The following is a 201,720-nucleotide window of genomic DNA, read 5'->3' as shown; positions in this document are numbered from 1 at the left end:
TTCATGGTGAGGCCTTAGTGTGTATTGAAGGGGACTCGATTAGTCAGGTTGGGGAGCGTCTTGGTTTCTCGGATGGCGATGTTTCAAATGATGAAGTCGTCGTCAATTTAGTGAACGTGCTCGTGTCATCTTTTTTGGTTTCTCTATCTGAGCAGCTGTGCCTGGAGTTTTCGCTTCGTGAGCCACTGAGAATCACCGATTTTAGTCCAGATAATTCGATGTTAAGTGATAACGAGCACGTGTTCACGGTTGAGTACACCTATGATGCTGAAGCGTTAGATCTGTTTTGTTCGGTACTGTTTATGTTTGATGAAGAGTCCGTGGATATCATTCGTCGTCAAATGGAGCTTCTACAATGACAACCATGACCTTAGATCTCTCCGATTTCCATTGGACAATGCAACTACTGGATACTTTGGATGCAGGGCTTGTGGTGATTGATCGTGACTATCGTGTCTGTGCGTGGAATAGCTTTATGCAGAACTACAGCGGTATTCATGCTGAAGCTATTATGGGGAAGAGTCTATTCCACAGTTGTCCAGATTTACCGGAAAGTTGGCTACGTGCAAAGCTAGAGTCCGCAAGTAAACTGAAGACTCGAGGGTTTTCAAACTGGGAAGATAGACCGGTTGTGTTTGAATTCAAAAACTTTTCACCCGTCTCCCAAGGTTTACTGAAAATGTACCAGAACATGGTGATTACTCCGTTGAAATCACCGACCGGCGATGTGACGCACTTTGCGATTATGCTTCAAGACGTAAGCGACGTAGCCAAGAGTAAAATGCACCTAAAGCGCTCAAACGAAAAACTCACCGAGATTGGCCGTACCGATGGCCTAACAGGACTGTTTAATCGCGCTTTTTGGGAAGCCAACTTTGTAGATGAGTTCCACTTGGTCCAGACCACAGGGCAAGTCTCTTCACTGGTGATGTTCGATATCGACCGCTTTAAGAAAGTAAACGACACCTATGGCCATGCGTTAGGCGATAAGGTGATCAAAGAAACCGCCAAACAATTGATGAAAGCTGCTCGCGGTACCGACGTGTGTGGTCGTTACGGCGGTGAAGAATTTGCAGTATTGCTGTCAGGTACCACAGCCGACCAGGCGATGTACTTTGCTGAGCGCCTTAGGAAAAATATTGAGCAGACGCCCGTGGTGCTCTCTGGCAATGAGCTTAATTACACCATTAGTCTGGGTATTACTGAGTGTCGTACCGATGATGCCAATCACCTTCAATGGCTAATGCGAGCCGACAAAGCTCTTTATCAATCTAAAGAGCTTGGCAGAAATAAAACGTCAGTGATTTAAACTAATCATTAGAGTCTAGTTATTAGTGCGTTACTGCCTGAGCGCGAGGAAGCCGCTAAGAATGACTGCTCGTTGCGACAACAGCTTGCTGCTTGCGCCTAAGTCCAATAATGATCAGTGCTAATACTGTAATGACGACACCACTGATCAATAAGAAATTCATTACGCCTAATATGTTTTTCGCATCAATCAGTACTCCTACACAGTAAGTGCCTACCGAAAATCCCAGTGATACTGCAGCGGCCATATAACCTTGTGACGTTGCAGGAGAATAAGGGCTAATTTGATCCGCGAGCGCTGCGATGGAAATGTCATTCCAAGCGCCATTTATGATTGAGAGTAAGATAAGAGAAAGAGGCAGTATCGTTACGACGTGATTGCCATACATTCCCCACATGACAGCTGCAACAAACAGGTTGATAAGAATGGTGACCAGCCAAAGCGCTTGAGAGCCATGCTTTTCCATCCACTTACCCGCTGGCGCCAGAGAAACCAGCGTGACCATGGCTGCTATTGCCATTCCAAATGCACTACTTGCAACGCTGACTCCAAACGCTTGTTCAATGATGACGGGGCCAAGTTCAACCATATTGGAGCCGATAAACATCGACAGTGCAACGCACAAAACGAAGCCAAACCAAATTGCAGCAGATGGCTTACGGGTTTGCGATACTGCTTCTTCGTCATGAGTTAGTTCAAAATTGATGTCAGCAGGTGGAGCAATCGCGATGAGTATGAGCAAAGCAAAATCAAACACAATGAGCGACACAATTTGCACCGTTTGCGACAAACCAAAGTAGTTGAGTGTTCCGACGGATACCCCAGCAATAGCGACACCCAACATTTGGATCTGGAATAGGCGTTTGAGCGCTCGAGTTTGCATCGCCGGTCGAGTATTCAGTTTGAGTGCAAATGTCGGGTTTAGAATAAGAATGAGGTTGCTGCCTAATCCCACCAAAATAGCAATCAGCCAATAATGCCATACAGTCTGACTTGCCCAGAGCAGTAGCAATAGCGCTATGCAGTGGCAGGTAAGGGCGAAGAAGTGCAGTTGCCTGTGCCATGAAAAACGATCAGCCATAGCACCCAGTAGGGGGGCAATTAGTCCAACGAGCCCAAGAATGAGCATCACTTGACCCACTAAAATCGCACTGCCGGTACGAGACAAAATAACTGGGGCGATGATGATCGCGACACCAATCCACTGGACAATGCCCATAGAGGCTTGAGAGAACTGCCAAAGGCTGTTTTTTTGCATAATAATCATGGCTGAAGAATTGAACCACGATTATATAAAAAGGCGAGCACGGGGACGTGCTCGCTCACTGTCAATAAAATTGAAGCCTAATTAAAGGAGCTGTTATTAGCTCAGCACAAGGCGTGGGTTGGAAACAATTTGCTGCCAACGCTTCTTATGCTCTTTTAGGTTTAAATCGAGCTGCTCGAGTCTGACACGCAGAAGTGCTTGCTCATATTTTTCTTTTACGCTGGATTTCGCTGAGTCGATAACCTGGCTTCGCAATTGATCGTATTCCGTCAACTTACTTAGCAGTAACTGAAACTCTTGCTCTAAGGCTGCTTGGAGCTGGTCGGCATTGGGCAAAGTAAATATTTTGTCTTTAGCGTTTGCCATGGTCTGAATTAACCTCGCTTTCTCTATTCGGTATGCTGACACGGTTTTTAGGTTTGAGGTTAGACCTAAGCTCGCGCAAGAACGAATCAACCATTTGGTAGGATCGAATTGCCACCAGCGAATGCCATTGCGGTAGTCGTGCTCGAAAATGTGATGGAAATTGTGGTAACCCTCCCCAAAAGTGAAAAAGGCCAAAATACCATTGTCTCTCGCCGTGTTTTTACTGGTGTATGGTTGAGAGCCCCAGATATGCGCTAGAGAGTTAATAAAAAAGGTGGTGTGGTGACTGAGTACTAAACGTAAAGCGCCAACAATCAACAAAAAGCCCAAAACGTCACCGTACCAAAGCCCTAGGGCTAGAGGGATACCAAAGTTCGTCGCCAGAGCCAGTAATACATAATGCTTGTGTTGCCACATTACAATTGAGTCTTTTTGTAGGTCGCGACAGTTTCTGTAGTCTTCGTAGCGCTCAGCTTGATATTCTCGAAGCATCCAACCTATGTGTGAGTACCAGAAACCGCGCTTGGCAGAATAGGGATCTTTGTCGTTGTTATCGACATGCTTGTGATGAACCCGATGGTCGGAAGACCAATGTAACGCACTGTTTTGTAGCGCAAATGCTCCGCCAATCGCGAAGAGGAGTCTTAGTGAGCGATGAGCTTGATAGGTCTTATGAGACCAAAGGCGATGATAGCCTGCGGTAATTGACATGCCGCAAAATATAAAAGCAATCACGAGCCAAACCCAGTGAGCTGCGCTGTAGCCTTCAACCATGCCGTACCAAATCACACCCACTGTCGCCAAAATAAACGTACCTAGAAATATCGTCACATTTAGCCAAATAACCGGGGGCTTTTTCACCGTATCCATCAACTCTCTCCATTTAAGCTTACAACTGTTCGCTAGAATATCAGCGTACACGTGTAAGTCAAAGAGTAAGATGTTAATTTGTTTGTCGATATTTGCATCAATTGAGAAAAACCATGCAACTTTTCAGTGCATTCTTGGATAGTGATTTTCTGTAACTTACTGACTTTATTGGGTTCACATGCATGGCACGCATATTGCTCACCATACTGTCGTAGGTTTGTATACAATTAAAAATACAGAAAGGAAGTCATATGGAACACGACAAAGGCGATCTCATTTATGGATTGGACGATAAACCGTCAGTCAAAGCCGCAAGCTATGCGGCGCTGCAGCATGTGCTGGCAAGCTTTGTAGGGATTATCACACCGACACTTATTATCGGCGGTGTACTTGGTTTGGGCGAGCACGTTCCTTACTTAATTAGTATGGCGTTGATGGTTTCGGGCGTCGGTACATTTATTCAAGCTAGGCGTATAGGTCCTGTGGGCGCTGGCATGATTTGTGTCCAAGGTACGAGCTTTGCGTTTTTAGGCTCAGTGTTAGGTGCGGGGTTCTTGGTCAAAGCCAATGGTGGTGGCCCTGATGAAATGTTGGCGACGATTTTCGGTGTCTGCTTTTTTGGCGCCTTTGTTGAGATAGTGTTGTCACGATTTATCGACAAACTAAAAATAGTGATTACTCCTGTTGTGACTGGGATTGTGATTACTACGATTGGTATCTACTTGATTAAAGTGGGTGTGACCGACATAGCCGGTGGTGTCGGTGCAGAGGATTTTGGTTCTGCAACCAATCTTCTACTAGGCAGCTTAGTACTAGGCACGATCGTGGCGCTCAATATGAGCCGCAATATTATGGTAAGGCTATCCTCAATTTTAGTTGGACTTCTGGTCGGTTGGTTAGTGGCCTTGATGATTGGAAAAGCATCGATGGTCGATTTTGCCTCTCAACCACTTTTGAGCATTCCGGTTCCGTTTAAATACGGTTTTGCTTTCGATTGGCATGCTTTTGTACCAATTGCGTTTATCTATTTGATCACAGCTATCGAGTCTACCGGGGATTTGACAGCTAACTGCATGTTCTCAAAGCAGCCTATTAGTGGAAGTGGTTATCTGCAGCGCATTAAAGGTGGCGTTTTGGCGGACGGTATCAACTCTTTGATTGCTGCGACATTTAATACCTTCCCGAACACAACATTCAGTCAAAATAATGGCGTGATCCACTTAACCGGGATTGCTAGTCGATACATTGGCTATTTCATTGCTGGGATTTTATTTGTGCTTGGTATGTTCCCTATACTGGGTGCGGTATTGATGACTATTCCTAAACCTGTTCTTGGTGGAGCGACCCTGGTTATGTTTGGCACCGTTGCGGCGGCGGGCATTAAAATCATCGCTAATGAAGAACTCGATAGACGTAAAATTATGACGATTGCTATCTCATTTGGTTTAGGGCTAGGCGTCATGCTAGTTCCAGACTTATTGAAGGAGGCACCTAAATTGGTGCAGACCGTCTTGGGGTCGCCTGTCACTATGTCCGGTATTGCGGCGCTGACAATGGCTGGCTTGCTATCGCTATTTCCCGAATCGGAAAAGTCGCCGAAGCGAGTTGAAGCTTCTGAGGCATAATCTAAAAAGAGACATCCAGCGGGATGTCTCTTTCGTTTCCACCTAGCGAGCGTTGATGAGAATTTTGGCTAACTCGGCAAACCCATAACCCCCGTTACCCGCCGTAACGAAGCTTGGTGGCGTGCTGAGTTTTCCTAGCAAAGGCGTAATGTTGTTTACTCCAAATGTCACCGGCAGCCACTCAAACATGGCTTCATCGTTGAGTGAGTCACCAATATAAGCCACATTAGACAAACTCAAAGTGTCAAAATCTGGCTGTTGCTTTAGATAGCGCTCACTTGATACACGCTTATTGTGCTCTCCAACCCAAACGTTGATGTGAATAGAGCTTTGCGTGGCTTTCACCTTCTGTCCATTCAATGTCAGTTGGCAAATGTCACTGAGTAGTTTTGCTGCAACATCGGCTTCAACAGGTTTGCGATCTTGTCCAAGATTAATGGCGACATCGCAAAAGCGAAAGTCCTGATCACTGGCAAAGCCAATCCCTGGATAGTCACGTAGCAGCTGTGTCAGCTGTTTAATGAGAGCTTGCTGCTGAGCTCGCATCGTGAGCATTGGGCTGAGTGACTGAGTCTGGAACCCAGACTGCTTTTTTTGCATCCAAAAAGCGCCATTTTCGCCAATGACACCGTGAAGCGGCCACAGTTTCGCAATTTGGTCACACCAACCAGCACACGCACCTGTTACGGCGACAACGTTAATGCCTGCTTTTTGCAGTTTCGATAAAGCATCGAGTGATTCTGGCGGGAGTTGCCCCTGCCAAGTCAAAGTATCATCGACATCTGTTAGTAGCCATTGGATCTCTTTTGCCTGAGCGTGAGACAGCGCTGCTAAAGACTTAGGCATTCATAACCTCTTGTTGTTGCGTTTTGCTATCAAAGTGAATGCGTTTTGATGTTTCACTATCAAAAAGATGGATGTGTTCTACATCGATATCAAGGCCAAGTTTGTCGCCAATAGCGATTTTTGAGTGCCCCTCAACACGTACGACAAGTTTTTGAGAGTGCGGGCCAAGTGTTTTGCAATAGAGAAGCAAGTCGGCACCAAGAGCTTCGATGAGCTCAACTTCAACCTGGAACCAAGGATTGTCTTCATTCAGGATTAGATGCTCAGGCCTTAGGCCTAATTTAATATCGCCAAGCCCAAGCGAAGAAGTGTTGATATTCAGCCGCGCGTCATCGAGTTCAATACCTTCAATGGATACATTGGCATCGAAGATGTTCATTGATGGTGAGCCAATGAAGGTTGCCACAAACAGTGAAGCTGGATTGTCGTAGATTTCAAGTGGCGTACCCACCTGTTCGACATTACCTTTGTTCAAAACGACCAGTTTATCAGCAAGCGTCATAGCCTCTACCTGATCATGTGTTACATAAACCGAGGTGGTGCCTAGTCGGCGCTGAAGGCGCTTTATTTCTAAACGCATCTGCACCCGAAGCTTTGCATCCAGGTTTGAAAGCGGCTCATCGAACAAGAAGACTTTTGGTTCGCGAACAATTGCACGCCCCATAGCAACACGCTGCCTTTGACCACCAGAAAGCTGCTTAGGCTTACGATCCAGCAAGCCGTTGAGCTCTAGCATGTCAGCCGCTTCACTGACCAAGCGTTTGATCTCTGCTTTTGGTGTTTTCCGGTTTTTTAGTCCATAGGCCATATTGTCGTATACCGTCATGTGGGGATACAACGCGTAATTTTGAAACACCATCGCGATGTCACGTTCGCCAGGCTCTAGGTCGTTGACGACCTTCTCATCGATCTGCAGCGTACCTGCGCTGATTTCCTCTAGACCGGCAAGCATGCGCAGCAGTGTAGACTTGCCACAGCCACTGGGACCAACCAAAACGACCATTTCGCCGTCTTCAATGTTCAAATTGATGTTTGGGATCGCTTGGTAGCCGTTTGGGTAACATTTAGCGATGTTTGAAAGAGTGAGTGTAGACATTTATTTCTCCGAATCTACCAAGCCTTTGACGAATGCTTTTTGCATTGCAATCACAACGATGACGGGTGGCAACATAGCGATAATGGTGGTTGCCATAATTTTGTTCCATTCGATGACGCCATCAACCACACCAAGCATCTGTTTGATACCCATAACAATGGTGTAGTACTGAGCATCAGTGGTGATGAGTAGTGGCCATAAATACTGATTCCAGCCATAGATGAAAGTAATCACGAACAGAGCTGCGATATTGGTGCGAGAAAGGGGCAGCAAAATATCGAAAAAGAATTTAATCGGCCCGGCACCATCGATTCTCGCCGCTTCAACTAACTCATTGGGAATGGTCATGAAGAACTGGCGAAATAAGAACGTAGCCGTTGCGCTAGCAATCAATGGAATCGTAAGTCCATAGAATGAATTGAGCATGTTGAGGTTAGTGATCACCTCAAAGGTTGGCATGATCCGCACTTCCACTGGCAGCATGAGGGTGAAAAAGATCATCCAAAACGCCACCATTCGACCGCGAAAGCGAAAGAACACGACTGCGTATGCCGACATGATAGAAATAACCAGCTTACCGCAGGTAATGCATAGCGCCATGATCAGCGAGTTGGTTAGCATGTGGGTGATCGGCAACGCGTTATTGTTAAACGAACTTTGGTTACTGAGCAGCTCACCAAACACGCTAAATCCAAGGTCGCCAAACCAAAGAGGTGTACCCGTAGCAAACGCGGTGTTTTCATGTGTCGTTGCCACCAGTGCTATCCATACAGGGAGTGCAATAGAGATGATGCCTAGTGCTAAAATGACGTGGCAAAAAATCGTAAATAGGGGTCTTCTTTCTACCATTAGTACGCCACCTTTTTTTCGACATATTTAAATTGGATCACCGTGAGTAAGGCGACAAGAACCATTAGGATGACCGACTGAGCGGCCGATGAGCCAAGATCTAGCCCGATAAATCCATCGTTGTAGACTTTGTAAACTAAGGTAGACGTGCTGTTACTTGGTCCGCCCTGGGTCATGGCATGAATGATGGCGAACGTATCAAAAAAGGCGTACACAAAATTGACGACCAACAAGAAAAAACTGGTTGGTGAAATCAGTGGGAAACTGATGGTCAGAAATCGCTTCACCGGACCACTACCATCAATAGCTGCCGCTTCATGCAATGACTTTGGCACCGATTGTAGCGCGGCTAAAAAGAACAGAAAGTTGTAACTGATCTGCTTCCAGGTAGATGTAATGACGACCATCCACATCGCGTGAGTGCCATTGAGGGTAGGGTTCCATTGAACGCCAAACCATTTGAGCACGTCGGTAATGACGCCAATCGTCGGATCAAACAGAAACAGCCAAAGTGAGCCGGCAACAACGGGTGCGACGGCGTATGGCCAAATTAAAAAGGTGCGGTACATAGTCGCACCGCGCACGATATGCTCGGCAAATGCAGAGAGAATCAGTGCGCTCACCAAAGCCAAAACAGCGACGCAAATGCTGAACTGTATGGTGGTGAAAAAGGAATCAAGGTAGTAACTGTCGCCTAGCAGTTTGCTAAAATTCTCAAGTCCAACAAACTCTCGACTTATACCGAAGGCGTCTTCTAACTGAGAAGATTGAAATACCGCTTGGCCAGCTGGCCAGATAAAAAACACTAGGGTGATCACCAGCTGAGGCGCAATCAGCGCGTAGGGTAACCATTTATTTTTAAAAATTACTTGTGAAGACATAAACAATACCGACATGCCGCCACTTAAATGAAGTGGCGGCGTAAAAAAGACAACGGGTTATTTCTGTGTGCGCTCGAAGCGACGTAGTTGCTCGTCACCACGACGAACCGCGTTGTTAAGTGCCGATTTTGCCGTGGCTTTGCCTGCCCAAACCGCTTCTAGCTCCTCGTTGATGATGTCACGAGTTTGCAGGAAGTTACCAAAGCGAATGCCTTTCGAGTTGGCTGTTGGTTCAGTCGAGGTCATTTGCACTACAGCCGTGTCCGTGCCAGGGTTCGCTGTGTAGAAACCTTGCTGCTTCGTCAGTTCATAAGCTTGTTGGGTGATAGGTAGGTAGCCGGTAAACTGGTGCCAATCAGCCTGAACTTCTGCACTTGAAAGGTAGCTAAAGAACTTCGCTACGCCCTTGTACTCTTCAGAAGAATGGCCACGGAGTACCCACAGTGACGCACCACCAATGATGGTGTTTTGTGGTTTGGCAATCAGCTCATCATCGTATGGAAGCTGGGCAACACCGACCTCGATGCCTTTCATGTTTTCTTGAATACCCGCTAGACCTGCTGATGAGCCCATGGTCATCGCACACTCTTGGGTGTAGAAAAGTGGCATACCATCAGATTGGCGACCGCCGTATTTATAGATGCCTTCTTTTGACCACTCACCAAGCTTCTCAATGTGTTTTACATAAGGCGCTGCATTGAACTTAAATTCTGTATCGAAGCCGCCAAAACCGTTGTTTTGCGTCGCGACTGGAATGTTGTTACGAGCACCAAAGTTTTCGATTTGAGTCCAAGATTGCCATGTTGTTGTGAAGCCACATTGAGCGCCGGATTCAAGCAGTTTGCGTGACACTTGCTCCATCTCTTTCCAAGTTTTAGGCGCAGAGGTGATCCCGGCTTTCGCGAACATATCCTTGTTGTAGTACATCACAGGCGTTGAGCTATTAAAGGGCATCGATAGCATCTGACCGTCATTGGTGGTGTAGTAGCCTGTCACAGCGGACAGATAATTGTCTGGGTTAAACGGTTCTTTGGTATCTTCCATGAGTTCGTAAACTGGGTAGATTGCCTGTTTCGCACCCATCATGGTCGCTGTACCCACTTCAAACACCTGAACAATGGCTGGTTGCTCTTTTGCTCGGAAAGCGGCGATCGCGCTGGTCATGGTTTCTGCGTAGCTACCTTTGTAAACCGGTTTGATCTCGTATTCGTCTTGGCTTGCATTGAAATCCGCAGCAATATCATTGACTTTTTGACCCAGGGCGCCGCCCATAGCGTGCCACCACTCAACCTCAGTTTTTGCTTGAGCACCTGTGCTCATTAGCGCCACTGCCACCGCCATTCCTGTGAGGTGTTTAATAGACATATTGTTTCCCTTAAATGTGAAAATGTTGGTTTTCAGTTCAAAAGCAGACGTTCACTTGGTGTAGAGCCACTGCTTTAAAATGTTCAAGTGAAAGTTAAACTGAGCAAATGACGATTGGGTGACAGTTAAATGAACTTATTTGAAACATTTTATGGCCATGGAAACGCAATAAAACGGCAATAATAGTGTCACGGAGAGTTGCAATCCTTTCATTTGAATGCAAATGAAAATGGTAAAGGAATCAATGAAAATCACAGCGCATCGTGGCGTCTCTAGCCTCGCACCAGAAAATACGTTAGCCGCTTTTGAACAGGCGGCTCTGTTAGGGCTAGAATGGATTGAGATTGATGTTCAGCTTAGTCAAGATAAGGTGCCAGTCGTTATCCATGATCGTACCGTAAACCGTTGCACTAATGGTCGTGGTCGCGTCGCTGATATGAGTGTTCAGGCGCTAAAAGCCTTAGATGCTGGCCTATGGTTTGGTGATGCCTATGAAGGTGAGAGCATTCCAACATTAGCTGAGACCCTATTGTTGGCGCAAAGACATGGTTTGACGGTCAATGTTGAGCTAAAGCATTATGAAGGTGATGATATTGAGCTTTTGTGTCAGCAAGTTAAGTTGGTTATGACCGAGCTAGGTATTGCCACAGAGCAGGTGCTATTCTCTAGTTTTAGTACGCAGGCGCTGACGGTTATGCAGCGCATTATGCCGTCCATACGCCGTGGGCAACTGTGGCAACAAATACCGGACAACGCGCTAGCTATTCTCGATAAATTAGATGCTTACAGCGTACATTGCGACTTTCACTTTCTCGATGAGAAAACGGCTCGATGGATAAAATCAGCGGGCTACCAGCTCTATTGTTACACGCCGAATCATCCGGTGTTGGTTGAATCATTTTGGGGGTGGGGTGTGGATATGATGATAAGCGACGTGCCTCAGGATTATCAAAGACAGTCATCAGCATCAAAACCGCAAGATTTAGTTGATGCCTAATGTGAAATAGAGGAGTAGGTAACGACCATCATGCACCATCTCAGTTTGCGACAAAAAAGTATTATTGACCTGATACATACTCAAGAATATTGCACCATAGAGGCGCTTTCGAGCCACTTTGATGTTACGACTCAGACTATTCGTCGTGATATTAATGAGCTTTGCAGCCTCGGCCTTGCTCGTCGTCATCATGGTGGAGTAGGTTTGCCGACCACGCTAAGCAATCGCAGCTTTACCTCACGTAGTGCAACCAACTTGACGGAAAAACAGCAGATTGCCAAACAGGTAGTTACCAATATCCCTGATGGCTGCACGCTGTTTTTAGGCATCGGTACTACGATAGCAGCGATTGCAGAGCATTTAAGTGGCCACAAGCATCTTCGCGTTGTCACCAATAACTATCAGGCTGCGCATATCTTGGCGCAGTTTGAACAGGTGGAAACCTGGATTGCTGGTGGACGAATGCGCACCAATGATGGCGATGTGGTCGGGGAGTATGTTGCCAACTTTTTCGGGCAGTTCTCTGCTGATATTGGAATTGTATGCTGCGCGGCGGTGAATCTTGCGTCGAGCGTTACGGAGCAACCGGTTTTGGAGCCTCAAAAAGAAGAGTTTGCTTTGGAGCATGAGCTTCGCGAGGCGGCGATCAGTCAAGCGATTTTGGCAGGTTCGCAGCAAAGGTGGCTGGTTGCTAACAGCACAAAGTGGCAAAGCAAAGCGAGCGCTCGCGTTGCCCCTTTATCCTATTTTGACCGAGTGTATGGTCGCCCTGCCGGGTAGCATGACTTACTTAGCCAGATGAGCTTCTGACTCTGGCTGCGGTGGAAACGTATGATAGATCGCCTTGAATCGCTCTAGGTTGCTAAGCAGTGTTTCTACCAACAATGGATCAAACGCGGTGCCCGCTTGTTCAGCAAGATAATGCTGGGTGTCTTCAAGGCTCCATGCCTGCTTATAGGTGCGTTTGCTCAGCAGGGCATCAAACACATCGGCAATGGTGATGATCCTAGCCTCTAACGGAATATCAATCCCGCCAATCTTGGTGGGATAACCCACTCCGTCAAAGCGTTCATGATGGAAATAGATAATGTTCTTCAAGAAAGAGACTTCAGCACTGGACGCACTGACCACGTCAATGTTTTCGATGACCTCGTCGATAATGTCTACCCCGTAATCAACATGTTTGTTCATGATGGCACGCTCATCTGGAGTGTAGCGGTTGGGGCTAAACAGAATGTGGTCAGGGATCCGGTATTTGCCGATATCGTGAAAAGGTGAGTAAAGCTCTATCCACTGAATAAATCGATGATCGACGGGCAGCTTGTGAGCGAGAAGTTCGGCGAGAAGCTTGCTGTACTGGCTCATCCGCTGCAGGTGATCCGCTGTTTCTGGATCACGTTTGTGGCTTATCTTTAATGCTAGCTTCAAAGCTTGGACGAACATTTGGTGCTTGTAACGGTCGTGGCAAAGCAGGCTTATGATGACCTCTCGAATAAACAAAAGGTCTGAGTGCAAAGCGCCATCGCTGAAGTAATCTACTTGGGTTGAATTTAGAAAGAGTACTGCACCGAATCCGCTCTCTATGTTTAACCCCATGGTAAAACTGCTTCGGTGACCAAGTTCGATAAGGCGTTTATTTTGGGTGTTTGGCTTTAGCTCATAAAGATCGTCGACCACCCTAATTTCCTGATTCTCGATTATTTTAATCAAAGGAGCGCAGCGCTCCGAATGCATTGAGATAACGTCGAACTTGTCGGAATCATCTTGAAAGTCGATGACGTGGAAGTTCTCTAGGTGATCCGCAGACGTCACTGAGAGACACAATCTCGATAGATGCGGGTACTTGGTTCTTAGGGTGTGAAACAGATCATCAATACCGTTGCGGCAACTCAACGCTCTGTTCGTGCTGGCAATACAATCTATATAGTCCATACATTATTATCATTAGTTTTAATATGGTTACTCAATAGTAGCGAGTGTGAGTGGATTCCCACAAGTGATCGGTTTCACAGCTATGGATGCAATTGCGTGAATATCTGTGGTATTGATGCAATACCCAATGGGAAAAGATTGCCTATTTATAAGTAAGGCGTTGATTCCGTTTGTGTTCGAGAGTAATAATATGCAAACAAATGTTTATATAATCGGACAAGTGTCTAATGACTGAGCGCGAACAACAAATACTAGAATTAATCAAGCTTGATCCCATGATTGCTCAGAGTACTTTAGCTGATATGCTCAACATCAGTCGAAGTGCCGTAGCGGGGCATATCATGAACTTGACGAGAAAAGGGTTCATACAAGGTAAAGGGTATTTGATTGCCCCTGATCGTTTTGCTGTTGTAATTGGTGGCGCGAATATGGATTTATGTGGCCGCGCTACCTCGGAATTAGTGATGGGAAGCTCCAATCCCGGCGCTTTAACGGCGGGGGCGGGTGGTGTTGGACGTAATATTGCAGAGCACCTAGCGCGTCTTGGCAGCAAAGTGGAGTTGATTAGTGCTGTGGGCGATGACTTATGGGGGGAGCAACTGCTGGATTCTTGCCGCGATGTTGACGTTGGTATAGAGCATTGTTTAGTGGCACCCAATAGAGCAACCAGCAGTTATCTCTCCATTCAAGGGCCTGATGGTAAGCTGCAATTGGCTCTTAACGATATGTCGCTCTTTGATGAGCTCAATGCGCAGCAACTCGCAAAGCGAGCACCATTATTGAACCGCGCTACTGCCATCGCTATCGACACAAACCTAAGTGAATCAGCACTGGAATACCTATTCCAAACTCAAGCCTCAAAGCCCATCTTTGTGGATCCGGTTTCGGTATTAAAAGTGCAGAAAATCAAACCTTATTTGTCGTGTATTCATACACTAAAGCTCAACCTCGCAGAAGCTGCGCAGCTGTCAGGTGAAAGTATATCTAAACGCAGCGACATACCTAAAACAGCACGATGCCTTCATGATGTGGGCGTACATCAAGTGGTAATTAGTTTGGACGAGAATGGCGCCTATGCAAGTCGAGATAAAAAAGGGCACTTTTATGCTCGCGATGGTGCTACAACCAACTTACCGGTCGAGCAACATGAAGGGCTGTTGTCCGGTCTCATTCATGGCTGTCTACAAAGCTTAACTTGGCAGCATTCGATGGAATCTGCACTAGTCGCAGGTGGACTCGCTCACCAACAAACCTTTGCGTCTACCGCGCGAAAGGGGCGTAATACTGGTTCGTCGCGATTTTCTACTACGAGCTCAAGAGATACGGATATAGAGTTGTACTAGAGTAAAAAACAAACTTTAATCTAGCGTCTCTCGTAGGAAAACCATATGTCGGCTGCACACCTGAGCGCAGCCAAATACAGCTTCTACTCACCAATCTATTTAAAGCAGGCGACCTAGTCTATGAACATTTGCCAACTAGGCCTGAATGGTGTGGCCTGACGCGTCTACTATCAATTTCATTCGTATGACAATCTTATGATGCTTTAGTGACGATAAACTCTACAGAGCCTAATCCTAATTAGACTTTATCTAGTTATATGAAATCTAGATTCAATATTTCTACTTCAAAATGCCTCACATCAAACAATATTAAGAAGTTCGGTAGTTAAGATGTGGCGTTTTAAAAATCCTGTTGAAATCGTGAGTGGTCACGAAGCATTAAACTCCTTGAAAGAACGAGTAGGCGGTCGAGCTTATTCGATTGTTACTTATTCCAATGATATTTTTTCCAGCTACACCCGTGAAGTTATTGAAGCTGTGGGGCACGACCCTATTAGCATTATCGATGGCGTGGTTGAAAATCCACATTTTTCGAATCTTCGTGGCCTATGCCAGCAGTTGAGCGAGCAAGGTGAGCAAACGCAAGTATTTGTGGCTTTGGGTGGTGGTTCTGTAATGGATACTGCGAAAGTGCTCGCTGCCAGCGGTGGTGACTTCGAGACCGTCGAGGCGTTCTTAAAAGGTAAGGCTGATGCACAAAACCTCAGTATCAAGGAAATCATCGCGGTACCGACGACGGCAGGCACAGGAAGTGAAGTCACACATTGGGGAACCGTTTGGGATCCAGAAAACGACGCAAAATACTCGCTATCTGATACTCGGCTCTATCCGAGCGCAGCAATTGTACACGCGCCTTTTACTTCTCAGTTACCAGTATCCATAACCATTAGCACGGCGCTAGATGCGTTATCGCATGCGTTGGAAAGTCTATGGAACAAAAACCGCAATCCAATTAGCGCAATGTTCGCTGTAACTGCCAGCAGAGCCATTATCGAAACCTTGCCGCTATTGGTGCAAGACCCAACCAGTTTAGCGCTTCGCACCAAGATCCAAGAGGCGGCGTTGATGGCGGGCTTAGCATTCTCCAATACCAAAACCTCTATTGCTCACAACATGTCTTATGCCGTAACCCTTGATAAAGGTGTTGTTCATGGTATCGCGTGCAGTTTTACGCTACCGGCGATTATTGCAGCGGTTGATCGCAACGACCATGAACTTATCGGCTATATCACCACTATTTTCAATTCCAGTATTGAGCAAGCTAGCCAACATATGGCGGCTTTCCTGGAGGCTCTGGATGTAAAGGTTTCTCCAAATGCCTACGGCTATACCCATGAAGAATGGCAAGCGTTGGTAAGAGACGCCGCACAGGGTCAAAGAGGGCAGAACTTTTCGGGCAATGTAGAGCAGTTAATTTCTCAGTTTTAATCAAAACAATCAGTAGGTTTAGAAATGAATAAAGTAGAAGCCGTCATTTTTGACTGGGCGGGAACCACCGTGGATTTTGGTTCTTTTGCGCCAACCACCATTTTCGTTGAAGCGTTTAAGCAAGCCTTCGATTTTGACATCTCATTAGAGGAAGCAAGAGGCCCGATGGGGATGGGTAAATGGGATCACATTCGAACCTTGGGTAATGATCCTAAGATTTCTCAGCGTTGGGTGGATCAGTTTGGGTCATCAATGACCGACGAGCAGGTCACGCAAATCTATAACACATTTATGCCGCTTCAGATTGAGAAAGTGAAGCAGCCTGAACACGCAAGCTTAATCCCTGGAGTAAAAGAGACACTGAGCTTTCTTCAAGAACAAGAGGTGAAGATTGGTTCTTGCTCGGGATATCCGCGCCCAGTAATGGATGCACTTGTAGAAGCTGCAAGCGACCTTGGCTATAACCCAGAATGCGTTGTTGCTAGTGATGACTTAAAGGCGGGTAGTCGACCAGGCCCATGGATGGCATTGCAGAATGTGATTGAGTTAGGCATTAAAAATGTCTCTCACTGCGTCAAAGTTGATGATGCGGTGCCTGGTATTGAAGAAGGGCTAAACGCTGGAATGTGGACCGTTGGGTTGGCTCTTTCTGGTAATGAAGCAGGGTTCACGCTCGAAGAATTTTTGCAGGCATCGGACGAAGAGAAAGCTCATGCTCGCCAACGTGCGAGTAGCAAGATGAAGGGTGCGAATGCGCACTATGTCATCGATACCATTGCAGATCTTCCTGCAGTTATTACCGACATCAATCGCCGCATGGCTGATGGCGAACGTCCTTAACCTAAATAAAGACTAACATCATGGCAGATATTCAGCTTTCAAATATTAAGAAATCGTTTGGCCAAACCGAGATCCTCAAAGGTATCAATTTAGATATCAAAGATGGTGAGTTTATGACCTTGGTTGGTGCTTCAGGCAGCGGTAAATCAACACTTCTACGTATTATTTCAGGATTAGAAGAGCAATCTTCCGGCACCATTCGAATTGGTGGCACTGATATTTCCGATAAGCGACCTAAAGAGCGAGATCTCGCCATGGTGTTTCAGTCTTATGCGTTGTACCCGCATTTATCGGTTAAAGACAATATGCGCGTACCGCTGAGAATGCGCACGCCACTATGGCAAAGGGTGCCACTGGCAACGTTACTTTCCCAAGATACTAAACATGCGCTTGCTGCGATTGATTCGAGAGTAGAGGAGGTTGCGGCGCAGTTACATATCGAGCATCTCCTTGATCGAAAACCGAGTGAGTTGTCTGGTGGTCAATGTCAGCGCGTTGCGCTAGGGCGAGCAATGGTTCGCGAACCTTCAGCATTTTTGATGGATGAGCCTTTATCAAATCTTGATGCCAAGCTTCGTGTACATATGAGGGGGGAATTGACCCAGCTTCATCGAGAAATTGGCACAACGTTTGTCTACGTCACACATGACCAAGTGGAAGCGATGACGATGTCGGATCGGATTGCACTTCTAGTGGAAGGTGAGCTTATCCAGGTGGATACACCAAACAATATGTACAACAACCCTAACCATTTAAAAGTTGCTGAGTTTATCGGTAGCCCAAAGATCAACACGATTCCAGCTTTAGTCGATGATGAAGGCAATATCTTATTTGATGGTCAAGAGTTAAGTGGCATTAAGCTCAACGCAACGACCTGTGATGCGCCAATTACCATTGCGGTGCGCTCTGAAGATATTCGAATATGTTCAAGTAACAACATGCCTGCGGTTATCACCCATATCGAAAATATGGGAGGTGAAAAAATCATCTTTGCAAGTGCTGCATGGGCGAACGGAAGCATAGCAATTAAATTGACAGCCGATGAGTCAAAAGGCTTTTCTCAAGGTGACAACATTCACCTAGAAGTCGCTCCTGACAAGCTTATGTTTTTCAATCGACATGGGCAGCGCATTCAAAAGATCGACATCATGATGGAGGCGGCCTGATATGTCTCAAGATATTGCTATGAAGCTGCCTAAGCGTATCACTACGAAGAAAACGCTTGGGCAGGTTCGAGAGCAAAACACTGCATGGTTGCTTACTCTGCCGGCCATTCTGCTGATGGTGCTATTTCTGATAGGCCCCATTGTGGCGATTGTCATTTTGTCCTTCACGGATTGGCAATTGGGTATGACCACATTTTCATGGGTAGGCTTAGATAACTATATTGAGCTTAAAAACGATAGTGCGTTTTGGCAGGCCTTAAAGAACACCTTGTTGTACGTTTCCATTGTACTGCCTTTCTCTGTGGTTGGTGGACTCGCTATTGCGATTCTTATTGAAGCTCGTCCGAGTGGAAGAGGCGCGTATCGTACCGCTTTCTTCTTGCCCGTAATGGGGACGCTAATCGCTATGTCTATCGTTTGGGAGTACATCTTACAACCAGACTTTGGCTTGCTGAACATGATGTTGGATAAGCTTGGGGTCGATGGCAAAAACTGGCTCAACGACCCAGACACTGTGGTTTATGTGCTTGCAGGAATCGGTATCTGGCATCAACTCGGCTACAACATGGTGCTGTTCATGTCCGGTTTGATGGCCATACCGCGCCACCTCTATGAGGCTGCCGAGATGGATGGTGTGCCAAATGGATGGTCTCGATTTAGCTTAATCACTTGGCCGATGTTAGGGCCGGTCACTCTGTTTGTTCTTGTTATCTCGGCAATTAAGGCGTTTCAAGTTTTCGATACTGTTGAAGTGCTCACTCAGGGTGGACCTGGAAAAAGCTCGGAAGTCCTACTGCACTTGATGTATGTGGAAGGATTCCAGTTCTTCCGTACAAGTTATGCCGCTGCTATCACTGTGATTTTCTTGTTCATTGTCTTGCTCATCACGGTAATCAAGATGCGTTTCATGGAAAAGAAGGTGCATTACTAATGAAGAGAATTGACTTATTTGGCTTATTTCGCCACGTGACGCTAATTGCTTTAGCAGCCCTATTTCTTCTTCCTTTTGTTTGGATGGTTCTCACGTCGTTCAAGCCAGAAGATGAGATTTTTGTTAACGAAATCAGGTTGATTCCAGAGCGGTTCGCCGCTTATGAGAACTACTCGATTGCGTTTTCTGAGACGCCATTAGTTCGCTTCATGTTAAACGGCGTGATCGTCACCGTCGCCATTTTTCTGAGCCAAATAGCGATAGCAGTCCCAGCGTCTTATGCATTGGCCAAGTTAAATTTCAAAGGTAAACAGGTTGTCTTTATTGCGATTCTGGCATGCCTGATGATCCCACCTCAAGCGGTTTCCATCCCTTGGTATCTATTGATGTACAAGTTTGGTTGGCTGAACAGTTATGAAGCGCTTATTGCCCCATTTTCTATTTCGGTATTTGGCATCTTTCTGATGAGACAGTTTTTTAACTCAGTGCCGGACGATTTGATTTCTGCTGCTCGCCTAGATGGGTTTAGTGAATTTGGAATCATTTGGCGAATCATGGTTCCTACGGCGATTCCAGCACTGATTGCCTTCGGGATTTTCTCAATCGTGGCTCACTGGAATGATTACTTTTGGCCGTTAATTGTCGCGAACAGCCAAGATATTTACACCCCGCCACTTGGTGTTGTTGCATTCAAGAGTGACGAAGCAGGGGACAGTTACGGCCCGCTTATGGCTGCGGCAACTGTCATTGTTGCACCCCTCATTATTGCCTACTTGTGTGCTCAAAAGCGGTTCATTGAAGGCATCACGATGTCTGGAATGAAATAACAAATTTTTAAACAGGAGCCTTTAATTTTAAGGGCTCTTCAAACCCTAAATAATCAACACGCATTAAAAGATAAATGAATGGAGTTTAAAATGCGCCTTAGAATCTCTACTTTTGCAGCGATGCTACTATCAGCATCGGCCTTTGCTCAAACAACGTTAGTCGTTCAATATCCTTATGGCGAGCTTTTTGATGGGCTACAACGTCAACTAGCTGAAGACTTTCAAAAAGAGAACCCAGACATCAAAATTGAGTTTCGTTCTAACTACGAAAACTATGAAGATGCGACTCAGAAAGTCATGCGAGAAGCGATTACTAATCAACTACCTGATGTTAGCTTTCAAGGTTTGAACCGAGTCCTTCCGCTTTACGAGCGCAATATCGCAGTACCTTTGGATCAGTTCATTACAGCAGAAGATAGATCTGAAAATGGATTTGATGACTCAATGATGTCACCAAGCCGTTTTGATGGCAAAACCTATGGCCTGCCTTTCGCAGTTTCAATGCCAATTGTGTATTTCAATGCGGACTTAGTCGAGAAAGCGACGGGCAGTTCTACGCTGCCGGATTCGTGGGAAGATATCTTTGCAGTAGCAGCCAAGATCAATGCTTTGGAAGGCAATGAACAAGGTTTTTATTATGACTGGAACATCACAGGTAACTGGCTTTGGTTGTCGCTGGTTATGTCACAAGGGGGCGATATCCTAAAAGATGGCAAAGTGGCGTTTGATGGTGAAGAAGGGCAGTGGGCGATTAATAAACTGGCTCAGATGCACAATCAAGCTGAAATGCCAGACTACCAGCGTAGAAGTGCAGAGCGCTCATTCAGTGCAGGTAATATTGGTATCTACGTTACATCGACTTCAAACCTTGGCATGTTTGAGCGCGCGATTGGTGAACGATTTGAACTAAAAACCACACAGTTCCCTGAAGTAGCTGAAAATGGCAGTTTACCTGTGGGTGGCAATGCTGTGGTCATGCTGGCGAAAGATAAGAAACAGCAAGTGGCGGCGTGGAAGTATATCAAATATATTACCGGCCCTGTTGGAAACCAACAGATTCCCCACTTTACCGGATATATGCCACCAAACCAGGTCGCAAACGCGAAGTTAGGTAGCTTTTACGAGGATCGCCCAAACCATAAAACAGCGGTCACGTCTCTGCCATGGATGGATACTTGGGTTTCTTTCCCAGGGGCAAACGGCTTGAAAATCACAGATGTGATTTCAGATGAGTTGCATTCTGTTGTTTCTGGCCGTCGTGCAGACGGGAGCGAGCCTAATCAGGTACTCGAAGAAATGACAGAAAAAGTAAACAACTATCTATAGAACTGCAAAGGAAGCTCCCAGCCCAGTGCTGGGAGCAATTCATCATTAGGTAAATGAATTAATGGTTATTTTTGACTTTGACGGTGTGATTTGCGACAGCCTAAAGCTGTGCCGTGATGCATGTCAATTCGCTGCTAAGCAACAAAACTCCTTGGTGATTCTTGAGACCAATCCGTTTCGTTATCTTGACCCGGTCACGTTTGAAGCGGTTGCACAGGAACTAGGGTTGAATGAAAAGACTTTTTCACGTGATGTCGCCAGTTATCTCTACGAGTACGGCGAACAAGCTCCGTTTTTCTTTGGTATTTCTCAAGCGATAGAAACCATCGCCGCCAGTCATAAACTATTTATCGTCAGTGCCAGCCACAGTGACGTGATCAGAAAACAGCTTCAGCGACATAAACTGCTCTCAAGCTTTGATGGGATTTTGGGCGGTGATATAGACGGGAGTAAAAAGGAAAAAATCCAACAACTGCAAACCACGTGTAAAACCAAGGCGATCATGCTGGGAGACAGCATTAGTGATATTAAAGCGGCTAATGAAAGTGATGCTCTATCAATCGCCGTTACGTGGGGCTGGCAGCCTCAAGGTTATATAGAGAAGCAGAACCCAACATTGGTGGTTCACCATACTTACGACATAGCGAAAGCAGTTATATCGCTTGAATCTCAACTAAAATAGACCCTACTGACTATGAAAATTATCCATCTTACTGATACACATTTTGGTTACACAGGACAGAAAATTTATCAGCGCTCTCCTCAACCTGCTTTAACTAAAGCGGTGGAGAGCATTAATCGAGAACACAGTGATGCTGAAATGGTCGTGATAACGGGCGACCTTGCTCATGCTGGACACCCAGAAGCGTATACCAATTTGCAAAGCACCTTATCTAAGCTCGTTATCCCGTATCACCTTGTTATTGGCAACCATGACCATCGTCCAACGCTGGCTGAAACCTTTAGCAATTTTGAATTCGACGAAAATGGATTTGCACAAAAGGTGATTCAAACAGAGCGTGGGGTGTTTATTCTTCTTGATACAGTGAAAGAGGGAACACACGCAGGGACTTACTGTGAGCAACGCTTTCAATGGTTGAAGCAGCAGATTGATAGCGCCAACGGCCAACCTGTTTATCTATTTATGCACCATGCTCCGTTTGATACTGGTATTCCAGCAATGGATGCGATTAGCCTCGACAAGGCTCATGGTGAGCAGTTGGGTAATCTCTTAACTCAACACTCTAATATTAAACATCTGTTTTTTGGTCATTACCACCGCCCAATTGCAGGGCAATGGCGCGGCATTGCTTTTTCAACACTACGCAGCATGAACCATCAGGTAAGGTTAGATCTTAACGATGAGGTAATGATTCAAGGGAACTTTGAAGAGCCTCAATATTGTGTCGTGCTATTGGAAAGCGATCGCACGGTGATTCATTATCATGATTACATGCATGAGTCTGAAGAGTTCGAGATCGGCAGTCCGCTTGAGGCTCATGTCTAGGCCTTCGTTTGATCATTTCTGTGCGCAGAACGAACTAAATCGCTCTGCGCATTTATTATTGGAGCGGTTGCTTTAAATGTTTCTCTGTACATTGCAGAAAGGCTTGAATTAGCCGACTACCCAACCTCTCATTGGAAACGACGAAACTATATTTCATTGAAAGATCGACATTTCTAAATTGCTTGGCGACAATCTTCTCATCATGGTTATGCTCATGGTCCGTGACCACGCCAATTCCCAGCCCTTGGATAACACCCTCGCGGATAGCTTCTCTACTGCCTATTTCAACACGGGATAAAGGCTCTATTTCTCGTTTTCGCATTTCGGTTTCAAAAATATCCTGAGTGATAGACCCTTTTTCACGGCAAAGAAGTATCTCTCCTTTGATGTCTTCGGCATTTAAGAATTCATTCCTCGAGAGTGGATTGTCTTTCGGTATGATGGCAATAATCTGATCTTCTTTGCAGAGAAAGCTACTGAACCCTGGAGTCGGCGAGTTGTGAACAAATAATCCGATATCGACTTCACCGGCTTGCAGTAAGTGAAGGGCATTTCTATTTGAACCATAAATCACCTTAACTTTGATTTTTGGATATTTAGCGATAAAGGTCTTTAATGCTTGAGTGACATAGTAGGGGCTTACCGCCGCTATCGTTAGTGTTCCATGTATCAGCTTGCCGTGAGATTGCATGAACTCATCAATCTCTTTCACACCATTAATGACCGAACGGCAAAGAGGCATCAGTTGCAAACCTAAATCCGTTAGCCGGTTGTTGTTTCTTCCTCTGGTGAATAGCTTTGCGTTGTATTGCTGCTCAAGCTCGCCAACTTGTTTGATGATCGTAGGCTGCGACAAGCCTAAGTTCTCAGCAGCTTGCTTGAAACTTCGTGAACGTCCTACTTCATAGAAAGATTTTAGTAATGAGAGGGTTGGAGTTGGTTTTTTTGTTGTCATACGTTTGAGAAGATAACATAAATTGACACTTTTATCAGTGACAATCATATTCAACCTGGTTGCTTAGAAGGCCTGAAAATTAACTCTTCATTGTTATAGATCTATATGGCAGTTGTATGACACGTGGAGTCTTTAGTCTTTGGAACATGAACTTCAATTACCGGTCAACATAGATTTAGAGTCTACTCAAACGCTCCAAGGGCGCTTTAAGAGCCGCTGGCATCATATAAAGCATCATTAATCTCATCACGTGATTGATGGCGACAAAGGCCGGTTCAAGCCCGAGTAACAACGCTACAGCTGTCATGGCTTCAACGCTTCCTGGCACCCAAGCAAGCAACAATACCTGCCAATCTATCCCCGTTAAGAAATGGAAACTAGCGGCAAAACAAAGGGTGACGCTGACGCCCAGAAGGGTGACAATAAACCCTGCCTTGGAATAGCTGATGGCCTCTCTCAGTGTTGTGGGGGCGAGGCGAACGCCAATGAGCACACCTAATATTGCCGTTGCGAACATAATCAATGATTCAGGAACGGTGAGGGCGAGATCCGGCAATGAACTATGATAGGCTGCCGCGGTGACGAGACTGGTTAACAAGAATGGTGCTGGTATTCCTACTTTTCCAACCAGCTTACCAAGCAAAAAGCTCGTGACTGCAAGCAGTGTAAGATGCCCTGTTAGTGCAAGGTTAAATGATTGAGTCAGTTGAGAAGCATGGCTTTCGCCTGTGGATGCAATGACGCCAGCTAAAACGACCAGTAGTAATAACCGAATAGAGTGCGAGAAGACAATCTTAGGAGAAGGTTTCTCTTGTCCTTCACTTATCACTAATATTGCCGCCATTGCACCAGGGATCGCACCAAGTAGGGATTCAAACGGTGTCCACTTTTCCTTTTTGTAAAGCCAAAGAAAGTTCACAGTCGTTTGGCAAAGCATACATAGGACGAGTCCCAAAAATAGAGGTAATGAAAATGAGCCAACGAGCTCGGCCACAGGTACTGTGATGCCGATACTAATGCCAAGTATTAGCTGGATTAGGGTGAGTATGATATCGGGCAGCTTGATGGTTTGAGCGCTCAATCGCAGATAAAGGATAGTGGCGAATGCAGCGGCAAAAAGTTCAGACAATGGCAGTGGGATAGGGCTCGCAAGCAATGCTCCAGCCAAACCTATCAAGATGGTTTTCCATACCGCCATAACTATTCCTTTGATTCAATGTGCCTTTTTCATGTCGATTATATACTGAAGTCCATGCGTGCAGCGAGGATACTTGGTTATATCCTTACACGAATCTGTGCCGCTATTTACTTGGCAATATTCACTCGGATACGGCACAATGCGCTCAGATAAAGGTGTTGGCCTTATTTGGATGCATTGGAAAAAGAGAGAGAAATGAATTTTAAAGCTGCGATTTTCGACATGGACGGATTGCTGTTGGATACAGAAAACGTCTGCAAAGGTATCTTTGAGAAAGCTTGCGAAGCGTTAGGGGTGCCATTTCTTGAAGAGAAGTATTTGTCGATTATCGGCTGTAATTCAAAAACCATTCACGCCAAATTAGGCGAGGCATATGCTGGAATTATTGACTATAAAGTGATCAATGAAGAGTGGCGCCAGCGTTACACAAGCGTTGTATTCCATCAAGCAATTCCCAAAAAGCACGGCGTTATTGAGCTGCTAGATTGGTTAACCTCCAAGAACATTCCAATCGCTGTTGCGACCTCTACTCATCGTGAGGTCGCTGAAAAGAAACTTAAGCTCGCGGGCTTAGACGGCTACTTTAACTGTTTAGCGACTGGATGTGAGGTGACGTGTGGCAAACCAGATCCAGAGATCTACCACTTAGCGGCTAAGCGACTTGGCGTTGCTTCAGAGCATTGTTTGGCGTTTGAAGATTCCAATAACGGCGTCAAAGCCGCCGTGGCGGCAGCTATGCATACTTACCAAGTGCCAGACTTGGTTGCACCATGTGAGGATGTTAAAGCACTAAATGTGCAAACTAGAACCTCACTATTTGAGGTATACCAAGAGCTGTCAGGTAGTTACCTAACTCGCTAATATCGTTCGATGCTCAGTTCGGGTAATTCTTGTTTTCCGTTTGAAGCAATCAGCTCGGTAAGAATATCCGCGGAACCACAGGCCATCGTCCAACCTAATGTGCCATGTCCGGTATTCGTATAAAGGTTGGTCAGTGGAGTTTTACCGATGATTGGCGTTCCGTCTGGCGTCATCGGGCGAAACCCTGTCCAGTAATCGGCGCTCGCCAAATCTACGCCTTGAGGAAACAAGTCGCTGACTACGTGGTTTAGAGTCGCTAAACGTTTGTCGGGAAGAGCGGGATCAAATCCGGCTAATTCCGCAGTGCCCGCAACGCGAATTCGGTCATCAAAACGGGTGACGGCCACTTTAAAGGTCTCATCCATGATGGTCGACGACGGCGCGTGGCTTGGTTCGATGATAGGCAAAGTCAATGAGTAGCCTTTGACCGGATAAATGGGCAGATCAATGCCATGTGGTTGCAGCAGAGCCTTTGAGTAACTGCCAAGTGCCACCACAAAGTGCTCTCCAGTGATGGTACCGTTTGAGGTGGTTACACCGACGACACGGCGCTGCTCAGTTATTAGAGTGTTGATGTGAGTATCGAATAGGAATTTAACACCTGATTGCTCCGCCATCTTCTGCAGTTGCTGGCAGAAAAGGTAACAGTCGCCCGTCTCATCGTCGGGCAAGTAAAGTCCGCCAACCAAATCCCCAAGCATATTTGCGAGCCCCGGCTCTTGTTTCAAGCACTGCTGGGTATCAAACAGCTGGAATCGAGTTCCGCTTTCAGTCAATAGCGCTATGTCTTTCTCAATGGCATCAAGTTGCTGTTGAGAGCGGAAAATTTGTAATGTTCCTTGTGTTCGCCCTTGGTATTGGAGAGTGTGGTCTTGATTTAGCTGCGCCAGACATCGACGGCTTCGATTGGCAATGGTCAGCATTCGGGATTTATTCAGTTTGTACCTGCCCAGCTGACAGTTGATCAGCATCTGGGTTGCCCAGCGAAAAAGCTCTGGGCTCAAACTCGGTTTTATCTTAAGTGGCGCGTGTTGCTCAAATAGCCATTTAATGGCCTTGGAGGGAATACCTGGTGCAGCCCAAGGTGAAGAATAGCCATAGGAAATTTGTCCTGCATTGGCGAAACTGGTTTCCTCGCCAGCTCTAGACTGCCTGTCGACAACCGTTACCTCAAAGCCTGCCTGAGACAAATACCACGCACTAGTGAGTCCAACGACTCCGCTTCCCAATACAATGACTTTCACTATCGCTTCTCGCACTTTTAAATTTTACCTAGAATGGTCAATTTACATTTGGTTAACAATCGATAAGAATTAATAGCAGGTTTTAGAAATATTAAAGGCTCGAAATGAAGTCAGCATTGTTAAATGGGGTGAACTTAGTTTGTGTTGTTGCTCGACATACCAGTATTACCAGTGCAGCAAAGCAACTCAATCTAACAGTCGGTGCAGTAAGTCAGCAATTGCAACAGGTAGAGGATAAGTTAGGTTTTAGTGTATTTGAACGCCATGCTCGTGGAGTACGATTAACGGAGCAGGGTAATCGGTTAGTGGAAGCCACAAGTCATCACTTAGCCGCTATTGAGGAAAATGTATTCCAACTAACTCGTGTTTCTGAACGTAAACAGATCAGGCTCAAATTAACTCCCTCGTTTGCTTTTAAGTGGTTAGTGCCCAGACTCGAGGACTTTCATCGTCGCTATCCAGACGTCCAGATTCATACCTTGGCTGAGGGGGCGTTGGTGGACAGCGACAATCGGGACTTTGATATCGCCATAGATTATGGGTCGATGCCTTATAAACGCCCAGAGGCTGAATTGCTGATGGAAGAGTGGTTAATCCCTGTGTTGAGTCGCGATTATCTGGCTAAACACCCAGGGCTACAGCAAGGGAGCGAGGCATGGCATCAGGTGACATTACTCCACGACATAATGCCGTGGCAGGGAGTGCCAAAGGACTATGAATGGCAATACTGGGCTTCTGAGCAAAGACTGGACATCGAGACTAATAGAGGACACTTTTTCAATCGAACCGATATGGCTATGTCAGCAGCGGAGGCGGGTGTAGGCGTTGCGTTAGCGAGACAAGCGTTACTAGGGAATGAGATTGAACAGGGACGACTGATCGCCCCTTTTGCACCGATAGCGGCTCATGCAGGGTACTTTATCATTACCCAATTCGACGACCCGTATACAAGATTATTCAAAGACTGGCTGAAAGAACAGAGCCAGTCGACGTTGAACTAGCCTATTGCTGACAGTAATGGATGTGATCACCCATTTCGATCAACTTGTCTAGAATGCGCTCCCCATCTGCTCGCAACCCGTTATGTTCATATTCGTTGGTGATCCAAGCTTTTGAATTGGGGATTTTAGCGAGTGTTTCCCGGCTGATGTCCATCTCAACAAACATATCGTCAGCGTACACGGCGCAACTTACGGGAACGCGGTTGTTTGCCAATACTTCTGCATTGTATAGCGAACCCCAATCCGCTTTTTCTGTGAGTAGGTTGGCGGCATCTTTAAGGGGTTCTAAGCATTGGTATTGCTCAAACATCCACGGGAATACCATTTCGCCGGTGAAATAGAAACAATCGTCGCCCGGTTGGTAATTAAACTCATCGTGCTGCTGCCTAACGCGATCAGCAGACCAATTTGATGCAAAGCCTTGGCAATAAATGGACTCGTGCAAAAGCGCATAAATAGGGTTGGTTTGAAATGCCTGTTGCGCCAGCATTTCATTCAGGAATTCGTAACGTAATGTTGGTTTTCCATCCACTTCAATGAACGCATTTTCAAGAGAGTAATAGGTTGGAAGGAAGGTATCGCTGACTCCAAAATTAATCCCGATTTGCTGAAATTGTTCCACGGTGAAAACCTGCCCATTCGGTAAAGTCACCTCGTTTGTCGCCAGATGGTTAGCAATTTTTTTGCAGAGCGATTGGGCATGTGGGAACTGATGGAAAAACTGTTGGTTTTTCTCTTTGGTACGCTTGAACGTAGCGTTGTAGACATCGTCAGGATGTCGTTCTATTGAGGGTACGCCGCCCGTTATGTAAGCACGGCTCAGACTATCCGGAAATAGTGACAAGTAGGTCAGAGAGCAAAAACCGCCAAAGCTTTGTCCCAAGATAGCCCATTGTGTGACCCCAAAAGCCTGACGAATAAATTCAGCATCCCGAACGATGTTATCTGCACGGAAATGGCTTAAGTATTCAGCTTGGTCATTTGGAGAAAGGTGTGCCAAGGTCTGGTGACTGACAACACTACTGTTCCCTGTGCCCCGCTGGTCAAGCAGCAATACGCGATAGTCCTGCAAAGCGCGTTTTAGCCAGCCACTGTTGCCATTGGGGCGCGGAGATGGAAAGCCAGGGCCGCCTTGAAAAAAGACCAGCCAGGGCTTTTTGGCGTTGTCTTTGGCGAGAGTGACTTCTCTCGCGAAGAGTTGCAACGAACCTTTTGCAGAGTCTTGGTAGTCGAGAGGAACCGTAAAGTAGTGAGGGGTATATTTTAAACCGCCATCAATAAAAGCAGGGGAAGTTTGGGTCATATTCAAGCATCCGTGAAGAATAACAGTACATTTAACAATAGAATCGACGCGCTGTTACTCTGACAGCGCTCGCTGAACTTAGCGGTTTTCGTGTGAAAACACCACTGTTTAGTGCCGATTCTCTAGTTTCTTTTCAGATAGTTATGCCGAACGAGCGCGAGTCATCTTCACTCCGTCACGAATGTTGAGCCCCATGAGAGTAAGATTGGTAAGACCTGCTACAAGTTCGATTGCCTGTATCACGTAGAAGGTTGTATTGAAACTTCCGATACTCGCTAGGTGCTGAAGATAGATAGCGGCAGGAAGTAAAATCAGAAGACCATTAGCCGCAACAAACGGCATACGCTTTTTCTTGGCACCAACGAGTCCTTTTGTTGCTTTTGGAGCCAGTTTCGTACCAGTAATTCCGGCTGTCGCCATAGCTGGGATGAGTAGCCACACCGCATAACAAATGTAGGTCTTAACCGTTAGAATGGCGTTGTATCCACCAAAGATTTCGACCATAACCGTGCTTAGAAAAAATGACGAAATTAAAAGAAAGGCCGTTAAAGCCGCAGTGCGGTGTATTGTTGATAGCGTTTTTTTCATGCCAATCGTTCCACTTATAACTGTTGAATAGAAAGTGATGACCATGGTCATCATTTAATATCAGGCATACTACACTGCAATAGTTGCGTTTGCAACTATTGTTTGTGCACTTTTTAATTTGAAGATAGGCACTGAATCAGGTGCAGAAGCGTAAAAAAACGCACCAGGCGGTGCGTTATTATTGTAGGGCTAAGCCTAATGAGTTTTCGTTCGCCCAATAGCCGTCAACCAACCGTCGTAAAGAGTCTCACGTTTTTCGCGTTCTAATTCAGGACTAAAGGTTCGCTCGATCTCCTTTTTATCAGCGAGTTCTTCTTGGTTGTTCCAATAGCCAACGGCGAGTCCAGCAAGCATGGCAGCTCCCAGAGCTGTTGACTCACGAACCATTGGACGAACCACTTTGCTACCCATGATGTCGGATTGAAATTGCATCAAAAAATCATTGGCGACAGCGCCGCCATCGACTCGTATTTGATTGAGTTTGATGCCTGAGTCTTCTTCCATTGCCAGTAACACATCTTTACTTTGATAAGCTATAGCTTCCAGTGCTGCGCGAATAATATGATTGCGATTAGTCCCTCGGGTTAAGCCAACTAAGCTGCCTCTCGCATGAGGATCCCAATAAGGCGCACCCAGCCCGACAAATGCTGGCACTAAATAAACACCGTTTGAGCTGTCCACTTGCTGGGCAAAATACGCCGTGTCTTTGGCATCACGAATCAACCCTAACTCGTCTCGCAGCCACTGAATTGTTGCACCACCCATAAATACGCTGCCTTCAAGGGCATACGTGACTTCATCGCCGATTTGATAGCCTACTGTAGTGAGTAGACCATGTTGAGATTTAACTGGCTTGCTCCCAGTGTTCATCAGCAAAAAGCAACCCGTGCCATAGGTGTTCTTCACCATGCCTTTTTTGACACATTGCTGGCCAAACAGCGCAGCTTGTTGGTCCCCAGCGATACCACTAATGGCAATAGCATGGCTGCCACCGCCTATTTGTGTATGGCCGTAGATTTCGCTCGATGACTTTACACTTGGCAACATGGTTCGCGGAATATCAAAGAGGTCGAGTAATTCTTCATCCCATTCTAGGGTATGAATGTTGAATAGCATGGTTCTTGAAGCGTTACTCACGTCAGTCACATGCGCTTTACCGTGGGTAAGTTTCCAAACTAACCAGGTATCGACCGTGCCGAAGAGCAGTTCATCGTTATCGGCCTTTTCGCGCGCACCTTCTACGTTGTCCAGTATCCACGCCACTTTTGATGCGGAGAAATACGCATCCACGACTAAGCCCGTTTTGTCTTGAATCATTTGCTCGTGGCCATTGGCTTTGAGTTTGTCACAGTAATCAGCAGTGCGGCGACATTGCCAAACGATAGCGTTGTAGATGGGTTGTCCGGAGTTTTTATCCCAGACGATAGTGGTTTCTCTTTGATTGGTAATGCCAATTGCGGCGACTTGATCACTGCCAATATCTGCTTGGGCGAGGGCTTCGGTCAGCGATGAGCGTTGTGTTGCCCAAATTTCCATGGGGTCATGCTCAACCCAACCTGGTTGCGGGTAGATTTGAGTGAATTCGCGTTGAGAAGTTGTGATGACATTGGCGTCATGATCAAAGACGATCGCTCGTGAGCTGGTGGTGCCTTGGTCGAGAGCGATGATGACGTTTTTGTTATTCATAGAGTATCCGTCTATCTATCAATGAGTGTTAATGAAAGAATCTGTTCGTTTTCGACCATGAGTCGAAAGCGATACAGAGAACAATATTGGATGATAATAGTGGTGTTGATAATAATATTCAAAGCAGGACGAAGAATGTGTGAGCAAAGTGAGAGAAATGAACAAATTTAACATTTTGCTATCAAAATGCTCGCATTGTTCGTTTTCGAGCATTATATTGTTCGTATGTGCTCATTGAATGGCGAAACTAACGGAGGCAATCGGGGATGGGTGAATCGAACAACAATTACGACGTAATAGTTATAGGCGGCGGTATTAATGGTGTGGCTGTGGCTGCCGATGCAGCGGGGCGTGGATTGGATGTCGCTCTGGTTGAGATGAACGATCTTGCTTCGGCTACGTCATCAGCCAGCAGCAAACTCATTCATGGTGGGCTTAGATACCTTGAACATTACGAGTTTCGTTTGGTGTCAGAAGCATTAGCTGAAAGAGAAGTGCTGTTGAAAAACGCTCCCCACTTAGTCGCCCCATTGCGCTTCCAGTTACCTCATCGCCCTCATCTGCGTCCAGCGTGGATGATACGCGCTGGGCTTTTCCTTTACGATCACTTAGGAAAACGAGTGTCTTTACTTGGCAGCAATAGCGTTAAATTTTCTGGCGATGAAAGTCCACTTCTACCAGAGATGAAAATTGGTTTTGAGTACTCTGACTGTGCGGTTGATGATGCGCGTTTAGTTGTCGCTAACGCCATGCTGGCAACGGAGAAAGGAGCCGAGATATTGACGCAAACCAAATGCACAGGAGCCCGCAGATTGGCAGACGGCTGGCTTGTTGAAACCAGTAATGCTCTAACTGGAGAAACTCAGTCGTTACGAGCTAAAGCCTTAGTTAACGCAGCTGGCCCTTGGGTTGACCGCTTTTTTGATGACCAACTAGCTTTACCATCTCCAAGAAGCATCCGATTGGTCAAAGGGAGTCACATTGTTGTTCCCCGCATGTACCAAGGCGATCACGCCTACATTTTGCAAAACGAGGACAAGCGTATTGTTTTCGTCATCCCTTATATGGATAAATACTCTGTGGTTGGTACGACGGATGTGGATTATCAAGGCGACCCGAGCAAGGTGGTGATTGATGACAGCGAAACGGACTATTTGTGTGAAATAGTGAACCAACACTTCAAAACAAAAATCAACAAACAAGACATAGTGTCGGATTGGTCTGGTGTAAGACCACTGTGCGAAGATGAATCAGATGATCCGCAAGCGGTAACTCGTGATTACACGATTGAGCTCGATGATGAGCTTGATGACGCTCCATTGCTATCGATTTTTGGCGGCAAGCTCACAACGTATCGTAAACTCGGACAGGCGGCGGTGGATAAGCTAGCGCCATTCTTCCCGCATATGGGCTCGCCTTGGACAAAAGAGGCGATACTGCCGGGCGGAAACTTCTCTACCAGAGAAGCCTTAGCGAAAAAAACCGCGAAACGCTATCCGTGGCTTGATGTTGATCTTATCAATCGCTGGGTACGGGCTTACGGTACAAGCTTGGAGAAAATTGTTGCTGGGGCTTCGGAAAATGAAGCGCTTGGTGAACATTTTGGTCATGGACTCTATCAAGCGGAAGTTGATTACCTGATGCAAAATGAATGGGCAACCTGCTGTGATGATGTATTGTGGCGAAGAACTAAGCTAGGACTAGAGTTCTCGGAACTGCAAACTGAGAAGCTTGCAGCGTACATGGCAAGATGTCTCTCTGCGCGAAGACTTACAATGCTGAAATGTGCGGGCGAGTAGACAGTGAGCGCGCCAAGGCGCGCTTTTTTTTTTGTTAGCGTTTTCGCAAGCGAATCATAGAACTGAGTCGATAAAAAATGAGCGAGCCAAGTAGTAGTGAACAGCCAAGTATTTTGTTAAACGGCATAGGCTCGTGATATATCATCACGCTCAAAATCAGTGTCCAAATGGGCTCCAATAGCATCAGTAGCGCCGCGTTGGTTGGGTTCGCCAGCTTCTGACCTGTGGTCTGCATTAAGTAACGCAGGCTTGTCGCTAGGACGACACTAAGCCCGAACCATTTCCAAGTCGTTGTCGAAACTTCACTTGGCCAAGTCTCGGTAAAGTAGGACAGGATCAGACCAAGCACACCGGTAGAAAATAACTGTAACGTAGCAAGTAGGATCGGTGAGAGCCGAACTGAATACTTGCTGTTGAAGTTAAAATGCACTGCAAGTCCGATGGCGGAAATCAAAAACCACAGTTGGCTCGCATCAAATGTCCAACTTCCTTTCCACGATAATAAGAATAAACCAACCATGGCGATAGGTAGTGATAGCCAAAACGCACGGATAGGTTTAGTTTTGAACAGCATCCAAGCCACTATGGGCACGATGAGCATAGAAAGGCTCATGATAAACGCGCCTTCACCTAGCGTGTCACTAATAGAAATCGCATAGATCCAGCTAAAAATGGCGCAGCCTAAAAATCCACCGACGCTGAGTGCTCGTAAGCAATCGGCGAGCGGAGCCGCTTTAAGCGCTTTAAGACAAAATGGCAGAAGTAATAGCGACGCTAAGACAAAGCGTAACCCAATAAAGCCAAAAGGTGGCAATCCGGCAATGGCTTCTTTGGAGAATACCCATCCGGCACCAGCAAGCAATGTAGTGAAAACTAAAATTAATTCAGCGCGATAGTTCAAAATCGTATGGTCTTTATGTTTTTTGTGTATTCTGCGCCAAAAAGCGTGTCTTAGCCACATCAATATTGAGGACAAACACTGTTTGTTGTCGAATGCTGTACGAATAAAAAAATGCGACTATATTCATATGTGAAGATAAATAAAATTTAACTCAACAAACCACACTCATCTTGGCTAGAGGTGTTTATGACTTTCGCAACGTATAGCAATGACTCGTTGACCGTAATTGAAGTCGAGTCCGCTAGGTTTGACGCCAAACTGGTCACCCAGTTTCGTGATTTTATTGATGATATGCCAGAGACAGGGGATAAGCCCATTTTGCTCGACTTGACCCATGTGAGTTTTATGGACAGTAGTGCCCTTGGGGTACTGATGGCATTTAAGAAACACCACCAACAATCGGACATTTCTGTTGTCACGGAGAGTGCGCCGGTATTGCAGCTTTTCAAAGTCACCAAAGTCGATCAAATCGTTAAGGTATACAGTGATTTAGAGCAAGCTATTTTAGCTGATTAGCTTTTTACGCTTAAAAACAACGCAAATCGCCCATGCAACTTTCTGTTTTTGTTGACGACTCTCGCTGAGTCATACACACTTAGTGTCAACAATTCGTGACACTTTCTACAGGAACACAAAGTGCGTTTAGAAGTCCTTTGCGAAGACAGACTCGGGTTAACTCGAGAGCTGCTCGATATCTTGGCATCCAATAGTATCGACTTACGTGGTATCGAAATCGATATCACGGGCATCATTTATCTCAATTGCCCCGATATAGACTTTGAAACTTTTCGCGACCTGATGGCGGAAATCCGCCGTATTTCAGGGGTGAAAGACGTACGAAAAATCCAGTTTATGCCTAGTGAGCGACACAACACCGAGTTGGTGTCTTTGCTGACTAATTTACCATATCCGGTACTTTCCATTGATCTTAAGGGCGCCATCGATATGGCAAACCATGCGGCGCTCAAACTACTCGCAAAGAGTGAAGATGAGGCCATGGGTCAGCTTATCTCCCATGTATTGCCAAGCTTTAACTTTGCCAAATGGATCGAAGGCGATATCACTAGACAAAAACAAGCGATTGTCATCGACGGCTTGGATTATACCATGGAGATCTTGCCGGTTTATATTACTGGTGAGTCGAATGAAACGGTGCTCGCCAGTGCTGTAATGAGTATTCATCCCACCACTCACGCCATGACAACTGAGTCGTTGGCGGACAGTAACACGTTAGGCTTTGAGCACTTTGTTGGTCTCTCAAACCGTCACAAAGCACTAATGAGCCAAGCGAAAAAGCTTGCCATGCTTGACCAGCCACTTCTGATTGAAGGTGAGACTGGTACAGGCAAAGAGATGTTAGCAAAGGCGTGTCATAACCGCTCTCATCGCGCTTCTCAGCCATTTTTGGTACTCAGTTGTGCCTCTATGCCGGATGATGTGGCGGAAACAGAGCTGTTTGGCCATGCGCCAGGCTCGTTTAATCACCAACACGGCCATAAAGGTATTTTTGAGCAGGCTAATGGCGGCACTGTGTTACTTGATGAAATTGGTGAGATGAGTCCGCACCTACAAATTAAGCTATTGCGCTTCTTGCAAGACGGCACTTTCCGCCGTGTCGGTGAAGAACACGAAGTGCATGTCGATGTCAAAATCATTGCTTCAACTCGTCACAACTTAGCGGATTTGGCAGAGCAGGGCGCATTTAGGGAAGACCTTTATTATCGACTCAATGTACTGACGTTGACGATACCGCCGCTTAGAGAGCGAGCGAGCGACATCGCCCCACTGCTTGAGCTGTTCGTTGCCAAGCACAGCGCTAAACTGGGCATCACCAAACCAGAAGCTGACGATGAACTTCTGGATGCGCTCAGCAATTACCCTTGGCCTGGCAACATGAGACAGCTTGATAATATGGTGTTGCGCGCACTCACCCAAGCGAGTGGTGCAAGACTGAAGTTAGAAGATTTCAACTTACCGAAACTGGAAGCGGTGAGTGCAGGAAATGTGAATCTGAACATTGATGGCTCGTTGGATGACATTATGAAAGACTACGAGTCAAAGGTACTCGAAAAGCTTTATCAGTCGTTTCCATCCAGCCGTAAGCTTGCCAAGCGATTGAATGTTTCTCACACCTCAATTGCTAACAAGCTGCGCGATTACAACATCAGGAAGAATTAATGGAAGACAGAAGCTCAGCGGTGCAATTGCATCGCTGTGAGGGCAATGTGCTGGTTCGAAGTTCAGCGCCCTCAGACGCTTACACCGTGGCTCAGTATTTTCGTGACAATCGTGAATTTTTAGAGCCATGGGAGCCAAAGCGTGAACCCGGTTTCTTCCAAGTGGATACTTGGGCGAATAAACTGCTCAAACTGGAAGAGTTGCACCGATTAGGTTTGGCTTATTACTGTCTGGTATTTGATGCAGACACCAAAGAAATGAAGGGGACGGTTTCGTTTAGCAATTTAGTTCGCTTTCCCTTCCATTCATGCAATTTAGGCTACTCTCTGGCACAAGATGCGCAAGGGCAAGGGTACATGCGCCGCGCCTTGTCTATGGCCATCCCTTACATGTTTGAGTTTCAAAATATGCATCGCATAGCTGCCAGCTATATGCCTCACAATAAGCGAAGTGAAGCCGTGTTGCAGCATATGGGATTTGAGCGAGAAGGGTTTGCTAAAGATTATTTGCTGATCAATGGCCAGTGGGAAGATCACATACTGACGGCGCTTCATAATCCAAATTGGAAGGAATCATGAGCAATAGACTAGAGCAGCAACTGAACTTATTGATGGAGTTAGACAGGTTGAAGTCTGTCTTGCGCCGTACCCGTGTTCGCAGTGCAGAAAGCCGTTTTGAAAATAGTGCGGAGCACAGTTGGCATGTCGCCATGATGGCGTTGCTGTTTCAAGAGCATGCCAATGAGCCAGTGGATATAACAAAAGTTATTAAGATGCTACTTTTGCACGATATTGTCGAAATTGATGCTGGAGATACCTTTGTCTACGATGTCCAGGCATCTCAATTGCAAGAGCAAAAAGAGCTTGAAGCGGCTGAACGATTGTTTGGCATGCTACCTGAGGACCAAGGTGAAGAGCTGTTTACAATTTGGCGAGAGTTTGAGCAAGCTGAATCGGCGGAAGCCAAGTTCGCTAAAGCGCTAGATAGATTGATACCAATGTTACTTAACTATCACAATCAGGGACAAAGTTGGATTGAGAACGAAGTAACAGAGACACAAGCGATTCAGGTGAATCAAAAGATAGAAAAAGGTTCACAAGTGCTTTGGGATAAAGCAAAATCGCTCATTGAAGAAGCCGTCGAAAATGGCTGGTTAAAGAATTAGGATACTGAATGTCGTACACAACTTTGGATGAATACCAAAGAAAATGGATTTTTACTCATCAATCAATGCCGGTACCAGAGTCTGACTGGCCGCAAATCAAACCTATGACCGAGGCGCGTGCTGCTCAGTTTTGGAAAGAAAATGTCAGCGCTCAAAGCCCAGATGCCGAGCGTTTAAGTAGCCAAGATTGGCCGATGAAAGATAGCAACTGGTGGGATGAAGTTGATTGGATGCAGGCTTGGGACGCGGATGAAAACGATCTACCAGAGGCTGTAACTCAGTTTATTGACTGGCAGGACGACGTTACCGTGTACTTCTGCTATGAAAAGTACAACGTGATTGAAACGAAATGGTCGACCTTCAAACGCTATTGGAAAAACTTTCTATTTTACGATGACGGTCCAATCTTGTTAGGCCGACGCCGCTCTGAAGCGTTATGGTTTTCAACCAACGGCACCGTGAAACTCGGCAAGCGTAAATAAACAATAAAGCCAGCGATATCGCTGGCTTTTTTTCGTTTGATTCTTCAATCATGGCCTCTTCAGCTAAGCCACTGTTGTTTTTTCAGCCTTAGCGGTTATCGACTAGATCGGCATAACTAGAACTCAAGGCCAAGCTTACGAAGCGCATGCACAGCTTGTTCAGCACTTGAAAATTGAATCGCATGCAGGCCATTTTTCAACGCCCCGTCAACATTGTACGGCATGTCATCGAGGAACACAGTTTCATTCGCTATAAGGTTATTCTGTTCCAGCACCGCTTGGTAGATGTCATCACTAGGCTTTAGTACTCCAAGCTCTGCAGAAACGGTGGCATGCTCAAACAGTTCCCAAAATTCGTAGCGCTGTCGCAGGTGGGCGACAATTTCATGAACGTTATCGGTGAGAGCGAAAATACGATAGCCAGCAGTTTTAAGTTTCATGATGAGATCGACAGAGCCATGCAACAGTATTTGTGTTTCCTTCACATAGTAAAATAGCCTGTCACACTCTTCTGGAGTCAGTCCGATTTCAGTTTGGTATCGCGACTTCGTTTCAGCTTCGGTTAGCTGACCTTTGTTAAGCTCTAACCAAATATCGCTTTGAAAAATTTGTTTCGCACGCTGGTGGGAAACATCACCTTGGGTACCAAACGTTAAACTGACGATTTCAGTTGGAGACCATCGGACAATCACGTTGCCCACGTCAAAAACCACATTCTTTATTGAAGCGCTACTCACGATCGATTCCTTGTTATTAGGTGGACTTTAAAGAGTATCTTGGATTGATTACAAATGCTGTGCTATTGGCTGAAAATATTTCAAAACCAAACAAGGTGTTTGTGTTGTCAAAAGTGGTATAAAAAACGGCAGCCTTGCGAGCCGCCGTTTTGTCACTTCAGTTTCTTTATTCACAAGGTGGAGCAAGGTGAATCAGTGCTAAACCGCCTTGAGAGGTTTCACGATATTTTTTATTCATATCTTTACCAGTTTGGTACATGGTATCAATGACTTTATCGAGAGAGATTAAGCATTTGCTAGTACGCTTAAGCGCCATACGTGAAGCGTTAATGGCTTTCATCGCACCCATTGCGTTGCGTTCAATACATGGAACTTGAACCAAACCACCGATAGGGTCACAAGTCATACCCAGCGAGTGCTCCATCGCGATTTCCGCCGCGATACACATTTGCTCGTTGCTGCCGCCGCGAAGTGCTGTTAGACCTGCCGCTGCCATTGAAGAGGACACACCAACTTCACCCTGACACCCTACTTCAGCACCAGAGATAGAGGCATTGGTTTTGTACAAGATGCCAATAGCGCCGGACACAGCAAGGAAATCTTTAAGCTGCTTAGTGTCGAGCTCTTTGATGAATCTGTGGTAGTACATCAAGACTGCAGGAATAACGCCAGCCGCACCATTAGTCGGTGAGGTGACCACTTGACCGCCTGCTGCATTTTCTTCACTAACAGCAAAAGCGAACAAGTTAATCCAATCCATGATTTCCATTGGATCGTTTTCTATTGCTGCATTGGCTTCGAGTTTCTTCAGAAGGTTAGGGGCACGGCGAGTCACGTTTAGACCACCATCTAAGATACCTTCCGTCTCAAATCCGCGCTTCATACAGCGCGTCATCACGCGCCAAATCTGCTCGGTTTTCTCGTTGATCTCTTCGATGTCTTTGAATGCTAATTCGTTACGAAGCACCATACCACCGAGGCTCATGCCGTTCTTCTCGGCAAGTGCTAACATCTCATCCGCGCTAGTGAATGGATACTCAACGCTGACGTCTTCTTCGTCTTTTCCGTGTTGTAACTCATGTTCCGTTGCGATGAAACCGCCACCGATTGAGTAATAGGTTTCGAAACCAACACGATTGCCTTCTTTATCAAAAGCGGAGATCGTCATGCCGTTTTCATGGAGAGGGAGGTTTTCTTCATGGAACAGCATGTCGGTTTTGTAGTCGAATGCGATGGTATGCGTATCAGCAAGAGGTAGTTCGCCTTCATTAATCGCTTTCTTCATTGCTTGGTTAGCACTAGAAATCTTGATGGTGTCTGGCTTGTTGCCAAGTAGACCTAGGATTGTTGCTCTATCGGTATGGTGACCAATACCCGTTAAAGAGAGCGAACCATAGAGGTCAATCTGTACGCGATTTACCTTATCAAGGTTGTCAGCAATGAGCTTTGTGAACTGATAGCCAGCGATCATTGGCCCATTCGTGTGGGAACTTGAAGGGCCGACACCAACTTTATATATGTCGAAGATGGACAACATAACTTATTACCTTATTACAGCAGTACTGAACTGAGCCAGTCAGGGATATAGAGACAAATAACCACAGTGAACGCTGCGAAGACAAAGAGCCCGTAGTGGCTGGCTTTTGGCTTAGCGATCAAGTGCTTCTGTTTATGAATAAAGTCTAGCTGTTCGGACGTTACTTCGCCCCATTTATAGCTAGTGGCCAATCCTACGACCAAAAATACCAAAGTCCCTATTGGTGCAAACCACGGCCACGCGATGTCCATTCCTTTAGCAGCAAATACGGCGACCATGCTAACAATACTTCCGAGAATAATGCCTTTTTCGTTGGCTTTCTTAGATGCTATTCCTAACACAAAAGAGCCAAGACGAATACCTACAAAAATTGAGGTCAGACTAGCGATCGTCTTTAATACTGATTCGTTGGAGACAGCTAAAATTGCCGGCACGACAACCGAAGCTGCTGCGACTAAACTCATTTTTCTCGCGGTACTTTCATAATGAGCATCTTCAGCATCGGTCTTAATAAAGCGCTTATAAATATCAAATGTCGCTACGGTAGCCATGGAGTTGTAGGTTGAATCCAGCGTCGACATCGCGGCAGCTGCCAGTGCTGAAATGATCAAACCAATAATAATTGGATTGGTGTGATTGAACACAAAATCCAAGATAACTTCATTTTGGTTATCAAAGACTTGACCATCGTAGAACAGATTAAGCAGCACACCTAAAATTGCGAATAGTAGGTAGATAAAAAACGCGCCGTAACCGCAAAGCAGCATAGACTTTTGAGCCGTGTTGACGTCCTTGGTGGCTAGAGTGCGCTGGATAATAAGCTGGTTGGTGCCATAAACGCTTAAATGCAGAAACGCAACCGCAACCAAGCCTGCCCAGAGTGTCGTATCGATACTCAGATCCATGCTCAGGTTTATGACGTTGAGCATTTCCGGCGTCGATTTCACGCCGCTTTCTAGATCAAAAATTAAGATAAAGAATATCGCAACCGTACCTATAACAAGGATCAGTGACTGAAGCATGTCTGTCCATATAACCGTCGATATACCGCCTGCATAGGTATAAATAGCGGTAAATACACTAATGCATAAGATCGCCTGGGTAATGGTGATAGGTAAAACCTGAACTAGAATTAGCGACACCGCATACAAAATGACACCTGCGGAGATACATTGCACCACAAGAAAAACGATCGAGTTGATGGTTCTGGCATAGATACCAAAACGCATCTCTAAATACTCATAGATAGAAGTCAGCTTGAGCTTGTAGAAGATAGGAACGAAAAACACCACGGTAAAAAAGATTACCAAAGGGTAGTTGAGATGGATCGCCATCGCTTCCATCCCTGTTCCATAGACCCACCCTGGCATTCCGATGAAGGTCATTGCACTTATATAAGTCGCGAGAATGGATACTCCCGCAGTAAACCAACCAAATTGACGTCCACCTGTCGAAAAGTCTCCACCCGTTTTCAGCCTCTTGTTTACTAAGTAGCTGATAAATATGGTTGTTGTAATGTATAAGGCGATTACAACGAGGCTTGAGTACGTAACCATTCTTGATTATTCCAAAACATCTTTCGCTTCAAATTCGAGTGGATTCTATCGTCATTGTAGGCGAATGATACAGTTCTGAGTCAAGAAATGTGAGATCTATCGACTAAACTGACTGTAAATACACCAAAATGGCGAATTTGACGCGTTAGTGTGACCTATGTCACTAAAATCTGCACTTTGGGTGCGTATTCATTGGTTTTTGATATGGATCACGGATCTTTAAACCACAAAAAAAGTAAGATTCATCTCGCAGGACGGGGGCAGTCAAACAAAGTTTAGAAACACTGTACTCGCCATTAAAAATACTATACCTAATTAAAATAAGGGTTTAACGGCTATGACCGCTAAAAAACACATGAGCGAAGTTCCAATGTTCCAAAGGGTAGCTGCCTATTTAGCTATCTTGGTTGGTTACTTCTTTTACTGTTATAACTTTGTAATTATTGACTACGTACGCCCCTACATTGTTGAAGCGTACGACGGAATTAGCTTGTCGGATACGGCTCAGTTCTATACATGGCAGTCCGTTGGTGCCCTGATTGGTGCATTAAGCTGTGCTTGGTTCGCAACCAAGTTTGGTAAAAAGAACACCTTGATTGCCATTACTGCACTGAACGGTGGCGCAACCATCATCAATATGATGTTTACCGACTACGCTACATGGGCAGCAATGCGTTTCATCATCGGTCTATCACTGGGCGGTTACTTCACGGTTGCTGTATCACTGATGATTGGCCTATTCACGCCAACAGTACGTGGTAAGTTGACGGCATTTGCATCTTCTATGTTCTCTGTGGCTTTGATGGTAATGGGTGCGTATGCAGCATTTATCACAAGCATCGATGCTCCATGGCAAAGTCTAATGTGGGTTGGTGGTGTGCCACCACTAGCGGCAGCAGCTCTAATGATCTTCGTTCTACCGAGCGACAAGAAAGTTATCGCTTACGGTGAAGAAGAGCAGGCGGCGGCAGAGGCTTCAACAGACGCTAACGTGACGGCGAAGAAAGGTTCATGGGGCGAAATGCTAAGCAAGCCTTACCGTACTATCACTATGACTTGTTTGCTACTTGCAGGTCTGAACTTCTACGGCTTTCAATTCTTCGGTGGTTTCGTAACGACTTACCTACGTGAAGTTCGTATGTTTGACGGTGCAACAATCGGTCTAATCTTCTCCATCTCAGCATTTGGCTCGCTATTTGGTGCTTGGTTTTGGGGTTGGGCGGCAGACAAGTTTGGTCGTAAGGTGAACGCATTTGGTTTCATCCTAGCCGGTATCATGGTGTCAATCTTCTTCATCGCACCCGGTAATATGGTTATTGGCGGCCTGAACATGCTTGCTATCCTTGGCCTGATTTATAACTTCGGTCTGTCTTCATCAGCCGTATGGGGTGGTTACTTCTCAGAGCTATTCCCAGCACACCTTCGCAGCTACGGTGCAGCACTGTTCCACGGTGGTCGTATCCTAGGTATGTGGGCGCCAATGGTACTTATCTTTATCCAAGAGCGTACCGACCTACAAACAGCAATGTGGGGTTCACCAATTGTATGGATCATTGCAGGTCTTCTATGGCTAACACTGCCAGAGACACTAAAAGGCGGCGTGTTCTACAAAGAGAAGAAAGTAGAAAAAGCGAGCGCTTAATTAAAGAGCTTAGTCTTTAACGAACCTTAGTCTTTAACGAAGCTCAGTTTTTAACGAACTTTGGTCTTTAACGAATTTAGTCGACGGGTAGATTCTCTCCGGTATCTGAAGATACCTGTCGACAACCTAACTTAATTACGAGTCCTGTTCCAACACCGACTCATCATTAATAAGAGAGATGATTATGTCTAAATATCAAGAAGCAAAACGCGTTGTACGTGAATACTTCGACGCAATGGAAAACGCAACGCACGAAAACGTTGCTGAAGTACTAAAAGCTCACACTTCAGAAGATTACCTATGGCGTGGTGTTTACCCATTCCGTGAGCAAGAAGGTGCGGAAGCAGCTGCAGAAGTTTTCTGGGCTCCTTTGATGAAATCTATGACTCGCATGCAACGTCGCCAAGATATCTTTATCGGCGGTGAAAACGAAGTAACTTCAGGTGAAATCTGGGTTATGAGCATGGGTCACTTCATGGGTCTATTCGATGCAGAATACCTGGGTATGCGTCCAACAGGCAAAATCATGAACATCCGTTACGCTGAATTCAACTGCGTAGAGAACGGTAAAATTACTAAAACAGGTCTCTTCTTAGACCTACTAGGTGCGATGGACCAAGCGGGTTGCTACCCACTTCCACCTTCAACAGGTAAGCACTTCACTTACCCTGGTCCTCGTAACCATGACGGTCTATTGTTTGAAGATGCAGCGCCTGAAGAAGGTCAAGCGACTCTAGATCTAGTAAACAAGATGGTTGCTGACCTATCTGCACTTAACGACAGCGGCGCTATGGGTTGTCCACCAGAAGTACTAGCGAAGAGCTGGTCTGAAGACATGATCTGGTACGGTCCATGTGGCATCGGTGCGTCTTACACGATTCCTCGTTACCAACAGCAGCACCAGCTTCCGTTCCGTAACAACCTAAAAGACAAGAAATTTAACGGCCACGTGTGTCGTTTCGCAGAAGGTAGTTTCTCTTGCTTCTTCGGCTGGCCAAACCTATCAAACACGCCAATCGGTGGTTTCCTAGGTATGACTGGCGGTGAAGTTCGTGCGGACATGCAAGTAGTAGACGTTTACTACCGTGACGGCGACAAGCTATCTGAGAACTGGGTACTGATTGACCTACCTTACTGGCTAAAACAGCAAGGTCTAGACGTGTTCGAGCGTACTTCAAGCATCCTTAACCCTTCTCTATAAAAGCAATACCTACGGCTTGAGCGTCCTCTCAACCTCAAGCCTGCTCCCAACCGATGCCACAGGACGTGGCATCGTTTTTCCTGATTATTATTTTTAACGGGCTGTTAGGCACGGAGGCTTTCTATTGCCTGTAAAGTAGGAAGCAAATGAAAAAGTCTGCATTAAATGTACTAGTGGTAACTGCACTTACTTCTGCCTCTGCAATGGCCGCACACACTTTTACCAATGAAAATGGTGACTCTTTAACTATTGACGGTCGTTTTGAAGTTCGCTACCAAAACAAAGCTCGCAATTTTGATGACACAGCTGGCGAGTATGAAGCTCGCAGTGACGAATTCAACAGTGGTAGTTCTCGTTTCGGGTTTAAAGGCGTTAAGCAACTTGAAAATGGCTGGCAAGGCTTTGGTCACGCAGAGTGGGGTTATAACTCTTCTTCGACTGCTAACGATATCTACAGCCGTCTTCTATACGCAGGCTTAGAACACGAAAAATGGGGTAAAATCGCGGCAGGTACTAAGCAGTGGAGTACTTTCTATGACGTGGCTTGGTATACCGACTTAGGTCGTACCTATGGTTCACGTGGTACTGGCTATTACAATCTAGCTGATTGGGGTATTGCTTCAGGCACAGGTCGTGCAGAAAACTCCATCACGTATCGTAACAACGTGGGTGGAGATTGGAAGTATGGCTTTACTTACCAAACAACACGTAACGATGTTGGTCTAGCTGGTATTGCAACTGCTACATTGAAAAACGGTATGGGCGCATCTACATCTTACTCGTTTGAAAATGGTCTAACGCTTGGTTTGGCGTATCACCAGAATGAACTTACCGATATCGAGAATGCGTCAAACATCAACGATGGTGACATCCAGCGTATCGCGTTGCTTGGTGCAAACTACTCACTAGGCGGTTTCTATGTTGGCGCGACATACAGCGAAGGCTCTAACTGGGAAGTAAATGACAACGCTGAGTTTTATGACTCGCGTGGTGCAGAGCTTTACACGTACTACCATTTCGAAAATGGTCTTCGTCCAACGCTTAACGTTAACTACCTAACTAGCAAAGATGACAACGGTAACGGCTACGAGCGTCAAACCATCATTCCAGGTCTAGAGTATCACTTTACAAAGAACACCTTCCTTCTTTGGGCTGAATACCAGTTTGACCAAGGTAATGATCAATACGTTCAAGACCACTACGATAACCGTGATAACCAGTTCTCCGCGGGTATCCGTTACTACTTCTAATGATTTGTTCCCACAACCTGCGGCAATTTGGGAACAGGTAATTGCTTTAGGTTGATGGGTACAACCCAATTTAGATGGTATCTAAGCATTAAAGCCTTACATTTAAACGATGTAAGGCTTTTCTGTTTATGCATACGTACCAGTTTATGCTACATTTAGCGCCATTGGCTCGGTGAATTAGACAAAATAAATGAATATTCCAAAACAGACGGTCACGTCAAAAGACGTCGCTAAACTTGCTGGGGTCTCTCAATCGACAGTATCCCGCGTCTTTGTCGAGGGAAGCTCTGTTTCAGAGAAGACCAAACAAAAGGTGTTTGAGGCAGCAAAAGCACTCAACTACCGCCCCAATGCGTTCGCGCGAAGTCTGACAACCAATCAGTCTAAACTTATCGGCTTAGTCTTCCCTGACGCTGATTATCCTATCCACATGAAGACGCTGCAGCTCATAAGTAGCGAGTTGCAAAAAATTGGTTACTCAGCAGTTCTAATTCCGTGGCAAGTTGATGATGAGAATCAGCATTCGATCCCAAATATTTTCCAATATCGAGTAGACGGTGTTATCGCGGCGTCAGCAACGTTCAATACTGCGCTTTATGAAGAGTGTGAAGAATTTAATATTCCTGTAGTGCAATATGCTCGTGTTGTCGAGGGCACGAAGAGTAGCTATGTCATTAGTGATAACTACTCTGCGGGACAAATTGCAGCCCACCGATTTGCAGATAGCAAGTTATCAGATGTAGCGTACCTGACAGGCGAGGTACCCACTTTGACAAACCAAGAGCGCGTCAATGGTTTTTGCGATGAGTTCCAATCGCTAACCGGCAAGATGCCAAAAGTCGTTGAAGCTAATTACGATTATGGTGGCGCGCTGGAAGAGATCCGTGCATTGCTTAAGAGTGGGGCAAAACCACAAGGCGTGTTCTGCGCAACAGACAACCTGGCCATGGCTTTTATGGACATCGCCCGTTTTGAGTTTGATTTGAAGATCCCTGAAGATGTTCAGGTGATTGGCTTTGATGATATTCCACAGGCGACTTGGCTAAGCTATGAGCTGTCGACCTTCCGCCAAGACTTCACTCGTCTCGCTAGAGAATCGGTAAAAATCATTTCAAATCAAATCAAAGAGAAGGACTCAAGCTTGGTTCGCTTGATGGTTCCAGTACGCTTTATTGAGCGAAATAGCACTAACTAGCCACGAACATTTCTAAACTGACTATAATAGTCGTGGTCAGACCTTATCATTTGAGTGAATTTGCCTATCCTTTGGATAGGCAAAACTTATTTTCTTTTTATCTAGCACGCTGTTAACATTGCGTCCGCTAAACAATTGCCCCATTGTCTAAGGAAAAAAGATGGTAATACCTGAAAACAGTAGCATCGTGATTTTTGGTGCTTCAGGCGACCTTACGTACCGTAAGTTGATCCCTGCTCTTTACCATTTGTACGCTAGCGACCAGCTACCAAAATCATTTGCAATTCTTGGTGTCAGCCGTACTCAGTACAGTGATGAGTCTTATCGCGAGAAGTTGAAAACTTCGTTGCAAGAGATGGAAAAGACCGAGCCAGAAACGCTCGACGCATTTTGTAACCATCTTCATTATCAAGCGATTGATACCTCAGATACCCAAGACTACGCGAAACTCGCAACCCGCCTTGATGACGTTGCTAACCAATACGGTTTTGAACAACGTAACACGCTATTCTATTTGGCGACGCCGCCAAGCCTTTACAGCATTATCCCTGCGAGCCTAGCCGCTCACGGCCTTAATGATGAAAGCCAAGGCTGGAAACGCCTTATTATCGAAAAGCCATTCGGCTACGACTTAGCGTCTGCACGTCAACTCGATAAAGAGATCCACGAGCACTTCCAAGAGCACCAAATCTATCGTATCGACCACTACCTTGGTAAAGAAACCGTTCAGAACCTACTTGTTCTGCGTTTCTCAAATGCGATGTTTGAACCACTTTGGAACCACCAGTACGTCGACTACGTCGAAATTACTGGCGCGGAATTCCTCGGTGTTGAAGAGCGTGGTGGCTATTACGATGGTTCTGGCGCGGTGCGCGATATGTTCCAAAACCACTTGCTACAAGTATTAGCGATGGTGGGTATGGAATCTCCGGCACAAATTAATGCTGACGCGATCCGTAACGAAGTGGTTAAAGTGCTGCAATGTCTGCGCCCACTATCTGATGACGATTTGCGAAACAACCTTGTATTGGGTCAATACACAGAATCAAACGTTCGCGGACAGTTCCTGCCAAGCTATCGTGATGAACATGGTGTAGCGGATGACTCGCGCACGGAAACCTACGTTGGTTTGAAGATGTTTATCGACAACTGGCGTTGGAATGGCGTGCCTTTTTATGTGCGCACAGGTAAACGTTTGCCAACACGTGTGACTGAAGTCGTGATTCACTTTAAACAAACACCACACCCGGTGTTTGGCAAAGATGCACCAGAGAATAAGTTGATCATTCGTATTCAACCGGATGAAGGCATTCAAATGAGCTTTGGCTTAAAAGAGCCAGGCGCAGGTTTCAATGCCAAAGAAGTGAAGATGAACTTCCACTACGCGTCATTGCAAGAAACACAAATGCTTACAGCATACGAACGTCTTCTTCTTGATGCGCTAAATGGTGATGCTACGCTGTTCGCTCGAAGTGATGCGGTTGAGGCATGTTGGGAGTTTGTACAACCAATTCTGGACTTCAAACAAGATCCACAAGCGCTCTTTGGCTATGCATGTGGTACTTGGGGTCCTAAAGAGTGTGATCAGCTGCTTCACAACGACGGTCGCGCATGGCGCTTCCCTTGTAAGAACCTGACAGACACAGATTACTGCGAACTGTAATCAACGAATTATGTCGCGCTAGGAGAGCTGCACAACTTGGCGCGACCAAAAATTTCAAAGCAGCAAGTTAAGTTGCCGAATTGATGGAGAGAATGATGAAAGGTGATATTGGTGTAATTGGTCTGGCGGTAATGGGTCAGAACCTTATCCTAAACATGAATGACCATGGCTTTAAAGTTGTGGCTCACAACCGTACTGCTGCAAAAGTTGACGAGTTCCTAGAAGGCCCAGCGAAAGGCACGAACATTGTTGGCGCTTACTCACTAGAAGAGCTAGTTGAGAAGCTAGAAACACCACGTAAAGTGATGCTAATGGTACGTGCTGGTGACGTTGTCGATAAGTTCATCGAAGCACTAGTACCCCTACTAGACAAAGGCGACATCATCATTGATGGCGGTAACACAAACTACCCAGATACGAACCGTCGCGTTGCTGAGTGTCGTGAGAAAGGCATTCACTTCATTGGTACAGGTGTTTCTGGTGGTGAAGAAGGCGCTCGTTTTGGCCCTTCAATCATGCCAGGTGGCGCGGCTGAAGCTTGGGAAGCGGTTAAGCCTATCTTCCAAGGTATCTCTGCAAAAACTGACGCTGGTGAGCCTTGCTGTGACTGGGTTGGTAACGATGGTGCAGGTCACTTCGTTAAAATGGTACACAACGGTATCGAATACGGTGACATGCAGCTGATCACTGAAGCGTACCAGTTCATGAAAGATGGTCTAGGCATGTCTGCTGACGAAATGCAGGCTGTATTCGCAGATTGGAACAAGACAGAACTAGACAGCTACTTAGTAGAAATCACTGCTGATATCCTTGGTTACAAAGATGAAGACGGTGAGCCACTAGTAGAGAAAATCCTTGATACTGCCGGCCAAAAAGGCACAGGTAAATGGACAGGTATCAACGCACTAGACCTAGGTATTCCACTAACGCTTATCTCTGAGTCTGTTTTCTCTCGCTGTCTGTCTGCTCTTAAAGACCAACGCGTTGAAGCTGAGTCTCTATTCGGTAAGACAATCACACCAGTAGAAGGTGACAAGCAAGAGTGGGTTGATGCACTTCGTCAAGCACTACTAGCATCAAAGATCATCTCTTACGCTCAAGGTTTCATGCTAATGCGTGAAGCGTCAAACGAGAATGGTTGGGATCTAAACTACGGCAACGTAGCACTAATGTGGCGTGGTGGTTGTATCATCCGCAGCGCGTTCCTAGGTAACATCCGTGATGCATACGAAGCGAACCCAGATATCGCGTTCCTAGGTTCTGATGAGTACTTCAAAAACATCCTGAAAGGCAGCCTAGCGGCATGGCGTAAAGTAGCAGCGAAATCTCTTGAAGCGGGCATCCCAATGCCATGTACGATTTCGGCACTGTCTTTCCTAGACGGCTACACAACAGCGCGTTTGCCAGCGAACTTGCTTCAAGCTCAACGTGACTACTTCGGTGCTCACACTTACGAGCGTACTGACCGTCCACGTGGTGAGTTCTTCCACACTAACTGGACTGGTACAGGCGGCGATACAGCGTCTACAACTTACGACGTGTAATCCGTTCGACATCTAGAACAACGAATATTAAGCCTCGCTATTTAGCGAGGCTTTTTTTCGTCCAATGGCAAGAAACAGAAGCAGGTCACAGGATTCTCGCATCACTGCGAGACCTATTCGAAAATAAGATACCTTCTAACGCACGACAAAGGTGACCGTCTGTCATAATGGAACGACTTTCATAGATAACATTGGACAGTTATCAAAAGGACTACTTAAGAAGGAAACGCCATGAGCTCATATCTCAATATTCTCTCTGCTGACGCTGCGTTATTTGACATAGTGACGCAGGCTCCACAACTTACTGACGTTGACCTTATTGAGCTTCCACCTCTAGATGGTAAGCCAAGTGTTGCTTACTTTGGGCCAAAACTAGATAACCACTCGATCTTAGAGCGATTGTCAAAGCAGGCGAGCGACAAGGATATTTACTATCGATATACAGATACTCATCAACAAGGTGCAGACAGCGCATTAGTTCACTATCGCAATGGGATCACGCGGGTATTACTTAAGTTTTCAAGTGATAATGGGGATTCACGGCGTTATCAAAATGAGTTGATTGCTGAAACGCATCAGCTAAGCCTGTAGACCTTTTATCAGCACTTCTCTCATTTACAGTATGAGATTAAGTAAGAGGGACTTTTGCAAATATGACAAAAGACATTTGTGACTTTGGTAATAAATTGTCATCCGGCAACTTGGTAGACTGAATGGATAACAATCAAAACTAAGGAGAAATCATGTCCCTTTCAATTCCAACGCTTGGTGCTGGTACATTTCGTTTGAAAGGCGAGGATGCCTACAATTCGGTAAAAATGGCGTTAGAGGCGGGATATCGTCACATTGATACCGCGCAGATCTACGGTAACGAAAAAGAAGTAGGTCAGGCTATTGCGGATTCGGGTATTGCGCGTGAAGAGCTGTATGTCACCACCAAAATCTGGATGGACAAGCTGGGGAAAGCGTCTTTCATTCCAAGCCTTGATGAGAGTCTAAAAGACTTGCAGCTAGAACAGGTTGATTTGCTATTGATCCACTGGCCTCTAAAAGACGATGCAGTCCCAATGGAAGAGTATCTACAGGAACTTAAACACGCGCAGGATACGGGTCTTGCTCGTCATATTGGCGTATCTAACTTTACCGTCGTGCAAATGCAGCAGGCGATTGCTATTTTAGGCGAGGGCGTTCTCTACACCAACCAAGTTGAGGTTCACCCTTATCTGCAGAACCGTCAGGTTGTCGATTTTTGTCAGCAGCACAGTCTCATCGTAACCGGCTATATGCCATTTGCATACGGTGACGTACTAAAGGACGGCTCAATTAAACACATTGCAGAGAAACATCAGTCGACACCTGCACAAGTTGTGTTAGCGTGGATGGCGAAATCGGGCTTCGTGACCATTCCATCATCGACTAAGAAGGCTAACATCGAGAGCAATCTTGGCTACGTGGATGTGATGCTAACCGATGAAGATATGGAGACCATTGCCCATCTCGATCGAGGTCATCGTTTGGCAAACCCAGATTTCGCACCAGATTGGGACTAGATTTGGTGAGTTAGCTGCGAAGGATGAAAGAAAAACGTCAGGTATTTGCCTGACGTTTTTTATGACCGCCGTACCTACAAAAGCAATTGCACTAGCATACGTACACCGGTAATTAGCAGTACGATAGCAAACACTTTTTTGAGCTTATTTGCGTCCAGTTTCGTGGCTAGAGAAGCCCCTATGGGTGCAAACAAGACTGTCAGAGGCACAATGCATAGGAACGCCAATAGGTTGACAAGACCAAATGTCCCTACCGGGGCGTCGGCAGGTGATTGACCTAAAATAAGCATAGTGACAGCGCCAGGTAGAGAAATAATTAATCCGATAGCAGCTGCTGTGCCAACGGCTTTGTGAGCGGGGTAATTGTAAAGTGTCAGAAGCGGAACGGATATAGTGCCACCACCGATGCCAACCATTGAGCTAAAAAAGCCGACAGAAGTGCCCATAGCCACTTGTCCGCCTTTACCGGGTAATGATTGAAACATCGCTGACTTACCCGTTCGAAATAGCATATTAAGAGCAGACATGCTTGCTATTGCACCAAATAATGCGCTGAGCCACGTGCCGTTCATGCGCGTCACCAGCCAGCTTCCAGCCAAAACCCCAATAAAAATAAACATCGCCCAGTGCTTTAAAAGATCGAAGTCGACATTGTCTTTTCGCTTGTGGGAGCGGATAGAACTGATTGAAGTTGGAATAATCGTGGCCAAAGAGGTCGCTGTTGCAACGACCATCGCGGATTCTGGCGATACACCAAAACTCTGAAAAATGAAGAACAAGACGGGTACGATAACGATGCCTCCGCCCACCCCTAACAATCCCGCTAAGACGCCTGCAAATGCGCCCGTTGCAATTAGAGCTATAAGTGTCGAAATATTGTTGCTTAGAAACTCAATCATATTCAAAAATCGATAACGTTAAAATGATTACAAATAAAAACCAACAAACGAGATGTTAAGCGCAGAGCTCTTTTCGGACTATTTCAGCGCCAGCTGCTAAAGCCTGTAGCTTGTTTCTTGCCACATCTCTTGAAAGAGGCGCCATGCCACAGTTGGTGCAAGGCAATAGCTTATCGGCATCAACATACTTTAGCGCTTCGCGAATCGTTGCCGCGACTTCTTCGGGCGTTTCAATGTTATTCGTGGCCACATCAATGGCACCGACCATCACTTTTTTGCCTTTTAGGAGTTCAAGGACTTCAAATGGCACTCGACCGTTATGACACTCTAAAGAGATAATATCGATAGTCGATTTTTGGAGCGCTGGAAATGTTCTTTCATAGTGGCGCCATTCTGTGCCTAGTGTTTTTTTCCAATCCGTGTTGGCTTTGATTCCATAGCCATAGCAGATGTGAACCGCAGTTTCGCATTTTAAGCCTTCACAGGCTTTTTCTAGTGCTTGTATGCCCCAATCATTAACCTCATCGAGAAAGACATTAAAAGCCGGCTCATCAAACTGAATTATATTAACGCCAGCGGCTTCCAGCTCTTTGGCCTCTTCGTTTAGCGCTTTGGCAAACTCAAAAGCAAGCGTTCTACGATCTTGGTAATAATCATCATAAAGTGTGTCCACCATTGTCATCGGCCCAGGCAAAGCCCACTTTATCGGTTGATCTGTCTGTGTGCGCAAAAACTTGGCATCGTCTACAAAGACCGGCTTTTGGCGGCTCACGGAGCCGACAACGCCAGGCACACTGGCATCGTATCGGTCACGGATTCTCACTGTTTTCTTGTTTTCAAAATCAACACCACTCAAATTTTCAATAAAGGTGGTGACGAAGTGCTGGCGGCTTTGCTCACCATCACTGACAATATCAATGCCTGATGCTTCTTGCTCTTGCAGGGTGATGCGCAGCGCATCTTGTTTACCGGTAATCAGCTCGTCTCCCTCTAACTTCCAAGGTGACCAAAGCGTTTCAGGTTCAGCCAACCAAGTTGGTTTTGGTAGGCTTCCGGCGGTTGAGGTTGGGAATAGTTTTTTCATCATCAATTCTTTCTATACCTTAAAGTTAGAGTGCAGGCTCAGCAAAGTTGGCCACCCATTTTTCTAGAGTCAGTTGGTGCCTTTGAATAAAGTGCTCTTCACACCACTTACCTTGCTCAACAGCTAGGCGATTACGTTCCCCTCGGTCGTAAACCACTTGTGTTAAGGAGCAATCTAGGTTTTTAAGGCTCGGCTTGTACACTTCGCCCGCAACGGCATTTGAGTTATAGATCTCTGGGCGATATATTTTCTGGAAGGTTTCCATGGTGCTCAGCGTGCTGATCAATTCGAGCGTGCTGTAGTCATTCAACAAATCACCAAAGAAGAAGAACGCATACGGAGCGACACTGTTTGGCGGCATGAAATAGCGCACATCCATGCCCATTGTTTTGAAGTATTGCTCTGTCAATGAAGACTCATTGGGCTTGTACTCAACACCAAGAACAGGATGTTGATTACTCGTGCGATGATAGGTTTTGTTGTCTGATACACTCAAACAAATCACGGGGGGCTTACTGAAGTTTTCTTTGTAAGCGCTGGAGCTTATAAAGTCTTGGAACATTTTGCCGTGTAATTCACCATAATTAGCGGGTACAGAAAAGTGATCTTGACCTTGGTTGTGGTTGCGCAATACCACACTGAAATCGTAGTCACGGATGTAGGAAGAAAAGTTATTCCCCACAATACCTTCAATGCGTTTATTCGTATGGTTATCGACAATGTAGGTTTTTAACACCTCGATAGTGGGAAAGGTTTCACCATTACCCTCAACGTCAATATCGACGTGCACAATATCAAGCTCAACGGAATAACGGTTTTTATTTGGGTTGTCCCAATGTGCCAGACTGTTGAAACAGTTATTAATCATGTTGATTGCTTTACGAAGGTTTTCTTGGCGAGCTTCCCCGCGAGCCAAGTTAGCAAAGTTTGTCGTAAGACGTGTATCGCTCGATGGTGAATAGTGTTCATCAAATCGAACAGATTGAATGGAATAAATGAAATCGCTACTCATAATTGCCTAATACCCAAAGTTGATAAAAGCTTGAAAAAATGTCTTGGGTCAATACTAGGTTGAATTAACTATGATGAATATTGATTTAATTTTATTAATCCATGAGTGTTGCTCATGGATTGGCGCGGGTAGTGGTGGTGACCAGTTAGAAAAATGGCGCACCTTAACGTGTTAGAAGACTTTAATGTGCGCCATTGAGAGGGATTAGTGGTAGACGATGGGTATTAACTTATTTATCTATTTTGCCCGTCGGATGGTTATAACTGCGCGCCGTTTTTATGAAGGCGGTAAGGTAGTCGATGTTGCTGTCGCCTTCACGACGGCCTAAATAAATCTGTTTGGCGATACCATTTTCCCCTAAGCGAACAACCGACAATGGCAGTTTTTTGCAATACTCTTCTGCGAGCCAGCGCGGTAGTGCCGCTACTCCGCGCCCACATGCAACCATCTGCAACATGATATCGGTTGTTTCAACGGTTTTGTGTTGTTTCGGGACAACTTGAGCCGGGTTAAGGAACTGAGCGTAAACATCAAGGCGATCTTTTTCGACTGGGTAGGTAAATAATACTTGGTCACGCAGATCTTCAGCTGTCGCATACGGAAGGGAAGTTAACGTGTGATCAGTGGGCACAACAAGCACTTGTTCGTAATCAAATACGGGTTCAAAAACTAGGCCAGACTTGTAGTACGGATCCGGAGTTACCAGAAGGTCAATTTCATAATCCAATAACGCGCCAACGCCACCGAATTGGAATTTCTGTATGACATCGACATCTACGTCTGACCACGTCTCTAAGAAAGGCGATACTACTTTGAGAAGCCACTGATAGCAGGGGTGGCACTCCATACCAATCCTCAATGTGCCTCGTTCGCCCAAAGCGATTTGTTTGAGTCGTTCTTCAGCACTTACTAAGAGAGGAAGTGCGCGATTGGCAATGTTGAGGAGGTATTGGCCGGCTTGGGTCAGTCTTAGGCTTCTCCCATCACGTACCCAAACTTCTGTCCCGAGATTGGCTTCCAGTTTACGCATTGTATGACTTAATGCGGACTGTGTGACACAGAGTTCTTTTGCAGCGGCAGTCAGTGAGCCGTGCTGATGGACGGCATGAATAATTTTAAGATGAATACGTTCTAGCATATTTTATTATGAATAAAAGTAATCGATTGTTTATATTATATCACTTTTGATCATCTGAAAACTGCTCTAGTCTGTCCGTTAATCGAATGGCTTACTTTAACGGACAAGCTTTCAAGGAAAGTGATTTCTAGGACAGAGAATTATGAACAATGAAACTACAGAGCTCCCCATTGCGCGTCACTTAGTCAGTGTGACGGATATTGTGCCATTGAATAAGCACACCTACTTAATTGAACTTCTCGCGCCAAAGGAAACATCGCTAGACTACCGAGCGGGGCAATACTTGAAGCTTGAACTTGATGTGAACCAAGATGATAAACCGCTATGGCTTTCTTACACCATCTCCAGCCGGCTAGATCCTGAACAGCCAAATCGGGTGTGCTTGATTATACAATGTACTAGCGAGTTCTCAGGTAAAGTTATTGACTGTTTGGCTGCACTGAAAACTAACCAAAAGCCAGTAAGCATCATGCTGGCTATGGGAAAAGCGTTTCTACAGACCAAACTCGACACGCCTCATCTGCTGGTGGCGGCGGGTTCAGGAATATCGAAAATTAAATGTATAACCGAAGAAATTTTACATAAAAGTCCCGAAACACCTATTGATATCTATTGGACTAATCGCAGCCGCGAGGACTTCTTCCTTTTAGAACTGTTTCATGATTGGGCAGCGCAATATAAAAATTTGAGATTCACCGAGATTTTAGAATCTGCACAGTTAGGCTGGACGGGAAGGGTGGGCTTTCTCTATGAAGTGATACAACAAGATTTTTCAGATCTTAAAGATGCCAGTGTTTATTTGTGTGGCTCGGAAAAAATGGTTTACGGCACAATTGACCAGCTTAAATCTAACGGCTTGGAAGAGGCGAGTTGTTATTCAGACGTATTTGAATTTGCACCGAGACTTTAGTACGAAGAATAGGGGAGCAACAAAGGCGGAATGAATAGATTTGGATAGAGCCTATTTACTACAAAGGTCATGACGAAAAGAAAGAGGACTGCGCCTCTTTCTTTTTGTTTACATGAGCCACTACTTCTTCTTCATCATATTCGCAAGATCGGCAAATGGATTGTGCGTCGCCGCCTGATGATTGTCCTCTCCCGGTTTCACCTCACTACCGTACAAATCGTGTTCGGTGTACTTTGAATGCTCGTGATCATGACAGTAAAGGCACAGCAACTCCCAGTTGCTGCCGTCTTCAGGGTTGTTAGTATGATCGTGATCTTTGTGGTGAACAGTTAGTTCTCGTAGATTGGAGTACACAAACTCGCGCGCGCAACTGCCACATACCCAAGGGTAGAGCTTGAGCGCTTTTTCTCGGTAGTCACTCTCTTTGCGTGCATAAGCGGCACTGGTACCAAAATAGTCAGAAGACATGATGTTCCTTACTCTTTTAACGTATGAAAGCCAGAATAAATACGTGTAAACGTGGTAAACCAACAGGCAATGCCAAACACAATTGCTATTGGGGCAAAGTACTGCGGAAGCAGGCAAAGTAGCACGAAACAACCAATCGTTTCTGTGCCTTCGGTCAAACCACTCATGTAATAGAGCGATTTGTGTTGATAGACTGGGTTCTCAATGCCACGTTTGCCTGCCATGACGGCAAAGGCTAAAAAGCTGGTGCCAGTCCCGATAAAAGAAAAAATCAAAAATGCACCCGCTACGGCATTGTGTTCCGGGTCAGCCACCACAAAACCAAAGGGGATCAATGAATAGAACAGAAAATCTAAGCTGATATCTAAAAATCCACCTGCATCGGTAATTCCTTGTATTCGAGCCAGCGCACCGTCCAGTCCATCACAGATCCGGTTTAGCAAAATACACACCAAAGCAAGATCGTAATGAGCATAGGCAAGAGCGGGGAAGGCTAGGCAACCTAATGCGAAACCAAATAAGGTGGTTTGATTGGCTGTCACTCCTGCTCGGTCGAGCAGTTTGGCGGATTGAGCCAGTGGCCAGCGAATAACTTTGATACTCAGTCGATCAAGCATGTGCATTCTCCCATGGCCATGTCAGTACCTGGCTACCCGGAGGGATGTCATCTTCATCATGAGTCACCATCAGAGTGGGGATATTCGCATTCGAAAGCTGTTCCATCACCCAATCACGAAATTGCATGCGCAGCTCTTTGTCGAGCTTGCTAAAGGGTTCGTCGAGTAGCGCTACTTTGGGTTTTGCTAGTAGCATACGAGTTAAACTGATGCGTGCTCTTTGTCCACCGGAGAGCTGCTCGGGGTAATGATTGGCTACGGTTGAAAGACGAACCTTATCGAGCGCTTCAAGCGCCTGCTGTTTGCGCAACTCACCCTTAACGTTATTGGGCAGCGCAAAAGCGAGATTTTCCCACACGTTTAAATGTGGAAACAGTAAGTCATCTTGAAACAGGATGCCAACGTGTCGCTTGTGGGGAGCGATGGTATCGATACGCTCATCATCAAGATAGACGTTGCCAGTGTAGGTAAAGTCGGGCGCTAGATGACCCGCGACCACATCGAGCAGTGTCGACTTACCACAACCACTCGGTCCCATAAGAGTGAGTATTTCACCGGGGTTGATGGTGAAGTGACAATCAGAAAACAGCACCTCGCCATCGCGCTTACGGATGGTGAGGTTTTCTAGCAAGAGTGTCATTCAATAACAATCCTTTTATTTTAATTCGACGATAGCGAGTGTGATAGCGATTAACAATAACCGCGAGAGTGAAAAAGAGTAGCGGCAATAGTGCTTGGAACAGCGCATAGATGGCGGTGACTCGCCTATCAAAGCCACTCGATAAGGCAACCGCTTCGGTGGTGACTGTGGCAATTCTGCCTGCACCGAGAATAAGAGTGGGTAAATACTGCGCCAAAGAGACACTGATACCGATAGCCCAAGCAAAAACCATTGCAGGTAACAGCTGCGGTAATTTTACATGTAGCCAAGTGTGTATCGGGCTTTTGCCGAGACTCAAAGAGAGCTGAGTAAACTTATCGTTGTAGCCACGCCATGGCCCATCTAAGGCTAGATAAACGTATGGAAAGGCGAAAAATACGTGCGACCAACATACCCACAATAGATAGTGCCCATCACTTAGCATTAACGTCGCCACTTGTAGCCCAAACAAAATACTGAGCTGAGGGACAAGCATCGGAATAGCAATGACATAGCCTGGCACTTGAAGGCGATACTTAATCCGGTATTCGTGACCAATGACTGCAAGCAGTAGCGCGATGGTCGCAGATATAAGTGCGATAGTAAGACTTTGTGTCATCACTGACGTCATACCTTCCCACTCATACTCCCAGAAACGTAATGTATATCGAGAGGGAAATAGATCAGGAAAGCGCCAGCGTTGGGCAAATGTCCACAAAACAGTGAGTGGCAGCATAGCGGCGACAACGGTAATCAGTGCAATGAATAGCCACTTCCCTGGCAGACGAATTGTGGTGCGTCCCGAATATTGCCAGCGATTGGCGAAGTTGATTGTACCAAACTCAATGCCACGAGCGACACCAATCAATATTGATGCTATCGCAAACAACACGACTGCCCCGGCGCTCGCGCGTGGTAGCAACTCAAGGTCCGGATCGTTAAACCACTGCCAAACCAAAACAGCAAATGTCGGCGGATTGGTTGGCCCAATGATCAACGCCACATCTACGACCGATAAGCTATAGGCAATCACAGCGAGCATTGGGAAACGTAGTTTGTTGAACCATTGAGGTAGAATGACTTTCCACCAAGCAGCGGACTGTGAATAGCCGAGTGACATTGCGATCTTTAAAGATTCGTTGACTTTGAGTTGGCGTAAAATGGGAATACTCATCAGCAGTAGGAAAGGGATTTCTTTCATCGCCGACATGAGTGTTAGTCCTATACCGTAAGGGTCTTTAACCAGCCAGACCATCTCTTCAATACTGTTTGTCGACTCGATGCCCAATAGCTCCACTAACGCTCTCACGCCAAATCCTGTTGGGGAAAATAGAAACGCGAAACCAATAGCAAAGGCGACATGTGGAAGAGCCAGAAGAGGCGATAACGTTAACTCAATTTTATTCCACCAGCGACTGTTCCAACTGCTGGCAAGGATGGCAAAGCAGATAAGGCAAGCGAGATAACTACTTACAAGTGCGGTGCCAATGGTTAGCATGATGGATGTTTTGACGCCTTGCCAAGCGAAGACTTGTTCAAATCCTTCAAGGGAGAACTGAGTCATACTTAGCGGGGGGATGTACCCAAGCGAAGCTACTACCACTCCAAGAAGCCCAGGAATGGTAGGGAGAATGCAGACAACAACCAATGTGGCGTACAACAGTCTTAGCATAATTTAAGGCTCAATCTCCGGTTAGCTGCCGTAGCGCTTGAGCCATTCTTGCTCGAGTGCGCTTTGCCAGCTCGGATGAGGCTCTGCCACAGACTTAAATTGTTGAGTCTTGGCTGCACTTCCTTTTAGATATTGTTTATTCAGCACCGAAGGATCGCCCCAAATATTGATGTCACCTTTACGAGACTGTGCTTCTGGACTCAATAAGAAGTTAATCGCCACCAACGCCCCTTCTTTGGCATTAGCATTCCAAGGTATCGCAAGGAAATGGATGTTGGATAGCGCGCCGCTTTCCATTGCATAAGCACTTGTCGTATCGCTTAGATTCCCGCTAGCTTGAGCGGAAAAAACAGCGTTAGGGTTAAATGTGAGCGCAAGATCTAACTGACCATCATCAAGCAATTGAATGGTTTCTGCTGTGCCTGCAGGGAACTGCTTACCACCGCGCCAAGCGACTTTATGAAATTCGTCTAGATAGTTCCAAAGCGGCTGGGTGACAATCTCGAAATCCGCCTCTGAAACCGGCTTAGCCAAGGATGGATCGTTGTCGGTGAGCTCGATTAACAGCGATTTTAGAAAACTGGTGCCATGAAACTCAGGTGGTTTAGGGTAGCTTAGCTTGTTCGGAAATGCCTTAGCATAATTGAGCATTTCGGAATAAGACACTGGTGGGTTATTCAGGCTTTGCGTGTCGTGGATGAAAACCAGCTGGCCGACACCCCAAGGGGCTTCCAACCCTTCAGTCGGTTCAGAGAAATCGCTATCGACAGGGAGAGATTTGTCTACGTACTGCCAGTTTGGTAGCGTGGACACGAATGGGCCGTAAAGTAAGGCATTATCTTTCATAGATTTAAAGTTTTCGCCGTTAATCCACACCATATCGACACTGCCACCGTCGCTCTTACCGGCTGCTTTTTCCGCTAATAAACGTGAACCCGTTTCTGAGATATCGGTAACTTTGACGTGATTGAAGTCTACGCCATATTGAGCCTTTAGTTCTTTGCCTGCCCACTGAAGGTAGCGGTTGATTTCTTGGCTTCCTCCCCAAGCGTGGAAGTACACGGATTGACCTTCCGCTTGCTTGACGATGTTTTCCCAAGACTTTTCTTCAGCGAAAGCGCTGGATGTGCTGAGCGCTGCGGCAATTAACGCGGCGGAAGAAACCACTGAAGTGTTGAACATAGAATTTTTCATGCTGGTGTCCGTATCTTTATAGTGTGTGGCTAACCTTGCCAAAAAATGGAACAAACCATTTAGGTGTAAGTAAATGATAGTAAAGGTTAGAGCACGTTTATCAATACCCTTTGCTCGAACAATAGGGCTATCACAAAATTAGATTCAACGAACGAGACCGTTACATGACATGCAAAATTTCAAGATTTGTTAAAAAACATTTATAACAACAAGTAGCAAGGCTTTTGTAATGACTTGTCGCTGGGAAACAATGAGATGGCACTCGGTGACCTATTGCCAATGATGGTGTAAAAGGCGTTCGACTCGCGTTTTTGAACAAGTACGATAAGAACGTACTAAATGTCCGCCTTCATAAACATCAACGCGGGCGTAGTCACACTCCTGCACCTCTATCTCGGATGAAAGCTCGTCGAGTAGCATGCTGAGTTGATAAAACTCAAGGCTGGCTTGACAGAGTGGTGAGCGGCTCTCCCCGGAATAAAGTTTGACCTTAGTTGACATACTCTGTGCTCCTTGCCTTGATTCAATGAGACGAAACTGGTTTTGGCGTTACCGAACTTGGTACGATGAAGCCGAAATACAAGACCAGAGCTAGAGAGAAAAAATTTCAGTGGATAGTATCTGATGTGTCGGAGTGATTATTTCTCGACAATTCCATTGCGCACGAGGCTGCGTCTTACGCTAGTGCATAGCTTAGTGAAGCGGCGAAACTGCTCAAAGTTTGGTGCTATGCCGCGCACCAATGCACTCTCCCAATAACTGACATCAGTTTCCACCAACTCCAATAACTTTTTAGGGCACCCAATACAGGTATTGTTGGGTCCACAAACGAAGGTGTCTTGATCATACAAAGGCAGTTCATCTTTGACTTGTTGAATCAGCAGTTGTGTCGCTTCTGCTAGGGTTGGTTTGCGACTCATACGGAGTAACCGAGAAGAAATGAGAGCGACATCATAGGCGATCGACACTGATGAAAATATTCTCCTTTGGAGTTAAAGCTAACTGTTGTTTGAGATTGTCTCAATTTTGAGTATTTAATTAATAACGGCTTTGTTGAGTGGGAGAAGCTTTTGAAACTGATGCAATATGTAATGGAATAAAGATGAGGAGCTGCACGATTGTCGTTTCGGAAAGCGCAATTCGGCCACTATGATTGCAGTCCACGAGCGGTAAGGAGGGAGCCTATGGACAAGCCTATTGCGAGACTTGATGAGTCTATATCGCGTTTGTTCGACGTAACGCCGATTCCAACCGCCATTACCTGCCCAAAAGGCCGTTTACTCTATACCAACCCCGCACTTTGCCAATTTCTTGGTTATTCACGCAATGAATTAATGTCTAACGATGTGGTGATGACTCACCCTGATGATTTAGCGCTTAATCAGCGCATTCGTAGCCAATTGAGTCGAGAGCCTTTCACTCCAATACAGATTGAGAAACGTTATCGCCACAAACAAGGCTACACTCTTATTGCTCAGCTCAACATTGCTGCTGATGTTAATGAAGTCGGAAGGGTGCATCATTTTGTGTCTCAGATCGTTGATATGACAGCGATGAGGAAATCTCATGCGGCGGAGCTACTATTAAACCATATGGTTAAAAAGTGCTCAGATGCAATCTATGTTGCTGAAATGGAATATGGCCACATTCTCAATTGTAACGAGCTTGCGTATAAGAGACTCGGTTACAGCAAGGAAGAGTTGCTTCAACTATCAGTGATTGATATTAACCCTCGATTTAGCAAAGAGACGACGTGGAGTGAGCATGTTCGTCGAATGAAGCTCCACGGAGAGGCGTGCATTGAGACGACACACAGACGTAAGGATGGAAAGGAGATCCCTGTTGAAGCCAACGTGAATATGGTTGAATTTGATGGACAACAGTACTTCTTAGCCATAGTGCGTGATATTTCTGAGCGAAAAGAGAAAGAGCTCAAAGCCATTGAAGCACAAAACCTTGACCCATTAACGAGTCTACCTAATCGGCGATTATTGGAATCTCAACTCAAGCAGTTAGCGGGTGAGTGCCGTAAAAAGGGCGAGAAAATAGCCTTCATGTATGTAGATATTGATAACTTTAAATCTTTAAACGATCAGCATGGTCATGTAGTGGGTGATAAAATACTGACCGAGTTCGCTAAGCGATTGCAAGACTTTACTCGGCAATCCGACTTGGTTGGCCGTTTAGGTGGTGATGAGTTTCTAATTGTATTACCCGGATTGAACAGTCGCGAACATGTGTTGAGTATTGCCCAACACATCCTGCAAGTTACTTCACATCCAATTGATGCTGGCGAGTCTGAGTCGATTTCTATCAATGTTAGCTTGGGTGCAACCCTTTGTGATAGCCAAGGGCTCAATCGTGTCCGGGCGGTGAGTGTCGCCGATAAAGCGATGTACGTCGCCAAAACACACCAAGGTTCCGCCTGTCACTTTTTCGATCTAGATGATCACACGATCTAGAGCAAGACTCGATTTAAACCAGACTGAATCAAGACCACGTTCTCCTTTAATTGCGCTTTATTTCTGAGATGCAGAATTTCTTACAAAAAAACTAAGCCAAGTTGCCGTTTTTATTCTAATTTGTGGGTAGAGGTTATCAATTTTTTGCTTCGCTTCCTGCTGTATTCTTAAGTCACCAATTTGGCGGCGAGGCTTGACCTTTCAAGCCAGCAGAGACGGCGAAGTACTCACACTATAAGGAGTCCGTGAGATGAGAAAACCAATGTCTGTTTTGCTTGCGTCGTTAGTGCTTTGCTCATCGGCGACGGCTTTCGCGTTGGTCACACCGAACCCACCTTCATTGAATGCCAAAGGCTATGTCCTAATGGACTATCAGTCGGGAGAGATCATTGTTGGAGGCAATCAAGATGCTGCACTTGCACCAGCGAGCTTAACCAAGCTGATGACGGCTTATGTCGTCGGCATGGAGATAGCATCTGGTCGCACAGCATGGGATAGCAAGGTTGCCGTTAGTGAAAATGCTTGGTCGGTTAAGTTTCCAGACTCTTCAAAGATGTTCATTAAGCCAGGTGATGATGTAACGGTTGCCGATTTGATGCGAGGGTTGATTGTTCAGTCGGGTAACGATGCAGCGGTTGCCTTAGCAGAGCATATTGCTGGGACTGAAAATGGCTTTGTGGCACTGATGAATCAGTGGGCTATTAACTTAGGAATGAATAGTTCTCAGTTTATCAACGCACACGGTTTGGATGGACAAGGCATTCACACCACCCCGCAAGATATGGCGATATTGATGAGGCGTATTATCGAGGATGTGCCAGAGGTCTATAAGATCTACTCCGAGAAGCGATTTGTATGGGCAGACATTAAGCAGTACAACCGAAATAGATTGCTTTGGGACAACTCACTCAATGTGGATGGTGGGAAAACCGGTTATACCTCCGAAGCAGGATACAGTTTGGTCAGCTCTGCAACCCAAGGACAAATGCGACTTATCTCGGTAGTGATGGGTACCCCAAGCGCTCAGACTCGTGTAGAAGCATCAAGGCAGTTGCTTAACTACGGTTTCCGCTTCTATGAGACTGACCAGCTCGCAGAATCGGATGCGACTGAAGTGACGGCAAAAGTCTGGAAGGGAGCAAGTAGTGCGATTCCTTTAGGCTTTGAACAAGACGTCTACGCCACCTACCTTCGAGGGAATAGCCGTAGCGTTTCTAAGGAGGTCGAGGTATTCGCCCCTCTAATCGCGCCAATCAATCAAGGAGACATTATCGGCAGTGTCACTTGGAAAGTAGGTAACGATGACATTGCCACGGAACCTTTAGTCGCTAAATCGACGGTGGAACAAGGCTCTATCTTCAAGCGTGTGTGGGATACGGTTGTTCTTTGGTTCAAGTCGCTATTCACTGATGCTAAGGATCTTTGGGAGCAGTAGTCCAGACAAATAGGACGTAAGCATTATAAAGTCCGTCATCCCCGCGCAGGCGGGGATCTATTCGCAGCGTGTTTCGACATTAATGTTCGTGACCAATTACATATGTTCTTTATTTCAACTCTTAGCCTCGCTAGAATAGCGCGCTCTTTGATAGCAACACCGCAATGGTTATGAGCCCATATCTCAAGTACATCTCAGGTTATCCTCAACACCTTGTCGAGCAGATCGATGGTATGGTGTCGTCGGGGCGTTTTATTCAATGGTTTGAAAACCGCTTTCCACAACGTCATCAAATTAAGAGCGAAAAAGCACTGTTCGATTACACTATGGACATTAAGCAGCGTTACATGAAAAAAACGCCGCCTATCTCGAAAGTCATTTGGGACAATAAGATCCATCTCATCAACAATGCGCTTGGTCTGCATACCTATATCTCTCGCGCACATGGTGGCAAACTTAAAGCAAAGAACGAGATCCGCATCGCGAGCGTGTTTAAAGATGCACCAGAGCCTCTGCTGCGTATGCTGGTGGTTCATGAACTCGCCCACATCAAAGAAAAGAACCACGATAAAGCGTTTTATCAACTATGTTGTCATATGGAACCTGACTACCATCAGCTTGAGTTCGATGCGCGCCTTTTTATGATCTATAAAGAACTTCTCAATGACTCGTCAAAATAAATCTAACCAACGACCTCGTAAGCAAGATAAGTCCTCGACAATGGTTGTCGACAAGCGAAGTGCGAGTGGGCTTCATGCAAACAACAAACACCAAGGCCGTTATGACTTTAAGCATCTGATTGAAGCGGAACCTGAATTGGCAGACCATGTTGTGAGAAATCCACATGGTGATATGAGCATTGTGTTTTCAAACTCTGAGTCAGTAAAAGTGCTCAATCGGGCTCTGTTAAAAGCGTATTACGGATTAAGTCACTGGGATATTCCAAATGGATATTTGTGTCCACCAATCCCAGGACGCGCAGACTACATTCACCGACTCAACGAATGGCTCCAATACGACCTAATGCAAGAACGTCCAGCAAGGGCACGGCTTAAAGTGACAGCTTTGGACATAGGCGTTGGCGCAAACTGTATTTATCCGATTGTTGGTGCGACGCAATACCACTGGAACTGGGTAGGAAGCGATGTCGATGAAGGCTCGCTAAAAAGCGCAAAAAACAATGTCACACTCAATGATAAACTGACGAGAAAAATTGAGTTAAGGCACCAAAGCCACAGTGAACATATTTTCGAAGGCGTGATTCAACATGGCGATGTGTTCGTCGCGACAACCTGTAATCCTCCATTCCATAAATCAGCGGAAGATGCCCAGAAGGGGACTGAGCGCAAGAATGCCAATCTAGCGAAAAATAGAGAACAGCGTGGCGATCTGTCTCAGGAAAAGAGTCAGCCAGCTAAAAAGAGTGAAGGGCTCAATTTTGGCGGCCAGAATGCGGAGCTTTGGTGTCCAGGTGGTGAGGAAGCATTTGTTCTGAATATGGCAAACGAGAGTAAGAAGTTCGCACATCAAGTAATTTGGTTCTCGACTCTTCTTTCTAAGAAGGACAATATTCGTCCATTACAAAAACGCCTAGAAAAGTTGGGTGCGACACATGTCCTGATCCAAGAAATGGCTCAAGGGCAGAAGAAAAGCCGCTTTTTGGCATGGTCGTTTATGAGTCACGAGCAACGTCTGGCTGTGAGTGGGCATTTGTTGTAAGTCGCTATTCATGGATGCTATTGGTTACATAAGGCAGCGTCATCCTCGTGAAAGCGAGGATCGTTGTCAGCGAGTGTTGTCCTCAGTTTGTGCGAGCCAACTCCACGCCCGTTAACTATCATTTGTTAAGTCATCTAACAGCGCTTGATATTTCTCAGCCATAACCACATTCCCAACCTTTCGCTCTAAATTACGAAGCACGGTCAAGCTCGGTTTTTGAAATCCAAATCTATGATGGAACTTTAAAAGTCTCGCGCGCGCTTTGCTGTAATCGCCGGCATTAACTTCAATGGCTGCAAGCTGAATAGTCGCGTTGGGTCGATAAGGGTCATGCTCTAGTGATTTCTCAAAAAACCTTCTTGCTTCATTTGACCGTTCTGCTTTGAGGGCACACAAGCCCGCGTTCTCATAACTTTCGGCGATTTGGTAGTAATTTGGCTGCTCTGTGGCTGCGACTAGCATTGTTTCAGCTAGATCGTATTTACCGCGTTTACAAAGGAAAGTACCGTAGTTGTGGTAGACTTCGCCATTACTTGGCGCGACTTGTAGCGCGGTTTGATAAGTATCGCTGGCTTGTTCAAACTGACCTACAGCCTCGAAATAATAAGCCATAGAAAGGTGAGTTCGGTAGTATTTAGGAGCGAACTCGAGCGCTTTTTCGAAGTCTTGTTTGGCACGGCTGTATTGCTCTCTTTTCATGTACGCAAGCCCAAGTTCAATGCGCGTTTCGGCGGCATCCATTGGGGCTGCTGCCACCTTAGACTCTTCACTAACAGTCACGCACCCTGATGTAAACAAAATAAAAAGCGTAGATAGTATTGCCAAACTGAGTTTCATTCGTTTCTAGCTCATAAATTGATAGTTGTGATTATTCTAAAAGCGGGGCTGAACTCTCGGGGAGGTAAAGGTATGTTGCTGCGACACACAGCACAAACTCTGATCTCTGAATGACATAATTGCTTATAAAACAAGCGATCAAATTAGAATAATCACTCAATTCTTTAGTCGTCCCCCCTTCTTAGATAAAGTAGCTAGGTCTAACTATGAAGGTATGAATTTGATGAGCAATGCGAACCGAAACGGACATAAACCTTGGCTAAAGACTTACCCAAGTGATGTGCCTGAATTTGTTGATGTTGACCAGTACACCAACATCAATGAGATGTTTAAAGCGCCTTTTGAGAAGTTTGCCGATAACACTGCATTTGTGAACATGGGGCATTCTCTAACGTATCGTGAGTTGAATGAAAAGAGCGAAGCATTTGCGGCCTATTTGCAAACGGAGCTTCACGCTAAAAAGGGCGATCGCATTGCACTGATGATGCCAAACCTTCTGCAATATCCTATTGCTATCTTGGGTGCGCTAAAAGCAGGTCTTGTGGTAGTGAACGTCAATCCGCTGTACACACCGCGTGAGCTTGAACACCAGCTTCGTGACTCAGGCGCCACCATCATTGTTGCGGTAACCAACTTTGGCAATAGCTTGCAACAAGTGATAGAAAAGACCAGCATCAAGCACGTGATTTTAACCAGTATCGGTGATGCACTAGCGCCTCATAAGCGCACCTTGGTGAATTTTGTCGTTAAGTATGTAAAAAAGATGGTTCCTAAATACAACTTACCAGGTGCTATCTCCCTTCGTCGTGCATTGACTGATGGCAAACAAATGACCTTTGCTGCGCCAGAATTAACCCGCGATGATTTGGCGTACTTGCAATATACAGGTGGGACAACTGGGCTCGCTAAAGGCGCGATGCTGACACACCGCAACATTATTGCCAATGTGCTTCAGGTTTTTGGACATTTTGGTCCGCGCACTGCGAAAGAGCAAGAGCGCGCAGTGACACCATTACCGCTTTATCATATTTTTGCTAACTCGGTCAGCATGATGCTGATGATGTACATGGGGGCAAGCAATCTATTGATCACTAACCCTCGTGATCTAAACAGCTTTGTCAATGACTTGAGCAAGTATCCGTTTACCATGATCTTTGGTTTGAATACCTTGCTTGCGGCGCTTAACAAGCATGAGAAGTTTAAAACGCTCGATTTTTCTAACGCAGAATTCACCATTGCTGGCGGCATGGCGACTCAAAAGCATGTTGCAGAGGAATGGCAAAGAATCACGGGAATGCCAATCATTGAGGGCTATGGTCTGACAGAATGTTCACCTGTCGTAGCGGGCGGTGTACATACTCAACAAGCCTACGTGGCAGCGGTTGGAGTGCCGTTGCCAAGTACTGAACTGCGTATTGTTGATGATCAGGGTCAGGCGCTTGGAGTGAATCAAGTGGGTGAAATACAAATTCGTGGCCCACAGGTGATGAAAGGCTACTGGAAGCAAGACGCTGAAACCCAAGCGATCCTCGCAGAAGACGGTTGGCTCTATTCTGGTGATATTGGCCGAATGGATGAGGAAGGCATTTTCTACATTGAAGATCGCAAAAAAGACATGATTCTCGTGTCTGGCTTCAATGTGTTCCCAACAGAAGTTGAAGAAGTTGCAACCCTACATCCGAAAGTGACTGAGGCGGCTGCGGTCGGTATTCCAGATGATATTGCCGGCGAGCGGGTGAAGCTGTTTGTCGTTGCTAACGGCAACGTGACTGCGGATGAAATTAAGCAGCACTGCCGTAAACATTTGACCGGCTATAAAATTCCGACCTTTATTGAATTTAAGGATGAGCTGCCAAAAACCAACGTAGGCAAGATTTTAAGGCGCGAGCTACGCGATCAGTAGAACTGAATTTTCAGATCAATTAGCCACCAAACTGGCGCAATACGCACTACTAAGCCACACTTTAAATGTGGCTTTTTTTTGTTTGAAGGAGATAGCGATGAGAAACGAACTTGATCCCAACAAAATTCTTCGAGCGTATGACGCGGTGATGGAGAACGGTACAGACACCGAATTTGGCAAAATTTACGAAGGCGTTGAAGCCTATTCCGATTACGATGGGTACAACGTTTATATGCGGGGTAATGGTGTGGAACTTAAAGTGGGTTTTCACAATACCTATCACCTTGAATACGACCAAGAGCACTTACGTGATAGTTTTTTAAAGAAAGTCGCGATGTTGGCGAAGTGAAATACCTAATGCCTCCCTCCTTAAAGGGAGGCATTGCAGATGAAGGCTATTCGTCTTTTGTAAATGCAGCTTCACTAAAGTGGTCAAGATCGTAAGGTGTTTGCTGGTAAACACAGTAGTTAAGCCAGTTCGCAAACAGCAAATGACCATGGCTACGCCAGCTAGCAATCGGCTTATTGTCTGGGTTGTTGTTAGGGTAGTAGTTAATTGGAATAGCTGGCTCCATACCTTCCCCCAAATCTCTCACATATTCATTATGTAGCGTATGAGAATCATACTCAGGGTGACCTGTTACGAATACATTTCGCTTATCTTTCGTGGCCGCAAGATACACACCAGCGACATCAGAGGTTGCAAGAATATCGAGATCGGTGTGTGAGTCTAGATACTCCGGTGAGAAGTCAGCGTATCGGGAGTGCGGTGCTAAAAAGGTGTCGTCAAAACCGCGAAGGATAGGGTGGTGTGGATCGTGGATTTCATGATGATATACACCGGATAGCTTTTCTTTTCGCGTGCGCTTTGGAAGATCAAACAGTAGCTTCAAGCCCGCTTGTGCCGCCCAACACACGTAAAGTGTTGACGTGACGTGTTTGCTTGCCCAGTTCATGATGGTTTGTAGATGCTCCCAATAAATCACATCTTCAAACTGCACGAGACCGAGTGGTGCACCAGTAATAATCAGTCCATCAAAGTTGCGGTTTTTGATGGTTTCGAACTGACGATAGAAGGTGTCTAGGTGTTCCGTTGGCGTATTTTTACTTGGGCGATCATCAATGCGCAGTAGCTCTACATCAACTTGCAGTGGGCTATTAGAGAGTAGCCTCAAAAACTGAGTTTCAGTTTCAATTTTCTTTGGCATCAAATTGAGGATCAACACTTTAAGTGGGCGAATTTCTTGAGTCGCCGCACGTGTTTCCGACATTACAAAGATGTTCTCTTGTTGCAATACATTGGATGCAGGCAGTTGATCGGGGATCTTAATTGGCACAGCTTTCTCCCTAAGCTCTGTTTTAGTCTTCTGGACGTCTATACATCTAAATTAACGCAAACGTTATTTCTTGTCGATAATTAATTTTAGCTTACGTTAGTGTGCAAGTGCGCTACTAATGATGCCAAGACAAGGTACAATAATGCCTTTGCATAAACTGATAGCGGAAACGAGTTTGAAACTAACGCTCATTCGTGGCTTACCTGGTTCTGGGAAAAGTACCTTAGCCAAAACGTTCAATGCGGCTCACTACGAGGCCGATATGTATTTTTTGAATGCTGATGGCGACTATCATTATGATGTGAGCAAAATCGCCGACGCCCATGCTTGGTGTCAAAAACAAGTGGAATCTGCGCTTGCAACCAACCAAGACGTGGTGGTCGCCAATACGTTTGTTCGCTTGTGGGAGATGAAAGCTTACAAAACACTCGCTAAGCGTTATAAGGCTGAACTAGAGATCATCGTTTGCCGAGGTCGGTATCTAAATATTCATGGTGTTAGTGATGATGTCATAGCGTCTATGCAAAAACGCTGGCAAGATTAACCCCAACCATTAGAACAGAAAAATAAAAGAAAATTTACCATGGCGAAGCGTTCACCTGTCGTAGAAATGACCTCTTATGGCATTTACTCCACTTGGGATTCAGGCTCCAAAGATCTCCCTAAAATTCAAGAATTCACAACTATCGTACCTGCGGATGAGCATATTGAGTTTGGCTTTATTGTGAACATCAAAAAGGCCAAAGGGGAGAAGGTTCGATATTGTATCTATCACCCTGGGGTGCTGAGTAAAAAAGGGCAGGTGTTAGCGCCTTTTGATGGCGATGAACACGTCGGTAGCAATGACTGGGACTTCTACCTTGGCGATACTATTCAGTTACTCGATCCTATCAATGGCTTTGAGAGTAACTTAGGCGATTGGCGCATGGTGATCGAGATGCAGGGTAAAACCATCGCAGAAAAAACCTTTAAAGTCACAGCAAGAGATGAAGGTCAGTTTTGGAAACGTCGCGGTTTTTAGTGTCGGTAAAGCTGAATAGCTTTGTTCACCGCGTTGAAGATAAAGCTATCGTCATGGCCTGTGCTGTGAAGTATGGCTGTACGCTAAAACGTATTAGACGCTCACGCAACTGGACACTGAGCGGAGAGCCTTCTGCATTATTGAAATTTTCTATCGAGGCCAATGTCGGCTGGATTTCTGTTGCGATAAATAAAGTGCTAGATGGCTACAAGTCACCCATTCAAGAAGTCCTTGAGCGGGAGCCTGAGATCACGGTCGCTGATTTGATGTATCAATCTGGGTGCACGCTGGCAGAGGCTCGCGCTGCGATTGATGAATTTGAAGATTTGTGATGATAAAAAAGCCGCTTCGCTGTGAGCAGAGGCGGCTTCTATTTTTACTGTATGATTAAGCGGTTACGTAGCTAATCACAAAGTCGGTGATCTTCACCATGTCATCAACAGCGATGAACTCTTCTGTGGTGTGCACTTTAGACATACCTGTAGATAGGTTTACTGTCGTTAAACCTTTCTCGTTGAAGTTGTTAGCATCGCTGCCACCGCCTGTATGCTTAGTGTTTGCTTCAACACCGTTTGACGCAAACACTTCTTTGATTTTCAGAACGTGAGCATCATCTTCAGCGATAACAAACGCGTCGTAAGCGCGAGTTGACTCAATCTCCACCTCTGCACCAAACTTCTCTGCTGATGCTTGGAATGTCTCAACCATGTGGTTAACTTGAGCAGTAAGTTTGTCGCTATTTAGAGAGCGCGCTTCTGCAACGACTGTTAGCTCAGGCATAACAATGTTTGTTGCTTGACCGCCGTGTACTGAACCGATGTTTGCTGTGGTCTGCTCGTCGATGCGCAGTAGTTTCATGTTAGCGATAGCGTCCGCTGCAACCATAGCGGCACTGATGCCTTCTTCTGGCGCAAGACCTGCGTGAGCTGGATGACCTTTGATCTTAGCGACAATTTTTTGCTGACCAGGTGCACCAGTAACGATAGTGCCGATAGGACCGCCTGTATCCAATACGATAGCGTTTTTCGATTGAATGTAAGACATGTCGAAATGCTCAGATCCAAACAGACCACCTTCTTCATGAACCGTGAATGCAACTTCAATCGTTTTGTGTTCGCGGTTTTGCTCCTGTAAGCAACGAACGGCTTCCATCACTGCCGCGATACCTGACTTGTCATCACCACCAAGGATCGTGTCGCCTTTTGAGCGGATGATGCCATCTTCGATGATAGGCTCGATACCGATGCCCGGTGTGACTGTGTCCATGTGAGCACTGAAGACGATGCTGCCTTCTTGTTTGCCCTCTAAGCGTCCGTAGACGTTAAAGCCATTGGTGTATTGCTCTGGTACTGGCAATTTGCTTACCACAAAGCCTAGCTCACCAAGTTGCTCAGCAATCGCTTCAGCAACGGCTTTTTCGTTGCCAGATTCACTGTCGATTTTTACTAGTTCACAAAAATGGTTTACGAGGCGCTCTGTATTTACTTGAGTCATGGGGTCACTTCACGTTATGAAACAGGGAAGACCACTTTACACGTTACTGAACATCCTAAGACCTGAGGTAAATCAATAAAAGTGTCGCCTTGTAGTCAATCTGACTGTATTTTGGACTATTTTTGTGCTGAAAATTTGTAACAAGCTGCAATCGTAGTGGTTATGACAATGAAGCACCCTAACCATTGCACTGGGGTCATGGTTTCACTTAGGAACAGGCTAGCAAACAGCAAACCAAACATTGGCTCAGTACCCATAAGTAATGATGCCTGACTGGCTGGCAAGTGTTTCACTGCGTAATTTTGTACAAAGAACGCCAGTAATGTGCAACAAAGCGCTAGATAGAGTAGGCTCGCCCAATCCTGACTATTGAGTGTTTGTAGAGTTCTTATCAGTGCGGGTCTATCAGAATCCAATAGAACGAGACAGAAACTGATAAGCGTAACTACTGACAGTTGAATTAGGGTGATAATTTCTATTTGCAATGGTGTTTTAGTAAACGCTTTACGGCACGTAACGACCATCACGGCTCGAAGTAGGGCTGCGATGATCACCAAACCAACCCCAAGATCTACGCTCAGCTCACTAGGGCTTGCTATCATCACCAGGCCAGTAAAACCTATGCTGCAAAACAGCATGATTCCTTTGGGAAGTTTGACTTTGAGCCATGCAGTTTCGAGTAATGGTGTAAAGAGCACGCATAGACTAATCAATACAGCGACTTGCCCAGCTTGAACCAGTTTAACCGCCCATGTTTCGGTTAAGAAAATGCAGCTTAAGATAAGCCCAGTGGAAATGCCGACTTGTAGGTAGCGACGCCACTGCGAAGTGAACATTCTGATTTGTTGCTTGAAATAGATAACGCTCAGCAGGACGGCGCAGCTAATAACAAAGCGAACCAAAAGCAATTCGACCACGGAGAGTTGGTTCAATATCTGTTTGGAGACACCGTAGCTCGTGCCCCAAACAATCGAAACTATCAGTAAACCTATGATTGCCCAATGAAATGAGATCTTGTTAGCGAAATTTGTTTCCATATGTGTCGTTGTAATAAAGTCTAATGCAAGTATATGTTCTACTATGCTAGCTTATGAATATAAGCGTGATAATACTTCCAAACCTCATAGGACTTGTGACTAATGGACACAAATAAGCTCATGGCATTACTGCCGGACATCGTGGCGTTCGTCACGGTTGTTGATTCAGGTAGCTTTACAGCAGCGTCGCAAAGATTGGGAGTAACCCCATCAGGTGTTAGCCGTCAGATCAGTCGCCTAGAGGCCGCTTTAAATGCAGATTTGCTAGAGCGCACGACGAGAAAGCAAGTGACAACGGAAATGGGCAAAGTGGTTTACGAATTCAGTCAGAAGATCATTGATTCAGCTGACGATATAGTTCACGTGACGAGCCAAGAGTTAGGTGAGGTGACAGGCGAGTTGCGCATTGCAGCGCCTAAAGCGTTTAGCCGCCGTATCTTACAACCACTGATGCTTGAATTTTTAGCCAAATACCCAAAAGCCAAACTACGTTTGATGGTCAGTGATGAGTTTGTTGACCCGTTTGGGCATAACCTTGACTTTGTGTTTGAACTGACTCACTTCCCGAGGGAAAACCTGGTTGCGAAGTCGCTAGGGCATACTAATGCAGTGTTGTGCGCCAGTCGAAGCTATTTGCAATCGCATGGTATTCCTTTTCATCCAGACAACTTATCGCAGCATGATTGCCTGTACCTTAATGAGCAGCCAAATGACAATGTTTGGCGTTTTTCAAAGGGTGGAGAGGATGTCAAAGTCGAGGTAGAAGGACCATACTCGGTCAACCATTCAGAAATTCGCCTAAACGCAGTTAAGCAAGGGTTGGGAATAGGTATATTCCCAGAGTTTGTGGTTGAAGAGGCGATTCAAAACGGTGAAGTCATTCAAGTGCTTCCAGAATGGCGAGTGATCTCACGCTATCAAGGTGAGATCACGTTGCAGTTTCCTCAGTCGAAATTCATGCCGGCTCGAAGACGCGCGTTTATCGACTTTATGGTCGCATCACTAAACCCAGAGCCTTAGATTGACCGGGGAGCGGTAAGTTAAGCTCCGCAGGATCTCGATTAAATAAAGCGCGTTGGATAGTCAGTAAAGATGGCGTCTACTTTATCTAAGTATTTGAACGATTTTGGGTTGTTTACTGTATAGCACCAAATTTCTACTTCAAGTTCACGCAGCATATTAATGTGGTTAGCGGTTAGCCATTTGTAGTCTAAGTGGCAACTGAATGCGTTGACGTTTTGAATGCTGGCAATGGCTTTGCGGTTCAATCGTTTGGCAAGCACACCAAGACGTGTTTCCAATTTTGCTTCGAACAGTGCTTGCATTACTTCAGCGCTGAAGCTGGAGATAATAAGACATTCTCTATCTATAGGATGGATATCCAGTACCGATTTGAGCAAAGAGACAACATGGTTGGCGTCGTGGCTATCGATCTTGACCTCAAGGTTGATGCACATATTGTACTGGTGACAAAAATCGAGCAACTGTACTAGTGTCATGATGCGTTCTTGCTCAAACGCTTCTGACTTCCAAGCACCAAAATCAAGCTTACTGAGCTGCTCGATAGTTTGCTCGTCAATGCGCCCCTTTCCGTTACTGCAGCGGTTCACTGTATGGTCGTGACAGACCACTAAAACATCGTCTTTGGTTGGTTGAATATCCACTTCAATCCATTGCAATCCTAGCGCGTGCGCCTGTTGAATACTGACCATGGTGTTCTCTGGGTGAGTCCCTGCTACACCTCTATGACCAACATAAATGACACTCATAAATGAACCTCAGAAAGCGAAGTCTATCGCTATATATAATAGGGCTTGTTGCAATATTGTTAATATCAGGTTATCTTGCATCAAGGTTGTCTGACCAGTTAGCAAGGCTTATGAAAATCCATCAGATTTCAGGTTATATCCAACAGATTTATCTCGCTGAGTATCCAGATAAATTGCTGTTACTGGACGGCGCAAGCCGAGCCGATGTCGGCACGATTTTACGCTATATTCGGGACGAACTGAATCGTCCTGTTTCTGATCTCAAAGCCATCGTCGTCACGCATATGCACCCGGATCACGCCGGAGCGGCTCATAGGTTGAAAGCGTTGACTGGAGCGGACATTGTCTCCAGTGAGCAGCCAAAAGCTTGGTATGCGGGAATTGATGGTGTGGCTATGCACCTAACGGATTTGATTTTGGCCCGGTATATGGCGAATCGAATGGGTAAGCCCAAGCGCAACTTATGGTATCAACGCAAACTCAAAGTCGATCATGCCGTGGGCGATGGTGATACTTTACCGTATTTTGACGATTGGCAGGTACTCACAACACCAGGCCATACAGATCGCGACATTTCTGTATACAATGCCAAGCAGTCGACGGTTTATGTGGCGGATCTTATGGTGGAGGTCAAGCAGCGTTTAATTGCGCCTTTTCCTGTATTTCATCCCAATCAATATCGAAATTCGATTGATAAAATATACAAGCTCAATGCTGAGCGGGTGTTACTTGCTCATCGTGGTCCCGTCTCGTTTGATGAAAAGGCTAAGCAACATATCCTCGAAACAGCACCAAGAAGACCGGTCACTCATTGGCGCGTGACGAAGATTAAACTTAAAAGCTTGGTAAAATCTTTGCTCGCTAGGGGTTAGCGAGCAAGCGTTAATTCACTTCGGCTTTGTCGTGTTTTGGGAAGATTAAGTTCTCAGTATCAAATCCAGCGACGTTCGCGCGCTCTACATACTTCTCAAGCTGCTTAGATTCAATCGATGGTGTTCGAGAAAGGATCCAAAAATATTCCGAGTTATAACCGCTTACCAATGCGACTGAATAGTCAGGTTCTAGGTAGTAGACAACATAACTGCCATAGAAAGGCCCAAAGAAGGATACCTTTAGATGAGCAATGTCTTCAGATTCAACAAACTTAGCTTTACCTTCCGCCTCAGACCATTCCAAATCCTCTGTATCCCAACCTCGATTGAGTACTTTTACACTGCCGTCTTCATTGAGCGAGTAGGTGGCAGATACATTATCTAAACCACGCTCAAAGCTGTGGTCTAGCCTCGCGACTTCATACCATTTGCCGAGGTAACGGTTTAGTTCAAAGTTGGAGACGGGTTTAACACTTTCTGGCATGCCGGTACAGCCAAGGAGTACCACGCTGATGGAAATCAGCAAACATTGACGTAGCAGTTTCATCCTAAAACCTCTAATAGTTTGGTTACTTATTGAATATACGTCATTTTGTGTCGGTAAGACTACAAAGATTGCATCTATTAGGTATTGCGCTTAATCTGAGCAAGTATTGTCTACTTAGCCATTGGGTATTGCTAAAAACATGTTTGAGATTTTTATCGTCTTTGCTTTGCTGGTGGGTTTTTCCATGGTAGCGCTGAAATACTTTGTAAAACAGGAAGATACCAAATCGTATCAATACAAAGTGAAAGGTCCCATTTTATCTTCAGCACAAACGGCGTTTTATAATGCGTTAAAAGAAGCCGTGGGCGATCATGGGGTGATACTGACTAAAGTTAGCATGGCAAATGTTGTGACACCGCAGCAAATGAAAAGCAAGAAGCAGTGGTTTATCGCAAATAACGTGATCGCCAAAAGCTATTTTGATTTCGTCGTCTGTGACCCAAGAACGATGCAACCACGCGTGATCATAGAATATGATAATGGTCAGAAGCTACATAAAGGAAAAATTGAGCGTCAGCGACTGATCATGCAAGTGTGTAAATCGGCGAACGTTCCGTTGATTGGCGCTTCGGTAAAGCTTAGCTATCAAGTAGGTAAAATTCGCCGTTTACTGGCTGCCCATATCGATTTGATAGAACCAGACAAAGAAGTTCGCTTCTGTAAGCGTTGTGGCAGTCCAATGACAATTAAGACCGCCATGCAAGGGGAGTTCAAAGGTCGACGCTTTTTCACATGTAGCCGCCAACCGCTGTGTCAGTACACAGAGAACTATAATGTGGTGTTCGACGACGAGCAATCGGCATAATTCGTTAGTTTGTTGATTATAATTATTCGCCAAAGAGCTGATAGCCTTCACATTTTTTAGGCTCTGACGCATAAAAAAGAGTCGATTTGATGGCGATTAGACCAAACGGCATCAAAAATACAAAAATGTGCTTGCAGAGCTAAGGTAGTCTGGTTAATATCCTTCTCGTTCCAGAGAGATGGGTCCGTAGCTCAGTTGGTTAGAGTACTACCTTGACATGGTAGGGGTCGGCGATTCGAGTTCGCCCGGACCCACCATCCTTCTCTGAATCCTTATTCAGAATGGAACAAAAATTTGGGTCCGTAGCTCAGTTGGTTAGAGTACTACCTTGACATGGTAGGGGTCGGCGATTCGAATTCGCCCGGACCCACCAAATTTCGAAAAAGCCCGCTTTTGAAGCGGGCTTTTTTGTATCTGCACGTTATGACTTTTCTCCACTGTCTCACAATCTCATGCCTGCTGCCCAATGATGACTAACATGCTGCCTGTCTCCTGATTCAAACCGCTAACTTTTTAACACCTAAGAGTTTTCGATATTCAGTACATAAATATCAGAATTACTTTTTGCCCTATAGTTTGAATAAGTCGAGGCGTTTAAGCTTTGCTCATCTTAAAACATGAAGGCAAAACATCATGAAATTAACCTCGATTCAAAAATCTAAACTATTTTGCTCTGCACTTGCTGTCGCTTTACTTGCAGGCTGCTCATCAAGTGGTGGAAGCTCATCGCCGACAGAACCACTGCCTGAGTTTGATGGCGACCTGGGTTTTGAAAATGTGGATCCAGGCTATGGTAATAGTGTACCAGAGGACTCTGAGCCAACAGAGCCAGGTTTAGGCTTTGACTTCGGCTATGTGTATATCCCAGATTTAGACCAAGATGTCCCTGTGCACTTACCGGAATATGAAACACCGGTTAACCCAGATGCGAAGATCTCTACGGTCAAAGAGCGTGAAACAGAAGGTGAGACTCTGTACTCCATTACTTATAATGGCGTTCGTATTGGTGAAATCTTGGTTCAAGATGATGTGATTACTATCTCTTCGCTGCACACAGAGCATACGATTACCGGTAGCAAAAATGACAATGGCACTTGGACTGTCCGAGGACCCGATGGGAATGTTCGTGGCGATGTGAAACGTATCGATGACGGTAAGTGGGTGGTACGTGAGGAGATCAGCCGTGCATCTTATATCGTTGTCTATCATGAGGGCGAATGGAAGGCCGTTCCAGTGGCGGACATTAAGCCTCAGCTAAAAGAGCGCATCAATAAAGAGCGCATTGACCGAGTTAAGCAGCGTGTGAAGATGAGCCGTCCGAGCTAATGACTTTTTTGTAATCATAGAAAAGCCCGCATCTTGCGGGCTTTTTGATAGGTATTTAGCTTAACTACTGCTGGCTTCCGTGTCCGTAACTTGCCAGTCTCCCCCCAAGGCCTTGAAACGCCAACCGTCACTTGCGCAGTCTGCAACCTAGCTGCCACTAATCTGTCTTCCATTAGACGCTGCTGGCGCTGTGCATCAAGAAGGGCAAGATGGTTGATAAGACCCGCTTTGTACAGCGATTGAGCCTTGCTGAGTGCGTTTTCGGAGGCGGTCAGTGCTTTTTGAATACGTTGCTCATTTTGTTGGCTTCGTCCATAGGCAAACAACATCGAATCAACCTCAGTGATAGCCGAGTTTACCGAGTGCTCGTAACCAAGCACTGCGGCATCAAAGCGCGCTTCGTTTAACTCAACCAACGGTTCGCCCCTTCCTCCATCAAATACATTCCAGCTCACGCCGACTGCAGCTGCCCATCCGAAAGAGTCAGAGTCAAATAAATCATCAAAGCTGCTTGCCGATACACCCGGAGTGCCAGTTAGGAAAAACTTGGGATAACGATTGGCGATGCTTGCTGCGACTTCTTCATTTAGCGCGGCCATTTCGCGCTCAGCCATGCGTATATCTGGACGGCGTTTTAGCAAATCTGAAGGCAGTCCAACGGGAATGACGCCTTCTAAGCTCGGCAGACTCGAACGGTTCGCAAGACGAATATCGACTTGAGTCAGGGGTTCTCCCAGTAAAGTCGCTAGTCTTTGCTTATGAACCTGCTGAGCGATCTCCAACTGAGGGATCACCGATTCTGTTGCAGCCAGCATTGTTTGTGCTTGTGCTAAATCGAGCTCAGAGCCGTAGCCGCTTTTCACCAGCTTTTTGACCAAGTCTAATGTCTTGGTTTGGTCGGCCAAGTTTTCTTCGACCAAGACCATTCTTTCTTGAGCCCCACGATATTGCAGGTAGTTGTGCACCAAATCTGCGGTGATCAATGTATTGAGTCCACTGCGATAGATTTCTGCTTGTTCAACGCGGATTTTGGCCGCATTCGATTGTCTATCGATACGCCCAAATAAATCCATTTCCCAGCCGATACTTGCACCAGCGAAGACACCATCGTGTTGGTTATCCAGAAGGGTCACTGAGTCCAGCGGCGTTCCTGTCGGCATTGACGCGCCAATAGGGTTTAACGCCGAACCCAGCAGTGAGTCATTTTTACTTAATTGATAGTTAAAATAGCCCGCGCCAAGACTGACTGTAGGGACTTTGAATGAGCTCACTATCGATTGATAGCTGTTGGCCATTTTAATCCGCTCAGCTGCTATTTGGAGTGGGATGTTTTGACGTTGTACATCTTCGACCATTTGATTTAGTGAAGCGTCATTAAAACTTGTCCACCAGTAATCGGTCTTAGCTTGCTGCTCATTAGTTCCGTGAAGGTAGGCGCTCGATAGTGCGATCGTTGGCTCTGAATAATCAGGGCCAACAGCACATCCCGACAAAGCAACTGCAAGGGTTAAAGGAGTCAGTTTTAACGCCTTCATTAGGCATTTACGTGATTGATGCGTTTTCATGTCTTATGCCTTTTGTTCTGAAGTGATGAGTATGTCTTGTGTCGATGAAGCCTCTGGTAGCGGTGACTCTTTGTAAGCTAATCGATACCATGCTGGCATAACAAAGAGTGACAACACGGTTGCCGCGGCCAGTCCGCCAATGATGGTGGCTGCCATCTGATCAAACAATAGGTCACTGAGTAATGGAATCATTCCTAACGCAGTAGTTAAGGCACCCATAGAGATAGCCATCGTGCGATTGATCGTCGCTGATTTTATGGCTTCAGAAAGTCCTAAGCCGTTTTGTCTTTCTAGCTCAATTTGATCCATGAGCACGATGCCGTTTTTAATGATCATCCCCATGAGGGTCACAGCGCCAATCAGTGCCATGAAACCAAAAGGTTTATCAAAGGCGAGTAGGGCAAAAGTTGCGCCTGTTGCTGCTAGTGGAATCGTGGAAAGAATGATCACTGGTTGTTTAAAACCATTGAACATAGCAACAAGGATAATCACCATAATCAGCAGTGCTTTGGGAAGCTGCTTCAGAATGTCTGATACGGCTTTGTATTCGTCGTAATACTCGCCACCCCATTCCATTGAGTAGCCTGGCGGAAGTTCGATTGCTTCGATCTGATATTTAATAGCATTTCGAACTGTTGCAGGAGTGCTGGTACGTTCAACTCCTGCTTGAGCGGTGATGGTTTTCACTCTGTCACGGCGCCAGATCATGCTCTCTTCACTCTTTAATTCGAAGCCATCCACAACTTGCCCTAATGGAACGCTGTGCAAACCTAGTATGGATTTAACAGGCAACGTCTCTAGTGATGCCATGGTTTGTTCTGAGCCTCGAAGTTGAATGGTAATCAACTCATCATTGAGGTTCATTTGGCCGAGTGGCATACCGTCTGAAGCGCGCTTCATCGCAAAGGCGATATCGGTGCGATTGATGCCTGCTCGGCGCGCTTTGTCTTGGTTAATAATTGGAGTCAGCACTTTGCTTTGTTGGCGCCAATCGTCTCGTACGTACTTCGCATCAGGGTGCTCGACCATAATGGCTTTGGCTTGATTGGCAAGCTGGTGCAGCACGGTTTCATCTGGACCCGAGAAGCGCGCTTCGACGGCGTATTTATCTGCGGTAGCAAGCTTCAAAGCTCGGAATCGCGGCTCTGCATTTGGAAACTGTTCTTTTACCCAGGCGTCACCTCGTGCAACAAGTGCAGATATCGATGGGTAGTCTTTGGTATTGATCAGGATCTGACCGTAAGCTGGATCAAACGGTTCTGGCTCAACCGTCACAGAAAATCGAGGAACGCTTCCGCCAATCGCTGTAGCAATGCTCTCTACTTCAGGTTGTTGTAGCAGCCAATCTTCCATTTTTTTCATGTCCGCTGAGGTCTGTTCTACCTTAGCGCCATTTGGTAGCCAATAGTCGAAGAACACAACCGGGCGATCGGATTGCGGGATAAAGTTAATAGCGATATAAGGAACGGCTACTGCAGTCACCACTATTAACGGGATCAGTGCTGCGAGCGCTTTCTTTGGATTATCGACCGTCCAGTATACGCACTGTTTGTAACGAGCCATCTTGTCGTCGCTGCTTTCTGAGTTCGGTTTGATGAACAGCCAGCACATAAGTGTGGTGAATGTCATTGCGACAAGCCAAGACAGTAATAGAGAAGAAGCGATGATGTAGAATACAGAGCCCGCGAACTCAGCTGCATCTGTTTTAGAAAACAAGACTGGACTTGCACCCATGATGGCGATGATGGTCGCACCTAACAATGGAACCCCGGTTTCCTTAACCGAATCCAAAGCCGCTTGTGTTCGCTCGACGCCTTTATTGAGCTTTGCAATCATCATATCGGTGATGACAATCGCGTTATCGACCAACATCCCAAGCGCTAAGATAAAGGTGCCTAACGACACTCGATGTAAATCTATGTCATTGATGTTCATATAGATAAGCGTCAACAGAATCGTCAGAAGCAGGCTACCCCCAACAATGGTTGCACTCTTAAAGCCCATGAAAATCAATAGCACGACAAATACGATGGCAACGCTTTCTAAGAGGTTACCGACAAAGTTGTCGATGGCCTTTTGTACCTCGTCAGGTTGAAACGCTATCGTCGAGATATTAACGCCAAGAGGTAGGCTAGCTTGGTAGTCATTGATTATTTCTTGAATGGTATCGCCCAGCGACACCACGTTGATACCTGGAACCGGACTGACAGCCAATGTGACTGAGTCTTGTCCGTTGTAGCGGTTTTCTGTCAGTGCTGGTGTTTGATAGCCCATGGTGACATCGGCAACATCACCAAGCCGAATTAGCCCAGTACCAAATTCACTCACTCCACCTTTAATCATGAGATTGCGAATATCCGCAAGAGATTGAAATTCACTGCCTTGATGGACTCGAATTCGCTCTGACCCTGAATCGAACTTACCCGCTTCGAAAGTGGTATTGGTGCTATTGAGTTGATTCCAGACTTGAGCAACCGATAAGCCATATTGCGCAAGACGTTCATCAGGAAGGTCAATATAGACCACACGTGGCTGTACGCCGTGTAATTCAATTTTCTTAATACCTTCTACGGCCTTTAAGCGGCGTTGTAGTTCTTCGGAGTATCGACGCAGTTCTTCCGGCTTGGCATCGTCACTATGAATGGCAAACAACATGCCATAGACCTCGGAAAACTCATCTTGCACTATGCTGATTTGAGCCGTAGCTGGGAGCTGTAGTTTGACATCTTGAACCTTACTGCGAAGTATGTCCCATTGCTGCGGTAAGTGTTTGGAATTTAGGCTTTCTTTAAGATCAACAAACACCATAGACATGCCAGGGCGAGACAGTGAACGTAACCGATTCAGTTCTCCCATTTCTTGCAGTTTGGTTTCGACTGTATCGGTCACTTGTTTCTCAACTTGCTGCGCCGACGCTCCTGGATATAGGGTAACGACAACGGCCGTTTTTACAGTAAAGCTTGGGTCTTTTAGTTTACCGAGATCAAAATAGGAATAGATGCCAGCGATGACACTCAGCGTAATAAAAAACAACAGAAACGTTCTTTGACGAATGGCGAATTCGGCGAGTTTAATCATGGTCTATGTCCTTCAAAGGCGAGCTGCTTTGAGGCGAAGAGATAAATTAGCGGGTCAATCGTAATACCAGCGCATCGTCTACAATGACTGCGTTGCCTGGCCTAAAGGTCGCGAGGTTTTCAGCAAAGCTCCAATCTCCTTTACCCCAGCGGTTGCTATCGAAGTAAGTAAAGTCATCGCGCCATTCAAGGGTAAATTCCCCATTGTCATAGGCGTAGTACTCAATCCAATCGATGGTTTGCTCCAGCGGTAGGTTGTTTATATTGAAGCGACCGGCCCAATCGATGGAGTCTGCAACCCAAAGGTTCATTCGATAGCTTTGTGGCGTACCACGCATGTCTTGAACTTGCAGAGACTGCGAAGCCAGTTCTTGATGTATGGTCACGCCATCAACTTGCCAGGTAATTTCGTCCGGTGTCCAGATAAGAGTATGTTCATGAAATTCATCGATATCATCAACAGTGTGGAGCTGTTCTGAGTGGATACGATGGCTTGCTTCACCAGTGATTAAGTTGGTTTGCAGCAAATCCTTTCGTTTTCCTACCGACTCAATATCGATTTCACGCCAAGGTATCCCCCCGGCCCAGCTTTCGTTGTCATAGGTAAAGAACGATGAAATGACGCCGGGACTAGAGACCATTTTCATGCGGATAACGAACTTTCCGAACAGTACTTTGTCATGACTAAACACTTCAGCGCCATACAAAGGTTGATCTGCAGTATTGAAGGAGGGGGAATTGCCCTCGTTGCCTTGCGGCGGTGTTTTGCTCTCTGAGCTGCAAGCGGTGATCAGTATTGCAGGGATAAGCCAAACGAGTTTTAACATTGTGGTCATTGTGAACCTCTTAAAAGTAGGCAAATGGCCAGCCTAGAGGCTGGCCATTTGGATTGATTCAAAAAAGCTCAATATTAGTGCAGATTTCCCTCGTCCAAAGCTGACGCAACCCAAACCAGCGGAGCATTCCAGTTAATGGTGATTTCATTGAGTGACCATGCACCAATGTTATCTCGATAGCAGGTTTGTCCGATGCATTGTCCTTTCATTGTTGCCGCAATGGGGTCGGAAAAGCTGATCGAGTTAGGCCCACCAATTAAAGCACCAGGTGCAGGAGCCGGAGAGTTTTCATCTGCCGCCTTTGCCCAAAAACGGTGGTGAGGATTTTGCGCCGCGTGGCTGCCATAACCGGTAACATAGGAAATGTTCATAGGGTTGGCACCCAGTATGTAATCCATCGCGTTCGCTGCTGCCTTTAGAAACTTCACTTCGCCACTGAAGTCATTGGCATATACTAAGAATAAGCTTCGGTTAACCAAGTTTGAGTTTGACCCCCAAGGGTACTCTTCGACAGAGTAAGGAATGTGGTAACCCTCTTTAGTCACTTGTGCTTCGTAGTTAGAGGCCGTTTGAATGATGTTGGTTCTAGCTTGTGAAATCGCTTCTATCCCTAGGTTATTAGGAACAACGGCAAGGCTGATGGTGCCGAGTGGCGCAGTGTATTGCCAGAAAATATCGCCGTCGGTGGCAATGTTACCTTTTGGTGTCTCTAGATAGTGTGGAGAGCTTTTCAAGAAGTCGCGATATTGAGCGTTACCCGTGGTAATGAACAGTTCACTCGCCGCCCAATAGAACTCATCACTCAAAACCAAGTCATCATATGGGCCTGAGCCGGTGAAGTTGTCGTAGGCAAAAATGTCCGGATGCGCTATTGCTGCTGTCCACGCTTTTTCGGCGGCGGTTAGACAACGTTTGGCGAAGCTAGGATCGATATCTTTCCACAATCGTCCACATTGAGCGCCAATCGCCGCAAGGTTAAGAGTCGCAGCCGTACTTGGCTGGCCGACATAGCGCTTTTTATCGTCTTTGTGCGGTGGTAATGGCATACCAGTCCACACTTCGTCGGCGACTTTATGAAACGCCAGATGAGAAGCATCAATGGCGGTCAGCTCAAGTGCTTTACTAGCAGATTGATCGCCAATAGGAACGCTAACATTTTGTCCTTCGGGTACTTGCATTGCCAGCATGAACTCGACATTCCAGCGCGCTTCCGACAGTACTGGATTAACATCTTGTGTGGCTTCGGGGATTTTTACCTGTTCGCCGTCAAACGGAAGCTTGGCATTGTCGAGCCATAACCCGCGTTCATACAGGTTGAGTAGTGTCCATGTAGTGATGCCGCCATTAACCGTATATTTACCGTGATCGCCTGCATCATACCAACCGCCAGTCACGTCTATAGAAAGCTCACAACCGGGCCACTGATTTCCCCATGCATCCTCTTTATCAAAGCAGGTTACGCGGTCGCTAGTATGCCCTGCAGGCCTCGCTAAATCGGCTCTTTGCACATACTCTTTTTGGATCTCAATACCACTACGGTTTTGATAGAAGTAGGAGAAAGCGTCGTGTTTTAGTGAGCGGTAAACGTTCTTTTGAATGCTAAATGGATAGCTCTCTTCGCCATCGACCGAGATCGTCAGTCCGGTTTGCTCAGTGGTTAGGTTTGATAGGTCGATTTGATGAAGGTGCTCACCAGAGGCTGGATTTAAACCAAATACCGATGTTCGACCTAGATCGATGTTGATGCCTTGGGCATTTTTAAGCGTCCAGCGTAAAGGCTGTTTGGAGTCAGAAGTGATAAAGATAAGTTTATCCGCTTGAGGGTAAAAGCCGACTTGATTGGCGCGGATGGGCGAGGTCTTAGACACCTCAAAATAGGGCTTTCCTTCGATTGAGACATTGGCAACACACACCAAGCCTGTTTTCTGTGCACCCATTTGGAACTGGAATTCGCCTCCGGCATCACTGTCGAGCTGATGTGTAAACTCATATTGATACGACTCAGGTTGGGTAGAAAGTACGGTTTCTGTAAGAAAGTAATGAGTGTAAGGAGGACCTTCATGTTGTATCAGGGTTTTCATTTGGGTATCGACGCTAGCGTAGGCATCAAAGCGAATGGCGTACTTCTCGCCTTGTTCCAAACCCACTCCGGCATGACCTAAGATCACGCTCCAAGCGTCATTGCCTGTGCTCTTTATATCCATACAAGCGAAGCCATCCTTTGGCGTTGCGCTTGCACCCGCAGTCCACCAACCGTCGAGAGCACTATTAAAATTACCATTACGGATCATCTCATCACTCAGCGCGCCTGAAGAATGAAAAGTGGCACAAAGAATAACAGCACTTACCTTGTTTAGTTTTGTCATATGTCCTCCTTTATTTTGTCTAACCATATATTGGGTAGTGCCTAAGGCAAGGGACATTGGTGGAAAATTGAATTTAAATAAATGCTTAGCATTATAACTGTGAACAAATATACAACGGCCATAGTGCTGGTGAATAGTTTTCATGAAAATATTTATGTAGCCATGAAAGTGTATTGCGAGCTCGCAAGGGTAATCGGGACAATGAGCCGTCAGAAATTAACGTGACTAGTATCACGAAAATGGATGTTTTACAGTTCTGTACTATTATTGTATTGACATTTTCTTATTGGTTAATGTCGATAGTAGGGCATATTTTCTTGAAACCGGTTTCGTGTTTCAACGTGTCTTATTCGTCTTTTATAAGGTTAAGGAATATTGTTATGAGAGCAAAGTTAATTGCGTTGACCATTATTGCATCAGCGGTTTCATTTACAGCAAGTAGCCAGGATGCGCTGGATTATATGACCATACAATCGATCAAAAGTAGTATGTCAAAAAGCGATATAGAACAGGCGCTAGAAAACTGGAGGAGCGCACAACTTGAGAACATAGAAGTACGCGCGAGATACGTCTCTGATAGAGCGCCAAGGCAGTATGTCATTGATACTATTGAAGATGAGTACCAAGTGGCGCGACAGAAGCTAGGACTATAGACAAGAGCACTCTTATCATTACAGCCCATGCACACGCTTTTTTGGTGTCTGCATGGGTTTCTTTATTACCTAGGTCACTATTTCCAAACCTGATTTCATGAAAGAGTTTCATGGCTAATGAAAAACTTGCCATCGCACTCAATATTCGGCAATTTCAAAATTTTCCCTTCAATTCCATGTGAGTTATATCACGCTTCACTGACTTCATATACGAAATACTCTGCTTGAAAACGGTTTCATGCAGGGGCGTATCGAGGTTATTTTGGCGACTATCAAAGATGTATCAGAGTTAGCAGGTGTATCTCAGGCGACAGTATCACGAGTCATCAATGGTACCAGCCGAGTGAGTCACGACAAAAAGCTAAAGGTTGAAAAAGCCATTAAAGATCTGGCTTATAAACCTAACTCAATCGCCCAAGCGCTTGCGTTTAGTCGCACCGGAAGTGTCGGTATCATGGTGCCTGAACTGGGCGGCCCGTTTTATTCTGGGATACTTCACAACATGGAAGAGCACCTAAGACGCTTTGGTTATCATGTCGTCGTCAGTGCGGGTTCGAATACGGAAGCGAGTCAGAAAGAGTCGATTGAATTCTTAATTAGCCGCCGAGTCGATGCGTTGATTGTTCATGCGCAAAATGTTCCTGATGACTACTTAATTCAAATTGAAGAGTCGGGCATTCCGCTTGTGATCATTAATCGATTCATCCCGGAAATGAAATCTAGTTGTATCACCATCGACAATGAACTTGGTGGAAAAATAGCAACACAATATCTCCTTAAAATGGGACACACGGATATTGTCTGTATTACTGGACCTTTAGATAAATCCGATGCCAGAGGGCGTCTGCAAGGTTATAGAAATGCACTGTTTGACGAAGGTATTGAATATGATGAAGTGCTTGTTGCCGAAGCGTCATTTACCGAAGAAAGTGGTGCCAGTGCTATGGAGAAAATAATAAGGAGGAAATGCCACTTTACCGCAGTATTTGCTACTAATGATCATATGGCTTTAGGTGCGTATGAGGTGCTGGCAGAGCAAGGATATTCAGTGCCAGAACAAGTGTCACTCATTGGGTTTGATGACATTTTGTTCGCTCGCTATTTAACGCCAAAATTAACGACAATGAATTTTCCAATTGAACAAATGAGTTTAGAAGCTGTACAGCTTGTTATTCAGAAATTGGGAAATAATAAGTGTGACGTTAATTTTAAATTACTCCCTTCACTAGTGGTTAGAAATTCAGTTAAGGATCTACTTACTACCCTATAATTCTATTAAGGATATAACATGAAATTAAAGAGTTTAGTACTTTATAGTGCGATTTCGCTTGGAACAATTACCGCTGTTAATGCAGAAGAAGCGATTCGCTTTGATGGTTTTCCAGATTTTGACAGCAGCTTAAAAGTGCTGCTACCTGAGTTTGAAAAGGAAAATGACATCAAGGTTGATTACTTGATGAACAACCATGGTGACCATCACACTAAACTGACGACTAACCTAGCGACGGGCTCAGGTGCGGGTGACGTCATTGTTGTTGATGTGGAGAAAATTGGTCCATTTGTAGCGTCTGGTGGTTTGGTCAACCTTTCTGAAAAATACGGTGCAGATAAATACGCTGAGCGTTTTGCTCCCTACGCATGGGCACAAGGTAAGGGCTCTGATGGCAACATGTACGGCATTCCAGTGGATCTAGGCCCTGGCGTTATGTATTACCGTACAGATTTATTTGAAAAAGCGGGCATCGACGTGAAAGATGCCATCAAAGATTGGGACTCGTACATTGCTGCGGGTGAAAAACTGAAGCAGCAAAACGTTCAACTGATCGCATCTGCTGCGGATGTTGCACAAGCAATCATCTATACCACAGTTCCAGAAGGCGAAGGTCTTTACTTCGATAAAGACGGTCAGCCAGTCGTTACATCTGAGCGCTTTGTTCACGCTTTTGAAGTCGCGAAGAAAATTCGTGAAAAAGGTCTAGATGGCCGTATTTTGGCATGGTCAAACGAGTGGTATGAAGGCTTTAGAAATGGCACGTTTGCGACTCAACAATCGGGTGCATGGCTGCTTGGTCACTTGAACAACTGGATTGCACCAGAAACAAAAGGTAAATGGGCAGTATCAAACCTACCTGATGGCATCTACGGCAGCTGGGGTGGCTCTTTCCTTTCAATTCCTACTCAGTCACAGCACCAAGATGAAGCGTGGAAGCTGATCGAATTCATGACAGCAGATCGTGACTCACAGCTTAAGCACTTTGAGACGATTGCTGCGTTCCCAGCTAACGTAACGACTTACGACGACAAACTGTTTGACCAAGAAGTTGAGTTCCTTGGTGGTCAAAAAGCGCGTCAGCTATTTGCTGAAGTAGCGAACAACATCAAACCGGTCGCACCGGCGAAAGGTGACCACGTTGCTCGCTCAATCGTTCTAGAAAATGCACTGATGGAAGTATTGGATGAAGATAAAGACATCAAAACTGCATTGGCCGAGGCTGAGCGCCTAATTAAACGCAGAACGCGTAACCTTTAATCCGTTTTTGAGTTTGATTTAAGGAAGCGTGCTAGCGCGCTTCCTTCTTTAAGAGGTCGTTACTATGAGTCATTCAGCGAGCAACGTCATGGAAGCAACATCAAGGCAGAGTATTATTGCTCGTATTAATGCCAAGGCATTAGCCCCCTATGGGTTTTTGTTGCCGTTCCTAATTATTTTTTCTGTATTTGGTATTTTTCCACTTCTATTTTCAGTGTTCCTTTCTTTTCACGAATGGAACCCAGTAGAAGGTCTTGGAGCGATGAACTTCGTTGGACTAGAAAACTACCACATTGCGCTTACCGACCCGTGGTTGTGGCGCTCCCTTAAGAACACATTTTGGCTAGCAATCACTTCTGGTGTGGCGCAGCACTTAGTCGCAATTCCAGTGGCTTATATTTTGGTTTCCCTTGGCGACCGACTTCGTCATTGGCTGACGTCTGCTTACTTTTTGCCTTTCATCACATCAACGGTCGCCGCGTCACTTATCTTCTTCAATATGTATTCGCCAAGCTCAGGCATCATCAACCAAACGTTGATTTACTTGGCTGATACCACGGTTCTTGGTTGGGCATTTGCGTGGGTCAATGACTATCAGCCTATTCGCTGGCTTGACGATGCAACGCTGATCAAACCATCGATTGCCATCATGGTTTTCTGGAAATACACCGGTTTTAACATCGTTCTTTACACCACAGGTTTAATGACAATTCCTAAAGACATTTTGGAAGCTGCACGAATGGATGGTGCTAACGCACTGCGCCGCTTCTGGCATGTTTCACTACCAATGATTCGCCCTTTTGTCTTTTTTGCAGTCACTATGACCATCATCGGTAACTTGCAGTTGTTCGAAGAACCCTTCGTGCTTACTCGCGGTGGTGGCGGTACTGGTCAGGCGGGTCTAACCATCTCTATGTACCTATACAAAGTGGGCTGGGAATGGCTAGAAATGGGCACAGCATCTGCAATCTCATGGTTACTGTTCGCGCTCATCGCTGGTTGTACAACAATTCAATTTTTATTCTTTGGTAAGAAAGGTTTAGGGGAGCACTAATATGACGACTCTAACGCATAACTCGAGTGCCGTAATGGCAAAATTAAAACCGAGCGATCGCACTGTAGAGCTGCTGGTGAAAGCGTTAATGGTACTGCTTGCAGCGATACTAATTGTCTCTGCAATAATAACCGTGTTCCCGTTTATTTGGTCGGCACTACTATCGACACGTGACCGCAGTGAAATCTTTGGCACTGGTATCAGTTTTGCCATCGGAGATAGCTTGGCGATTAACTACGCGAAGCTGCAAGAAATCATGCCTTTCTGGCAGGCGATGTTTAACTCTGTCTACGTGGCCTTTGTGGGCACCACCATTTCCCTGCTGTTCTGTAGCATGGGTGGTTACGCTTTTGCGGTTCACAAGTTCAAGGGTAAGAACATTCTATTTGGCATGCTGGTAGGCTCGATGATGATTCCACCAGTGTTGAGCTTGATTCCTTACTTTATGATCGTGAAGTTTCTGGGATTGCTCGATAACCATGTCGCGGTTTGGCTTCCGTTTACCACGACGCCGTTTGGTATTTTCCTGATGCGCCAGCACGTGGTGGCCTCTATTCCACGTGAGCTTCTCGAAGCAGCAAAATTGGACGGTGCTGGTGAACTACGTACTTACTGGAGCGTGGTACTGCCGCTGATGAAACCAGCGCTTGCCACACTCGCGATTGTTCAATTCGTATTCTTCTGGAACATGTTCATGCAGCCATTGGTTGTTCTTAACTCGCCAGAAAACTACGTGATTACTCAGGCACTAAGAAGTGTGCAGGGCATACCAAATACCCCATGGGGCGCAGTAATGCTTGGTACCACTATCTCAATTCTTCCTTTGGTTGTGACTTATCTGTTTGCCTCTAAACAGATGATTAGTGGCCTAACATCTGGCGCGGTTAAGGGGTAGATGATGGAACAGTTTCAACTGCCACTTGGCTCAAAAATGCGTGACCCGCAGTTTGTCTTTGGTGTGGCTACTTCCTCTTATCAAATTGAGGGCGCGACGAAAGAAGGCGGGCGTAGTGATTCGATTTGGGATACGTTTTGTCGACAACCAGGCAAAGTAGACAACGGTGACAATGGCGATATTGCTTGTGACCATTACCACCTGTGGGAACAAGATATCGAGATGATTCATTCTCTTGGTGTCGACGCGTACAGGCTGTCAATTGCATGGCCGCGCATCCTGCCTGAAGAAGACGCGGTCAACACTCAAGGCTTGGTGTTTTATGAGCGCATTATCGATAAATGTCATGCTCTGGGTATGAAAGTCTATGTCACGCTTTACCACTGGGATTTGCCTCAATATTTGGAAGACAGAGGTGGATGGCTTAATCGTGAAACGGCGTATAAGTTTGCTCACTATGCTGAGGTAGTGAGTCGCTACTTTGGCAATAAGATCGATGTCTACACCACACTTAACGAGCCGTTTGTATCCGCTTTCCTTGGTTATCGCTGGGGGATCCATGCACCAGGCGTGGTCGGGGAGTCTGAAGGGCTTTTAGCGTCGCATCACCTATTACTGGCACATGGTCTAGCAATGCCAGTACTGCGTGAAAACGCGCCTGATTCATTGCACGGGATTGTTTACAACGCCACACCGTTCTATCCAGAAAGCGAAAAGGACGAAGGTGCGGCTATGTACAAAGACGCTGCAAATTATCACTGGTTTATGGATCCCGTTCTCAAGGGAAGTTATCCCGAATTAGTACTAGAGCGTGAATACGCCCACAAACCTATGGTGCTAGAAGGGGATCTAGAGATTATTTCTGCACCGGTCGATTACATCGGAATCAACTACTACTCACGTGGCGTGGTGAGATTTGATGAAAATGGCGATATCGAAGCCATCCCTCAAACAAACTCGGAGCACACTCATATCGGTTGGGAAATCTACCCACAGGGACTGACTGATCTATTGGTTCGAATCAAGTCACGCTATCCAAATCTGCCACCGATCTACATTACTGAAAATGGCGCCGCAGGCAATGATGAGTGTATTGAAGGAAAGGTGGATGACGAGCAGCGTCAACGCTACCTGCAACAGCACTTGCTTGCTCTAGATAAGGCGATAGAAAGCGGCGTTAACGTCCACGGTTACTTCGCTTGGAGCTTAATGGACAACTTTGAATGGGCGTTCGGTTACGTCCAGCGATTCGGCATTGTACATGTCGATTATCAAACACAAAAAAGAACACTGAAACAGAGTGCGATTGCCTATCGCAATATGCTTCTGGCGCGCTCTGAGGAGAACAAAAATGGCTAAAGTAGAATTTCGCAATATCAAAAAATCATTCGGTGACGTAGAAGTCGTAAAAGAGTTCGACTTTACCGTCCAGGACGGTGAGTTCGTGGTGTTTCTTGGCCCTTCTGGTTGCGGAAAATCAACAACTTTAAGAATGCTGGCTGGCTTAGAAGACATCACATCAGGTGATATCTTTGTGGGCGACAAGCGCATGAACAAAGTGGACGCAAAAGACAGAGACTTGGCGATGGTGTTCCAAAGTTATGCTTTGTACCCCCACATGACAGTGTATGAAAACATTGCTTTTGCTCTCAAACTAAAGGGCATGGCTAAGCGTGATATCGATGTTGAAGTTCGCAAAGCCGCGACCATGCTAGAGCTAACGCCACTGCTCGATCGTAAGCCGAAAGAACTGTCTGGCGGCCAACGTCAACGTGTCGCGATGGGGCGTGCGATGGTACGCACACCGAAAGTATTTTTGTTTGATGAGCCATTGTCGAACTTGGATGCCAAATTGCGCGGCACAATGCGAGAAGAAATCAAAGAACTGCATCGTAAACTACAGACCACAACCATTTACGTGACTCACGACCAGATCGAAGCCATGACGCTCGCTGATCGCATCGTCATTCTGAAGGATGGCTACGTTGCACAGGTTGGCACACCAACGGATGTCTTTAAACGTCCAGCCAACAAGTTTGTTGCTCAGTTTATTGGGAACCCATCAATGAACATGCTCGACGCACAGCTTGTCGACATCGATGGCGAATTTTTTGTTGAGCTTGGTGATGTACATATTCCACTGCCAGAACGCTTTAAAGCGCACGCTTCAAAAAATGTTGCTCTGCACTTTGGTGTACGTCCAACAGACCTTTATCTGCGCCCAGAGCAAGTCGACCATGACCGTGTGCTCCCAATCCCTGTATCAATCAAAGACAAGGAACTACTTGGCGCGAGCATCCTGTTGAAGACCGAAGTGGCTGGTCAGCCATTTGTGGTTGAAACGCAAGCAGCAGAGGTCGATGTTGACGAGCTTACTCTTTATCTGGATCTAGATGCAATCCACTTGTTCGATGCCTTAAGCGAAAACTCACTCGCCATCGACTAGTCCGCAGACCAACGACTTTAATTTAACTTTGAATAAACCCCTTTGAGAGTAAAGGGGTTAGGGAACACGACGATGAAATTTGGATATTTTGATGACGCGGCGAAGGAATATGTCGCCACGACACCGTGCACACCGATTAAATGGTGTAATTATGTGGGCACGCTCAATTTTGGCGGCTTGGTGGATAGTAATGGTGGAGTGCTGCTGTGTAAGGGGGACCCAGCACTCAACAGGGTCACCAAATACATCGCCCAGCTGCCAAACTCCGATTTTAAGGGGTCTACGACCTATATTAAGGTACAAGACGCTGATGGTAATGTAGAAATTTTCTCGCCATTCTACACGCCGACACTCAAGCCTCTGGAGCGCTATGAAAACCATACAGGCTTGTCGTACACCACCATCGTATCGGAAGGGTATGGGGTGCGTTGTGAAGCGACATTCTTTGTACCGCACAACGATCCCGTGCTGCTGCAGGACATTAAAGTTACTAACATCTCAGACAAACCACTGCATGTAGATGTGATTCCAGTGTATGAGTTCACTCACTTTGATGCTTTAAAGCAGCTTCTTAATGCGGACTGGGTACCACAAACCATGACGCTGAAAGCGCACAAGCAGCAGAGCGGTCATACTGTGCTTGAACAATACGCCTTTATGAAGCGAGATTTTGCCGTCAACCTAATGACGGCGGACAAAATCGCGACTTCATTTGATGGTGATCGTCAGCAATTTCTTGGCAATATGGGCTACGGAAGTTGGGCAGCTCCGCAAGCGTTAAATCACCAAGAGCTGAACAACTCTGAATGTCTGCGTGGCGACAACATTGGTGCACTGAACCTAAGATTAGGCTGGCTAGAGCCAGAGCAGCAGGAGCGCACTGTGGTGCAGCTAACTCAGATGGAAAGTTTAGAACAAGCGACAGAGCTTCTTGCTAAATATCGCGATCACCAAACGGTCGATGAGGCGTTTAACGCGTTGGCTTCTCATTGGGAGCAGTATTTAGCAACACTGCACGTCGACACGCCTGATCCGGCCATGAACTCAATGCTGAATGTACACAACCCGCGTCAGTGTCACACCACGAAAAATTGGTCGCGTTACTTGTCGCTGTATCAACTGGGCTATGGTGCGCGCGGTATTGGCTTTAGGGATTCTTCTCAAGATACCTTGGGTGTTATTTCACATATGCCAGAAGAAGCTCGCGAGTTGATTGAGCGATTGCTAACAGTACAAAACACCGATGGTTCGGCTATGCACCAGTTCTTCCCGTCAACCATGGAAGCGAATGCAGGTGACTCAAGGGAGGAAGAAGACCGTCCAGATTATTACGGTGATGATCACCTCTGGATTATCTTTGCGGTCACTCAGTACGTCAAAGAGACCGGTAATGCCGCGTTCCTAGATAAGGTGCTGCCTTACTATCAAAAAGATAAACACGGCAACTCTATTGAGTCGGCGAGCATTTGGGATCACTTGTGCCGTGCGATTGAATTTACTTACAGCAATCGTGGTCAGCATGGTTTGCCGCTGTTAGGTTTTGCGGACTGGAATGATACGGTGAACTTGCCGACGGGCGCTGAGTCTATGATGATCGCCAATATGTACGGTAAGGCGTTACTGGATATGCTCGACCTCTGCAAACTGCGTACAGATAGTGCGTTAGAGCAGCGCTTTGAAGAGTACTATCAAGAGATGCAGCGTATCGTCAATGACTATGGTTGGGATGGGCATTGGTACATTCGTTACTTTGATGAGAAAGGCGAGCCTATCGGCTCACATGTGAATCAGCAAGGGCAGATATACACTAATGGCCAAAGCTGGCCGGTTATTTCAGGTTTTGCTACTGAAGAGCGTGCGACTCAAGCGTTAGAGTCCGTGTATCAAAAACTCAATACACGTAATGGTATTAAGTTGTCGACACCGGGCTACAACGGGTTTGATCCAAAATTGGGCGGTGTATCCACTTATCCTCCGGGCGCGAAAGAGAATGGCGGTATATTCTTGCACTCTAACCCATGGGTCATGATTGCTGAAGCGAAAATGGGCAATGGTGATAGAGCTTATGAATACTATCGTCAAATCAACCCAGCATCGAAAAACGATCACATTGATGTGTTTGAATCTGAACCCTACTGCTATCCGCAGAACATTTTAGGGGATGAGCATGAGCAATTTGGCTTAGGAAGAAATGCTTGGTTGTCGGGTACGTCGTCTTGGACTTATGTGGCGGGTACGCAGTGGATTTTAGGCGTTCGACCCGATGTCGACGGCCTGATCATTGACCCATGTATTCCAAAAGCCTGGCCTGGATTTAAAGTGAAACGTCAGTTCCGCGGAGCAACTTACTGCATTGAAGTGACCAACCCAGAGCACGTTTCGAAAGGAGTTACGAAAGTGCTGGTTAATGGCGAACTGATTGACGGTAACAAGATCCCGGTGCTTGCAGAAGGTGAACACCAAATCGAAGTGACACTCGGGTAAATAAAAAAAGGGGCGCTAAGCGCCCCTTCTGACGGTGTGGTGGTTTAGGCTTGATAGCTAACCTGACATTGCCAAGTAAAACGCTCCAGCTGGTTGGGGCTTAGCTCTTTAAGACCGATGTGATTATTAAACGCATTCGCCGGGCAAGTCATGGGCTCAATAGCCAACGTGGGCTCGGAGTTGGGTGTATAGAGTTGGATGAATGGGTAGCTTGCATCTTGCTGGTAACGAATAGAGGCTCGTTGATCTGCTCGCTCAAGAGACAAAGCGATAGGGCGTGACAGCTCGAACTGAAAACAGTGATTCAGCTCCGCGTCGCCTAGCCAAGCGCCATGGGCAAACTGGTCAAATGGTTTGAATGAACCAGTAGGAAGGCCAGATTCTGAAACGAGTTCTTGGCTTGAAGGCATGGTTAGTTTTACTTGGTCACGCTCACAGCCTAACGAAAAGTATGGGTGCCATGCATCACCATAGGGCAGAGAGTTAACACCGGTATTCGTGACTTCGGTGGTGCAAGTTAAGACACCATCAATATCGATACGGTAGATGACATCTAATAGGAAGCTGTGTGGAAAACCAGCACAAAGGTGCTCGGTGTTGTAGCGAAGGCTAACTTCGGCATAGTCAACATTGGCATCGGTATGAAGGATTGAGAATGGTTGGTTGTAAAGTAACCCGTGAACAGCATCTTGAGACCAAGGAAAGTTCGCGGGTAGGATAAATGTTTGCTGTTGGAATTGGTACTGGCCATTTTCTAGGCGGTTTGGGAATGGAAACAGTTTGGCGCTACGAGAAAAGAATGGATGGGTTTTGGTTAATTCTTCCGCGCTCTGATAGCCCTGAATAAATGAGAAAGGACTATTGTTGATAATGAGTTTATTTATTACTGCGCCAAAGTCTTGGATGATTTCCAATAATATGCCGCGTTTAGAGTTTTTAATTTGCAACGAACCAAAGTGGCCGAAGTTATCTTGGGTTATTTTAAACATTTTCGACTCCATTTTTAATTGATGCTATCACAATAAAAAAGATATTCAATAAGGGATTGTTATGATTCTTAATATAGAAAATACCACTTACAAGGGCACAGTGAATGAACTGTGTGCTAAGGGGAATGCGGTTGAATTTATTCAACCTTGGTACGTACCTATCTCCACGACACCTGAAAATACAGGGATGGCAGTAGGCGGCATCGGCAGCGCATTCACGTTAACACCGCTTGGTTCAACGCCAAACTTTAGCTTTGTTCCGGGGATTTTTATCGATATTGAAACTGAGGATGTAAACTTCAATGATTTCCACGCTTCAGTTATGGATATTCCATCGGTTGATAATTTGATAATAGCCGATATGGATGCGTTGATTCAGTACCTTAAATACTACCCGGTCGTGTTGAACGGAAATTTAGCGACCGATATTTCAAAAGAAAATGTAGAGAGTGAAATTAAACGTGCTCTAGCTGATGCTACGTTTTATAGTGATAATAAAGATCGATTTTTAAAGTGGAACGTCGAGTTTTCTGATAAAACACAGCGTGAATTGGAACTTAAAGCAAACAGTGTTTCAACGCAGGTGCGAGTTGCTGTTGATTTCTTTGATGGACATTTGATCAACAATACCGCTCAGCTTCGCTCGTTAAATGCGGTAAGCCAATCGGCGATAGACAGTGTGGCACGCGAAGACATTCAGTACCAAGCCATGTACCCTATTGCGCAGTATCAGTATTCATCGTTTGAAGATATTAAACTGACTCGAAATGTGGTGTCACCGATTGTTAAAGGCGACAAAACACTGTGCTCGTTGCCGCTTCACTGGAACCTGTTCTCAGTTGAAAACAGTGGTACTGAAACCAAAGTGGTGACGATTGTTCAGCCACTCACGAATCTTATTGGCTCTACCTATCGCAAAGGCCGCGATGGTGTGCAAGATTCATTTTGTACTCTGACGCAAAACCCAATCGATCAGTCGCACCGTCCTGTCACCATTACAACGGATAACTCGGTATTTAAAGGCGTGGCACTGACAAGTCAGTCACCTTATGCGTCTGATATTGAGGGCGAAGTTTGCTTTGGTGTTCAATCGGACTCGGATTTGCTTGAAAGCGGTAAAGTCACCGTCTCGGTAAAACCGTCTTTATATACCACACAATCGCAAAAAGCGCTGGAAACCAGCTTAAAAACTGGCCGAACCAATCAGTTGTTCGACAAAGGCATATACAGTGGCCGTGAATGTTTACAGGGCTTGGTTTGTGTTCAAGTGGAGCTTGAGCCAGGTCAAACGGTCGATCTTCGTTTCGTTCAGGTGATGGATCACAGCAAAATCTCCTTTGATGGATGGGAGTCGAGAAAATCGTACGCTCAATTCTACCAAGAATCACAACCTGCGCAGTCGATACTTAAAGATACTCTGCCAAAACTGAGCGATATCGAACATCGAATTGTCTCGCAGCAACAGGCATTTTATCAAGAAGCTCAAGCGAACTTTGAAAGTAGTGAGAGCGCTGCCCGCTTTACCACAATGGCAATGAATACACTGTCGTTTCTAGCAGAATCGACAGTGTGGGATTGCCAGGATAAGTTCTTGGTGAAAGAGTGCGTGGACTATCCTTTCTTTAACTCGCTTGATGTGTATTTCTATGGCTCATTCTCTTTGCTTTATCTATTGCCAGAGCTCGACGGTGTTGTCATGCGCGAGTTTGCTAACGCGATTATGGCCTCCGATCCAACTAAGCGTCGCTATTGGGAGTATGCCGAAAAGCCAAATGCAGAACTATGTGATGCTAAGTATGAGGGCGTACGAGCGATCAAAGGTGCGGTTATCCATGATTTAGGTAGTCCTTATGACATCCAGCCAGACGCTTATGATTGGCATAACGTGAAAGAGTGGAAAGATCTTGCACCCAAATACATCCTAATGGTTTACCGTCACTATGTGCATTCTAACGATTTATCGGTCGTTCAAGCCTGCTGGCCTGCCATTGTGGAAAGCGTTGAGTATTTGACGGCGCTTATTGAAGAGGGTGACACACTGCCGCTGACGCGTGGTACGGATGATACTTTCGATAACTTGGCTTCTCACGGCATTTCCATTTACTGTGCTAGCCTCTGGTCCGCCGGACTCAAAGCCGCCAGTAAACTGGCTAAATTGATGGATGAAAAGGACTTAGCAGATTGGTATCAACAACGCTCGTCTGCTGCGCTAGACACGTTGGAGCGCGCATTGTGGGATGAAAGAAATGGTTATTACCATTTCTTCGCAACGCCAGTACAAGCCATGCATTTAACGGGTGAAACCAATGACTCTTTACAGTCATTAGGCCTATCACTAACTGGCGATAAAACCGAAGACAAAAAGGTGATTAACGCTTATTTAGATAATGTTGATCTTGGGTCTGAGCTGAGCATGTTCGAGCAGCGAGTCTCTAAAAAACATCGTTTGCTAGAGCTCGCCCCAGATGTGTTTACCGCTGCGTATAAGGACATCTTACTTGACTCAGATAATAGCTTTGGCGATGCCTTGCTTGCTGACAGTTATTTGAAACTGATTGGTGATAAAGGGCTGTTTGAAGATGATAAAGTCGCTCGTACCCTAGATTATATCTACCGTACAAACTTTAAAGAGAATAGCCCTAAGTTGGGTGTGGCTAACATGACCCTTTGCGATGGCGCACCCCATGATGCGTTTCAGGCACAAGACGTTTGGATTGGTGTACAGTTCAGTACTGCAACGGCGTTAAAACTGGCAGGTAAGCAGCAGCAAGCCGAGGCTTTGATAGATTCTGTCTATACAGCGCTCTACCACTACGCGAAGATCCCATTCGCAGCGCCAGAAGGGTTTAACTGCTCAGTGGCTGTTTCTCAGTCTGATTTAGTCGAGCAATTTGGCTTAGCGGAATCCGCGGCTGAGCAATGGCTGCAAAGTCTAAAAGCAACAAATTGTATTTTGGCTGATGGCAGAGTAAATCCAGATTTGACGCCGGACTTTGCTGAGTTTCGTAGCGCGTTTACAGAAGCTATGCCTGACGAACAGGCGGTCAAGCTACATACCTGGTTGCTCAACACTGGGCTTAAATACACCGCTGGGCGCTATTTCAGACCGGGTATGATTTTCTCTTATTTATGCTAATGGCAAAGAGTAGAGAAAGGATACCGATAGACTGAGACAAAAGGGTTAGGAGGAGATCCTAGCCCTTTATTACTCATCTATGTTTTATCTGAAAGAAATAAATGTAATGAAATCATATAAACAATATTATATTTTCTTTTTGAGGTGTATTTATGGACGTTGAATTTGTAATAGTATCCATGAAGTAAATAGATAGGGTGCGGTTGTTTATGAACTGGAACTGCTTAAATTATATGCTGATTTTTCTTATGGGTATAAAACCCCATGAATTTATGCATGAGGGTTTGTTTTTTTTTAAAGTTAATCTTTATTAAAAATAGAACTTGTTGACTGGCGAATTATTAAATCTATAGGCGGCATTCTAGCCTCATATTGGCCTTTTAAAACCATACTCAGAATAGAGTTTGCACATACAGTTCCTATCTCTTCAATCGGCTGCCTTAGCGTGGTGAGAGCGGGCGTAAAGTATTTTGAAGTCGGTAAGTCATCAAAACCAACCACGGAAACATCTTGAGGAACCTTAAGGCCGTTGTCATGCAGCGCCTTTATAGCGCCATAGGCGGTGAGGTCATTGGCTGCAAAAATTGCGGAAAAATAGATGTTGGAGTCGATTAACTCTTTTGTTGCACTGTAGCCCAAATCCATACCAAAATCGCCTCTTTTGACCAGTTTGGAGTTGACCGGGATGCTGGCTTCACTAAGTGCCTGTTTATAACCTTCAAAACGTGCAGATGCATCAGGTTGTGATGATAATCCCTTGATATGAGCAATATTTTTGTGGCCTTGCTGGAGTAAATGAAGAGTAGCGATGTAACCACCCATGACATTATCAAGGTTAAGCGAACAAATGCTGTCTCCCTTAATATCGTAACCAACCGTAACAACAGGAATCGACTTCGCTGTCGAGATGATTTTTTGGTTGTCTAAGTTGCCAGTTACAATAATGATGCCGTCAACATTGCTCTTAATTAAGTATTCAAGCGCATGATTTTCAAGCTTGTTTTGCCAGTGTCCAGAGGCCATAACTAAAGAGTAGCCTTTGCTGATCAGCGTCTTTTCCATATCGTTGACGATAGTCGAGGTATATGGGCTATCTGGGTGTTGTACTAACACGCCGATGGTCATTGAACGTCGACTCAAGTCCTGTTGCATTTGGAAACTAGGCTTGTAACCGGTCTTTTTAACCGCATCCTCAATGCGTTCACTTTTCTCATCTGATACGTAGGTGGTACGGTTAAGAAAGCGTGAGACAGTACTGGGTGACACACCGGCGAGTTTAGCCACATCGTAAACCGTGGCGGACTTTTTTTTCTTTTTCATTATTATGGCTTAAGCAGCATAGCGAAGGTATAAAGTGATATTAATATTATTACCCAATTTTTAGTTAGTTTGATTTAGTCAATTTGTGCGGAGTATCAAGCTATTTCGTGTTTATGAAGATAGCTTGATATACCCAGCATATGGATCTTTCATAAGTGTAGTGAATGTAACCTGTGTAACTAATCCTAACTGTTGGCAGTTTTTTGTTTCATTCTTTCTCTCTGTATTTTCGTATTTTCCTTGACTATTTCGATTCTGGTAATGGTACTAATTCTTTATCTAGCGGAAGCTTGAAATTAGCGGTGAGTGTTAACTGTTTTTCTGCCATTTGCTCTAAACTAAGCCCATGTTGAGTGAGGGATTTAAATTTGTCAGCACTCGATTCTGATAGCTTGAAAATATCATTGACACTGCTTGTTACCTCACTGGCAACCGATTGATGCTCCGTTGTTGCTGAAGCAATGTTGGTACTGCGATTTTCAATATCGTTAAGTAGAAGGTGTATGCCCTTTAGATTCTGTTCGACACTACCTGCTTGAGTGATACATTGGTTCATATCATGAGCACAGAGGTTGATTTGTGAGACGGCAAATTCAGTACTGGTTTGTAGCTGCTCTATTTTCTGCTTAATTTCAAAGGTCGAGTTGGTGGTTTTTGCAGCCAGTACTCGTACTTCATCAGCCACAACTGAAAATCCTCTTCCTTGTTCGCCCGCACGAGCGGCTTCAATGGCGGCATTGAGTGCCAGTAGGTTTGTTTGCTCTGAAATCCCTGAGATGACTTCCAAAATTGTTTCGATACTTGCAACTTCTTGTTCCAACTCTTCTATCGTCGCCGTTGACTCCGAAAGTCGAGAGGACAGAGTGCCTAGCAGATTAGCATTGGCATTAATCGCACTTTGTCCTTGAGAAGAGAGGTCAACTGCTTCTGTTACAGTAGAAAGCGTATCGTTGGCAGATTGAGCAATTTCCTTGACCGCACATTCAATCTGCTTCATTGCGGTCGCAACTTGAGTGGTTTGCATCGTCTGACGCGTTATGTCTTCGGTAAGTTGGTCACTGGTTTGTTGGTTCTCAATAGATGCTTGATTAAGCTGATCTGCAGAGCTGCGCAATTGGAATATTACTTCAGATAAGTGCTCCAAAACTAGGTTCACTTTGTTGGCAATGCTTCCAAACTCGTTGCGGCTCTGACATTCTACTTTTGCCGAGAGATCTTTTTGTGCTAGGTGTTCTAGTGCATTTTGTACTTGTTTGCTCGGCCTTCTTACTGATGTAGCAAGACGAATGGCAATAACAAGAGCAATAAGGATTGAGAAAGCTAGCACGCCTATCAAAACAGATACGACATGGTGAGCGCTGTCTATTGCCTCCGTTTCTACGACTTTAGTGCTCGAGTCTGCATAGTCAGACAGCTGCTGTATAGCCGTCAGGTGTGCGTCGATTAATGTGGCTAAGTGCGCTCTTTGTGTCGATAGTTGGTCGAATAGGTCGTAAGCCCTAATATGCAGGCTCATTGCACCAGACTTGCTAAATAGCTGATTGGAAAAAAGTTTCGTCGCTTGTTCGGTAGAGCGAGAGAGAGTAGGTGAAGCGGTTCTCAATACATCGACGGCTTGTAGAAACCGTTCTTGGCGCGAAGAGAAACTTCGTTTCGAAGCATTTAGCTCGACAATATCTTGCATTGAAAATGCTTTGTTAGCATCTACGCTGAGCACACTCAGTTGCGAGAGTAGCCCTTGGATGGCTGCTCGCTCATTCGAATTACTTGCATTAGACAATCCACTGACGAGATCAGAAGTGAGTTGATTAACAATCGGTTGAAACTTTGATTGCTGAAAGTCATCTTGATCCTTGAGGTCGAGGAATTGTTCATACAAGTCGGTTACATTTGCGATTTGTTTCAGCACTTCAGCACTACCAGACTTAATAATAGAGAGTGTTTCTTGGGTGCTTGTATTGAACTCTAAGTGTTGTGATATCCATTGCTCCTCGGTGTGATAGTAGGCATTTTTTGTTTTAATGTCCGTGGCTAAAGGTTCAAGCTCATCGATGTACATTGCGGCCAAGTAGCGGGTAAGGCTTCGATTAATATCAAGGAAAGCGATGGTCAACGCCGATGTGTGCATCATAAGTGGCGTTGATTCATGAGTGATGGATTCAATTCGATCAGTCATTTTTGAAGTGGACTGAATCGCGTACCAAGATGAAGCCATCATGATAGCGATAAGTACAAAGAAGCTAATGTAAATTCGAGTGACGATTGAGGACAGTTTCATCGAATAAACTCCTAGATAGTGAAAACAAATGGTGCGAACTTGGAGTTTGTAGCGCAGACAAAAAGTGGGAAAAAAGGGCCTGACCTGTCAGGCCCAAACAGTGGGAACCCTAATTGTTCATTACCACCATGCTTCAAACATTGCGCCAGCAGCTAACGTGTCTACCTTCTCAACGTCTGTTGCTTTAACGTCACCTGCTGTTACGTAGAAGCGCAGCATAGGGCGACTCCATGGCAGACCACCAAGTGATACGTTTTGAGAAAGCGTTACTTTCCAACCCTTTTTCTCAGTGTTGTTATCGTGATCTTCCATCGCATAACCGGCTTCTAACCAGGTAGAGTGAACGTCATCCCATTGGTACATTGGACGAGCAATAACTGAGTATTCATTGCGGTCAGAAGTATCATCGCCATTTAGCTGTTTGAAAGAGGCTAGGTAGTCAACTTTCAACGCTTCGGTAGGGCTAATGCCACCTTCTAAACTTGCATAGATAACTTTGAGGTCTTCATTAAGATCAAATGCACTGTTGTCTGAATTGTTCGCATACTTAAAAACGAATTTATTTGATGCACCAAGACCCATTGTGGCACCCAATTGCCAAGAGTTATTATCTTGTACCGATACATCAGCTTGCTTAGACGCAAAGCCATAGTTGGCATACAAATCCAGTGCACCAATGCCCAGGTCAATGCCGTGAAGTTTTGAGGTCAGTGCGTATTTACCGTTGTCATTACCCAGTGCACCAGTTTCAGAGTCGACTTGGCCAACAATACCCATATCGAGCTTAACGCCACCTAGGTTTAGGTTGTTGAAACCACCACCTTGCCCATCATGTGACATCCAGAAGTAGTCGTTTAGACCTTGTTGAGGACGTTGGTGGAAGTCGCGACCTGCCCACATGTAAAGCTCAGGTTGGCTCTCAAACACGTTAGTGACACCGGCGTACATTTTCTTAAGGTTGATACCACCTTCTGAGCCCCATGCACGGTTACCCCATTGGTCGAACATGGCAACAATGTCCCACACCGCACCATTGTCTGCTTTCTTAGCGTAAGCAAATTGGATTTCACCACCGTTTGCTTCGTTACCAAGACGACCCACTGAGCGACCAGAACTACCGACATCAATATAAGCTGAGTCGCTATCTGAATAGTGCATGCCATAACGAGCATAACCAGAGAAAATAAGGCCTTGAGGTGGCTCAAAATCTGGAGTAAGTACGGCTGGTTGTTGGTCATAGATATAATCTGTTTCCTGAACTTTCGTTTCAAGCTCCTGAATGCGCTTTGTCAGCTCTTCAATTTGAGCAGCATTGTTACTTTCAGTTTCTGAAAATGATGAAAAAGAGACTAGAGATGCAGCCACTGCTACGGCAACAGGAAGTTTTTTAAGATGGTACATACTATTTCCTTATAAGTTTGCTTTAATACTTGGTTGTTTTTGTTATTAATAATCTTAAGGAATGAAATGAATGAAAATATAGATTGGCTTCACATCTAATTAGGGGCAATTAATCTATGAAACAAATTGATCTTTGCGGTGTGTGTCTAACCTGTTGATTTAGTGGTAAAATTATATGTTATGAAAAGTTTGGTCTGTTTTTGAATGCGGTTTCGTTTCATGGGTTAGAAAGCGACCAATCACAGGTTTTTGAATTGATGTTATGTGTTAAATGATGATAGTTATGAAAGGTTTCAAAATAATGTAATATATGAAATATATATCGTGATCATTATCAAATGATGGTCTTGTGAGTGGGGTTATGTGAGATTTTATTTTTATAGTTTGGGTGATGGTATGTGTTAATTAATATTAATTATTGAAACTTATATAATGATTTCACAAAGAGTATATAAAAAAGGCCGAACTCTTGCTGCCGATTTTTCTAGGGAGAGTCCAACCCGAAAGCTCTATTTAAAGATCTACGGAGCTTAGGTTTCGTCAACCTACGGCTAAATTACGAGGATCTCTTTGCTCTCAGAAGGTAGCCCCTTCTCCTGGTTGGATGAGTGGAATAGTTCGCTCAATTCGTATGGCATCATGGCAATTCCTTGTGTCGTGCGCACCATTGCCAAAAGGTGTGCTTATAGTCACTATCAGGTGACTTGATACTAGCTTGTCAGGGTGTGTGAGCTCATCAAATCGAGTAAAAATAATAGAGCTGTGAGTTCATACGAATTATGATTGCCCTAATCATATCTAAAAAACTCATTAATGGGACGGGCTTACGCCCACTAACCCATGCGTGCCCCACGGAACCTACCGGTATGTCATAGCCTTCAGGTTCGACAATCTTTAAACGGACAAAATGTGTTTTGTTATGAAGGTTTCTCTGTGCCACATTGTTTACATTTTGATCCCAACCAAACAAATTGCTTTGCGCTTCACCTGTTGCCTCAACAATCCCTTCGACTTCCGCTGCGAATATTTTCCCGGGATACACTGAGGAAGAGAACTCTGCTGGCGCGCCGAAAGCAATATTTCGAATAGCTTGATGATTCACTCTCATCAAAACATATTTTTCATCCGTGTACATTTGAATACGGGGTAAGACTGAGACCCGTTGCCCTTCTCGTAGAATAAAGTTAGTGACAAAACCATCGGTTGGGGCTCGCACTTTTGTGCTTTTCAGATCCCAAGCGGCTTGGTCTTGAAGTTCAATCGATTTATCAAGTTCGGCAAGTCGCACCTCAATAGTGGATTGTGCCTTTTCGACACTAAAGCGTGCTTTAGATTTCTCGATTTCTAAAGCGGCCAGCTCAGCCTCATATGCCTCTAGAGCTAACTCAGAGTATTTGGTTAGACTAGCTTGCTTATCAATATCGCTTTGCGTGATTGAATTATTAGATGCTTTGTTCTGCTTTTTGTAGCGAGACAGCATAGCGGTTTGATAATCAAGATCGGTCTTAGCTCCATCTATTCGTGCCCTGGCTGTAATTATCTTCTGCTGAGCAGTCCCATAGGATGCGTGGGCTATATCAGTATCTTTATACGCTTGCTCAACGGCTAATTTTGCCGCTTCCGTGACCGCCACAGCATGAGTCAGCTTCGACTTATACAAGGTGTCATCGATTGTGTAAACCAACTGACCTTTTCTCACTGTTTGATTGGGTTTGACCTCTATTGAGGTTACTTTTCCTGTCACATTGGTTGAATCTGGTCGAAGCTGGATATGAGGAGATTGAACCAACGCGCCTCCCGATAAATCCATAGGAGCGTAGTTAAGCAAACCAACCCAAACAAACATTAACCAGCTTGTACCGCCAAGATAAGCGAAAACTTTTGTAAAGCGATTCCAAGGCATGCCAGCCCAACGCAAAAGATAGATGAATAGAGCCCAAACAGCTAAACCTTCTAACATGTTATACCTCTCGATCGCTCAACTTGTTTTCTGACGCTCCGTGCCACGTATCTCTTATAGAAATTACGGCTTTTTCTAGGTCAACAAATGCCAGGAAAACCGCGACTACCCATACCCAATGCCATATAAACCCAATCCATGTTAGTACTGTGATAAGACCCACTTGGTTGTGATTTTGTCGGTGGGCTTTGTCGATGGGAAGTTCGTGGACTCGCCAAAAACCATATAAACCCGCTCCGACAGACGCAAGCAATGCAACCAATGCCACAATGTGTATAGCGAAGTCAGCATTGGTTCCTACGAATAAAGGACTTTGCTGTAAAACCATGGTTGTACCTCTTGTCATGAATTTGAGCGAATTCTGCTTTGATACTTGCATCAATAAATGATTGGTGACATTTTATGTACATTGAATACAGATATTGATGTAAAATGTTATGAACAGGGTGTGCTTTGTAAGAGCGTTTGATTTTATCGATTTCTATAAACAGGTGCTAAATCGTTATCGGCTTGCCCCAGAACAACTGTCAATCCCGCCTCTAGTTTTTAAAGACTCAATGTCACTGGTGCCTTTGAACGAACTTTCTAAGCTGTATGAGGAGCTTGACGCACTTGTTCCTGACCATGACTTTGTCATCAATACCATGTCTGATTTACCGATAAACAGATTGGGTTCACTGGGAAGGTGGGTACTTTCCGCGACGGATTTCGCTATGTGTTTGCGTCGTTTAAGCAATGGTATGCCTTGCACTAACTCGGGGGCGAACTTGAGTACTGCAATCGTGGGGAACATCGTAAAGTGGACATACACGACCACATCATTAAGCAATATTGCTCAGACTCATGACAGCATTCGTCACTGCCTTTTTCTGCTCAAAATCATGCAATATTACCTCGGTGAAGATTACAAACCGCATAGGGTGTTTCTTTGCGGATATCGTGACAACAGCGCTGTCTATGAGGATATTTTCGGCTGTGATGTTACATGGGGCAGTGCTCAATCGGAGATTTGGTTTCCTTCACATTATCGATTTCTTCCCTTTCAAACTCAATCGAGGCTGAGCTCTAATCTCGCAATGACCTATAGCGATTTAGATAACCTGCTTGATATGCCCAACCCAGATGACAGTATCAAAACGATATCAGAGTTAATCAAGTACAGTCGCCACTATGGATTCCCTACTATTTCTAGGGTATCGACGCTTGCAGGGTGTTCGATACAGCAACTACAAAGGGAGCTAACTAAGAGAGATTTGAGCTACAGAGTACTAAGCGGTCACGTTTTAAGTCATTTTGCTATCGAGCAAATGTTGTTGGGTCATACCGCCAAATTTGTTGCTGAATCCATTGGCTATGACAATGTAGCGAGTTTCAATAGAATGTTTAAGAATCAAAGGGGGTTAACTCCGAAACAGTTTTTAGGTCAAATTGAATGATGTTCTGGTGCTTGGTTGCAGGATTCGCAATTCAAGGTTGCATCACTTTCTGTTCTCCTACATTCAGCGATTAGTGATAATCGATGTCACTGCAAAATCGTGTGACAATGGAGAATGTATGGCACACATAGACACCCTAAACCAAAATTTGACCAATAACCGGATGATTGGTTATGCCTTTTCTTTGATTAGAGTTTACTACGGATATCTATGGTTTATCGCTGGTTACAATAAACTAACTTCTGATTTCATTATCGTAGGCTTTTTCAATTACTTTGTGCTTAGCGAACACAGCATCGTGCAATTTCAAGCCGCAAAAGGGGAGTGGGGCGCATCCATCTGGCTTTGGTTTGTTGAAAGCTTGTTTATACCGCTAGCACCGATGCTCAATATCTTTATCCCAGTATTAGAGGTGTTCATCGGTATTTTGCTGATCATTGGTTATTATCGCGTGTTGATTTGCTATGTTGCCTGTTTTCTAAACTTCACTTTTATAATGTCAGGCGTCGTTTGGCCTGGTATACATTTTGTTTTCTTTCAACTGCTCATTGCATACTCAAAAAATGCACACGAAATAAGCTTAGATAACTACCTCATTTGGCGTCGTGAACAAGCTTTAATTCATCAGTAAAAGGTAATATATTTCAAATCGTTAATAGGTCGGTGCTGTGAGTTTGCTTGCAACCAAACTGTGATAATCTGCGGAGATAAACAGAGAGGTTGCAATGAACACCAATGATATAGAAGCCTTTGTTACCGTCGTAGAGTACAAAAGTTATACACGAGCATCGACCCACCTAAGCTTATCCCCCTCGGCTTTAAGTCGCCGAATTCAATCGCTGGAAAAGTCACTGCAATCTCAATTGCTGATTCGTGATTCGCACGGAATCACATTGACGCAAAGCGGTGAGTTGTTTCTTAAACATGCGCAAGTTATTGTGAACAAAATTGGACAGGCGACACGAGAAATTCGCAGCCATCAATCAGAATTCTCAGGTGAGCTTACGGTATTTTCCTCGCTTGGAATGGCAAAGTTGGTCATGCCAGTTATCAATGATCTATCGAAAAATGCTCCGCAAATGACGGTTAAGTGGCTGTTAAGCGAAGGAAGGCAGGCTCAGTTAAATAGAGTAGTCTATGATGTCATGCTGCATATTGATACGCCGAATGACTCCGAGATGATTGGCCAATATCTTGGAGATGTAGAGATGGATTTTTATGCTAGCCCAATGTACCTCGCGCAAAACGGGAGAATTGGCACCACCGATGATATCGATCGACTGGGCATTATTTACTCCTCGGCGGATCCGGATGCAACAAAAAATTGGAAGCTCACCATTGGAGGAGAAGTTAAAACCATTGAACTTAAGCCCAGATACAACGTTGGCAGCCCTGAACTTGCATTAGAGCTCGCACTTTCAAATCATGGTATTGCTAGGTTACCCAAATTTCTAGCTGAAGAACTAGTAAAGCAAGGGAAGCTCGCACTTGCGTGTATCGAGCCACAACAGTTTTCATTTGCGATCTACGCTATTTATCCCAGTAGAGACTACTTGCCTAAAAAGTCTCGATTGTTTATTGAGAATGTTAGATTAGTCCTTGATAAGTTAGGGAATTCTAATTAACAGGCAGGCTTTGTTTCCGAAACATAATTCACTAAATCAGAATCTTACGATCAGGTTCATGATATTCGTTCACTAATAATGATGTCATGCTGAAGCCTCACTACAAAGCAGCTGACTAGCACATGCCCTTTGTCTGAGTTCAACAACCAAGCCGTATGGCATTTCTACCCATTTCCAAAAACCTCGCCTCTTTACTCCCATTCGCTATTTATCCTCTAGAAGAGCAACTCACGCTCTGTCAATACCGTTTGTCGCAAGTATAAGTACCGTTGAGATAATCGCTTTATCTTGGTGCTTAGAAATTCAGAGCTAAAGGAGAGCGTCATGAACGGTAAGAACATAAGACTAGTATTGAGATGGGTACACATATTATTAGCGCTGCTTGTTGGTGCCGCATTCTACCCACCTCTAGCAAGTAGTGAGGCCTACATGGCAGCTACGCTGTGGGGCTTTATACCAGCGCTCGCTTTGACAGGTATTGGTATGTGGAAGCAGTCGTCAGTGATGAAACTTTTAGAACCAGTCAACAAGAAAGCTCACCAATAAAGGAAAGCCAACGCGAGACCCGCTAAAGCTTGCGCTCGTTTTTTGTTTAAGGTCTAAAACGAAGCTGGAGGAGTTCAAGCTTGAACTCGCCAGACTTCTTGTCAGCGATGAGTAGGCCTATTTGTTCAATCTCTGAAGCGGTAAGCTCTGGTGCGCCGCTGATCAAGCGTCCTCGAAAAACGGCTTGGAACTTGTTGAGAGCAAAGCTCAGCACTTGTCGCTCGTCTCGCTGTGTTGAAAAGTTGTGTTTGTAATTGATGCGAACGCCATCTTGCCAAGTTGTGGCGCGCAATTGATAGGTTCGACCATCACCGACAACTTCTAACTCCGCGTGAGAAATGTCTGAGCTTAAAGGTTGAATAGGGCGGTTAACTGAACTGAAGCCGCCGTTGTTCTCTAAAGAAAGCTCGCCAGAGAAAAGGCTTTTGCCATTACTGTACGTCATTTGTCCACTCGAAATGCCACCCATGACGTTGTCGTTAGTGGCATCCCAATTTAGGTGCTCGTCTTGCTGAGTGAAATTAATCATTAAAGTCCCTGAAGCAAAAGCGTATGAGTAGCTTACAGTGCTAACAATCAACATGAACCCAATGTGTTTGAGTAAGTTAGCAAACACGTAGTGAAGTGTATTGTTCGAGAGGCTGTTATCCATGCTCCCCTCCGTGGAATACTGTGAGATTTGAATAAGTTTACGATATTTCGCTACTTTTTCGATCACAAAGCGGTTGAATTTCGTCAGTATTCCATCTGTTCTTGGTGCTGAGAAAGATGGTGCTACTCACTCTGGCTTGCGTACTGTTTAAACCACTCACTCTCACTGATGAGGTCTTGATTTGACTCTAACCGATCAACAAATGTAATGCCATCTAAGTGGTCGAGCTCATGTTGAAAAACTCGCGCCAAAAAACCATCGAAGGTGGTTTGTTGCAACTTGGCTTGTTGGTCGTAGTAACGTACTGAAATTTTCTGATGACGAGGCACAAAACCGCGCAGACTTGGCACACTTAAACAGCCCTCCCAACCTTTTTCCATTTCCGCACTGGCATTAACAATCTCTGGGTTGATAATCGCTGTAATCGGCATAGACGGAGCATTGGGGTAACGGGTATTCGGCTTTGAGCTCATAATAAAGACGCGCAAGCTCTGATAAACCTGAGGCGCGGCGATGCCAACACCATTGGCTTGCTCGACGGTATCTATCATCTTACCAATCAATCGCTGACATTCGGGTGACAAGATGTCCTCAACTGACTTAGCTTGTTGTTTTAAAACAGAGTGACCGAGTTGGGCGATATCTGGCTTCGACGGGTTGCTTGGCTGCATGCTGAACCTTTAAGTGAGAGAGATTGAGACGACAACGTGTCTAATGTTTATCAATACGAAATGTACATCTCTGAAGGGTAGTTTAGGTTGGTTTGAGTTTGACATCTAAACCGCCTTCTAGGAAAGCGGTTTGTCACACTTGGTATGTTTCGGATTCTCACAAAATTAAGCGCTGCTGCGTGAGACTAGCTCTCCTTGCTCAAGCAAATATTCACCGCTTGCGTCCAGATTGCCATTGATGCGAGCCATTAAATCTTCGACCGCATTCTTTACAATCTTGTCGACAGGTTGCGCGATTGTGGTTAGGTCATAGCTTGGCCATGAAGACATTGGAATGTTGTCCACGCCCATTACCGCATAATCAGAGGGTATCTGAGCCCCAGATTTGCGCAGACCGTCCATGACCCCCATGGCTAGGATGTCATTGGCACAAAAGATGGCATCGGGTTTAGCGGGATGTTCGAGCACCTCTGTAGCAGCGCTGAGGCCGGCTTCGAAGTTATACTTGGATTGAATAAAGATTGGCGTTGAAAGGCCTAGTTCTTTTACTCGGGTAGAGAATCCAATCCAGCGCTCTTCACTGGTCATAGAGCCAGCATCTCCACTGATAAAGGCAAGCTGCTTGTAGCCCTTATCGACTAAATAGTCTGCCGCCTGTTTACCTGCCAGTTGATTATCGATACCAGCGCTGTTTGCGTTAATATTTTCAACGTATCGGTTGATAAGGCTCAGGTGCACGCCGAACTTTTCACATTGTGCAAACGCTCTGGATGTTAAGCGGCTGGTGGCAATGATCAGCCCATCTACTTGATATTCAATAGCGCGAGATATCGCAAGATCCAAATCATCTTTGTCGATAGGGCAGAGTACAACCTGACCTCCGCGTTTTTGTATTTCTAACGCTAGGGTTCGAGATTGAATGTCATACATCGGGTTCGACTCGCTATCTAAAGCGATAGCCACAAGACCTGAGCGATTGGATATCAGACTCCGCGCGATAGCATTTGGCGTGTAACCCAGCTTTGCAGCGGCGTCCATGACCATTTTGCGTTTCTTGTCACTAATACTGGCGGTTTGGCTGAAAGCTCTGGAAACCGTTGACTGAGAGACGCCGAGCATTTTCGCCACGTCTATCGAAGTTACTTTCGCTTTAATGGTATTACTCCTTTTCGAGAGCGAGCTATTTCCAATAAGACGAGAGTGTAGAGGCCTTGAGGGCATACTGTCTAGCGACTTATCCTTTAGAACAATAAATATAAGATAAACATCAAGAATTAAACGCCGCTTGCTCACTTCGGAAGCCATCAATAATCATTTTATGCTCTGATCCAACGGCAAAGAAACTGACGCCCGCTTCACGCCATTGATTTGCTTGTTCAGCAGTGGCGACGAACATACCAACAGGTTTACCTGCGTGTTTCGCAGCGTCAATGACTTTGAAACTGGCTGCTCGTACGACCTCATCATTTACCGTTTCAGCACCGTAAGCGACCGTGAGGTCAACCTGACCGATAAATATGGCATCGATACCCTTAACGGCGGCAATCGCTTCAGCATTGTCGACGCCTTCAGGATCTTCAATTTGCGCAATCACCGTAGTGATATTTTTGCTGTCAGCTAAATGATTGGACATCGCCTTTGTGGCGTACTGGGCAGCTCGGCTTGATCCTGCGTAACCCCTTCCTTGATGACCATAGTGGCACTGTCGAACGATTTGCTCTGCTTGTTCTGCGTTGCATACGTGAGGGATTTGCACACCTGTAGCTCCGCAATCGAGAGCATTAAGTATGGTTGATGGGGCACTGTTTTCGACGCGAACCAGACAGGGCAGGTTATGCGCGCGAGCCGCTAGAATGCATTGATCTAATGCCGTCCTGCCAAAAGGGGCATGCTCAGCGTCCAATATGATGAAGGGCAAGTTTGCCATTGATAAAACTTCGACAATGTGAGGGTGCGGAGTTTTTACAAAGGTACCCATGAGCGCCTTTTCATTCAGTTGTTGTTTAAAGTTCGTCATACTTTTCTCCGTTTGCAAAGGTATCCAAAAATTAGCACGGGCAAGTGTAAATTAAGAGTAAAATTTATGTGATCAAAATAGCATTTCTTGCCATTTTTTGGTTCTGATCTGAGATTGAATGGCTGTTTTTGTATATGTTTTTGGTTTTGGTTCAATGCTTTAACTATTGATTTGATGTTTCATTCATCATGCTTGTCAAATGTTAATTTTGTGTTTAATCTAATTTTGCATTCGTATCCAAAACTACAAAATACCAGTCAGTCGAAATCATCAAGGAGAAATACACATGGCTCGCATTATCAAAAATGGCATCACGGAAGAAGCATCAGCATCCAACGACGCGAAAGTACGTCAAATTGTCGAAGATATTCTGACCGACATTGAGTCCAACGGTGACAAGGCTGTTCGTACCCTTTCCGAAAAGTTTGATAACTGGTCTCCAGATCAATTCCGTCTAACGGACGACCAGATCCAAGCCTGTGTCGATGCTTTGGACGAATCAACTCGTCATGATATTGAGTTCGCACAAGCGCAAGTTCGCAACTTTGCCCAGATTCAGCGCGACTCAATGAAAGATGTGGAAGTGGAGACGATGCCGGGCGTCGTACTAGGACATAAAAACATCCCAGTAAACAGCGTTGGTTGCTACATTCCAGGCGGGAAGTATCCTCTCGTTGCTTCTGCACATATGTCGGTTTTGACCGCGAAAGTCGCGGGTGTAAAACGTGTCATCGCTTGTGCACCTCCATTTAATGGCCAACCAAATGTCGCAATCGTAGCGGCGATGGCGATGGCTGGAGCGGATGAAATCTACTGCTTTGGCGGCGTGCAAGCTGTCGGGGCAATGGCGCTTGGTACGGAGACGATTGCTCCGGTTGATATGATTGTTGGCCCGGGCAACGCCTTTGTTGCAGAAGCAAAAAGACAGCTATTTGGCCGCGTAGGCATCGACTTGTTCGCCGGCCCAACAGAGACGTTGGTGATTGCAGATGAGAAGGGTTGTGACCCAGAGCTAGCGGCAGCGGATCTGCTTGGTCAAGCTGAGCATGGTTACAACTCACCAGCAGTTCTTCTTACTAATAGCGAGCAGTTTGCTCAAGAGACCATAAAAGAGGTTGAGCGTCAGTTGACGATCCTTCCAACTGCTGAAGTGGCTGGTAAAGCGTGGGCAGATTACGGCCAAGTAATTGTTTGTGATTCTTATGAAGAGATGGTTGAAGTGGCGGATGACATCGCGTCTGAGCACGTTCAGGTGATGACAGAAGATCCAAAATACTTCCTAAATAACATGACGAACTACGGTGCGCTATTCCTAGGCCGTGAGACCAATGTGTCATACGGCGATAAGTGTATTGGTACAAACCACACGCTACCAACGAAAAAAGCAGCTCGCTATACGGGTGGTTTGTGGGTAGGTAAGTTCATCAAGACATGTACGTACCAACGAGTGACTGAGTCAGCTTCTCTAAAAGTCGGCGAATACTGCTCTCGCTTGTGTGCCCTAGAAGGATTTGCAGGTCACAAAGAGCAAGCAGATATTCGAGTGCGCCGTTACAAAGGAAAAGTGGAGGAGGCGTAACATGACAAAACTCGCCTTAATCACGGGCGGCAGTGGCGGCTTAGGATCCGCCATCTGTACTAAGCTCGCTCAAAATGGCTATCGTGTCATATTCACCTACAACAGTAATGCTCAAGCAGCTGAAGAGGTGTTATCTAACCTCGAAGGCAGTGGGCATGGCGCATACCAATTAAACGTATTGGATGCACAAGCCATTGAGAAATTGGTGCATCAGGTAAGCGAAATCAGTAATGAGCTGGATGTATTGGTGAACTGTGCCGGTATGACAAAGTTTGTGCCTCATTCAGACCTTAACGGGTTAGATGACGGCCTGTTTGACAAAATCTTTCAGGTAAATGTTCGAGCACCTTTTGCTTTGGTAAGAGCGTTTGAAAGTCAACTTCGTAAAGCGAAAGGCTGCGTAGTTAACATCACCTCAATTGCTGCTCAAACTGCCATGGGTAGCAACATTGCTTACTGTGCCAGTAAGTCTGCGGCTGAAAATATGACTCGCTCACTGGCTCGCGCATTATCACCGGATGTTCGAGTTCTAGCGGTTGCACCTGGCTTGGTTGATACCGAGTTCGTTAAAGGTCTTGATGACGAATGGCGACATCAACAAGAGCAATCCACACCACTTAAGCGCCTAGCGGGTGAAAAAGAAGTCGCTGATGCGGTATATGCTGCAACGGATGTGCTGACATTTTCTACGGGAAGCACCATTTCAGTTGATGGTGGACGCCCACTCGGATCGTAAATTTGAATCATGTAAATAAAAACAAAAAAGGCTCGCTGACACTCAGTATTTGGCTAGGGCACTTGGACAGAATACAAGGACAATAATCATGTCTCTACAAAATAAAATTAATGACAATTTGGTTCGGTACATGGAGCTAATACCCGGGACAAGTGCATTTATTGATGCACGTACACCAGGTAGCGACTTAAAGGATAACTTCTGCATTATTGGTGCAGGCGTTGCGGAAAGCAGCCGTCAGCACGTTCACATTCGTGAAACAGCAGGCTTCAACATTGGTGCCGCTGGTCAACCACCGGGCATTAAAAACTCGCTGCATTCACACCGTACAGCAGAGCTGTTTGTCGTATTTCGTGGTCAGTTTAGGTTTTACTGGGGGAACGACGGCGAACATGAAGCGGTGCTATCTCACGGTGACGTCATCTCAATACCAACCAATCTGTTCCGCGGCTTTGAGGTAGTAGGGCGTGACTATGGCTTCATGTTCTCAGTGCTGGGAGGTGACGATTCGGGCGGCGGTGTGATCTGGCATCCAAACGTCATCAAAGATAGCCAAGGCCATGGTTTGTATTTGAAAGCCGATGGCACCTTGGTTGATACCATAGACGGCGACAAAGTGCCGGACGAGTCTGAGCTGATGCCTTTGCTTACTGCGCAAGAGTTAGCAACATTTGATAGCTATACAGCCCAGGAGATGATGCCGTTTGTTGCGCTTCGTAAAGACTACGTTCCGACTGGGGGGGATTTTGAAACCAACAACGTTAAGCAGTACGCACTAACCGGTCACCCTCTTGCTGACTACGACTTCCAGGTGAAGAGTGAGGATGAGGTCAGCATTATGGCTTACGAATTGAAAGAAGGCGGCTCAATACCTCAGCATGCCCGCTCAGAGAAGCAAGTACTCATTAATTTTGATGGTGATACCGAAGTAGTGTTGACTCATAAAGGCGAGCAGGCAAGCGTGACGCTTACTCGTGGTGACGTATTTAGCGTTCCGGAAGGCGCTTCTTATTCGTTGACCAATTTACGAGGAAGTAGCCTTACCTATTGTATTCTCGGCTCAGACAAGCCAAAAAAACTGTAAGGAGTCTAAGATGACGCAACCGTTGCCACTAATCTGGCTGCCTGGGTTACTGTGTGATGATGCGCTGTTTGAAGACGTAAATAAGGCGCTACCCGATTGGGTAGCGCCTTCTACGATCAAACTTGCGCCATTGCCATCCATGACGGAACTTGCGAAGGATGTGCTGGCACAAGCGCCGGATGAATTCATACTTGGCGGGCTCTCTATGGGGGGAATACTTGCTTTTGAGGTGTACCGACTCGCACCCCATAGAGTAAAGGGGCTAATCCTAATGGACACAAACGCGGCAGATGAAAAGCAGGAGGTCACAGACAAGCGCGATGCCTTGGTTGAGCGCGCGGAAAATGGTGAGTTTTACCATATTACGCCGGAAGTCTTGATGCCAGTCTTGATTCACCCAAGTCGACTGAAAAAAGAAGAGTTGACCAATCGTATCGAACAAATGGCGTTGAATGTTGGCCTAACGGCATTTAAAGCTCATGCTAAAGCGCTAGCGACACGGCCAGATGCAAGGCCTCTGCTTGGCGACATTTCAGTACCAACATTAGTCATTACAGGGAAGGAAGATTTGCTCTGTCCTATGAATAATCATCTACTAATGGCCGAGCACATTCCGGATGTAACATTGCACGTTATTCCAAAGTGCGGTCACTTATCTACCATGGAGAAGCCGAGTAGGGTGGCGATGCATGTTAGTCACTGGTTGTCTCTGAATACAATACTATTTTCTTGATTGTTCAATATGAACTGGTTGCTTTGCTAATTACGAAAAAACTGTTGCTGTTAGTAGACTTATAAGGGTAGTTGCACTCCGGTTCGCCTTCTGTCGGTAGATCCTAGGGTTTGTTTGTGCAATTACTCTTGTTAGTCGAACCATTGTGACACAAGCGTTGAGGCTGAACGTTTTTATGACTCAGATCCACAGCCTGGAATGATAAAAAGGTCTGGATTTTTCAGGGAGTCTTTTAGACATTACTAGTTCAGCCGCCAACTTATCGTCATTTCGCACTAGATGCGGAATCTACCTAACGCGCGTGCTGAAAGTCAAAGGGTGCGCTGTTAGTTACTTATTTAGGTTTAAATTATTTTTGGACAGAAACGTGTCAGTGAAATCCCTAAATTAGCAAAATATGAATTAACTCAGGTATGGTAAATTAATGCGTCACGTATTCATTAAGCAATATTTGTCTACAGACGCCTTATCAATGTAGCTACCTCACAATATGTAGCCTTTACGCCATAGTATAATGAGTGTCTCCCTACACAGAGTGTTGTGTTATGACAAAGGAAATCCTATGCCATCCCAAACCTTTCTAAATCTTCCGGCTGAAAAACAGACGATTCTATTGAACAGTGCATTTACAGTATTTTCAGAAAAGCCTTATGAAGCTGTAAAGGTGGTACACCTTAGTGAAGCAATGGGGATTCCACGAGTTACTTTTTATAGTTACTTTACGAATCTTGCCGATCTCTATGGCTACCTTCTCCAGCGGATTATGCATAATGTTGACGAAAACATTAAGCCGGCAGACGAAGTTGAGCATATTCTCAAGAATGCCGATACATTTCTCCAGCGGGTGGTTGCATCTGATCAGGGACAAAAAGTGATCTTTGAAGCAATGAAAGGTTATAGCGAGAGTGATAAACTCGAGACTCACATACTGCTATCACTAGCTAGGCAGTATCAACTAAAGTTATTAAGTTCTGAAACGTTTTCTCATGAATACCAAAAGCTTACTCAATTGCTAAATAATGAACAAACTGGGTCATAGACAGTTTCGCCACTCTGTATATTGAACTTGATTAACGTTACTCGTATTTTGTGCAAATTGAAGTTAACCCAAAAGAGCACACTATGGACATCCCCTTTGATCAATACAACGTTCGAATAGCCACTCCCGACGATTATCCCTATGTCGTTGATGTTCTCACACAGTCATTTCGCAATGACCTACAGATGAACTGGATTCTTGATACTAAAAACAATCCTAATGCTTTAGAGAAGGCTATCTCACTTATGGTAAAAGTGGCATATGAACAGAGCATGATTACTATTACAGAAGAGCTGGATGGAGTTGCTATTTGGGAGTTGCCTACCTCTGGTCGTCTTTCCTTTGCCCATATACCAAAGATACTGTCTTTTATCGTTACTGCTGGGTTTAAAAGTCTCTATCGAATCTATGAAGATAAAAAAAGTACCGAGATCCGCCGCCCAGACAGCGCTCACTACTATTTAGCTATGCTTGCTGTACTTCCACAGGCTCAAGGAAAAGGGGTAGCTAGCCGCATGATGAACCCAGTAGTTAGTACTTGCAAAGCCCAAAAGATGCCGATATATCTCGAAACTGGAAACCCTAAAAATGTTGAAATATACAAGAAAAAAGGATTTTCATTAAGCGACATTGTCACTAATGATACGTTAACTCGTTTCTATATGAATACTGAAATTAATAGCCACATCGTTGCTCAGAGTTGCCCATCACCAAAATAGATTTATTCTGGGTTACCTCGAACCTGATGACTGTTAATTCACGCGGCTTTGTTGCTTAATTCAGAGAAAGACATGCCTGTCCCATCGTGCTTGATTCTTAAGCGATATACTGAGGTTCAGGCATACCTAGCCCTGTAAGCTTATTCAACGCTTTGATCATTGCGTAAGTCTCGCCAACCTGAGCATTGTAATTTCTCAAGCTTAATTTCCCACCTAACAACTGTTTCACCCGATACATTGCTGTCTCTGATATCGAGCGTTTATGGTAGCCATACCGCTTTTTCCACTTATTGTTGGAGCCGTAGAGCTTCTGGCAACCTACAGCTAAATTGCGAGGGTGCCCTTGCTCCCAGAAGGCTGCTCCCTCCCTTGGCGGGATAAGCGGAATCGCTCGTTTGCTCTGTATGGCATCATGGCAATTCCTTGTGTCATAAGCGCCATCACCTGATATTTCAATGATTTTACGGCGTGTCTGCTTGAGTAAATGGGGAGCACTTCGCCATCGGTTACGTTAGATAAGCTTAGCTCTGCTGCGACTATTTCGTGGGTGCTGGTATCTACTGCGATATGCAGCTTACGCCATACTCTGCGTTTCCCATCAGTGCCATGCTTCTTGACCTTCCATTCACCTTCACCGTAAACCATGAGGCCAGTGGCATCAATGGCGAGGTGTTGTATCGCACCTCTGGTTTTGGTTTTAAATGAAACCTCAACTTCCTTGGCTCGACGGCTAATACAGGTGTAGTGCGGACAAACTAGCGGGATGTTAGCAGGCTTAAATACTGAGTCGAGAAAACCTTGCAGCGCTCTTAATGGCATAGAGAAAACGCGTTTCACCATCAGTGCGGTTGTAATGGCCAAGTCGCTGAATCGGCGAGGTCTACCACGCTTACCTTGTTTGTTTTGCTTCTACTCGGTTATTGTTTCCTCATCAATCCAAAAGGTCAGAGAACCACGGTTGATCAAAGAGCTATTATACTGTTTCCAGTTGGTTGTTTTGTAACGAGGTTTAGGCATGAGGCTACGATGATTGATGGGTGTAGCCGATCAGATCGTAGTTTCCTGATTTAGTTCCATCGAATTAGGCAACAAAGCCTGTAAACTCTGCAACTACTGAGGATTCCTCGGTAGTTGTTCATTAGCTAATTCTATGGGTTTTACTGTGGCTCCTGAAACGTTTTGGGGCAATAGTGAGTTAGCGCAATGTAGATTTATTTGGTCTGACGATGTCGAACATTGCTCGAGCATAGGTGCTCAAAACCCCTCTAACTTCGCCAATGTTGGATAGGTCAGCAAAGCAGTCAGACTCAGTGTACAGGGGAGGAGAGACGTTCTTTAACTTGGTGGATGTGTGGCAAATTAATTAGTTTGGATTTAAGCCACATATTAGGTGAGGAGAGGAGGGTTTCAATTAATTAGACGGAGGTGAAGTTTGAGTAGGGCAAAAAGTAAAATCCGCCTCATAGAAAGGCGGATTTTAGTCGAGTGTCATTCTTAAGGCGTTTGACTAGTTTGTATCGCCTGTTTTGTCGTCTTGGCTTGCTTCAACGAGTAAATGGCATAGCCCACCACGCTCACGGCGACAATCAAAGAGCAACCTCTTATAAAGTTAATGAGCATTGGTGCGTTGTCGATGAACTCATTAAGTCCCCAAAGCAGTACCAATGAGAACACGAACATCACCAAGAGCCCGTAACACGGCGCATCTATTTTGCCTGGAACCACATACCAACCGTTCTCTTTAACAGGTTTGTTTAATCGAGCGTATTCAGCTTGTTGACCTTTAACCGTGTAGAGATGCATGGTTGTTTGTTTGCCCGTAGTGGCTAGGCTCGCGACGTAAGCCACGATAGCGTTGACGACAACGCCGATCACGCAATACCAAGGCCAAGCAATATCCGTTGCAACTGCTACGTACCAAATTGCGATGAAGCTTGCTGCGACGCCAATCAATAGCCCTTTCTCTGTAATGTGCTTTGAGTAGAAACCGAGAACAAACATACAGAAGCTTGCGCCAACGAAGTAGGAGCCAGCTTTGCTGAGTACCTCAAGTACTGAACCTGTACTCGTTGCAAACATAAAGGCAGGGATGATGATGAGAACTGCCCACATCACAGTAAAAAATCGTGATGCCTTAAGGTAATGCTCTTCCGACTCATTTGGCTTGTAGAAGCGCTTGTAGAAATCAGCTACAGACACTGTTGCCATGGAGTTAAACGCGGAATCCAAGCTCGACATACTAGCCGCAAGAATAGCCGCAGCAATGATGCCCATTAGTCCAGGCAAGCCGTACTCACTTGCGTAGTGCAGGATAATAGTATTACCGTTATCAAACTCTTTACCATCGTAATAGGCGTTGAATAGCACGCCCAACAAAATGAATACAAAGTAGATAAAGAACGCTACGTATCCCATCATCAACATGGCTTTTTTCGCGTCGCCCATACTTTTAGCGGCCATACAGCGTTGAACCATCATTTGATTACCGCCGTAGACGGTCGTATGGAACATGGTCATAGCAATGACGCCCGCCCAAACTGTAGTAACCTCGCTGAGATTCATGCTGGTGTTGAGTGCATCGGTCATGCCTTTTTCTTTCAAGCTAACCATCACGTCTGTCATCGGCATCGGCATTCCATTCCAAACCGCTTCAATGATAATGAAGGCACCAACGAATAGGATGAGCGCTTGAATTACATCTGTCCAAATAACGGCAGCCATACCGCCCATGACTGTATAGATGAGTGCAATAGTGGTGACAATCATGATGCAATACATCACATCAATCCCGGTGATGAACTCAAGGATCATGGCCGTCGCATAGAGTACTGCCGCTGAGCTGAGCGCTTGTTTGATAAGAAAAATGAATGACAGCGTAATGCGAGAAGCCTTGCCGAAACGACGCTCTTGGTACTCGTAAATAGAAGTGAGCCCATTGTTGTAAAAGAAGGGCATAAATACCGCAACAATGAAGAAAATTACCAATGGGTAGTTAAGGTGGATTGCAATAACAGACAAGCCTTCTTTGTATGACCATGCAGGACCACCAAGAAAGGACATGGCACTGACATAAGTACACACCACCGAGATACCGATGGCCCACCAAGGGATGGTCTTATCACCGAGAGCAAAATCTTTTGCGGAGGTAACTCGCTTGCCAATAACCGCGCCCAATACAAGGGTCAATACAATGTAAGTACCTAGGATGCTCCAGTTAAGTACGCCAAACTCATACATAATGTTGTCCCTCTAACTGCTGTTCCATTTGCGCGAAAAGGTCGTAGCCCAGTTGCTTCAGTATGTGAGCGATATCGATACCGACCCAGTTCTCTTTTAGAAGGTCGCCTTCGCGTCGCCAAAAATCCATAACACGCAGTTCAATGTGCTTGCTTGTTGCTGGTAAACCTAACCATTCACCATCACCGGAATGCGTGCCATGCATGTGTGGCCAACCTCCTGTGGATACGTAGTCATTTTCGGCCAAAATATTCAACTTAATATCGACGCTTCGGTCAGGGAAAGACAATACAAAAGGTCCCTGATGATGTTTTCTAAAGCCTTCAATACCGCGAGTAGTGCCAATGGCTGCAGGTCCGTACCACATAAAGTCGGAATGCCAGTAGTCTTCTAGCTTCATTGATTGCAGATCCTTGCCATCAAACCCGCCTAAACAGTCGAGCATATCTAGCACCAACTGTTTACTCTTATCACTTTCCGCGGCTAGGATCTCGACGCGGCTCAAGCCATCTTGTGTTGCTGGTGCTGGCACCAGGCCTGCGTGCCCAAGACTCGATCTGAGTGGATTAATACCCACTTGGTTCATGACATCGATAAAATCAGGGATTAGATAGCTTTCTGAGATTTGACCGTTTTCTACACAAACCATCTCTGAATAACGCAAGTAGAGCGTTTTACCTGTACTTGGGATCCCGAAAAGCGGCTGGCTAAAGGTACCGACAAAATAGCCAGTTGAGTTGATCCAAAGTCGGCCTTCGTGTTCACCTTGCATAGTAATTTGGGGGCGACGTTCAATATCAGGTAGAGCGTTTAACAATGGCTGGAGGAAGTTTGTCTCAGTGTCGTTAATTCCAGTCAAATCGTTAATCGGATGAGCAACACACCATTTTACATTGCTACGCAGCATTTCTTGGACAACGGCAGTACGTTCGCTTGGGTGAGCGTTGAAGAAGCGCAGATAAAAATTGTCAATCACGTTGAGAGTCATAGGATTTCCTTATCAATTAGCCTTGCTGCAACAAGATTTGTTTCCAAACCGCGCTTTCATCGAGCAGAGTAAACTCTCGGCGCAGGCCCCAAGGGCCAAACTCAGCATGGCTGATACCCATAATGTAAACTTCTTTCCCCGATGGCTTGCCAAACATGCCATAGCCTTCGTGTTTGCCTTGTAATGACCAGCGAATAGCTGCGCGTGGAGACATCATCTTCTCATCCAGGCCGATACGGTGATGGACCTTAAACTCGGCATTAGGGAACGATGAACGGAGAGACATCCAAAATTGATCAATTTCAGAATGCGACAGCGCAGTCTGGCCGCCCGTGTACTCACCAATGCAAGCACGATCATATTCTTTAGGAATGGCAGAGAACTCAGCACTCATGATGCGGCGTAATACGTCTTCGTAACGTTGGCCATATTCATTGTCGTTACCGATACCTTGATAAGGTCCGTCGATATCGATTGCGGGTGTGAACGGGAAGGCACTGTGTTCAACGCCACCTTCCGCTTCAATCAACTGGCGAGCGTATTGTTCAGAGGTCATGCCAAGCTGTTTAGCAATGGCGCCAATATCGCGAATCATCCATTCGTCGTTGATTTGATTATTGATGGCGTGACAATCGGCAATGATGCGAAATTTCAATTGCTTCTGGCTTGCTTTGCCAAATACGCCATCTTTTGCATGTGTTGCCGTAGAGATGATGCGGTGTGAGGACAGCATGCCTTGTTCTGGTGTGCCGGACCAAATGACGTCTTCTCCCAAAAGTTGTCGGTCAGGGAACTCGGCCAGTGTTCCCATGGTTGCGCCAATAACATTTTGGTTACCCTTCACAATAGACAATGGCGTACGGACGATAATATCGGGCGAGTAATAATGGTGCAGGGTGCTTAGCCCTCGGTCTTCCCAAATCTCTTGCGTGATACCTAGTATGTAGTCTGGAAAATCACGCCACTTCTCATCAAAGCCTGCCATGGTCATGTGTTGCCTCCTTAGTGTTGGGTTGTCTTTTGGTATTCGTTATTATTTCTTGTTTTTGATTACGTATCCAAAATGTTACTTTGTTGCAAATATGTCAATACTTTGTTTGTGTTGTAACGTAAATGCGTGATAGCGATCTAAAGGTTGGTCGTGTTATAAGCGAATTTGATTATGAGGTATGACCAGTGAGGCTAGGCTCTCCCATGTAACAATACGTTAATGCAATTGCGTATGACCTTGGTGTGAGGCTAAAAAGCTAACAGTGGAATAAAGGAGCGGCAGGTTTAGCAGACGACAGGACCGTGCTAACTCCGTTGTTTAATTATGAAATATCGTCAATCATAAATTTGCATTCGTATGCATTATTGTTCCTGTGCTGTCATTGTTTTAGCGGACAGCAGGACTAATTGTGGATACTGGACGTTTACTCGACAAGTAAAGTTCAAATAAGCTGTTCACAATGATCACGCTTGCACCGAGCATTTGCTGTGCGTTCAAGTGCTCTGAAAATACCATCCACCCGAGAATAAGTGCAGTGACGGGTTCTAAATAGGAAATGGTGGCATAGGAGGCCGAACTCAGCCGCCGAATCGCATAAACAGCCAGAGTTAAGCCGAGAAACCCAGGAACCAAGCCTGTGAGGAGCATCCACAACCACTGTTCAGAATATTGTATATGGCTGTCGCTCAGCAGTACCAAAGGCAAAAGAATTAAACTGCCCGCCATCAATTGCCACGCGGTATCGCTCCATTCACTGGCTGCGGATTTACCAAACTTATTCAGTAAGATGAACGAGCAGTAACACGCCATGGACGCAAGCGAGAACAGAAAGCCGGTTGTATCGTGGCTTATTTCATCACCGGATCCTTGAATCACCAGAATAAAACCCGCAATGGCTATCATTACTGATAGAAGGGCTGAGCGGCTCAATTTATCATTCAGAAACAAATGGCTGACTAGTGATGCCACCGGCGGCGCTGCATAGAGTGTAATGACAGCGACGAGAATCGTTGTGTGCTGCATGGCCTCAATGTAAAAAAGGATGAAGGCTGCGATGAAAACACCACTTAGGATCGCCGTTTTTGTTGGTTTGCTTAAGCCAGATTTTATTTGTCCGGTGATAGCTAAAAAAATCCAGAGGAAAAGTGCACCAAAAGCTAGCCTATAAAAGGTGACTGTCACTGAGTCGACCTCCGATAGTCTAGCCATCAATCCTATAGTGCCCATAGACACTGCGGCTCCAGCCGCAGCGACTACTGCAATAAATACAGAACGATTCATATCTAGTAACTTAGACAAAGATTATTGTGAATAGTGGCCAAAGCGAGATTGATTGAGTTCACGCATTCGCGCAAACACATCAACGCCCAACTGATGATAGACATCTAAGATATCTACCAAGACCCAGTTCTCTCGGATGAGTGGTCCCTCACAACGCCAAAAGTCTAAACTGCGCATCGTGATTTCTTTGTCACTCGGTGCGATGCCAAGCCAGCCGTCACCGGACAGTGTCATACTCATTCCGGGCCAAGCGGTAAACGCAACGTAATTGTTCTCAGCGAAGAGAACACCGTTTTCCCATATCGTGGTTCTGTCTGGCATAGCATTAAGAAATGGGATCTGATGATGTTTTCTGAAGCCTTGAATGCCGCGGGCTGTTCCAATTGTAGATGGGCCATACCAGTTGCAATGTGGGTGCCAATATGACTCAAGCCCCATGGCTTTGGCTCCACCTTCTGCATGTTTCAGCAGGCCATGAAGCATATTGTTCACAACATGGAAGGTTTCTTGGGTGAGACTTTGGTTAGTGTCGCCAAACATTAATCCGTCTTGAGTTGCTGGCGCGGGTACGTGCCATTCACGCCCAAGGCTAGGTGATAGAGGCCATGACTGAGCTTGGATCATTAGCTCCGGAATATCCCATAGTGCTTGGATCTCCACCACTTTTCCGTCTTTTACTCGGTAGAATTCATGAAAACGCATAGAGACTTGTTTACCCGTCGGAGGAATATCAAGCCAAGGCTTCTCAAATGTTCCTGTGTAGTAACCACCCGCACCAACCCATTCGTCCCCATTGGCCATTAGGATATAGGTGCGTTTCTCTAGATCTGGGATAGCGTTGAAAAGCGGCTCGAAAGCCTTAGTGTAATATTCTTGAGGTCCTTGCAAGGTTTCAAAAGGGAAGCACATATGCACGCCCGCATCGGGTGACAAGGTATCATCGAGTAGACTAGAAAATCGTTGTGGTTGGCCGCTATAAAGCGCATCGTTGAGTGTGTTGATTAGAGCTTTATTTGATGAATACATTGTCATTGTTTTCTCCGAAATAAGGATTGTAGGGAGTGGTCAAAAAAGAAAGTTCTATTCTGACGAATTTATAAGATTAACCTCGGTTTCCAACCTTTGAATAAGCGATTGTGTAACAGAGTTTTTAACGAAAGCTATACAAATTACGCATGTTCTAATGCCGTGTTAGTCGAGGTCGGAAGTCTATCAAGTAGGTCGACACCACATTGCTGCCCAAACTCAATAAGGTCTATGAGCACCCAGTTCTCGTGAAGCTTGTCATCGCGGCGGACGTAAAAGTCCATAATGTTCATACCTATCGCGCTATTTGTCGGTTGAAAGCCTCTAAAGGGTTTACCGGTAAAGTGACCTTTCAAACTTGGCCAACCAGTAAAAGCTGAAGTCAATCCATCCGCAATCCGTGCTTGATGATATCCGCCAGTACGGCCGGGAAAACTTGCCACAGATGGCCCCTGAGCAAACTCTTGGAATTCTATAAATCCGTAGCAAGACCCAACGCCCCAAGGACCATGCCATACCATATCTTCATGCCAAAAATCGGCCATTCCCATGCTCGCGAGTTTGCTGCCTTTTAGGCGGTTACAGCCACCGAGCATGTCTTCGACAAGCTCAAGGGTTTTGCGTGATTCATCAGGGTCTTGGTCGTTGTAACACAGACCATTATCAAGAGCCGGGCCGGGAGCAACATCGCGGCGACCTTCGAAGGGGGGGAGAAGGGGATAACCCGCTTGAGCCGCTAACCCCAAAATGTCGAATAAACAGCGGATCTCGACAATCTGTTCATTTTCGATTCTATAGAACTCTCCAAATCGCATTTTTACTGGCTGATCAGCCTTTGGAATACCTAGGTAGGGAGCTCGCATTTCACCGACAAATTCCCCCGCAGAGACGACCCAGGTTCCACCTTCAAACTCGCCGCCTAGAAAAAGGTATTCCCTGCGATGCACGACGGGAAATGTTTTTGCTAGTGGCCGGTAAACATTATCAAAGAGCGAACCGATGCCAGAGAGCTCACCAATAGGCTGTGGCCCAAAAAACGCCATGCTGTTTGAGAAAACGGCTTCGTCTGGTAGTTGGTAAGTAGATTGAGGTTCGGCGAGGTGTTTCCAAAGTTGTTCGACAAGCTTTTTTGCACTTTTAACTGATGTTGAAGGCGACATAGAGTTCTCCGAGAGGATATACATATCTGGGTGTGTTTATGAATACTAATGGATTTCATGCATACCTATCCATTTTCTAGTTGCGTAATATTTACTCAGTTAATGAGTTTTTGTAAACAACCTGTTTCATCGATCTTGAAGGATTTCTTGTAGATTTAGTCTTGTGTTTAACTGCTTTTTATTGACATGACTTTCCTTTGTTGCTGGGTTTTTGGTCATGTGTGGTTTTATGTGCTGTTATTCTGCGATTATTTAAATTTACTATCTTTTGGGTGTTATTTGCTCAAAGTCTCATTATTAACAATACGGCCATTTAAAAATTTGCATTCGTATCCATTGTGTGAAAACTTTTAGTTAACTTGTTGCGTAAATGTTACTTCGGAGGAAGTGTGGCTAGAATTCAACTCAAATCCCTGACTAAAAAATGGGGAAAGGTCTACGGCGTAAATGACGTTAACCTAGACATCAAAGATCAAGAATTTGTGGTCTTTCTCGGGCCATCTGGTTGCGGGAAGACGACCACAATGCGGATGATTGCGGGCTTGGAAGATCCCTCTAGTGGTGAAATACAGATTGGCGATCGCGTCGTTAACGAGCTTGACCCCAAAGACCGAGACGTAGCTATGGTGTTTCAGAGCTACGGCCTGTATCCCAACCTAACCATCTACGAAAACATTCGCTTCCCACTCAAGGTTCGCAAAGTCGACCCAACGACTCATGATGAAAGAGTCAAACGCGCAGCGGAAATGGTAGAACTGGGTGACTTACTGGATCGCTATCCTCGTGAATTGTCCGGTGGGCAACGTCAGCGTGTGGCACTTGCTCGTGCTGTGGTTCGTGAGCCCACGGTTTTTTTGATGGATGAGCCATTATCCAACCTTGATGCCAAGTTAAGGGTATCAACGCGAGCTCAACTTAAGCACCTACAGCATGAGCTGAAAGTGACAACCATCTATGTTACCCACGATCAAATCGAGGCGATGACTTTGGCTGATCGCGTGGTTGTGATGAACGGCGGAGAAATCCAACAAGTGGGGACACCAACAGAGATCTACAACAATCCAGCAAACGTGTTTGTAGCGAGTTTTATTGGCTCTCCAGCGATGAACTTAGTTGAGGGCACCATCAATGACGGTGTTTTTGAGGCCGAGAATATTCGCATTAGCGGACTAAGCGCTGAGGTGACAGGCGAGGTGATATTGGGTTATCGCGCAGAAGATGCACAAGTAACCGAGCATCAAGCGTTAAGCAGCGTACCTCTATACAAAAGTTACAGCGAACTGGGGTCAGCAGCCCGAAAGCGCCAAGAATTTGAGCCTCAAGTTGCTATCAGTGCGCCCGTTTACAGCATGGAGTTGTTGGGCGATGCCACTATGGTGACGGTTAAAACAGGCAATGCTCTGTTTGCGGCAAAAGCTGATAAACACTTCAGAATTGATATTGACCAACCCGTGAGTTTTGAACTGGATGTCTCTCATTGTCACTTGTTTGATAAAAAAACAGGTCAGCGTATTTAATTTCAATCTATATAAGTATCGGCTTGTTTATGTGGTTCTTAGTTTGTCTATGAGCATACTAGCGCCAATACGCCGAGTTTTTACTTATCTAGATTGATGCAATGTACAGAAATATAAAGGATTAATAATGTATAAACGTATATTAACTGCCGTCGCCATCACTTCTACTTTGTTCGCTGCTTCTGCGAATGCTGATTGTGGGTTTACCAATGAAACGGAGATCAAGTCACTCTCTGCAAGCTTCCAAGCATGGAAGGTTATTGCGGGAGAGATGCAAAAGTGTGGAAGAGTCTCTACAGAGTTAGATAACGAATTTAAGATCAAACAGCCAGCGGCGTTTGCGACTCAGCCTTCGCTTTATCATATCGCGGGTGTTTCCAATGAAACGCTTCAGCCTTTATTGAATGAGAAAACAGTTCGACCTTTAGATGACTTGGTTGCCAAATACGGTGAGAGTTTATCTCCTAATCAGCTGATCAAGGTTGATGGGAAAATCATGGCAATTGCGATGATGATTAACACTCAGCACCTGATCTATCGCGAAGATATCTTGGATCAGTTAAACATCGCAACCCCAACCACTTATGATGAGGTGTTAGAGGCGGCGAAGGCAATACGTGAAGCGGGCGTGATGCAGTATCCGCTGGCGGGAACCTATAAAACAGGTTGGGATCTGGGTATGGAGTTTACCAACTTGTACATCAGTTATGGCGGTCAGTTCTTTAATGAATCGAATCAGCCCATGGTAAACAGTGAAGCCGGTAAGCGAACACTGATGACGATGAAAGCGTACACGGAATATATGGATCCGGAGTACCTCATCGCTGACTCTACTCAAGTCCAGAAAAAACTGCAGCAAAATAAGGCCGCTATTGCCAACCTATGGGCATCACGTGCCGGCGCCGTTGATGACGAGTCCGAGTCTTTAGTCTCGGGCAAAATCGCGTTGGCTGCGGCTCCCTCAGCACTTCCCGGTGGAAAGCCTGCGGCGACTTTGTGGTGGGACGGTATGACTATCGCTGCGAACATTACTGATGAAGAAGCAGAAGCGGCATTCCGTACAGCCGTGTCCGCACTGACTCCTGAGATGGCTAATGCAAACAGCACGGTTGCAACGTGGCTTATTAAAGGATACGAGCCTAGCAAGTACTCCACGGGCTCTATCGCCAATGCACAAAAAGGGACGCCAGCGTATCCGGCTTCTGTGCAAATGGGGATGATGCAAGCAGCGCTAGGCAACACAGTGTCAAGTTACCTAACTGGTAGCACTTCTCTTGATGCGACCCTAGAAGAGATTGAGTCTAAATACCTAGCAACGGCTAAAGAGTCAGGGCTACTTTAAAGCCTTTATAACGTTACCCCTCAATTAGGAGGGGTAACGCCATCATCGCCTCTATCTATCCGCGTCAATTTAACGTGCGTCGTTACACAAACGCACACTAGCCTTACCAGACGCTAGGCGATTCAAGGACGACGTATATTTCAGGAGAAAGCAATGCGACGCAGTACCTTTTTGGCATTTATTGCCCCCTCCATTTTTATGATGGTGTTTTTTATTGCAGCACCATTAATAAGCGTATTTTGGCAAAGTCTTCACGTGACCAAACCTGTTTTTGAAGAAGTGAAAATAGAGAAGTGCTCGCCTGGTTTTCTGGAACAAATCTGTACTACAGAAGTGACCAGCCGCCCAACGTTTGATGGTGAGGGCAAACCGATTCAAGTTACCGAATTCGTGGGTCTTAATAGCTATCGAGAGATGCTACAGCCCGAGCGAGTTATCGCAGCGTTGACTGAAGAGGGGGGGACTTTAGCGAGTATATTCTCTATTGATTTCTACAAAGCACTACGCTTTACCTTGACCTTTACCCTTATTACTTTGCCGCTGGTGCTTGGTTTAGGACTCGCATTGGCCATCGCTGTTCAAAACACAGTTAAGTCGTTACGCGGCCCTATCATCTTTGTCTCTTTGTTGCCATTTATCATAACACCTGTCATCGGAGCGCTATCCATCCGTTGGCTCTTTGTCAGTGATGGCATTTTGAGTGCTGGCCTAAATCACATGCTGGGTTATGAATTTTCAATGTTTGCTCAATCATGGACCATCGAAATATTGATGATGTTTTATCGGGTTTGGCATGTCGCTCCCTTCGCTTTCATCATTTTCTATGCAGGCTTGCAGTCTGTTAATCAGGATACGTTAGATGCCGCTATCGTCGATGGCGCGTCACGCTGGGAGCGCACGCGCTCAGTGATTATTCCGCATTTGATGCCTTTGATTATCTTTGTCTCTATGGTTCATCTCATGGATGCTTATCGAGTGTTTGAAGAAGTCATAGGGTTTAGTAGTGAAGCTCATGTAATTTCATTGCAATGGCTCACGTTTGATTTGCTTACTCCAGACAATACAGGCAACCGTTCAATATCACGTGCTTCGGCCTCATCGATGTTGACCTTAATTGGAATTGTGGTGCTGCTGATCCCCGTCCTGCAACGTACTTGGCGTGATCACAAACGCAGCTAATCTACAAATCAGAGGATTAAATTTATGGTTATTTCAGAAGTACCACGAGCGTTTCGTCAGCCAGCTAGCCTCAAGTTAACCACCAATGCGTTGTTGGCAGTATGGGTGGTAGTGGCCTCATTTCCGCTGGTCTGGATCGCGGTAATGTCTTTCAAACTGCCAATGGATTCGTTTGCGAACAATCCATTGCAGGTATTAATGGGTTTTGAAACCCTGCAAAGCGCTGGTGGCCTATCAACATTTCAGGTGATGCTCTGGGCAAGTTTTGCTTACATTGTCTTTAAAGCGCCGGGAAAATATGGCGCTAAACTAGTGACCTACTTATCGAGCCTGAGTGACACTCCTCGCCCTAAGTGGGTTAGTTGCTCATATGCTTTAGGGATCTATTTATTAGCGCTTGCTGGCGGTGCGTTAGTGGTCATACCCACAGTGAACTTCGTGGCAACTTTTGCGCTAGGGTCTATACCGTTCGTTGGCGGCCTTGTGGAACCAATAATCGGTTTTACTTGGCAACATTATCAATCTGTATGGATAGACAATGGTTTTTATAATCAGTTTACCAACTCAATGATTGTGACCGCCGGGGTCGTATGTATCTCGTTATCGATTGGTACCTTAGCGGGTTATGCATTGTCTCGAACTAACTCTAATCTGGCATTTTGGCTGCTGATTATTGCGCTTATCTTACGTGCGCTGCCACATTCCGTTCTGGTTGCAGGGTATTTGCCCGCGTTTATAAATTCCAGCGAGATCTTAGCGCCACTGTGGGAAAGTGCTTGGACAGGGTGGTTGTTTGGGTTGTTCAGTGATACTGCGCCAACTCTCTATGGCAAACCAATGGCAATCATCATTGTTCTCGTTGCTATTAATCAACCTTTTACCATTTGGATGTTGCGTTCGTTTTTCCAGAATATTCCGCAAGATTTAGATGAAGCTGCAATGGTGGATGGTTGTACTCGCTTTGAGGCGTTTCGACGTGCGGTTTTACCGGTTGCTTGGCCGGGTATTATCACCGCGGGATTATTTTCATTCTTGTTGGGCTACAACGATTTCCTGGTCACCTCTCTATTGCTGGACGCTCAGTCGCAGACCATGGTACCCGCTATCAGCCAGTACTTTAATCGCGAAACGACAATGACGGATCAAGTGGAAGCCGTTGCCGCAGCAGTATCAATCACAGCGCCGCTTTTCTTACTCGTTATCGTGTTCCAGAAACAGATAGTGTCTGGCTTAACTCAAGGCGCAGTGAAAGGCTAGGGCGCCGAAAGTGAACACTACCTTTAAACTACGATGGAAGTATATTTAGATGAAAGGCTTTAATCCGAAGTGGCAAGATTTTCCTGATTACATTATCGGTGTGACGAAAGAGATATGGGAAGATCGTGGAATCCACACATTAAAACATTACTATGCACCAGACATTATCGTTCGTTCACCGGCTTCTGTGGTTCAGGGTAATGAGGGAGTGATAGCGGCAACCATGTCAACGCTGACAGAGCTACCAGATCGTCAGCTTTTCGGTGAAGACGTCATTTGGACGGGTACACCAGAGCAAGGCATGTTGTCGTCGCATCGCTTGCTATGTACTGCAACACATAGTCATTTTGGAGCTTACGGGGAGCCGACAGGTAAGCAAATTAAGTATCGAATCTTGGCGGATTGCCATGCAATTAATGACCAAATTAATGATGAGTGGTTAGTAAGAGATCAAGGTGCAATTGCATTACAGCTTGGCAAAACTCCGTTGGAATATGCGCGAGAACTCATTGAACGTGAGGGTGGTTTAGAGAAATGTGTGAAACCCTTTACGCCATCGCTCGATATTGAGGGGCCGTATCAAGGTAGTGGAAACGAGAGTGAATGGGGCGACGCGTATCAAGATACGTTGAATCGAATCATGCACGCAGAGTTCTCCGTTATTCCAGATGTCTATGATCGTGCTTGTATAGGTGAATATGCGAGCAATCAAACGGCGCTTTCTTATGGTGAAATCGACCAATTCTGGATGAGCTTGAGATCGAGTCTGCCGGATGCAGAGTTTAAAATTGAGCATGTGATGGGCAATGACGATGCCATGATGTCGCCAAGAGCAGCAATACGTTGGTCGCTACATGGGACTCACAGTGGATATGGATTGCTGGGTAAACCAACCCAACAACTCGTCTATATTATGGGGATTTCCCATGCGGAATTCGGGCCTTGGGGCATTCGCCGAGAATACACTTTGATCGATGAAGTGGCGATTTCGAAGCAAATCTTGCTTGGTCAGGGCTAAGGTTAGTTCACCAAGTGGCGAAAGCGCATTTCCTTTACAGTCGACACCGAGTCATTACGGTTTCTTCAATACGTATGGGTCATACACTGAATAATAGCCTGAGTGACAGTGTCACTCATTGGGTTCGTCTCAGTTTAAACCGCGCTTAAGTTAACTTGAATTCTAAAAAAAGCCCGCTCCATTTTGAGCGGGCTTAGTTATATATGTTGCCATAAAAGCTAGATGACATGGAGTCACTGCTTTGCTATTACGCGGCACGTTTCGATACCTCGTGACGATAAACGCGCATACCCGTTCTTGTATTTTCATACACGGCCGATTCATTAAGGTATGACCAAGCATGGATATCGGTATGAGTTTGTGCTGCTAGTCTTTCAATGACTGAATCAATGTTACGACCCGCATAGTCTTTAGTTGGTACAAATAAATTTTTAATCACTGACAACATATTAACATTCCTTGTAATTTTGTTACCAAAGTTGGTGGGTCAACTATACTATTAAACAAAAGTGTGATCAATGTCCGTAATTTACTTTCATTAAACTTTAATTTGGCGTAACTGTTAATTCAGAGATTAGCCGATAAGAGGAGCATTAGAGCTAGTGAAAAGAAGTGAGCGTTGCATTACTACCTCGCCCCCACAACTCGCTATTACTACTAGACACCTGTATCCCTTCCATATCGACAGCGCCTCTCTTTCTACGAATAGAAATTTATTTGAACACTTAAAGTGAGCCGAAAAACGACAATGTATGCTGCACATACCGTTTTTTTGTTTGGCCTTTTCTTTTTTTGCTTATCAAATTCGAATCTCATTACTCCGAGCAAATTATCAATATAGTAGCTCCAGATGTTACCGGTAACCACCCTGTGACCAACGATTAATGTCAAGCTATAGGTCTAGTTTTCGATGTTGAGAAAATCGTTTGTTTGGTCACTAACTGTAAAAGTAAAGTGTCTGAAGTGGGTTGCCCAACTCACGAACTTCGACAATGTCGGTGACATGATTGAGCAAGTTGAGCAGTCAGCGGACAAGGAATCTGAAGTCGTATTTTTACCTTACCTTTCTGGCGAGAGAACGCCGCACAACAACCCAGATGCGAAAGGTGTATTCTTCGGAATGACGCATACAACGACCCGTTTGGAGCTCGCGCAAGCCGTAATGGAAGGGGTAGGCTTTGCTTTCGCTGATGGCTTTGATGCGTTGCATGTGACTAAGAATATACCGGAAGAAGTATCATTGATTGGTGGTGGAGCCCGCAGTCAGTATTGGCGTCAAATGCTTGCTAATATCGTAAATATGCCTTTAGTTTATCGTGAAGGTGGTGATGTAGGCCCAGCCCTAGGAGCGGCTAGACTGGCGATTCTGGGCACGTTAGAAGGGGCAACACTGCATGACATTTGTCCGACGCCAAAGCTCGTTGAAAGACATGAGCCAAACTCAGTAGCGGTAGAACAATACAAAAAGAAACGTTTGGTCTATCAAGCGCTATATCAACAGCTGAAGGACTTGTTTTAATCAGTGAATAATATGAGGGCTTGACCGGTCAATTCGGTGTAAGCCCTTATTAGTAATGATATTTCCTTAGTAATACTTCGAACTTGTATATTCGACTGCTAAATACCAGATTTAGTTGAAGAGAGTATATAGCGAGGTATGCTTCGTCACGCCTACCAATCTTGCATGCGACTACTTGTACCTGTACTCTTTAACCAAATAAATGTCACTTGGTTAGAAAATTCTTGTCAGATATTTATGTGAATCAGATCAAGAATTGTTACATTACCTAAAAGATTAATCACAATAAATAAAATCTTCATAGTGAACTTAAGAGTAATTACTCTGCGGTTATCATATTTAACTTTGGCATTTCTTTATTTTGTAAGTGTGTCACCTATCACGCCAATTTTATAGTCAATAATGTCTCTGATGTATTAGTCGTGATCAAATCCTTACTCGTTAAATACGTTAACAATAGAAGTAAAAAACATAATTGTTTTTAGGCGGGTATAAATTAAACATATAAGATAACAAAGCGTGTTTGATTGACATATCAGGGTAGGCCATGGCAACGATTCAATTTAAAAATATAGATAAGATTTACTCGGGAAATGCTCACATTGTAAAGAAATTCAATTTGTACATTGAGGATGGAGAGTTCGTTGTTTTTCTAGGCCCCTCGGGATGCGGAAAATCAACGACTCTACGCATGTTATCCGGGCTAGAGGAGATCTCCGCCGGGGAAATACTCATCGGTGACTCGGTGGTAAATGATTTATCACCAAAGGAGCGAAATATCGCCATGGTGTTTCAGAGCTATGCTTTGTATCCGCACATGACGGTTTTCGACAATATTGGTTTCTCCTTGAAGATGGAAGGCCAAAGTAAAGAGGCAATCAATAAGCAGGTGAGAGCCGTAGCCGACATGCTACAACTTACCCCTTTACTCAAAAGAAAACCTCGTGCCCTGTCCGGTGGACAGCGTCAACGTGTCGCTATGGGTAGAGCGATGGTAAGAACGCCGGAGGTTTTTCTGTTCGATGAACCCCTGTCGAACCTCGATGCAAAGCTAAGAAACGTCATGCGTTCTGAGATAAAGCAGTTACACAGAAAGCACAAAAAAACCACGGTGTATGTGACTCATGATCAAATTGAAGCGATGACTCTCGCTGACAAAGTAGTCATTTTACGTGATGGTTTAATTGAGCAAGTGGGTACGCCAAAAGAGATCTATCACCACCCGGTGAATGAGTTTGTGGCGGGCTTTATTGGTAGTCCAACCATGAACATGGTTCCTGTGGACCTTGAATGTTATGACGATGAAGTCCGAATTCTACTGAATAAACAAGTATTCGATGTTAGAAATAATGATGTCGGTAATACCTCTGGGAAAGGTAAGCTTGGTATTAGACCAAGTGACATTAGCCTTAAAAAGACCAGCATTTCAATACCAGTTCAAATTGATGTTGAAGCTAGCGAATTACTTGGTACCACCAAACTAGTCTATGGCCGCCTAAATGGAAGTGATATCACAATAGAGCTAGATTCCAGTGCAGATATTACTGTGGGAGAAAGTGTGGAAATATATATCGATAACTCTCGTCTCCATATATTCGATGAACGAGGTGTCAATATTTCCATTGGCTAGCTTGTCAGAATAGCAAGAAACAAAACAATCTATTTCTAAGGCCATGTCTATGGTAAGTAAGATGTTCTGTTGATGTGTAAAGAATAGTGAAATGAACAAATTAATTTAGGTGGCATGATGGCATCGGTAACTTTTAGAAATTTAGTAAAGGACTATGGTGAAACTCAAGTCGTTAAAAATATCGATCTTGATATTAAACACGGTGAGTTCTTAGTGCTGTTGGGTCCATCAGGATGTGGCAAATCGACCATTTTGAGAATGCTAGCGGGGTTAGAAGAGATAACGGATGGAGATGTCTTCATTGATGATCTGTTGGTCAATGAACTACACCCCATTGAGCGCAATATTGCAATGGTGTTTCAGAGCTATGCGTTGTACCCCCATATGACGGTGGGTGAAAACATCGGATTTAGTTTAGAGAACATGAAGGTACCAAAAGAAGAGCGACAGCAAATGATCCAAGACGTTGCCGAGGCGTTAGAGCTCACTCCTTTGTTGGATCGCAAGCCAAAAGAGCTCTCTGGTGGACAAAGACAGCGAGTGGCGATGGGACGAGCGATGGTGCGCACCCCGAAGGTCTTCCTGTTTGATGAGCCACTCTCCAACCTTGACGCTAAGCTGCGTGGCCAAATGCGCAAAGAAATACGTGCCTTGCACGAAAAAGTGAAAACGACCGTTATCTACGTTACTCATGACCAAGTCGAAGCGATGACGCTTGCCGATCGCGTTGTGATATTGAACAACGGGCACATTGAGCAGATAGGTACACCGGAAGAGATCTTCAAGACACCGAAAACCCAATTCGTCGCTCGATTTATTGGCAGCCCAGAGATCAACTTATTCGATGTAGATTCTAGCGATATCAAGAGCTGTATTTCAGAACTATCTAGCTCAGTTAAATCGGTGGGTATCAGAGCTCAAGACTTTAGCCTAGACCGAGCAGATATCGACGAGAGCCACTGTGCTGAGATGAAAGTCCAGGTTAATGAAAACGAGGTGCTAGGTTCCGTGATTCAACTCGGGTGTAGTTTCGGCGACAAACGATTTATTGCGGAAACAAAATATACCGAAGCCCCAATTAATGGTGAGCAGACGCTCTACTTCGATAAACGCAACGTTCATTACTTTGATTCCAAAGAACAAACCACCCTACAGTAAAAAGGAATTCCCCCATGAAGAATATAAGTTTAAAGGCGGTATCACTCTCTATTGCTGCCGTCTTTTCTACCAGTGCCTTTGCTGAGCCAGTAGAGATTACTGTCGCGTCTTTCCCAAACTTTAACCAAGTCGCAGAGGCTGCCATCCCTGTGTTTGAAAAAGCAAACCCGGACATCAAGGTAAAGCTGGTGGTGCTTTCTTACAATGATCACCATAACTTGATGACAACGGCACTTGCTACTGGGGCGAACCTACCAGATGTAATGGGTATCGAAAATGCGTATGTGGGACGTTTTATCGAGTCCGGTGGTCTTGAAGATCTAAACAGCGATAACTACAAAGCAGGCACGTTTACTCAAAACCTTATCCCTTATTCCGTTGCACAGGTAACAAATTCGAGGGGAGAGCTAGCTGGCGTTCCTACAGATATCGGTCCGGGTGCCACCTTTTTCCGCCAAGACATTCTAGATAAAGCCGGTGTGTCAGAAGAAGACCTACTTAAAAGTTGGGACTCGTTTATCGAGTCGGGTGTGAAGATCAAAGAGAAAACCGGTAGCTACCTATTATCCAATGCTAATGACATTAAAGATATCTATATTCGTTCTGATCTAAAACCAGGAGAAGGGATCTACTTTGATACAGACCACAATGTGCTGGTTAACTCAGAGCGCTTCAAAGAAGCATTTCGCTTAGCTAAAAAAGCACGCGACGCGGGTGTTGATGCTGAGTTAAGTGCTTGGTCGAATGAATGGTCAGAGAGCCTTCGCCGCGGAACGATTACCGTGCAAATGATGGGGGCTTGGCTAGGCGGTCACCTAGAGGATTACATTGCACCCGAATCGTCAGGCTTATGGCGTACATCAGCGCTTCCAAATCACGCCTTAGCAAGTTGGGGTGGTTCTTTCTACAGCATTCCTAAAAAAGCTAAACACAAAGAGGAAGCATGGCGCTTTATCGAGTTTATGGCGACTTCACCAGAGGCTCAGTTAATTGGGTTCAAAGAAATAAACGCATTCCCCGCACTAACGTCGACTCACCAAGACCCATTCTTCGATGAAAAACTTGCGTACCTAGGTGATCAACAGGCGCGTCATGTTTGGAGAGAATCGGCGGAACTCATTCCGGCTGTCGGTGTTGACCGATATGACCCAGTTGCGCGTCAGGTTATCGATGATGCCCTAGAGAGAGTCCTTGAGCACGATGCTGACATCGACGAAGTGTTGGCCGCAGCCGAGAAGCAAATTCAGCGTCGCGCGCGTCGCCGTTAAGAGTAATGAGAGCCAGCACCGATATGGCGCTGGCTCGATAGTTAGTTGGGATAAGTAAAATGAGTACTATCGCTGAATCAAACCAAGCTAGAACCTCCCGAAATGGGAACTTCTGGCTTCGAAAGGGCAACAAAATTGCGCCTTACCTTTTTGTCAGCCCATTCTTTATTGTCTTTGGAGTTTTTGGACTGTTTCCACTGCTTTTTTCATTGTACCTTTCTTTCCATTACTGGGAGCCTGCAATGGGGCTCGCTTCAATGGAGTGGGTGGGTTGGGAAAACTATGTGTTTGCCATCGAAGATGACTGGTTCCAGAAATCGGTCTACAACACATTCATTATTGCGTTGAAATCAGGAATTCCGCAGCACGCAATCGCACTTCCTTTAGCTTACTTTATCCACACGAGCTTCAGTCGAATGCGTAACACAGTGATAGGGGTGTACTTTGTTCCCTATATCACATCAACGGTTGCGATTTCCCTAGTTTTTACCACTCTGTTTTCTCGTGATTTTGGGATGGTAAACCAAGTTCTTACCTCTTTGGGTAACTTTACCATCGGTGATACTAAAGTCCTGTCTTGGTTGTTCCCAACACAGAACATCGATTGGAATCGTCCTGAATACACCAAAGATATGATCTCATTTGTGGTGTTCTGGCGTTTTGTTGGTTGGAATACAGTGCTCTACTTATCTGCGCTTCAAACGATTCCAAAGGACATCTACGAAGCAGCTACTGTGGACGGCGCAAGTCGATACCAGCAATTCTGGCACATTACGCTGCCGATGCTTAAGCCGATGGCTTTCTTTGCAGTAACGCTGACTATCATCGGCAACCTGCAACTGTTTGAAGAACCGTTCATTATTACGGGAGGTACCGGTGGTATCGATCAAGCAGGTAAGACAGCGGCTATGCACATGTATATCACCGCGTTCGTAGAGAGTGATTTTGGTACGGCGTCAGCGATATCGTGGATTCTGTTTATGTTGATCGCAGGACTTACTTGGGTGAATAACAAATTGTTAGGTGGAGACAATCAATAATGAAGAATATGTCAAAGGATAAACTGATTGCTTACATTATTGTTGCACTTGGCGGCTTGATAATGTTGGCGCCATTCTACTTCATGTTTATTTTCTCTTCTCAATCAAACAGTGGCATTTTGTCAGTACCGCCACCAATTTGGTTTGGAGAGCAGCTGCTCGACAACTTAAGAGTTCTTGTCGACTTTCTACCGTACTTTTGGCACAACTTGGGGCTGAGCTTGTACATTGCGGTTGTTGTTACCGTACTCAACTTGCTGTTTTGCTCGTTGGCGGGCTATGCGTTTGCCATGTTTGAGTTCCGGTTTAAGAATCTAATGTTCATTGGCATTATGGCCACTATGTTGTTGCCTCCATTTCTAGGAATGATTCCTACAGCGATGATTATGTCGACTATCGGCTGGATGAACGATCCGAAAGCACTGATTGTTCCTGCAGCGTGCGGTGCAATGGGTATTTTCATGATGCGACAGTTTATTGCTAGCTCAATTCCAAAGGAGTTAGTTGAAGCAGCGCGAATGGATGGTTGCGGTGAGTTTAAGATTTACTATCGAGTTATTGTGCCATTAATTAAACCGGCGTTTGGTACTCTGGGTTTGATAACGTTTATCGGCTCGTGGAACAACTTTATGGGGCCTTTAGTCGTTATGAACGACATGAAGATGTTCACAATCCCTCTAGCACTTCGTGCTTTGCAGGGTACTGCTGGACAAGTCCCATGGGGTGCGGTTTCTCTTGGTGCAACGATAGCAGTATTGCCTTTGCTGTTCCTATTCATAATGGCGTCACGTCGATTGATCGATGGACTGACTGCCGGTGCTGTCAAAGGTTAATGCGGTAATTGCTTGTAAACGAAAAGACCTGTCGAGACAGGTCTTTTTGGCAATAGAGCTTTTGCAGCTACATGCAGTTTTTTTATCTTTAGTACGATTAACCAAACATAAAGCTATACAGGTAACCTGCACTCACCGCCATACCTAAAATTACCACCAAGAATGCTGCAATCATCTGGTTTTTGAAGATAGATTTAAGCAAGATAACTTCAGTCAGGCTTGCACCCGCACTACCAATAATCAGAGCCATCACTGAGCCTAGCGCCATACCTTTCTGCACTAGTGCCGCACTCAAAGGAATCACTGCTTCAGCACGAATGTACAGTGGAATACCAATGACTGCCGCAATAGGAATCGCATACCAAACCCCTTCACCAGCGTATTGTGCGATAAGGTCTGTTGGAATAAAGCCGTAAATGAATGACCCTAGTAGAATGCCCACCATTAGGTATGGGAATACTTGCTTAAAGTCTTTCCAAGTCGATTTCCAAATACGAAGCCAACGATTGTCTTCTTTTGGTGTTGCTACTGCAGTGTCGCAACACGCGCTGCCGTCTGCATTAATGCTAGCAATAGTTGGTTCTGGCTCTTTTTCTGCACAGCATGATGTTGCCGGTGCAGGTGTTGAGCAAGAGCTGTCTGCCGCGCAGCTAGCTGCTGCTGGCTTCAAAGACTCAACCTTTGGAGTGCCGCAGCTTATAGACGTTGCACATGATGATTCTTGAGTCGCAGCTGGTTTAGTGTCACCACAAGAGGTACCACATGAGCTTGCAGTTTGTGCTTCGTACGCCTCAGGTTTTACATAGCGCTCGAAACCTAACTTCTCTAGTACATAGCCAGCAGTAACCGAAACAAACATGGCTATCGCGAAGTAAAAAACGGCGACTTTAATGCCGAATGTTACGACAAACAGGCCAATGATTACTGGATTTAGCAGTGGGCTGGCGAACAAGAACACCATCATAGGTCCAAATCCAGCGCGAGCGCGCAGCAACCCTTTCAAGAAAGGAATCGTAGAGCACGAGCAAAATGGAGTGATGGAACCAAGTAGTGCAGCGACAAAGTAACCTCTACCATTCTTTGAGCTAAGAATAGATTGGATCTTTTCTGGTGTTAGGAACTCTTGCAGAACACCAACAATGTAGCTGATAGCCAAAAATAGAATAATTAACTCGGTCGCTAAGAAGGCGAACATGTTGGCGGTTTCTTTGGCCATTGAAAGGAATTCAGGGCTCATATTAGTTTCTCCTAATAATTCGATATATTTCGAATTATAGAAATAACTAAGCTGAGATCAAGCTTTATTTCGATAAAACTGGAAATAAATTTTAACTTATTGAATTCATACAAAAACAGCGCCATAAGGCGCTGTTTCGTTTGGAAGGAGTCGTGAGACTATGCGTTGGCTTCCTCGAGCGAGGGTTGTTTTTTCTTGAGTAGACGGCTGGTAATGGTACCCGCTGTCATGGCGCCTGATACGTTTAGTGCCGTACGTGCCATATCAATCAGTGGCTCGATTGAAATCAATAGAGCAGCAATCGTAACTGGAAGCCCCATCGCAGGTAGTACGATGAGCGCAGCAAAGGTCGCTCCGCCGCCAACGCCTGCAATACCAAATGAGCTGATGGTAATGATAGCAATCAACGAAAGAATGAAGTTAAAGTCCATTGGATCGATACCAACCGAAGGCGCAACCATCACTGCTAGCATCGCAGGGTAGATTCCTGCACATCCATTTTGGCCGATTGTCGCACCAAATGAAGCCGATAGGTTTGCAATCGCGGGTGGTACGTTCAGTTTTGTTACTTGAGCTTCCACGTTTAGAGGAATCGTTGCTGCTGAGCTTCGAGATGAGAATGCGAAAGTCAGTACAGGCCAGATTTTTTGGAAGTACTCTTTCGGGCTCACACCAACAAGTGAAACCAGTAGGCCGTGAACAACAAACATTAAGAAGATAGCTAGGTAAGATGCAACGATGAAACCTAGAAGGTTAAGAATATCGCCAGCGCTTGATGTTGCTACTACTTTTGCCATCAGAGCCGCGATGCCGTATGGCGTTAGTGCCATGATCATCTTAACCAGACGCATAACGATAGACTGAGTTGCTTCAACAAAGGTGCGAATTGGTGATTCTAGCTCTTCTTTTTCGGCCATCACTTTACGTGCTGCGATGCCGGTGAGAACACCGAAGATAACAACGGCGATAATAGACGTTGAGCGTGAACCCGTCAGATCAGCAAAAGGATTCGTTGGAATGAAGCTAACCAGCATTTGTGGGATGGTTAGATCACTCACGCTACCAACACGGTTTTCAAGAACAGCGATACGAGCCGTTTCACGCGCGCCTTCAGTCAGTCCTTCGGCACTTAAACCAAAGGCTTGGGTGACAACAATACCAATGAGTGCAGAGATAGCGGTTGTCGCCAGAAGAATGGAGATTGTCAGACCACTGATTTTGCCTAGTGAGCCGCCTTTTTCAAGCTTCACTACTGCTGCAATCATAGAGACTAGTACAAGTGGCATGATGATCATCTTCAGAAGACCAACATAGCCGCGACCGACAACATTGACCCACTCTAGAGTACCGCCAATAGCTGCATGACCTTCACCAAACAGAAGCTGTAGGCCAAGACCAAATGCGCTACCCAAAACCAATCCGAAAAGAACTAAGCGAGAGAGTGTGTGGCTTTTTTGCTGCTGTCCGTATAAGAAATAGAGAATGCCTAAAAATACCGCGAGCGACGCGATAACCGCAATTGACATATAAAGAGTCCTTTTTTTTTCAACTGACAAAGTCCCCACATAAGGTGTGGGAAATGGAAGTGTGGATGGCTAAAGTAACGCTTGCAGTGCACAGATGACAATAAGTAAAAGTTATTACTTAGAGATGTAAGTTATATAGAGCGGGATTGTTAGAAATATTTTGCGAGTCAGTTGGCGTATTCGCTCAGTAAATCACGCATGTTAGCAGAGTTGTATGCGACGGATTTGGCATTGTTAGGCTGTAACACGCTGTATAACATTGCTTTTGCAACTAGCTCTGCAGGAATAGGGGTGAAGGCGCGCAGTGAGCCGATCATAATAGGTGAGATCACCGTGAAGAGTTTTTGTACCAATACTTCGTCGCTGCGAGTGTCGATTTCACGCCCTGCCAGTGGGCCTGGCCTGACAAAGACGACATGCTCAAAGCCCATTTGATTGATGCGCTGTTCCACTTTGCCTTTGCATTTTAAGTAGTGAGACAGGGAGCGAGGTGAAGCGCCTAAACTCGACACGATAGCGATACGTTTAACGCCAACCATCTTCATAGTTTGCGCAACGTCGCAGACCAAGTCGAGGTCGATCTTTTCCAATGCGGCTTTACTGCCGGCTTTTTTTAATGTGGTGCCCAGACAGATAAAACCAAGGGTTGGGGTAGGATGGGTATCATCCCAATCGGTGATCCTAAGCGCGCCGTCCATGATTTGGTGTGTTTTATGATGTGCTCTTTCAAGCGGGGAGCGGCACAGTGCGTACACAGTATCGATATGCGACGTTTCCTCAAGTAAGGAAAGCAATTTACTACCAACCAGTCCTGAGCTTCCGGCAATAATCGCGTTGTAGCTGTGCTGCATAAAAAAGTCCCACTCATCAAGATGTAGTGGGACTATAGTCAAAATCTGGCTAACGTGTTGTGATTACATAGACATATAGTTGAAACTAATCGATTTCCGCCGCCGTTAAATCTTGTTTTCTTAACTTCTCTCGAAGCGTTTCCATTGCCACTTTCTGAATTTGTCGCACTCGTTCGCGTGTCACGCCAACAATACTGCCCACTTCTTCTAGTGTTTTAGGCTCATCATCAAGAAGTCCGAAACGGTGGTATAGAATGGTCTTATGTTTATCTGGCAGACCATCAACTAGGCTAACCAATTCTTTGTTTAAGTTCTGTGTGACAATGTCACGTTCTGGTAGATCGAAAACGTCATCGTCATCGATAGTTTGCAAGTGATCTTTTTTGTCACCATCATCATCCCAACCATTGTCGAGAGATAGAGATTGTTCTGACAGCTTAAGTAATTTACTTACCTCGCCTGCAGAGCGGCCGGTTTTCTCGGCGATTTCTGCAAAGGTAGGCTCATGTTTGCCTTCTCTTCGAAGTTGATGGGCGGCCTTGCTGCATTCACGAATTTGTTTGGTTACATGAACGGGAACGCGGATAGTGCGCCCTTGGTTCATAATAGCGCGGTCTATAGATTGTTGGATCCACCAAACAGCGTAGGTTGAAAAGCGGTAGCCAAGTTCAGGGTCAAATTTATCGACAGCCTGAATGAGGCCAATGTTGCCTTCGTTAATGAGGTCATAAAAGTCGAGTCCTCGATTGGCGTAGCGTTTTGCAGTTTTGATGACCAGGCGTAAATTGGCGTTAATCAAACGCTGTCTTGCTTCATCATCGCCCGTACGAGCCTTACGTGCTATGAGCTTTTCTTCTTCGGCGGTGAGCAGATTGTGGTTTGATACCTGTTTAAAGTAGCTAGTACCAATATTGGCAGTGTCGTCCTTGTGTGTGGAGCTTCGTTGAGCACGGTTTTCTTCAAGTTTCAAATTAACCCCTTACCAACTGCGTCATTGGTTTATTATTAGTCTTATAATTTGTGTGAATACATGCTCACATCAAGACTATAAATTACTATAACTACGTAACAATGAACAGCGTACGCTTATCAAGTAATTACACATGTTTGTAACATTTTGGCGCGTCCTAGGGTGAGTATTTGGTTATTTATAGAAAATAAGAATCGTTCTTATAATGGTTGTATTTTTGACTGATAAAAACGTTGATTTGTATCATGTTGAAATAACAGCTTATTCGACCATTTATAAATATGATTATTGCGTTTGAGAGCGATAGAAGAAGATCATTGATGCCATTGTAAACTTAGGTTTCTCAAATTAGTTTACAGGTGATAGGGTTATGGTACTTTAGGGGGTGCTACTATACATTTGAGACGCATCAGAGCAATTCACTGATTTACCATGATTTAATCCGGATATTAGGTCATAACAGTGTTATGGGTAGTGGTTTTGACTGTAATTAAAAGTAATGTTTGTTTGTGTGATTTTAAGTCAGAAAATCAATGCAAAAAATAGCCTGTTACTTAGTATCTTTACAAAAATTTTACAGTAAGAGTGTGATTTATAAATTTATTGGCAAAATCGAAAATACGAGTCTTCTATCATTTTTCGACAATAGTGAGTGCTATTAACACATTTCATTAAACTTTAGTCTAAGCTAGCGTTAAGAATAATAAATAATAGTTTGGACACAACAGGATGAATACAGAACTCAAACAAAAGATCGAAGAGTTATTGTTGCTCGCTAAGTCTCAAGGCGTTTCAATTATTGGCGTTGTTGACTCGCCTGAAAGCGATGATTGTCGTATTTTTAAGTCACTAGAGTTGGACTGCAAAGCGGGCACTCGCAATTTAGATAGCTTATTAATGGGTCAGCACTGCAAAATGGATAAGGAGTGCTGTAAAACGTGTAATCTGGCGAAGCCTCGAGTCTCTGATGACGGTTTGGCGATCTTGTTTTCAGAGTTACGCGAAGAGGAAGCGGTTTAGTTTTAGATTTAGTGCTTTATGTGAGTAAGCTACTAACCCAAATGTCTAGCAGTCTAGACTTGCTATCGCTTTGCGATACCCGCCGCTGTTGGTCGCTTACTCTTTAACCTCGCTATTTAATCCACTCCTGTCCCTCTGCTATTGATTTCTTTTCATGCACTTACAGATATAACTTCATTTGGTTTGAAAGCCCGACACGCGTACACTAGCAAAAAACCATTAAGGTTCAGGCGAGAGCAAAACTTGCTTGAGACAAACCGACTTGAGACAGATATAGCGAAATGGACACAATGCTAAGCAATCAATTTGACCTTCAGATTCAAAATCATATCGATCAAAAAACTAAACCTCTTGGTGCTCTTGGTGAGTTAGAGAACGTCGCCGCGCAGCTCGCCAAAATTCAAAGTCACTCTTCTGGTCAGTTTGTAAATAAAGTAGCCCTGTCCAACCCTAAGGTGGTGGTGTTCGCAGGCGATCACGGTATCGCAGAGCAGGGCGTTAGTATTGCGCCGAGTGCGGTAACGCAGCAGATGGTCACAAATTTTCTTTCCGGTGGTGCAGCGATCAATTGTTTTTGTCGAGTGAACAATATTGATTTTCAAGTGGTCGACTGTGGCATGCTAGCGGCCATTGATACGCCGTCTTCTCAATTGATACTAAGTCGTCTTGGCTGTGGAACCGAGGACTTTTCGACTCAGCCTGCAATGAGTCCATCTCAACTCGCGCAAGGTTTAGAGGGTGGAAGAACGGTGGTGAGTCAGTGCGTGGCGGATGGAGCTGATCTGTTGATTTTTGGTGAGATGGGGATAGGCAATACCAGTTCGGCATCAGCACTGCTTTCTGCGTTGACCGATCTTTCGGTGGCTGAAAGTGTAGGTCTTGGTACCGGTATCAATCCAGAGCAACTGGTGAGAAAGACGGGTTTGGTTGAACAAGCGTTATCTCGCTTTGATGAACGAGATGTGATGACGGTTCTAGCGCAGCTAGGTGGGTTTGAAATTGTTCATATGGTTGGCGCGTTTTTGCAAGCGAGCAAGCAGCAGGTTCCGGTACTTGTCGATGGCTTTATTGTATCAGTTGCCGCGTTAGCCGCGTGCAAGCTTGAACCAACTGTACGCGAGTATCTGATTTTCTCTCATGTCTCAAATGAAGGTGCGCATCGTTTTGTTTTGGATGAGCTTAACGCTTCTCCGCTACTTGATTTGTCCATGCGTCTTGGTGAGGGTACGGGAGCAGCCTTGGCGCTACCTCTCATTCGTTGCGCGGTTGAGTTTTACAATGAAATGGCGAGCTTTGAGAGTGCAGGGGTAACAGTGTGAGTGAGCGAGCATCGTTTTGGCGCTACCAGTGGCAACTGTTCTGTTTGGCACTGAGTTTTTTCTCAAGGCTGCCGATACCAGCCAACACCCCATATTCTAATGAAAGAATGAATAGAGCTGGGCGCTATTTTGCTTTGGTTGGCGTGTTATTGGGTGCCTTATGCGGTGGCTTTTTCACGGTTGTTAGCGAGCTTTTGCCAGCCAGTATTGCGATAGTCCTTACCATGGTGTTTAGCCTGCTGCTCACAGGTGCGTTTCACGAAGATGGGCTCGCAGACATGGCGGACGGTATTGGCGGAGGGATGACGCAAGAGCGCCGCCTCGAGATCATGAAAGACAGTCGTCTTGGCACTTACGGCGTGTCGACCCTAGTCATGGCTTTGCTTTTGAAATATGCCACTTTAGTAGAGCTTTCCACACAAGCTAACCTATTTGCCGTTTTCGTCATCGGTTACGCGTTTAGTCGCGCCGTTGCCGCTTCACTTATTTCCGCGATGCCTTATGTGTCCGATCCGAAAGGGAGTAAGAGTAAACCCCTTGCCAATACACAGACTCCAGGTGAACTTGTATTTTTGGCACTGTGTGGCGTGTTGCCTGCCTTGATGTACGACATAACGTTGGCAGCAATTCTAATTGCTTTTGCCTTGGTATTTCGATTGGTATTTACGAAATGGCTTCTGGCACGTTTAGGTGGTTTTACTGGTGACTGCTTAGGTGCAGCTCAACAGTTGGTTGAGCTAATGACCTACGTACTCATGTTAATGGTTTTGATGGTGTAGTGAGATAGCGATGACGGTGGAGTTAGTGTTGGGCGGCGCCCGTTCTGGTAAGTCGCGCTTTGCTGAGCAAAGAGTCTTTTCATTATGTGGGTCGGGTGGTCGTGGTCAGTGTGGCATGACCAAACATTATCTAGCAACCTCTGAGCCGCTGGATGAGGAAATGCAGCAACGTATCGCTCATCATCAGCAGCAGCGCGGTGACGGCTGGACAGAGTGGGAAGTTCCTCTAGATCTATCAGCGACACTAATGGCGTTGTCTAGTCGTGATGTAGTTTTAGTTGAATGCTTAACCTTGTGGCTCAACAATGTCATCTATTATGCACAGCAGAACGGGGGTGATGTAGAGCGAGAGATTGAGCGCGCTATTGCATCGTTAGTCGAAAGCCTAGAACGTTGTGAAGCCCACATTATTTTGGTATCCAATGAAGTTGGCCTTGGCGTGGTGCCGTTAGGCGAAGTTTCGCGTTTGTTTGTCGACAATGCCGGAAGAATGAATCAGCGCGTCGCTGCTATTGCGCAGCAAGTGACTCTGGTGGCGGCAGGATTGCCCTTGGTGTTAAAGGGGGCTGCTCAATGAAAGTGAACGTGTTTTTACTGCGTCACGCAAAAGTTGATGGTGCCGCTGCCCTTTATGGCCATACCGATGTTGGTGTGAAGGCTGAGCAAAATAACCAAGCGCTACAAGCTTTATTGAGTGAATCACTTAACGTAAGTCGAGTCATTAGCTCACCACTGTCGCGGTGCATGAACCTTGCAAAACCCTTCAGCGAACAATCTGGCATCGAACTTAGCATCGAACCCGCATTCGCTGAAATGGACTTTGGTGATTACGATGGCGTGCCTTTTGATCGTATGTCAAAAGAGGAGTGGCAAACGTTAGAGCCGTTCTGGTCAACACCCGCAACATGCCAGTTACCCAATGCAGAAACGCTTGAAGATTTTCACCTTCGAGTGAGTAAGGCTTGGCAGCAGCTAGCTCAAACCAAACAACAGACACTTCTTGTTTGTCACGGCGGGGTTATTCGCCAAATTCTAGCCGATGTGCTCGGCCTTGATTGGCGCAACCCTAAGCTTTACGCGGCGCTTGCGATTGGCAATGCGACCGTAACACAGCTGCAGTTTGATTCGCGTTATCCATCGATGATCAATGTTAAAGTGATTGGGCAGCCTATCGCTTCTTTTACGTTGATGAATTGAATCTGAAACCGCCTTATCCAATACCACACGATCTTCCTAACTAATTGAAAATTATTAAGCATTGAAACTTGATGATGCTGTCTCCATATTAGTTCGTATATGTACTGCTATATGCACAATCACATAATGATCTACTAGGGAAAGCTTATGAAAAACGCGGTTTGGGATTTATCGATTGCCTATAAAGGATTGAATGACCCCAAGGTTGAACAAGACATTGAGCTGATTCAACGCTCGATTTCATTACTGACTCATCATCAAGAAGAACGTCAGCACGTGGTTGCGATGCAAAACGCTATTCAGACCATGGAAGCGGCGAGCACCTTGCTCAATACGGTAAGCACTCTGGCAAACTGCCATGCCTCGACCAATGCCCAAAACACGCAAGCTAAACAGTTGATTGGTCGTTTGTCTCAATTGAGCTCGGAGTTGGAGCAAGCATTCAGCCCTTATGAAAATGTTCTGGCGTTTGCAGACGTATCCTTTATTCAGCAAGTCCTCGATCATGATAACCCTTCTGTAGCGGGCCAAGGTTTTCAAATCGAACTTCTACAGCGCAAGGCACAGACTCAACTCAGCATTGCTGAAGAGCAGTTGCTGTCGGCAATGCAGGTTGATGGCCGCGACGCGTGGGGACGCCTCTATGACAACATTACTGGCTCACTTAGCATCGCTATTGAAACGGAGCAGGGCAAAGAAACGTTAGGCTTCTCAGCGGCAGCAAGCCTTTTGTATGGTGGCGAGTTTGCAAAACAAGAAGCGGCTTGGAAAGGGATTCAAGCGGCAATGAAGGCCAACGACACTTCTTTTGCAGCCATCGTGAATGCGCTTGCTGGCTGGCGTCACAATGAGGGAAAAAAGCGCTCTCAGAATAGCGAAGAGCACTTTCTCGACCCAAGCCTCAGAGCGAATCGCATTCAACGTGAGACCTTAGAAGCAATGATGTCGGTGGCAAAAAGCCATCGTGTTATCGGTCAAAAAGCGGGTAAGTTGATGGCGAAAGTCCATGGCTTGCCAAGTATGACGCCGTGGAACCACCTTGCTGCTATGCCGCCATTAGGCAACGGCGAAGCCAAAGTCTACGAGTTTTCAGAAGGCATTGAAGTGATAAAATGTGCCTTTGAGCAAGTGAATCCAGAGATGGCTGAGTTTGTACAAACTATGATCGATAACGGTTGGATAGATGCTGAGCCATCAGAAAACCGTCGCCTTGGCGCTTACTGCACGCAGTTGGCCGCCACTCGTACACCTCTTGTGTTCATGACTTGGGGTGGCAGCCGCTCTGATCTGCTGACGCTTGCTCACGAACTAGGCCATGCATTCCACAATTGGGTGATGCGTGATTTGCCACTATGTCGCACTAGCTACCCGATGACCCTTGCTGAAACCGCCTCTATTTTTGCTGAAAACATCGTTCGTGACTATTTGCTGGAGCAAGCAAAAACCAGTGAAGAAAAGCTGGAAATGTTGTGGGAAGAGTTGTCGTCTGCTTATGCACTTACCATTAATATTCCGGTTCGTTTTGAGTTTGAAAAAGCGTTCTATCAAGCGCGTCAGGAGAGTGAGCTCGATGCGGAACAGCTATGCGAGCTGATGTCGACAACATGGTCAGAGTGGTATGGTGATTCGATGGAGGGCACTGACCCTTACTTCTGGGCGAGTAAACTGCACTTTAGTATTTCTGAACTGAGCTTCTACAACTACCCGTACTTATTTGGCTACTTGTTTAGTCAGGGTGTGTATGCGCAGCGTGAGCAAAAAGGAGAGTCTTTCTATCCTGATTACGTGGCGCTACTTCGAGATACTGGTTCGCATCTTGCGGAAGATGTGGTGTTTAAACACATGAACAAAGATCTCACGCAATCGGAGTTTTGGGAACAAAGTATGCGAAGCTTATCGATGAAAGTTGATGAGTTTGAGGCACTTCTCAACGAGGTTGGTTGATAGCACTGCTTAGCCCTCACCAGTATTAAGGTTTTACTGCTGGTGGGGGCAAACTGGCTTTAGATGGCCTGTTTTTTGAACAGTTTGGAGTTTTTCTCCCCAAGTAACGCGACTTACTTCGATAAACGCGATCATATTCGTATAATTTTCTCTCTTGTTTCATTACCATACCGCTGTTAGATAGGGAGCAGCGCATGACGAAATCGTTTTTTCGCCAGTCATTTCTAAAAGATACTTTAGAAACCGAAACTGAATTCACCGCAATATCAAAAACTACCGACGACGGAGTAAAGTTCGATCACCGCTATCGTGGTGTATTGGAAATCACACCTTGTGAGCTTGACGAGGACAGTGAGCACATCATCATCTCTTGTGGGATCCACGGTGATGAGACTGCGCCAATGGAGTTAGTCGATAAGATCGTTGACGATATTGAATCGGGTTTTTTAAAGCTCAAGGCGCGTTGTTTGTTTATCATCGCACACCCAGAAGCCACCAACCGTCACACGCGTTTTATCGATGAGAATCTGAACCGCCTTTTCGGTAATAAAGAGGGCACTGTGAACCGCGAAGTCGCGATAGCAAAGCACCTTAAAAAACTTGTGAACGACTTCTATCAAGACACGGCCGTTGCGCGTCGTTGGCACCTTGACCTGCATTGCGCTATCCGAGAGTCTAAGCACTATTCTTTTGTGGTGAGTCCTAAGACGCGCCATGCTGTGCGCAGTAAAGCCTTGTTTGACTATGTGTCCAGCGCTCATATGGACGCTGTGCTGCTGTCTAACGCTCCGTCTAGTACCTTCAGTTGGTTCTCAGCCGAGAACTACGGTGCACAGGCGCTGACAATGGAGTTAGGTCGCGTGGCTCGCATTGGCGAGAACGATCTGACCAAACTGCTGGCATTTGATTTAGCGACTAGAGACTTGCTGGCTGCTGAGAAGCCTGAACATTTGGCAAAGACGCCGATCATCTATCGCGTTTCTCGCACCGTTGTTCGTCACCATGACGACTTCGACTTCTTGTTTGACGATGATGTCGAGAACTTCACGGAGTTTAAGCATGGGGAAGTATTCGGTCATGATGGAGATAAGCCGTTGATGGCGAAAAACGATCACGAAGCGATTGTATTCCCAAATCGCAAAGTGGTGATAGGGCAAAGAGCGGCTCTAATGGTGGTTAAAGTGGCAACTCGCTATGAGGATGACCAACTGGTCTACGATTAATAGAAAATCAGTGGCGTTCTTGAGCGCGGCTGTTATGCTCCCCTAATGGAATTCAATCAGTTACTGAATCAAAACCAAAGACGCTGGCACATCCTAATGATAGTGATGTCAGGCGTCTTATTTACTTGTGCGCTACTTCATCTCTCTGTTGGCGAAGTATTCATCAATCCTTTTTCTCCGCAATCGGCGCTAGAGTCTCGTCTTCTTTACGATCTGCGTATGCCTAGGCTATTTGCCGCTGCCGCGATAGGCGCTGCGCTGGCGCTCTCTGGTGCTTCGCTTCAAGTTCTATTGGGTAATGTGTTGGCCGAACCGGGTGTGCTCGGTATTTCCGGTGGTGCCAGTTTGGGCATGGTGCTGGTGTTGTTTGCTTTCCCGGCTGCTGCGACGCCGTTAGGATTTATGCTCGCCGGCGTTCTTGGAGCGCTTGGTTTTACGCTTATTCTTGTCTCGATGGCAAAAACTATGCGGCTGACCACGACTCGCTTACTGTTAGTCGGGGTGGCATTAGGTATTTTGTCTGGTGCTGTGGTGACGTGGGCATTTTACTTTAGTGATGATTTGAGTATTCGCCAGCTCATGTATTGGCTGATGGGCAGCGTTGGTGGCGTGAGTTGGTATCAGCACACACTCACCATTGCTATGATTCCTGTGGCTATTTGGCTGTGCAGCAAAGGCGCAACGCTCGATAAGCTAATGGTGGGGGAAATCCACGCTAAGCAACTCGGTATCGATGTACTCCGAATTCGCTGGCAACTGATACTCGCTGTCTCACTGTTGGTGGGTGGCTCTGTGGCTCTTGGCGGTGTTATCAGCTTTGTTGGTTTGGTCGTGCCACACCTTTTGCGCTTGGCGTTTGGTACTGAAAATCGATACTTGCTGCCGTTGTCAGCGTTGACTGGAGCGGCCTTGTTAGTGATATCCGATATCTTGGCGAGAACGGTGCTAGACTCCGCAGAGTTGCCCGTTGGCGTCATGACGACGACGATCGGTGCTCCTGTGTTTATTTGGATGCTGTTAAGAAACCATGATTCAAGTTCATAATCTTGCCATAGGTACTCGACTTTTGCCCGCTAGCCTTTCATTTCCCGAAGGCCAGCTAACTCATGTCATCGGTCCAAATGGCAGTGGCAAGAGTACTTTGCTTGCCGCGCTAGCAGGCGTGCTTAACTATGAAGGGCAGGTGGAAATTGCTGGTATGGACTTAGCCGATATGTCACTCCCTGACATGGCGATGATACGTGCATATCTGCCACAGGCTGCGCGCCCTGCGTTTAACATGCCTGTGTACCAGTATCTCTCCTTATCCATTCCTAATGGGCAGACTAGTTCTAACGGAAAGGGTGGTGAAGCAATCCTGAACCAAACTATCTCTGAGATCACTGCGCTTTTAAAGCTCGATAACATGCTGTCAAGAACGGTGCACCATTTGTCGGGTGGTGAGTGGCAGAGAGTTAGACTAGCCGCATGCTGCTTGCAGATATGGCGCCCATTGAACCCCCATTCAAAAGTATTGATTCTTGATGAGCCGGCAGCGCCACTGGATGTTGGGCAAGAGAAATACCTCAATCAGTTGATTGAGCTTGTGACGTCTCAAGGGCTTTCAGTGGTGGTGGCGAATCACGATTTAAATACCACGCTTAGACGTGCGGATCATGTGGTGATGCTCAATAATGGTGTCGTTGAAGCCGTAGGAACGGGCGATGAAGTACTAACGCCAGAGAATATTGAGTCCGTATATCAAACTTCGGTAAGCAAGATAGAAGTGAACGGCAAGCCGTTATTGATCTTCAATGAATGAAGATAAAATTTAAGTGATGGAAAATCTATACGATTAAAAACGGCCTCTGTTGAGGCCGTTTCTTTAGAAGGTTTTATACCAACGGTGACAAGTCCGCAGGGCGGTAGTAGACCGACTTTAACACTTTACCTTTACGGATGGTCTTCGCTTCTGAAACGAAGTCTTCTGCGCATTTAGCGATAATGTATTCGCCTTTAGTCACGGCCATCAGCTTGATGCCTTGCTCAGCGTAGTGCGCTTCGGTTTCTTGGTACTCTTTTTCGTTGCGGCACACTTTACTCATGTTGCTTGAGTGAATTTCATCCCAGCATTTGATGAAGTCGATGTCGCGGTTTGCTGCAACGTGCAGAAGCAGTTCAATCAGATAGCTGATCGCAACGTTGTCTTCTACTTTGCTGTCGCCAAGATGAACTAAACGACCCATCAAAACATATACTGAATCGATGATTGCGTCCGCTTGTTCTACTTTCGAGTCCGCTTCTGCAAGCTCTGTCATTTCTTCGATAGCGAGTGAGCTATGTAGCGTGTCTGCTGCATCATCTAGTGAGCTAGCATCATTGACTGGAAGATCAAACGTAGTACGGAACCCGGTAATATCGCGGTATAGGTGATCAAAGATCGGTTGGGTAAGTTTGGTTAGTTTCATCGATTTTGCTGTTTGATAATTGGTGATGAGATCCTATCAGAGCAGAGGTTTATGCGCTACACCGATGGTCATTTTCTTGAGACTCGAATATCGAACACCGGTCAGTCTTTTACTCTGATATTGTTTTTAGGCGCGTATAAAGGTAGGATTCTTAAACTATTCAACTGGTTGACTGAATTGTTAATATCACCAATACGTCTATTTGGGTGATGACCTAATCGATTGTGTCATCATGCCAACAGTTTCAAAGAGTACACGTACTTTTTGGAAAACGTCGTTTCGGATTAGGGTCCCGAGTCGTCGTATTTAAAGGCCACCTTTCGAGGTGGCCTTTTAACAGCTTTCTTGGAACTAGTTTTCTTGGGACTGTTGATAAAACGTATCAAACTGTCCCCACATCTCAAGCAACTGTCCAACGTAACGAGTATCGATAAACTTGCTGTCGATATGATTGCTGCCTTCCATAATCACTAAGTAATGCAGAGTGACTTCTGAAGCACTGGGTATCTTGTCCCAGATTTCGACAGCGCGTGTTGCAGAGGGTGCTTGATAACTGGCTAGCTCGACACCAGTTTTGCCAACGTTAGTAAAAATTGTGAGTGCTAGACTCATTGGTCACCCGTATTGTGCGGCGTTTATTATTCATCAAGACTATCAATCAAGGGGTGATTGTGGAAGTAAAGGAATGTAAGAATTCCATCAATTCCCCCACTTAAGCCGATTTACTCGTCGCGTAGGGGATTGTCGAGAATGACTGCCAAAAGCTGGGAAAATAGAGAGTGAGTAGTTTGCTCTGTGGGTGTTTACTCAGGACTCGCTTGCTTCGCGACCGTTTGCGAAACGACAACTTGTTGTTCAGCCGCTTGACTGTGGTCGTATTGATCGATGACATCATAAATAACGACATAGCCGACCAAAAGGCAAAGCGGGATAAATTTGATCCAAGGTTTCATGGTGATGCTCTCAATAGGTGAATATCGATACCTTAGCAGCGACAGGCGCTATTGAGTATCTACATTATCGCAACCTAATATTGAGCCGATCTATTGCGAATAACCCGCTATGCAGTCGATGTTTTAAGAGAAAAGATAGGGGAACAGGCGTTTTCTCTCGTGCTCGTCAAGTTCACTGACCCTCGCAATGTTATTGTCTGGAATCGCTTCTGGATCAGGGTAGTGCTTAAGAACACGCTCCATGCTCTCTTCACGGATGAGGTGAAAGATTGGGTATGGAGAGCGATTGGTTAGATTTTCTGGGTCTTCAGGCTCGACTCCACCAAAGCAATAGTTTGGGTGGAAGGTAGCAACCTGATAAATACCTTCCCAGTCATTTTGCTTAATGAGGGCTTCGACCCAGTCGATGAAGAAGTTGTAGTCAACAAAGTCATGCAGCATCTTAGGGACGACCACTAGTGTGGTTTCAAGATCTTTCGCATCGGTTTGTTCAAGCAGCATAAGCTCACTGAGAATATCTTCTAGCAGGCCTTCTTCTTTGTCAGCAAGGCTAACAAAAGTCTTAATCTGCTTATTGCGCTCAGGCTTGGCTGCGAATGGACATAGGTTTAAACCAATGACCACGTCCTTTAGCCATTGCTGAACTTGTTGTTCAATCTTTACTACTTCTTCACGTAACGACATAACATTTACCATATTTAATACAACGGCAATTATATGCTGCTATGGCGGCGATAGCGAACGTAATCTCGTTGTCTAGCCCTAATTGATTGACTAAGACCGATGGTCAATAGGCTTAACGGCAACTAGGCTGCGCTGGTTGATGTTATACAGTTTGTAGCAAAGTCCAAATAGCGCCGCATAGAGTAATGCACCACCTTCGACGACACCCGGCCATCGACCTACCTGCCAGCAATAGAGTAAGAAAAATCCGCCTAAACTACCGCCAATGTAATAGTGCACCAGATAGAGGGCAGTGGCGGTCGCTTTTGCTTGTGTCGCCTTTTGACTTACCCATGCATAGGCCAACGTATGTGTGAAGAATGCGCCGCCACTGATGAGTAGAAGGCCTAGCAGCATCATAGGGATGGATTCAAATAAGGCGACCAGCATACCCAGTAGGCTCAACAAGGTTCCAAATACCATTCCTGGAATCGGTGGAAACTTTTTGCGCCAGTTTGCGCTGAGTTTTGATGACACCGTCCCCGCTAAATAGCATAGGAAAATGAGTGAGCTAAGCGCAATGGGTAGGTTGTGCGGAGCCTCGACCAAGCGAAATCCCATCACCGAGTAGAGGTTGACGAACAGCGCAAAGTTAATGCCGCCAATGAGCATCGCCACCCAAATCGTTGGGTTTGAGATGTGGATAACTAAACTGCGATTGTGATGGTAGAACAGCCCCCGAGCGGGTTTAAAGTGCTGCTGTTTAGGTAGCATCGCGATGACCACCAAAGTAGAAATCAGTGTGAAAGTGGCGATAACAAACACCGCCGTTTTCCAGTCAAAATAGTCGGTCAACACTCCGCCTGCGACGCGCCCAGCAATACCACCTAGTGAATTTGCGGCAATATATCCGCCAATTGCTTTAGTGAACGCATCGGGTGACAGTTCTTCTACCATGTAGGCAACGGCGACAGAGGCAAAGGCCGCTAGCCCAACGCCCATCGCAGCTCTCAATAAGACAATCGTGGTTAAGCTATCGGTTAACATCATCGCATAACCGATGGCAGGCAGCGACATTAGGCCACCAATCATTACGGCACGGCGACCAACACTTTCTGAGGTGATTGCCCAAGGAACCAAGCATAGGGATAGTGCGAGAGTCGAGGCAGCAAATACCCAGTTGATTTCCGTTTCAGACACCTCAAAGTGACTACTTAACTGAGGCAAGATTGGTTGAAACACATAAAGATTGCAAAACACCAAAAACGAGCCCAATGCGAGAGCGAGGGTAATACGTCGATATTGAGGAGAGTGCAATTCAATCACGGTAAAGCCTTACTGCAAAAATGGTTAACTATGTGATCAAACTAGCATTGCTATTTTGATTAATGAAATATATTAAAAATATGGTTTGAATATATTTTATTAATGATGGACGTTAAGCAGCTCACTCACTTTCTTGCAGTGGTCGACCACCAAAATTTTACCCGAGCCGCGCAAGCCGTAATGATCGCTCAGCCCGCGTTGAGTATTTCTATCCGTAAATTCGAGCAGCAGCTTGGCATCCAACTATTCACTCGAATCGACAAACAAGTGCGTCTCACTCAAGAAGGGCGAGCACTTGAGCCTCACGCGCGTAAGGTATTGCAGCAAATAGAGGATGCCAAGCTTGCCGTAGACGAAATGAAAGGCCTGCTAAAAGGAGAAGTTCGTCTCGGGACGCCAAGCATGATGGGGTCGTACTTTTTCCCTGAAATCGTAATGGCGTTTAAAAGTGCTTATCCCCACCTTAAAATGACGGTGGTTGAGGCGGGAACCCAAGACATTCGTCGGATGCTGCTAAGTGGTGAGATCGATCTCGGTGTCATCAGAAACAAAGACGTTCCGGATGATCTCGAAGTGGATCAGATTTTTCGCTCTGAAATGGTGGCTGTCGTTAGTCAGCATCATCATTTTGCTAGCCGAACTTCATTAGATTTTGATGAGTTTTTTGATGAAGAGCTGGTGATGTTCAAACCGGGTTACTTTCATCGAGACTTTATTGATGAAGAGCGCAAACGCAGACAGATTGAGGCCGAGTTTTCATTCGAAACCAATTTGTTGCCCATGATCCTCTCTATTGTGAAACATGAATACGCGATCACTGCACTCCTTGAACTGGTGACGGAACATGAGCCGGAAGTAAAAGGCATTTCATTTGAACCGCCCGTGTTTGTCGATTTGGCATTGGCTTGGCGGAAAGATGGGTATTTATCACGGGCAGATAGAAGCTTTATCGACTTTACTAAAAAGCAGATGCAGTGCAGAGCTGACTAGGCTCCAACCGGCTCAGTGCCGCCTCAATCGGCGTTACATGATAATAAGTACTGCCATTGTGTTTACTACTGCTGGTAACCAAGCCAACCAAGGTGTCTGTCGCACCAATGAGGCTGATAACAGGCGTACCTGCGATGAGTTCGCTCATTTCGTCGCAATTGCTCAAGGTGAGCTGTTTGTTTTCATTGGAATCAAGTAGACACGTTTCCACCGACAGAGCATCGCGAGCCCTGTCCCAAACGGCCAGTTGAACAGGCTCCGACTGCCAGCCTTGCTTAGGCATCACCAGCAGTGAATGCAATTGCTGGTGGCAGCCTAGATCGGTGTTGACCTCTAAAATTGCCCAATCTTGCTCAGTCGTGACTTGTGCCAACTTGTGATGATCGGTGGTGACAGACACCACATGTGCATAGGTATAGCGTTCATCTTGGGAAAATAGCGGTGTAAGACGAAGGTGTCTTAAAGGGTAGAGTGTGGCGTCTGATTTTGATACCAAGCAGTGCGCAGGGGTTACAAGAGTCTTATTGCCGATTTGAATCGCTAAGCAGTTTAACGACGGATCGTTGGCCTCATTGAACTGCAACATGTAAAGCCGTTGATTGGCGATTCGAGCTTCATCAAGGGGGAGGGTGGCGCTTGTGAAGTTGCTTGTTAGGGCTATCGATATTACGCCTAAAAGACGCGTCAGAAACCGCGTTGGAAAAGAATGGTACATCCAATGCCCCTTGTGATTAGCGAGTTGCTTTGCGAGATAGGGGCAGTATAGGAAATCGTGAGTTAATTGCTGCTATACATTTTCTCAAAATTGTTTGGGTTCCAGCCAATCATATAGCGGTCACCAATCTTCAATACAGGCAATGAACGGGCACCAATGGCGTCGAGCTCTTTACGGCCGCGCTGCATTTTTGCGTTGGTAAGACGATATTTATAGCCTTTGCTGTCTAGGTAGCGTTGAGCATCTTTGCAATGTGGGCATTTGTCTTTAACGTAGAGGACAAGTCGTTTCATATTGATCGCGCTGTAATGAAAAAGTGGCCGTATGGTACGTAGTTCGACTAAGAACCTCAAGCCACTTTCGATTTTAATCGCTTGGTTAACCTTGTTTCGCCAAGCTGGCTAATCTGTGTTGTTTAACCGCTTGTAGTGTTTGCGGAACCAAAGACATCATGATCATGCCAATCATCAATGCGTACTGGGTTTGCGTAAATGACTCACCTAGTAGCACCATGCCACAGACAATACCCGCGATAGGGTTGGCGATACCGCCAAAGGTAAAGTCGACCACACTCATGCGTTGTAGCAACCAAACGTACATGCCGTAGCTTAATGCGGTATTAAGACCCACGACCCAAAGCAGTCCCATTAGGTTCTGAGTCGAAAAATTGTCGATAACCGATACATAGATTTGCGGTTCAAGCGCTGCTTGGACACCGGATGCGAGACCGAGTACTGCGCCCCCTAAGATCAACTGCCAAGTTAGAATCGTCCACCAATGGATACGACTACCGAGCGTCTTAGTCATACCACTGCCGACAACAATACACATAATGGCGGCGAGCATGGCACCAAGGCCAATTGGATTGAGTGAAATCGAGCCCGGTGAGAACAGGAAGAAGGCAAACAGTACCAACGCGAATCCACTTAACGTTTGTAACCAGCTTGGGCGTTTGCGGTTCACTAACCATTGATACAACATGGCAAATACGGGTACAGACACCATGCCAACACCGGATATGGTCGAAGGTAACGTTTGTGCCATTACAAAGATAAGGCCGAAGAAGGTGGCGATGTTTACCGTACCGAGAATGAACAAGGTTCGCCATTCACCTTTCTTTGGTAATGACGGTTTAACGAGTAGCAATAGCAAACCTGCTGGCAGTGCGCGAAGAGCACCCAGCAAAATTGGCGGCCAGTCAGGAAGGGTAAACTTCGTGACCGCGTAGGTTGTGCCCCAGAAAAAGGCGGGAATCATTGCTAGAAGTATGTTCATGTAATTTATCTTTATGTTAAGATATCTGCCGCCACTTTAACCATCTTTGAGCTGTCTGTAAAGTATCTTTATGTTAAACTAGTTTTATTGAGCCTTGTATTCTTATAACTAAACAGCGAGAACATATTGGAATGGACGCGATAGATCGAGTGGTCGAACAGTGGGCAAAACAAAAGCCAGAGCTGGATACAGATCCGATGGCAATGATGGGACGACTGATGCGCATTGCCAAATATATGGAAACCAAAGTCGCAGATTTGCACAAGAAGTACGACCTAAAGCTGGGGGAATTTGACGTGTTGGCGACCCTTCGACGTAGCGGTAAGCCTTATCGATTAACGCCTTCCGAGCTCATTGATACTATGATGCTCACATCCGGTGCGATGACGAACCGCCTCGATAAGCTCGAGAATAAGGGATTAATTTCCAGAGAGCACAGCAAAGAAGATCGCCGCAGTGTCACCGTACAATTAACCCAAGACGGCCTTGTACTGATTGATAAGTTAATTGAAGAACATGCCGATGTGCAAAAGAGTCTAGTAAAGTCCATGACAGCGGCGCAGAAGAAACAAGCCAATCAACTGCTTAAGGTATGGCTGAGCCAATACGAGTAGCATCAGTGAATGTGAATAGAAAAAGAGGTCTAGGAAACTAGACCTCTTTTTTTGTCTTTATGTAAATTGGCGTTATGCAGCTAGCTCGTCACTAAACAAGTTTGCTGCAGCGATACCGATTAATGCACAGCGCTCATCGGTATCGGACAAATCGCCACTCACACCAATTGCGCCAATTACATGCTTGTCCTTGTCTCGAATCAGCAGACCACCGGGCACAGGAACCATGTTGCCATCTGCCAAAACGTTCACTGCAGAGATAAACGCCGGTCTAACATCGGCATCTTGTGCCAACTTTCTAGACGAACAACCGAGAGCGAGTGCCCCCCAAGCTTTAGCTATGGCGATATCAGGCCTCATCATACTGGAGCCGTCTTGGCGCTGCAGAGAGATGAGCTTGCCGCCGCTATCCAGTACTGCCGCAGTTAATGGTGCGCATTCATGGCTTTTTCCTGCATTGAAGGTCGCGTCAATAATCGTCAGTGCTTGGTTAAGAGTTAAACTTCCCATGTTGTTTCCTCGTCGTCTAGTCGCTTGCGCTTTTCCCGATTGATAGTGAGCTCCCTCGAAACAAGTTAGCCCACTATCGACGCTTAGAGCAGGGAATAGCTAGGTAAGGTCAGGAAGCTAGCGAACTGTTTAGATGTCGACAGCTCGTAGAAAAGGTCAGCGGTTTCGTTAAAGCGCCCGGCATAATAACGCGTATCGCCCACTTCCTGTTGAATGGTATTGAGCTCTTGGTAGAGCCATGTATGAAAGAGCTCTGCGGTAAAAGGTTGGCCATCATCAAGAGTGATCCCGTGATGAATCCATTGCCAAATATTGGCTCGGGAGATCTCTGCCGTTGCCGCATCTTCCATCAGTCCGTAGATAGGGACGCAGCCTTGGCCTTGGATCCACGCTTCAATGTAATAGAGCGCGATGCGAATGTTCTTGCGAACACCGGCTTCGTCACGAGTTCCTTCGCATGGCTCAAGGAGTGTTTCTGCAGTTATCTCAGTATCAGGACTCACGAAGTCGAGCTGATTAATTTTGCCTTTTAGATGCTTATCAAATGTCGACATGGCTAAGTTGACCAGAGCGGGGTGTGCAACCCAAGTACCGTCATGGCCGTTTTGAGATTCACGCTGTTTGTCTTCAATCACTTTTGCAGTGACGCGAGCCATTTCTTGTGGCTCTTTCGCGGGAATAAAGGCCGACATGCCACCCATCGCAAGGGCGCCTCGAGCGTGACAAGTTCTCACTAACAATTGGCTATAGGCATTAAGAAAGGCTTGATCCATACCTATGCCGTGGCGATCTGGCAGAATGCGGTCTTGATGATTCTTAAGCGTTTTGATGTAGCTAAAAATGTAGTCCCAGCGGCCGCAGTTCATAGCAACAATGTGGTCTTTCATTGCGTACAAAATCTCGTCCATTTGGAATACCGCAGGGAGCGTTTCAATCAGCACTGTGGCTCTGATGGTGCCAGTAGGAACACCAAAATAGGCCTCAGTAAATGCGAAGACATCATCCCACCATTTGGCTTCTTCCATGCTTTCTAGTTTGGGAATGTAGTAGTACACACCAAGCCCTTTGTCGGCGCGTGATTGATGGTTGTGGAAGAAATACAGTGCAAAATCCATCAAGCAACCGGCGATCGGTTTGCCATCAAACACTATCGATTTTTCCGGTAAATGTAGGCCTCTTGGGCGTGCGATAAGAAGAGCAGGATCGCTACTTAGCTTGTAGTCCTTGTCTTTATTCTCATCGTAATGACTGATGGTACCCAGGTTGGCATCTCTAAGGTTGATTTGGCCTTCAATCATATTCGCCCAAGTCGGTGCAGAGGCGTCTTCAAAACAGCACATAAATACTTTGGCGCCGGAGTTGAGTGCATTAATGACCATTTTTCGATCGACCGGCCCGGTTATCTCCACTCGGCGATCCAGCAATGGCTCGGGAATAGGGTTCACGCGCCAGCTTTTGTTGTTGCGAATCGATTCAGTATCGCTGCGAAATCCAGGCAGCTCTCCCTTGTCGTATTCAGCTTGCTTAATATCTCTTTGTGCGAGTAGTTGTTCTCTACGATCACCAAAGTGCTCTACAAGCGTAGAGAGGAACGCAACGGCTTCTTCACATAGTATTGCTTGGTAAGCACGATTGTTCATCGCGCCTGTTACATTCAACCGATTTGCAGCGGTAGTGTTCATTCCTTCGATTACGGCCATTGCCTGTCTCCTTTACACAATATTATTATTTTTTGTATACAAAGATGTATCTCACTTCTACTTATATGAGAAAAGTTACAAATGATCAAAGACTATTTTTCATTAATTTAACGAGTAGATTTTTTGAAAGTATTTTTACGTTAAGATAATTTATGTAAAGTATTTATATTCAGTAGATACGGGGTAAGTAACCACTTAGTGCATGAGCTCTATGTGAAAATATTGTGAATTTAAGACTTGCGAATGTTCGGAATTGGTTCATAGTACACAAAGTGATCGAAAATTGTACACAATCTAGTGGAGGGGTTGGAATGGCAAGAATGAAAGCAATAGAAGCGGCAGTAGCAGTACTAAAAAAAGAAGGGGTGCACGTTGCGTTTGGTGTACCAGGCGCTGCTATTAATCCTATGTATGCAGCGATGAAAGCGCTGGGTGGCATAGAGCATGTATTGGCACGTCACGTAGAGGGTGCCTCGCATATGGCAGAAGGGTTTACGCGCACTGACCAAGATAATATCGGTGTGTGTATAGGAACATCGGGTCCTGCTGGTACGGATATGATTACTGGCCTTTATTCCGCGTCAGCGGACTCGATTCCAATTTTATGTATCACGGGTCAAGCCCCAAGAGCACGTCTGCATAAGGAAGATTTTCAGGCTGTTGATATTGAATCCATTGCTAAGCCTGTAACTAAGTGGGCGACAACAGTACTTGAACCTGCTCAGGTGCCACGCGCATTTCAAAAAGCCTTTCACATCATGCGTTCGGGTCGCCCAGGTCCAGTTCTCATTGACCTACCTCTCGATGTCCAATTGGCAGAAATTGAGTTTGATATCGATAGCTATGAACCACTAGCAGCGTTTAAACCTTCTGCTAGTCGTGAACAAGTTGAGAAAGCGTTGGACATGTTAGCCGCATCGGAAAAACCAGTGATTGTCTCTGGAGGTGGGGTTATTAACGCGGGTGCCTCTGATCTGTTACAACAGTTCGCCGAGCTGACAGGGGTGCCTGTGATCCCAACTCTTATGGGCTGGGGTTCTATTCCTGATGATCATGAACTCATGGCAGGCATGGTTGGGCTACAAACGGCACATCGTTACGGTAACCAGACCTTGCTGGATTCCGATTTTGTGTTTGGGGTCGGTAACCGCTTTGCCAATAGACATACGGGTTCACTAGACGTTTATACCCAAGGTCGAAAATTCGTTCATATCGATATTGAACCTACTCAGATTGGCCGCGTGTTCTGTCCAGATCTCGGTATCGTATCTGATGCCAAAGCGGCGCTTGAGCTGATGGTCGATGTCGCTAAAGAGCGAGCGAAAAAAGGCACGCTTCCGGATAGATCGGCTTGGGTTGGACAATGTCAGCATCGTAAAGCTACCATGCTCCGCAAAACGCATTTCACCGACACGCCGATTAAACCAATGCGCGTGTATGAAGAGATGAATCAGGCATTTGGTACAGATACTTGTTATGTCAGCACGATTGGTTTGTCTCAGATCGCTGCGGCACAGTTTCTTCATGTGTATAAGCCAAGACACTGGATTAATTGCGGACAAGCAGGGCCGCTAGGTTGGACGATTCCTGCCGCGCTTGGTGTAAAAGTGGCGGATCCGCAGCGCGATGTTGTCGCGATTTCCGGCGATTACGACTTCCAATTCATGATTGAGGAGTTGGCCGTAGGCGCACAGTTTAATCTGCCGTACATCCATGTTGTGGTTAACAACTCTTACCTTGGGTTGATACGACAGGCGCAGCGTCAGTTTGATATCGACTATTGCGTGCAACTGGCGTTTGAAAACCAAAATTCACCGGAGGTAGAAGGCTACGGTGTCGATCACGTGAAAGTGGTTGAAGGACTGGGCTGTAAGGCGATTCGTGTGACCGATCCAGCCAAAATTCAAGATGCTTTTGCACAGGCGCGCGTCTTAATGGCGGCGCATCAAGTGCCGGTTGTGGTGGAAGTGATCTTAGAACGCGTGACCAATATTTCCATGGGAACAGAGATCAATGCCATCAATGAATTTGAGCCACTTGCTGACAATGACAGTGATGCCCCGACCTCGATGGCGTCTCATAAATTGTCACAGTAGTCGTTGTCCACCAATCGTTTATCAAGGAGAGAGCAATGCCAAAATTTGCTGCCAACTTATCGATGTTATTTACCGAGTTTGATTTCTTAGAACGCTTTGAACAAGCAGCGCAAGCCGGCTTTCGTGGGGTCGAGTATCTATTTCCGTATGATTTTGATGCCGAGACCATTAAGAGCAAGCTAGAAGAAAACAGCCTCGAGCAAGTCTTATTTAACTTACCCGCTGGTGATTGGGATGCTGGGGATCGCGGCATCGCGGTTGACCCGAGTCGAATCGAAGAGTTTCAACTCGGTGTCGCGAAAGCAATTGAGTACGCGAAAGTATTAGGGAACACACAAGTGAACTGCCTTGCCGGCATTATTCCCCAAGGGGTGACGCAGCAAGACGCGCACACAACCTTTGTTATCAACCTTCGTTACGCTGCTCAGCAGCTTGAAGCGGCGGGCATCAACCTAGTCATAGAAGCCATTAATACCCGAGATATCCCTGGTTTCTTTTTGAACACGACAGAGCAAGCTCAATCAGTCATCGCTGAAGTGGGCAGTGACAATGTATTTGTCCAATACGATATCTACCATATGCAAATCATGGAAGGTGATCTATCGCCAACGATTGCAAATAACTTACCGAAGATAGCGCATATCCAATTGGCGGATAACCCAGGCCGACATGAGCCTGGTACTGGGGAAATCAACTATGACTTCTTGCTGCCTCATATTGATGAGCTTGGCTATCAAGGATGGATTGGGTGCGAATACAAACCAAAGGCTGGTACTCAACAAGGGCTGTCGTGGTTAAACGCTTTTCAGTAATAGAGAACATTAAGGAGAATATTCTATGAAAGTTGCATTTATCGGAACCGGAATCATGGGACTGCCAATGGCGAAGAACCTGCAAAATGCAGGCTATGAATTGGTACTTTCTGACCACTTTACACCGCCACCCGCAGAGCTAGTCGCACGTGGGGCTACTGTGTGTCATTCACCGAAAGAGGCGACTCAACTCGCTGATATTACGATTCTCATGCTGCCAAATACGCCGCAAGTTGAAGACGTCCTATTCGAAACCGACGGTGTGGAAGCGGGTCTTGTAGGCAGTGCCAATAAGCTGGTCATTGACATGAGCTCTATCTCCCCGATGGCCACTCAATCTTTTGCTAAACGCATTAAAGAGAGTGGTGCGCAATACTTAGATGCGCCGGTATCAGGGGGTGAAGTAGGGGCGGTGAATGCGACACTGAGTATTATGGTTGGTGGCGATCAGCCAGCCTTTGATGCGGCGAGACCTCTATTTGAAGTGATGGGTAAAAATATCACGCTGGTGGGTGACAGCGGCGCAGGACAGACTTGTAAAGTAGCGAACCAAATCATAGTGGCGTTAAACATTGAGGCGGTGTCTGAAGCGTTAGTGTTTGCGTCGAAAGCCGGTGCTGATCCAGCTCGGGTACGCCAAGCTTTATTAGGTGGTTTTGCCAGCTCAAAAATTCTTGAAGTTCACGGTGAAAGAATGATTGAAGGCAGTTTTAATCCAGGCTTCAAAATTGCTCTGCACCAAAAAGACCTTAACCTTGCTCTTAGCGGAGCTAAAGAACTTGGGGTTGCGTTGCCGAATACTGAAACGGCTCAAGCGCTCTTTGATGAATGTGCTGACCAAGGTGGTGAGAACTGGGATCATTCAGCGCTCATTAAAGCGCTTGAAATGCGCTCAGGCCACTCAATTCGTAACGACTGAGGAAAGTAATTACAGGTTACCTATCCAAAAGTTTCCGTCTTAATCGCGTAGTTTTGTCTCCTTTTATGCGCGTTCCCGAAGTTATTCCACTGCGTTGAGGTTTACGGCTTCAAACTTCAACAATCAGACGCAGTTGGTATTGGCTTCGGGATTTTTTATGTCCTGCGCTCGCTCGGAGTTACGCATCTCTAGCTTTGTACTTAGTATTTAAATTCATTAAGATAGGTTAAATACCAAGTATAAAACAACGATAGTAAGGACAAGCATGTCGCGCATTAGACGGAAGAATCAAGATTTGATCATTGAAGTGGCCAGTGAGCAGTTTGCAACTCACGGGTACGCGGCGACAAAAATGGTCGACATCGCCAAGGCGGCGGATATTCCCAAACCTAATGTGTTCTATTACTTCAGCTCTAAAGATAAACTCTATTATGCGGTGCTAGAAACCGTTACCCAGCCCCTTCTTGAAGCATCATTACCTATCGAGCAACTCGATGATCCGGTTGAAGCGCTCACCCAATACATTCGAACCAAGCTGATGATTTCCAGAGACCATCCGCACGCGTCCCGTGTATTTGCCAGTGAAGTGATGTCGGGTGCTAAGGTGTTGCCAGAAAGTATTCGCTCGAAGCTGTTTCAGCAGTCACAACTTATATTAGAGAAGTTCGCCAATTGGGCAGAGCAGGGGCTAATGGATGACGTACCGCCCCATCACCTCATGTTTGCTATTTGGTCGTCCACTCAAACGTATGCGGACTTTAGCTGGCAGATATGCAGCGTACTCGATAAGCCAGCGCTAACCGACTGTGATTTTGACGAGGCGGCGACGTTTCTAACTAAGATGGTGATTCAAGGTTGCGGAGTGAAAAGCCGTTAGTTCGTGGCTTTGGTATACAGAATTACACCAATTTGTGATGAGCCATAGAAAAGCGGCAAACGAATTTACGTTTGCCGCTTTTTGCTTTTCTGTTTATCTCATTCTGGAAATGAGAGTGTGGAAACGCGTTATTGGAAGCGATAGCTTAGCCAATAAAGACCAGTTTCGCGATGAACACGGCGCTCAGGATATACATTGAGATCGAGACATCTTTGGTTTTACCAGTGGCGACTTTTAGCACTGTGTAGGTGATAAAGCCAAGCGCGATACCATTGGCTATTGAGAAGGTCAGCGGCATCATGAGTGCGGTAATAGCAGCAGGTGCACCGTTAGTAAAGTCTTTCCAATCAACATGCTGCATACTGCTCATCATGACAAAGGCCACGTAAATAAGAGCGCCAGCGGTCGCGTAAGCGGGGATCATACCTGCAAGAGGCGATAGGAAAATAGCCGCAAGGAATAGAATAGCTACGACAATGGCCGAGAGACCGGTTCTCGCCCCCGCAGCGACACCTGCAGCACTTTCAACATAACTGGTTACCGGTGGACAACCTACGCAAGCGCCTGCGACACTAGAAATACTGTCCGCTTTGAGTGCTTTGCTTAAGCCTTCTATTTTACCGGTTTCTTTGTTGACGAGATTTGCACGCTCAGCCACGCCCATAAGCGTACCAGCAGTATCAAACATGTTCACGAATAGGAACGCTAGGATAACGCTCACCATAGAGATATTAAGCGCACCGGTAATATCCATAGCAAGGAAGGTTGGTGCAATGCTTGGAGGCGCTGAGAAAAAGCCATTGTACTGAACAATTCCCATCATCATGCCAATCATAGTGACACTAAGAATACCGATAAGTACAGCGCCGAAAACGCGGCGTTCACTCAACACGGCAATGATCAGGAACGCCACGGCTGCTAGCAACGCGTCTGGTTTAGTAAAATCACCTAAAGACACCAATGTTGCCGGGTTTTCGACGACGATGCCTGCAGTTTTGAGACCAATCAGACCCAAGAATAGACCTACGCCCGCGGTCATTGCGTAACGAAGACTTTCTGGGATACTCTCAATAATCCATTGTCGTATCTTGTAGAAACTCATCCCAACAAACAACACACCCGAGATAAATACCGCACCTAGCGCCACTTCCCAGCTATAACCCATTTCACTTACGACGGTAAATGAGAAAAATGCATTGAGACCCATGCCTGGTGCTAATCCCACAGGCCAGTTGGCAAATAAGCCCATCAGTAAACAGCCTATTGCTGCGCCTATACAGGTCGCGACAAATACCGCCCCTTGATCCATGCCTGATGCGGCCATGATACTTGGGTTTACAAAGATGATGTAGGCCATGGTGGCAAAGGTGGTAACGCCACCTAAGAGTTCGTTTTTAACACTTGAACCGTGTTGTTTGATCTTAAAATAGCGCTCTAAGAGGCCGTTTTGGGATGCTTCATTGAGCACTTCTGCTTTGGTTTCATTCATTTGAGTAAGTCCTTTTCGCATTACCCTTGAAGGTTGAGTGGGTAAAATTACTATTGCTTATCCTTAAATTGAAAACAGCAGTACCCCTGACTCCGCATAGACACAATAAGCGTAAGCAAAGAGCCATGCCTCGAGAGAGGTGGTTCATTTCAATTTGTTGGTTGTGCGCATTGTATTGATGCGCCGCTCATACAAAGCTGTGTTGACAACTTTTAAGAGACGAGTGACACCGAGTTAGCTGCCTCGGTAGGTCGAAAAACTGTAAGGGGAAACCAACAAAGGCACGTGATAGTGGGCGTCTTCATCATTGAGTCCAAATCGGATCACTACATCATCCAAGAATGGAATGTCATCGAGCTGAATGCCTTTAGTTTGGTAGTAGGAAGCGACATGGAACACGAGCTGATACTTTCCAGAGACAAAGGCTTCACCCTCCAAAATTGGCGAGTCAGTTCGCCCATCGGAGTTGGTGTAAACACGCTTGATGAACTGAAGAGTGTCGCCTTGTACACGAAACAGTTCTACTTGGATCTCGGCGCCTGGAACGCCGTTGGTCGTATCCAATACATGTGTTGTCAGTCTTCCCATATCACTCTCGTACTTTCGTACGCTCCTTTAATTGATCGTTCCATCTTGTATACAACGAGGTCGTACCAAGACCTTTACTGATATTAATATGTACACAATTAAGTCGATTAGTAAAGTTTTGAGTTACAAAAATGTTGATCTATTTCTCTGCTTTGTGATGGTGCAGGGTGCACTAGATCTGAGCGTTCAACAGAGATATTTAACTTAACTTATTGATTTTGAGTGAGTTAATCTAACAATTTAATTCAATAAACAAAATCTTTACATTAAGATAAATTATTGTATACAATTAAGTTAACGAAATGAGTAATTGAACATGCAGTTGCAAGTTCACCGAGATGGTAAAGGAGTCAGTGGATGAATAAGGACTATTCGCGCAACCTCATCGGCTATGGAGCCAACCCTCCACACCCCAAGTGGCCGAACAATGCTCGAATCGCCGTATCCTTTGTATTGAACTACGAAGAGGGTGGAGAGCGCTGCATTTTGCACGGTGACGATGAATCGGAAGCATTTCTCTCTGAGATCCCAGCGGCAACACCGATAAAAGGTGAACGTCACATCAGCATGGAGTCTATCTACGAATACGGTAGCCGCGCAGGTGTTTGGCGTGTGCTTCGATTGTTTGAACAATACGATATCCCTCTCACGATTTTTGCTGTTGCCATGGCCGTTGAGCGCTATCCCGAGGTGGCAAAGGCGATGAAGGAGGCTGGGCACGAGATTTGCAGCCACGGTTATCGCTGGATTGACTATCAGTATATGGATGAATCCGAAGAGCGTGATCACATGGCAAAAGCGATTTCGATTATCAAAGAAGTCACGGGTGAGCGCCCTGTGGGTTGGTACACCGGACGTACCGGTCCTAATACTCGTCGTCTCGTCGCTGAAGAAGGCGGCTTCTTGTATGACTCAGACGCCTACGATGATGACCTTCCGTATTGGCATACAGAGACAGGCCGACCTCAGCTGGTGATTCCTTATACACTAGATGTGAACGATATGCGTTTTGCCACGACGCAAGGTTTTAACTCTGGTGAGCAGTTCTATCAGTATCTCAAGGATACGTTTGACACCTTATACGAAGAGGGCGAACACGCACCGAAAATGATGTCGGTTGGCTTACATTGTCGTTTGATTGGTCGCCCAGGAAGAATTGCGTCTCTTCGACGCTTTTTAGACTATGTCAGTCAGCATGAAGACGTATGGCTATGCCGTAGGGTCGATATTGCCAAGCACTGGCATCAGCATCACCCGTACAACCCGAATCAATAATAACAATCACAAGGAGCAAAGTGATGACGCAATTTAAAAGCTGTAAGCCAACGGAAATGGTTCGAGATGAGTTTGTCTCATGCTTTGCGGATATTTATGAACATAGTCCTTGGGTCGCTGAGTCTGTCTTTGATTCAGGACTTGATCCAGATGACGACCACATTGAAAGCCTGCATTTAAAGATGTCGATGGCGCTATTAAATGCAGCCGAGTCTAAACAGCTCGATTTGATTAATGCTCACCCCGACTTAGCTGGGCGAGCCGCCATAAATGGCGAATTAACCGCGGCCTCGACGGCTGAACAAGCTGGTGCCGGAATTGACCAATGTTCAGAGGAAGAGTTTGCCAAATTTACCACCTACAACAACAGCTACAAAAGTCGCTTCAACTTTCCCTTCATTATGGCAGTCAAGGGAGCCAATCGTTACCAAATTCTTGAGTCGTTCGAGAAGCGATTAGGCAATGATAGTGAAACTGAGTTTGTTACGGCGCTTAACGAAATCAACAAGATAGCGTTATTTCGCTTAAGAGATATGTAAGTCAGGGAAACGGCAGCTATCTCTCTCATTTTATTATTTATTGAATAATTGAACTGGATGACAACAAATGTCTTTGAAAATTGAACAATACATTAATTTAGCAGACGACAAACTAGGCGCTGAAGCGCTCTACGCCACGGATGACTTTTTCGCGGACAAGAGCCGATTACTCAGTCGACTAGACCCGGTATGGAAAGATGACGTCTATGACGATAACGGTAAGTGGATGGACGGCTGGGAGAGCCGTCGTAAGCGTGGTGAAGGTTATGACTACTGTGTCGTTAAACTTGGCTTAGCGGGCACCATTGCTGGCGTGGATATTGATACCTCTTTTTTCACGGGTAACTATCCGCCATCAGCGTCAATCGATGCTATTTACAGCCCAGAAGCCGATCCGACAAACTCGCAAGAGTGGGAAGAGATTTTACCGTCTCAGAGCTTGTCTGGTGACGAGCACCATATCAGTGAGATCGCGAGTGAAAAAGTCTACACCCACGTGAGACTGAATATCTACCCGGATGGCGGTGTAGCACGCCTACGTGTGTATGGCACACCGAGTGTCGATTGGGATGCTATCGATGAATTGCAGCAAATTGATCTCGCCGCCGTAGAACATGGTGGTAGAGCATTAGCATGTAGCGACGAGCACTACGGCAACAAGTCGAACATCTTAGGTCCTGGTCGCGGTGAAAACATGGGCGATGGTTGGGAAACCGCACGCCGAAGAACGCCTGGCAATGATTGGGTCATCGTAGCATTAGGGCATGCTGGCAATATTGGTCGCGTGGTAGTGGATACTGCCCATTTTAAAGGTAACTATCCAGACAGTTGCTCGATTCAAGCGGCCTATGTAAAAGGGGGAACTGACGATCAAGTGGCGACCCAAAGCTTGTTCTGGAAAGAACTCCTGCCCTCTCAAAAACTCGATGCTCACTCTATTCATGAGTTTGTCTCTGAGGTGAATGAGATAGGCCCTATCACCCATGTACGACTGAACATTTTCCCTGATGGCGGTGTTAGTCGCTTGCGCCTCTTTGGCACCAAGGCGAACTAAACTTAGTAGAGGGATTTTATATGAGTAATGGTATACGTCGAATCAAAATAGAGCTTTTGGACAAGCGCACATTTGCCGAGTTTGGGGATGTGATAGAAGTGGAGAATAGCGACTACTTTATGATCAATAACGGGTCAACACGTCGCTATCACAAACTAGCAGAGGCTGATGTGGCAGATCAGGGTGGCAAAGCCATCATTAGTATCTTTCAAGCGACGCCTTTGCAGTATCCACTAACGATTGAGATGCTAGAAAGACATCCTTTGGGGTCGCAAGCATTTATACCATTACTTGGACAACCGTATCTTATCGTCGTCGCGCCGAAGGGAGATACCCCGTCTTTAGCGAACTGCCGTGCTTTTCTCAGCAACGGTAAGCAAGGGGTGAATTACCATAAAGGCGTTTGGCATCATCCAGTATTGGCTCTTACAGACCAAGACCAGTTTTTAATAGTCGATAGGTCTGGTGATGGAAACAATTGCGATGAAGTGTTTTTCAATGAAGGGCTCATTCAAATAAGCCTTGATGATCTCCCTAGCTTCGCCGATAAGATGCAACAAGATAAGGATGAGCAGCAAGTCTCTGTCTAAGCTGCTGACGAGGAGTGTGTTATGGATCCGCACGTAACAGAATGGCTGAACCTGATTATTCGTTGGGTTCACATGATAGTAGGTATCGCATGGATTGGTGCGTCGTTCTACTTTGTATGGTTAGAGAATAATTTAAATCGCAGTAATCCCCGAGATGGTTTGTCGGGCGATCTCTGGGCGATTCACGGTGGTGGTATTTACCATCTTGAAAAGTACAAACTCGCGCCCCCAAAGATGCCAGAAAACTTACACTGGTTTAAATGGGAAGCGTATTTCACTTGGATCACCGGTGTGCTGCTTTTGGGTGTGGTGTACTACTTAAACGCAGAAATCTACCTAGTCGCACCAGGTTCAGGTATCGATTCGACCAGCGCAATTATGATTGGTGTGGCCTCTTTGGTTGCAGGTTGGGTCATTTACAACCTTTTGTGTAACTCCCCTCTAGGTAAAACGCCAATCGTCTTAGGCATTGTATTGTTTGTTGGCCTGGTGGCAGCTGCGTATGGACTTAGTCAGGTATTCAGTGGTCGCGGTGCTTATATTCATGTCGGTGCCATCATAGGTACTATCATGGTCGGTAACGTTTTCTTCGTTATTATGCCGGCTCAGCGTAATTTGGTAAAAGCGATTGAAAACAACCAAGAGCCTGACCCAGCATTGCCGGCGAAAGGATTACTGCGCTCTAGACACAATAACTACCTAACGTTGCCTGTGTTGTTCATAATGATCAGTAACCACTTTCCGAGCACTTACGGTCACGAATACAACTGGGCGATTCTAGCGGGCTTGTCAGTGTTTAGTATTTTGGTTAGACACTATTTTAATACGCGCCACGGTAGCCAGAAGTTTGCATGGACGATTCCTGCTGCGGCACTAGGTATGATCACGCTTGCTTTTGTCAGCTCACCTTACGCAAATAAGCCGTCAGCACCAGTGGCAAAAGCTCCGACAACGCAAAGCACAACTGAACAAACCGGGGATAGTAACGATCAGTTAGCGCAAGCTTCACAACATGCAGCAGATGGCGCCATTCCTTTTTCACAGATCAACCAAGTGATTCAAGAGCGCTGCTCAGTTTGTCACTCGGCAACGCCAACACACGCCGCATTCCAAACAGCACCGGGCGGCGTGATACTCGATACGCCAGAGGAGATCAAAGTGAATGTGCCACGCATTGTCGCTCAAACGGTCACGACCAAAGTTATGCCACTGGGTAATCTGACTCAAATGACCGATGAAGAACGTACGCTCATTGGTGAATGGGTTGAGCAGGGGGCTCAGTTGCAATAAAAGTTAATACCAATTAAAAAGCCGCTCAATGATAGAGCGGCTTTTTTACGTTATCAAACGAGTGCTATTGAACTGTGGAGACGATACGCTTGTTAATAAAGCACAACTGTTCATAAAGCGCCGTTGTCTTTGGCATCGAGACGCCACCTTTTGCTCCAAGTTCAATCGCATTCTTGTACATATATTGCAGCTCAAGTTCGCGGCCATTACGCCTGTCTAGCAGCATACTTGTTAAATACGGCTTCATCTTGGCGGTATTGCCTAGCATGGTATCGATGAGTGAGGTTGGGATTTCAGTATCGGTGGTTTGTGCGGCTTGCTGTACTTCCATCATGATGTCTTTTGATAGGTTGACCAGTTCTTGGCAGTCCATTATTTGTGCGGTGTCACTATCTAGCACAGTTGACAGGCCATTAAATGGTACGTTCCAGAGAAGCTTCTTCCAGCGTGCATCCATGATCTTTGGGTCTATATCCACTTCCACACTGCTAGTGGTTAGGTCTTTAGCGAATGATTCCAGTGGTGCGATTCCATCTTCGCCGTATACGCCGATGGTTATGCGGCCATAATCTATGTGGTCAATGTGCCCAGGTGCGACCTTATTTGAACAGATAAAACACAAGCCACCACCGACGTATGGGAGGTTAAACGCTTCTGCTACTTCTTGTTCCGCTCCAATACCATTTTGCAGCAACATGACCAAGGTGTCTGGTTTTAATAAAGGACGAATGAGGGCTTCGAGCAGGTGATTTTGGGTGGTTTTTAGTGCGACGAGAATAACATCGGCTTTAGGCATATCTGCGGACTTGTCGTAAGCATTGATATCGTTGGCAGTGATGGAGTAGTCACCGTAGTGAGAGTCGACTTTTAGTCCGTTATTAATCACATGTTGGTAGTCGCTATTAAAAAGGAAATGAACATCGTGACCGCCATGATGGAGTCGTGCACCGTAATAACCACCTATCGCACCTGTCCCAATGACTGCGAATACCTTTTTACTCATCCTATGTCCCTATTTTTGAATTGTGCTCGTATTACTGTACAGGAAAATAATTGGGAATGAAGTGCTACGCTTGAAAGAGTGTAGTGATAAGGAAATGAACAGTGGCAAATTTTACTGGTGTGATTCTTGTTTTGCTCAGCGTCGTGGTAGGAACGACGTTGGCCTCGCAAGCCGGTGTTAATGCGCAGCTTCGTACTGGATTAGGGTCACCGCTTCAAGCAGCGTTTATCTCATTCGTTATTGGGACATTAGTACTGGGTACGCTGGTTATGTTGGAAGGGAAGCCTTGGTTTCCAAATGGAACCCTAAAAACCTTGCCATGGTGGGCTTGGTTAGGAGGGTTTTTAGGGGCGTTTAACATAGCGATGTCAATCTACTTAGCGCCCAAACTAGGCGCGTTGGCATTGGCGATAGCGATTGTTTGCGGTCAAGTGACGGCGTCACTTTTGTACGATCAGTATGGACTTCTAGGTTACCCCAAAATACAACTATCGCCCCAGCGGATCGGTGGGGCGATATTGATAGTGCTTGGGGTAATACTGGTTGCTTATCACCCCAGCAAAGGCAGTTGAACTTCTCTAATGATTAACCCGCGATAGCAACACGTTTTACGTCAATTTTAGTGTCTTCAAATGCGTCTTTGTCTACACGACCAGAAATAATCACTTTGTCGTTTGGTGTTACATCCACACCACGCCAGTCATCGTTGTCGATTTCAATCACGATGGTGTTTTGACCGTCGGTGAATTGATACTCTTCATCACCAATAGATTGGGTAATGTTGCCCGTAATTTGAACTGCTGTGTCGTCTTTTGCTTCTAGTGCTTGAGCAACGGTAGTTTGTGCACCAAGAACAGGGCCGTTAAAACCGCCTTGAGCAGGCATAGATTTAGCTGCTGCGAAACCAGACGTTAGGATTAGTGCTGTAGCGATGATAACTTTTTTCATAATAACCTCAATTTGGACATCTTTGTTTAGTTGACGATGTCAGTATGCGCCTGTCTAGATTAACTAACCTTGAAACGAATATTCAGAATTCGTTCATATTCGAAAAAAGTTTAAAAAAGTTTGTTTTTCGGGGTAAAACCTCGTCATTCCACTGGCCGTGCGCCTACGCAGGCAGGAATCTTGTTGAGGTTTGGTGCGCGCTTAAAAAAGACCCCTGCCTGCGCAGGGGTGACGAAATGTTTTGGAGCTAGTACTTTTCGCAACGTCATTCCACTGGCCGTGCGCCTACGCAGGCAGGAATCTTGTTGAGGCGTGGTGGGTGCTTTAAGAAGACCCCTGCCTGCGCAGGGGTGACGAAATGTTTAGGATCTAGAACTTTCCGCAACGTCATTCCACTGGCCGTGCGCCTACGTAGGCAGGAAACTTGTTGAGGCTTGGTGGGTGCTTTAAGAAGACCCCTGCCTGCGCAGGGGTGACGAAAGGTTTAGGATCTAGAACTTTCCGCAACGTCATTCCACTGGCCGTGCGCCTACGCAGGCAGGAATCTACTTGAAGCTTGGTGCGTGCTTTGAGAGACCACCTGTCTGTTCAGGCGCACGGCTAGTGGGGGGAGACGATAGTGTGATGTAGTGTGTTGATAAACACTGTCTATTAACGTTCGTCAACTAACCAGTCGCTTGTCACGTTCACCTTTGGCATCATAGGCAAGGTCGCCATAGATATACGTCTCACAAACGGTTCGATCATCACCAAGGCTCATTAATACGAATAGCTTCTCTTCAAGCGTCGTTGCCTGGTTCATTCTAAAGCGCATTAACTGTGTAGCATGCAAATCAAGAACGACGAAATCTGCTTCTTTGCCAATCTCTAAGTTGCCGATTTTGTCCTCGAGGTGCAGGGCTTTCGCGCCGCCGAGTGTTGCGAGATACAAAGATTTAATAGGATGCAGTTTTTCCTGTTGTAACTGCATGATCTTATAGGCTTCACTCATGGTTTGTAAGATAGAGAAGCTTGTTCCTGCGCCTACGTCGGTTCCCATTCCGACTCTGATCCCTTTGTCTTCCATCTTGTTGAGCTTAAACAAGCCTGATCCCAGAAACAGGTTAGATGTCGGGCAGAAGGCAATAGCGGATTCCGTGTCTGCTAAACGTTGGCATTCACAATCTGAAAGATGAATGCCATGGGCGAATACCGACCGTTTATGAAGCAGACCGTAGTGGTCGTAAACATCTAAATAGCTTTCTCGCTCTGGGAATAGGTCGAGAACCCACTCGATCTCCTTTTTGTTCTCAGAAAGGTGGGTATGCATGTAAACATCTGGGTACTCCTCGAGAAGTTTACCCACCATTGCGAGCTGCTCAGGAGTACTAGTAGGAGCGAATCTTGGTGTGACAGCGTAGTGAAGCCTGCCTCGATTATGCCATTTCTCAATGAGCTCCTTGGAGGCTTGATAGCCAGACTCTGGGGTGTCGGTTAAGTAGTCAGGAGCGTTACGATCCATCAATACTTTGCCGCAAATCATACGAAGGTTACGTCTCTCTGCCTCACCAAAGAACACATCGACAGATTCTTTGTGTACGGTGCCAAAGACTAACGCTGTGGTCGTACCGTTACTTGCTAGTTCGTCTAAGAAAAGTTTGGCAACTTTAAGTGCGTAAATAGGGTTCTTAAAACGACGTTCTTCTGGGAAGGTGTAGTTTTCCAGCCAATCTAAAAGCTGTTCACCATAGGAGGCGATCATTCCGGTTTGTGGGTAGTGTATATGAGTATCGATAAAGCCGGAGGTGATGAGCTTATCTTTATAAGTCTTAATCTTCATTGGCTTTGTATGTCTAGCCAATATATCGGTTGCGCTGCCGATATCGACGATGTGACCGTTTTCTACGACGATCATGCCGTCTTCAAAAAATTGGTATGAGTTTTCCAGCCCCACATCCTTGGGGTCAGCAATGCTATGTAAAATGCTGGCACGGTAGGCCTTGCGTTGTGTTGTCATGACACTTCCTTTCTCCACCTAAATTCCTCAGGCAGTATTATTATTTTAATCCTTTAGCGGCCTTTTAGCCTGCTTGGTCTAGATCTTGGCGCGTGTGCGCTGGGCGCTTTTGCTCTACAGGGTTACCTTGATAGTGCGAAATCAGCTCACCAGCAACCGAGACAGCAATCTCTGCTGGGTGTTTGCCAGTGACCGCTCCGATACCTATCGGGCAGGTCATGGTGTTGATCTCATCTTGATTAAAGCCACGCTGCGCCAACCGGAAGTCAAACTTCTTACGCTTGGTCAGTGACCCAATCATTCCAAAGTAGGAGCTGTCACCACGCTTGATAATCGCTTTAGCTAGGTCAAAATCGAGTTGATGATTGTGAGTCATCACTAGGTAATAACTGTTTGGTGGCATCTGAGCGATTTCGCCCACCGGATCGTCGGTCACGAGCTTGTTGACGCCTTGCGGCAAGTTTTCTGGAAATTCCGCCTCACGCTCGTCAATCCACGTTACTCTAAAGGGCAGGGTAGCGACAATATGAACCAGTGCTTTTGCCACATGACCTGCACCAAAAAGTACCAAATGCTTTTGCGAAGTGCCAATGGGTTCAAAGCTGAGTGTCGCCATACCACCGCAGCATTGACCTAACCGAGCACCCAAATTAAACCTTTCTACTTTGAGACTTTGCTCTCCAGAAAGAAGCATTTCTCGTGCCATTTTAGAGGCGACATGCTCTAAATGACCGCCACCAATGGTCGCGATGATGTTATCCCGCGTTACGAGCATTTTTGTACCCGCATCTCGCGGCACGGAGCCGCGATCTTCAAGTACGGTCACCATGACACAAGGTTCGTGTTGCTCTTCAAGTCTAGCAAGCTCATGAATCCAGTTATCCTTAAACATAGTGACCTCCTGTTAATTGGTTTCCGTGAAGGATGCCGTGTTAACGCTTTGTCCTTGTGTCACGGCCTGTACCGCCATTAACACACGCTCTGGTGTTGCTGGGGTATCCAGTTTGGGAATCGCACCATCAACGGCGACATATGAGATGGCGTCTTTTAGTGCGCTCCATACCGACATGCCTAGCATGAAAGGCGGTTCACCCACCGCTTTGGAGTTGAACACTGTGTCTTCAGGGTTACTTCGGTTTTCAAGCAGGTGCGTTCTAAAATCGATCGGCATATCAGCAATTGCAGGGATTTTGTAGCTTGCAGGACCATTGGTCATCAATCGTCCTTGCTCGTTCCAGACGAGCTCTTCAGTTGTTAACCACCCCACACCTTGAACGAAGCCACCTTCTACCTGACCAATATCGATAGCAGGGTTAAGTGACGCGCCCACATCATGCAAGATATCCACGCGCAAGATTTTGTACTCGCCAGTGAGGGTATCGATGATGACTTCTGAACACGACGCCCCGTACGCGTAATAATAGAAAGGGCGGCCACGCGCTTTTTCATGGTCGTAGTAGATTTTAGGCGTACGATAAAATCCAGTGCTCGATAGCGAGATTTGGTTCATCCACGCTAGTTGCGCAAAGTCTGCAAATGTCATGATCTGCTCGCGGATTTGTACCATGCCATTTTTAAACAGTACTTCTTCGGGAGTCACCTTAAAGTGAGAAGACGCAAACTCTATCAGACGCTGTTTAATGGTTATTGCGGCGTTTTGTGCGGCTTTACCGTTGAGATCGGCGCCCGATGAGGCCGCCGTGGGCGAGGTGTTCGGCACCTTGTCGGTGTTGGTAGCGGTGATTTGGATACGGTCAACATCTACTTGAAACTCCTCTGCAACGATTTGCGCCACTTTGATATTCAGACCTTGACCCATCTCAGTACCACCGTGGTTTAGGTGAATACTGCCATCAGTATAGATATGAATAAGTGCGCCGGCTTGGTTTAGGAAGGTGGCGGTAAACGAGATACCAAATTTGACGGGCGTGATCGACAATCCCTTTTTCAAAATTGGGCTGTTTTTGTTGAACTCAGCGATCTCTTTTCGTCTTGCGTGGTAATCGCTGTTTTGCTCTAACTGCTCCGTGATTTCAGGAAGGAAGTTATCTTCCACTGTTTGGTAGTAGTGGGTGACGTTGCGACCTTCTTCGCCGTAGTAGTTGGCTTTACGGACTTCTAACGGGTCTTTGTTTAGGTAGCGTGCGATCTCATCCATGATGTGTTCAATGGTCATCATCCCCTGAGGACCACCAAAACCACGGTAAGCTGTGTTCGACGCCGTATTGGTTTTGCAGCGGTGTCCGGTAACGGTCGCATCACCTAAGTAATAAGCATTGTCAGAGTGGAACATAGCACGGTCGACAATCGAGCTCGACAGATCTGGCGAGTAGCCACAGTTGCCGGCGACAACAATATCGGCACCTTGAATCACGCCATTATCATCAAACCCAATCTTATATTGGTTGTAGAATGGGTGACGTTTACCGGTCATGGTCATATCTTCATTACGAAGCAGTCGCATCTTGGTTGGTCGACCTGTCAAATGAGCGATCACTGCCGCCATACAAGCAGGCGCAGCCGCTTGCGTTTCCTTACCACCAAAACCGCCACCCATGCGGCGCATGTCGATAACCACTTTGTGCATCGCAACTCCGAGTACCTCAGAGACCAGCTTTTGCACCTCTGTCGGGTTTTGCGTAGAGGTATAGACAATCATGCCGCCGTCTTCGGTTGGCATAACGCTGCTAACTTGTGTTTCGAGGTAGAAGTGTTCTTGACCGCCAATTTCGATTTCACCCTCGATGACGTGTTTGGCGTTGGCAAGGGCTTTGGCTGAGTCACCGCGCTTTTGCTGGTGGCTTTCTGTCACGAAATGCTTTTTCGCGAGTGCTTCTTTGACATCCAGAATGGCAGGCAGCGGTTCGTATTCAACGATGGCTGCGTGCGCTGCTTTTCTGGCAGTTTCTAGATCGCTCGCCGCCACTGCGATGATGGGTTGACCGTAGTACTCGACGATGCCATCGGCAAGCAGAGGATCTCCTGGAAGGATAGCGCCAATATCAAGCTGTCCTGGCACGTCTTTGGACGTAATCGCAATAGCAACACCAGCGAAGTCATAACAAGGAGAGACGTCTATCTTAGTGATTTTTGCGTGTGCTTGCGTACTCAGTAGCGCGTAGACATGAAGCTGGTTTGGGAACTCAAGTCTGTCATCGATATAAACAGCCTCACCCGTCACTTGTTTTGGCGCGCTGTCGTGCTTAACACTTTTACCAACACCTGTTTTAAGATCTTGTTTGACGATAGCAACCATCTCTTCGTGAGTCAGCTGCTGATGATTCACATTAGACATAAGATGTTACCCTCGTTTCAATCAGATTGTTGGTGTTGTTTGTTTCGATGTAATAGCGTTTGAGCATATTGGCGGCAGTGAGGCTTCGGTAACTTTGGCTTGCGCGAAAATCCGAAAGGGGTTCAAAGTCATTACTAAGTGCTTCCATTGCCTTGCTAATGGTTTCTTCATTCCAAGGCTGTCCGACCAACGTCTGCTCACAAGATATTGCTCGTTTAGGTGTTGCAGCCATGCCGCCAAAGGCGATACGAGCACTTACTACATTGTTATCTTTCACTTCAATGCTGAAAGCACCGCAAACTGCAGAAATATCGTCATCCAGACGTTTCGAGAGTTTATAAGCGCGGAATATGCTTGATGATGGCTTAGGTATAAATATCTTTTCAATGAACTCGCTCGGTTGCTGCGCCGTGACTTTGTAGCTGATGAAGTAGTCTTCAATAGGCATGACGCGTGTTTCATCACCGCAGCGTAGTTGGATAGTTGCATCAAGAGCAATGAGCAGAGGAGGTGTGTCTCCGATAGGAGAAGCGTTAGCAATATTGCCACCTATGGTGCCTTGATTTCTAACTTGCAAAGAGGCGAAGCGGTGCAACAGTTCGCCGAAGTCAGGGTAGTGCTTGTTTAGTAGTGTATAGGCATCGCTGATTGGAAGGTTTGCGCCAATCTCTAGGCTGTCTTCTGTCTCTTGGCAAACTTTCATCTCTTCGACAAGGTTCACGCTGATAAGAGTTTCTATCTCACGATGGAATTGGGTGACTTCGAGCGCCAAATCGGTACCACCAGCAACCAGTTTGGCTTGTGGGTGAGCCTTGTAAAGTTTGGCAAGCTCTTCAGTGTTTTTCGGAGAAAACGCAGTAAGGTGCCCAAGTCTAAGACTTGCTTCCTCAGTTTGTATCTTTTCAAGTTTAGCGATGGTCACTCGTTCAAGCTCTGAAAATTGGTCAACGATTTGTTGTTCCGAACACAGTGACAGCGCGGAATCGACAATAGGTCGGTAGCCCGTGCAGCGGCAGAGATTGCCAGCTAGAGACTCCATCACATCGGCTTTGTTAGCATTCGGCTTGTTCTTAGTAAGCGCGAACATCGACATGATAAATCCAGGTGTACAGTAGCCACACTGGGAACCATGGAAATCGACAATGGCTTGTTGAACAGGGTGAAGTGACTTATCTCGTGATTGCAGACCTTCCACCGTGATAAGTTGCTTACCGTGAAGAGCAGAAATGAACGTCAGGCAGGAGTTAACGCTGCGATACTCGAGTTTGCCGTCGACGAGCTCACCGAGAACCACGGTACATGCACCGCAATCACCAGAACCGCATCCTTCCTTGGTGCCTGTTTTATTCACATGATTGCGCAGATAGTTCAGCACCGTCATGTTTGGGGAGACATTTACTTCCTGTCTGATTTCTTGATTGAGTAAAAAGGTAATCAAGAGACCTCCTTGTACAGTATATTCTTGAAATTATTTTTTCTGACCTTTGGGTCAATAATTGGCCAAATTGACCACGAGGTCAACTATTAATTTACAAGTTGGCAACATTTCTAATGGGTTGAGATCGAGGTCAAATTGGAGATTGGGGCTAGGTTGTTGGTTTGACGGGGGTTGCAGAGAGGCGAAGAACGGCGTGTTTGATACTATAAATCATCGATGCAAAGTACAGTTGAATTGTCGTTTCATCAAAATAAGAAGGGAATGTAAAAAGACCAGCATATTGAATGCTGGTCTCGGAATTAGCTCGCTTTGTTCTTCAAAACATCTGAGAACACGACATGCAGGTCATTGGAAGCGGTGCTGTCATCTAAGTTGAGCTTAGAGCGAATATGCTCAAGGTGCTCGCCCATTAGATCCAGCGCTTGTTGCTTATCACCAGTCTCGATCGCGTTGAGCAATTCACTATGTTCATCTTGAGAGCAATTAGAGTGGTTGCCAGTTTCATACATGGCGATTAGCAGAGAAGACTGCGATACGATGCTTCTTTGGAATGCCAATAGGGGAGCATTGTCTGCCATTTCTGCGAGTTTGATATGGAACTCACCGGAAAGTCTCAGCCCTTTACCGTAGTCATCTTGTGCAAAGGCTTGGTTTTCTTCTTCTACTAGCTTTCGACATTCATCTATTTGTAACTTGGTTGCATTCTCAACAGCCAGTTCAATGATTGCGTTTTCCAGTACTTCTCGAGCTTTGAATATTTGTTTCGCTTCCTCGACAGAAGGGGCTGAAACAGTCGCACCTCGGTTGGGCTTGATGTCGATAACCTTTTCGATGGATAGCCTTAATAAGGCACGGCGGATAATGGTTCTGCTAACGCCAAAGATCTCGGCTAATGCCTCTTCACTGAGTTTAGTGGCAGGTGGCAATCGCTGTTCGAGAATAGCATCGAAAATATGGCAATAGACCACGTCATCTTGTGTCTGTCCTGCGACTTTGGTTTTGACACCTTTATTGACTGAGTTTTTCAGGTTTCCCATTGGATTACAGCACTCTACAGTTTTCGTTCCTTGTTAAGACAATAATACTTCACTTTGTATACAAATAGCCACTATGACCAGGTTTTGTGAGACGACCTACAATATTGGCAGCAAGGAGGGGACCAACAGATTTGATTGAGTGAGAAGGAGGGGAGATTTCCCTCCTTCTGTGAAACGAATAGAGTTTGCTTTAGATGCCGAAATCGTAGCCTTGGTAGATATCGGATAAGGTTTTGGGCTTTTTACTCCGTTTTGGCTGCGCTGGGTGATACTCAGTTTCTAATGCTTCAGCATGAGCTTGCGCGGATTTCATGAATTCAGGATTGGCCATCGCTTTTTTACGCAGCTCGTTGATGCGTTCTAGTTTTTCTTGCAACATAACTACACCTCATGAATTACTGTATGTAAAAACAGTATATTCAGTGACTGTATAAAGATCCAGTATTCGAGGTTAATCATTGGAATTTTGTACTCAGTAGACCGCGAGAGGGGTAATTGCGAAGTATGATTGGGTTAAATTTGACTTAAAAGTTGCAAAACCTGGCTAAGATATGTGATTTAGATCAAACAATTGTGATTGTGTGAGGGTACATAAATTGACCGCTTTAACAAAAGTAATGCAGTGAGTTGCACTTGGTTGGTTATCTTTTTGCTACCGTTGATTTTGCGGGTTATCAAGGTGTTAAAAGTATAGGTATTTACGCTAACTGACTGAAAGAAATGATTAATAGTTGGTTGAGATGTTTTTTTGAACAATGTTTTTCACAAATTACCATTATGAGTAAAGTATTGCCTATCGTAATGACTGGTTAATTATTCATGCTTATTGCGTAAAGATTGTTAAAGTTTGTCGCAGGCGAGCGTTGTCGGTATAGTCTCGGCCAACTACGAAAATGTGTCTAATTGTTTCAAGAAGACATCAGTTAAGGAGATTTATCGACATGATCGCAAATGATGCTGTCATTATGGGTTTACTAGCCGTTATCCTCGGCGCTGTATTTATTACCGAAACCAGTAGTAACCCGTTATGGAAAAAATTCTATTCCGTCGTCCCTGGCCTGTTGCTGTGTTACTTTCTACCGTCATTGCTCAATACTACTGGTTTGATTGATGGCTCAGCGTCTAATTTGTATTTCGTTGCAAGTCGCTATCTTCTTCCGGGCGCACTAGTCCTGCTCATTGTCTCTGCTGATCTGAAGAAGATATTTGGTCTCGGTTCTAAAGCCGTCATTATGTTCTTGACTGGTACGCTTGGTATCATCATCGGCGGCCCTGCAGCGATTGTTATTCTAGATTTCATCAATCCTGATCTAGTTTCTGGAGACGTGTGGCGCGGCCTTACGACCGTTGCAGGCTCTTGGATTGGTGGCGGTGCTAACCAAGCGGCGATGAAAGAAGTGTTTGGTGTGGGTGACCAGCTATTCTCTGCAATGATCACTGTTGACGTTATCTGTGCCAACATTTGGATGGCAATCCTACTGATTATGGCTGGTCGTCAGAAGAAGATGGACGCGTGGCTAAAAGCAGACACCACATCCATTGATGAGCTTAAAGAGACAGTGGCGAAGTACGAAGAAGAGAATTCTCGTCCAATTACAACAACGGATATGATGAAGGTTGTTGCTATCGCATTTGGTCTAACGGGTTTGGCTCACTTTGGTGCGGACATTATCGCGCCTTGGATAGCGACCAATGCGCCAGAGCTTGAGAAGTACAGCCTTACTTCTGGTTTCTTCTGGCTAATTGTATTAGTGACCACGTTTGCACTTATTGCTTCTACGTTTAAATCTGCGCGTACTCTTGAGCACGCTGGCGCATCAAAAATCGGTTCTGCATTCATCTATATTCTTGTCGCGACCATTGGTATGCAAATGGATGTGACGGCGATTCTTGATAATCCGGGTTATTTCTTCATCGGTATCACTTGGCTGACGATTCACGCACTGTTAATGATTGGCGTTGCGAAGCTGATTAAAGCGCCGCTGTTCTTTATGGCAGTGGGTAGCCAAGCAAACGTTGGTGGTGCAGCATCTGCGCCTGTGGTAGCGGCTGCTTTCCACCCGTCACTTGCGCCTGTGGGTATTTTGATGGCTGTACTAGGCTATGCGCTCGGTACGTATGGTGCTTATATCTGCGGCATCATTATGCAGGCCGCTGTGGGTGTTGTCGGCTAGTCAATAACTACTTTCAACTAAATGGTAGAAAGCAGTGCCTTTGGGTGCTGCTTTTTTTATGCGCCAAAAACCATTAGTAGCATCGTGTTTTCCTTTTTGTGGGCTTGCGTTTCGCTTGTTTTTCAGACAAGGTGTTGAATAGTTATTCAATTAGTTACAGGCAGGAAGCCAAATGAAACCGCAAATTAAACCCGCTAATCCCAATTTCTCATCTGGGCCTTGCAGCAAGCGCCCTGGTTATCAGTTATCAAGTTTAGATACTGCCTCACTGGGTCGCAGTCACCGCTCATCATTAGGCAAAGCGGTGCTGGCTGAATCTATCGCAAAAACCAAAGCAATTTTAGGTATTCCTGATGATTACCGCGTTGGTATTGTTGCCGGCTCCGATACTGGAGCGATGGAAATGGTGATGTGGTCGATGTTGGGTGCCCGCCCAGTCGACGTTTTTCACTGGGAGTCGTTTGGCTCTGGTTGGTTAACCGATATCACTAAGCAGCTGAAGTTAGATAATGTGAACAGTTATCTAGCCGACTACGGTGAGCTGCCAGATTTGTCTTTGGCTAATCCAAGCCATGACGCTGTGTTTACTTGGAACGGCACTACGTCTGGCGTAAAAGTCCCTAACGGTGATTGGATTCTTGATGAGCGTGAAGGTCTGACGATTTGTGATGCAACCTCTGCGGTTTTTGCAATGCCAATGCCTTGGGAAAAACTCGATGTGGTGACCTACAGCTGGCAGAAAGTGCTAGGTGGAGAGGGCGGTCACGGCGTGATTGTGTTGAGTCCCAAAGCGGTAGAGCGCCTTGAGAGTTACACGCCTTCATGGCCTCTACCGAAGATCTTCCGCATGACGAAAGGTGGCAAGTTAATCGAGGGCATTTTCAAAGGTGCCACCATTAATACGCCTTCCATGCTGTGTGTGGTGGATTACATTGATGCGCTAGATTGGGTTGATGGAATTGGCGGTGTAGACGCGGTAATTGAGAAGTCTCAAGCCAACCTTGCGGTACTGACCAATTTTGTTGAATCACGAGATTGGATTCAATTTTTAGCGAAACAGCCTGATCAGCGCTCTAACACAAGCGTGTGTTTGACACTAGATGCGACGGAAGAGCAGGTAAAAGCGCTGATTAAGCTGCTTGATGAAGAGCAAGTCGCGTATGACATTGGTGCGTATCGTGATGCGCCGGCCGGCTTAAGGATATGGGCGGGTGCCACGGTCGAGGCTGCGGATATTGAAGCATTGCTGCCTTGGTTAGATTGGGCTTACGCAGAAGTCACTAAATAAAGAACAAAGCACCTGCTTATCAGGTGCTTTGTTGTCTCTGGCACAACAAAAAAACGCCAGTATTGGGACGAGTAAAGTGCACTGATGGGTAGAAAAGGATTTTCAACTTAAAGTGGAACCGATAATGAAACAAATAAAAACCTACAACGCGATTGCCAATAAAGGGTTGGATAAATTTTCTCGTGATATTTACGAAGTCTCGAGCGAGTTTAGTGCGCCTGACGCGATTCTTTTAAGAAGCCAAAAACTGCATGATGAACCGATAGCCTCCAGTGTCAAAGCCATTGCGCGCTGCGGGGCAGGGGTGAACAACATTCCTATCCAGGCCTGCACCGAAAATGGCATTGTGGTGTTCAATACACCGGGTGCTAATGCGAATGCTGTTAAAGAGTTAGTATTAACCGGTTTGTTGCTCTCTGCGCGTGATGTTTGTGGTGGTATGCAGTACTCCCAGTCTCTCACTGAATTTTCTGACTCGACGGCGATGGACAAGCTGTTAGAAAAAGAGAAAAAGCGCTTCTCTGGATCTGAGATCAAAGGTAAGACGCTGGGTGTTATTGGCTTGGGGGCAATAGGTGCTTCAGTAGCGAACACGGCGATTGATTTAGGCATGGAGGTCATTGGGTTTGACTCGGCGCTGAGTGTTGAGGCTGCGTGGCGCTTGTCGAGCCGTATTCAACGTGCTGAAAACTTGCAATCACTGATTAGTAAATGTGACTTTGTCACCGTACATGTTCCTGCGCTACCTGCCACTATCGGATTGATTAGCAGCGAGTTATTGGCTGCGGCCAAACCTGGCCTAGTGCTACTGAATTTTGCTCGTAAAGAAATCGTTGATACTGATGCGGTCGTTACCGCGCTTGAAAATGGTCAAGTTGGGCAGTATGTAACCGATTTTCCAACGCCATCTTTGATAGGGCGAGAGGGGGTTATTCTGATGCCGCATATCGGCGCCTCAACGGCAGAAGCGGAGGAAAACTGCGCTGTGATGGGGGCAATGCAGCTCATTGATTTTTTGGAGAACGGCAACATTACCAACTCAGTCAACTTTCCTCAGATTACCCTAGAGCGAGCCGAGGGCTACAGGATCACATTTGCCAACGACAACGTCCCTAAGGTGCTGGGTACGGTGCTCTCTTTATTGGCCGATCTTAATATTAACGTGTTGGATATGCTCAACAAGAGCCGTGACGAAGTGGCTTATACCATTTTGGATATCGAGAATCAGCCGACTGACGAGTTGTTATCGGCGATCAGTGGTGTCGAGCATGTGTTTAATGTGAGAGCACTATAGGTATTCGTTACCATAAGTAAATTTGACGCCCAGCGTTACATTGTTGTGACGCAGGGCGTTAATGACAAGGGATTTAATCATATAATTTTGTTATTATTCCCCCATCAAAGGATGTACATAACTCTATGGATGGCACACTCAGCAAATAGGTGTTGCTATGCAAACGTATCAAATCGGTTCTTCTCTCGTTGGTTCTTCTTTTTCTGATCAATTGGAGGCGTCACGCACTTCAATGATGACCAACGCGCTTTCTCTCCCTACGTCTGTGTCCGTTGTCGGTGAGCCAATGAATGCTCATAGCGTGGTGGTGTTCTCTTCACAAGCTTCACTGCACGAACTTGAAATGTTCGCGGCAATTAAGCGTGAGTTTTGTGAGTCTTATTCGTTTTTGGATGTGTACTGCGATGCCACGATTGCTGACCTGAGTGTATCTCGTCAATCGGCGGTGAGCACTCTACCAATGGATGTGAATGCATCACACTGTGAAACTGCACAGCAAGTCTTAGAGCGTTCGATTGGCCGTAATGTGGTTGTCGTCGCCAGTGATAGCAATATTGATTTATGCGTTCAAGCCTGTGAGCTAGAAGGGCTCAATGTCGTGAGTACAGTTTCTTTGTGCACTAAGCGTCCAGATCTGTTGGCGCTGCAGTCATAATACTTCTCTAGCGCAAGCTAACATATTGGATAGTAACAACATCATGACTCACTTATGGTGTTGTTTTTTTATTTGAGCCAACTATTCTTGAAATAACAGCCCTTTAAAACTTAGGTGGCGTTATTTCAACGAGCCATACTCTCTCTTCTTTGCGAAAGTATTCGATTCTGCTGGTCGAAGACGACGCTGTCATGCGCGCAAGGTTGCGTTTACTGCTCGAAAAACGCGGTTATGAGATTCTGGTGGCGTGTGATGGTATTGAGGCTCTATCACTGCTTGAAAAAAATGAACATATTCAATTTGTGCTTAGTGACTGGGTTATGCCCAATATGGACGGGGTTGAGCTCTGTCAGTCAGTGAAGTCCAACGACTACAATCGCTATCTGTTTTTTGTATTACTTTCCTCTCAAGACGACCATAAGTCGATAACGCTTGGTATTAACGCTGGAGCCGATGATTTCGTTGCTAAAAATACGCCAGTAGATGAGCTTGATGCGCGAATTAAAGCGGGATTTCGAACGCTTGATTTGCATAATCAGTTGGTTGAGAAAAACCATGCCCTCAATTCGGCTTACGCACAAATCAATAGCGACCTCATGGTTGCGAGTGATTTGATTGGTAAGCTGCTGCCTATCAAAAGAGCGTATTCTGATATTGAACTGGCCTATGTTCACCAACCATCAGCGGCGATTGGCGGTGACATGTTAGGCTGTATTGAGCTTGATGAGCGCTATACCGCGTTTTATATTTTTGATGTTTCTGGACATGGCGTCGCATCGGCACTGCTCTCTTTCTCTATTCACCATACTTTAAATACCTTACAAGGCGATTCCGCGACTATGTACACGGATCTCCAAGGAAAACGTCAAGTAAGAAAAGCGTGTGACGTATTGGCATCTCTCAATAGAACTTACACCATCAATGACAACCATGGTTTGTACGCCACTATGGTTTACGCGGTGCTTGATAGAAAAACCGGTGAGCTAGATGTTGCGTTTGCCGGTCATCCTCCACTCATTAAAGTGGAGGCGTCGTCGGACTCGATTGAGAGGATAGGAGAGAGTGGGTTTGTGATTGGTATGTTTGACTTTGCAACGTATGAGTCGACTTCTCTGGTCTTAGAACAGGGTGATGAAGTTTGGTTTTATACTGATGGCATCACTGAAGCGCAGATGGATGATGAGATGCTTGGGGAAGAAACGTTAGAGAACTTGATTGCTTCTACTCGCGGAGCTGTGATGCAGGACAAGCCGTCGCTGGTAATGCAGCAGGTAAAAACGATGATAGGAAGCCAAGAGTTCGATGATGATGTTAGTTTATTGGCCGTGCGTCGAAGCGGGGAAGGTAATGACTAGATTTCTTAGGAAGTTTGAATCATCGACTGACGCGTCAAGAGAGATCGCCACTGCGCTGTTGGAATTTTGGGGGCAGCAGGGCGTTCAAACACCCGTTATTCATGATCTTGAATTGTGTGTGGTTGAGCTGGCGAACAATGTTTACGAGCATGGGTATCAAGAGAAAGACGGCAAAGTGATTGAAGTCGGCTGCCGTGTCGCTGCTAAACAAATAGAGATAACAATCAACCACGAAGGCTTATCTTTAGAATCTGACGTTATGAATGAAATGTTGAGTGCGCCGCTTCAAGAGCTAGATCTAGACGATCCGTTAAGCTGGGCCACTTCGGGCCGCGGCTTCTACATTCTCAATGCGTTGATGGATGACGTCACTGTTAGTGAAAACAATGGCGTGACCAGATTTAGGCTCATCAAACTTCTTCCCTGATTTCATAGTTTATGAAATTACGATTGTTATTTTGTACGCATTGGTTAAAATGGCCGCTTGCTTTGGATGGTGCATCCGTATTTGCATCAAAAAAGGCAACCATTCATATGAAAACGCGGCAATTATTATCAACTCAATTGCCAGACAATAAAGCATGTCTTGCTTGGTGTGCAAGACCACTGTAATAGGACTTTATATGCCTGTAATTACTCTTCCTGACGGTAGCCAACGTCAATTTGATAACCCAGTATCCACTATGGATGTCGCTCTATCTATCGGTCCTGGTCTTGCGAAAGCAACCATCGCTGGTCGTGTAGATGGCGAGCGTGTTGATGCGTGCGATCTGATTGAAAATGACGCGAGCTTAGAAATCATCACAGTAAAAGACGAAGATGGTCTTGAGATCGTTCGTCACTCATGTGCTCACTTGCTTGGTCACGCGATTAAGCAGCTATACCCAGACGTCAAAATGGCGATCGGTCCAACGATCGACAGCGGTTTCTACTATGACGTTGATTTAGACCAGTCTCTCACTATGGAAGACGTGGAAAAAATCGAAAAGCGCATGAAAGAGCTAGCAAAAACCAAGTATCAAGTTATCAAGAAAAAGGTTAGCTGGCAGGAAGCGCGCGACACATTCGAAAGTCGCGGCGAAACATACAAGATGGAAATCCTTGACGAGAACGTTTCTAAAGACGACCGTCCAGGCCTATACCATCACGAAGAATACATCGATATGTGTCGTGGCCCTCATGTGCCAAACATGAGCTTCTGTCAGCACTTTAAACTGCTGAACGTTGCTGGCGCATATTGGCGTGGTAACAGTGACAACAAGATGCTGCAACGTATCTACGGCACTGCATTTCACGATAAGAAGGCTCTCAAGGCGCACCTAACTCGCCTAGAGGAAGCTGCAAAGCGTGACCACCGTAAAATTGGTAAGCAGTTGGATCTATTCCACATGCAGCAAGAAGCACCGGGTATGGTGTTCTGGCACCACAACGGTTGGTCTGTATTCCGTGACTTAGAAGTATTCATCCGTGAAAAACTGACAGAATATGACTACCAAGAAGTCAAAGGTCCACTTATGATGGATCGCGTTCTTTGGGAGCGTTCTGGTCACTGGGACAAATACGCTGATGCGATGTTCACGACCTCTTCTGAGAACCGTGAATATGCTATTAAGCCGATGAACTGTCCTGGTCACGTACAGATCTTTAACCAAGGTCTAAAATCGTATCGTGATCTACCGCTACGTATGGCTGAGTTTGGCTCATGTCACCGTAACGAACCATCAGGTGCACTGCACGGCATTATGCGTGTACGTGGCTTTACTCAGGATGATGCTCACATCTTCTGTACTGAAAGCCAAATTCAAGATGAAGTAACATCTTGCATCAAGATGGTGTACGATACGTACAACACATTCGGTTTCGACAATATCGTAGTAAAACTGTCAACTCGCCCAGAAAAGCGTGTTGGTAGCGATGAAATCTGGGATCGCTCTGAAGAAGCGCTCAAACAATCTCTTGAAGCGATGGACATTCCATTCGAGATTCAAGAGGGTGAGGGTGCGTTCTATGGTCCTAAGATCGAATTCACTCTATACGACTGCCTAGATCGCGCATGGCAATGTGGTACAGTTCAGCTAGACTTCAACCTACCGGGTCGTCTAGGTGCAACTTACGTGGATGAAAACAACGAGCGTCAAGTTCCTGTTATGATTCACCGCGCAATTCTAGGTTCTCTTGAGCGTTTCATCGGTATTCTTATCGAAGAATACGCTGGCTTCTTCCCAACGTGGTTGTCGCCAGAACAAGCTGTTATCATGAATATCACTGACAAACAGTCTGATTATGTTCAAGAAGTAACACAAAAACTGCAAAAAAGTGGAATTAGAGCCAAAGCGGACTTGAGAAATGAGAAGATTGGCTTTAAAATCCGCGAACATACTTTGAAGCGTATCCCGTACATGCTTGTTTGTGGTGACCAAGAAATGGAAGCCGGCGAAATTGCAGTACGTACACGCAAAGGTAAAGACCTCGGTAAATTTAAAGTGGATGACCTCATTTCATACATCCAAACCGAAGTTTCAAGCCGTAAGCTCAATCTGGAGGAATAAGCTATTAAAGGCGGAAGACGTGGCCAACAACCGGCCAAACAAAACCAGCACCGTTTGAACGGTGAAATTCGTGGCGTTCGTGAAGTTCGTTTAACTGGCGCAGATGGTGAACCTGTCGGTATCGTATCGATTCAAGAAGCACTAGATGCCGCTGTAGAAGCTGGTATGGATCTCGTAGAGATCAGCCCTAACGCCGAGCCACCAGTTTGTCGTGTGATGGACTATGGCAAGTTCCTCTTCGAGAAGAGCAAAGCTGCGAAAGAGCAGAAGAAGAAGCAAAAGCAGATTCAGATTAAGGAAGTAAAATTCCGTCCTGGAACTGATATTGGAGACTATCAGGTAAAACTACGCAACCTGACGCGTTTCCTAGAAGACGGCAACAAAGTGAAGGTAACAATTCGCTTCCGTGGCCGCGAAATGGCTCACCAAGACATTGGTGTCGACGTTCTTAACCGTCTGAAAGAAGATACTGTAGATTTAGCTGTAGTAGAGTCTTTCCCGACTAAGATCGAAGGCCGCCAAATGATCATGGTATTGGCCCCTAAGAAGAAGTAATTAACGGCTTTACAAGTAAGAAAACCTAGCCGTTCTTGAATGGCTGGGTTTTGTTCGCCCTAATTACTATTGTTTAACAACTCAACAATGCGGAGTTATTCATCATGCCTAAGATGAAAACCAACAAAGGTGCTGCTAAGCGTTTTAAGAAAACTGCTGGTGGTATTAAATTTAAGCACGCTACAAAACGTCACATTCTGACTAAGCGTACTACTAAGAACAAGCGTCAGCTACGTCCAAATGCAATCCTTCCTAAGTGTGAAGTGGCTGCAGTTGTTCGTATGATGCCATACGCTTAATTCTTTTTAGTTTATCAATCGTTTAGTTTAGGAGAGACATAATGCCTCGCGTAAAACGTGGTGTACAAGCTCGTGCACGTCATAAGAAAGTTCTAAAACAAGCTAAAGGTTACTACGGTGCACGTTCACGTGTTTACCGCGTAGCTTTCCAAGCAGTTACTAAAGCTGGTCAATACGCTTACCGTGACCGTCGCAACAAGAAACGTCAATTCCGTCAACTGTGGATTGCACGTATCAACGCGGCATCTCGTCAAAATGGTCTATCTTACAGCCGTTTCATCAACGGTCTTAAGAAAGCATCTATCGAGATCGACCGTAAGATCCTTGCTGACATCGCGGTATTCGACAAAGCTGCATTTGCAGTTCTAGTTGAAAAAGCGAAAGCTGCTCTTTAATTAGCAGTTTAGGTCTATGTAAAAGGAGAGCGTAAGCTCTCCTTTTTTGTATCTATAGAATACTAGATAGTGGACTGGTAACCCCACTTGCCCCTCTGTTTAGCACATGAGTGTATATTTGTGTGGTCTTCACGTCGGTATGGCCGAGCTGCTCTTGAACAGTGCGAATATCGGCTCCGCTTTCCAGTAAGTGTGTGGCGAAGGAATGACGCAGCGTATGACATGTGACGGTTTTACTTAAGTTCGCCTTTTTAGCCGCTGCTCTGACAGCTCTTTGCAAAGTCGAAGGGTGCACATGCTGCCTTCGAAGCAAGTTGCTCCTTGGATCCTCACTTAACTTGGTCGAAGGAAATAAGTAGTGCCAACCGAAATCAAGATGTGCATTTGGATATTTTCTCGTTAAAGCATGCGGTAGATAGACACCGGCGTAGCCCTGTGTTCGATAATCCATTTGATAATAGTTTCTCGCTCTATTAATTTGCTCCTCCAGCGAACCACGCAGTTCATTGGCAAGGGTGACCACTCTGTTCTTAGCCCCTTTTCCTTGCCATACACGCAAAGCGCCATAATCAAAATCAACATCGTTGACTCTTAGCCTCACGCATTCCATTACACGCAACCCGGAACCATACATAAGTTGCATCGGTAGTAATAAATTAGGATTTGTGCATTTAATTAGTTGAGATACTTCTTGTTTAGTTAAAACTTCCGGCAGCTTGGTCTCCTGGACTGAACGCTTAAACTTCAGTTCCTTGTCTAAGGGTGTTTTTTGTATTTCTTTATACAAGAAGTGCAGAGCATTTAGTGCGAGTTTCTGTGTCTTTGGGGCTAGGTGTAATTTTGTCGCTAGAAAAGTAAGGTAAGCCTCGACTTCCTCAGAGCCCATGTTTCTAGGGTGCTTCATACTATGAAAAATGATGAATCGCTTAATCCAATATAAGTACGCTTCTATCGTTCGCTTTGCGTACTGCCTGGTGTACATGTATTCAGAGATGTGTAAGAGATAAAGTGATTTCATAGTAAATAAAGGTATGTATAAATAAACAGTTCTTCTGATTTTAGGGTATGCTGGAAGTTATATAAGCATAATGTTGCTTATCGTGAGTGATGTCACATTAAGAGGTAACGTAAGGTACTGATTGCATTGGATGTTCATGTTAAATTGGTATTTTACTGTTCTGAAGCAGGGGCGGTAGCGTGGGGGAGTTATAGGCGCGTGGTGCGGCCTAATATATGTTAGCTTTCTCGGTTAAGTATTGTGGTGTATGGGTTCAGCGTTCTAGCTTTACACCTGAATTTCAGTGTCAAATCGGTGCGTCGAGCGTGCTGTTTCTTTTTCGCTGACACATCATGAACCAACTTATTAGCAGGTGCACTTGGTTGTCAGCTTCAGCACAAGAGCCTTGAGTTGCCCTTAAGTGTCGTCATCTTTGACGGCAAATTGGTTGAAGGTTCAATGCTTCTGCATTGGGCTCATCGTTGGTGTTGTGTTTGGAGCGTTTCTTTAAAACCTTGGTGGCAAACGCTGGCTGCATCTCACGAAAAAAGCTAACAAATTGCTCAAGCAGACAGCTAACGCTCGGCGATTTTGGTTTGGTTGAGTTCAGTGATTAAGGTGGCTTTGCTTGAGTGTTGTGTTCGTTAGCTGCAACTTAGCAAGGCGTTAGTTGCTTTGAGATTGTGAAGGCTTTGGAGGAAAAATCAGGTTGGTTCAAATGTACGGTTCTGAGAAAACAAAGGCGTTTTGCTGCAATTGTAAAGAGGTCACCCTCCACAGATATGAAAGCTTCTCACAACCCCAAAAATCCAGCGAGTCAAAAGCAACTGGTTTTTTCTCAGGCTTTTTCGCATCAATAGCTAGTGCATTGATGGAGGGCGAGGCAACAGGAGATTACAAGTGCATAGTTTGTGGTACTAATCTCCATACACCAGACCACTTGGATTCACTCTGACAATCAGTAGCAAGGTGCGAAATTGCAAAGTTTCGCAACTAACAATTTGTTCAAGCAGACAGCTAACGTTTGGCGAATTTGGTTTGGTTGAGTTAAGTGATTACGGTGGCTTTGTTTGAGTGCAGTGGTGGTTAGCTGCTACTTAACAAGGCGTTAGTTGCACTTAGAATTTTAGTGGTCAAATCATTGTCCCTTTAGCTATGCAGCGACCAGCCTCACTGCT

General features: G+C 45.7%; 185 protein-coding genes, 2 tRNA genes and 4 pseudogenes. 108 read left to right on the top strand and 83 right to left on the bottom strand.

The window, feature by feature from the left end:
- Window positions 1–359 (top strand): annotated as a pseudogene (locus ACVA6Q_RS17885) (response regulator); the annotation flags it as partial.
- Complete coding sequence (locus tag ACVA6Q_RS17880) at window positions 356–1,309, top strand: sensor domain-containing diguanylate cyclase (RefSeq protein WP_353496474.1); 954 nt, start codon at window positions 356–358, stop codon at window positions 1,307–1,309. The pseudogene ACVA6Q_RS17885 and the gene ACVA6Q_RS17880, both read left to right, overlap by 4 nt.
- A gap of 55 nt (window positions 1,310–1,364) precedes the next feature.
- Here ACVA6Q_RS17880 and ACVA6Q_RS17875 read toward each other — a convergent pair whose 3' ends face one another.
- Window positions 1,365–2,567 (bottom strand): MFS transporter, encoded by a 1,203-nt coding sequence (locus tag ACVA6Q_RS17875; RefSeq protein ID WP_446648403.1) that lies wholly within the window; start codon window positions 2,565–2,567, stop codon window positions 1,365–1,367.
- Window positions 2,568–2,672: 105 nt separating this feature from the next.
- Entirely contained in the window at window positions 2,673–3,812 is a 1,140-nt protein-coding gene (locus ACVA6Q_RS17870) for an acyl-CoA desaturase (RefSeq protein WP_446648402.1), read from the bottom strand.
- Window positions 3,813–4,063: 251 nt separating this feature from the next.
- Between ACVA6Q_RS17870 and ACVA6Q_RS17865 the strand changes: the two genes are divergently transcribed.
- Complete coding sequence (locus ACVA6Q_RS17865; RefSeq protein WP_446648401.1) at window positions 4,064–5,437, top strand: nucleobase:cation symporter-2 family protein; 1,374 nt, start codon at window positions 4,064–4,066, stop codon at window positions 5,435–5,437.
- A 42-nt stretch (window positions 5,438–5,479) separates the two neighbouring features.
- On the opposite strand, the gene ACVA6Q_RS17860 is transcribed toward ACVA6Q_RS17865, so the two are convergent.
- Genes ACVA6Q_RS17860 through ugpB form a run of 5 tightly spaced genes read right to left on the bottom strand, consistent with a single transcriptional unit; the run spans window position 5,480 to window position 10,474 of the window.
- Window positions 5,480–6,283: an HAD-IIB family hydrolase gene (locus tag ACVA6Q_RS17860; protein ID WP_446648400.1), complete on the bottom strand. Its 804-nt coding sequence runs from the start codon at window positions 6,281–6,283 to the stop codon at window positions 5,480–5,482.
- Window positions 6,276–7,379 (bottom strand): sn-glycerol-3-phosphate import ATP-binding protein UgpC, encoded by a 1,104-nt coding sequence (locus ACVA6Q_RS17855; protein WP_446648399.1) that lies wholly within the window; start codon window positions 7,377–7,379, stop codon window positions 6,276–6,278. Before ACVA6Q_RS17855 ends, ACVA6Q_RS17860 begins: the two co-directional genes overlap by 8 nt.
- Entirely contained in the window at window positions 7,380–8,228 is an 849-nt protein-coding gene (ugpE, locus tag ACVA6Q_RS17850; RefSeq protein WP_446648398.1) for a sn-glycerol-3-phosphate ABC transporter permease UgpE, read from the bottom strand. It abuts the gene before it with no gap.
- Window positions 8,228–9,109: a sn-glycerol-3-phosphate ABC transporter permease UgpA gene (gene ugpA / locus ACVA6Q_RS17845; protein ID WP_446648397.1), complete on the bottom strand. Its 882-nt coding sequence runs from the start codon at window positions 9,107–9,109 to the stop codon at window positions 8,228–8,230. Before ugpA ends, ugpE begins: the two co-directional genes overlap by 1 nt.
- 57 nt (window positions 9,110–9,166) lie before the next feature.
- Entirely contained in the window at window positions 9,167–10,474 is a 1,308-nt protein-coding gene (gene ugpB, locus ACVA6Q_RS17840; protein WP_353496466.1) for a sn-glycerol-3-phosphate ABC transporter substrate-binding protein UgpB, read from the bottom strand.
- 244 nt (window positions 10,475–10,718) lie between these two features.
- Between ugpB and ACVA6Q_RS17835 the strand changes: the two genes are divergently transcribed.
- Together ACVA6Q_RS17835 and ACVA6Q_RS17830 are read left to right on the top strand one after the other, a co-directional pair.
- Window positions 10,719–11,471: a glycerophosphoryl diester phosphodiesterase gene (locus ACVA6Q_RS17835; protein WP_446648396.1), complete on the top strand. Its 753-nt coding sequence runs from the start codon at window positions 10,719–10,721 to the stop codon at window positions 11,469–11,471.
- A 30-nt stretch (window positions 11,472–11,501) separates the two neighbouring features.
- Complete coding sequence (locus tag ACVA6Q_RS17830; protein WP_446648395.1) at window positions 11,502–12,251, top strand: DeoR/GlpR family DNA-binding transcription regulator; 750 nt, start codon at window positions 11,502–11,504, stop codon at window positions 12,249–12,251.
- A 6-nt stretch (window positions 12,252–12,257) separates the two neighbouring features.
- Here the strand turns inward: ACVA6Q_RS17830 and ACVA6Q_RS17825 are convergent, their stop codons facing one another.
- Window positions 12,258–13,403: an HD-GYP domain-containing protein gene (locus ACVA6Q_RS17825; protein WP_353496463.1), complete on the bottom strand. Its 1,146-nt coding sequence runs from the start codon at window positions 13,401–13,403 to the stop codon at window positions 12,258–12,260.
- Between the two features lie 227 nt (window positions 13,404–13,630).
- Between ACVA6Q_RS17825 and ACVA6Q_RS17820 the strand changes: the two genes are divergently transcribed.
- The 9 genes from ACVA6Q_RS17820 (at window position 13,631) to ACVA6Q_RS17780 (ending at window position 22,771) form a co-directional block, all read left to right on the top strand.
- A complete protein-coding gene (locus ACVA6Q_RS17820; protein ID WP_446648394.1) occupies window positions 13,631–14,746 on the top strand; it encodes a PfkB family carbohydrate kinase in 1,116 nt (371 codons plus the stop codon).
- A gap of 330 nt (window positions 14,747–15,076) precedes the next feature.
- Entirely contained in the window at window positions 15,077–16,174 is a 1,098-nt protein-coding gene (locus tag ACVA6Q_RS17815; RefSeq protein ID WP_446648393.1) for a phosphonoacetaldehyde reductase, read from the top strand.
- A gap of 24 nt (window positions 16,175–16,198) precedes the next feature.
- Window positions 16,199–17,014, top strand: a complete 816-nt coding sequence (gene phnX / locus ACVA6Q_RS17810; RefSeq protein WP_446648392.1) for a phosphonoacetaldehyde hydrolase — start codon at window positions 16,199–16,201, stop codon at window positions 17,012–17,014.
- Window positions 17,015–17,034: 20 nt separating this feature from the next.
- A complete protein-coding gene (locus ACVA6Q_RS17805) occupies window positions 17,035–18,180 on the top strand; it encodes an ABC transporter ATP-binding protein (RefSeq protein ID WP_446648391.1) in 1,146 nt (381 codons plus the stop codon).
- Between the two features lies 1 nt (window position 18,181).
- Entirely contained in the window at window positions 18,182–19,111 is a 930-nt protein-coding gene (locus ACVA6Q_RS17800; RefSeq protein ID WP_446648390.1) for a carbohydrate ABC transporter permease, read from the top strand.
- On the top strand, window positions 19,111–19,938 hold the full coding sequence (locus ACVA6Q_RS17795) for a carbohydrate ABC transporter permease (RefSeq protein WP_446648389.1): 828 nt from the start codon (window positions 19,111–19,113) through the stop codon (window positions 19,936–19,938). Before ACVA6Q_RS17800 ends, ACVA6Q_RS17795 begins: the two co-directional genes overlap by 1 nt.
- A gap of 90 nt (window positions 19,939–20,028) precedes the next feature.
- Window positions 20,029–21,264: an ABC transporter substrate-binding protein gene (locus tag ACVA6Q_RS17790; protein WP_446648388.1), complete on the top strand. Its 1,236-nt coding sequence runs from the start codon at window positions 20,029–20,031 to the stop codon at window positions 21,262–21,264.
- Window positions 21,265–21,325: 61 nt separating this feature from the next.
- A complete protein-coding gene (locus tag ACVA6Q_RS17785; protein ID WP_446648387.1) occupies window positions 21,326–21,946 on the top strand; it encodes an HAD family hydrolase in 621 nt (206 codons plus the stop codon).
- A 12-nt stretch (window positions 21,947–21,958) separates the two neighbouring features.
- On the top strand, window positions 21,959–22,771 hold the full coding sequence (locus ACVA6Q_RS17780; RefSeq protein WP_446648386.1) for a phosphodiesterase: 813 nt from the start codon (window positions 21,959–21,961) through the stop codon (window positions 22,769–22,771).
- 55 nt (window positions 22,772–22,826) lie between these two features.
- Here the strand turns inward: ACVA6Q_RS17780 and ACVA6Q_RS17775 are convergent, their stop codons facing one another.
- On the bottom strand, window positions 22,827–23,774 hold the full coding sequence (locus tag ACVA6Q_RS17775; RefSeq protein WP_446648385.1) for a LysR substrate-binding domain-containing protein: 948 nt from the start codon (window positions 23,772–23,774) through the stop codon (window positions 22,827–22,829).
- Between the two features lie 127 nt (window positions 23,775–23,901).
- Window positions 23,902–24,924, bottom strand: coding sequence for an AbrB family transcriptional regulator (locus ACVA6Q_RS17770; protein WP_446648384.1), 1,023 nt, complete (start codon window positions 24,922–24,924; stop codon window positions 23,902–23,904).
- A 195-nt stretch (window positions 24,925–25,119) separates the two neighbouring features.
- On the opposite strand from ACVA6Q_RS17770, the gene ACVA6Q_RS17765 reads away from it, so the two are divergent.
- Window positions 25,120–25,785, top strand: coding sequence for an HAD family hydrolase (locus ACVA6Q_RS17765; protein WP_446648383.1), 666 nt, complete (start codon window positions 25,120–25,122; stop codon window positions 25,783–25,785).
- Here ACVA6Q_RS17765 and ACVA6Q_RS17760 read toward each other — a convergent pair.
- Entirely contained in the window at window positions 25,782–27,029 is a 1,248-nt protein-coding gene (locus ACVA6Q_RS17760; RefSeq protein ID WP_446648382.1) for a D-amino acid dehydrogenase, read from the bottom strand. The two genes, ACVA6Q_RS17765 and ACVA6Q_RS17760, sit on opposite strands and share 4 nt — an antisense overlap.
- Before the next feature lie 104 nt (window positions 27,030–27,133).
- On the opposite strand from ACVA6Q_RS17760, the gene ACVA6Q_RS17755 reads away from it, so the two are divergent.
- Window positions 27,134–28,030, top strand: a complete 897-nt coding sequence (locus ACVA6Q_RS17755) for a LysR substrate-binding domain-containing protein (protein ID WP_446648381.1) — start codon at window positions 27,134–27,136, stop codon at window positions 28,028–28,030.
- A 1-nt stretch (window position 28,031) separates the two neighbouring features.
- On the opposite strand, the gene ACVA6Q_RS17750 is transcribed toward ACVA6Q_RS17755, so the two are convergent.
- The 3 genes from ACVA6Q_RS17750 to glpK all read right to left on the bottom strand — a co-directional run bounded on the left by ACVA6Q_RS17750 (window position 28,032) and on the right by glpK (window position 31,607).
- Window positions 28,032–29,333 (bottom strand): alpha/beta fold hydrolase, encoded by a 1,302-nt coding sequence (locus tag ACVA6Q_RS17750; protein ID WP_446648380.1) that lies wholly within the window; start codon window positions 29,331–29,333, stop codon window positions 28,032–28,034.
- Window positions 29,334–29,474: 141 nt separating this feature from the next.
- Complete coding sequence (locus ACVA6Q_RS17745; RefSeq protein ID WP_446648379.1) at window positions 29,475–29,921, bottom strand: hypothetical protein; 447 nt, start codon at window positions 29,919–29,921, stop codon at window positions 29,475–29,477.
- 195 nt (window positions 29,922–30,116) lie between these two features.
- Window positions 30,117–31,607, bottom strand: coding sequence for a glycerol kinase GlpK (gene glpK, locus ACVA6Q_RS17740; protein WP_446648378.1), 1,491 nt, complete (start codon window positions 31,605–31,607; stop codon window positions 30,117–30,119).
- Between the two features lie 266 nt (window positions 31,608–31,873).
- Between glpK and glpD the strand changes: the two genes are divergently transcribed.
- Window positions 31,874–33,406 (top strand): glycerol-3-phosphate dehydrogenase, encoded by a 1,533-nt coding sequence (glpD, locus tag ACVA6Q_RS17735; RefSeq protein WP_446648377.1) that lies wholly within the window; start codon window positions 31,874–31,876, stop codon window positions 33,404–33,406.
- 34 nt (window positions 33,407–33,440) lie between these two features.
- Here glpD and ACVA6Q_RS17730 read toward each other — a convergent pair whose 3' ends face one another.
- Complete coding sequence (locus ACVA6Q_RS17730; protein WP_446648376.1) at window positions 33,441–34,307, bottom strand: DMT family transporter; 867 nt, start codon at window positions 34,305–34,307, stop codon at window positions 33,441–33,443.
- Between the two features lie 186 nt (window positions 34,308–34,493).
- Between ACVA6Q_RS17730 and ACVA6Q_RS17725 the strand changes: the two genes are divergently transcribed.
- The 5 genes from ACVA6Q_RS17725 to ACVA6Q_RS17705 all read left to right on the top strand — a co-directional run bounded on the left by ACVA6Q_RS17725 (window position 34,494) and on the right by ACVA6Q_RS17705 (window position 38,132).
- Window positions 34,494–34,823 carry an STAS domain-containing protein gene (locus tag ACVA6Q_RS17725; protein WP_446648375.1) on the top strand — a complete coding sequence of 110 codons (330 nt, stop codon included), beginning with the start codon at window positions 34,494–34,496 and terminating at the stop codon, window positions 34,821–34,823.
- A gap of 120 nt (window positions 34,824–34,943) precedes the next feature.
- Window positions 34,944–36,485 (top strand): transcriptional regulator TyrR, encoded by a 1,542-nt coding sequence (gene tyrR / locus ACVA6Q_RS17720; protein WP_353496452.1) that lies wholly within the window; start codon window positions 34,944–34,946, stop codon window positions 36,483–36,485.
- Window positions 36,485–37,063, top strand: coding sequence for a ribosomal protein S5-alanine N-acetyltransferase (rimJ, locus tag ACVA6Q_RS17715; RefSeq protein WP_353496451.1), 579 nt, complete (start codon window positions 36,485–36,487; stop codon window positions 37,061–37,063). The genes tyrR and rimJ overlap by 1 nt, the downstream gene beginning before the upstream one ends.
- Complete coding sequence (locus tag ACVA6Q_RS17710; protein WP_446648374.1) at window positions 37,060–37,650, top strand: HD domain-containing protein; 591 nt, start codon at window positions 37,060–37,062, stop codon at window positions 37,648–37,650. The genes rimJ and ACVA6Q_RS17710 overlap by 4 nt, the downstream gene beginning before the upstream one ends.
- An 8-nt stretch (window positions 37,651–37,658) precedes the next feature.
- Window positions 37,659–38,132, top strand: coding sequence for a DUF2947 domain-containing protein (locus tag ACVA6Q_RS17705; protein WP_446648373.1), 474 nt, complete (start codon window positions 37,659–37,661; stop codon window positions 38,130–38,132).
- A gap of 116 nt (window positions 38,133–38,248) precedes the next feature.
- On the opposite strand, the gene ACVA6Q_RS17700 is transcribed toward ACVA6Q_RS17705, so the two are convergent.
- From ACVA6Q_RS17700 to ACVA6Q_RS17690, 3 genes are all read right to left on the bottom strand, one after another.
- Window positions 38,249–38,869, bottom strand: a complete 621-nt coding sequence (locus ACVA6Q_RS17700; RefSeq protein WP_446648372.1) for an HAD family hydrolase — start codon at window positions 38,867–38,869, stop codon at window positions 38,249–38,251.
- Between the two features lie 166 nt (window positions 38,870–39,035).
- A complete protein-coding gene (locus ACVA6Q_RS17695) occupies window positions 39,036–40,406 on the bottom strand; it encodes an L-serine ammonia-lyase (protein WP_446648371.1) in 1,371 nt (456 codons plus the stop codon).
- Window positions 40,407–40,420: 14 nt separating this feature from the next.
- Entirely contained in the window at window positions 40,421–41,962 is a 1,542-nt protein-coding gene (locus ACVA6Q_RS17690) for a sodium:solute symporter family transporter (RefSeq protein WP_446648370.1), read from the bottom strand.
- 337 nt (window positions 41,963–42,299) lie between these two features.
- On the opposite strand from ACVA6Q_RS17690, the gene ACVA6Q_RS17685 reads away from it, so the two are divergent.
- The 8 genes from ACVA6Q_RS17685 to dkgB all read left to right on the top strand — a co-directional run bounded on the left by ACVA6Q_RS17685 (window position 42,300) and on the right by dkgB (window position 52,007).
- Complete coding sequence (locus tag ACVA6Q_RS17685) at window positions 42,300–43,604, top strand: MFS transporter (protein WP_446648369.1); 1,305 nt, start codon at window positions 42,300–42,302, stop codon at window positions 43,602–43,604.
- A 184-nt stretch (window positions 43,605–43,788) separates the two neighbouring features.
- Window positions 43,789–44,805, top strand: coding sequence for a nuclear transport factor 2 family protein (locus tag ACVA6Q_RS17680; RefSeq protein WP_446648368.1), 1,017 nt, complete (start codon window positions 43,789–43,791; stop codon window positions 44,803–44,805).
- Between the two features lie 146 nt (window positions 44,806–44,951).
- A complete protein-coding gene (locus tag ACVA6Q_RS17675; RefSeq protein ID WP_446648367.1) occupies window positions 44,952–46,055 on the top strand; it encodes a porin in 1,104 nt (367 codons plus the stop codon).
- Window positions 46,056–46,245: 190 nt separating this feature from the next.
- Window positions 46,246–47,250 carry a LacI family DNA-binding transcriptional regulator gene (locus ACVA6Q_RS17670; protein ID WP_446648366.1) on the top strand — a complete coding sequence of 335 codons (1,005 nt, stop codon included), beginning with the start codon at window positions 46,246–46,248 and terminating at the stop codon, window positions 47,248–47,250.
- A gap of 160 nt (window positions 47,251–47,410) precedes the next feature.
- Window positions 47,411–48,913, top strand: coding sequence for a glucose-6-phosphate dehydrogenase (zwf, locus tag ACVA6Q_RS17665; protein WP_042499533.1), 1,503 nt, complete (start codon window positions 47,411–47,413; stop codon window positions 48,911–48,913).
- 95 nt (window positions 48,914–49,008) lie between these two features.
- Window positions 49,009–50,457 (top strand): decarboxylating NADP(+)-dependent phosphogluconate dehydrogenase, encoded by a 1,449-nt coding sequence (gene gnd, locus ACVA6Q_RS17660; RefSeq protein WP_446648365.1) that lies wholly within the window; start codon window positions 49,009–49,011, stop codon window positions 50,455–50,457.
- 231 nt (window positions 50,458–50,688) lie between these two features.
- The gene (locus ACVA6Q_RS17655; RefSeq protein ID WP_353496441.1) at window positions 50,689–51,048 is read left to right on the top strand and encodes a hypothetical protein; all 360 of its coding nucleotides are present in this window, start codon (window positions 50,689–50,691) and stop codon (window positions 51,046–51,048) included.
- A 152-nt stretch (window positions 51,049–51,200) separates the two neighbouring features.
- A complete protein-coding gene (dkgB, locus tag ACVA6Q_RS17650) occupies window positions 51,201–52,007 on the top strand; it encodes a 2,5-didehydrogluconate reductase DkgB (RefSeq protein ID WP_446648364.1) in 807 nt (268 codons plus the stop codon).
- Window positions 52,008–52,081: 74 nt separating this feature from the next.
- On the opposite strand, the gene ACVA6Q_RS17645 is transcribed toward dkgB, so the two are convergent.
- The 4 genes from ACVA6Q_RS17645 to ACVA6Q_RS17630 all read right to left on the bottom strand — a co-directional run bounded on the left by ACVA6Q_RS17645 (window position 52,082) and on the right by ACVA6Q_RS17630 (window position 56,140).
- Window positions 52,082–52,906 (bottom strand): sulfite exporter TauE/SafE family protein, encoded by an 825-nt coding sequence (locus ACVA6Q_RS17645; protein ID WP_446648363.1) that lies wholly within the window; start codon window positions 52,904–52,906, stop codon window positions 52,082–52,084.
- A gap of 55 nt (window positions 52,907–52,961) precedes the next feature.
- A complete protein-coding gene (locus ACVA6Q_RS17640; protein ID WP_446648410.1) occupies window positions 52,962–53,990 on the bottom strand; it encodes a methionine synthase in 1,029 nt (342 codons plus the stop codon).
- Between the two features lie 25 nt (window positions 53,991–54,015).
- Window positions 54,016–55,002: a DUF1852 domain-containing protein gene (locus ACVA6Q_RS17635; RefSeq protein ID WP_446648362.1), complete on the bottom strand. Its 987-nt coding sequence runs from the start codon at window positions 55,000–55,002 to the stop codon at window positions 54,016–54,018.
- A 229-nt stretch (window positions 55,003–55,231) separates the two neighbouring features.
- Window positions 55,232–56,140, bottom strand: coding sequence for a LysR family transcriptional regulator (locus ACVA6Q_RS17630; RefSeq protein WP_446648361.1), 909 nt, complete (start codon window positions 56,138–56,140; stop codon window positions 55,232–55,234).
- Window positions 56,141–56,282: 142 nt separating this feature from the next.
- On the opposite strand from ACVA6Q_RS17630, the gene ACVA6Q_RS17625 reads away from it, so the two are divergent.
- Window positions 56,283–57,050 (top strand): hypothetical protein, encoded by a 768-nt coding sequence (locus ACVA6Q_RS17625; protein ID WP_446648360.1) that lies wholly within the window; start codon window positions 56,283–56,285, stop codon window positions 57,048–57,050.
- A 120-nt stretch (window positions 57,051–57,170) separates the two neighbouring features.
- Here ACVA6Q_RS17625 and ACVA6Q_RS17620 read toward each other — a convergent pair whose 3' ends face one another.
- From ACVA6Q_RS17620 to ACVA6Q_RS17590, 7 genes are all read right to left on the bottom strand, one after another.
- Window positions 57,171–57,518, bottom strand: coding sequence for a YajD family HNH nuclease (locus ACVA6Q_RS17620; RefSeq protein WP_038225812.1), 348 nt, complete (start codon window positions 57,516–57,518; stop codon window positions 57,171–57,173).
- An 8-nt stretch (window positions 57,519–57,526) separates the two neighbouring features.
- Complete coding sequence (locus ACVA6Q_RS17615; RefSeq protein ID WP_446648359.1) at window positions 57,527–58,135, bottom strand: CDP-alcohol phosphatidyltransferase family protein; 609 nt, start codon at window positions 58,133–58,135, stop codon at window positions 57,527–57,529.
- Window positions 58,128–58,775, bottom strand: a complete 648-nt coding sequence (locus ACVA6Q_RS17610) for an ATP-binding cassette domain-containing protein (protein WP_446648358.1) — start codon at window positions 58,773–58,775, stop codon at window positions 58,128–58,130. Before ACVA6Q_RS17610 ends, ACVA6Q_RS17615 begins: the two co-directional genes overlap by 8 nt.
- The gene (locus tag ACVA6Q_RS17605; protein WP_446648357.1) at window positions 58,741–60,447 is read right to left on the bottom strand and encodes an ABC transporter permease; all 1,707 of its coding nucleotides are present in this window, start codon (window positions 60,445–60,447) and stop codon (window positions 58,741–58,743) included. Before ACVA6Q_RS17605 ends, ACVA6Q_RS17610 begins: the two co-directional genes overlap by 35 nt.
- Window positions 60,448–60,468: 21 nt before the next feature.
- Window positions 60,469–61,641: an ABC transporter substrate-binding protein gene (locus ACVA6Q_RS17600; protein WP_446648356.1), complete on the bottom strand. Its 1,173-nt coding sequence runs from the start codon at window positions 61,639–61,641 to the stop codon at window positions 60,469–60,471.
- Window positions 61,642–61,911: 270 nt separating this feature from the next.
- Window positions 61,912–62,142 carry a hypothetical protein gene (locus ACVA6Q_RS17595; protein ID WP_446648355.1) on the bottom strand — a complete coding sequence of 77 codons (231 nt, stop codon included), beginning with the start codon at window positions 62,140–62,142 and terminating at the stop codon, window positions 61,912–61,914.
- A gap of 137 nt (window positions 62,143–62,279) precedes the next feature.
- Complete coding sequence (locus ACVA6Q_RS17590) at window positions 62,280–62,561, bottom strand: hypothetical protein (RefSeq protein WP_446648354.1); 282 nt, start codon at window positions 62,559–62,561, stop codon at window positions 62,280–62,282.
- 264 nt (window positions 62,562–62,825) lie between these two features.
- Between ACVA6Q_RS17590 and ACVA6Q_RS17585 the strand changes: the two genes are divergently transcribed.
- The 4 genes from ACVA6Q_RS17585 to rlmF all read left to right on the top strand — a co-directional run bounded on the left by ACVA6Q_RS17585 (window position 62,826) and on the right by rlmF (window position 67,257).
- Window positions 62,826–64,103 (top strand): sensor domain-containing diguanylate cyclase, encoded by a 1,278-nt coding sequence (locus tag ACVA6Q_RS17585; protein ID WP_446648353.1) that lies wholly within the window; start codon window positions 62,826–62,828, stop codon window positions 64,101–64,103.
- Window positions 64,104–64,365: 262 nt separating this feature from the next.
- Window positions 64,366–65,538: a D-alanyl-D-alanine carboxypeptidase family protein gene (locus ACVA6Q_RS17580; RefSeq protein ID WP_446648409.1), complete on the top strand. Its 1,173-nt coding sequence runs from the start codon at window positions 64,366–64,368 to the stop codon at window positions 65,536–65,538.
- A 170-nt stretch (window positions 65,539–65,708) separates the two neighbouring features.
- Window positions 65,709–66,218, top strand: a complete 510-nt coding sequence (locus tag ACVA6Q_RS17575) for a M48 metallopeptidase family protein (RefSeq protein ID WP_353496424.1) — start codon at window positions 65,709–65,711, stop codon at window positions 66,216–66,218.
- Window positions 66,202–67,257, top strand: a complete 1,056-nt coding sequence (rlmF, locus tag ACVA6Q_RS17570) for a 23S rRNA (adenine(1618)-N(6))-methyltransferase RlmF (protein WP_446648352.1) — start codon at window positions 66,202–66,204, stop codon at window positions 67,255–67,257. The genes ACVA6Q_RS17575 and rlmF overlap by 17 nt, the downstream gene beginning before the upstream one ends.
- A 111-nt stretch (window positions 67,258–67,368) precedes the next feature.
- On the opposite strand, the gene pilW is transcribed toward rlmF, so the two are convergent.
- Window positions 67,369–68,094 carry a type IV pilus biogenesis/stability protein PilW gene (gene pilW / locus ACVA6Q_RS17565; RefSeq protein ID WP_446648351.1) on the bottom strand — a complete coding sequence of 242 codons (726 nt, stop codon included), beginning with the start codon at window positions 68,092–68,094 and terminating at the stop codon, window positions 67,369–67,371.
- 223 nt (window positions 68,095–68,317) lie between these two features.
- Between pilW and ACVA6Q_RS17560 the strand changes: the two genes are divergently transcribed.
- Window positions 68,318–69,997 carry an AMP-binding protein gene (locus ACVA6Q_RS17560; RefSeq protein ID WP_446648350.1) on the top strand — a complete coding sequence of 560 codons (1,680 nt, stop codon included), beginning with the start codon at window positions 68,318–68,320 and terminating at the stop codon, window positions 69,995–69,997.
- A 97-nt stretch (window positions 69,998–70,094) separates the two neighbouring features.
- Complete coding sequence (locus tag ACVA6Q_RS17555; RefSeq protein ID WP_042499564.1) at window positions 70,095–70,346, top strand: DUF3081 domain-containing protein; 252 nt, start codon at window positions 70,095–70,097, stop codon at window positions 70,344–70,346.
- A 46-nt stretch (window positions 70,347–70,392) separates the two neighbouring features.
- Here ACVA6Q_RS17555 and metA read toward each other — a convergent pair whose 3' ends face one another.
- Window positions 70,393–71,334 (bottom strand): homoserine O-acetyltransferase MetA, encoded by a 942-nt coding sequence (gene metA / locus ACVA6Q_RS17550; RefSeq protein WP_353496420.1) that lies wholly within the window; start codon window positions 71,332–71,334, stop codon window positions 70,393–70,395.
- A gap of 142 nt (window positions 71,335–71,476) precedes the next feature.
- Here metA and ACVA6Q_RS17545 point away from each other — a divergent pair, with 142 nt between their 5' ends.
- From ACVA6Q_RS17545 to ACVA6Q_RS17535, 3 genes are read left to right on the top strand one after another with little or no spacing between them, the layout of a single operon-like run.
- Window positions 71,477–71,878: an AAA family ATPase gene (locus ACVA6Q_RS17545; RefSeq protein WP_446648349.1), complete on the top strand. Its 402-nt coding sequence runs from the start codon at window positions 71,477–71,479 to the stop codon at window positions 71,876–71,878.
- 39 nt (window positions 71,879–71,917) lie between these two features.
- The gene (locus ACVA6Q_RS17540; protein ID WP_353496418.1) at window positions 71,918–72,355 is read left to right on the top strand and encodes a DUF3859 domain-containing protein; all 438 of its coding nucleotides are present in this window, start codon (window positions 71,918–71,920) and stop codon (window positions 72,353–72,355) included.
- The gene (locus tag ACVA6Q_RS17535) at window positions 72,355–72,687 is read left to right on the top strand and encodes a ribosome recycling factor family protein (RefSeq protein ID WP_353496417.1); all 333 of its coding nucleotides are present in this window, start codon (window positions 72,355–72,357) and stop codon (window positions 72,685–72,687) included. The genes ACVA6Q_RS17540 and ACVA6Q_RS17535 overlap by 1 nt, the downstream gene beginning before the upstream one ends.
- Before the next feature lie 55 nt (window positions 72,688–72,742).
- Here ACVA6Q_RS17535 and ACVA6Q_RS17530 read toward each other — a convergent pair whose 3' ends face one another.
- Together ACVA6Q_RS17530 and ACVA6Q_RS17525 are read right to left on the bottom strand one after the other, a co-directional pair.
- A complete protein-coding gene (locus ACVA6Q_RS17530; RefSeq protein WP_446648348.1) occupies window positions 72,743–73,849 on the bottom strand; it encodes a M20/M25/M40 family metallo-hydrolase in 1,107 nt (368 codons plus the stop codon).
- 116 nt (window positions 73,850–73,965) lie between these two features.
- Window positions 73,966–74,886, bottom strand: a complete 921-nt coding sequence (locus ACVA6Q_RS17525) for a DMT family transporter (protein WP_446648347.1) — start codon at window positions 74,884–74,886, stop codon at window positions 73,966–73,968.
- Between the two features lie 102 nt (window positions 74,887–74,988).
- Here ACVA6Q_RS17525 and ACVA6Q_RS17520 point away from each other — a divergent pair, with 102 nt between their 5' ends.
- Window positions 74,989–75,906: a LysR family transcriptional regulator gene (locus ACVA6Q_RS17520; protein ID WP_446648346.1), complete on the top strand. Its 918-nt coding sequence runs from the start codon at window positions 74,989–74,991 to the stop codon at window positions 75,904–75,906.
- Window positions 75,907–75,947: 41 nt separating this feature from the next.
- On the opposite strand, the gene ACVA6Q_RS17515 is transcribed toward ACVA6Q_RS17520, so the two are convergent.
- The gene (locus ACVA6Q_RS17515; protein WP_446648345.1) at window positions 75,948–76,655 is read right to left on the bottom strand and encodes a glycerophosphodiester phosphodiesterase family protein; all 708 of its coding nucleotides are present in this window, start codon (window positions 76,653–76,655) and stop codon (window positions 75,948–75,950) included.
- A 110-nt stretch (window positions 76,656–76,765) separates the two neighbouring features.
- Between ACVA6Q_RS17515 and ACVA6Q_RS17510 the strand changes: the two genes are divergently transcribed.
- A complete protein-coding gene (locus tag ACVA6Q_RS17510; RefSeq protein ID WP_353496412.1) occupies window positions 76,766–77,527 on the top strand; it encodes an MBL fold metallo-hydrolase in 762 nt (253 codons plus the stop codon).
- A gap of 10 nt (window positions 77,528–77,537) precedes the next feature.
- Here the strand turns inward: ACVA6Q_RS17510 and ACVA6Q_RS17505 are convergent, their stop codons facing one another.
- Window positions 77,538–78,074, bottom strand: a complete 537-nt coding sequence (locus ACVA6Q_RS17505) for a lipocalin family protein (protein WP_446648344.1) — start codon at window positions 78,072–78,074, stop codon at window positions 77,538–77,540.
- A 139-nt stretch (window positions 78,075–78,213) separates the two neighbouring features.
- Between ACVA6Q_RS17505 and ACVA6Q_RS17500 the strand changes: the two genes are divergently transcribed.
- From ACVA6Q_RS17500 to ACVA6Q_RS17485, 4 genes are all read left to right on the top strand, one after another.
- Window positions 78,214–78,879 carry a DUF2726 domain-containing protein gene (locus ACVA6Q_RS17500; RefSeq protein ID WP_353496410.1) on the top strand — a complete coding sequence of 222 codons (666 nt, stop codon included), beginning with the start codon at window positions 78,214–78,216 and terminating at the stop codon, window positions 78,877–78,879.
- 180 nt (window positions 78,880–79,059) lie between these two features.
- Window positions 79,060–79,136: transfer RNA gene (locus ACVA6Q_RS17495), tRNA-Val, on the top strand.
- A 39-nt stretch (window positions 79,137–79,175) separates the two neighbouring features.
- Window positions 79,176–79,252, top strand: a tRNA-Val gene (locus ACVA6Q_RS17490).
- 260 nt (window positions 79,253–79,512) lie between these two features.
- Window positions 79,513–80,205, top strand: coding sequence for a hypothetical protein (locus tag ACVA6Q_RS17485; protein WP_446648343.1), 693 nt, complete (start codon window positions 79,513–79,515; stop codon window positions 80,203–80,205).
- A 60-nt stretch (window positions 80,206–80,265) separates the two neighbouring features.
- On the opposite strand, the pseudogene ACVA6Q_RS17480 reads toward ACVA6Q_RS17485, so the two are convergent.
- The 4 genes and pseudogenes from ACVA6Q_RS17480 to ACVA6Q_RS17465 form a co-directional block, all read right to left on the bottom strand.
- Window positions 80,266–81,770 (bottom strand): annotated as a pseudogene (locus tag ACVA6Q_RS17480) (efflux transporter outer membrane subunit).
- Window positions 81,771–81,773: 3 nt separating this feature from the next.
- The gene (locus ACVA6Q_RS17475; protein ID WP_446648342.1) at window positions 81,774–84,848 is read right to left on the bottom strand and encodes an efflux RND transporter permease subunit; all 3,075 of its coding nucleotides are present in this window, start codon (window positions 84,846–84,848) and stop codon (window positions 81,774–81,776) included.
- Window positions 84,849–84,894: 46 nt separating this feature from the next.
- Window positions 84,895–85,683 (bottom strand): family 16 glycosylhydrolase, encoded by a 789-nt coding sequence (locus ACVA6Q_RS17470; protein WP_446648341.1) that lies wholly within the window; start codon window positions 85,681–85,683, stop codon window positions 84,895–84,897.
- 74 nt (window positions 85,684–85,757) lie between these two features.
- On the bottom strand, window positions 85,758–88,049 hold the full coding sequence (locus ACVA6Q_RS17465) for a glycoside hydrolase family 9 protein (RefSeq protein WP_446648340.1): 2,292 nt from the start codon (window positions 88,047–88,049) through the stop codon (window positions 85,758–85,760).
- A 380-nt stretch (window positions 88,050–88,429) separates the two neighbouring features.
- Between ACVA6Q_RS17465 and ACVA6Q_RS17460 the strand changes: the two genes are divergently transcribed.
- The 8 genes from ACVA6Q_RS17460 (at window position 88,430) to ACVA6Q_RS17425 (ending at window position 98,111) form a co-directional block, all read left to right on the top strand.
- Window positions 88,430–88,702: a hypothetical protein gene (locus ACVA6Q_RS17460; protein ID WP_446648339.1), complete on the top strand. Its 273-nt coding sequence runs from the start codon at window positions 88,430–88,432 to the stop codon at window positions 88,700–88,702.
- Between the two features lie 262 nt (window positions 88,703–88,964).
- Window positions 88,965–89,972: a LacI family DNA-binding transcriptional regulator gene (locus ACVA6Q_RS17455; RefSeq protein ID WP_446648338.1), complete on the top strand. Its 1,008-nt coding sequence runs from the start codon at window positions 88,965–88,967 to the stop codon at window positions 89,970–89,972.
- An 18-nt stretch (window positions 89,973–89,990) separates the two neighbouring features.
- A complete protein-coding gene (locus ACVA6Q_RS17450; RefSeq protein ID WP_112461087.1) occupies window positions 89,991–91,232 on the top strand; it encodes an ABC transporter substrate-binding protein in 1,242 nt (413 codons plus the stop codon).
- Window positions 91,233–91,296: 64 nt separating this feature from the next.
- Window positions 91,297–92,286 carry a carbohydrate ABC transporter permease gene (locus tag ACVA6Q_RS17445; RefSeq protein WP_042499607.1) on the top strand — a complete coding sequence of 330 codons (990 nt, stop codon included), beginning with the start codon at window positions 91,297–91,299 and terminating at the stop codon, window positions 92,284–92,286.
- 34 nt (window positions 92,287–92,320) lie between these two features.
- Window positions 92,321–93,181, top strand: coding sequence for a carbohydrate ABC transporter permease (locus ACVA6Q_RS17440; protein WP_418642273.1), 861 nt, complete (start codon window positions 92,321–92,323; stop codon window positions 93,179–93,181).
- A 3-nt stretch (window positions 93,182–93,184) separates the two neighbouring features.
- On the top strand, window positions 93,185–94,540 hold the full coding sequence (locus tag ACVA6Q_RS17435; protein ID WP_446648337.1) for a GH1 family beta-glucosidase: 1,356 nt from the start codon (window positions 93,185–93,187) through the stop codon (window positions 94,538–94,540).
- Complete coding sequence (locus ACVA6Q_RS17430; protein WP_446648336.1) at window positions 94,533–95,627, top strand: ABC transporter ATP-binding protein; 1,095 nt, start codon at window positions 94,533–94,535, stop codon at window positions 95,625–95,627. The genes ACVA6Q_RS17435 and ACVA6Q_RS17430 overlap by 8 nt, the downstream gene beginning before the upstream one ends.
- Window positions 95,628–95,699: 72 nt before the next feature.
- A complete protein-coding gene (locus ACVA6Q_RS17425) occupies window positions 95,700–98,111 on the top strand; it encodes a GH36-type glycosyl hydrolase domain-containing protein (RefSeq protein ID WP_446648335.1) in 2,412 nt (803 codons plus the stop codon).
- Window positions 98,112–98,155: 44 nt separating this feature from the next.
- Here ACVA6Q_RS17425 and ACVA6Q_RS17420 read toward each other — a convergent pair whose 3' ends face one another.
- Entirely contained in the window at window positions 98,156–99,100 is a 945-nt protein-coding gene (locus tag ACVA6Q_RS17420; RefSeq protein WP_446648334.1) for an aldose 1-epimerase, read from the bottom strand.
- A gap of 61 nt (window positions 99,101–99,161) precedes the next feature.
- Between ACVA6Q_RS17420 and ACVA6Q_RS17415 the strand changes: the two genes are divergently transcribed.
- On the top strand, window positions 99,162–102,236 hold the full coding sequence (locus ACVA6Q_RS17415; protein WP_446648333.1) for a GH116 family glycosyl hydrolase: 3,075 nt from the start codon (window positions 99,162–99,164) through the stop codon (window positions 102,234–102,236).
- Window positions 102,237–102,536: 300 nt separating this feature from the next.
- On the opposite strand, the gene ACVA6Q_RS17410 is transcribed toward ACVA6Q_RS17415, so the two are convergent.
- The 6 genes and pseudogenes from ACVA6Q_RS17410 to ACVA6Q_RS17385 form a co-directional block, all read right to left on the bottom strand.
- Window positions 102,537–103,556: a LacI family DNA-binding transcriptional regulator gene (locus ACVA6Q_RS17410; protein WP_446648332.1), complete on the bottom strand. Its 1,020-nt coding sequence runs from the start codon at window positions 103,554–103,556 to the stop codon at window positions 102,537–102,539.
- Window positions 103,557–103,800: 244 nt separating this feature from the next.
- Window positions 103,801–105,834, bottom strand: a complete 2,034-nt coding sequence (locus ACVA6Q_RS17405) for a methyl-accepting chemotaxis protein (RefSeq protein ID WP_446648331.1) — start codon at window positions 105,832–105,834, stop codon at window positions 103,801–103,803.
- A gap of 120 nt (window positions 105,835–105,954) precedes the next feature.
- Window positions 105,955–107,235, bottom strand: coding sequence for a carbohydrate porin (locus ACVA6Q_RS17400; protein WP_446648330.1), 1,281 nt, complete (start codon window positions 107,233–107,235; stop codon window positions 105,955–105,957).
- 579 nt (window positions 107,236–107,814) lie between these two features.
- A pseudogene (locus ACVA6Q_RS17395) lies at window positions 107,815–107,907 on the bottom strand (IS5/IS1182 family transposase); the annotation flags it as partial.
- A gap of 64 nt (window positions 107,908–107,971) precedes the next feature.
- The gene (locus tag ACVA6Q_RS17390) at window positions 107,972–109,195 is read right to left on the bottom strand and encodes an HlyD family secretion protein (RefSeq protein ID WP_446648329.1); all 1,224 of its coding nucleotides are present in this window, start codon (window positions 109,193–109,195) and stop codon (window positions 107,972–107,974) included.
- Between the two features lies 1 nt (window position 109,196).
- Window positions 109,197–109,523 (bottom strand): MFS transporter, encoded by a 327-nt coding sequence (locus ACVA6Q_RS17385; RefSeq protein ID WP_446648328.1) that lies wholly within the window; start codon window positions 109,521–109,523, stop codon window positions 109,197–109,199.
- 109 nt (window positions 109,524–109,632) lie between these two features.
- On the opposite strand from ACVA6Q_RS17385, the gene ACVA6Q_RS17380 reads away from it, so the two are divergent.
- The 4 genes from ACVA6Q_RS17380 (at window position 109,633) to ACVA6Q_RS17365 (ending at window position 112,802) form a co-directional block, all read left to right on the top strand.
- Window positions 109,633–110,631 (top strand): AraC family transcriptional regulator ligand-binding domain-containing protein, encoded by a 999-nt coding sequence (locus ACVA6Q_RS17380; protein WP_446648327.1) that lies wholly within the window; start codon window positions 109,633–109,635, stop codon window positions 110,629–110,631.
- Between the two features lie 118 nt (window positions 110,632–110,749).
- Window positions 110,750–111,262 (top strand): hypothetical protein, encoded by a 513-nt coding sequence (locus ACVA6Q_RS17375; protein ID WP_446648326.1) that lies wholly within the window; start codon window positions 110,750–110,752, stop codon window positions 111,260–111,262.
- 94 nt (window positions 111,263–111,356) lie between these two features.
- Window positions 111,357–112,256 carry a LysR family transcriptional regulator gene (locus ACVA6Q_RS17370; RefSeq protein ID WP_446648325.1) on the top strand — a complete coding sequence of 300 codons (900 nt, stop codon included), beginning with the start codon at window positions 111,357–111,359 and terminating at the stop codon, window positions 112,254–112,256.
- 324 nt (window positions 112,257–112,580) lie between these two features.
- The gene (locus ACVA6Q_RS17365; RefSeq protein WP_446648324.1) at window positions 112,581–112,802 is read left to right on the top strand and encodes a hypothetical protein; all 222 of its coding nucleotides are present in this window, start codon (window positions 112,581–112,583) and stop codon (window positions 112,800–112,802) included.
- Between the two features lie 46 nt (window positions 112,803–112,848).
- Here the strand turns inward: ACVA6Q_RS17365 and ACVA6Q_RS17360 are convergent, their stop codons facing one another.
- The 4 genes from ACVA6Q_RS17360 to ACVA6Q_RS17345 form a co-directional block, all read right to left on the bottom strand.
- Window positions 112,849–113,454 carry a CIA30 family protein gene (locus tag ACVA6Q_RS17360; protein WP_446648323.1) on the bottom strand — a complete coding sequence of 202 codons (606 nt, stop codon included), beginning with the start codon at window positions 113,452–113,454 and terminating at the stop codon, window positions 112,849–112,851.
- Window positions 113,455–113,576: 122 nt separating this feature from the next.
- Complete coding sequence (gene def / locus ACVA6Q_RS17355; RefSeq protein ID WP_446648322.1) at window positions 113,577–114,125, bottom strand: peptide deformylase; 549 nt, start codon at window positions 114,123–114,125, stop codon at window positions 113,577–113,579.
- A gap of 165 nt (window positions 114,126–114,290) precedes the next feature.
- Complete coding sequence (locus ACVA6Q_RS17350; RefSeq protein ID WP_446648408.1) at window positions 114,291–115,244, bottom strand: LacI family DNA-binding transcriptional regulator; 954 nt, start codon at window positions 115,242–115,244, stop codon at window positions 114,291–114,293.
- Between the two features lie 148 nt (window positions 115,245–115,392).
- Entirely contained in the window at window positions 115,393–116,142 is a 750-nt protein-coding gene (locus ACVA6Q_RS17345) for an HpcH/HpaI aldolase family protein (protein WP_446648321.1), read from the bottom strand.
- Between the two features lie 286 nt (window positions 116,143–116,428).
- Between ACVA6Q_RS17345 and hisD the strand changes: the two genes are divergently transcribed.
- From hisD to ACVA6Q_RS17315, 6 genes are all read left to right on the top strand, one after another.
- The gene (hisD, locus tag ACVA6Q_RS17340; protein ID WP_042472474.1) at window positions 116,429–117,721 is read left to right on the top strand and encodes a histidinol dehydrogenase; all 1,293 of its coding nucleotides are present in this window, start codon (window positions 116,429–116,431) and stop codon (window positions 117,719–117,721) included.
- A gap of 1 nt (window position 117,722) precedes the next feature.
- The gene (locus ACVA6Q_RS17335) at window positions 117,723–118,457 is read left to right on the top strand and encodes an SDR family NAD(P)-dependent oxidoreductase (protein ID WP_446648320.1); all 735 of its coding nucleotides are present in this window, start codon (window positions 117,723–117,725) and stop codon (window positions 118,455–118,457) included.
- An 88-nt stretch (window positions 118,458–118,545) separates the two neighbouring features.
- A complete protein-coding gene (locus ACVA6Q_RS17330) occupies window positions 118,546–119,541 on the top strand; it encodes a cupin domain-containing protein (RefSeq protein ID WP_446648319.1) in 996 nt (331 codons plus the stop codon).
- A 10-nt stretch (window positions 119,542–119,551) separates the two neighbouring features.
- Window positions 119,552–120,274 carry an alpha/beta fold hydrolase gene (locus tag ACVA6Q_RS17325; protein WP_446648318.1) on the top strand — a complete coding sequence of 241 codons (723 nt, stop codon included), beginning with the start codon at window positions 119,552–119,554 and terminating at the stop codon, window positions 120,272–120,274.
- 562 nt (window positions 120,275–120,836) lie between these two features.
- Entirely contained in the window at window positions 120,837–121,313 is a 477-nt protein-coding gene (locus ACVA6Q_RS17320; protein WP_446648317.1) for a TetR/AcrR family transcriptional regulator, read from the top strand.
- 83 nt (window positions 121,314–121,396) lie between these two features.
- On the top strand, window positions 121,397–122,032 hold the full coding sequence (locus tag ACVA6Q_RS17315; RefSeq protein ID WP_446648316.1) for a GNAT family N-acetyltransferase: 636 nt from the start codon (window positions 121,397–121,399) through the stop codon (window positions 122,030–122,032).
- Window positions 122,033–122,129: 97 nt separating this feature from the next.
- Here ACVA6Q_RS17315 and ACVA6Q_RS17310 read toward each other — a convergent pair.
- From ACVA6Q_RS17310 to ACVA6Q_RS17280, 7 genes and pseudogenes are all read right to left on the bottom strand, one after another.
- Window positions 122,130–123,049: pseudogene (locus tag ACVA6Q_RS17310) on the bottom strand (IS5 family transposase).
- Between the two features lie 477 nt (window positions 123,050–123,526).
- Window positions 123,527–125,269 carry a sodium:solute symporter family transporter gene (locus tag ACVA6Q_RS17305; RefSeq protein WP_446648315.1) on the bottom strand — a complete coding sequence of 581 codons (1,743 nt, stop codon included), beginning with the start codon at window positions 125,267–125,269 and terminating at the stop codon, window positions 123,527–123,529.
- Window positions 125,262–126,257, bottom strand: coding sequence for an ester cyclase (locus tag ACVA6Q_RS17300; RefSeq protein WP_446648314.1), 996 nt, complete (start codon window positions 126,255–126,257; stop codon window positions 125,262–125,264). Before ACVA6Q_RS17300 ends, ACVA6Q_RS17305 begins: the two co-directional genes overlap by 8 nt.
- Before the next feature lie 16 nt (window positions 126,258–126,273).
- Window positions 126,274–127,248, bottom strand: a complete 975-nt coding sequence (locus ACVA6Q_RS17295; protein ID WP_446648313.1) for a nuclear transport factor 2 family protein — start codon at window positions 127,246–127,248, stop codon at window positions 126,274–126,276.
- A gap of 387 nt (window positions 127,249–127,635) precedes the next feature.
- Window positions 127,636–128,529 carry a DMT family transporter gene (locus ACVA6Q_RS17290; RefSeq protein ID WP_446648312.1) on the bottom strand — a complete coding sequence of 298 codons (894 nt, stop codon included), beginning with the start codon at window positions 128,527–128,529 and terminating at the stop codon, window positions 127,636–127,638.
- Window positions 128,530–128,550: 21 nt separating this feature from the next.
- Window positions 128,551–129,561: an ester cyclase gene (locus ACVA6Q_RS17285; protein ID WP_446648311.1), complete on the bottom strand. Its 1,011-nt coding sequence runs from the start codon at window positions 129,559–129,561 to the stop codon at window positions 128,551–128,553.
- A gap of 137 nt (window positions 129,562–129,698) precedes the next feature.
- The gene (locus ACVA6Q_RS17280; RefSeq protein WP_446648310.1) at window positions 129,699–130,715 is read right to left on the bottom strand and encodes an ester cyclase; all 1,017 of its coding nucleotides are present in this window, start codon (window positions 130,713–130,715) and stop codon (window positions 129,699–129,701) included.
- A gap of 389 nt (window positions 130,716–131,104) precedes the next feature.
- On the opposite strand from ACVA6Q_RS17280, the gene ACVA6Q_RS17275 reads away from it, so the two are divergent.
- The 5 genes from ACVA6Q_RS17275 (at window position 131,105) to ACVA6Q_RS17255 (ending at window position 137,028) form a co-directional block, all read left to right on the top strand.
- Window positions 131,105–132,232: an ABC transporter ATP-binding protein gene (locus ACVA6Q_RS17275; protein ID WP_446648309.1), complete on the top strand. Its 1,128-nt coding sequence runs from the start codon at window positions 131,105–131,107 to the stop codon at window positions 132,230–132,232.
- A gap of 127 nt (window positions 132,233–132,359) precedes the next feature.
- Complete coding sequence (locus ACVA6Q_RS17270; protein WP_446648308.1) at window positions 132,360–133,574, top strand: ABC transporter substrate-binding protein; 1,215 nt, start codon at window positions 132,360–132,362, stop codon at window positions 133,572–133,574.
- A 153-nt stretch (window positions 133,575–133,727) separates the two neighbouring features.
- A complete protein-coding gene (locus ACVA6Q_RS17265; protein WP_446648307.1) occupies window positions 133,728–134,753 on the top strand; it encodes a carbohydrate ABC transporter permease in 1,026 nt (341 codons plus the stop codon).
- A 24-nt stretch (window positions 134,754–134,777) separates the two neighbouring features.
- Complete coding sequence (locus ACVA6Q_RS17260) at window positions 134,778–136,010, top strand: carbohydrate ABC transporter permease (protein ID WP_446648306.1); 1,233 nt, start codon at window positions 134,778–134,780, stop codon at window positions 136,008–136,010.
- Window positions 136,011–136,059: 49 nt separating this feature from the next.
- Window positions 136,060–137,028: an ester cyclase gene (locus ACVA6Q_RS17255; RefSeq protein WP_446648305.1), complete on the top strand. Its 969-nt coding sequence runs from the start codon at window positions 136,060–136,062 to the stop codon at window positions 137,026–137,028.
- A 247-nt stretch (window positions 137,029–137,275) separates the two neighbouring features.
- Here ACVA6Q_RS17255 and ACVA6Q_RS17250 read toward each other — a convergent pair whose 3' ends face one another.
- Window positions 137,276–137,476, bottom strand: coding sequence for a hypothetical protein (locus ACVA6Q_RS17250; protein WP_446648304.1), 201 nt, complete (start codon window positions 137,474–137,476; stop codon window positions 137,276–137,278).
- Between the two features lie 462 nt (window positions 137,477–137,938).
- Here ACVA6Q_RS17250 and ACVA6Q_RS17245 point away from each other — a divergent pair, with 462 nt between their 5' ends.
- The 6 genes from ACVA6Q_RS17245 (at window position 137,939) to ACVA6Q_RS17220 (ending at window position 144,476) form a co-directional block, all read left to right on the top strand.
- Window positions 137,939–138,547, top strand: a complete 609-nt coding sequence (locus tag ACVA6Q_RS17245; protein WP_446648303.1) for an FGGY-family carbohydrate kinase — start codon at window positions 137,939–137,941, stop codon at window positions 138,545–138,547.
- Window positions 138,548–139,094: 547 nt separating this feature from the next.
- Window positions 139,095–140,177: an ABC transporter ATP-binding protein gene (locus tag ACVA6Q_RS17240; RefSeq protein ID WP_446648302.1), complete on the top strand. Its 1,083-nt coding sequence runs from the start codon at window positions 139,095–139,097 to the stop codon at window positions 140,175–140,177.
- A gap of 117 nt (window positions 140,178–140,294) precedes the next feature.
- Window positions 140,295–141,335: an ABC transporter ATP-binding protein gene (locus ACVA6Q_RS17235; protein ID WP_446648301.1), complete on the top strand. Its 1,041-nt coding sequence runs from the start codon at window positions 140,295–140,297 to the stop codon at window positions 141,333–141,335.
- A gap of 14 nt (window positions 141,336–141,349) precedes the next feature.
- A complete protein-coding gene (locus ACVA6Q_RS17230; RefSeq protein ID WP_446648300.1) occupies window positions 141,350–142,603 on the top strand; it encodes an ABC transporter substrate-binding protein in 1,254 nt (417 codons plus the stop codon).
- Between the two features lie 59 nt (window positions 142,604–142,662).
- Window positions 142,663–143,643 carry a carbohydrate ABC transporter permease gene (locus tag ACVA6Q_RS17225; RefSeq protein ID WP_446648299.1) on the top strand — a complete coding sequence of 327 codons (981 nt, stop codon included), beginning with the start codon at window positions 142,663–142,665 and terminating at the stop codon, window positions 143,641–143,643.
- On the top strand, window positions 143,643–144,476 hold the full coding sequence (locus ACVA6Q_RS17220; protein ID WP_446648298.1) for a carbohydrate ABC transporter permease: 834 nt from the start codon (window positions 143,643–143,645) through the stop codon (window positions 144,474–144,476). Before ACVA6Q_RS17225 ends, ACVA6Q_RS17220 begins: the two co-directional genes overlap by 1 nt.
- Before the next feature lie 97 nt (window positions 144,477–144,573).
- Here ACVA6Q_RS17220 and ACVA6Q_RS17215 read toward each other — a convergent pair whose 3' ends face one another.
- The 4 genes from ACVA6Q_RS17215 to ACVA6Q_RS17200 all read right to left on the bottom strand — a co-directional run bounded on the left by ACVA6Q_RS17215 (window position 144,574) and on the right by ACVA6Q_RS17200 (window position 149,060).
- Window positions 144,574–145,713 (bottom strand): permease, encoded by a 1,140-nt coding sequence (locus ACVA6Q_RS17215; protein WP_446648297.1) that lies wholly within the window; start codon window positions 145,711–145,713, stop codon window positions 144,574–144,576.
- Between the two features lie 158 nt (window positions 145,714–145,871).
- Complete coding sequence (locus ACVA6Q_RS17210) at window positions 145,872–147,239, bottom strand: L-cystine transporter (protein WP_446648296.1); 1,368 nt, start codon at window positions 147,237–147,239, stop codon at window positions 145,872–145,874.
- 167 nt (window positions 147,240–147,406) lie between these two features.
- Window positions 147,407–148,090: an NAD(P)H-binding protein gene (locus ACVA6Q_RS17205; RefSeq protein WP_446648295.1), complete on the bottom strand. Its 684-nt coding sequence runs from the start codon at window positions 148,088–148,090 to the stop codon at window positions 147,407–147,409.
- 85 nt (window positions 148,091–148,175) lie between these two features.
- Window positions 148,176–149,060, bottom strand: coding sequence for a sigma-70 family RNA polymerase sigma factor (locus ACVA6Q_RS17200; RefSeq protein WP_446648294.1), 885 nt, complete (start codon window positions 149,058–149,060; stop codon window positions 148,176–148,178).
- Between the two features lie 729 nt (window positions 149,061–149,789).
- Here ACVA6Q_RS17200 and ACVA6Q_RS17195 point away from each other — a divergent pair.
- The 9 genes from ACVA6Q_RS17195 to btuD all read left to right on the top strand — a co-directional run bounded on the left by ACVA6Q_RS17195 (window position 149,790) and on the right by btuD (window position 158,343).
- Entirely contained in the window at window positions 149,790–150,080 is a 291-nt protein-coding gene (locus tag ACVA6Q_RS17195; RefSeq protein WP_446648293.1) for a hypothetical protein, read from the top strand.
- Window positions 150,081–150,370: 290 nt separating this feature from the next.
- A complete protein-coding gene (gene cobT, locus ACVA6Q_RS17190) occupies window positions 150,371–151,399 on the top strand; it encodes a nicotinate-nucleotide--dimethylbenzimidazole phosphoribosyltransferase (RefSeq protein WP_446648407.1) in 1,029 nt (342 codons plus the stop codon).
- Complete coding sequence (locus ACVA6Q_RS17185) at window positions 151,396–152,178, top strand: adenosylcobinamide-GDP ribazoletransferase (protein WP_446648292.1); 783 nt, start codon at window positions 151,396–151,398, stop codon at window positions 152,176–152,178. The genes cobT and ACVA6Q_RS17185 overlap by 4 nt, the downstream gene beginning before the upstream one ends.
- A gap of 10 nt (window positions 152,179–152,188) precedes the next feature.
- Window positions 152,189–152,755 carry a bifunctional adenosylcobinamide kinase/adenosylcobinamide-phosphate guanylyltransferase gene (gene cobU, locus ACVA6Q_RS17180; protein ID WP_446648291.1) on the top strand — a complete coding sequence of 189 codons (567 nt, stop codon included), beginning with the start codon at window positions 152,189–152,191 and terminating at the stop codon, window positions 152,753–152,755.
- Entirely contained in the window at window positions 152,752–153,375 is a 624-nt protein-coding gene (locus tag ACVA6Q_RS17175) for a histidine phosphatase family protein (protein ID WP_446648290.1), read from the top strand. The genes cobU and ACVA6Q_RS17175 overlap by 4 nt, the downstream gene beginning before the upstream one ends.
- 147 nt (window positions 153,376–153,522) lie before the next feature.
- On the top strand, window positions 153,523–155,319 hold the full coding sequence (locus tag ACVA6Q_RS17170; protein ID WP_446648289.1) for a M3 family oligoendopeptidase: 1,797 nt from the start codon (window positions 153,523–153,525) through the stop codon (window positions 155,317–155,319).
- A 194-nt stretch (window positions 155,320–155,513) separates the two neighbouring features.
- The gene (locus ACVA6Q_RS17165; RefSeq protein WP_353496364.1) at window positions 155,514–156,542 is read left to right on the top strand and encodes a succinylglutamate desuccinylase; all 1,029 of its coding nucleotides are present in this window, start codon (window positions 155,514–155,516) and stop codon (window positions 156,540–156,542) included.
- Window positions 156,543–156,587: 45 nt separating this feature from the next.
- Entirely contained in the window at window positions 156,588–157,586 is a 999-nt protein-coding gene (gene btuC / locus ACVA6Q_RS17160) for a vitamin B12 ABC transporter permease BtuC (RefSeq protein ID WP_353496363.1), read from the top strand.
- Window positions 157,570–158,343 (top strand): vitamin B12 ABC transporter ATP-binding protein BtuD, encoded by a 774-nt coding sequence (gene btuD / locus ACVA6Q_RS17155; protein WP_446648288.1) that lies wholly within the window; start codon window positions 157,570–157,572, stop codon window positions 158,341–158,343. The genes btuC and btuD overlap by 17 nt, the downstream gene beginning before the upstream one ends.
- Window positions 158,344–158,416: 73 nt before the next feature.
- Here the strand turns inward: btuD and ACVA6Q_RS17150 are convergent, their stop codons facing one another.
- The 5 genes from ACVA6Q_RS17150 to ACVA6Q_RS17130 form a co-directional block, all read right to left on the bottom strand.
- A complete protein-coding gene (locus ACVA6Q_RS17150) occupies window positions 158,417–158,989 on the bottom strand; it encodes a nucleoside triphosphate pyrophosphohydrolase family protein (RefSeq protein WP_446648287.1) in 573 nt (190 codons plus the stop codon).
- A 351-nt stretch (window positions 158,990–159,340) separates the two neighbouring features.
- Window positions 159,341–159,601 (bottom strand): hypothetical protein, encoded by a 261-nt coding sequence (locus tag ACVA6Q_RS17145; protein WP_446648286.1) that lies wholly within the window; start codon window positions 159,599–159,601, stop codon window positions 159,341–159,343.
- A 191-nt stretch (window positions 159,602–159,792) separates the two neighbouring features.
- A complete protein-coding gene (locus ACVA6Q_RS17140) occupies window positions 159,793–159,942 on the bottom strand; it encodes a hypothetical protein (RefSeq protein WP_446648285.1) in 150 nt (49 codons plus the stop codon).
- Between the two features lie 123 nt (window positions 159,943–160,065).
- Window positions 160,066–160,626, bottom strand: a complete 561-nt coding sequence (locus ACVA6Q_RS17135) for a DUF1415 domain-containing protein (protein ID WP_353496359.1) — start codon at window positions 160,624–160,626, stop codon at window positions 160,066–160,068.
- Window positions 160,627–160,716: 90 nt separating this feature from the next.
- Window positions 160,717–161,931 carry an MFS transporter gene (locus ACVA6Q_RS17130; RefSeq protein WP_446648284.1) on the bottom strand — a complete coding sequence of 405 codons (1,215 nt, stop codon included), beginning with the start codon at window positions 161,929–161,931 and terminating at the stop codon, window positions 160,717–160,719.
- 105 nt (window positions 161,932–162,036) lie between these two features.
- On the opposite strand from ACVA6Q_RS17130, the gene ACVA6Q_RS17125 reads away from it, so the two are divergent.
- Window positions 162,037–162,921, top strand: a complete 885-nt coding sequence (locus tag ACVA6Q_RS17125) for a LysR family transcriptional regulator (protein ID WP_446648406.1) — start codon at window positions 162,037–162,039, stop codon at window positions 162,919–162,921.
- Here the strand turns inward: ACVA6Q_RS17125 and ACVA6Q_RS17120 are convergent.
- From ACVA6Q_RS17120 to ACVA6Q_RS17110, 3 genes are all read right to left on the bottom strand, one after another.
- Window positions 162,890–163,636 (bottom strand): hypothetical protein, encoded by a 747-nt coding sequence (locus ACVA6Q_RS17120; RefSeq protein WP_446648283.1) that lies wholly within the window; start codon window positions 163,634–163,636, stop codon window positions 162,890–162,892. The genes ACVA6Q_RS17125 and ACVA6Q_RS17120 overlap by 32 nt on opposite strands.
- Window positions 163,637–163,698: 62 nt before the next feature.
- Entirely contained in the window at window positions 163,699–163,929 is a 231-nt protein-coding gene (locus ACVA6Q_RS17115) for a glutaredoxin family protein (protein WP_353496356.1), read from the bottom strand.
- A gap of 85 nt (window positions 163,930–164,014) precedes the next feature.
- A complete protein-coding gene (locus tag ACVA6Q_RS17110; RefSeq protein ID WP_353496355.1) occupies window positions 164,015–164,911 on the bottom strand; it encodes a DMT family transporter in 897 nt (298 codons plus the stop codon).
- A gap of 131 nt (window positions 164,912–165,042) precedes the next feature.
- On the opposite strand from ACVA6Q_RS17110, the gene ACVA6Q_RS17105 reads away from it, so the two are divergent.
- Complete coding sequence (locus ACVA6Q_RS17105; protein ID WP_042499692.1) at window positions 165,043–165,525, top strand: MarR family winged helix-turn-helix transcriptional regulator; 483 nt, start codon at window positions 165,043–165,045, stop codon at window positions 165,523–165,525.
- A 72-nt stretch (window positions 165,526–165,597) separates the two neighbouring features.
- Here the strand turns inward: ACVA6Q_RS17105 and ACVA6Q_RS17100 are convergent, their stop codons facing one another.
- Window positions 165,598–166,035: a GlcG/HbpS family heme-binding protein gene (locus tag ACVA6Q_RS17100; RefSeq protein WP_353496354.1), complete on the bottom strand. Its 438-nt coding sequence runs from the start codon at window positions 166,033–166,035 to the stop codon at window positions 165,598–165,600.
- 83 nt (window positions 166,036–166,118) lie between these two features.
- Window positions 166,119–167,717 carry a malate synthase A gene (gene aceB / locus ACVA6Q_RS17095; protein WP_446648405.1) on the bottom strand — a complete coding sequence of 533 codons (1,599 nt, stop codon included), beginning with the start codon at window positions 167,715–167,717 and terminating at the stop codon, window positions 166,119–166,121.
- A 329-nt stretch (window positions 167,718–168,046) separates the two neighbouring features.
- Here aceB and gcl point away from each other — a divergent pair, with 329 nt between their 5' ends.
- The 4 genes from gcl (at window position 168,047) to ACVA6Q_RS17075 (ending at window position 172,439) form a co-directional block, all read left to right on the top strand.
- Window positions 168,047–169,831 (top strand): glyoxylate carboligase, encoded by a 1,785-nt coding sequence (gcl, locus tag ACVA6Q_RS17090; protein ID WP_446648282.1) that lies wholly within the window; start codon window positions 168,047–168,049, stop codon window positions 169,829–169,831.
- A 35-nt stretch (window positions 169,832–169,866) separates the two neighbouring features.
- Window positions 169,867–170,643, top strand: a complete 777-nt coding sequence (hyi, locus tag ACVA6Q_RS17085) for a hydroxypyruvate isomerase (RefSeq protein WP_446648281.1) — start codon at window positions 169,867–169,869, stop codon at window positions 170,641–170,643.
- Window positions 170,644–170,668: 25 nt separating this feature from the next.
- Window positions 170,669–171,562: a 2-hydroxy-3-oxopropionate reductase gene (locus tag ACVA6Q_RS17080; RefSeq protein ID WP_446648280.1), complete on the top strand. Its 894-nt coding sequence runs from the start codon at window positions 170,669–170,671 to the stop codon at window positions 171,560–171,562.
- 265 nt (window positions 171,563–171,827) lie between these two features.
- Window positions 171,828–172,439: a TetR family transcriptional regulator C-terminal domain-containing protein gene (locus ACVA6Q_RS17075; RefSeq protein ID WP_446648279.1), complete on the top strand. Its 612-nt coding sequence runs from the start codon at window positions 171,828–171,830 to the stop codon at window positions 172,437–172,439.
- Window positions 172,440–172,584: 145 nt separating this feature from the next.
- Here ACVA6Q_RS17075 and ACVA6Q_RS17070 read toward each other — a convergent pair whose 3' ends face one another.
- Together ACVA6Q_RS17070 and uraH are read right to left on the bottom strand one after the other, a co-directional pair.
- Window positions 172,585–173,928, bottom strand: coding sequence for an NCS2 family permease (locus ACVA6Q_RS17070; protein ID WP_446648278.1), 1,344 nt, complete (start codon window positions 173,926–173,928; stop codon window positions 172,585–172,587).
- Window positions 173,929–174,162: 234 nt separating this feature from the next.
- Window positions 174,163–174,516, bottom strand: a complete 354-nt coding sequence (gene uraH, locus ACVA6Q_RS17065) for a hydroxyisourate hydrolase (RefSeq protein WP_353496348.1) — start codon at window positions 174,514–174,516, stop codon at window positions 174,163–174,165.
- A gap of 357 nt (window positions 174,517–174,873) precedes the next feature.
- On the opposite strand from uraH, the gene puuE reads away from it, so the two are divergent.
- From puuE to ACVA6Q_RS17040, 5 genes are all read left to right on the top strand, one after another.
- Window positions 174,874–175,791, top strand: a complete 918-nt coding sequence (puuE, locus tag ACVA6Q_RS17060; RefSeq protein WP_446648277.1) for an allantoinase PuuE — start codon at window positions 174,874–174,876, stop codon at window positions 175,789–175,791.
- Window positions 175,792–175,814: 23 nt separating this feature from the next.
- Entirely contained in the window at window positions 175,815–176,330 is a 516-nt protein-coding gene (uraD, locus tag ACVA6Q_RS17055; RefSeq protein WP_446648276.1) for a 2-oxo-4-hydroxy-4-carboxy-5-ureidoimidazoline decarboxylase, read from the top strand.
- Window positions 176,331–176,397: 67 nt separating this feature from the next.
- Window positions 176,398–177,384 (top strand): allantoicase, encoded by a 987-nt coding sequence (alc, locus tag ACVA6Q_RS17050; protein ID WP_446648275.1) that lies wholly within the window; start codon window positions 176,398–176,400, stop codon window positions 177,382–177,384.
- 20 nt (window positions 177,385–177,404) lie between these two features.
- Complete coding sequence (locus ACVA6Q_RS17045; protein ID WP_446648274.1) at window positions 177,405–177,974, top strand: ureidoglycolate lyase; 570 nt, start codon at window positions 177,405–177,407, stop codon at window positions 177,972–177,974.
- Between the two features lie 21 nt (window positions 177,975–177,995).
- Window positions 177,996–179,264 (top strand): urate hydroxylase PuuD, encoded by a 1,269-nt coding sequence (locus ACVA6Q_RS17040; RefSeq protein ID WP_446648273.1) that lies wholly within the window; start codon window positions 177,996–177,998, stop codon window positions 179,262–179,264.
- Between the two features lie 64 nt (window positions 179,265–179,328).
- Here ACVA6Q_RS17040 and ACVA6Q_RS17035 read toward each other — a convergent pair whose 3' ends face one another.
- On the bottom strand, window positions 179,329–180,267 hold the full coding sequence (locus ACVA6Q_RS17035; RefSeq protein WP_446648272.1) for a 2-dehydropantoate 2-reductase: 939 nt from the start codon (window positions 180,265–180,267) through the stop codon (window positions 179,329–179,331).
- A 101-nt stretch (window positions 180,268–180,368) separates the two neighbouring features.
- Between ACVA6Q_RS17035 and ACVA6Q_RS17030 the strand changes: the two genes are divergently transcribed.
- A complete protein-coding gene (locus tag ACVA6Q_RS17030) occupies window positions 180,369–180,839 on the top strand; it encodes a DMT family transporter (protein ID WP_446648271.1) in 471 nt (156 codons plus the stop codon).
- 13 nt (window positions 180,840–180,852) lie between these two features.
- Here the strand turns inward: ACVA6Q_RS17030 and ACVA6Q_RS17025 are convergent, their stop codons facing one another.
- The 7 genes from ACVA6Q_RS17025 to ACVA6Q_RS16995 form a co-directional block, all read right to left on the bottom strand.
- Complete coding sequence (locus ACVA6Q_RS17025; protein ID WP_446648270.1) at window positions 180,853–181,215, bottom strand: YgiW/YdeI family stress tolerance OB fold protein; 363 nt, start codon at window positions 181,213–181,215, stop codon at window positions 180,853–180,855.
- A gap of 661 nt (window positions 181,216–181,876) precedes the next feature.
- A complete protein-coding gene (gene guaD, locus ACVA6Q_RS17020; protein ID WP_446648269.1) occupies window positions 181,877–183,211 on the bottom strand; it encodes a guanine deaminase in 1,335 nt (444 codons plus the stop codon).
- A gap of 64 nt (window positions 183,212–183,275) precedes the next feature.
- Window positions 183,276–184,103, bottom strand: coding sequence for a xanthine dehydrogenase accessory protein XdhC (xdhC, locus tag ACVA6Q_RS17015; protein ID WP_446648268.1), 828 nt, complete (start codon window positions 184,101–184,103; stop codon window positions 183,276–183,278).
- Between the two features lie 12 nt (window positions 184,104–184,115).
- Window positions 184,116–186,506 carry a xanthine dehydrogenase molybdopterin binding subunit gene (xdhB, locus tag ACVA6Q_RS17010; RefSeq protein WP_446648267.1) on the bottom strand — a complete coding sequence of 797 codons (2,391 nt, stop codon included), beginning with the start codon at window positions 186,504–186,506 and terminating at the stop codon, window positions 184,116–184,118.
- Window positions 186,499–187,887, bottom strand: coding sequence for a xanthine dehydrogenase small subunit (gene xdhA / locus ACVA6Q_RS17005; protein WP_446648404.1), 1,389 nt, complete (start codon window positions 187,885–187,887; stop codon window positions 186,499–186,501). Before xdhA ends, xdhB begins: the two co-directional genes overlap by 8 nt.
- Before the next feature lie 356 nt (window positions 187,888–188,243).
- Complete coding sequence (locus ACVA6Q_RS17000; RefSeq protein WP_418642159.1) at window positions 188,244–188,981, bottom strand: GntR family transcriptional regulator; 738 nt, start codon at window positions 188,979–188,981, stop codon at window positions 188,244–188,246.
- A 190-nt stretch (window positions 188,982–189,171) separates the two neighbouring features.
- Complete coding sequence (locus tag ACVA6Q_RS16995; RefSeq protein WP_418642160.1) at window positions 189,172–189,360, bottom strand: hypothetical protein; 189 nt, start codon at window positions 189,358–189,360, stop codon at window positions 189,172–189,174.
- A gap of 562 nt (window positions 189,361–189,922) precedes the next feature.
- Here ACVA6Q_RS16995 and ACVA6Q_RS16990 point away from each other — a divergent pair.
- From ACVA6Q_RS16990 to rplT, 10 genes are all read left to right on the top strand, one after another.
- A complete protein-coding gene (locus ACVA6Q_RS16990; protein WP_446648266.1) occupies window positions 189,923–191,155 on the top strand; it encodes a DUF819 family protein in 1,233 nt (410 codons plus the stop codon).
- A 172-nt stretch (window positions 191,156–191,327) separates the two neighbouring features.
- Window positions 191,328–192,443 carry a phosphoserine transaminase gene (locus tag ACVA6Q_RS16985; RefSeq protein WP_446648265.1) on the top strand — a complete coding sequence of 372 codons (1,116 nt, stop codon included), beginning with the start codon at window positions 191,328–191,330 and terminating at the stop codon, window positions 192,441–192,443.
- A gap of 124 nt (window positions 192,444–192,567) precedes the next feature.
- Entirely contained in the window at window positions 192,568–193,737 is a 1,170-nt protein-coding gene (locus ACVA6Q_RS16980; protein ID WP_446648264.1) for a phosphoglycerate dehydrogenase, read from the top strand.
- Between the two features lie 157 nt (window positions 193,738–193,894).
- On the top strand, window positions 193,895–194,392 hold the full coding sequence (locus ACVA6Q_RS16975; protein ID WP_353496332.1) for a hypothetical protein: 498 nt from the start codon (window positions 193,895–193,897) through the stop codon (window positions 194,390–194,392).
- Window positions 194,393–194,541: 149 nt separating this feature from the next.
- Entirely contained in the window at window positions 194,542–195,747 is a 1,206-nt protein-coding gene (locus tag ACVA6Q_RS16970; RefSeq protein WP_446648263.1) for a PP2C family protein-serine/threonine phosphatase, read from the top strand.
- Window positions 195,740–196,174, top strand: coding sequence for an ATP-binding protein (locus tag ACVA6Q_RS16965; RefSeq protein ID WP_446648262.1), 435 nt, complete (start codon window positions 195,740–195,742; stop codon window positions 196,172–196,174). Before ACVA6Q_RS16970 ends, ACVA6Q_RS16965 begins: the two co-directional genes overlap by 8 nt.
- A gap of 196 nt (window positions 196,175–196,370) precedes the next feature.
- Complete coding sequence (gene thrS / locus ACVA6Q_RS16960) at window positions 196,371–198,296, top strand: threonine--tRNA ligase (protein WP_446648261.1); 1,926 nt, start codon at window positions 196,371–196,373, stop codon at window positions 198,294–198,296.
- Window positions 198,297–198,299: 3 nt separating this feature from the next.
- A complete protein-coding gene (gene infC, locus ACVA6Q_RS16955; protein ID WP_103879584.1) occupies window positions 198,300–198,851 on the top strand; it encodes a translation initiation factor IF-3 in 552 nt (183 codons plus the stop codon).
- A gap of 104 nt (window positions 198,852–198,955) precedes the next feature.
- Window positions 198,956–199,150: a 50S ribosomal protein L35 gene (rpmI, locus tag ACVA6Q_RS16950; protein ID WP_019275792.1), complete on the top strand. Its 195-nt coding sequence runs from the start codon at window positions 198,956–198,958 to the stop codon at window positions 199,148–199,150.
- Between the two features lie 41 nt (window positions 199,151–199,191).
- Window positions 199,192–199,545 carry a 50S ribosomal protein L20 gene (gene rplT, locus ACVA6Q_RS16945; RefSeq protein ID WP_004401084.1) on the top strand — a complete coding sequence of 118 codons (354 nt, stop codon included), beginning with the start codon at window positions 199,192–199,194 and terminating at the stop codon, window positions 199,543–199,545.
- A 52-nt stretch (window positions 199,546–199,597) separates the two neighbouring features.
- Here rplT and ACVA6Q_RS16940 read toward each other — a convergent pair whose 3' ends face one another.
- The gene (locus tag ACVA6Q_RS16940) at window positions 199,598–200,563 is read right to left on the bottom strand and encodes an integron integrase (protein ID WP_446648260.1); all 966 of its coding nucleotides are present in this window, start codon (window positions 200,561–200,563) and stop codon (window positions 199,598–199,600) included.
- A 697-nt stretch (window positions 200,564–201,260) separates the two neighbouring features.
- Here ACVA6Q_RS16940 and ACVA6Q_RS16935 point away from each other — a divergent pair.
- Window positions 201,261–201,497 (top strand): hypothetical protein, encoded by a 237-nt coding sequence (locus ACVA6Q_RS16935; RefSeq protein WP_446648259.1) that lies wholly within the window; start codon window positions 201,261–201,263, stop codon window positions 201,495–201,497.
- Window positions 201,498–201,720 lie beyond the last annotated feature (223 nt).

It is taken from the genome of Vibrio sp. DNB22_10_4, from assembly GCF_052879755.1.
The sequence above is the reverse complement of the archived record's forward strand: the minus strand, read 5'-3'. Positions and strand labels throughout refer to the sequence as shown.

Coding starts and splice junctions, on each gene's coding strand:
- ACVA6Q_RS17880 (WP_353496474.1), top strand. CDS start 356: ATGACAACCATGACCTTAGATCTCTCCGATTTCCATTGGACAATGCAA.
- ACVA6Q_RS17875 (WP_446648403.1), bottom strand. CDS start 2,567: ATGCAAAAAAACAGCCTTTGGCAGTTCTCTCAAGCCTCTATGGGCATT.
- ACVA6Q_RS17870 (WP_446648402.1), bottom strand. CDS start 3,812: ATGGATACGGTGAAAAAGCCCCCGGTTATTTGGCTAAATGTGACGATA.
- ACVA6Q_RS17865 (WP_446648401.1), top strand. CDS start 4,064: ATGGAACACGACAAAGGCGATCTCATTTATGGATTGGACGATAAACCG.
- ACVA6Q_RS17860 (WP_446648400.1), bottom strand. CDS start 6,283: ATGCCTAAGTCTTTAGCAGCGCTGTCTCACGCTCAGGCAAAAGAGATC.
- ACVA6Q_RS17855 (WP_446648399.1), bottom strand. CDS start 7,379: ATGTCTACACTCACTCTTTCAAACATCGCTAAATGTTACCCAAACGGC.
- ugpE (WP_446648398.1), bottom strand. CDS start 8,228: ATGGTAGAAAGAAGACCCCTATTTACGATTTTTTGCCACGTCATTTTA.
- ugpA (WP_446648397.1), bottom strand. CDS start 9,109: ATGTCTTCACAAGTAATTTTTAAAAATAAATGGTTACCCTACGCGCTG.
- ugpB (WP_353496466.1), bottom strand. CDS start 10,474: ATGTCTATTAAACACCTCACAGGAATGGCGGTGGCAGTGGCGCTAATG.
- ACVA6Q_RS17835 (WP_446648396.1), top strand. CDS start 10,719: ATGAAAATCACAGCGCATCGTGGCGTCTCTAGCCTCGCACCAGAAAAT.
- ACVA6Q_RS17830 (WP_446648395.1), top strand. CDS start 11,502: ATGCACCATCTCAGTTTGCGACAAAAAAGTATTATTGACCTGATACAT.
- ACVA6Q_RS17825 (WP_353496463.1), bottom strand. CDS start 13,403: ATGGACTATATAGATTGTATTGCCAGCACGAACAGAGCGTTGAGTTGC.
- ACVA6Q_RS17820 (WP_446648394.1), top strand. CDS start 13,631: ATGACTGAGCGCGAACAACAAATACTAGAATTAATCAAGCTTGATCCC.
- ACVA6Q_RS17815 (WP_446648393.1), top strand. CDS start 15,077: ATGTGGCGTTTTAAAAATCCTGTTGAAATCGTGAGTGGTCACGAAGCA.
- phnX (WP_446648392.1), top strand. CDS start 16,199: ATGAATAAAGTAGAAGCCGTCATTTTTGACTGGGCGGGAACCACCGTG.
- ACVA6Q_RS17805 (WP_446648391.1), top strand. CDS start 17,035: ATGGCAGATATTCAGCTTTCAAATATTAAGAAATCGTTTGGCCAAACC.
- ACVA6Q_RS17800 (WP_446648390.1), top strand. CDS start 18,182: ATGTCTCAAGATATTGCTATGAAGCTGCCTAAGCGTATCACTACGAAG.
- ACVA6Q_RS17795 (WP_446648389.1), top strand. CDS start 19,111: ATGAAGAGAATTGACTTATTTGGCTTATTTCGCCACGTGACGCTAATT.
- ACVA6Q_RS17790 (WP_446648388.1), top strand. CDS start 20,029: ATGCGCCTTAGAATCTCTACTTTTGCAGCGATGCTACTATCAGCATCG.
- ACVA6Q_RS17785 (WP_446648387.1), top strand. CDS start 21,326: ATGGTTATTTTTGACTTTGACGGTGTGATTTGCGACAGCCTAAAGCTG.
- ACVA6Q_RS17780 (WP_446648386.1), top strand. CDS start 21,959: ATGAAAATTATCCATCTTACTGATACACATTTTGGTTACACAGGACAG.
- ACVA6Q_RS17775 (WP_446648385.1), bottom strand. CDS start 23,774: ATGATTGTCACTGATAAAAGTGTCAATTTATGTTATCTTCTCAAACGT.
- ACVA6Q_RS17770 (WP_446648384.1), bottom strand. CDS start 24,924: ATGGCGGTATGGAAAACCATCTTGATAGGTTTGGCTGGAGCATTGCTT.
- ACVA6Q_RS17765 (WP_446648383.1), top strand. CDS start 25,120: ATGAATTTTAAAGCTGCGATTTTCGACATGGACGGATTGCTGTTGGAT.
- ACVA6Q_RS17755 (WP_446648381.1), top strand. CDS start 27,134: ATGAAGTCAGCATTGTTAAATGGGGTGAACTTAGTTTGTGTTGTTGCT.
- ACVA6Q_RS17750 (WP_446648380.1), bottom strand. CDS start 29,333: ATGACCCAAACTTCCCCTGCTTTTATTGATGGCGGTTTAAAATATACC.
- ACVA6Q_RS17745 (WP_446648379.1), bottom strand. CDS start 29,921: ATGAAAAAAACGCTATCAACAATACACCGCACTGCGGCTTTAACGGCC.
- glpK (WP_446648378.1), bottom strand. CDS start 31,607: ATGAATAACAAAAACGTCATCATCGCTCTCGACCAAGGCACCACCAGC.
- glpD (WP_446648377.1), top strand. CDS start 31,874: ATGGGTGAATCGAACAACAATTACGACGTAATAGTTATAGGCGGCGGT.
- ACVA6Q_RS17725 (WP_446648375.1), top strand. CDS start 34,494: ATGACTTTCGCAACGTATAGCAATGACTCGTTGACCGTAATTGAAGTC.
- rimJ (WP_353496451.1), top strand. CDS start 36,485: ATGGAAGACAGAAGCTCAGCGGTGCAATTGCATCGCTGTGAGGGCAAT.
- ACVA6Q_RS17710 (WP_446648374.1), top strand. CDS start 37,060: ATGAGCAATAGACTAGAGCAGCAACTGAACTTATTGATGGAGTTAGAC.
- ACVA6Q_RS17705 (WP_446648373.1), top strand. CDS start 37,659: ATGTCGTACACAACTTTGGATGAATACCAAAGAAAATGGATTTTTACT.
- ACVA6Q_RS17695 (WP_446648371.1), bottom strand. CDS start 40,406: ATGTTGTCCATCTTCGACATATATAAAGTTGGTGTCGGCCCTTCAAGT.
- ACVA6Q_RS17690 (WP_446648370.1), bottom strand. CDS start 41,962: ATGGTTACGTACTCAAGCCTCGTTGTAATCGCCTTATACATTACAACA.
- ACVA6Q_RS17685 (WP_446648369.1), top strand. CDS start 42,300: ATGACCGCTAAAAAACACATGAGCGAAGTTCCAATGTTCCAAAGGGTA.
- ACVA6Q_RS17680 (WP_446648368.1), top strand. CDS start 43,789: ATGTCTAAATATCAAGAAGCAAAACGCGTTGTACGTGAATACTTCGAC.
- ACVA6Q_RS17675 (WP_446648367.1), top strand. CDS start 44,952: ATGAAAAAGTCTGCATTAAATGTACTAGTGGTAACTGCACTTACTTCT.
- ACVA6Q_RS17670 (WP_446648366.1), top strand. CDS start 46,246: ATGAATATTCCAAAACAGACGGTCACGTCAAAAGACGTCGCTAAACTT.
- zwf (WP_042499533.1), top strand. CDS start 47,411: ATGGTAATACCTGAAAACAGTAGCATCGTGATTTTTGGTGCTTCAGGC.
- gnd (WP_446648365.1), top strand. CDS start 49,009: ATGAAAGGTGATATTGGTGTAATTGGTCTGGCGGTAATGGGTCAGAAC.
- ACVA6Q_RS17655 (WP_353496441.1), top strand. CDS start 50,689: ATGAGCTCATATCTCAATATTCTCTCTGCTGACGCTGCGTTATTTGAC.
- dkgB (WP_446648364.1), top strand. CDS start 51,201: ATGTCCCTTTCAATTCCAACGCTTGGTGCTGGTACATTTCGTTTGAAA.
- ACVA6Q_RS17645 (WP_446648363.1), bottom strand. CDS start 52,906: ATGATTGAGTTTCTAAGCAACAATATTTCGACACTTATAGCTCTAATT.
- ACVA6Q_RS17640 (WP_446648410.1), bottom strand. CDS start 53,990: ATGAAAAAACTATTCCCAACCTCAACCGCCGGAAGCCTACCAAAACCA.
- ACVA6Q_RS17635 (WP_446648362.1), bottom strand. CDS start 55,002: ATGAGTAGCGATTTCATTTATTCCATTCAATCTGTTCGATTTGATGAA.
- ACVA6Q_RS17630 (WP_446648361.1), bottom strand. CDS start 56,140: ATGCTAGAACGTATTCATCTTAAAATTATTCATGCCGTCCATCAGCAC.
- ACVA6Q_RS17625 (WP_446648360.1), top strand. CDS start 56,283: ATGAACAATGAAACTACAGAGCTCCCCATTGCGCGTCACTTAGTCAGT.
- ACVA6Q_RS17620 (WP_038225812.1), bottom strand. CDS start 57,518: ATGTCTTCTGACTATTTTGGTACCAGTGCCGCTTATGCACGCAAAGAG.
- ACVA6Q_RS17615 (WP_446648359.1), bottom strand. CDS start 58,135: ATGCTTGATCGACTGAGTATCAAAGTTATTCGCTGGCCACTGGCTCAA.
- ACVA6Q_RS17610 (WP_446648358.1), bottom strand. CDS start 58,775: ATGACACTCTTGCTAGAAAACCTCACCATCCGTAAGCGCGATGGCGAG.
- ACVA6Q_RS17605 (WP_446648357.1), bottom strand. CDS start 60,447: ATGCTAAGACTGTTGTACGCCACATTGGTTGTTGTCTGCATTCTCCCT.
- ACVA6Q_RS17600 (WP_446648356.1), bottom strand. CDS start 61,641: ATGAAAAATTCTATGTTCAACACTTCAGTGGTTTCTTCCGCCGCGTTA.
- ACVA6Q_RS17595 (WP_446648355.1), bottom strand. CDS start 62,142: ATGTCAACTAAGGTCAAACTTTATTCCGGGGAGAGCCGCTCACCACTC.
- ACVA6Q_RS17590 (WP_446648354.1), bottom strand. CDS start 62,561: ATGAGTCGCAAACCAACCCTAGCAGAAGCGACACAACTGCTGATTCAA.
- ACVA6Q_RS17585 (WP_446648353.1), top strand. CDS start 62,826: ATGGACAAGCCTATTGCGAGACTTGATGAGTCTATATCGCGTTTGTTC.
- ACVA6Q_RS17580 (WP_446648409.1), top strand. CDS start 64,366: ATGTCTGTTTTGCTTGCGTCGTTAGTGCTTTGCTCATCGGCGACGGCT.
- ACVA6Q_RS17575 (WP_353496424.1), top strand. CDS start 65,709: ATGAGCCCATATCTCAAGTACATCTCAGGTTATCCTCAACACCTTGTC.
- rlmF (WP_446648352.1), top strand. CDS start 66,202: ATGACTCGTCAAAATAAATCTAACCAACGACCTCGTAAGCAAGATAAG.
- pilW (WP_446648351.1), bottom strand. CDS start 68,094: ATGAAACTCAGTTTGGCAATACTATCTACGCTTTTTATTTTGTTTACA.
- ACVA6Q_RS17560 (WP_446648350.1), top strand. CDS start 68,318: ATGAGCAATGCGAACCGAAACGGACATAAACCTTGGCTAAAGACTTAC.
- ACVA6Q_RS17555 (WP_042499564.1), top strand. CDS start 70,095: ATGAGAAACGAACTTGATCCCAACAAAATTCTTCGAGCGTATGACGCG.
- ACVA6Q_RS17545 (WP_446648349.1), top strand. CDS start 71,477: ATGCCTTTGCATAAACTGATAGCGGAAACGAGTTTGAAACTAACGCTC.
- ACVA6Q_RS17540 (WP_353496418.1), top strand. CDS start 71,918: ATGGCGAAGCGTTCACCTGTCGTAGAAATGACCTCTTATGGCATTTAC.
- ACVA6Q_RS17530 (WP_446648348.1), bottom strand. CDS start 73,849: ATGACTCAAGTAAATACAGAGCGCCTCGTAAACCATTTTTGTGAACTA.
- ACVA6Q_RS17525 (WP_446648347.1), bottom strand. CDS start 74,886: ATGGAAACAAATTTCGCTAACAAGATCTCATTTCATTGGGCAATCATA.
- ACVA6Q_RS17520 (WP_446648346.1), top strand. CDS start 74,989: ATGGACACAAATAAGCTCATGGCATTACTGCCGGACATCGTGGCGTTC.
- ACVA6Q_RS17515 (WP_446648345.1), bottom strand. CDS start 76,655: ATGAGTGTCATTTATGTTGGTCATAGAGGTGTAGCAGGGACTCACCCA.
- ACVA6Q_RS17510 (WP_353496412.1), top strand. CDS start 76,766: ATGAAAATCCATCAGATTTCAGGTTATATCCAACAGATTTATCTCGCT.
- ACVA6Q_RS17505 (WP_446648344.1), bottom strand. CDS start 78,074: ATGAAACTGCTACGTCAATGTTTGCTGATTTCCATCAGCGTGGTACTC.
- ACVA6Q_RS17500 (WP_353496410.1), top strand. CDS start 78,214: ATGTTTGAGATTTTTATCGTCTTTGCTTTGCTGGTGGGTTTTTCCATG.
- ACVA6Q_RS17485 (WP_446648343.1), top strand. CDS start 79,513: ATGAAATTAACCTCGATTCAAAAATCTAAACTATTTTGCTCTGCACTT.
- ACVA6Q_RS17475 (WP_446648342.1), bottom strand. CDS start 84,848: ATGATTAAACTCGCCGAATTCGCCATTCGTCAAAGAACGTTTCTGTTG.
- ACVA6Q_RS17470 (WP_446648341.1), bottom strand. CDS start 85,683: ATGACCACAATGTTAAAACTCGTTTGGCTTATCCCTGCAATACTGATC.
- ACVA6Q_RS17465 (WP_446648340.1), bottom strand. CDS start 88,049: ATGACAAAACTAAACAAGGTAAGTGCTGTTATTCTTTGTGCCACTTTT.
- ACVA6Q_RS17460 (WP_446648339.1), top strand. CDS start 88,430: ATGAGAGCAAAGTTAATTGCGTTGACCATTATTGCATCAGCGGTTTCA.
- ACVA6Q_RS17450 (WP_112461087.1), top strand. CDS start 89,991: ATGAAATTAAAGAGTTTAGTACTTTATAGTGCGATTTCGCTTGGAACA.
- ACVA6Q_RS17445 (WP_042499607.1), top strand. CDS start 91,297: ATGAGTCATTCAGCGAGCAACGTCATGGAAGCAACATCAAGGCAGAGT.
- ACVA6Q_RS17440 (WP_418642273.1), top strand. CDS start 92,321: ATGGCAAAATTAAAACCGAGCGATCGCACTGTAGAGCTGCTGGTGAAA.
- ACVA6Q_RS17435 (WP_446648337.1), top strand. CDS start 93,185: ATGGAACAGTTTCAACTGCCACTTGGCTCAAAAATGCGTGACCCGCAG.
- ACVA6Q_RS17430 (WP_446648336.1), top strand. CDS start 94,533: ATGGCTAAAGTAGAATTTCGCAATATCAAAAAATCATTCGGTGACGTA.
- ACVA6Q_RS17425 (WP_446648335.1), top strand. CDS start 95,700: ATGAAATTTGGATATTTTGATGACGCGGCGAAGGAATATGTCGCCACG.
- ACVA6Q_RS17420 (WP_446648334.1), bottom strand. CDS start 99,100: ATGTTTAAAATAACCCAAGATAACTTCGGCCACTTTGGTTCGTTGCAA.
- ACVA6Q_RS17415 (WP_446648333.1), top strand. CDS start 99,162: ATGATTCTTAATATAGAAAATACCACTTACAAGGGCACAGTGAATGAA.
- ACVA6Q_RS17410 (WP_446648332.1), bottom strand. CDS start 103,556: ATGAAAAAGAAAAAAAAGTCCGCCACGGTTTACGATGTGGCTAAACTC.
- ACVA6Q_RS17405 (WP_446648331.1), bottom strand. CDS start 105,834: ATGAAACTGTCCTCAATCGTCACTCGAATTTACATTAGCTTCTTTGTA.
- ACVA6Q_RS17400 (WP_446648330.1), bottom strand. CDS start 107,235: ATGTACCATCTTAAAAAACTTCCTGTTGCCGTAGCAGTGGCTGCATCT.
- ACVA6Q_RS17390 (WP_446648329.1), bottom strand. CDS start 109,195: ATGTTAGAAGGTTTAGCTGTTTGGGCTCTATTCATCTATCTTTTGCGT.
- ACVA6Q_RS17385 (WP_446648328.1), bottom strand. CDS start 109,523: ATGGTTTTACAGCAAAGTCCTTTATTCGTAGGAACCAATGCTGACTTC.
- ACVA6Q_RS17380 (WP_446648327.1), top strand. CDS start 109,633: ATGAACAGGGTGTGCTTTGTAAGAGCGTTTGATTTTATCGATTTCTAT.
- ACVA6Q_RS17375 (WP_446648326.1), top strand. CDS start 110,750: ATGGCACACATAGACACCCTAAACCAAAATTTGACCAATAACCGGATG.
- ACVA6Q_RS17370 (WP_446648325.1), top strand. CDS start 111,357: ATGAACACCAATGATATAGAAGCCTTTGTTACCGTCGTAGAGTACAAA.
- ACVA6Q_RS17365 (WP_446648324.1), top strand. CDS start 112,581: ATGAACGGTAAGAACATAAGACTAGTATTGAGATGGGTACACATATTA.
- ACVA6Q_RS17360 (WP_446648323.1), bottom strand. CDS start 113,454: ATGGATAACAGCCTCTCGAACAATACACTTCACTACGTGTTTGCTAAC.
- def (WP_446648322.1), bottom strand. CDS start 114,125: ATGCAGCCAAGCAACCCGTCGAAGCCAGATATCGCCCAACTCGGTCAC.
- ACVA6Q_RS17350 (WP_446648408.1), bottom strand. CDS start 115,244: ATGCTCGGCGTCTCTCAGTCAACGGTTTCCAGAGCTTTCAGCCAAACC.
- ACVA6Q_RS17345 (WP_446648321.1), bottom strand. CDS start 116,142: ATGACGAACTTTAAACAACAACTGAATGAAAAGGCGCTCATGGGTACC.
- hisD (WP_042472474.1), top strand. CDS start 116,429: ATGGCTCGCATTATCAAAAATGGCATCACGGAAGAAGCATCAGCATCC.
- ACVA6Q_RS17335 (WP_446648320.1), top strand. CDS start 117,723: ATGACAAAACTCGCCTTAATCACGGGCGGCAGTGGCGGCTTAGGATCC.
- ACVA6Q_RS17330 (WP_446648319.1), top strand. CDS start 118,546: ATGTCTCTACAAAATAAAATTAATGACAATTTGGTTCGGTACATGGAG.
- ACVA6Q_RS17325 (WP_446648318.1), top strand. CDS start 119,552: ATGACGCAACCGTTGCCACTAATCTGGCTGCCTGGGTTACTGTGTGAT.
- ACVA6Q_RS17320 (WP_446648317.1), top strand. CDS start 120,837: ATGCCATCCCAAACCTTTCTAAATCTTCCGGCTGAAAAACAGACGATT.
- ACVA6Q_RS17315 (WP_446648316.1), top strand. CDS start 121,397: ATGGACATCCCCTTTGATCAATACAACGTTCGAATAGCCACTCCCGAC.
- ACVA6Q_RS17305 (WP_446648315.1), bottom strand. CDS start 125,269: ATGTATGAGTTTGGCGTACTTAACTGGAGCATCCTAGGTACTTACATT.
- ACVA6Q_RS17300 (WP_446648314.1), bottom strand. CDS start 126,257: ATGACTCTCAACGTGATTGACAATTTTTATCTGCGCTTCTTCAACGCT.
- ACVA6Q_RS17295 (WP_446648313.1), bottom strand. CDS start 127,248: ATGACCATGGCAGGCTTTGATGAGAAGTGGCGTGATTTTCCAGACTAC.
- ACVA6Q_RS17290 (WP_446648312.1), bottom strand. CDS start 128,529: ATGAATCGTTCTGTATTTATTGCAGTAGTCGCTGCGGCTGGAGCCGCA.
- ACVA6Q_RS17285 (WP_446648311.1), bottom strand. CDS start 129,561: ATGACAATGTATTCATCAAATAAAGCTCTAATCAACACACTCAACGAT.
- ACVA6Q_RS17280 (WP_446648310.1), bottom strand. CDS start 130,715: ATGTCGCCTTCAACATCAGTTAAAAGTGCAAAAAAGCTTGTCGAACAA.
- ACVA6Q_RS17270 (WP_446648308.1), top strand. CDS start 132,360: ATGTATAAACGTATATTAACTGCCGTCGCCATCACTTCTACTTTGTTC.
- ACVA6Q_RS17265 (WP_446648307.1), top strand. CDS start 133,728: ATGCGACGCAGTACCTTTTTGGCATTTATTGCCCCCTCCATTTTTATG.
- ACVA6Q_RS17260 (WP_446648306.1), top strand. CDS start 134,778: ATGGTTATTTCAGAAGTACCACGAGCGTTTCGTCAGCCAGCTAGCCTC.
- ACVA6Q_RS17255 (WP_446648305.1), top strand. CDS start 136,060: ATGAAAGGCTTTAATCCGAAGTGGCAAGATTTTCCTGATTACATTATC.
- ACVA6Q_RS17250 (WP_446648304.1), bottom strand. CDS start 137,476: ATGTTGTCAGTGATTAAAAATTTATTTGTACCAACTAAAGACTATGCG.
- ACVA6Q_RS17245 (WP_446648303.1), top strand. CDS start 137,939: ATGTTGAGAAAATCGTTTGTTTGGTCACTAACTGTAAAAGTAAAGTGT.
- ACVA6Q_RS17240 (WP_446648302.1), top strand. CDS start 139,095: ATGGCAACGATTCAATTTAAAAATATAGATAAGATTTACTCGGGAAAT.
- ACVA6Q_RS17235 (WP_446648301.1), top strand. CDS start 140,295: ATGGCATCGGTAACTTTTAGAAATTTAGTAAAGGACTATGGTGAAACT.
- ACVA6Q_RS17230 (WP_446648300.1), top strand. CDS start 141,350: ATGAAGAATATAAGTTTAAAGGCGGTATCACTCTCTATTGCTGCCGTC.
- ACVA6Q_RS17225 (WP_446648299.1), top strand. CDS start 142,663: ATGAGTACTATCGCTGAATCAAACCAAGCTAGAACCTCCCGAAATGGG.
- ACVA6Q_RS17220 (WP_446648298.1), top strand. CDS start 143,643: ATGAAGAATATGTCAAAGGATAAACTGATTGCTTACATTATTGTTGCA.
- ACVA6Q_RS17215 (WP_446648297.1), bottom strand. CDS start 145,713: ATGAGCCCTGAATTCCTTTCAATGGCCAAAGAAACCGCCAACATGTTC.
- ACVA6Q_RS17210 (WP_446648296.1), bottom strand. CDS start 147,239: ATGTCAATTGCGGTTATCGCGTCGCTCGCGGTATTTTTAGGCATTCTC.
- ACVA6Q_RS17205 (WP_446648295.1), bottom strand. CDS start 148,090: ATGCAGCACAGCTACAACGCGATTATTGCCGGAAGCTCAGGACTGGTT.
- ACVA6Q_RS17195 (WP_446648293.1), top strand. CDS start 149,790: ATGAATACAGAACTCAAACAAAAGATCGAAGAGTTATTGTTGCTCGCT.
- cobT (WP_446648407.1), top strand. CDS start 150,371: ATGCTAAGCAATCAATTTGACCTTCAGATTCAAAATCATATCGATCAA.
- cobU (WP_446648291.1), top strand. CDS start 152,189: ATGACGGTGGAGTTAGTGTTGGGCGGCGCCCGTTCTGGTAAGTCGCGC.
- ACVA6Q_RS17175 (WP_446648290.1), top strand. CDS start 152,752: ATGAAAGTGAACGTGTTTTTACTGCGTCACGCAAAAGTTGATGGTGCC.
- ACVA6Q_RS17170 (WP_446648289.1), top strand. CDS start 153,523: ATGAAAAACGCGGTTTGGGATTTATCGATTGCCTATAAAGGATTGAAT.
- ACVA6Q_RS17165 (WP_353496364.1), top strand. CDS start 155,514: ATGACGAAATCGTTTTTTCGCCAGTCATTTCTAAAAGATACTTTAGAA.
- btuC (WP_353496363.1), top strand. CDS start 156,588: ATGGAATTCAATCAGTTACTGAATCAAAACCAAAGACGCTGGCACATC.
- btuD (WP_446648288.1), top strand. CDS start 157,570: ATGATTCAAGTTCATAATCTTGCCATAGGTACTCGACTTTTGCCCGCT.
- ACVA6Q_RS17150 (WP_446648287.1), bottom strand. CDS start 158,989: ATGAAACTAACCAAACTTACCCAACCGATCTTTGATCACCTATACCGC.
- ACVA6Q_RS17145 (WP_446648286.1), bottom strand. CDS start 159,601: ATGAGTCTAGCACTCACAATTTTTACTAACGTTGGCAAAACTGGTGTC.
- ACVA6Q_RS17140 (WP_446648285.1), bottom strand. CDS start 159,942: ATGAAACCTTGGATCAAATTTATCCCGCTTTGCCTTTTGGTCGGCTAT.
- ACVA6Q_RS17135 (WP_353496359.1), bottom strand. CDS start 160,626: ATGTCGTTACGTGAAGAAGTAGTAAAGATTGAACAACAAGTTCAGCAA.
- ACVA6Q_RS17125 (WP_446648406.1), top strand. CDS start 162,037: ATGGACGTTAAGCAGCTCACTCACTTTCTTGCAGTGGTCGACCACCAA.
- ACVA6Q_RS17120 (WP_446648283.1), bottom strand. CDS start 163,636: ATGTACCATTCTTTTCCAACGCGGTTTCTGACGCGTCTTTTAGGCGTA.
- ACVA6Q_RS17115 (WP_353496356.1), bottom strand. CDS start 163,929: ATGAAACGACTTGTCCTCTACGTTAAAGACAAATGCCCACATTGCAAA.
- ACVA6Q_RS17110 (WP_353496355.1), bottom strand. CDS start 164,911: ATGAACATACTTCTAGCAATGATTCCCGCCTTTTTCTGGGGCACAACC.
- ACVA6Q_RS17105 (WP_042499692.1), top strand. CDS start 165,043: ATGGACGCGATAGATCGAGTGGTCGAACAGTGGGCAAAACAAAAGCCA.
- ACVA6Q_RS17100 (WP_353496354.1), bottom strand. CDS start 166,035: ATGGGAAGTTTAACTCTTAACCAAGCACTGACGATTATTGACGCGACC.
- aceB (WP_446648405.1), bottom strand. CDS start 167,717: ATGAACACTACCGCTGCAAATCGGTTGAATGTAACAGGCGCGATGAAC.
- gcl (WP_446648282.1), top strand. CDS start 168,047: ATGGCAAGAATGAAAGCAATAGAAGCGGCAGTAGCAGTACTAAAAAAA.
- hyi (WP_446648281.1), top strand. CDS start 169,867: ATGCCAAAATTTGCTGCCAACTTATCGATGTTATTTACCGAGTTTGAT.
- ACVA6Q_RS17080 (WP_446648280.1), top strand. CDS start 170,669: ATGAAAGTTGCATTTATCGGAACCGGAATCATGGGACTGCCAATGGCG.
- ACVA6Q_RS17075 (WP_446648279.1), top strand. CDS start 171,828: ATGTCGCGCATTAGACGGAAGAATCAAGATTTGATCATTGAAGTGGCC.
- ACVA6Q_RS17070 (WP_446648278.1), bottom strand. CDS start 173,928: ATGAATGAAACCAAAGCAGAAGTGCTCAATGAAGCATCCCAAAACGGC.
- uraH (WP_353496348.1), bottom strand. CDS start 174,516: ATGGGAAGACTGACAACACATGTATTGGATACGACCAACGGCGTTCCA.
- puuE (WP_446648277.1), top strand. CDS start 174,874: ATGAATAAGGACTATTCGCGCAACCTCATCGGCTATGGAGCCAACCCT.
- uraD (WP_446648276.1), top strand. CDS start 175,815: ATGACGCAATTTAAAAGCTGTAAGCCAACGGAAATGGTTCGAGATGAG.
- alc (WP_446648275.1), top strand. CDS start 176,398: ATGTCTTTGAAAATTGAACAATACATTAATTTAGCAGACGACAAACTA.
- ACVA6Q_RS17045 (WP_446648274.1), top strand. CDS start 177,405: ATGAGTAATGGTATACGTCGAATCAAAATAGAGCTTTTGGACAAGCGC.
- ACVA6Q_RS17040 (WP_446648273.1), top strand. CDS start 177,996: ATGGATCCGCACGTAACAGAATGGCTGAACCTGATTATTCGTTGGGTT.
- ACVA6Q_RS17035 (WP_446648272.1), bottom strand. CDS start 180,267: ATGAGTAAAAAGGTATTCGCAGTCATTGGGACAGGTGCGATAGGTGGT.
- ACVA6Q_RS17025 (WP_446648270.1), bottom strand. CDS start 181,215: ATGAAAAAAGTTATCATCGCTACAGCACTAATCCTAACGTCTGGTTTC.
- guaD (WP_446648269.1), bottom strand. CDS start 183,211: ATGACAACACAACGCAAGGCCTACCGTGCCAGCATTTTACATAGCATT.
- xdhC (WP_446648268.1), bottom strand. CDS start 184,103: ATGTTTAAGGATAACTGGATTCATGAGCTTGCTAGACTTGAAGAGCAA.
- xdhB (WP_446648267.1), bottom strand. CDS start 186,506: ATGTCTAATGTGAATCATCAGCAGCTGACTCACGAAGAGATGGTTGCT.
- xdhA (WP_446648404.1), bottom strand. CDS start 187,887: ATGACGGTGCTGAACTATCTGCGCAATCATGTGAATAAAACAGGCACC.
- ACVA6Q_RS17000 (WP_418642159.1), bottom strand. CDS start 188,981: ATGGGAAACCTGAAAAACTCAGTCAATAAAGGTGTCAAAACCAAAGTC.
- ACVA6Q_RS16995 (WP_418642160.1), bottom strand. CDS start 189,360: ATGTTGCAAGAAAAACTAGAACGCATCAACGAGCTGCGTAAAAAAGCG.
- ACVA6Q_RS16990 (WP_446648266.1), top strand. CDS start 189,923: ATGATCGCAAATGATGCTGTCATTATGGGTTTACTAGCCGTTATCCTC.
- ACVA6Q_RS16985 (WP_446648265.1), top strand. CDS start 191,328: ATGAAACCGCAAATTAAACCCGCTAATCCCAATTTCTCATCTGGGCCT.
- ACVA6Q_RS16980 (WP_446648264.1), top strand. CDS start 192,568: ATGAAACAAATAAAAACCTACAACGCGATTGCCAATAAAGGGTTGGAT.
- ACVA6Q_RS16975 (WP_353496332.1), top strand. CDS start 193,895: ATGCAAACGTATCAAATCGGTTCTTCTCTCGTTGGTTCTTCTTTTTCT.
- ACVA6Q_RS16965 (WP_446648262.1), top strand. CDS start 195,740: ATGACTAGATTTCTTAGGAAGTTTGAATCATCGACTGACGCGTCAAGA.
- thrS (WP_446648261.1), top strand. CDS start 196,371: ATGCCTGTAATTACTCTTCCTGACGGTAGCCAACGTCAATTTGATAAC.
- rpmI (WP_019275792.1), top strand. CDS start 198,956: ATGCCTAAGATGAAAACCAACAAAGGTGCTGCTAAGCGTTTTAAGAAA.
- rplT (WP_004401084.1), top strand. CDS start 199,192: ATGCCTCGCGTAAAACGTGGTGTACAAGCTCGTGCACGTCATAAGAAA.
- ACVA6Q_RS16940 (WP_446648260.1), bottom strand. CDS start 200,563: ATGAAATCACTTTATCTCTTACACATCTCTGAATACATGTACACCAGG.
- ACVA6Q_RS16935 (WP_446648259.1), top strand. CDS start 201,261: ATGTACGGTTCTGAGAAAACAAAGGCGTTTTGCTGCAATTGTAAAGAG.